This window comes from Ruegeria sp. 6PALISEP08, assembly GCF_001238295.1.
GTDB lineage: Bacteria > Pseudomonadota > Alphaproteobacteria > Rhodobacterales > Rhodobacteraceae > Ruegeria.
On sequence record NZ_LGXZ01000002.1, the window covers coordinates 1 to 228,277 of the forward strand.

General features: G+C 57.2%; 226 protein-coding genes, 5 tRNA genes, 2 pseudogenes and 1 riboswitch (1 of these 234 cut by a window edge). Of the genes and pseudogenes, 109 read left to right on the forward strand and 124 right to left on the reverse strand.

Annotated features, from left to right (window positions below):
- Positions 1-423: 423 nt before the first annotated feature.
- From ALB80_RS03125 to arcC, 5 genes are read left to right on the forward strand one after another with little or no spacing between them, the layout of a single operon-like run.
- Positions 424-1,911, forward strand: coding sequence for a YfcC family protein (locus tag ALB80_RS03125; RefSeq protein ID WP_050602997.1), 1,488 nt, complete (start codon positions 424-426; stop codon positions 1,909-1,911).
- Between the two features lie 9 nt (positions 1,912-1,920).
- The gene (locus tag ALB80_RS03130; protein WP_083445173.1) at positions 1,921-3,300 is read left to right on the forward strand and encodes an amino acid permease; all 1,380 of its coding nucleotides are present in this window, start codon (positions 1,921-1,923) and stop codon (positions 3,298-3,300) included.
- Positions 3,297-4,523 (forward strand): arginine deiminase, encoded by a 1,227-nt coding sequence (locus tag ALB80_RS03135; protein ID WP_050602586.1) that lies wholly within the window; start codon positions 3,297-3,299, stop codon positions 4,521-4,523. Before ALB80_RS03130 ends, ALB80_RS03135 begins: the two co-directional genes overlap by 4 nt.
- A 54-nt stretch (positions 4,524-4,577) precedes the next feature.
- A complete protein-coding gene (gene argF, locus ALB80_RS03140) occupies positions 4,578-5,576 on the forward strand; it encodes an ornithine carbamoyltransferase (RefSeq protein ID WP_050602587.1) in 999 nt (332 codons plus the stop codon).
- 3 nt (positions 5,577-5,579) lie between these two features.
- Positions 5,580-6,518, forward strand: a complete 939-nt coding sequence (arcC, locus tag ALB80_RS03145; protein ID WP_050602588.1) for a carbamate kinase — start codon at positions 5,580-5,582, stop codon at positions 6,516-6,518.
- 245 nt (positions 6,519-6,763) lie between these two features.
- Here arcC and ALB80_RS03150 read toward each other — a convergent pair whose 3' ends face one another.
- Positions 6,764-9,502 carry a cation-translocating P-type ATPase gene (locus tag ALB80_RS03150; protein ID WP_083445174.1) on the reverse strand — a complete coding sequence of 913 codons (2,739 nt, stop codon included), beginning with the start codon at positions 9,500-9,502 and terminating at the stop codon, positions 6,764-6,766.
- A gap of 366 nt (positions 9,503-9,868) precedes the next feature.
- Here ALB80_RS03150 and ALB80_RS03155 point away from each other — a divergent pair, with 366 nt between their 5' ends.
- A complete protein-coding gene (locus ALB80_RS03155) occupies positions 9,869-10,309 on the forward strand; it encodes a hypothetical protein (RefSeq protein ID WP_050602590.1) in 441 nt (146 codons plus the stop codon).
- Positions 10,310-11,007: 698 nt separating this feature from the next.
- Positions 11,008-11,523 (forward strand): hypothetical protein, encoded by a 516-nt coding sequence (locus ALB80_RS03160; protein WP_216597661.1) that lies wholly within the window; start codon positions 11,008-11,010, stop codon positions 11,521-11,523.
- Positions 11,524-11,585: 62 nt separating this feature from the next.
- Here ALB80_RS03160 and ALB80_RS03165 read toward each other — a convergent pair.
- Positions 11,586-11,672, reverse strand: a tRNA-Leu gene (locus ALB80_RS03165).
- 141 nt (positions 11,673-11,813) lie between these two features.
- Here ALB80_RS03165 and ALB80_RS03170 point away from each other — a divergent pair.
- Positions 11,814-12,473 (forward strand): DsbA family oxidoreductase, encoded by a 660-nt coding sequence (locus ALB80_RS03170; protein WP_050602592.1) that lies wholly within the window; start codon positions 11,814-11,816, stop codon positions 12,471-12,473.
- A 39-nt stretch (positions 12,474-12,512) separates the two neighbouring features.
- Positions 12,513-13,169 carry a lipoyl(octanoyl) transferase LipB gene (gene lipB, locus ALB80_RS03175; protein ID WP_050602593.1) on the forward strand — a complete coding sequence of 219 codons (657 nt, stop codon included), beginning with the start codon at positions 12,513-12,515 and terminating at the stop codon, positions 13,167-13,169.
- Positions 13,170-13,560: 391 nt separating this feature from the next.
- Here the strand turns inward: lipB and ALB80_RS03180 are convergent, their stop codons facing one another.
- Positions 13,561-13,977: an HIT family protein gene (locus ALB80_RS03180; RefSeq protein WP_050602594.1), complete on the reverse strand. Its 417-nt coding sequence runs from the start codon at positions 13,975-13,977 to the stop codon at positions 13,561-13,563.
- 303 nt (positions 13,978-14,280) lie between these two features.
- On the opposite strand from ALB80_RS03180, the gene ctaD reads away from it, so the two are divergent.
- The 3 genes from ctaD to ALB80_RS03195 all read left to right on the forward strand — a co-directional run bounded on the left by ctaD (position 14,281) and on the right by ALB80_RS03195 (position 17,197).
- Positions 14,281-15,939: a cytochrome c oxidase subunit I gene (gene ctaD, locus ALB80_RS03185; RefSeq protein ID WP_050602595.1), complete on the forward strand. Its 1,659-nt coding sequence runs from the start codon at positions 14,281-14,283 to the stop codon at positions 15,937-15,939.
- A 122-nt stretch (positions 15,940-16,061) separates the two neighbouring features.
- Entirely contained in the window at positions 16,062-16,661 is a 600-nt protein-coding gene (locus ALB80_RS03190) for a 2-hydroxychromene-2-carboxylate isomerase (protein WP_050602596.1), read from the forward strand.
- A 44-nt stretch (positions 16,662-16,705) separates the two neighbouring features.
- Positions 16,706-17,197 carry a DUF2244 domain-containing protein gene (locus tag ALB80_RS03195; RefSeq protein ID WP_050602597.1) on the forward strand — a complete coding sequence of 164 codons (492 nt, stop codon included), beginning with the start codon at positions 16,706-16,708 and terminating at the stop codon, positions 17,195-17,197.
- Positions 17,198-17,218: 21 nt separating this feature from the next.
- Here ALB80_RS03195 and ALB80_RS03200 read toward each other — a convergent pair whose 3' ends face one another.
- Complete coding sequence (locus ALB80_RS03200) at positions 17,219-17,704, reverse strand: GatB/YqeY domain-containing protein (RefSeq protein ID WP_050602598.1); 486 nt, start codon at positions 17,702-17,704, stop codon at positions 17,219-17,221.
- Between the two features lie 183 nt (positions 17,705-17,887).
- Here ALB80_RS03200 and carA point away from each other — a divergent pair, with 183 nt between their 5' ends.
- Both carA and ALB80_RS03210 read left to right on the forward strand, forming a co-directional pair.
- Complete coding sequence (gene carA / locus ALB80_RS03205; RefSeq protein WP_050602599.1) at positions 17,888-19,054, forward strand: glutamine-hydrolyzing carbamoyl-phosphate synthase small subunit; 1,167 nt, start codon at positions 17,888-17,890, stop codon at positions 19,052-19,054.
- Between the two features lie 82 nt (positions 19,055-19,136).
- Positions 19,137-21,014, forward strand: a complete 1,878-nt coding sequence (locus ALB80_RS03210; RefSeq protein WP_157054134.1) for a glycosyltransferase family 2 protein — start codon at positions 19,137-19,139, stop codon at positions 21,012-21,014.
- A 3-nt stretch (positions 21,015-21,017) separates the two neighbouring features.
- Here the strand turns inward: ALB80_RS03210 and ALB80_RS03215 are convergent, their stop codons facing one another.
- A complete protein-coding gene (locus ALB80_RS03215; protein WP_050602600.1) occupies positions 21,018-21,665 on the reverse strand; it encodes a GntR family transcriptional regulator in 648 nt (215 codons plus the stop codon).
- A gap of 100 nt (positions 21,666-21,765) precedes the next feature.
- On the opposite strand from ALB80_RS03215, the gene ALB80_RS03220 reads away from it, so the two are divergent.
- The 3 genes from ALB80_RS03220 (at position 21,766) to ALB80_RS03230 (ending at position 24,016) form a co-directional block, all read left to right on the forward strand.
- The gene (locus ALB80_RS03220; protein WP_050602601.1) at positions 21,766-22,410 is read left to right on the forward strand and encodes a pyrimidine 5'-nucleotidase; all 645 of its coding nucleotides are present in this window, start codon (positions 21,766-21,768) and stop codon (positions 22,408-22,410) included.
- Between the two features lie 86 nt (positions 22,411-22,496).
- Positions 22,497-22,745: a hypothetical protein gene (locus ALB80_RS03225; RefSeq protein ID WP_050602602.1), complete on the forward strand. Its 249-nt coding sequence runs from the start codon at positions 22,497-22,499 to the stop codon at positions 22,743-22,745.
- Between the two features lie 74 nt (positions 22,746-22,819).
- Positions 22,820-24,016: a UbiH/UbiF family hydroxylase gene (locus tag ALB80_RS03230; RefSeq protein ID WP_050602603.1), complete on the forward strand. Its 1,197-nt coding sequence runs from the start codon at positions 22,820-22,822 to the stop codon at positions 24,014-24,016.
- A gap of 12 nt (positions 24,017-24,028) precedes the next feature.
- Here the strand turns inward: ALB80_RS03230 and ALB80_RS03235 are convergent, their stop codons facing one another.
- Positions 24,029-25,156, reverse strand: a complete 1,128-nt coding sequence (locus ALB80_RS03235) for an aminotransferase class V-fold PLP-dependent enzyme (protein WP_050602604.1) — start codon at positions 25,154-25,156, stop codon at positions 24,029-24,031.
- Between the two features lie 220 nt (positions 25,157-25,376).
- On the opposite strand from ALB80_RS03235, the gene ALB80_RS03240 reads away from it, so the two are divergent.
- The gene (locus ALB80_RS03240) at positions 25,377-26,078 is read left to right on the forward strand and encodes a GntR family transcriptional regulator (protein ID WP_157054135.1); all 702 of its coding nucleotides are present in this window, start codon (positions 25,377-25,379) and stop codon (positions 26,076-26,078) included.
- Positions 26,079-26,085: 7 nt separating this feature from the next.
- Here ALB80_RS03240 and ALB80_RS03245 read toward each other — a convergent pair whose 3' ends face one another.
- Complete coding sequence (locus ALB80_RS03245) at positions 26,086-26,544, reverse strand: Lrp/AsnC family transcriptional regulator (protein WP_050602605.1); 459 nt, start codon at positions 26,542-26,544, stop codon at positions 26,086-26,088.
- The gene (locus tag ALB80_RS03250; protein WP_050602606.1) at positions 26,541-26,996 is read right to left on the reverse strand and encodes an Lrp/AsnC family transcriptional regulator; all 456 of its coding nucleotides are present in this window, start codon (positions 26,994-26,996) and stop codon (positions 26,541-26,543) included. Before ALB80_RS03250 ends, ALB80_RS03245 begins: the two co-directional genes overlap by 4 nt.
- Positions 26,997-27,127: 131 nt before the next feature.
- Here ALB80_RS03250 and ilvC point away from each other — a divergent pair, with 131 nt between their 5' ends.
- Positions 27,128-28,150 carry a ketol-acid reductoisomerase gene (ilvC, locus tag ALB80_RS03255; RefSeq protein WP_050602607.1) on the forward strand — a complete coding sequence of 341 codons (1,023 nt, stop codon included), beginning with the start codon at positions 27,128-27,130 and terminating at the stop codon, positions 28,148-28,150.
- A gap of 134 nt (positions 28,151-28,284) precedes the next feature.
- Positions 28,285-29,187 carry a DMT family transporter gene (locus tag ALB80_RS03260; protein ID WP_050602608.1) on the forward strand — a complete coding sequence of 301 codons (903 nt, stop codon included), beginning with the start codon at positions 28,285-28,287 and terminating at the stop codon, positions 29,185-29,187.
- Here ALB80_RS03260 and glmM read toward each other — a convergent pair.
- From glmM to ALB80_RS03305, 9 genes are all read right to left on the reverse strand, one after another.
- Positions 29,184-30,527 carry a phosphoglucosamine mutase gene (glmM, locus tag ALB80_RS03265; protein WP_050602609.1) on the reverse strand — a complete coding sequence of 448 codons (1,344 nt, stop codon included), beginning with the start codon at positions 30,525-30,527 and terminating at the stop codon, positions 29,184-29,186. The two genes, ALB80_RS03260 and glmM, sit on opposite strands and share 4 nt — an antisense overlap.
- Positions 30,528-30,560: 33 nt before the next feature.
- Positions 30,561-31,559 (reverse strand): dihydropteroate synthase, encoded by a 999-nt coding sequence (folP, locus tag ALB80_RS03270; protein ID WP_050602610.1) that lies wholly within the window; start codon positions 31,557-31,559, stop codon positions 30,561-30,563.
- The gene (locus ALB80_RS03275; protein WP_050602611.1) at positions 31,556-32,476 is read right to left on the reverse strand and encodes a dihydroneopterin aldolase; all 921 of its coding nucleotides are present in this window, start codon (positions 32,474-32,476) and stop codon (positions 31,556-31,558) included. Before ALB80_RS03275 ends, folP begins: the two co-directional genes overlap by 4 nt.
- A 101-nt stretch (positions 32,477-32,577) precedes the next feature.
- Complete coding sequence (locus tag ALB80_RS03280) at positions 32,578-33,951, reverse strand: multicopper oxidase family protein (RefSeq protein ID WP_050602612.1); 1,374 nt, start codon at positions 33,949-33,951, stop codon at positions 32,578-32,580.
- Between the two features lie 73 nt (positions 33,952-34,024).
- Positions 34,025-34,699, reverse strand: a complete 675-nt coding sequence (locus tag ALB80_RS03285; RefSeq protein ID WP_253276804.1) for a cell wall hydrolase — start codon at positions 34,697-34,699, stop codon at positions 34,025-34,027.
- Positions 34,700-34,853: 154 nt separating this feature from the next.
- Positions 34,854-37,394 (reverse strand): putative PEP-binding protein, encoded by a 2,541-nt coding sequence (locus tag ALB80_RS03290; protein ID WP_050602613.1) that lies wholly within the window; start codon positions 37,392-37,394, stop codon positions 34,854-34,856.
- A 90-nt stretch (positions 37,395-37,484) separates the two neighbouring features.
- A complete protein-coding gene (gene glyS / locus ALB80_RS03295) occupies positions 37,485-39,704 on the reverse strand; it encodes a glycine--tRNA ligase subunit beta (protein WP_050602614.1) in 2,220 nt (739 codons plus the stop codon).
- Between the two features lie 9 nt (positions 39,705-39,713).
- A complete protein-coding gene (gltS, locus tag ALB80_RS03300; protein WP_253276805.1) occupies positions 39,714-40,922 on the reverse strand; it encodes a sodium/glutamate symporter in 1,209 nt (402 codons plus the stop codon).
- Positions 40,923-40,932: 10 nt separating this feature from the next.
- On the reverse strand, positions 40,933-41,457 hold the full coding sequence (locus ALB80_RS03305) for a DUF6446 family protein (protein WP_050602615.1): 525 nt from the start codon (positions 41,455-41,457) through the stop codon (positions 40,933-40,935).
- A 91-nt stretch (positions 41,458-41,548) separates the two neighbouring features.
- On the opposite strand from ALB80_RS03305, the gene ALB80_RS03310 reads away from it, so the two are divergent.
- Complete coding sequence (locus tag ALB80_RS03310; RefSeq protein WP_050602616.1) at positions 41,549-42,181, forward strand: MarC family protein; 633 nt, start codon at positions 41,549-41,551, stop codon at positions 42,179-42,181.
- Positions 42,182-42,189: 8 nt separating this feature from the next.
- Here ALB80_RS03310 and ALB80_RS03315 read toward each other — a convergent pair whose 3' ends face one another.
- Positions 42,190-43,119, reverse strand: a complete 930-nt coding sequence (locus ALB80_RS03315) for a glycine--tRNA ligase subunit alpha (RefSeq protein ID WP_050602617.1) — start codon at positions 43,117-43,119, stop codon at positions 42,190-42,192.
- Between the two features lie 207 nt (positions 43,120-43,326).
- Between ALB80_RS03315 and ALB80_RS03320 the strand changes: the two genes are divergently transcribed.
- Positions 43,327-45,066 (forward strand): serine protease, encoded by a 1,740-nt coding sequence (locus tag ALB80_RS03320; RefSeq protein WP_050602618.1) that lies wholly within the window; start codon positions 43,327-43,329, stop codon positions 45,064-45,066.
- Between the two features lie 54 nt (positions 45,067-45,120).
- Here the strand turns inward: ALB80_RS03320 and ALB80_RS03325 are convergent, their stop codons facing one another.
- The 5 genes from ALB80_RS03325 to metZ all read right to left on the reverse strand — a co-directional run bounded on the left by ALB80_RS03325 (position 45,121) and on the right by metZ (position 51,803).
- Complete coding sequence (locus tag ALB80_RS03325; RefSeq protein WP_050602619.1) at positions 45,121-46,695, reverse strand: thiamine pyrophosphate-binding protein; 1,575 nt, start codon at positions 46,693-46,695, stop codon at positions 45,121-45,123.
- A complete protein-coding gene (locus ALB80_RS03330) occupies positions 46,695-48,143 on the reverse strand; it encodes a TrkH family potassium uptake protein (protein WP_050602620.1) in 1,449 nt (482 codons plus the stop codon). The genes ALB80_RS03325 and ALB80_RS03330 overlap by 1 nt, the downstream gene beginning before the upstream one ends.
- A gap of 51 nt (positions 48,144-48,194) precedes the next feature.
- Positions 48,195-48,971: a hypothetical protein gene (locus ALB80_RS03335; RefSeq protein WP_050602621.1), complete on the reverse strand. Its 777-nt coding sequence runs from the start codon at positions 48,969-48,971 to the stop codon at positions 48,195-48,197.
- Between the two features lie 285 nt (positions 48,972-49,256).
- Positions 49,257-50,360 carry a GTP cyclohydrolase FolE2 gene (gene folE2 / locus ALB80_RS03340; RefSeq protein WP_050603001.1) on the reverse strand — a complete coding sequence of 368 codons (1,104 nt, stop codon included), beginning with the start codon at positions 50,358-50,360 and terminating at the stop codon, positions 49,257-49,259.
- Between the two features lie 252 nt (positions 50,361-50,612).
- Positions 50,613-51,803: an O-succinylhomoserine sulfhydrylase gene (gene metZ / locus ALB80_RS03345; protein ID WP_050602622.1), complete on the reverse strand. Its 1,191-nt coding sequence runs from the start codon at positions 51,801-51,803 to the stop codon at positions 50,613-50,615.
- Between the two features lie 61 nt (positions 51,804-51,864).
- A riboswitch (SAM riboswitch) is annotated at positions 51,865-51,942 on the reverse strand.
- 137 nt (positions 51,943-52,079) lie between these two features.
- Between metZ and ALB80_RS22580 the strand changes: the two genes are divergently transcribed.
- Together ALB80_RS22580 and ALB80_RS03350 are read left to right on the forward strand one after the other, a co-directional pair.
- Positions 52,080-52,304, forward strand: coding sequence for a hypothetical protein (locus tag ALB80_RS22580; RefSeq protein WP_253276806.1), 225 nt, complete (start codon positions 52,080-52,082; stop codon positions 52,302-52,304).
- Positions 52,305-53,013: 709 nt separating this feature from the next.
- Positions 53,014-53,703: a glutathione S-transferase N-terminal domain-containing protein gene (locus ALB80_RS03350; RefSeq protein ID WP_050602623.1), complete on the forward strand. Its 690-nt coding sequence runs from the start codon at positions 53,014-53,016 to the stop codon at positions 53,701-53,703.
- Between the two features lie 1,070 nt (positions 53,704-54,773).
- On the opposite strand, the gene ALB80_RS03360 is transcribed toward ALB80_RS03350, so the two are convergent.
- Complete coding sequence (locus tag ALB80_RS03360) at positions 54,774-55,802, reverse strand: VOC family protein (RefSeq protein WP_050602625.1); 1,029 nt, start codon at positions 55,800-55,802, stop codon at positions 54,774-54,776.
- An 85-nt stretch (positions 55,803-55,887) separates the two neighbouring features.
- A complete protein-coding gene (locus ALB80_RS03365; protein WP_050602626.1) occupies positions 55,888-56,262 on the reverse strand; it encodes an OB-fold nucleic acid binding domain-containing protein in 375 nt (124 codons plus the stop codon).
- A 127-nt stretch (positions 56,263-56,389) separates the two neighbouring features.
- Here ALB80_RS03365 and ALB80_RS03370 point away from each other — a divergent pair, with 127 nt between their 5' ends.
- The 10 genes from ALB80_RS03370 (at position 56,390) to ALB80_RS03410 (ending at position 65,549) form a co-directional block, all read left to right on the forward strand.
- A complete protein-coding gene (locus ALB80_RS03370) occupies positions 56,390-56,713 on the forward strand; it encodes a 2Fe-2S iron-sulfur cluster-binding protein (RefSeq protein WP_050602627.1) in 324 nt (107 codons plus the stop codon).
- Positions 56,713-57,474 (forward strand): VCBS repeat-containing protein, encoded by a 762-nt coding sequence (locus tag ALB80_RS03375; protein ID WP_050602628.1) that lies wholly within the window; start codon positions 56,713-56,715, stop codon positions 57,472-57,474. The genes ALB80_RS03370 and ALB80_RS03375 overlap by 1 nt, the downstream gene beginning before the upstream one ends.
- Positions 57,475-57,586: 112 nt before the next feature.
- Positions 57,587-57,820 (forward strand): hypothetical protein, encoded by a 234-nt coding sequence (locus tag ALB80_RS22115; RefSeq protein WP_157054136.1) that lies wholly within the window; start codon positions 57,587-57,589, stop codon positions 57,818-57,820.
- Positions 57,821-57,890: 70 nt separating this feature from the next.
- The gene (locus ALB80_RS03380; protein WP_050602629.1) at positions 57,891-58,922 is read left to right on the forward strand and encodes a LacI family DNA-binding transcriptional regulator; all 1,032 of its coding nucleotides are present in this window, start codon (positions 57,891-57,893) and stop codon (positions 58,920-58,922) included.
- A 116-nt stretch (positions 58,923-59,038) separates the two neighbouring features.
- Complete coding sequence (locus ALB80_RS03385) at positions 59,039-60,331, forward strand: sugar ABC transporter substrate-binding protein (RefSeq protein ID WP_050602630.1); 1,293 nt, start codon at positions 59,039-59,041, stop codon at positions 60,329-60,331.
- 173 nt (positions 60,332-60,504) lie between these two features.
- Entirely contained in the window at positions 60,505-61,443 is a 939-nt protein-coding gene (locus tag ALB80_RS03390; RefSeq protein ID WP_050602631.1) for a carbohydrate ABC transporter permease, read from the forward strand.
- 7 nt (positions 61,444-61,450) lie between these two features.
- On the forward strand, positions 61,451-62,284 hold the full coding sequence (locus tag ALB80_RS03395) for a carbohydrate ABC transporter permease (RefSeq protein WP_050602632.1): 834 nt from the start codon (positions 61,451-61,453) through the stop codon (positions 62,282-62,284).
- 9 nt (positions 62,285-62,293) lie between these two features.
- Entirely contained in the window at positions 62,294-63,298 is a 1,005-nt protein-coding gene (locus tag ALB80_RS03400) for an ABC transporter ATP-binding protein (protein WP_050602633.1), read from the forward strand.
- The gene (locus tag ALB80_RS03405) at positions 63,298-64,068 is read left to right on the forward strand and encodes an L-iditol 2-dehydrogenase (protein ID WP_157054147.1); all 771 of its coding nucleotides are present in this window, start codon (positions 63,298-63,300) and stop codon (positions 64,066-64,068) included. The genes ALB80_RS03400 and ALB80_RS03405 overlap by 1 nt, the downstream gene beginning before the upstream one ends.
- Positions 64,056-65,549: a mannitol dehydrogenase family protein gene (locus tag ALB80_RS03410; protein WP_050602635.1), complete on the forward strand. Its 1,494-nt coding sequence runs from the start codon at positions 64,056-64,058 to the stop codon at positions 65,547-65,549. The genes ALB80_RS03405 and ALB80_RS03410 overlap by 13 nt, the downstream gene beginning before the upstream one ends.
- Positions 65,550-65,967: 418 nt before the next feature.
- Here the strand turns inward: ALB80_RS03410 and ALB80_RS03415 are convergent, their stop codons facing one another.
- From ALB80_RS03415 to ALB80_RS03425, 4 genes are all read right to left on the reverse strand, one after another.
- Positions 65,968-67,533, reverse strand: coding sequence for a recombinase family protein (locus ALB80_RS03415; RefSeq protein ID WP_050602636.1), 1,566 nt, complete (start codon positions 67,531-67,533; stop codon positions 65,968-65,970).
- Entirely contained in the window at positions 67,530-67,706 is a 177-nt protein-coding gene (locus ALB80_RS22120; protein WP_157054137.1) for a hypothetical protein, read from the reverse strand. Before ALB80_RS22120 ends, ALB80_RS03415 begins: the two co-directional genes overlap by 4 nt.
- Before the next feature lie 126 nt (positions 67,707-67,832).
- Complete coding sequence (locus ALB80_RS03420; RefSeq protein WP_050602637.1) at positions 67,833-68,267, reverse strand: hypothetical protein; 435 nt, start codon at positions 68,265-68,267, stop codon at positions 67,833-67,835.
- Positions 68,260-68,805 (reverse strand): hypothetical protein, encoded by a 546-nt coding sequence (locus ALB80_RS03425; RefSeq protein WP_050602638.1) that lies wholly within the window; start codon positions 68,803-68,805, stop codon positions 68,260-68,262. The genes ALB80_RS03420 and ALB80_RS03425 overlap by 8 nt, the downstream gene beginning before the upstream one ends.
- Before the next feature lie 495 nt (positions 68,806-69,300).
- Between ALB80_RS03425 and ALB80_RS03430 the strand changes: the two genes are divergently transcribed.
- From ALB80_RS03430 to ALB80_RS03440, 3 genes are all read left to right on the forward strand, one after another.
- The gene (locus tag ALB80_RS03430; protein ID WP_050602639.1) at positions 69,301-70,290 is read left to right on the forward strand and encodes a plasmid recombination protein; all 990 of its coding nucleotides are present in this window, start codon (positions 69,301-69,303) and stop codon (positions 70,288-70,290) included.
- Between the two features lie 38 nt (positions 70,291-70,328).
- Entirely contained in the window at positions 70,329-70,517 is a 189-nt protein-coding gene (locus tag ALB80_RS03435; RefSeq protein WP_157054138.1) for a hypothetical protein, read from the forward strand.
- A 143-nt stretch (positions 70,518-70,660) separates the two neighbouring features.
- Complete coding sequence (locus ALB80_RS03440; RefSeq protein WP_050602641.1) at positions 70,661-70,993, forward strand: hypothetical protein; 333 nt, start codon at positions 70,661-70,663, stop codon at positions 70,991-70,993.
- A gap of 998 nt (positions 70,994-71,991) precedes the next feature.
- Here the strand turns inward: ALB80_RS03440 and purD are convergent.
- The gene (gene purD / locus ALB80_RS03445; protein ID WP_050602642.1) at positions 71,992-73,260 is read right to left on the reverse strand and encodes a phosphoribosylamine--glycine ligase; all 1,269 of its coding nucleotides are present in this window, start codon (positions 73,258-73,260) and stop codon (positions 71,992-71,994) included.
- 75 nt (positions 73,261-73,335) lie between these two features.
- Between purD and xseA the strand changes: the two genes are divergently transcribed.
- From xseA to ALB80_RS22805, 3 genes and pseudogenes are all read left to right on the forward strand, one after another.
- Entirely contained in the window at positions 73,336-74,820 is a 1,485-nt protein-coding gene (xseA, locus tag ALB80_RS03450) for an exodeoxyribonuclease VII large subunit (RefSeq protein WP_050602643.1), read from the forward strand.
- A 39-nt stretch (positions 74,821-74,859) separates the two neighbouring features.
- Positions 74,860-75,051, forward strand: a pseudogene (locus ALB80_RS22800) (glutathione S-transferase N-terminal domain-containing protein); the annotation flags it as partial.
- The gene (locus tag ALB80_RS22805) at positions 75,034-75,465 is read left to right on the forward strand and encodes a glutathione binding-like protein (RefSeq protein WP_371255951.1); all 432 of its coding nucleotides are present in this window, start codon (positions 75,034-75,036) and stop codon (positions 75,463-75,465) included. The pseudogene ALB80_RS22800 and the gene ALB80_RS22805, both read left to right, overlap by 18 nt.
- Here the strand turns inward: ALB80_RS22805 and ALB80_RS03460 are convergent, their stop codons facing one another.
- Positions 75,466-75,861, reverse strand: a complete 396-nt coding sequence (locus tag ALB80_RS03460; protein WP_050603002.1) for a hypothetical protein — start codon at positions 75,859-75,861, stop codon at positions 75,466-75,468.
- A 139-nt stretch (positions 75,862-76,000) separates the two neighbouring features.
- Between ALB80_RS03460 and ALB80_RS03465 the strand changes: the two genes are divergently transcribed.
- The 5 genes from ALB80_RS03465 (at position 76,001) to ALB80_RS03485 (ending at position 80,236) form a co-directional block, all read left to right on the forward strand.
- Entirely contained in the window at positions 76,001-76,639 is a 639-nt protein-coding gene (locus ALB80_RS03465; RefSeq protein WP_050602644.1) for a lysoplasmalogenase, read from the forward strand.
- A 58-nt stretch (positions 76,640-76,697) separates the two neighbouring features.
- Complete coding sequence (gene ftsY, locus ALB80_RS03470) at positions 76,698-77,837, forward strand: signal recognition particle-docking protein FtsY (RefSeq protein WP_050602645.1); 1,140 nt, start codon at positions 76,698-76,700, stop codon at positions 77,835-77,837.
- A gap of 90 nt (positions 77,838-77,927) precedes the next feature.
- Complete coding sequence (locus ALB80_RS03475) at positions 77,928-78,830, forward strand: EamA family transporter (RefSeq protein WP_050603003.1); 903 nt, start codon at positions 77,928-77,930, stop codon at positions 78,828-78,830.
- Positions 78,831-78,846: 16 nt separating this feature from the next.
- Positions 78,847-79,452, forward strand: coding sequence for an inner membrane-spanning protein YciB (locus ALB80_RS03480; RefSeq protein WP_050602646.1), 606 nt, complete (start codon positions 78,847-78,849; stop codon positions 79,450-79,452).
- Positions 79,453-79,567: 115 nt separating this feature from the next.
- The gene (locus tag ALB80_RS03485; protein WP_050603004.1) at positions 79,568-80,236 is read left to right on the forward strand and encodes a Crp/Fnr family transcriptional regulator; all 669 of its coding nucleotides are present in this window, start codon (positions 79,568-79,570) and stop codon (positions 80,234-80,236) included.
- Positions 80,237-80,455: 219 nt separating this feature from the next.
- Here the strand turns inward: ALB80_RS03485 and ALB80_RS03490 are convergent, their stop codons facing one another.
- From ALB80_RS03490 to rpiA, 6 genes are all read right to left on the reverse strand, one after another.
- Complete coding sequence (locus ALB80_RS03490; protein ID WP_083445177.1) at positions 80,456-81,949, reverse strand: Do family serine endopeptidase; 1,494 nt, start codon at positions 81,947-81,949, stop codon at positions 80,456-80,458.
- A 131-nt stretch (positions 81,950-82,080) separates the two neighbouring features.
- Positions 82,081-82,275, reverse strand: a complete 195-nt coding sequence (locus ALB80_RS03495) for a DUF2065 domain-containing protein (RefSeq protein WP_050602647.1) — start codon at positions 82,273-82,275, stop codon at positions 82,081-82,083.
- Positions 82,275-83,171, reverse strand: coding sequence for a protease modulator HflC (gene hflC, locus ALB80_RS03500; protein ID WP_050602648.1), 897 nt, complete (start codon positions 83,169-83,171; stop codon positions 82,275-82,277). The genes ALB80_RS03495 and hflC overlap by 1 nt, the downstream gene beginning before the upstream one ends.
- Positions 83,171-84,313: an FtsH protease activity modulator HflK gene (hflK, locus tag ALB80_RS03505; RefSeq protein WP_050603006.1), complete on the reverse strand. Its 1,143-nt coding sequence runs from the start codon at positions 84,311-84,313 to the stop codon at positions 83,171-83,173. The genes hflC and hflK overlap by 1 nt, the downstream gene beginning before the upstream one ends.
- Positions 84,314-84,385: 72 nt before the next feature.
- Positions 84,386-85,744, reverse strand: a complete 1,359-nt coding sequence (gene gor / locus ALB80_RS03510) for a glutathione-disulfide reductase (protein ID WP_050602649.1) — start codon at positions 85,742-85,744, stop codon at positions 84,386-84,388.
- A gap of 126 nt (positions 85,745-85,870) precedes the next feature.
- Positions 85,871-86,659 (reverse strand): ribose-5-phosphate isomerase RpiA, encoded by a 789-nt coding sequence (gene rpiA, locus ALB80_RS03515; RefSeq protein WP_050602650.1) that lies wholly within the window; start codon positions 86,657-86,659, stop codon positions 85,871-85,873.
- Between the two features lie 167 nt (positions 86,660-86,826).
- Between rpiA and ALB80_RS03520 the strand changes: the two genes are divergently transcribed.
- The 4 genes from ALB80_RS03520 to ALB80_RS03535 are packed head-to-tail and all read left to right on the forward strand — an operon-like array spanning position 86,827 to position 90,302.
- A complete protein-coding gene (locus ALB80_RS03520) occupies positions 86,827-87,528 on the forward strand; it encodes a glutathione S-transferase family protein (RefSeq protein WP_050602651.1) in 702 nt (233 codons plus the stop codon).
- A 1-nt stretch (position 87,529) separates the two neighbouring features.
- Positions 87,530-88,903, forward strand: coding sequence for an L-serine ammonia-lyase (locus tag ALB80_RS03525; protein WP_050602652.1), 1,374 nt, complete (start codon positions 87,530-87,532; stop codon positions 88,901-88,903).
- Positions 88,904-88,925: 22 nt separating this feature from the next.
- Positions 88,926-89,342 (forward strand): GFA family protein, encoded by a 417-nt coding sequence (locus ALB80_RS03530; protein ID WP_083445178.1) that lies wholly within the window; start codon positions 88,926-88,928, stop codon positions 89,340-89,342.
- A gap of 45 nt (positions 89,343-89,387) precedes the next feature.
- A complete protein-coding gene (locus ALB80_RS03535) occupies positions 89,388-90,302 on the forward strand; it encodes a DMT family transporter (RefSeq protein WP_050602653.1) in 915 nt (304 codons plus the stop codon).
- On the opposite strand, the gene ALB80_RS03540 is transcribed toward ALB80_RS03535, so the two are convergent.
- Positions 90,247-90,954 (reverse strand): thiamine diphosphokinase, encoded by a 708-nt coding sequence (locus ALB80_RS03540; RefSeq protein WP_050602654.1) that lies wholly within the window; start codon positions 90,952-90,954, stop codon positions 90,247-90,249. The two genes, ALB80_RS03535 and ALB80_RS03540, sit on opposite strands and share 56 nt — an antisense overlap.
- Before the next feature lie 123 nt (positions 90,955-91,077).
- Here ALB80_RS03540 and ALB80_RS03545 point away from each other — a divergent pair, with 123 nt between their 5' ends.
- Both ALB80_RS03545 and ALB80_RS03550 read left to right on the forward strand, forming a co-directional pair.
- A complete protein-coding gene (locus tag ALB80_RS03545; protein WP_050602655.1) occupies positions 91,078-92,781 on the forward strand; it encodes a hypothetical protein in 1,704 nt (567 codons plus the stop codon).
- Between the two features lie 186 nt (positions 92,782-92,967).
- A complete protein-coding gene (locus ALB80_RS03550; protein ID WP_172677853.1) occupies positions 92,968-93,516 on the forward strand; it encodes a GNAT family N-acetyltransferase in 549 nt (182 codons plus the stop codon).
- A gap of 14 nt (positions 93,517-93,530) precedes the next feature.
- Here the strand turns inward: ALB80_RS03550 and ALB80_RS03555 are convergent, their stop codons facing one another.
- The 5 genes from ALB80_RS03555 to nthA all read right to left on the reverse strand — a co-directional run bounded on the left by ALB80_RS03555 (position 93,531) and on the right by nthA (position 96,900).
- Entirely contained in the window at positions 93,531-93,767 is a 237-nt protein-coding gene (locus tag ALB80_RS03555) for a DUF2842 domain-containing protein (RefSeq protein ID WP_050602657.1), read from the reverse strand.
- On the reverse strand, positions 93,767-95,062 hold the full coding sequence (locus ALB80_RS03560) for an adenylosuccinate synthase (protein ID WP_050602658.1): 1,296 nt from the start codon (positions 95,060-95,062) through the stop codon (positions 93,767-93,769). Before ALB80_RS03560 ends, ALB80_RS03555 begins: the two co-directional genes overlap by 1 nt.
- Positions 95,063-95,285: 223 nt before the next feature.
- Positions 95,286-95,615, reverse strand: coding sequence for a nitrile hydratase accessory protein (locus ALB80_RS03565; RefSeq protein ID WP_050602659.1), 330 nt, complete (start codon positions 95,613-95,615; stop codon positions 95,286-95,288).
- Positions 95,612-96,289, reverse strand: coding sequence for a nitrile hydratase subunit beta (gene nthB / locus ALB80_RS03570; protein WP_050602660.1), 678 nt, complete (start codon positions 96,287-96,289; stop codon positions 95,612-95,614). Before nthB ends, ALB80_RS03565 begins: the two co-directional genes overlap by 4 nt.
- On the reverse strand, positions 96,286-96,900 hold the full coding sequence (gene nthA, locus ALB80_RS03575) for a nitrile hydratase subunit alpha (protein WP_050602661.1): 615 nt from the start codon (positions 96,898-96,900) through the stop codon (positions 96,286-96,288). The genes nthB and nthA overlap by 4 nt, the downstream gene beginning before the upstream one ends.
- A gap of 151 nt (positions 96,901-97,051) precedes the next feature.
- Here nthA and secG point away from each other — a divergent pair, with 151 nt between their 5' ends.
- The 12 genes from secG to ALB80_RS03635 all read left to right on the forward strand — a co-directional run bounded on the left by secG (position 97,052) and on the right by ALB80_RS03635 (position 107,683).
- Positions 97,052-97,417 carry a preprotein translocase subunit SecG gene (gene secG / locus ALB80_RS03580; protein WP_050602662.1) on the forward strand — a complete coding sequence of 122 codons (366 nt, stop codon included), beginning with the start codon at positions 97,052-97,054 and terminating at the stop codon, positions 97,415-97,417.
- 160 nt (positions 97,418-97,577) lie between these two features.
- On the forward strand, positions 97,578-99,221 hold the full coding sequence (locus ALB80_RS03585) for a CTP synthase (protein WP_050602663.1): 1,644 nt from the start codon (positions 97,578-97,580) through the stop codon (positions 99,219-99,221).
- A gap of 123 nt (positions 99,222-99,344) precedes the next feature.
- Positions 99,345-99,827 carry a bacterioferritin gene (locus ALB80_RS03590; RefSeq protein WP_050602664.1) on the forward strand — a complete coding sequence of 161 codons (483 nt, stop codon included), beginning with the start codon at positions 99,345-99,347 and terminating at the stop codon, positions 99,825-99,827.
- A 166-nt stretch (positions 99,828-99,993) separates the two neighbouring features.
- Positions 99,994-100,770, forward strand: coding sequence for an isocitrate lyase/phosphoenolpyruvate mutase family protein (locus tag ALB80_RS03595; protein ID WP_050602665.1), 777 nt, complete (start codon positions 99,994-99,996; stop codon positions 100,768-100,770).
- 180 nt (positions 100,771-100,950) lie between these two features.
- Positions 100,951-101,400 (forward strand): TerB family tellurite resistance protein, encoded by a 450-nt coding sequence (locus tag ALB80_RS03600; RefSeq protein WP_050602666.1) that lies wholly within the window; start codon positions 100,951-100,953, stop codon positions 101,398-101,400.
- 20 nt (positions 101,401-101,420) lie between these two features.
- Entirely contained in the window at positions 101,421-101,858 is a 438-nt protein-coding gene (locus ALB80_RS03605) for a TerB family tellurite resistance protein (RefSeq protein ID WP_050602667.1), read from the forward strand.
- Positions 101,855-102,607 (forward strand): phosphate/phosphite/phosphonate ABC transporter substrate-binding protein, encoded by a 753-nt coding sequence (locus ALB80_RS03610; RefSeq protein WP_050602668.1) that lies wholly within the window; start codon positions 101,855-101,857, stop codon positions 102,605-102,607. Before ALB80_RS03605 ends, ALB80_RS03610 begins: the two co-directional genes overlap by 4 nt.
- Positions 102,608-102,732: 125 nt before the next feature.
- Positions 102,733-103,509 (forward strand): ABC transporter ATP-binding protein, encoded by a 777-nt coding sequence (locus tag ALB80_RS03615; protein WP_050603008.1) that lies wholly within the window; start codon positions 102,733-102,735, stop codon positions 103,507-103,509.
- 32 nt (positions 103,510-103,541) lie between these two features.
- Positions 103,542-104,291: a transporter substrate-binding domain-containing protein gene (locus ALB80_RS03620; protein ID WP_050602669.1), complete on the forward strand. Its 750-nt coding sequence runs from the start codon at positions 103,542-103,544 to the stop codon at positions 104,289-104,291.
- A gap of 84 nt (positions 104,292-104,375) precedes the next feature.
- Complete coding sequence (locus tag ALB80_RS03625) at positions 104,376-105,263, forward strand: ABC transporter permease (protein WP_050602670.1); 888 nt, start codon at positions 104,376-104,378, stop codon at positions 105,261-105,263.
- Positions 105,260-106,066 carry an ABC transporter permease gene (locus ALB80_RS03630; RefSeq protein WP_050602671.1) on the forward strand — a complete coding sequence of 269 codons (807 nt, stop codon included), beginning with the start codon at positions 105,260-105,262 and terminating at the stop codon, positions 106,064-106,066. Before ALB80_RS03625 ends, ALB80_RS03630 begins: the two co-directional genes overlap by 4 nt.
- Positions 106,067-106,468: 402 nt before the next feature.
- Positions 106,469-107,683 carry a site-specific integrase gene (locus ALB80_RS03635; protein ID WP_050602672.1) on the forward strand — a complete coding sequence of 405 codons (1,215 nt, stop codon included), beginning with the start codon at positions 106,469-106,471 and terminating at the stop codon, positions 107,681-107,683.
- Between the two features lie 367 nt (positions 107,684-108,050).
- On the opposite strand, the gene ALB80_RS03640 is transcribed toward ALB80_RS03635, so the two are convergent.
- From ALB80_RS03640 to ALB80_RS03650, 3 genes are all read right to left on the reverse strand, one after another.
- Positions 108,051-109,622 carry a sulfatase gene (locus ALB80_RS03640; protein ID WP_083445180.1) on the reverse strand — a complete coding sequence of 524 codons (1,572 nt, stop codon included), beginning with the start codon at positions 109,620-109,622 and terminating at the stop codon, positions 108,051-108,053.
- A complete protein-coding gene (locus ALB80_RS03645) occupies positions 109,619-111,547 on the reverse strand; it encodes a TRAP transporter fused permease subunit (protein ID WP_050602674.1) in 1,929 nt (642 codons plus the stop codon). The genes ALB80_RS03640 and ALB80_RS03645 overlap by 4 nt, the downstream gene beginning before the upstream one ends.
- Before the next feature lie 66 nt (positions 111,548-111,613).
- Positions 111,614-112,621 (reverse strand): TAXI family TRAP transporter solute-binding subunit, encoded by a 1,008-nt coding sequence (locus ALB80_RS03650; protein ID WP_050602675.1) that lies wholly within the window; start codon positions 112,619-112,621, stop codon positions 111,614-111,616.
- A gap of 89 nt (positions 112,622-112,710) precedes the next feature.
- On the opposite strand from ALB80_RS03650, the gene ALB80_RS22865 reads away from it, so the two are divergent.
- On the forward strand, positions 112,711-113,595 hold the full coding sequence (locus tag ALB80_RS22865; protein WP_050602676.1) for a LysR family transcriptional regulator: 885 nt from the start codon (positions 112,711-112,713) through the stop codon (positions 113,593-113,595).
- A 483-nt stretch (positions 113,596-114,078) separates the two neighbouring features.
- Here the strand turns inward: ALB80_RS22865 and ALB80_RS03660 are convergent.
- Together ALB80_RS03660 and ALB80_RS03665 are read right to left on the reverse strand one after the other, a co-directional pair.
- Positions 114,079-114,155 (reverse strand) — tRNA-His (locus ALB80_RS03660).
- Between the two features lie 47 nt (positions 114,156-114,202).
- Positions 114,203-114,685 (reverse strand): GNAT family N-acetyltransferase, encoded by a 483-nt coding sequence (locus ALB80_RS03665; protein WP_050602677.1) that lies wholly within the window; start codon positions 114,683-114,685, stop codon positions 114,203-114,205.
- Positions 114,686-114,762: 77 nt separating this feature from the next.
- Here ALB80_RS03665 and ALB80_RS03670 point away from each other — a divergent pair, with 77 nt between their 5' ends.
- Entirely contained in the window at positions 114,763-114,951 is a 189-nt protein-coding gene (locus ALB80_RS03670; RefSeq protein WP_050602678.1) for a DUF6324 family protein, read from the forward strand.
- A gap of 2 nt (positions 114,952-114,953) precedes the next feature.
- Here the strand turns inward: ALB80_RS03670 and ALB80_RS03675 are convergent, their stop codons facing one another.
- Positions 114,954-115,385, reverse strand: coding sequence for an MmcB family DNA repair protein (locus tag ALB80_RS03675; RefSeq protein WP_050602679.1), 432 nt, complete (start codon positions 115,383-115,385; stop codon positions 114,954-114,956).
- A gap of 114 nt (positions 115,386-115,499) precedes the next feature.
- On the opposite strand from ALB80_RS03675, the gene ALB80_RS03680 reads away from it, so the two are divergent.
- Together ALB80_RS03680 and ALB80_RS03685 are read left to right on the forward strand one after the other, a co-directional pair.
- The gene (locus ALB80_RS03680) at positions 115,500-115,820 is read left to right on the forward strand and encodes a helix-turn-helix transcriptional regulator (RefSeq protein WP_050602680.1); all 321 of its coding nucleotides are present in this window, start codon (positions 115,500-115,502) and stop codon (positions 115,818-115,820) included.
- The gene (locus tag ALB80_RS03685) at positions 115,817-116,242 is read left to right on the forward strand and encodes an SRPBCC domain-containing protein (RefSeq protein WP_050602681.1); all 426 of its coding nucleotides are present in this window, start codon (positions 115,817-115,819) and stop codon (positions 116,240-116,242) included. The genes ALB80_RS03680 and ALB80_RS03685 overlap by 4 nt, the downstream gene beginning before the upstream one ends.
- Positions 116,243-116,456: 214 nt before the next feature.
- On the opposite strand, the gene ALB80_RS03690 is transcribed toward ALB80_RS03685, so the two are convergent.
- Positions 116,457-116,762 (reverse strand): hypothetical protein, encoded by a 306-nt coding sequence (locus ALB80_RS03690; RefSeq protein WP_050602682.1) that lies wholly within the window; start codon positions 116,760-116,762, stop codon positions 116,457-116,459.
- Between the two features lie 87 nt (positions 116,763-116,849).
- Between ALB80_RS03690 and ALB80_RS03695 the strand changes: the two genes are divergently transcribed.
- On the forward strand, positions 116,850-117,038 hold the full coding sequence (locus tag ALB80_RS03695) for a hypothetical protein (protein WP_050602683.1): 189 nt from the start codon (positions 116,850-116,852) through the stop codon (positions 117,036-117,038).
- Positions 117,039-117,080: 42 nt separating this feature from the next.
- Positions 117,081-117,293, forward strand: a complete 213-nt coding sequence (locus tag ALB80_RS03700) for a hypothetical protein (RefSeq protein WP_050602684.1) — start codon at positions 117,081-117,083, stop codon at positions 117,291-117,293.
- Positions 117,294-117,611: 318 nt separating this feature from the next.
- On the opposite strand, the gene nusB is transcribed toward ALB80_RS03700, so the two are convergent.
- From nusB to ALB80_RS03720, 4 genes are all read right to left on the reverse strand, one after another.
- The gene (gene nusB / locus ALB80_RS03705; RefSeq protein WP_050602685.1) at positions 117,612-118,094 is read right to left on the reverse strand and encodes a transcription antitermination factor NusB; all 483 of its coding nucleotides are present in this window, start codon (positions 118,092-118,094) and stop codon (positions 117,612-117,614) included.
- Positions 118,091-118,642: a 6,7-dimethyl-8-ribityllumazine synthase gene (locus tag ALB80_RS03710; protein ID WP_050602686.1), complete on the reverse strand. Its 552-nt coding sequence runs from the start codon at positions 118,640-118,642 to the stop codon at positions 118,091-118,093. The genes nusB and ALB80_RS03710 overlap by 4 nt, the downstream gene beginning before the upstream one ends.
- A gap of 4 nt (positions 118,643-118,646) precedes the next feature.
- The gene (gene ribB, locus ALB80_RS03715; protein WP_050602687.1) at positions 118,647-119,768 is read right to left on the reverse strand and encodes a 3,4-dihydroxy-2-butanone-4-phosphate synthase; all 1,122 of its coding nucleotides are present in this window, start codon (positions 119,766-119,768) and stop codon (positions 118,647-118,649) included.
- 99 nt (positions 119,769-119,867) lie between these two features.
- Positions 119,868-120,455: a riboflavin synthase gene (locus ALB80_RS03720; RefSeq protein ID WP_050602688.1), complete on the reverse strand. Its 588-nt coding sequence runs from the start codon at positions 120,453-120,455 to the stop codon at positions 119,868-119,870.
- Between the two features lie 141 nt (positions 120,456-120,596).
- Here ALB80_RS03720 and ALB80_RS03725 point away from each other — a divergent pair, with 141 nt between their 5' ends.
- The 3 genes from ALB80_RS03725 (at position 120,597) to ALB80_RS03735 (ending at position 125,116) form a co-directional block, all read left to right on the forward strand.
- A complete protein-coding gene (locus ALB80_RS03725; protein ID WP_050602689.1) occupies positions 120,597-121,922 on the forward strand; it encodes a capsule biosynthesis protein in 1,326 nt (441 codons plus the stop codon).
- Positions 121,923-121,993: 71 nt separating this feature from the next.
- Entirely contained in the window at positions 121,994-123,112 is a 1,119-nt protein-coding gene (locus ALB80_RS03730; RefSeq protein ID WP_050602690.1) for a polysaccharide biosynthesis/export family protein, read from the forward strand.
- Positions 123,113-123,115: 3 nt separating this feature from the next.
- Positions 123,116-125,116: a capsular polysaccharide biosynthesis protein gene (locus ALB80_RS03735; RefSeq protein WP_050602691.1), complete on the forward strand. Its 2,001-nt coding sequence runs from the start codon at positions 123,116-123,118 to the stop codon at positions 125,114-125,116.
- 2 nt (positions 125,117-125,118) lie between these two features.
- On the opposite strand, the gene ribD is transcribed toward ALB80_RS03735, so the two are convergent.
- The 6 genes from ribD to ALB80_RS03765 all read right to left on the reverse strand — a co-directional run bounded on the left by ribD (position 125,119) and on the right by ALB80_RS03765 (position 128,710).
- On the reverse strand, positions 125,119-126,219 hold the full coding sequence (gene ribD, locus ALB80_RS03740) for a bifunctional diaminohydroxyphosphoribosylaminopyrimidine deaminase/5-amino-6-(5-phosphoribosylamino)uracil reductase RibD (protein WP_083445182.1): 1,101 nt from the start codon (positions 126,217-126,219) through the stop codon (positions 125,119-125,121).
- Complete coding sequence (nrdR, locus tag ALB80_RS03745; RefSeq protein WP_050602693.1) at positions 126,216-126,686, reverse strand: transcriptional regulator NrdR; 471 nt, start codon at positions 126,684-126,686, stop codon at positions 126,216-126,218. The genes ribD and nrdR overlap by 4 nt, the downstream gene beginning before the upstream one ends.
- A 120-nt stretch (positions 126,687-126,806) precedes the next feature.
- Positions 126,807-127,220 carry a secondary thiamine-phosphate synthase enzyme YjbQ gene (locus ALB80_RS03750; RefSeq protein WP_050602694.1) on the reverse strand — a complete coding sequence of 138 codons (414 nt, stop codon included), beginning with the start codon at positions 127,218-127,220 and terminating at the stop codon, positions 126,807-126,809.
- Between the two features lie 21 nt (positions 127,221-127,241).
- Entirely contained in the window at positions 127,242-127,646 is a 405-nt protein-coding gene (locus tag ALB80_RS03755) for a hypothetical protein (RefSeq protein WP_050602695.1), read from the reverse strand.
- Between the two features lie 78 nt (positions 127,647-127,724).
- Positions 127,725-128,273, reverse strand: a complete 549-nt coding sequence (locus ALB80_RS03760) for a DUF4166 domain-containing protein (RefSeq protein WP_083445183.1) — start codon at positions 128,271-128,273, stop codon at positions 127,725-127,727.
- Positions 128,273-128,710 carry a thiol-disulfide oxidoreductase DCC family protein gene (locus ALB80_RS03765; RefSeq protein WP_050602696.1) on the reverse strand — a complete coding sequence of 146 codons (438 nt, stop codon included), beginning with the start codon at positions 128,708-128,710 and terminating at the stop codon, positions 128,273-128,275. Before ALB80_RS03765 ends, ALB80_RS03760 begins: the two co-directional genes overlap by 1 nt.
- 398 nt (positions 128,711-129,108) lie before the next feature.
- Here ALB80_RS03765 and ALB80_RS03770 point away from each other — a divergent pair, with 398 nt between their 5' ends.
- Positions 129,109-130,107: an AraC family transcriptional regulator gene (locus tag ALB80_RS03770; protein ID WP_253276810.1), complete on the forward strand. Its 999-nt coding sequence runs from the start codon at positions 129,109-129,111 to the stop codon at positions 130,105-130,107.
- Between the two features lie 125 nt (positions 130,108-130,232).
- On the opposite strand, the gene rpoD is transcribed toward ALB80_RS03770, so the two are convergent.
- The 4 genes from rpoD to ALB80_RS03790 all read right to left on the reverse strand — a co-directional run bounded on the left by rpoD (position 130,233) and on the right by ALB80_RS03790 (position 136,222).
- Positions 130,233-132,221 carry an RNA polymerase sigma factor RpoD gene (rpoD, locus tag ALB80_RS03775; RefSeq protein WP_050602698.1) on the reverse strand — a complete coding sequence of 663 codons (1,989 nt, stop codon included), beginning with the start codon at positions 132,219-132,221 and terminating at the stop codon, positions 130,233-130,235.
- Between the two features lie 114 nt (positions 132,222-132,335).
- Positions 132,336-134,282, reverse strand: a complete 1,947-nt coding sequence (dnaG, locus tag ALB80_RS03780; protein WP_050602699.1) for a DNA primase — start codon at positions 134,280-134,282, stop codon at positions 132,336-132,338.
- 80 nt (positions 134,283-134,362) lie between these two features.
- On the reverse strand, positions 134,363-134,659 hold the full coding sequence (locus tag ALB80_RS03785) for a hypothetical protein (protein WP_050602700.1): 297 nt from the start codon (positions 134,657-134,659) through the stop codon (positions 134,363-134,365).
- 132 nt (positions 134,660-134,791) lie between these two features.
- Positions 134,792-136,222 (reverse strand): Glu/Leu/Phe/Val dehydrogenase, encoded by a 1,431-nt coding sequence (locus ALB80_RS03790; RefSeq protein ID WP_050602701.1) that lies wholly within the window; start codon positions 136,220-136,222, stop codon positions 134,792-134,794.
- Between the two features lie 332 nt (positions 136,223-136,554).
- Here ALB80_RS03790 and ALB80_RS03795 point away from each other — a divergent pair, with 332 nt between their 5' ends.
- Genes ALB80_RS03795 through ALB80_RS03805 form a run of 3 tightly spaced genes read left to right on the forward strand, consistent with a single transcriptional unit; the run spans position 136,555 to position 139,386 of the window.
- On the forward strand, positions 136,555-138,255 hold the full coding sequence (locus ALB80_RS03795; protein WP_253276811.1) for a Tad domain-containing protein: 1,701 nt from the start codon (positions 136,555-136,557) through the stop codon (positions 138,253-138,255).
- Positions 138,252-138,782, forward strand: a complete 531-nt coding sequence (locus ALB80_RS03800; protein ID WP_050602703.1) for a TadE/TadG family type IV pilus assembly protein — start codon at positions 138,252-138,254, stop codon at positions 138,780-138,782. Before ALB80_RS03795 ends, ALB80_RS03800 begins: the two co-directional genes overlap by 4 nt.
- Before the next feature lie 4 nt (positions 138,783-138,786).
- Positions 138,787-139,386 carry a TadE/TadG family type IV pilus assembly protein gene (locus ALB80_RS03805; protein ID WP_050602704.1) on the forward strand — a complete coding sequence of 200 codons (600 nt, stop codon included), beginning with the start codon at positions 138,787-138,789 and terminating at the stop codon, positions 139,384-139,386.
- Here the strand turns inward: ALB80_RS03805 and ALB80_RS03810 are convergent.
- On the reverse strand, positions 139,345-139,827 hold the full coding sequence (locus ALB80_RS03810) for a hypothetical protein (RefSeq protein WP_172677854.1): 483 nt from the start codon (positions 139,825-139,827) through the stop codon (positions 139,345-139,347). The genes ALB80_RS03805 and ALB80_RS03810 overlap by 42 nt on opposite strands.
- A 157-nt stretch (positions 139,828-139,984) precedes the next feature.
- On the opposite strand from ALB80_RS03810, the gene ALB80_RS03815 reads away from it, so the two are divergent.
- On the forward strand, positions 139,985-140,896 hold the full coding sequence (locus tag ALB80_RS03815; RefSeq protein WP_050602706.1) for a pirin family protein: 912 nt from the start codon (positions 139,985-139,987) through the stop codon (positions 140,894-140,896).
- 21 nt (positions 140,897-140,917) lie between these two features.
- Here the strand turns inward: ALB80_RS03815 and ALB80_RS03820 are convergent, their stop codons facing one another.
- The gene (locus ALB80_RS03820) at positions 140,918-141,505 is read right to left on the reverse strand and encodes a TetR/AcrR family transcriptional regulator (protein ID WP_050602707.1); all 588 of its coding nucleotides are present in this window, start codon (positions 141,503-141,505) and stop codon (positions 140,918-140,920) included.
- Between the two features lie 104 nt (positions 141,506-141,609).
- Here ALB80_RS03820 and ALB80_RS03825 point away from each other — a divergent pair, with 104 nt between their 5' ends.
- The 6 genes from ALB80_RS03825 to ALB80_RS03850 all read left to right on the forward strand — a co-directional run bounded on the left by ALB80_RS03825 (position 141,610) and on the right by ALB80_RS03850 (position 146,432).
- A complete protein-coding gene (locus tag ALB80_RS03825; RefSeq protein ID WP_050602708.1) occupies positions 141,610-141,858 on the forward strand; it encodes a hypothetical protein in 249 nt (82 codons plus the stop codon).
- Positions 141,859-141,984: 126 nt separating this feature from the next.
- Positions 141,985-143,271: a homoserine dehydrogenase gene (locus ALB80_RS03830; protein ID WP_050602709.1), complete on the forward strand. Its 1,287-nt coding sequence runs from the start codon at positions 141,985-141,987 to the stop codon at positions 143,269-143,271.
- 69 nt (positions 143,272-143,340) lie between these two features.
- Positions 143,341-144,324 carry a class II fructose-bisphosphatase gene (gene glpX / locus ALB80_RS03835; RefSeq protein WP_050602710.1) on the forward strand — a complete coding sequence of 328 codons (984 nt, stop codon included), beginning with the start codon at positions 143,341-143,343 and terminating at the stop codon, positions 144,322-144,324.
- 93 nt (positions 144,325-144,417) lie between these two features.
- Entirely contained in the window at positions 144,418-146,160 is a 1,743-nt protein-coding gene (gene recJ / locus ALB80_RS03840) for a single-stranded-DNA-specific exonuclease RecJ (RefSeq protein ID WP_050602711.1), read from the forward strand.
- Between the two features lie 98 nt (positions 146,161-146,258).
- Positions 146,259-146,333, forward strand: a tRNA-Glu gene (locus tag ALB80_RS03845).
- A gap of 24 nt (positions 146,334-146,357) precedes the next feature.
- A tRNA-Glu gene (locus ALB80_RS03850) sits at positions 146,358-146,432 on the forward strand.
- Between the two features lie 9 nt (positions 146,433-146,441).
- Here ALB80_RS03850 and ALB80_RS03855 read toward each other — a convergent pair.
- Genes ALB80_RS03855 through ALB80_RS03885 form a run of 7 tightly spaced genes read right to left on the reverse strand, consistent with a single transcriptional unit; the run spans position 146,442 to position 153,828 of the window.
- On the reverse strand, positions 146,442-148,283 hold the full coding sequence (locus tag ALB80_RS03855) for a V-type ATP synthase subunit A (RefSeq protein ID WP_050602712.1): 1,842 nt from the start codon (positions 148,281-148,283) through the stop codon (positions 146,442-146,444).
- The gene (locus ALB80_RS03860; protein WP_050602713.1) at positions 148,280-148,972 is read right to left on the reverse strand and encodes a hypothetical protein; all 693 of its coding nucleotides are present in this window, start codon (positions 148,970-148,972) and stop codon (positions 148,280-148,282) included. Before ALB80_RS03860 ends, ALB80_RS03855 begins: the two co-directional genes overlap by 4 nt.
- Position 148,973: 1 nt before the next feature.
- Positions 148,974-149,651, reverse strand: a complete 678-nt coding sequence (locus ALB80_RS03865; RefSeq protein ID WP_050602714.1) for a hypothetical protein — start codon at positions 149,649-149,651, stop codon at positions 148,974-148,976.
- Positions 149,651-150,094 carry an ATP synthase subunit C gene (locus tag ALB80_RS03870; protein ID WP_050602715.1) on the reverse strand — a complete coding sequence of 148 codons (444 nt, stop codon included), beginning with the start codon at positions 150,092-150,094 and terminating at the stop codon, positions 149,651-149,653. The genes ALB80_RS03865 and ALB80_RS03870 overlap by 1 nt, the downstream gene beginning before the upstream one ends.
- Positions 150,091-151,887 (reverse strand): V-type ATP synthase subunit I, encoded by a 1,797-nt coding sequence (locus ALB80_RS03875; protein WP_050602716.1) that lies wholly within the window; start codon positions 151,885-151,887, stop codon positions 150,091-150,093. Before ALB80_RS03875 ends, ALB80_RS03870 begins: the two co-directional genes overlap by 4 nt.
- Complete coding sequence (locus tag ALB80_RS03880; protein WP_050602717.1) at positions 151,884-152,489, reverse strand: V-type ATP synthase subunit D; 606 nt, start codon at positions 152,487-152,489, stop codon at positions 151,884-151,886. Before ALB80_RS03880 ends, ALB80_RS03875 begins: the two co-directional genes overlap by 4 nt.
- Positions 152,467-153,828, reverse strand: a complete 1,362-nt coding sequence (locus ALB80_RS03885; RefSeq protein ID WP_050603010.1) for a V-type ATP synthase subunit B — start codon at positions 153,826-153,828, stop codon at positions 152,467-152,469. The genes ALB80_RS03880 and ALB80_RS03885 overlap by 23 nt, the downstream gene beginning before the upstream one ends.
- Positions 153,829-154,071: 243 nt before the next feature.
- Here ALB80_RS03885 and ALB80_RS03890 point away from each other — a divergent pair, with 243 nt between their 5' ends.
- The 8 genes from ALB80_RS03890 to ALB80_RS03925 all read left to right on the forward strand — a co-directional run bounded on the left by ALB80_RS03890 (position 154,072) and on the right by ALB80_RS03925 (position 161,632).
- Positions 154,072-155,811, forward strand: a complete 1,740-nt coding sequence (locus tag ALB80_RS03890; RefSeq protein ID WP_050602718.1) for an ABC transporter substrate-binding protein — start codon at positions 154,072-154,074, stop codon at positions 155,809-155,811.
- Between the two features lie 81 nt (positions 155,812-155,892).
- Entirely contained in the window at positions 155,893-156,942 is a 1,050-nt protein-coding gene (locus ALB80_RS03895; RefSeq protein WP_050602719.1) for an ABC transporter ATP-binding protein, read from the forward strand.
- Position 156,943: 1 nt separating this feature from the next.
- Positions 156,944-158,020, forward strand: coding sequence for an ABC transporter ATP-binding protein (locus ALB80_RS03900; RefSeq protein WP_050602720.1), 1,077 nt, complete (start codon positions 156,944-156,946; stop codon positions 158,018-158,020).
- Positions 158,017-158,880, forward strand: a complete 864-nt coding sequence (locus tag ALB80_RS03905; RefSeq protein WP_050602721.1) for a carbohydrate ABC transporter permease — start codon at positions 158,017-158,019, stop codon at positions 158,878-158,880. The genes ALB80_RS03900 and ALB80_RS03905 overlap by 4 nt, the downstream gene beginning before the upstream one ends.
- A complete protein-coding gene (locus ALB80_RS03910) occupies positions 158,877-159,674 on the forward strand; it encodes a carbohydrate ABC transporter permease (RefSeq protein ID WP_050602722.1) in 798 nt (265 codons plus the stop codon). Before ALB80_RS03905 ends, ALB80_RS03910 begins: the two co-directional genes overlap by 4 nt.
- Positions 159,675-159,682: 8 nt before the next feature.
- Positions 159,683-160,087, forward strand: coding sequence for a DUF2160 domain-containing protein (locus tag ALB80_RS03915; RefSeq protein ID WP_050602723.1), 405 nt, complete (start codon positions 159,683-159,685; stop codon positions 160,085-160,087).
- A 65-nt stretch (positions 160,088-160,152) separates the two neighbouring features.
- Positions 160,153-160,548, forward strand: a complete 396-nt coding sequence (locus ALB80_RS03920) for a BlaI/MecI/CopY family transcriptional regulator (RefSeq protein ID WP_050602724.1) — start codon at positions 160,153-160,155, stop codon at positions 160,546-160,548.
- Positions 160,535-161,632: a M56 family metallopeptidase gene (locus tag ALB80_RS03925; protein WP_050602725.1), complete on the forward strand. Its 1,098-nt coding sequence runs from the start codon at positions 160,535-160,537 to the stop codon at positions 161,630-161,632. The genes ALB80_RS03920 and ALB80_RS03925 overlap by 14 nt, the downstream gene beginning before the upstream one ends.
- A gap of 10 nt (positions 161,633-161,642) precedes the next feature.
- Here the strand turns inward: ALB80_RS03925 and ALB80_RS03930 are convergent, their stop codons facing one another.
- Entirely contained in the window at positions 161,643-163,046 is a 1,404-nt protein-coding gene (locus ALB80_RS03930; protein ID WP_050602726.1) for an MATE family efflux transporter, read from the reverse strand.
- A 192-nt stretch (positions 163,047-163,238) separates the two neighbouring features.
- On the opposite strand from ALB80_RS03930, the gene ALB80_RS03935 reads away from it, so the two are divergent.
- The gene (locus ALB80_RS03935) at positions 163,239-163,664 is read left to right on the forward strand and encodes a VOC family protein (RefSeq protein ID WP_050602727.1); all 426 of its coding nucleotides are present in this window, start codon (positions 163,239-163,241) and stop codon (positions 163,662-163,664) included.
- 43 nt (positions 163,665-163,707) lie between these two features.
- Here ALB80_RS03935 and xylA read toward each other — a convergent pair whose 3' ends face one another.
- The 4 genes from xylA to xylF form a co-directional block, all read right to left on the reverse strand.
- The gene (gene xylA / locus ALB80_RS03940) at positions 163,708-165,015 is read right to left on the reverse strand and encodes a xylose isomerase (RefSeq protein WP_050603011.1); all 1,308 of its coding nucleotides are present in this window, start codon (positions 165,013-165,015) and stop codon (positions 163,708-163,710) included.
- 10 nt (positions 165,016-165,025) lie between these two features.
- A complete protein-coding gene (locus ALB80_RS03945) occupies positions 165,026-165,823 on the reverse strand; it encodes an ATP-binding cassette domain-containing protein (RefSeq protein ID WP_050603012.1) in 798 nt (265 codons plus the stop codon).
- On the reverse strand, positions 165,823-167,121 hold the full coding sequence (locus ALB80_RS03950; RefSeq protein ID WP_050602728.1) for a sugar ABC transporter permease: 1,299 nt from the start codon (positions 167,119-167,121) through the stop codon (positions 165,823-165,825). Before ALB80_RS03950 ends, ALB80_RS03945 begins: the two co-directional genes overlap by 1 nt.
- 75 nt (positions 167,122-167,196) lie before the next feature.
- Entirely contained in the window at positions 167,197-168,177 is a 981-nt protein-coding gene (gene xylF, locus ALB80_RS03955) for a D-xylose ABC transporter substrate-binding protein (RefSeq protein WP_371255952.1), read from the reverse strand.
- A 192-nt stretch (positions 168,178-168,369) separates the two neighbouring features.
- Between xylF and ALB80_RS03960 the strand changes: the two genes are divergently transcribed.
- Complete coding sequence (locus ALB80_RS03960; protein ID WP_050603013.1) at positions 168,370-169,587, forward strand: ROK family transcriptional regulator; 1,218 nt, start codon at positions 168,370-168,372, stop codon at positions 169,585-169,587.
- Complete coding sequence (locus ALB80_RS03965) at positions 169,577-171,088, forward strand: CRTAC1 family protein (protein WP_050602730.1); 1,512 nt, start codon at positions 169,577-169,579, stop codon at positions 171,086-171,088. The genes ALB80_RS03960 and ALB80_RS03965 overlap by 11 nt, the downstream gene beginning before the upstream one ends.
- On the opposite strand, the gene ALB80_RS03970 is transcribed toward ALB80_RS03965, so the two are convergent.
- The 4 genes from ALB80_RS03970 to ALB80_RS03985 form a co-directional block, all read right to left on the reverse strand.
- Positions 171,089-172,387, reverse strand: a complete 1,299-nt coding sequence (locus ALB80_RS03970; RefSeq protein WP_050602731.1) for a cytochrome-c peroxidase — start codon at positions 172,385-172,387, stop codon at positions 171,089-171,091.
- Positions 172,384-173,334 (reverse strand): aldose epimerase family protein, encoded by a 951-nt coding sequence (locus tag ALB80_RS03975; RefSeq protein ID WP_050602732.1) that lies wholly within the window; start codon positions 173,332-173,334, stop codon positions 172,384-172,386. Before ALB80_RS03975 ends, ALB80_RS03970 begins: the two co-directional genes overlap by 4 nt.
- A complete protein-coding gene (gene xylB, locus ALB80_RS03980) occupies positions 173,331-174,788 on the reverse strand; it encodes a xylulokinase (protein WP_050602733.1) in 1,458 nt (485 codons plus the stop codon). The genes ALB80_RS03975 and xylB overlap by 4 nt, the downstream gene beginning before the upstream one ends.
- Positions 174,789-175,008: 220 nt before the next feature.
- A tRNA-Ser gene (locus ALB80_RS03985) sits at positions 175,009-175,098 on the reverse strand.
- Between the two features lie 202 nt (positions 175,099-175,300).
- On the opposite strand from ALB80_RS03985, the gene ALB80_RS22870 reads away from it, so the two are divergent.
- The 8 genes from ALB80_RS22870 to ALB80_RS04025 all read left to right on the forward strand — a co-directional run bounded on the left by ALB80_RS22870 (position 175,301) and on the right by ALB80_RS04025 (position 182,898).
- On the forward strand, positions 175,301-176,623 hold the full coding sequence (locus ALB80_RS22870; RefSeq protein WP_050602734.1) for an SPOR domain-containing protein: 1,323 nt from the start codon (positions 175,301-175,303) through the stop codon (positions 176,621-176,623).
- A 64-nt stretch (positions 176,624-176,687) separates the two neighbouring features.
- Positions 176,688-177,806 carry a D-alanyl-D-alanine carboxypeptidase family protein gene (locus ALB80_RS03995; protein WP_083445184.1) on the forward strand — a complete coding sequence of 373 codons (1,119 nt, stop codon included), beginning with the start codon at positions 176,688-176,690 and terminating at the stop codon, positions 177,804-177,806.
- Complete coding sequence (gene tmk / locus ALB80_RS04000) at positions 177,803-178,429, forward strand: dTMP kinase (RefSeq protein WP_050602736.1); 627 nt, start codon at positions 177,803-177,805, stop codon at positions 178,427-178,429. Before ALB80_RS03995 ends, tmk begins: the two co-directional genes overlap by 4 nt.
- Positions 178,430-178,432: 3 nt before the next feature.
- A complete protein-coding gene (locus ALB80_RS04005; protein ID WP_050602737.1) occupies positions 178,433-179,554 on the forward strand; it encodes a DNA polymerase III subunit delta' in 1,122 nt (373 codons plus the stop codon).
- Entirely contained in the window at positions 179,551-180,357 is an 807-nt protein-coding gene (locus tag ALB80_RS04010) for a TatD family hydrolase (protein ID WP_050602738.1), read from the forward strand. Before ALB80_RS04005 ends, ALB80_RS04010 begins: the two co-directional genes overlap by 4 nt.
- A complete protein-coding gene (locus ALB80_RS04015) occupies positions 180,354-181,151 on the forward strand; it encodes an MBL fold metallo-hydrolase (protein WP_050602739.1) in 798 nt (265 codons plus the stop codon). The genes ALB80_RS04010 and ALB80_RS04015 overlap by 4 nt, the downstream gene beginning before the upstream one ends.
- A gap of 54 nt (positions 181,152-181,205) precedes the next feature.
- A complete protein-coding gene (locus ALB80_RS04020; protein ID WP_050602740.1) occupies positions 181,206-182,138 on the forward strand; it encodes an AEC family transporter in 933 nt (310 codons plus the stop codon).
- Between the two features lie 61 nt (positions 182,139-182,199).
- Positions 182,200-182,898, forward strand: coding sequence for a CbiX/SirB N-terminal domain-containing protein (locus ALB80_RS04025; RefSeq protein WP_050602741.1), 699 nt, complete (start codon positions 182,200-182,202; stop codon positions 182,896-182,898).
- A 14-nt stretch (positions 182,899-182,912) separates the two neighbouring features.
- Here the strand turns inward: ALB80_RS04025 and ALB80_RS04030 are convergent, their stop codons facing one another.
- The 5 genes and pseudogenes from ALB80_RS04030 to ALB80_RS04050 form a co-directional block, all read right to left on the reverse strand.
- Positions 182,913-183,905 (reverse strand): GGDEF domain-containing protein, encoded by a 993-nt coding sequence (locus ALB80_RS04030; RefSeq protein WP_050602742.1) that lies wholly within the window; start codon positions 183,903-183,905, stop codon positions 182,913-182,915.
- Positions 183,902-184,490, reverse strand: a pseudogene (locus ALB80_RS04035) (heme NO-binding domain-containing protein). The gene ALB80_RS04030 and the pseudogene ALB80_RS04035 overlap by 4 nt, the downstream one beginning before the upstream one ends.
- A gap of 118 nt (positions 184,491-184,608) precedes the next feature.
- Positions 184,609-186,168 carry a trimethylamine methyltransferase family protein gene (locus ALB80_RS04040; protein ID WP_050602743.1) on the reverse strand — a complete coding sequence of 520 codons (1,560 nt, stop codon included), beginning with the start codon at positions 186,166-186,168 and terminating at the stop codon, positions 184,609-184,611.
- Positions 186,169-186,283: 115 nt separating this feature from the next.
- Positions 186,284-186,979: an HAD family hydrolase gene (locus ALB80_RS04045; protein WP_050602744.1), complete on the reverse strand. Its 696-nt coding sequence runs from the start codon at positions 186,977-186,979 to the stop codon at positions 186,284-186,286.
- 24 nt (positions 186,980-187,003) lie between these two features.
- Entirely contained in the window at positions 187,004-187,288 is a 285-nt protein-coding gene (locus tag ALB80_RS04050) for a DUF3572 domain-containing protein (RefSeq protein WP_050602745.1), read from the reverse strand.
- Positions 187,289-187,376: 88 nt separating this feature from the next.
- Here ALB80_RS04050 and ALB80_RS04055 point away from each other — a divergent pair, with 88 nt between their 5' ends.
- A complete protein-coding gene (locus ALB80_RS04055) occupies positions 187,377-188,777 on the forward strand; it encodes a diguanylate cyclase (protein WP_050602746.1) in 1,401 nt (466 codons plus the stop codon).
- A gap of 5 nt (positions 188,778-188,782) precedes the next feature.
- Here ALB80_RS04055 and ALB80_RS04060 read toward each other — a convergent pair whose 3' ends face one another.
- The 4 genes from ALB80_RS04060 to ALB80_RS04075 are packed head-to-tail and all read right to left on the reverse strand — an operon-like array spanning position 188,783 to position 190,690.
- The gene (locus ALB80_RS04060; protein ID WP_050602747.1) at positions 188,783-189,256 is read right to left on the reverse strand and encodes a periplasmic heavy metal sensor; all 474 of its coding nucleotides are present in this window, start codon (positions 189,254-189,256) and stop codon (positions 188,783-188,785) included.
- The gene (locus tag ALB80_RS04065) at positions 189,253-189,606 is read right to left on the reverse strand and encodes a hypothetical protein (RefSeq protein ID WP_253276812.1); all 354 of its coding nucleotides are present in this window, start codon (positions 189,604-189,606) and stop codon (positions 189,253-189,255) included. Before ALB80_RS04065 ends, ALB80_RS04060 begins: the two co-directional genes overlap by 4 nt.
- Positions 189,596-190,213 (reverse strand): RNA polymerase sigma factor, encoded by a 618-nt coding sequence (locus ALB80_RS04070; RefSeq protein WP_050602749.1) that lies wholly within the window; start codon positions 190,211-190,213, stop codon positions 189,596-189,598. The genes ALB80_RS04065 and ALB80_RS04070 overlap by 11 nt, the downstream gene beginning before the upstream one ends.
- Positions 190,214-190,219: 6 nt before the next feature.
- The gene (locus ALB80_RS04075) at positions 190,220-190,690 is read right to left on the reverse strand and encodes an EF-hand domain-containing protein (RefSeq protein ID WP_050602750.1); all 471 of its coding nucleotides are present in this window, start codon (positions 190,688-190,690) and stop codon (positions 190,220-190,222) included.
- A 222-nt stretch (positions 190,691-190,912) separates the two neighbouring features.
- On the opposite strand from ALB80_RS04075, the gene ALB80_RS04080 reads away from it, so the two are divergent.
- Both ALB80_RS04080 and ALB80_RS04085 read left to right on the forward strand, forming a co-directional pair.
- Positions 190,913-191,311: a DUF983 domain-containing protein gene (locus ALB80_RS04080; RefSeq protein WP_050602751.1), complete on the forward strand. Its 399-nt coding sequence runs from the start codon at positions 190,913-190,915 to the stop codon at positions 191,309-191,311.
- A 25-nt stretch (positions 191,312-191,336) separates the two neighbouring features.
- The gene (locus ALB80_RS04085) at positions 191,337-192,038 is read left to right on the forward strand and encodes an NUDIX hydrolase (protein ID WP_050602752.1); all 702 of its coding nucleotides are present in this window, start codon (positions 191,337-191,339) and stop codon (positions 192,036-192,038) included.
- A 10-nt stretch (positions 192,039-192,048) separates the two neighbouring features.
- On the opposite strand, the gene ALB80_RS04090 is transcribed toward ALB80_RS04085, so the two are convergent.
- From ALB80_RS04090 to ALB80_RS04240, 30 genes are all read right to left on the reverse strand, one after another.
- A complete protein-coding gene (locus ALB80_RS04090) occupies positions 192,049-193,716 on the reverse strand; it encodes a ribonuclease J (RefSeq protein ID WP_050602753.1) in 1,668 nt (555 codons plus the stop codon).
- Positions 193,713-194,492: a type III pantothenate kinase gene (locus ALB80_RS04095; protein WP_050602754.1), complete on the reverse strand. Its 780-nt coding sequence runs from the start codon at positions 194,490-194,492 to the stop codon at positions 193,713-193,715. The genes ALB80_RS04090 and ALB80_RS04095 overlap by 4 nt, the downstream gene beginning before the upstream one ends.
- An 11-nt stretch (positions 194,493-194,503) precedes the next feature.
- A complete protein-coding gene (locus ALB80_RS04100; RefSeq protein WP_050602755.1) occupies positions 194,504-195,253 on the reverse strand; it encodes a biotin--[acetyl-CoA-carboxylase] ligase in 750 nt (249 codons plus the stop codon).
- A gap of 54 nt (positions 195,254-195,307) precedes the next feature.
- Positions 195,308-196,750: an NADH-quinone oxidoreductase subunit NuoN gene (nuoN, locus tag ALB80_RS04105; protein ID WP_050602756.1), complete on the reverse strand. Its 1,443-nt coding sequence runs from the start codon at positions 196,748-196,750 to the stop codon at positions 195,308-195,310.
- A gap of 15 nt (positions 196,751-196,765) precedes the next feature.
- The gene (locus ALB80_RS04110) at positions 196,766-198,310 is read right to left on the reverse strand and encodes an NADH-quinone oxidoreductase subunit M (protein WP_050602757.1); all 1,545 of its coding nucleotides are present in this window, start codon (positions 198,308-198,310) and stop codon (positions 196,766-196,768) included.
- Complete coding sequence (nuoL, locus tag ALB80_RS04115; RefSeq protein ID WP_050602758.1) at positions 198,310-200,463, reverse strand: NADH-quinone oxidoreductase subunit L; 2,154 nt, start codon at positions 200,461-200,463, stop codon at positions 198,310-198,312. The genes ALB80_RS04110 and nuoL overlap by 1 nt, the downstream gene beginning before the upstream one ends.
- Positions 200,464-200,470: 7 nt before the next feature.
- A complete protein-coding gene (gene nuoK / locus ALB80_RS04120; protein WP_050602759.1) occupies positions 200,471-200,776 on the reverse strand; it encodes an NADH-quinone oxidoreductase subunit NuoK in 306 nt (101 codons plus the stop codon).
- A gap of 4 nt (positions 200,777-200,780) precedes the next feature.
- Positions 200,781-201,383 (reverse strand): NADH-quinone oxidoreductase subunit J, encoded by a 603-nt coding sequence (locus ALB80_RS04125; protein WP_050602760.1) that lies wholly within the window; start codon positions 201,381-201,383, stop codon positions 200,781-200,783.
- A complete protein-coding gene (locus tag ALB80_RS04130) occupies positions 201,380-201,790 on the reverse strand; it encodes a carboxymuconolactone decarboxylase family protein (RefSeq protein WP_050602761.1) in 411 nt (136 codons plus the stop codon). The genes ALB80_RS04125 and ALB80_RS04130 overlap by 4 nt, the downstream gene beginning before the upstream one ends.
- Positions 201,787-202,281, reverse strand: coding sequence for an NADH-quinone oxidoreductase subunit NuoI (nuoI, locus tag ALB80_RS04135; RefSeq protein WP_050602762.1), 495 nt, complete (start codon positions 202,279-202,281; stop codon positions 201,787-201,789). Before nuoI ends, ALB80_RS04130 begins: the two co-directional genes overlap by 4 nt.
- Before the next feature lie 2 nt (positions 202,282-202,283).
- On the reverse strand, positions 202,284-203,321 hold the full coding sequence (gene nuoH, locus ALB80_RS04140) for an NADH-quinone oxidoreductase subunit NuoH (protein ID WP_050602763.1): 1,038 nt from the start codon (positions 203,319-203,321) through the stop codon (positions 202,284-202,286).
- 204 nt (positions 203,322-203,525) lie between these two features.
- Positions 203,526-205,547, reverse strand: a complete 2,022-nt coding sequence (gene nuoG, locus ALB80_RS04150; RefSeq protein ID WP_050602765.1) for an NADH-quinone oxidoreductase subunit NuoG — start codon at positions 205,545-205,547, stop codon at positions 203,526-203,528.
- 3 nt (positions 205,548-205,550) lie between these two features.
- Complete coding sequence (locus ALB80_RS04155) at positions 205,551-205,955, reverse strand: DUF5333 domain-containing protein (protein WP_050602766.1); 405 nt, start codon at positions 205,953-205,955, stop codon at positions 205,551-205,553.
- A 101-nt stretch (positions 205,956-206,056) separates the two neighbouring features.
- Positions 206,057-206,407 carry a hypothetical protein gene (locus ALB80_RS04160; RefSeq protein WP_050602767.1) on the reverse strand — a complete coding sequence of 117 codons (351 nt, stop codon included), beginning with the start codon at positions 206,405-206,407 and terminating at the stop codon, positions 206,057-206,059.
- Positions 206,408-206,444: 37 nt separating this feature from the next.
- Positions 206,445-206,861: an MAPEG family protein gene (locus tag ALB80_RS04165; protein WP_050602768.1), complete on the reverse strand. Its 417-nt coding sequence runs from the start codon at positions 206,859-206,861 to the stop codon at positions 206,445-206,447.
- 5 nt (positions 206,862-206,866) lie between these two features.
- Complete coding sequence (gene nuoF / locus ALB80_RS04170) at positions 206,867-208,165, reverse strand: NADH-quinone oxidoreductase subunit NuoF (RefSeq protein WP_050602769.1); 1,299 nt, start codon at positions 208,163-208,165, stop codon at positions 206,867-206,869.
- A 6-nt stretch (positions 208,166-208,171) separates the two neighbouring features.
- Positions 208,172-208,399, reverse strand: coding sequence for a DUF5337 domain-containing protein (locus tag ALB80_RS04175; protein WP_050602770.1), 228 nt, complete (start codon positions 208,397-208,399; stop codon positions 208,172-208,174).
- 30 nt (positions 208,400-208,429) lie between these two features.
- Positions 208,430-209,569 carry an NADH-quinone oxidoreductase subunit NuoE gene (gene nuoE / locus ALB80_RS04180; RefSeq protein WP_050602771.1) on the reverse strand — a complete coding sequence of 380 codons (1,140 nt, stop codon included), beginning with the start codon at positions 209,567-209,569 and terminating at the stop codon, positions 208,430-208,432.
- On the reverse strand, positions 209,569-210,792 hold the full coding sequence (locus tag ALB80_RS04185; protein WP_050602772.1) for an NADH-quinone oxidoreductase subunit D: 1,224 nt from the start codon (positions 210,790-210,792) through the stop codon (positions 209,569-209,571). Before ALB80_RS04185 ends, nuoE begins: the two co-directional genes overlap by 1 nt.
- 126 nt (positions 210,793-210,918) lie before the next feature.
- A complete protein-coding gene (locus ALB80_RS22365) occupies positions 210,919-211,095 on the reverse strand; it encodes a hypothetical protein (RefSeq protein ID WP_050602773.1) in 177 nt (58 codons plus the stop codon).
- Between the two features lie 2 nt (positions 211,096-211,097).
- Entirely contained in the window at positions 211,098-211,700 is a 603-nt protein-coding gene (locus ALB80_RS04195; RefSeq protein WP_050602774.1) for an NADH-quinone oxidoreductase subunit C, read from the reverse strand.
- A gap of 11 nt (positions 211,701-211,711) precedes the next feature.
- The gene (locus ALB80_RS04200; protein WP_010442777.1) at positions 211,712-212,245 is read right to left on the reverse strand and encodes an NADH-quinone oxidoreductase subunit B family protein; all 534 of its coding nucleotides are present in this window, start codon (positions 212,243-212,245) and stop codon (positions 211,712-211,714) included.
- Entirely contained in the window at positions 212,236-212,601 is a 366-nt protein-coding gene (locus tag ALB80_RS04205; protein WP_050602775.1) for an NADH-quinone oxidoreductase subunit A, read from the reverse strand. Before ALB80_RS04205 ends, ALB80_RS04200 begins: the two co-directional genes overlap by 10 nt.
- A 187-nt stretch (positions 212,602-212,788) precedes the next feature.
- Entirely contained in the window at positions 212,789-213,577 is a 789-nt protein-coding gene (locus ALB80_RS04210) for a crotonase/enoyl-CoA hydratase family protein (protein ID WP_050602776.1), read from the reverse strand.
- Position 213,578: 1 nt separating this feature from the next.
- The gene (locus ALB80_RS04215; protein ID WP_050602777.1) at positions 213,579-214,430 is read right to left on the reverse strand and encodes a hydroxymethylglutaryl-CoA lyase; all 852 of its coding nucleotides are present in this window, start codon (positions 214,428-214,430) and stop codon (positions 213,579-213,581) included.
- 78 nt (positions 214,431-214,508) lie between these two features.
- Positions 214,509-216,440, reverse strand: coding sequence for an acetyl/propionyl/methylcrotonyl-CoA carboxylase subunit alpha (locus ALB80_RS04220; RefSeq protein WP_050602778.1), 1,932 nt, complete (start codon positions 216,438-216,440; stop codon positions 214,509-214,511).
- A gap of 3 nt (positions 216,441-216,443) precedes the next feature.
- The gene (locus tag ALB80_RS04225) at positions 216,444-216,869 is read right to left on the reverse strand and encodes an ASCH domain-containing protein (protein ID WP_050602779.1); all 426 of its coding nucleotides are present in this window, start codon (positions 216,867-216,869) and stop codon (positions 216,444-216,446) included.
- A 1-nt stretch (position 216,870) separates the two neighbouring features.
- Positions 216,871-218,475: a carboxyl transferase domain-containing protein gene (locus ALB80_RS04230; RefSeq protein WP_050602780.1), complete on the reverse strand. Its 1,605-nt coding sequence runs from the start codon at positions 218,473-218,475 to the stop codon at positions 216,871-216,873.
- Between the two features lie 8 nt (positions 218,476-218,483).
- The gene (locus tag ALB80_RS04235) at positions 218,484-219,305 is read right to left on the reverse strand and encodes a DUF6602 domain-containing protein (protein ID WP_050602781.1); all 822 of its coding nucleotides are present in this window, start codon (positions 219,303-219,305) and stop codon (positions 218,484-218,486) included.
- Positions 219,302-220,843, reverse strand: a complete 1,542-nt coding sequence (locus tag ALB80_RS04240) for an AMP-binding protein (RefSeq protein ID WP_050602782.1) — start codon at positions 220,841-220,843, stop codon at positions 219,302-219,304. Before ALB80_RS04240 ends, ALB80_RS04235 begins: the two co-directional genes overlap by 4 nt.
- Before the next feature lie 136 nt (positions 220,844-220,979).
- On the opposite strand from ALB80_RS04240, the gene ALB80_RS04245 reads away from it, so the two are divergent.
- Positions 220,980-221,582 carry an OmpW family protein gene (locus ALB80_RS04245; protein ID WP_050602783.1) on the forward strand — a complete coding sequence of 201 codons (603 nt, stop codon included), beginning with the start codon at positions 220,980-220,982 and terminating at the stop codon, positions 221,580-221,582.
- Positions 221,583-221,634: 52 nt separating this feature from the next.
- Here ALB80_RS04245 and ALB80_RS04250 read toward each other — a convergent pair whose 3' ends face one another.
- The 3 genes from ALB80_RS04250 to ALB80_RS04260 form a co-directional block, all read right to left on the reverse strand.
- Positions 221,635-222,798, reverse strand: a complete 1,164-nt coding sequence (locus ALB80_RS04250) for an isovaleryl-CoA dehydrogenase (protein ID WP_050602784.1) — start codon at positions 222,796-222,798, stop codon at positions 221,635-221,637.
- Positions 222,799-222,959: 161 nt separating this feature from the next.
- Positions 222,960-224,150: a DegT/DnrJ/EryC1/StrS aminotransferase family protein gene (locus ALB80_RS04255; RefSeq protein WP_050602785.1), complete on the reverse strand. Its 1,191-nt coding sequence runs from the start codon at positions 224,148-224,150 to the stop codon at positions 222,960-222,962.
- A 39-nt stretch (positions 224,151-224,189) separates the two neighbouring features.
- Positions 224,190-224,861, reverse strand: a complete 672-nt coding sequence (locus ALB80_RS04260) for an HAD-IA family hydrolase (protein ID WP_050602786.1) — start codon at positions 224,859-224,861, stop codon at positions 224,190-224,192.
- A gap of 134 nt (positions 224,862-224,995) precedes the next feature.
- Here ALB80_RS04260 and glmU point away from each other — a divergent pair, with 134 nt between their 5' ends.
- The 3 genes in view from glmU to ALB80_RS04275 are tightly spaced (at most 4 nt apart) and all read left to right on the forward strand, a layout consistent with a single transcriptional unit that may run on beyond the window.
- On the forward strand, positions 224,996-226,351 hold the full coding sequence (glmU, locus tag ALB80_RS04265) for a bifunctional UDP-N-acetylglucosamine diphosphorylase/glucosamine-1-phosphate N-acetyltransferase GlmU (RefSeq protein WP_050603014.1): 1,356 nt from the start codon (positions 224,996-224,998) through the stop codon (positions 226,349-226,351).
- A 4-nt stretch (positions 226,352-226,355) separates the two neighbouring features.
- Positions 226,356-228,179: a glutamine--fructose-6-phosphate transaminase (isomerizing) gene (glmS, locus tag ALB80_RS04270; protein ID WP_050602787.1), complete on the forward strand. Its 1,824-nt coding sequence runs from the start codon at positions 226,356-226,358 to the stop codon at positions 228,177-228,179.
- Positions 228,176-228,277, forward strand: partial view of a GNAT family N-acetyltransferase gene (locus ALB80_RS04275; RefSeq protein WP_050602788.1) — the 5' portion only. Its footprint extends 468 nt past the window's final position; only the first 102 of its 570 coding nucleotides appear in the window; its start codon is at positions 228,176-228,178; the stop codon falls past the right edge of the window. The genes glmS and ALB80_RS04275 overlap by 4 nt, the downstream gene beginning before the upstream one ends.

The following is a 228,277-nucleotide window of genomic DNA, read 5'->3' on the forward strand; positions in this document are numbered from 1 at the left end:
CTTGAGCCTAACAGCGTACTTTCAACCCATTCCCGAAGCTGTTTATGCTGCTGATCAATTTTAGCGCTAGCAGCAGTCAAACTGTCGATAGCAGCGCTACATCCCTCGGTTTTTACAAGGTCATACTCGTTAATACAGATGTGAACTAGGAAGTTCCTTAAGGTCACTGGCGCTGACGGGGCCGTTGACGAGTGGTTCCGGCGGCTGACGGGTGGTCGCTGGTGCTTGCGGGTGGGGCGCAGCGGACGTTCGAGCGGAGAGCAGCGAACGACCGTTGAGAGCCCATGGCAGGCATTGTTCAATGTGTTCGACTACCTCGCGTTTTACGAAAGTGACAAGTCGCCACGTTAATACTAAGTTGAGACATAAATATTCAAATGTTTGACTGCCCAGTTTCTCAGCTTCATCCAGCGCGAGTCTCAAATGTCCAAGTTCAAATTTCCCACCGCCTTTACCATTCTGTTCATTCTGATTGCCGCCGTAGCTGCCCTTACCTGGGTTATTCCGGCCGGCGAGTATGACCGTCAGATGAACGAAGCTCTGGGCAGCGAAGCACCTGTTCCGGGCACCTACCACGAAGTCGAGCCGAACCCTCAGGGACTTACGGCAGTTATCCTTGCCCCGATTGCCGGCATGTACGATCCCGGTCTTCTGGGAAGTTCGTCCAGCGCCGCAATTGATGTCGCTTTGTTTGTTTTGGTCATTGGTGGTTTCCTGATGGTTGTCACCAAGACAGGAGCTATCGACGCCGGTATCGGTTGGTTGCTGCACAGGTTGGCCGGGCGGGAAATCCTGATGATCCCGATCCTGATGATCGCCTTTGCCTTCGGCGGGACAAGCTATGGTATGGCCGAAGAATCCCTCGCGTTCTACGCTCTGATTATTCCGGTCTTTATTCGGGCAGGGTACGACTCCTTGACCGGGGTCGCGGTGATCATGCTTGGCGCAGGCATTGGGACCTTGGGCTCAACCTTCAACGCATTTGCGACAGTTGTTGCCTCGCAAGGTGCGGGTATTCCGTTCACGAACGGGATCGTTCTTAGGTTCATTATCCTTGTCCTTTGTCTTGCTGCAGGCATCGCATTCGTCATGCGATACGCATCACGCGTGAAAGCCGACCCGTCATTGTCCGTGGTGGCCGATCAGGCTGAGGAAAACCGGGCGCATTTCCTAAAGGGTTCGGAAGGCAATGATACGTTCCCCGAGATGACCAAGACGCGTTCGATCATTCTGATTCTTTTCGGGATTACCTTCGCCATTATGATCTATGGTGTTGTCGCGCTGGGGTGGTGGATGGCGGAAATGTCCGGTCTCTTCATGGTGATGTCCATCATCGTTTGGTGGGTCGGGAAAACGGATGAAGGGTCCAGAATGGACGAAGGGACTTTTGTGGAAACTTTCGTCGATGGAGCGCGCGATTTGCTGGGCGTGGCCCTGATCATTGGCGTCGCGCGCGGCGTGGTCGTGATTATGGACGCGGGCAAAATCACCGACACAATCCTCGCCGGAGCCGAGGGGTTTGTCTCGGGGCTGAGCGAGTTTGCTTTTATCAACGCGATGTTTGGCATTCAGATCTTGATGTCATTCCTGGTGCCGTCCTCGTCTGGGCTGGCCACGCTTTCGATGCCGATCATGGCGCCACTGGCAGACTTTGCGGGCGTCGGTCGTGACCTTGTGGTTACAGCGTACCAGTCGGCAAACGGATGGGTGAACCTGTTCAATCCGACATTTGCCGTCGTCATGGGTGGGCTAGCCATTGGCCGCGTGTCATACGACAGGTGGCTACGTTTTGTTTTCCCGCTGCTCGTAATTCTGGCCGTGATCATCTGCGCCGCACTTACCGTTGGGGCCATAACTGATCCGGGGATCGACGGGCCCACAACCGAGACTTCAGACACAACATCGAACTGAGCCGTCGCAATGACCGATCGCTCCGCTCCAGAGACGACTTCTACATCGGGTGCCCTAGGGCTGACGGCCTGTATCGCTTTGGTTGTTGGAAACATGATCGGGTCGGGAGTTTTCCTTCTACCAGCGTCACTTGCACCGTTTGGGCCAATCGCAATCGGCGGGTGGATTCTGACTTCGGCAGGGGCGCTTGTTCTTGCGATCATATTCGGAAGGCTGTCACGCGTCGTTGCGAAACCCGGTGGTCCCTATGCCTATTCGCAAGAAGCATTCGGGGACTTTGCAGGCTTCATAATTGCCTGGGGGTACTGGATCGCACTTTGGACCGGGAACGCCGCAGTTGCTGTCGCGTTGGTGGGGTATCTGGGATTCCTGTTCCCGATTATCATCGAAGTGCCGATGTACGGCCTCTCGACTGCGTTGGTTGCAATCTGGACGCTCACCTTGGTTAACATCCGAGGGGTCGGAGGCGCTGGTTTGGTTCAGATCGTGACTACCGTACTCAAACTCGCGCCGCTGATATTGATTGGCACATTGGGTATCTTCTGGATCAACACCGATAACTATGTTCCGGTCAATCAAAGCGGCACCACGGCGTTTACGGCGATTTCTGCCGCGGCTGCTCTGACGCTTTGGGCCTACTTGGGCCTTGAATCTGCAACAGTTCCATCTGGCGATGTTATCGAGCCGGAAAAGACTATCCCGCGCGCCACCGTGATCGGCGTGATTATCGCGGCAAGCGTCTATATCTCGGTAACTGCCGTTTCGATGGGCGTCATTCCTGCCGAGCTGCTTGCTGTTTCCGCCGCACCTCTGGCAGCCGTCGGTGAGGTGATGTTTGGTCCCGTTGGCGGTGTCCTTGTTGCAGTGGGCGCGGTGATTTCGACCTTTGGCACTTTGAACGGCTTTACGCTGCTCAGTGGCCAGGTCCCTTACGGTGCCGCCTTGGATCGCGTCTTCCCGGCGGCCTTGGGCCAAAAATCCAAATTTGGAACGCCTGCTAATGCGTTAATCCTGTCGAACGCGTTAGCCTCGGTTCTGATCATCATGAACTATGCCCAAGGGCTGGTCGCCGCATTCAACTTTGTCATTCTGCTCGCCGTTGTCGCCAGTCTGTTACCCTATGCCATTTGCTCTGTGGCCGAGATTATGATCCGGCTGAAAGGCGGGCAGGTCCTGCATGGCCCGGAACTGGCGAAGGTCATCGTACTGGGCGCGCTTGGGTTCATTTATTCGGTCTGGGCCTTCATCGGCTCAGGCGCTGACACCGTTTTGGTTGGCTCGGTCCTGCTGCTTATGGGCGTGCCTATCCATGTCTGGGTCCGCTGGAGCCAGGCCAATGACATTGAAGAGATTCAGAAAACGGATAGTTCGAAAGGAGAGTTGCAATGAAGCTCGGCGTTCATTCCGAGATCGGAAAGCTCAACAAGGTGATCGTCTCGCGCCCTTCACTGGCGCATGATCGGCTGACACCACGAAACTGCGAAGAGCTTTTGTTCGATGATGTGATCTGGGTCGAACAGGCCCGCAAGGACCACGCTGAATTCTGTTCCCTGATGCGTGAACGTGGGGTCGAGGTCTATGACATTCAGGATCTGCTGGCCCAAGCTATCGCGGACGACCCAGAGGCGCGGGCCTTCATGCTGGACCGCTTGATCACGCCAAACATGGTCGGTCTTGGCTTTTCAGTTGAAATGCGCGCCTGGCTGGATGAGATGGACGCCAAGACCTTGGCACGCCACATGCTGGGCGGAATCATCTTTGCCGATCTGCCCAAAGGTATGATCGACGAACAATTTGGCGACTTGGTATCGCTGGGCGATTTCATCCTGCCCGCTGTTCCGAATGCGCAATTCCAGCGTGACCCGTCTTGTTGGATGTTCAATGGGGTCACGACGAACCCGATGTTCTGGCCGGCTCGCAAGCCGGAAACACTGATTATGCGCACGGTGTATCGCTACCATAAGATGTTCAAGAACGCCGAATTCGAGTTCTGGTGGGGCGACAGCGACGACGATTTTGGCCTCGCCTCGGTCGAGGGTGGCGATGTGCAGCCGGTGGGCAACGGCACAGTGTTTATCGGCATGGGTGAGCGCACGACCCGGCAGGCTGTCGCACAGGTCGCAGAAGCGCTGTTCAGCAAGGGCGGCGCCGAGCGTGTTGTCGCCTGTGCGATGCCTAAGAGCCGCGCGGCTATGCATCTAGATACGGTTTTTACCTGCCTCGACCACGACAAGGTTACTGCATTCTCTGAAGTGGCAGACCAGATCACATGCATCTCGATCCGTCCGGGCGACCGTGGGGATTTGGATATCCACGTGGAAAAAGGGCACCTGTTTGACGTCTACAAGGAAGCCCTAGGATTGAATTCGCTCGAGGTGATTTCTACAGGTGGCAATGAATTCCAAGCCGAGCGCGAGCAATGGGATGACGGTAATAACGTCGTCGCCCTCTCGCCCGGTGTTGTCGTCGGCTATGCGCGAAATACGTTCACGAACGGAAAGATGCGCGCAGCCGGTGTCGAGGTAATCGAAATCTCGGGTCAGGAGCTTGGGCGCGGCCGCGGTGGCGGCCATTGCATGACCTGCCCGATCGACCGCGACCCCGCCTATTGAATTTACCACGGGTGCAGACCCTGCGCCCTCTGATTTTTGTTAGGGAGAGATAAAATGGCATTCAATCTCAAAGGCCGTAGCTATCTGAAAATTGCTGATTTCAGCCAGCGTGAAATGCTGTACCTGCTGGATCTGGCGCGCGACCTAAAGCGCGCGAAATACGCCCGGGCCGAGCAGCAATCCTTGAAGGGCAAGAACATTTGCCTGATTTTCGAAAAAACCTCGACCCGGACCCGCTGTGCATTTGAAGTGGCAGCATACGATCAGGGCGCGAATATCACTTATCTCGATCCGTCGGGCTCACAGATCGGCCATAAAGAGTCGATGAAAGACACCGCTCGCGTTCTGGGACGTATGTTCGATGGAATTGAATTCCGCGGCGCGGGTCAGGACATGGTCGAGACGTTGTCAGACTATGCCGGTGTCCCGGTCTACAACGGTCTGACGGATGATTGGCATCCCACCCAGATGCTCGCGGACATGCAAACCATGATCGAGCATGCCGACAAGCCCCGCAAGGACATCGTTTATGCTTACTCGGGCGATTGCCGGTCGAACATGGGCAACTCGCTTCTGATGCTTGGCGCGATCATGGGCTGCGACGTCCGCATGATTTCGCCAAAAGAAACCCAGCCCCATGACGACGTGCGCGAGTTGGCGATGGAGCGGGCCAAAAGGACCGGTGCACGTGTGACCATCACGGACGATACGTCTGCCGTCGAAGGCGCGGATTTCATTCATACCGATGTCTGGGTATCAATGGGTGAACCGAAAGAGGTTTGGGCTGAGCGTATCAAACTGCTGAGTCCGTATCAGGTCAACATGGATCTGATGAAGAAAACGGGCAACCCGAGCGTCAAGTTCATGCACTGTCTGCCAGCCTTCCACAACTTGGAAACCAAAGTTGGTCAGGACATTCATGAACAGTTCGGCATCTCCGAGATGGAAGTGACCGATGAGGTTTTCGAAAGCGATATGAACATTGCGTTCGAGCAAGCAGAAAACCGGATGCACACCATCAAGGCGATCCTCGTTGCCACACTGGGGAGCTGATTCATGGGACGCGTTGTTGTAGCACTCGGCGGCAACGCGCTTCTCAAACGGGGCGAGGAAATGACGGCGGACAATCAACGCAATAACGCGAAGATTGCCGCCGAAGCCCTCGCTCCGCTGTGCGAAGCGCATGAAACCGTCATTACACACGGCAATGGTCCGCAGGTCGGTATGCTGGCCCTGCAAGAGATCATGTACACCGATGTCGAAGAATACCCACTGGACGTCCTCGTCGGCGAAACGATGGGCATGATCGGCTACATGATCGAGCAGGAGCTTGGAAATATCCTGCCCTTCGAGCATCACATCGCCACCCTGTTGACCATGATCGAGGTCGACCCGAGCGACCCGGCCTTCGACAACCCGACCAAGTTCATCGGGCAGGTTTATTCCGAAGCGGACGCCAAGAAAGAGGCGACTGACAAGGGCTGGACGGTGAAACCGGATGGCGAATACTGGAGGCGCGTGGTGCCATCGCCCCGACCGAAACGAATCTTCCAGGTCGAACCGATCCGTTGGATCCTAGAAAAGGGCGCGACTGTGATCGCTGCTGGCGGAGGTGGCATACCGACAATGTACGAGGCAGGAGCTGAACGGAAACTGGTCGGTGTCGAGGCCGTCATCGATAAGGATTTCGCCTCGTGCCTTCTGGCGCAGAATATTGAGGCAGACTTCTTTGTCATTGCTACGGATGCAGAAGCCGTGTTCCTGAACTGGGGCACGCCTGAACAAACGGGTATTAGATCGATCACTCCGGATGCTTTGGATGAATATGATTTTCCCGCAGGATCAATGGGGCCAAAGGTGCAAGCCGCGCAAGACTTTGTGCGATCATCGGGCGGGCGCGCGATCATTTGCGCCCTCGCCGATGTTCCTGCTGCAGTTCGTGGTGAAAAAGGGACAACCGTTTCGGTGGAAGCGGGGGAACCACAGTTTCACTAGGCTCGAAAAATAGGCCTTGTTCATTATGATGCTCTCTAAGGGACGCGCGGGACGACGCTGCACGCTGCGCGTCACTAGATCGTGCGTATGGGTTATCAGGCCCTAAAATTTAACTTCCTCTAATTTCTTGTGGGCGGAATGCTGGCCAGGCACGATGCAGACCCTCTGCCAAGAAGTTGGCACCGAATGGGTGCTTCAGGATGTCCATTCTAGCACCTTCAGTGCCGTTCTAAGCAAAGGTAGCGTCAGAGCCATTTCAGTCCGAACATTTCCTTCAGCGCAGACAACAGAAGCGTGGGCAGTGCGGCGATAAAGAACACTCCGAGCAAATGCAACAGAGGCAGGGAAACTGTTCCAAGCACGAAATGTCCAGCGCCAGTATAAATGGCGAGAAGGGACAGCAATATGGAAATGCTCACCGCTCCAAGCAAGATGCGGTTGCCGAGCGGCGACTTTCGGTAGAGCGTGGAGGTCGTTCGGGCGTCGAAAATATGCCAGATCTGGGCAAAGATCAGTGTCATGAACGCTGCTGTCTGGGCGTGTTCCAAGGAGGCGCCTCGTTCGAGAAACTCCTGGAAGACATAAAAGGTCAGCAGGCCGAGCAGCGTTCCCCGGATCAGGATCCGCTCCTTCATTCCGCCACCGAACAGATTATCGTCGCGCGGGCGCGGTGGGCGCTGCATCAGGTCGGGTTCCGCTTTCTCGAAGCCGAGTGTCAGAGCCGGTAGCCCATCCGATACAAGATTCACCCAGAGGATCATCAACGGTGTGATCGGCAGGAGCGGGTCTGCCCCCATCAGAAGGAAGGCGAACAGGATCGTTGATACCTCGGCCACGTTGGCGGTGAGCGCCTGCCGAATGAATTTCAGCAGATTGTCGAAGATGCGCCGGCCTTCGCGGACTGCCGTCACGATGGTGGAGAAATTGTCATCGAGCAGCACGAGGGCAGCGCTGTCCTTGGCGACCTGCGTGCCGGTGATGCCCATGGCGACACCAATATCCGCCGCTCGCAGAGCGGGCGCGTCGTTGACGCCATCCCCGGTCATTGCCGCCACCTCGCCATTCTCCTGCATGGCATTGACGATGCGCAGCTTGTGCTCCGGCGTTACCCGGGCAAAGACGGCCGCGTGCTGCACCACCTCTTTCAAATCCTGATCGCTCATCTGGTCGAGCTCGACCCCGGTATGAACCGTCTGCGCGTCGCTGGTGCGAATGCCGATCTGTTCCGCAATCGCTTGGGCGGTCACGGCGTGGTCGCCGGTGATCATCACCGTTCGGATGCCGGCCCCGGTTGCCTCCGAAACGGCGATGGGTACTTCGCTGCGCGGCGGGTCCATGATGCCGTGAATGCCAAGCAGTACGATCCGCTGCTCGGGATCGGCATGGTCCAGATCCTCTTCTGCCACCTCCCGATAAGCCACGGCGAGGGTCCGGAGCGCCTTCTCGCCGAAACTGTCGATCACCGCCTCGATCTCTTCCCGCAAGGCCGGGGAGATCTCAAGCGTTTCCCCGGCCATGCGAACATGGCTCGCCCTTGACAGGATCACATCCGGCGCCCCCTTGGCGCCGAGCACAGTGCGCCCATCCGGCAATCGAGCGAAGACAGACATCATCTTGCGCGTTGAATCGAAGGGGAATTGCTGAAGCGCCTCGACCCGCGCTTCTGTCAACTTCTCGCGGGAAATCCCGACCTTGGCCGCGGCCACGACCAGAGCGCCCTCAGTCGGGTTGCCCTGGATCGCCGGGCGCCTGTCAGCCTCGACCATACGCGCATCGTTGCAATAGGCGGAGACGGACAACATCTGCCGAAGATCCGTTTCGGCCTCGATCTCGGCCACGCTGCCGTCTTCGGAACGGAACTCGCCATGCGGATCGAACCCCTCGCCGGTCACTTCCCAGTCCTTACCACCGGCCCAGCATTGCATCACCTGCATTTGGTTCTGCGTGAGCGTGCCGGTCTTGTCCGAACAGATCACAGAGGTCGCGCCGAGCGTTTCTACAGAGGAAAGCCGTCGCGCCAAGGCGTTGCTAGCAGCCATGTTTTGCGATCCGAGCGTCAGAACGATGGTGACCACTGTCGGCAGGCCCTCCGGGATCGCCGCGACCGACAGCGAGATTGCCGTGTTCAGCATCTCGGCCGCATCCATTCCATTGACCACGCCAATGCCGATCACGATGGCGACCACGATCAGGGCCGCCATGATCAGCACCTTGGAAAGGCCCTCGATCTTGAGTTGCAGCGGGGTCTTTGGCTCTGTCGCCGAGGACATGAGGGCAGCGATGTGACCGACCTCGGTCTCCATTCCGGTGCCCACGACAATGCCTTCACCAGCGCCGCCAGTGACCTGCGTGCTCATGAAGCCCATATTCAGACGATCGGCCAGAACGACGTCTTCGTCCTCGATCGGATCGGCATGTTTGTCGACCGGTTCGGATTCTCCCGTCAACGCGGCCTCGTCGACCTGCATCCGGCTGGCGGTGACAAAGCGAATGTCGGCGGCCAGAATGTCACCGGCTTTTACTCGCAGAATATCGCCCGGCACGAGATCCGCCGCGGGTACCTCGACGATCTCGCCGCCGCGGCGCACGAAGGCCTGCGGTGCAGACATCTCCCGCAGGGCTGCCAAAGACTGCTCGGCCTTGTATTCCTGCCAGAAGGAGATGAAGGCGTTGAAGATGGCGATCGCGAAGATCGCAATCGCATCAACCCAATGCCCCGTATAGGCCGAGACAAGAGCACCTGCTATCAGGATGATCAGCAGCGGGCTTGCGAATTGCCGCAGGAGCATCTTCCAGGGCGGCACTGTTGCAGTCTCTTCTAAGCGGTTTGGACCGGCTGTTGATTGCCGCTTGGCCACCTCGTCCGGATTCAATCCCGTCTCAGGGTTCACGCCGAGGTTTTCGGCGACCGCTCTACCGTCCAACACCCAAGGTGTGTTCCCGTTACCAAGTACCGATGGGGTTGTCTGCGCGAAACCTGACATTCTCAACTCCGAATGAGCAATTGCGTGACCGGATAAGTCTTGGGGTGCCAGTGCCCATTCTCAGCCAATGAGCAAACTTGCGCAGTTCATTGACGGTTCTCCAATTTGTGATGCGCACGCCTTTATCCAGATACCAGCAGCGACGGAACTTTGTCATCTGCAAAATCGAGAAAGGTCAGAAAAGCAGATATCCGCCATTGAATGGAATACGCCCAGCCTAGAGAGACCTCAGTTAGCCGACATTCGGGCTCTTCCTGTCAAGGGCAGCAATGTCCCGTCAGCCGTCCAGCCCTGTTTTTTGATGTTGGCTTTACCCACCACCGCTAAACTACGATCATGCTAAGGTCAGCCGCCTTCAAAACCATCATGCTTGCGCTTGTCATCGCGCTCGTCCTCATTGGAGTTTGGATCACGGTTCAAAGACAAAGCCTTCCCTGGAACTGGGTAGAGCTTCAAAACTTCCGTGAGAAGGATATACCCATGCCGTTGGCGGCCGCTTTCCGGGATGATGTCGGGTTTGTGTGCATAAACACACCCTACTCTGACCCAACACAGCTGCCGGAAGATAGCTCTGCGTCGCTGGTTGATCAGCTTGACATCTCTTGGGTGCCGGAGAACGCCATTCGGTTCTCACTATTCAATCCCGAAATGAGGCTTCTTCATGAATACGACCAGCCTTTTGTTACCGACCAACTTGTTTTTTCCAACACTGGATTACGCGGCTTTTGTGGGCCAGCTGGTACGCTCAGGCTCAGAGTTCATGGCACGCCTGAGCGGCTATTAATCGAACTGTTGTACCCTGACTAACGGGCATCCGCTTCCGCGATTGGAAAAGCAGACCTTGGCGCAAGAGCAGCAAGCGGCAGAAAAGTCAGCAGAGCGGTCATTGCTGCACTGCGCAACGAATGACTACTTCGAGCCCGAAGGAGCGGTTTGGCCGGTCGTTTAATGCCAAAAATAAGGGCAGAAGTCATCGGCGGATCGCGTTGACGCGGGGCCACGCAAAGTGGACGTTGGAAGGGTCTATTGAAGCTCTGCTGATCGATCGTGACCCATAAAGTCCAGCACTGCTTGGCAGAACTCTTCTGGCCTCTGAACGGGTAGTAGCAACTGCCGGGCACCTCTGATCACTTTCAACCCGCTTGAAGGGATCAGGGCATGCGCAGTATGAGCTAAAAGTTTGTAGAAAGATCGGCTTTTCCGCGCCGACTTACCGTTTTTGTTTTCACACATGCCTTTTGGACAGCTTGAGCAACGAATTCAGGCCCGTTGTCCGACCGGATGACGAAGCTCCTAGCGGGTCAGACCGTGGGCTTTATGTGGTTCAGACTTTCCTTGAGGAAAAGTTTCACTCGAAACGATCGCTGCCACCCGGTGATCATCCACTTTGGTCGAATTATCCACGACCAATTCAATGTAACGAAAGTGCTTCGTCATCTTTATACCTCTGGCAATCTCCATGTAATATGTCTAATTTTTATTTACATATTATCAATAGGTTAAACATGAAACACACTCTTCCGACGGTCGAAGGACTGAACCAGAAAGACGCCCTTAGATTAGCTGGGATGCATGTAGATTCATTTAGAAAGCTGCTGATTGGCGAACATCCGCGACCAAAAAACTCCCACGGGTATTATGAATTCGAAACGCTCGGTCAGTGGATTCGGGACAAAGCTTATCGGGACAAAGTTTTACCGGTGCTGACGGCTGACTTAGACCAAGCCAAACTTGATCCGGCGCAGGAACGGGCACGCAAAGACCGCGCATTAGCCATTCGCACCGAAACCGAGAATAAGGTCCGGTCTGGTCAATTGATAGAATTGGACACTGTAACCGCAGCGGCGTTCGACGTGGTTTTTCGGGTGAAAGCCCGATTGCTCAGGATACCCGCAGTCACTGCAAACCTGCTAACAGGCATCACCGACAGAGTGGACATTCAAGAAATTATCGAGCGTGAGATTCGAAATGCGCTTGAAGAAATGTCCACGGATTGGGCTGACACAAAGGTGGACAAATAGGTGGATACGATTCAGCCACTACGGACTAAAGCTTTGATTTTAATATAATTTTATGGAGATTATGGTGCGGTCGAGAAGACTCGAACTTCCACGGGTGTTACCCCACAGCGACCTCAACGCTGCGCGTCTACCAATTCCGCCACGACCGCACTGCTTGTGACTTGGTAGAGCGGCGTATAGACGGTGGCGCGCGCGATGTGAAGAGGCAAAAACGCTCTGGTTTAAATTACTCTGCAGCAGACCTATCTAGCTGGATGATCACCACACATCCGATCTGACAGGAGCCGCAAATGACTTCAACCGAGAACCGCCCTATTGTTCAGATCGACATCGTCTCTGACGTGGTTTGTCCCTGGTGCATTGTTGGTTTCAAGCAACTGGACACGGCCTTGCAGCAAATGGGTGTTCTGGCCCGGTTACGCTGGCATCCGTTCGAATTGAACCCGAATATGCCGCCAGAAGGTCAAAACCTGCGCGAGCACATCATGGAAAAATACGGCTCGACGGCAGAGCAGAGCCAGCAGGCGCGGGATCGGCTGACCTCGATGGGTGCTGAGTTGGGGTTTACCTTCAACTTCGACGATGACAGCAAGATGGTGAATACCTTTGCCGCACATCAGCTGCTGGATTGGGCGGAAGGACAAGGCCGTCAGCACCCGCTGAAACTGGCGCTTTTCGACGCCTATTTCACCCAGCAGAAGGATGTCTCAGACACTGAGGTCTTGCTGAACGCGGCTCGATCGGCTGGACTGGATGCGGAAGCCGCGCAACAAGCGCTTGAAAGCGGGGAACACAAAGCCGCAGTGCGCGAGAAGCAGCAATTCTGGACCAGCCAAGGCATTTCCGGTGTTCCGTCCATGGTGTTTGGCGGGAAATACCTGCTGACCGGAGCACAGGGGAGCGAAACCTATGCGCAGGTATTGCAACGATGCCTGTCCGAGGCCGCCTGACCCCTTTCCCTGACGACTGTGGGCGGATATGAGGCCGGCATGGAATGGAAAATTACCGATGGTCTGACCAGCTATGACGACGCCGTAGCCTTCATGGAGGCCCGTGTTGCAGATATCGCACGTGGCGACGCCGAGGAATGCGTCTGGCTGCTGGAACATCCGCCCCTGTATACCGCAGGCACGTCAGCCAAGATCGAGGATCTGACCGACCCGGATCGGTTTCCGGTCTATGAAAGCAAACGCGGTGGCGAATACACCTATCACGGGCCGGGTCAGCGCGTAGCTTATGTGATGCTTGATCTCAACAAGCGCGGACGCGATGTGCGTCAGTTTGTAAAGCAGCTGGAAACCTGGGTGATCTCAGCCCTGGCAGAATTCAATGTACATGGCGAGATTCGCGACGGGCGCGTGGGCGTTTGGGTCCGGCGGGACGACAAGCCCCTAACGGTGACGGGCAAACCGGCCGAAGACAAGATTGCAGCCATCGGCCTGCGCCTGCGCAAATGGGTCAGCTTTCACGGCATCTCGATCAACGTTGAACCAGATCTGGACCATTTTTCTGGCATCGTGCCCTGTGGAATCAGCGAATTCGGCGTAACCTCTTTGGTCGATTTGGGACTTCCAGTTACCATGGCAGACCTTGATGCCGCGTTAGAGAAGACATTTGTGGATGTCTTCGGTTCGGCGGACGCCTGAAACACCCTGTATCGCCGCGAAACGAATCGGTGTTAGCGTGCAAGCCTTAAAACAATGCGCTCATGCGATTGGCTCTGTTTCCGAAGCCTGACGCAATTAACCGTGCTTACACCCGGTTTATCGGTTTCTTTAGACATTTTTTAACCCAATTAGATACAAAGGTGTCGTTAACGAGTAGTATGAATCTGCCAATCAAGAGTGAGTGGTATGTTAACCGGTGATCCAGGGCTCGCCCTCGAAATCCGAGAAGTGTTTGGTTACGAGTCTGCCGTTCCGACCCCAAATCGGAACGGCAATTCACTTTCCTCTACCTGATACGCGCATGGACACTGCGCCCATTGATGGGGTGAAGGCCGAATACCCGTCGCAGGTGGGTAATTGAAACCCAGCTTCACAAAGCGGCTTTGATCTTTTCGGCATGCTGCGCGATCTGGTCGAAATCACCCATGTTTCCAGGCGGCCGCATAGACACGCCTTCGTGACGAGGCAGGACGTGAAAATGCAGGTGGAACACCTCCTGCCCGCCCGCGGCTTCGTTGAACTGTTGGATCGTCACGCCGTCCGCATCAAATGCCGATTTCGCGGCCTGCGCCATTTTCTGGACCGTATTCATCACGTTTGCCAGTTGTTCCGGCGTGGCATCCAGGACATTGCGGCATGGCGTTTTGGGAATCACAAGCAAATGACCGTCCGTTCGCGGCATGATATCCATGAAGGCCAACGTCTCATCATCTTCAAACACACGAGTCGAGGGGATCTCGTTGCGCAGGATCTTGGCAAAGATGTTTTCGGGATCGTAATCAGCCATATCAAGTCTCCGGATTGCGGGTGCTGGCGTAGTTCTGAGACGCCTGCACATGACGGTCAAGGCGGAACTCTGCCGAAGGCCGTTTCAGGTTGTCTCCTATGGCTTGAAAACAGAGCGGACATCCCCAGATAAACCCCGTTCGAGGCACAAAAATCGCGCGGCGGCCCCCTGCCCGCGACAATTAATCTTGATCCAGATCAAACTCGGCCATTGAAGGTCGCCCCCTCGCAATCTAAAACCAGCAGGAATCCCGCGCGTTGGAGAGGTCCGACAGCGCGGTGTAGTTGCAACAGGAGGCACCTAATGGCAGACGCAGCCATTCATGGTCACGATCATGAAGACGAGCGCAGCTTTTTCCAGCGCTGGTTCATGTCGACCAACCACAAGGACATCGGGATTCTGTACCTGATCGTCTCGGCCCTTGCCGGTCTGATCTCGGTTCTGATGACCGTCTATATGCGGCTCGAACTGATGCACCCCGGTGTTCAGTACATGTGCCTCGAAGGTTTCATGGCCGACCCATGTACCCCCAACGGACATCTGTGGAACGTCATGATCACCTATCACGGTGTTCTGATGATGTTCTTCGTGGTCATCCCGGCGCTTTTCGGCGGATTTGGCAACTATTTCATGCCGTTGCAGATTGGCGCGCCGGATATGGCGTTCCCGCGGATGAACAACCTGTCCTTCTGGCTGTACGTCGCCGGCACCTCGCTGGGCGTGGCCTCGCTGCTCAGCCCCGGTGGTAACGACCAGCTCGGTTCGGGCGTTGGCTGGGTTCTGTATCCGCCGCTGTCGACGACCGAGGGCGGCATGTCCATGGACCTTGCGATCTTCGCCGTGCACGTATCTGGCGCCTCCTCGATCCTCGGCGCGATCAATATGATCACCACCTTCCTGAACATGCGTGCCCCGGGCATGACCCTGTTCAAGGTGCCGCTGTTCAGCTGGTCGATCTTCGTCACTGCATGGCTGATTCTGCTGTCACTGCCGGTTCTGGCAGGCGCGATCACCATGTTGCTGATGGACCGGAACTTTGGCTTCACCTTCTTTGATCCGGCCGGTGGCGGCGATCCGATCCTGTATCAGCACATCCTGTGGTTCTTTGGCCACCCGGAAGTGTATATCGTGATCCTGCCCGGTTTCGGTATCATCAGCCACGTGATCGCCACTTTCTCGCGCAAGCCGATCTTCGGCTACCTGCCGATGGTCTGGGCGATCATCGCGATTGGTGTTCTGGGCTTTGTCGTGTGGGCGCACCATATGTACACTGTTGGCCTGTCGTTGCGTCAGCAGGCGTATTTCATGCTGGCCACAATGGTCATTGCGGTTCCAACAGGCGTTAAGGTCTTCTCATGGATCGCAACCATGTGGGGCGGCTCGATCGAGTTCAAAACTCCGATGCTGTTTGCCTTCGGCTTCCTGTTCCTGTTCACCGTTGGCGGTGTGACTGGTGTGGTTCTGTCGCAGGCTGGTGTCGACCGTGCCTATCACGACACCTATTACGTTGTTGCGCACTTCCACTATGTGATGTCGCTTGGTGCCGTCTTCGCGATCTTCGCAGGTGTCTACTTCTATTTCTCGAAGATGACAGGTCGTCAGTATTCAGAGTTCTGGGGCAAGGTTCACTTCTGGCTGTTCTTCATTGGCGCCAACCTGACCTTCTTCCCGCAGCACTTCCTGGGCCGTCAGGGCATGCCGCGCCGCTACATCGACTACCCCGAAGCTTTCGCGCAGTGGAACTTCGTATCGTCGATTGGTGCGTTCATCTCTTTCGCCTCGTTCCTGCTGTTCTTCGGCATCGTGATCTACGCTTTGCTGCGTGGCGCTAAAGAGACACGTCCAAACCCTTGGAACGAATACGCGGACACGCTGGAATGGACCCTGCCCTCGCCGCCGCCGGAACACACGTTCGAGCAGCTGCCCAAGCAGGAAGACTGGGACAAAGGTCACGCGCACTGATCGCGTCCTGATCCAAAGAAACCCCGCCCAAGTGGCGGGGTTTTCCTTTGCAGGGGCCTTACGTTCGCCAATCGCTACAATATCGGGTATCATATGCAAGCAAGGTAGCCGGAGGGTCGTCTATGCCTGAGATCGATTTTTGGTATTCTATCGGCAGCACCTACAGCTTCCTTACCGTGATGCGTCTGGACGAGTGGTGCGCCGAACACGACACGACTGTGAACTGGCGTCCTTTCAATGTGCGCACGGTTATGTCGTCGCAACAGAACATTCCCTTCGCGGGAAAGCCGGTGAAAGCAGCTTATATGTGGCGCGATATCGAACGCCGCAGTGCCAAGTACCACATTCATGCCAACCTGCCCGCGCCTTACCCGATTTCCGATCTGGCTCTGGCCAATCAGGTCGCTGTAATGGGCATGGCAGATGGATGGGGCAAATCATTCACCCAAGCCCTGTACCGCATCTGGTTCGAGGAAGGTGTCGAAGCCGGAAGCGAAAGCGCCCTGTCCGAGGCTCTGCTTCGGTGCCAGCAAGACCCCCGGTTGGCGTTGGGACGGGCCCGCAGCGCTGAAGTCTCGGCAACGCTGGAATCGGAGACGGAAACAGCCATTAAACTGGGCGTATTCGGCGCACCGAGCTTTGTTGTCCGGCAAGAAGTGTTCTGGGGAGATGACCGATTGGACGACGCCCTATCCTGGGCTCGTGTCGGGCATGTCGTCTAAGCAAAACCCATCGACACAAGACGGTCCTGCGCTATTTTCGCGATATGCCATACACATGGAATCAGACATCCGAAACGGAACATGAACTGCGTCTTTGGCCGCATAACTCGTTGCCACCGCGCGGAGCGATGATCACCATACTTTCGGTGTTCCTATTTGGCCTGATCCCGTTGCTGGCCATGCTGGGGTCAGTTGTTCTGTGGGGGCTATTGCCATTTCTTCTGATCACAGTGTTTGGCCTTTGGCTGGCCATCCAGACGAACTACCGCGCCCGAAGCGTTTTCGAGGTTTTGACACTGTCTGACACCCAGGCCCATCTGGTGCATCACACACCGGGCAAGGACCAACGGAAGTGGTCCTGCAACAGATATTGGGCGCGACCTGAAATGCACGAGAAAGGCGGCCCTGTGCCTCATTACGTCACCCTCGTCGGTGATGGGCGTGAGGTGGAGATCGGATCGTTTTTATCGGAAGATGAGCGGATATCGCTCTATGACGAACTGGTCAAAAGACTGCGCGAGCCGGCCGCGCAGTAGCCATTCGTTTCAGCGTACGCTTCAGCAGTTGCCGTTCGACGCGGCACAAAGATGATCCTTGACCATCGGCCCAACCTTGCCGAAATCCATCTGCCCGGTATAACGGGATTTCAACTCGCCCATGACCTTGCCCATGTCACGAATAGACCCGGCCCCGGTGGCGGTGATCGCAGTCTGAATCGCCTTCGAAACTTCATCTTCATCCAGCTGCTTGGGCAGGAACTCCTCGATAACGGCAACTTCCTGCATCTCGCGTTCGGCCAGATCCAAACGACCGCCTTCTTCATAGGCGCGGGCACTTTCTTTTCGTTGCTTGGTCATTTTACCAAGGATTTCAAGCACCTCAGCATCGCCGCAGCCTTTGGCCTCTTCATTGTCCGAGGCGCGCGCGGCGATATCACGGTCCTTGATGGCCGCGTTGATCAACCGCAACGTCGACAGACGCTCGGCTGCTTTGTCTTTCATTGCTTGCTTCAGGGCGGTGTTCACCCGTGATCGCATGTCCATTTGGTTTGTCCATCCCCATGACAACGGAACCCCGAACATATCTAAACAAAAAGCCTGATACAACAGGAAGCGAATACAGTTAAGTCTTTGAAAAACAACAATAGCCGAAAAATTGAACAGGCTTGACCCAAGCGCCCAACCCCCTTAGGTATGCGCCGGTTTACCTTGCAGGAGAGTCGCGCCATGGCCCAGAACGCCCCGTCCAAGCCCACCGCATGTCTGGCATTGGCCGATGGTACACTGTTTTACGGCATAGGCTTTGGAGCCACTGGACAGACAGTGGCCGAGCTGTGCTTTAACACCGCCATGACCGGCTACCAAGAGATCATGACAGATCCGTCCTACGCAGGTCAGATCGTGACGTTCACCTTTCCTCATATCGGCAATGTCGGCGTGAACCCCGAAGATGATGAAACCAACGATCCGGTTGCTGCGGGTATGGTTGTCAAATGGGACCCAACCGAGCCTTCGAACTGGCGTTCGGCCGAAGAGCTCAAAGGCTGGCTGGCCCGACGCGGACGGATCGCGATCGGCGGCGTCGACACCCGTCGCCTGACACGTGCCATCCGCCAGCAAGGCGCACCACATGTCGCGCTGGCCCATGACCCCGAAGGCAATTTCGACATCGAAGCGCTGGTTGCAGCCGCCCGTGGATTTGCCGGGCTGGAAGGCATGGATCTGGCCAAGGACGTGACCTGTGCTCAAAGCTATCGCTGGGACGAAATGCGTTGGGCCTGGCCCGAGGGGTATAAGCGACAGGAAGCCCCGGCGCACAAGGTCGTTGCCGTCGATTACGGTGCGAAACGCAACATCCTGCGCTGCCTTGCGTCAGCTGGATGTGATGTAACTGTTCTGCCCGCAACAGCCACCGCCGCCGAAGTTCTGGCCCACCAGCCCGACGGTGTGTTCCTGTCGAACGGCCCCGGCGATCCGGCAGCGACCGGAGAATACGCCGTACCGATGATCAAAGAGATTCTGGACACCACCGATCTGCCTGTTTTCGGCATCTGCCTTGGCCACCAAATGCTGGCGCTGGCCCTGGGCGGTCAGACAGTCAAGATGAACCACGGTCACCACGGTGCAAACCACCCGGTCAAGGATCTGGACACCGGCAAGGTCGAGATCACATCGATGAACCACGGTTTTGCGGTTGATGGTCAGTCTCTGCCAGAAGGCGTTGTGGAAACCCACCTGTCTTTGTTTGACGGTTCGAACTGCGGAATCCGCATGACCGATCGGCCTGTCTATTCGGTGCAATACCACCCGGAAGCATCCCCCGGACCTCAGGACAGTTTCTATCTGTTCGAGCGTTTCACCGATGCCATGGAAAAGAAAAAACAGAGCGCATAACGCTCAAACTGTGCAGTGTTAACGGCGCGTTAACCTTGATCAAACAACCCTGAGCGCAGGTAACTGTGCCAGGGTTCTTTTTATGGTTGAGCTTAACCTTCAAGATTTCACCACCGCTTCTCCTATCCCTGCCCCAGGAGTAAGAAAACCGCTGGGCAACTGTCTGGTAGAAGCCGGAACTCTGACACAGTGGCAACTGGACCACGCCTTGCGACTGCAATCCCGACAGAACGCGCCTTTGGGCGAAATTCTGGTGGGCGAAGGATTTGCCACTCGGCGCGATGTCCTAAACGCCCTGTCCACCCAATCCGGTTGGCAGATTGCGGACCTGGAGCAAATCCCGCCCATGCCGGGGGTATGCGATCTCAAACCAGTTGACTTCTGGCTGGAACACAACGTCATTCCGTGGATGCGAATTGGTCCACTTCTGTTGGTTGCCACAGCGCGGCCGGATCGGTTTTCAGATGTCACGACCGAAATGCAGGACGGCGACTATACGATCGTTCCAGTTCTGGCCGCCTCTGATCAGATCGATCGCACCATTGCCCGGCAGTTTTCGCGCCCTTTGGCCGAGGCTGCTGAAACACGGGTCGATGGTGAACAGAGTTGCCGAAACTGGACGATCGGGTCGCGCATTGTACCCTGTGTATCAGCGTTTGGAATTATTGCCTTGTTTGCCACTTTCCCGTGGTTTGGGTTGGCGACTCTGCTCACCGCGGCCGTGGGAACCTTGTTTCTGTTCACCGTTTTGCGCGTCGCCGGGACTTTGGCCTATCTGCGCCATAGGTTCCAAAAGAAGCGTGAAGTTTCTGACGCGGCAATCCCTTTGCGGCAGCCCTGCGTCTCTATCATGGTTCCCCTATACAAAGAGCGCGAGATTGCGGATGCGCTTGTTCAACGGCTGAAACGCCTGACCTACCCCAAAGCACTGTTGGATGTCATCTTGGTGTTGGAAGAAAAAGACGAGGTTACGCGTACAACTCTGGCGCAAGTTGATCTGCCCGGTTGGATGCGGATTGTAGAGGTGCCCGAATTGCACGGGCTGACCACCAAGCCGCGCGCCATGAATTATGCGTTGGATTTTTGCCGCGGCGACTATGTTGGCGTCTGGGACGCCGAAGACGCACCGCAGCCGGATCAGATCGAACGGGTGGTCGCACATTTCACCCAGGCTCCGCCCGAAGTGGTGTGTCTTCAAGGCCGCCTGGATTATTATAATCCGCGCACAAACTGGCGCTCACGCTGCTTCACCATCGAATATAACAGCTGGTTTCGCATCATCCTTCCAGGCATTGCACGCTTGGGGCTTGTCGTCCCGCTGGGTGGGACAACGTTTTTCTTCCGTCGAGACAAGCTGTTGGAGTTGGGTGGCTGGGATGCCCATAATGTAACCGAAGATGCTGATCTTGGCGTGCGGCTGTGTCGGGCCCGATACCGGACAGAACTGGTGGACACCACGACTTATGAAGAGGCGAACTTTCGCGCCTGGCCCTGGGTGAAACAGCGCTCGCGCTGGCTCAAGGGTTTCATGGTGACGTATCTTGTGCACATGCGGTCTCCGCAAAAACTGCTGCGCGATCTGGGTGTTGCGCAGTTTTTAGGGTTTCAGGCATTCTTTCTGGGCACACTTGGGCAGTTCCTGCTGGCCCCTGTTCTTTGGATATTCTGGCTATTAACATTGGGGCTGGCAAATCCGCTGGCGCCCCTATTGCCGCCCCAACTCACCACGGCGCTGGTGCTTTTGTTTTTGGCGACCGAGGCGCTGAATTTCTGCGTTGGATGTCTTGCAGTCTCTGGTCGCGAGCGGCGTTTTTTGTTGCCCTGGGTTCCAACAATGGCCCTGTACTACCCGCTTGGCGTGGTTGCTGCCTACAAAGCCCTGTGGGAGCTGGCTGCGAATCCATTCTTCTGGGACAAAACCCAACATGGGCAGGCCAGCGAAGATCAGCCGCTGACCTGACACTTATTTGTCACGCAGGCTTGCATCCTGTTTCAGGCGGGTCATGAACGCGATCGAGATATGGTCCTTCAACGCTCGTGCCGCGGCTTCTTCGTCCTTTGCGGCAATGGCTTCGACAATGCCCTTATGCTCACTTTGGGCAATTTCACTACGCCCATGCACGGCCAGCGAGGTGGTCGCCATCAGGGCCATTGTCCGGTGCACAAGACCAAGTTGCTGCACCAGGTAACGATTATGAGACGCCAGATGGATCTGCTCGTGAAAGCGCCGGTTTGCGCGCGACAGGGCCGACGGATCATCAATCAGCTTGTCATCTTCGACGACCATTTCTTGCAGAACCTTGACCTCTTCTTCAGTCGCATGTTTGGCCGCAAGGCTCGCGGCCAACCCCTCCAGTTCCCGACGCACGATATATAGCTCAGCCATCTGATTGTGATCCAAAGACGCCACGATCAGCGACCGCCCGTCCCGTTCCAGAAGTGACTGTGTCTCAAGCCGCTGCAACGCTTCGCGGATCGGCGTGCGTGACACCCCGAAGCGTTCAGCCAGTTCACTTTCCACCAGGCGATCACCGGGCTTGTAGATACCCACGTCGATGGCTTCGAGTATCAGGTTATAAGCATCCTTTGTTGGGGATCGGGTCTGGCTCATGGGGTTCATTATCTCCTCGTTCGGACCTGTCTATCCGTCCGAAGGGGTCACGATCAAGTAGAGCATTGAAAACACCGCGCCCGCGCCCTACACCCTGCTTATGGTCAAACCAGCTTTTTCTCATGTCACCCAATGGGTGTTCGATCTGGACAACACCCTGTACCCGCCGCACATGCGTCTGTTCGATCAGATCGAGGTGCTCATGACCGATTATGTCATGCGGGCCATTGGTGTGGATCAGGCAGAAGCGGACCGTTTGCGGACGCATTACTGGTGCGAATACGGCACCACGCTTGCCGGTTTGATGGCCGAACATGGCCTGGACCCGGACCCGTATCTGCACGCAGTCCATCAGGTAGACATGAGCCACATGGACCCGGATGCAGATCTAGCTGATCACATCCGCGCCCTGCCGGGGCGGCGTATTGTCTACACTAACGGCAGTGCCCCATACGCCGAACGGGTACTGGAAGCGCGCGGCCTTTCGGGATTGTTCGATGCAATCTATGGCGTGGAACATGCAGGCTATCGGCCAAAACCCGAAAAAGCAGCCTTTGAGGCCATTTTTGAACAGGATGGGATTCAGGCTGAAAAAGCCGCCATGTTCGAGGATGACCCGCGCAATCTGGAGGCTCCGCACGAGATGGGAATGCGCACCGTGCACGTAGCACCTGACCCACATGATGCGGATCACATCCATCATCACACGGACGATCTGACGGCGTTTCTGGCCCGCCTGCGATAGCCTGTCACACTGCGACGATCGCGCTCATCCTGCACCTGCATCTGCATCCCTATATGCGCTGCATCGACGAACAGATGGAGACCCCAATGAGCGCGATCGAAATGCCGATGCGCCTGCCGATATGGCAGCGCCTTTTCTTTGCAATTCCGGTTTTCGGCTGGCTGGCCCGAGACGCGGCCAACGCCGAGGCAGAAGACCTGTTTTATACCATCGGTGCGGTTTTCAGCATGTGGGGCTGTTCCATCATGTTGTTTGGTCTTCCCGGGCTCTACATCCCTGCCCTGATGATGGTGCCGGTGATGTTTTTGATCCTCATCCTGATTTCAAGGGGCTGAGAAACGGGACAGGATGTCACTTGGCGCTTGGGATGGAACCGAACTAGGTTCTGCCCAAATCGATGAGAGGCGCCATGACTGACAGCTGTGACATCCTGATTTCCGGCGGCGGAATTGCCGGTCTGACCGCAGCAGCGGTGTTCGGAACAGCCGGGTTTGACGTGATCTGCGTCGATCCGACCCCTCCGATTACCGAGCGGGATGTGGATGGATCAGACCTGCGCACCACCGCTTTTCTACAGCCCGCCCTTAGTCTGATGGAGCAATGCGGGCTTTGGACGCGTCTGGGCGCCCACGCTGCACCATTGCAAATCATGCGCATCGTTGACGCCGGTGGCGACGAGCCCGAACCGCGCGTTGTGCGCGATTTCAATGCCGCCGACATTTCCGATCAACCCTTTGGCTGGAACCTGCCCAACTGGCTGCTGCGCCGGGAAATGGTGGCGCGATTGGCCGAGTTACCCAATGTCGATTTCCACCCCGGCACCGGGACGACCAGCCTGTTCACCCGAACCGCCGAAGCGCGTGTGGGGCTAAGTGACGGCAGCCGCGTCCGGTGTAAACTGGTGCTGGCCGCCGATGGCCGCTCGTCCCCCATGCGTGAGGCCGCCGGCATATCGGTTCACACAACGCGGTATGGTCAGAAAGCGCTGGCATTTGCGGTCACCCACCCTATTCCGCATGAAAACGTCTCGACCGAGATTCACAGATCGGGCGGGCCCTTCACGCTGGTCCCCTTGCCGGATTGGCAAGGGCAGCCTTCGTCAGCCATTGTCTGGATGGAGCGTGGCCCGCAGGCCATCGACCTTCTGAACCTCGAGCCTGAAGCCTTTGAAGCCGCAATGACCGAGCGGTCCTGCGGATTGTTCGGCCCCTTGAAGCTGGCGTCGCGCCGGACGATCTGGCCTATCATCAGCCAGTCTGCCGAGCGGCTGGCCGGTGAACGAATTGCTTTGATGGCAGAAGCCGCACACGTGGTGCCGCCGATTGGCGCTCAGGGGTTGAACATGTCTTTGGGCGATTTGCGCTGTCTGCTGGATTTGGCGCAGACCCGCCCCGATGGTCTGGGTGACGCCCAGATGCTGGACGCCTATCACAAAGCCCGCCACACCGAGGTTGAGATGCGGGTCAAGGGCATCGACCTGTTGAATCGCGCCTCGATGATCGAGGCGCGTCCGTTGCGCGACGTGCGGGCCATGGGGTTGAGCGCGCTTTATTCCCTGCCGCCTGTTCGTAAAACGCTGATGCAGATGGGCCTCGGCGTCCGCTAAGGCCCGGTCAGTTTACAGAACCTGGTCCAATACACGTTTCAGGCGCGCAATAGTGCCATCCACATCATAAAGCTTGTCGAGCCCGAACAGACCCAAACGGAAGGTGCAGAACCCTTCGGGCTCATCACATTGAAGGGGCACACCGGCAGCAATCTGCATCCCTAGCGCCGCAAATTTCTTGCCGTTCTGGATTTCGGGATCCGACGTATAGCTGACGACAACGCCAGGTGCTCCGAAACCATCCGCTGCGACCGAAACGATACCTTTGTCCTTCAACATCGCCCGCACACCGTCACCCAACGCCCATTGCGCTGTACGCAGTTTTTCAAACCCGTAGTCCCGCGTCTCTGTCATGGTATCGCGGAAGGCCAGCAACGCGTCGGTCGGCATGGTTGCGTGATAGGCATGACCGCCATTTTCATAAGCCTGCATGATCTGACGCCATTTTTTCAGATCAACCGCAAAGCTGTCTGACTCAGTCTCTTGCAACCGGGCCTCGCCCCGTTCGGACAGCATCACCAGACCAGCACATGGTGACGCGCTCCACCCCTTCTGCGGGGCAGAAATCAAGACATCGACGCCCATTGCCTTCATATCCACCCAAGCGCAGCCGGATGCGATGCAATCCAGCACCATCAGCGCACCGACCTCATGCGCGGCTTCTGCCAGTGCAGTAACATAATCATCCGGCAGAATAACACCCGCCGCGGTTTCGACATGAGGCGCAAAAACGACTCCCGGTTTCTGTTCACGAATCGCGGCGACAACCTCTTCAATCGGAGCAGGCGCAAAAGGTGATGGGCTGGCATTGCCTGTCTCCCGCGCCTTCATGACGGTCACCGAATTTGTCAGAGCACCGCTTTCGATAATCTGGCTCCAGCGATACGAGAACCACCCGTTTCGAACCACCAGCACATCTGCTCCACGCGCAAACTGCCGGGCCACCGCTTCCATGGCATAGGTTCCGCCCCCGGGAATGATCGCGACGCCGTCAGCCTTGTACACGTTCTTTAACATGTCCGAGATGTCGCGCATCACTTGCTGAAACTTCTGCGACATGTGATTTAGCGAACGATCGGTGAAGACGACCGAAAATTCTTCAAGCCCGTTCGGGTCCACGGCTTCCAACAAGGCTGGCATTACATTTCCTCTCAATAACATCCTCAGAAGTTTGGTCTCATTAGCTTTGCGCGTAAAGTGCTAACGTCGCAAAAATTGACGTAAGGGAAATTAGGCTATCTCTGTGAAAAATATGCCATATTACGTAAAATGACGCCAACCAGTGTCACCTTCCCCTTTACACTTCTGCTTGCTTCTGAACAGATGCATACACTTTATACTTGAAGGGATAATTCTACCCGTGACTATACAAAAGCGGATCAGCTTCCAGTCCGTTCGAGACGAAGTTAAACGACGTATTGAAAGTCGTGTCTGGCCACAAGGATCGCTTTTGCCAACCGAAACGCAGCTGGCAGAAGAATTCAATTGCGCGCGTGCCACGGTCAACCGGGCCCTAAGGGAGTTGGCAGAACAAGGCTTTGTCGAACGCAAACGCAAGAGCGGCACACGTGTCAAGAAAGAGCCGAGCAAACATGCCAAGCTAGAATTTTCGCTGGCCCGGCAAGTGGTCGAAAGCCAGAACGCAAACTATCGCTACGCGCTGGTCGAACGGAACGTGGCGGAAAGCCCCGGCTGGTTGTCGTCACAGCTGGATTTGCCCCCTGATGGGCGCGTATTGCATGTCACTTGTATGCACTACGCAGACAACAGACCATTTCAGCTGGAAGAGCGCTGGATCAATATCGACGCGGTCCCGGATGTGGAAAATGCGGACCTCAGCCAACATGGGCCACATGAATGGCTACTAAACGCAGCCCCTTTTACCAAGGCCGAGATCGCGTTTTGCGCCATTTCCGCGGACGGCAAACTGGCTGAATACATGGGCACCACAACGGGCACATCGATGATTCAGATGGAACGTACCACGTGGAAAGAAGACAAACCGCTGACATTCGCCCGCATGACGCACCATCCCGGGTTCTGTATCCGCACCAAATACTGAGTTTTATTCAACCCAAAGGTCCAGGCATACGTTCTTCGCTCAGCAAAACGTTTGCCTCGACATCGCCTGCACCGGGCAAAGTCATGATCCGTCGTCGCAACACGCGTTCGAAATCGGACAAGTCCCGCGCCACGACACGCAGGCGATAGTCATACAATCCCAGAACATGTTCCACAGTCTGCACCTCGGGAATGGCGCTTACGGCGCGCTCGAAATCCTCTAGACTGATCTGCCCCTTGCGTCCGAGTTTTACCCCCAAAAAAACTGTCACACCAAACCCAAGCGCCTCTGCGTTCAAACGCAGCCGCCGTCCCGTGATGATCCCTGTCTCTTCCAGCCGCCGAATCCGCCGCCAAGTGGCAGGTTGGGACAATCCAAACCTGCGCCCCAGGGCACCTGCACTTTGGGTTGCGTCCTGCTGAAGGGCACGTAGCAGACGGCGGTCAATTTCGTCCAACTCAATCATACCGGCAACACCTCATCCCGTTTGACCCGCGCGATGTGCATCAGCGCTTCGATATCGGCGATATGGGGCAAGGTCAGAATACGGTCGCGATACAGCTGCTGGTAATGGTTCATATCCTTGGCAATGACCGACAGCCGCACGTCGACCCGACCCAGAAAAGTCTGGATCTCGACCACCTCAGCCACGCCTCGTGCGGCCTCGGTAAACTCGTCAAAGGCGCGCGCCTGTGTCTTGTCCAGCGTGATCCGAAGCGAGACTTCGACCGCATAACCCATGGCGGTCCAGTCAATCACGGCCTCTTGCCCTTCGATAATCCCGGCCGCCTGCATCTTTTCGATCCGCCGCCAACAGACCCCAGCGCTGATCCGGCACAGATCGGCTAGTTCCGCAGTGGTCAGGCTTGGGGCAGCCTGGAAATGGCGCAGGATGCGACGGTCAATGTCATCAAGCATTAATTTTTCACATTCGTTGGTTTTAAAGAATTATTCTTCACCTTTTTTACAAATACTCAAGCCTAACCCTATCGCCATTACGCAATTGAGCCGGTAAAACCACCGCAATCTAACCAGAAAGGACCGGCGAAATGCGCGTCTATTACGATCGCGATTGCGACATCAACCTGATCAAAGACAAAAAAGTGGCTATCCTGGGCTATGGCTCGCAAGGTCACGCTCATGCGCTGAACCTGCGCGACTCGGGCGCCAAAAACCTGGTCGTCGCGCTGCGCGAAGGGTCCGCATCGGCCAAGAAAGCCGAAGCCGAGGGCCTGGAAGTCATGGGCATCGCGGAAGCCGCCGCATGGTGTGACCTGATCATGTTCACCATGCCCGACGAATTGCAGGCCGAGACCTACAAAAAATACGTCCATGACAACATCAAGCCGGGCTCGGCAATTGCCTTTGCCCACGGCCTGAACGTCCATTTTGGCTTGATTGAGCCGAAAGAAGGCGTCGATGTCATCATGATGGCCCCCAAAGGCCCCGGCCACACCGTGCGCGGCGAATACACCAAAGGCGGCGGCGTACCCTGCCTTGTGGCCGTGGACAGCGACGCAACCGGCAAAGCGCTGGAAATTGGCTTGTCATACTGCTCGGCCATCGGTGGCGGCCGCTCGGGTATCATCGAAACCAACTTCCGTGAAGAGTGCGAAACCGACCTGTTCGGCGAACAGGCTGTCCTGTGTGGCGGTCTGGTCGAACTGATCCGTTGTGGTTTTGAGACACTGGTCGAGGCCGGCTACGCGCCGGAAATGGCCTATTTCGAGTGTCTTCACGAAGTGAAGCTGATCGTTGACCTGATCTACGAAGGCGGCATCGCCAACATGGATTACTCGATCTCGAACACCGCAGAATACGGCCAGTACGTCACCGGCCCGCGTATCCTGAAATACGACGAAACCAAAGCACGCATGAAAGCGGTACTGGACGATATCCAGCAGGGTAAATTCGTTCGCGACTTCATGCTGGAAAACGCCGTGGGCCAGCCGACCATCAAAGCGTCGCGCCGTGCCAATGACGAGCACATGATCGAAGAAACCGGCGCCAAACTGCGCGGCATGATGCCGTGGATTTCGGCCGGCAAAATGGTCGATAAAGAAAAGAACTAAGTCTGACCTCTGTCAGCATAAGGGCGGCCTCAGTGGCCGCCCTTTTTCGTTTGCACAATAAAGCAGTGCGGAACATAAACACTCGGTCAGATTTATCTTTTTCGCGCATTCCCGTGGCCCCGACAGGAAAACCAATGGTGCATCAGCCAACGAAACAGGATTGGAGCGGCGTCTTCACGCTGGGCTTGATCTGGGGCGCGACCTTCATGGTCGTCGCCATGGCGCTTGAAGGCTACGGCCCGATTACGGTTGCGACGTCACGGACGACGCTGGGCGCTGTGACCTTGCTTCTGATGATGTGGGTAACCGGTCGCAAGCTGCCGGTTCTGACGCCTGCGCTCAGTATTTCGATTGTCCTCATCGGCGTGTTGTCTACCGCCGTGCCTTTCATGCTGCTGAGTTGGGGTCAGCAATTTGTGCCCTCGGCCTTCGCGGGGCTGTCTATGGCGGCGATCCCGCTGATGGTTTTGCCGCTTGCCCATTTCTTCTCGGACGAGCCCCTGAACCTGCGCCGTTTTCTAGGAGTTTGCCTGGGGTTTTCGGGTGCTCTGGTATTGATCGGCCCGGGCCTTGCACAATTGGGCCAAGGGACAGAACCCATCGCGCAACTGGCCTGCATCACAGCAGCCCTGTGTTACGCAAGCTCATCTGTGCTGACGCGACGCTGCCCGCCGGTTGACCCTTTGGTGTTGGCTGCCCTGACACTGGTTGTTGGGGCCGTACTTTTGCTGCCCATAATGCTGGTCACCGAAGGTCTGCCAACATGGCAAGGGCCACGCCCGACGATTGCTCTGATTGTGTTGGGATTGCTTCCAACCGCTTTCGCCACCCTCTTGCGTGTTTCGATCACCCGCAGCGCCGGTTCGGTTTTCTTGACACTGGTGAACTACCAAGTGCCGATCTGGTCGATGGTGTTTGGCGCTTGGATCCTGTCCGAGGCCCTGCCCCTACGCTTTTACATCGCACTGACCCTGATCCTGACCGGCATGGCCATCAGCCAGTGGTTCAGCCTGCGCAAGGTTCTGTTCGGGCACTAGCCCGCTGCAGCCTCGACCTCGGCCACGATACTGTCGACAACTTGGGTCAGCAGCCCATCGTCTTCACATTCAGCCATCACCCGGATCAACGGCTCGGTCCCGGATTTGCGGATCAGTAACCGGCCCTGCCCGTTCAGCCGCGCTTCGGCATCTGCGATAGCGGCCTGAACGCTCTGAACCTCCAACGGGGCTTGCCCACTGGTATAACGCACGTTCTTGAGAAGCTGAGGCACCGTTTCGAACTGTTTCGACAGATCCGACGCCTTGCGCCCCGAAAGAACCATTTCCGCCAGAAAGTGCAGGCCCGCCATCAATCCGTCACCGGTGGTGGCATAATCGCTCATCACGATATGGCCGGATTGTTCGCCGCCAAGGTTGAACCCGCCTTCGCGCATCCGCTCGACCACATAGCGGTCCCCGACCGAGGTGCGCTCCAGACGCAACCCCTGCTGTGTCAGGTGACGTTCGAGACCCAGATTGGACATCACCGTCGCCACAAGGGCGTCGCCTTTCAGCTGATCCGATTTTTTCCATGCCGTCGCCAACAGAGCCATAAGCTGATCGCCATCGGCCACCTGACCGGTTTCGTCGACCACAACAACCCGGTCTGCATCACCGTCCAGACAAATGCCGACATCTGCGCCATGGGCCACAACCGTTTCTGCGGCCAGTTGCGGCTTTGTCGATCCGCAATTGAGGTTGATGTTCTTGCCGTTGGGCGCAACGCCAACCGGAATGACATCAGCGCCCAGTTCCCACAAAACCTCGGGTGCAGTGCGGTGGGCCGCGCCGTTTGCGCAATCGATGACCACTTTCAGACCATCCAAACTCACGTCACGCGGCAACGATGATTTCACACGTTCACCATAGCGAAACCGTGCATCATCGACACGACGCGCCCGACCGATATTTTGGGCTTGAGCGGGCCGGACGCCTTCGTCGATCAGTTTTTCGATCTCGATCTCGGCCTGATCAGACAGTTTGTAGCCATCCGGCCCGAAAAATTTGATCCCGTTGTCTTCCGCCGGGTTGTGGCTGGCCGAGATCATGACCCCAAGATCAGCGCGCATAGATCGCGTCATAAGACCAACCGCCGGTGTCGGCACGGGGCCTAGCAGCAATACGTTCATACCCGTCGAGGTCAGACCGGCCGTCAGCGCATTTTCGAGCATGTAACCGGACAGACGTGTATCCTTGCCAATGACAACCCGGTGCACACCTGTCGTGTCACGGCGAAAGTAACGCCCGACCGCAGCGCCGATGCGCAAGGCCATTTCTGCCGTCATCGGATGCGTGTTGGCGGTGCCCCGCACCCCGTCGGTTCCGAACAGCTTGCGCATACGTGTCACTCCGTGATTTGTCGTGAGACCGGATTACCGGACAGCAGCCCATAGGCGCAAGGCCTGAGAGGTCTCGGCCACGTCATGAACACGGATGATTTGCACGCCCTGAGACAATCCTGCCAGAGCAACAGCAATTGATCCCGGCGCACGCGCTGTCTTGCGAGGCTCTTGCCCGATGGAACCGATGAATCCTTTGCGCGACGCGCCCAGCAGGATCGGGCAGCCCAAACCGTGGAACAGGCTGAGATTGCGCAGCAAGGTCAGATTGTGATCCTCGGTCTTGCCGAACCCGATTCCCGGATCAACGATGATCAGATCCCGACTGAGGCCCGACCTCTCTAGCAGTGCAATCTGGTTGTCCAGAAAGTCATACACATCCAGCAAGACATTGTCGTAATGCGGATTGTCCTGCATCGTGGTGGGATCGCCCTGCATGTGCATGACACAAACAGGTGCGCCCTGCGCCGCGCAGAACGGTGCCAGATCAGGGTCATAGGTAAAACCCGAGACATCGTTCACAAGCCCCGCTCCGGCCTCATACGCGGCGCGGGCGACGCTGGCCTTGCGCGTGTCGATCGAGATCAGAGCGTCCGTTTCCGCCCGGATCGCCTCGATCACCGGTCGCGTACGGGCGATTTCTTTGTCTGCAGGTACAAAATCCGCACCCGGACGGGTCGATTCGCCACCGATATCCAGAATGCCGGCCCCCTGCACGACCATATCAACCGCCGCCGCGCGGGCGGTCTCAGCCGAGCTATGAACGCCGCCGTCCGAGAAACTGTCCGGCGTGGCATTCAGAATACCCATGATATGCGGCACCTGCATATCCAAACCCGCGATGTCAGCCCGCGCTTGGGTCAGTCGACTCAGATGGTCCGACGGAACGTCCGAAGCCACTACGATCACGGGTTCAGCCCCACGCCGCAGAGCTTCAACATGGGTGAACCAAAGCGGTTGACCCGCCAGCGGTTGGGCACCGGAAGGGCGGGTCGAGCCATGTTGAACCAGTGGCTTGAAATAAACGCTCACAGCTGGGCTTGATCCACGGCCACTGCGCGCAGCGGCGTTTTGGGCTCTTTCGGCAATGCGCCGCCGATCACCATCATTTCGCTGGCTTCAAAGGTCGCCGCGAACCAAGCAGCGAGGGCCACAGCATTCGATGGTGCGGCAGATGGACCGTCCACGGCATCCAACACGATCTTGGACGGGGCCCAGACGCAGATTTGGCCATTCTTCATGGCCCAATCCAGTTCCGTCCGGGTCGAGACAACGACACAACGGTGATCCCGTGCCGCCAGAACCCAAGCATTCTGTTCAATGGTCAGTAGATCAATCCGTCTCTGCGTCATCGCGTGGCCGGTCTGCGGAGCGGCGAGGTCCGCCGCCCCAACACACAGGATCAACGGGCGTTGACGGTTTTCCAACTGATCGATCCATCCCGTCAGATTGTCCGAGGCAATCGCTTCGTTCGACAGATAAACCAAGCGCGGGTGTGGACGTTCTTCCTCGACCATTTCATGATGAATCGAGTCCTTTCCACGTACAATTTCAACACCTAGCGCGCCCGGACCACGGTCCAGTTTTTCGATGCGAACAAAGACCCTTACGGCTTGATGCTCAAGTAAGATACGCTCGGCGACACGGTCGGCCAGCGTCTCAAGCAGATTCAGACGTTCCGCCGCCAGCTCAAAGGCAATCGCTTCGGTGACGCGATCATAGGACAGGATACGATCCACGTCGTCGTCAATATCAGCGGTCAGCGGACGCACCTCGACCACGATGTTAAAGCAAATACGTTGGGTCGTTCCCCGCTCGGCCTGGAAGGCGCCGATCTCGACTTCGACAATGTGATCGCGCAGCGAAATGCGATCCAGCGGACCTCGGGGTGAGGTTGCCTCGGATCTTTCGGACGGGTGTGCGAATGCCAGGCGGATTTCAGAACTCATGGGACAGGCCTCTTTGGGCTCGTTGCGTAGATTGCCTACTATAGGCTTTGCCGGGGCCTATAACACTCATACAAGCGCCATTCCAACCGCCGATTGCGGCGTTAGGCGACCCGAAACCAGCTCATCATCCCAGATGCGGCATGTCCCAGCATATGGCAATGCAACAGCCAGTCGCCCGGATTGTCCGCGATCAACGCAATCTGGCGGGTCTGGCCCCGCCCAACCAGAACAGTGTCGCGCCAGGGGCCTAGGGACCCATCGTCCAAAATCAGTCGGAAATGATGGCCATGCAAATGCATTGCATGTGGAAAGGCTGTTTCATTCACGAACTCTACCCTGTGCGGACTGCCGATTTCGGCTTTCAGGAACGGATCATCGGGGCGTTCGGCATAACCGTTCAGCGCCCAGAACCGACCCAACTGTGCCAACTCGCGGCCCGACAATTCGGTTTCTCCTATCCGAGCGCTTTCCAGCCAACGCATCGCGCCGCCCTGCAGAACCATCTTATGCAAAGGCGTGCTTTCAAGATTCTTGATTTCTGGCAGAGGATTAGGTGGCAATGTAGACACACCCTGCCTTTGCACCTTGGCGGCATTGCCTGCGACGTCGAAACGCGTCAGACCAAAGGCCCCGTCTCTTTCGATACTAACCAGGCTTGCCGTATCGCCTTCGGTGATGACGTCGACAATCAGGTCCGCGCGCTGCGCAGGTGCCAGTGGAAACGACCCAGACAACTCAAACGGAGTTTCCAGCGGCATCCCATCCAAGGCAACGATCCATCCCGACAGGCCGTCGAGTTTCAGATCATAAATCCGAGCGTTGGAGGCATTGATCAATCGCAGTCGAAGGCGATCATGTCTTTGCACAGAAAACGCAGGATCAAACGATCCGTTAACAGTGACGAGGTTTCCAAGCCGGCCAGCGTGGCTCAGGTCATGGCCATTGTCGAAATCGTCTGTAATCTCTGCGGTTTCTGGATCGAGCCGCCAATCATCCAACATCAAAATCAGGTCCTGATCGATATCTGGCGCTCGGGCCTCTTCGACGATCAGTGGCCCGTAAAGGCCGCGCGCAACCTGCTCCATTGACCTGTTATGCGCATGATACCAATACGTGCCTGCATCACGAGCAACGAAGTCGTAATCAAACGAGCTCCCCGTTTCGACTGCGCCTTGTGTGAGTCCGGGCACGCCATCCATGGCATTGTCTATGCGGATTCCGTGCCAATGGACCGAGGTCGGCTGAGGGAGTTGATTCACAAGCCTGCGCTGAACACGCGCACCTTGCCCGACCCTTATGGTCGCTCCAGGGACAGAGCCATTGAAACTCCAAACCGTCGTTTCAGGAAACCCATCGGGCGCCACAAGTTGCTTGGTCTCGCGCGCTTCGAGCAACGGATACGCGGCCCGGGCCGAAAGCGGCAGCAACGAAGCTGCGGCAGCAGTTTTCAGAACGTGTCTTCGGGTGAAAAGCATTACGGGCCTCCTGGCCCGTAATATAGACTGCAACTTGTTTCGCGCCATCAAGCTTCCAGCGCGGGTGCGTCAATCAGTTGCTCGCTGTCCGATAGTTGTGGCGATAGAAGATGTGCACACCAATCCGCGCAGTCTGTTTGTAAACTCGCGACCAGGATGGGCGCACTGCGGTGGTGTGATAATGGGTCGCCCCTTCGGTCAGCTCTTTCGCCGCACCGTCCATAGAAGCACGGGCCACTTTCGACACGCGCTCATAGGCTTTCTTCTCATGGATAACTTCCTTGCGGCCATCGCATGTGTATGTGAACTGGCACTGATATTTTTTGCCGGTGCCTTGACGGATTACACCGCACAGTGAGTCTGGGAAACGACCGCTTTTGACCCGGTTCAAGATGACCTCGGCCACAGCGAACTGTCCACGCACGCTTTCACCACGTGCCTCAAAATACAGCGCCTCGGAAAGGCACTTCCAGTTTTCGTCACCGGTTGCTTTTGGCTGTTGGTCAAGCCAGTCTTTGGAATAGGTGACTACGACCGGCTCCGCGGATTTGCGTGGCTGGAACAGCTTAAAGTAGTCACGGAAGCTCTGCCCCGGCAATTCATTCCGGGCCACAAGCTCGTTCTTGGCAGTTTCGGTTGCTTCCCTCTCGGCGAAGGACGCACTTGGCAGCATGGTTGCCGCCAATGTGGCAGCAGCCAGTATATAACGTAGCATCAGATAACCTCGCACAGGCACTTCACGCGCCATACCCTCCCCCGGCGGGCGCGACGAGGCATCTAACGCAACCAGACGCAAACGTCCAGCCTTTTGAAAAAAGCAAGTGGAAAATCGCCCGTCGTGAAGAATTACTTCACCTACGAGTGGCCAGATACCCCACTAATCCTTGGGATACAGGCCCCTGTCAACCCCCAAGTCTGGACGAAATCGCCAGTTGAGCGGCAGCCAGCCGAGCGACCGGAACCCGGAACGGAGAGCAGGATACATAATCAAACCCCAAATCCCGGCAAATCGCGATTGATTCGGGGTTACCGCCATGTTCGCCGCATACCGACAGGGTCACGTCAGGTTTTGCGGAACGTCCACGTTCGGCACCCAGTTTCAGCAATTCGCCCACACCGTCCGGATCAAGGACGTGAAATGGATCTTCGCTAAAGACACCCTGCCGAACATAGTCTGACATGAAACGACCCGCATCATCGCGCGACAAGCCATAGGTCATCTGGGTCAGGTCGTTTGTTCCGAAACTCATAAACGCCGTCTGTGGGGCAATCTCTTCGGCCCGCAAACAAGCACGCGGGGTCTCAACCATAACACCCAGTCGGTAGTCGAATTCCTGCCCCTGCTCGGACGCAACCGCAGCCGCCACCGTGTCGATGCGGGATTTGACCAGCTCGACTTCGCGCTTTGCCGAAACCAGAGGGATCATCACCTCGGGCACGACCGCAGCACCGTTTTGCCGGGCCTCCAGCGTGGCTTCGAAAATCGCGCGCGCCTGCATGTCGTAGATTTCCGGCACGGTCACTCCCAGACGCACCCCGCGCAGACCCAGCATCGGATTGTATTCGCTCATGGCAGCGACACGGCGTTCAACATCTGAAACAGGCAGGTCAAGCGCTTCGGCCAGTTCGCGTTGGCCAGTTCTGGTGGTGGGCAGAAACTCGTGCAGTGGCGGATCGAAGAGGCGAATGCAGACCGGCTTGCCCTCCATGATCCGGAAAAGTTGCACAAAGTCTTCTCGTTGCATCGGCAGCAGACGTTCCAGCACCGCCGCCCGACCGGATGACGTTTGCGCAAAGATCATTTCGCGCATCACGATCAAACGACCGGGATCAAAGAACATATGTTCGGTCCGGCACAGACCGATCCCCTGCGCCTCGAAATTCCGGGCTGTCTGCGCATCGGCAGGCGTATCGGCATTGGCCCGGATATCAATGTCGCGCTCGGAATCCGCCCAGGCCATCAGCGTCTGAAAACAATCGTCCAGCGCAGCCTCGAGCATTGCAGGTTGCCCCGCCAGCACCTGGCCCGAGCTGCCATCGATGGTCAGAACATCACCAGTTTTAAAGACACGCCCATCCGGAGCCGTCAGCATCTTTTTCTTTGTTTGAAACCGAATGCCGGACGCGCCAACGATACAGGGCAACCCAAGCCCGCGCCCGATAACTGCCGCATGGCTGGTCATCCCGCCTTTTTCGGTCAAAACCGCAACAGCCGCGTGCATCCCACGTACATCTTCGGGCGAAGTTTCGCGACGCACAAGAACACAGGCTTCCCCCCGCGCAGCGCTTGCCTGAGCCTCAGCCGAAGTGAATACGATCTTACCTGTCGAGGCACCCGGGCTGGCCCCGATAGCCGTAGTTAAAACGTCACGCCGCGCATCTGGATGCACCTGACGGTGCAAAAGCTCGTTCAGCGCATGCGGGTCCACGCGCATGACCGCCTCTTGCTGGGGTATGGTCCCGTCTTCGGCCAAACGAACCGCGATCCGCATGGCCGCACGAGCGCTGCGCTGCACCCGCACGCCGTCCAGGATATGCACATTTCCGTTTTGAATGACGAATTCGACCTGCATCTCTTCACGCAGTTTTTCACGCATCAAGGCGGCTTGTTCCTTGAGTTCGGCAAAGGCTTTGGGCGCAACTTCCTCAAGCGATGGACCGCGCGGGTCCTTTTCAAGAAACAGCGCGGCAACATCTTCGCCCAGCGCATCCCGGCCCTGGCTCTGGCTCAGGTAACGACCGGTGATCTGCTGCATTCCGGTTGTGGAATCGACCAGTTGCAGGACACCAGAACCACATTCCCCCTGCCCGACACCGGGGATCATTTCTTGAATGACCAACCCAAGTCCGGCATCCGCCGGAGCACCCTTGGCCTGCCGCAACAGGCGTGCGGATGTTCCATCCCAGGCACGGGCCATCGAACGTAGAACGCCGATCAACTGCTCGCCCCTGTCTTGGGGAAAGGCCTCGTCCGTTTCATCTTCATAGGCGCGCAGCGAATGGCCCAGCCCCTCGCTGCCATCCATATCGATATCATCGAAGACATCCGCGTCCAGCCGCGCAACGTGGATAGCATAGCTTTGAACGAATCTCAGGTACAACGCCGCAGCAGCCTCTGCGCCCATCGTATCGGACAGGTCCACGTAACGCGCATCATTCATCCCGATATTCAGAACTGCGCCAGGCCCACCCCAGTCAGGGTCCTCAGAGCTTGGTCGGACGCAAAGCAATGAGGCGGGATCAAATTGTTCAAGGATCGCCGCCAGGTTCGGAACTTCGCCTTCCGCAATTTGATGGACGGCATCAAACGACAGCGCCACTGTCCGGGGTACCGGCAGGTCCAGACGAACAAGCCGTTGCAGGCACTTGGCCCGCCCACCATGAGTATTGGCCGTGACCGGCGCGTCGGTCGTTATGAGCGTGGTATGCGGATTATTCTGCACTGCAGCACCTTTTGGTTTGCGTGCAGCATAAGCGCTTGCGCCCTTCGCGCAAGGGCGTTCTGGGCGCGCAATGGCCGCGCGCCCGGAGATTTACCCTTCGATACGGGTCAGATCGGCGACACTGGAACAGACCGTCCGGATCTGGCTGAGCAGGTTCAGGCGGTTGCGGCGTAGAATGTCATTGTCGGTATTGACCTGCACATCCTCAAAGAACGCGTCCACTGGCCCGCGCAAGGCGGCCATGGCGGCCATGGCGGTCGGGAAATCTTCGGCCTTGAGCGCCGGATCGATCTGCGCCTGCGCCTGATCCAAAGCTGCAAACAGCGCCTTTTCGCTGTCCGTCTCGGCAAATTTCACATCCGCGCCATAGGAGTACTCAACCCCGTCCTTCTCCTCGGCCTGAGTCAGGATGTTGTTGGCACGCTTGAATCCCTGCACGAGGTTTTCGCCATCCTCGGTCGCGATCACCGCATTCAGAGCACGGGCGCGTTTGACCAGCAGGTTAAGGTCGTCATTGCCATCCATCGCGATACAGGCGTCGATGATGTCGTGACGGATACCCTCGTCGCGGAGGAAGACCTTCAGGCGATCGTGGAAGAAGGAGAGGAGGTCATCGGATGCGTCAGGAACCTTTTTCTCTAACTCAAGAAATGCCGCCGCAGGCAATCCGCCAATTCTTTCTTTGACAGCCTGAAAAGCCCCGCCAAATACACCGTGATCCGCAATCTCCTCCAGAAGGTCGCGGACATTTGCGTCCGGCAGCGCCTCACTGATGGCGCTCTCTGCCCGCACTAACTGGCTATCAAAGAAGCGGTCCAAACTGACACGCAGATTGTTATCCAAAACCAGCCGAATAATCCCCAACGCCGCACGGCGCAGCGCAAACGGGTCTTTCGAGCCGGTCGGTTTCTCATCGATTGCCCAGAACCCGGTCAGCGTGTCCAGCTTGTCGGCCAGCGCCACGGTCACCGAGAGCGGCGCGGTTGGCACATCATCCGACGGACCCAGCGGTGAGTAATGTTCCTGCGCCACGGCGGCGACGGCGGTGTCCTCGCCTGCGGCCTCGATGTAATACCGACCCATAAGCCCCTGAAGTTCGGGGAATTCATAGACCATCTCGGAACTCAGATCAGCCTTGGCCAGCCGCGCGGCTTTCTCGGCCTGATCGGCATCCGCACCCGTTACCGGGGCCAGTTCGCGGGCCAGCGCGGCAATGCGATCAATCCGTTCGGCCTGTGTGCCCAGTTTGTTGTGGAAGGTCACGTTCTCCAACGCTCGGGTCCATTGGGCGATGTCCGACTTGGCGACACGCAGGTCATTCTCCCAGAAGAATTTCGCATCCGCCAGACGGGCTGAAAGCACCTTCTGGTTGCCCGCCAGAATGGTCGCGCCATTGTCGGCGGTTTCGCGGTTGGCCACGGTGATGAAGCGTTCGATCCGGCCTGTTTTAGGGTTCTTTACGGAAAAGAACTTCTGGTGTTCCTTCATCGAGGTTTGCAGCACCTCGGGCGGCAGATCGAGGAATTCGTCGTCGATCTTTCCCATCAGCACCACGGGCCATTCCACCAGCCCGGCGACCTCTGCCAGCAGACCCCTGTCTTCAACCACGTCCAGATCGGCGGCAAAGGCCATGTTCTGTGCGTCGTTCCAAATATGCTCGGCCCGTTCCTCGGGCAACAGCACGACGAACGCAGTTTTCAGCTTGGCGGCATAATCTTCAAACGATGTAACAGCAAAACGGTTGGGTGCCATGAAACGGTGCCCTTCCGTGATATCGCCGGATGTGATGCCTTCAACCTCGACCGGTACGACCTGAGACCCGGCCTCATCACTCAGGATACACAGGATCGAATGCAGCGGACGGACCCAGCGTAAAGTCCCACTGCCCCAGCGCATGGACTTTGGCCAGGGGAAGTTGCGGATGGTGGCTTCCAACACTTCCGCCACAATGTCAGCCGCAGGACGTCCTGCTTTTTCGATGGTTGCAAAGTAAATTGCGCCTTTGGGTGTGTCGCGTTCTTCCAGCTGATCGCGGGTCAGGCCAGCGCCTCGCAGAAACCCCTCGACGGCTTTGTCCGGCGCGCCAACCTTGGGGCCTTTGCGTTCCTCGCGAATGGTGGGGCTTTCCGCCAACAGCCCTTCGACTGCCAGCGTCAAACGACGCGGCGTGGTCAGGGCGGCAGCCCCGGCATAGGTCAAACCGGCCTCGACCAAACCGTCGGTAATCCGCTTTTTCAGGTCCTCACCGGCGCGGGTCTGCATACGCGCGGGAATCTCCTCGGAAAACAGTTCGATCAGCAGGTCAGGCATTGTCGGTCCTTAGAAATTGACGATCGTCTGGATGACGATGGCATTTGCGATATCCACAAAGAAGGCGGATACAAGGGGGAGCACAATAAAGGCAATAGGCGATGGGCCATATCGCTTGGTCACGGCAGTCATATTTGCAATGGCGGTGGGTGTGGCCCCCAATGCAAAGCCCCCGAAACCCGCTGCCAGAACCGCCCCGCGGTAGTTTGAACCCATGAGCGGAAACAGCACCCAGATCACAAAGGCAACTGTAAACAACGTCTGCGCCGACATGATCACCACAATCGCCATTCCCAATTCGGCAATTGTCCAAAGCTGAAGGCTCATAAGGGACATAGCCAGAAACGCGCCCAGTGCAAACTCCGAGATCAGGGCCAGCGAGGGCGTGCGCGCAACGGGTGGGGCGGACGGCGCCAAAGCCGTCCGCAGGTTGGAAATCACGATACCCATCAGAAGGCACGGCACGAACAACGGCAATTTCAATCCAGCTGCGGAAATCGCCTCGCCCAGTATATAGCCGAAGATGATCGCAAGGTTCAGATGCAGCAGGACTCGCATGATTGACATATGGTCTATGCCCGAGGCCCCAGGCTCGTCGTCGGGCAGCCCCACCGTATGTTCCTCATCGGGTCGATCAGGGGTCAGGTTGCGGGATTCGACCAACAGGCGCGCGATTGGGCCACCGACCAAAGCTGCCAGAACCAGGCCCAGCGTGGCCACCGCAACGCCAAGTTCGGTTGCGCCATCCAATCCGGTCGCGCGCGCAACTTCGGGTGCCCAGGCAATTGCCGTTCCATGTCCGCCGATCAGTGCGGCGGATCCGAACAAAACCCCGGCTTGCGCCGGATAGCCAAACAAAGACGCCCCCGCCGCCCCGATCACGTTCTGCGCGATGATCGTCAAAAGCGTCAAAACCAGAAGAATTAGCAAAGGCTTACCCCCTGCTATCAAATCAGAAAACCGGGCATTCAGACCGATTCCCGCAAAAAACAGAACCAGAAGAGAATCTCGGGTGTTCAGTTCGAAGGACAGTTCGAGGTTGAACAAAAGATATAGGGCCAGAACGACAAGTGATGCCAAAAGCCCACCGGTGACGGGCTCGGGAATATTGAACTGTCGCAGCACCACGACCTTGCTGTTGATCCGCGCGCCCAGCAGGTAGACTGCAAAGCCCAGAGTTGCGGTGATGAAATCCGGGATTGTTACAGCGTCGGCCAAGGCGATCTCCTCAGTATTCAGGGCGCGGGGGGCACTCCTCTCCGACGACCGTACCGTCATAAGCCTTTTCACCGCAATTGTTCAGAACGTGCCAGATAAAGCCCCGGCCGTCTTCGGTAACCGCCACGATGCGATCAACACCGTAATGCACGTTTTTTTGGCCGATGAATGCCTGCGCCTTACCGGACTTCAAGTTCTCGGCCAGGGCCGCGGCATCGTAGCAGTCAAACCAGCCCGGTGCGGTCAGTGGCGTTGTCTCGTCTGCTTGAAGGTAGGTGGCCTGCAGTTCTTCCAGCGCGACATCGGTTTCAAAACACGCGCGGAACCGGATCGGAGAGCTGTCTGCGTCAATGGCCTGAAACGAAGAATAGGAAATGGCCACCGGCGCCTGAGTTGCATCAACGGACAGAACTACATCCCTGCCTGGAGTGGGCTCAACATCATAGTAATAGCCGTAGACCTGCAGATAATACATGCCAACGCCTGCAATAGCTGCAGACATGAGCAGGATGAGTGCCAGAATTTTTCCAGTCATCTTTCGATGCTTCCCTTTATGCAGGTACTTCCAAGTGCTTCAGAAATAGGCCACGTTTCACCGCAGAACAGAACGACCCGAGGTGAACCGTATGGATACCACTCTTGCCGTTGGATTTTTCGGCGCGCTTTTTGCCATTATGAACCCGGTGACGAACCTGCCCGTTTTTCTGAGCGTGACGCAGAGTCTTTCGGCAACCGACCAACGCAAGGTTGCGATCAAGACGTCCCTCTACTGTCTTATCCTTGGCGGAGCGTTTGCAGCCGTCGGCAGTCAGGCGCTTGGCTTGTTTGGCATAACCGTCGATCACCTGAGAGTTGCCGGCGGTCTGGTCGTCCTTATGATCGGTTTGAACATGCTGAACGGCAACGAAAGCAGTTCGCACCACGGAACGGATGATGAGAAAGAAGAATACCTCGCGGCTGAGACAGTTGCCTTTTACCCTCTGGCCTTTCCCATACTTGTCGGCCCCGGAACCATCACGACCTTGATCCTGTATGCGCATCACGTGAAAAATCCCATTGAAGCAGTTGTTTTCGCGGGCGTTTTCTTGTCGGTCGTTGCCCTTTTGTTGATCACGTTCTGGAATGCGGCATGGCTGGCCGAACGCCTTTCGGGCAACGCGCGCGTGATTATGAGCCGCTTTATGGGCATGATCTTGTCGGCCATCGCGATCGGCATGATCGCGGACGGCCTGAAAACACTGTTGCCGGGGCTGGCCTGATTGGCCCATCAGGCTTGGAACCCGGCCGCCTCGGTCTGAACAAACGCATCCGCGCATTGCTTTGCTAGCGCCCGCACGCGGCCGATATAGGCCTGTCGCTCGGTCACCGAGATCACCCCCCGCGCGTCCAGCAAGTTGAAGATGTGGCTGGCCTTGATGCACTGATCATAAGCCGGGTGCGCCATGATGATGCGCTTGCCGGTTTTTGGATCGACGTGCTCTTGTGCCAGAATGGCGGCGCACTCGACCTCGGCCTCTTCGAAATGACGCAGCAGAACTTCGGTGTTGGCAACATCAAAGTTCCAGCGGGCGTATTCCTCTTCGGTTTGTTTGAAGATGTCACCGTATTTCAACGGGCTGGGCGATTGCGGGTCATTAAACGGCATGTCCATCACGTGATCGACGCCCAGCACATACATGGCCAGACGCTCCAGACCATAGGTCAGCTCACCCGAGACGGGTGCACAATCATGGCCACCCACCTGTTGGAAATAGGTGAACTGGCTGACTTCCATACCGTCACACCAGACTTCCCAGCCCAGACCCCAGGCGCCTAGCGTGGGGCTTTCCCAGTCATCCTCGACAAACCGGATATCATGCAGTTCCATGTCGATGCCGATAGCCTCAAGGCTGCCCAGGTACAGTTCCTGCAGATCGGGCGGGCTTGGTTTGATCAGCACCTGATACTGATAGTAATGCTGCAACCGGTTTGGATTCTCGCCATAACGACCATCCGTCGGACGGCGCGAGGGCTGAACATAGGCTGCGGCCCAAGCCTTGGATCCCAGCGCACGAAGAGTGGTCGCGGGATGGAACGTCCCTGCCCCGACTTCCATGTCATATGGCTGCAGAATCGCGCAACCTTTCGAGGCCCAATAGGTCTGAAGCCGCAGGATAATCTCCTGAAATGAACGCGGTGCGCTGTTCGGTTCGGTCATGGCATTCCCTCTGGGCACCCTTGCGCCCGGTTCCGGTCGGTTTGGCCCTTCCTATGCAAGGGGCAAAGGGGCGTCAACGGGGCTTTGGCCCACGGCTGTATCTGCGCGGCCACACCGCAAATTCCCCGTATTCGCGGCATGGCAATTGACACCTGAAATCGCGTACTCTGCGCCAAAGCACAAACACTGCAAATAAACGGGCAGATTATGAAACGCGTATTCACAGCAATTCTATTGTTTCTATTGGTCGGGCTGCGCGCCGCGTCCGCTCAACAAGACCAAGGCGTCTGGGTGCAGGTCGAGGCGCAACCGTCCTTGCGCGAAGCACAGGATCGCGCGCAAGCCTACGCCGGTGCTCTGCCCGACGTGAACGGCTTTCGCCTGAACAGCGGCTGGTACGCAATCGTCATCGGCCCCTATGCGCGCCAGGACGCCGAACAGGTGCTGCGGGTGTATCGATCCGAAGGTCAGATTCCCCGCGACAGCTTCATCGCCTTTTCCGGCGGGCTCGGGCAACAGTTCTGGCCTATCGGTGCAAATGTGCTGAACCGTGGCACTGTCGCGGCACCCGTTGCGCCGGTTGCTGAGGCCGAAGACACTCTGACAATCGCACCCACTCAGGACGCGGATGAAACCCGCGCACAGGCTCTGCAATCCGAACGCCTGCTGACCGCGCAGGACCGCAAGGATCTGCAAACGGCGTTGCAGGCGGCCGGGTTTTACAACTCTACCATCGACGGGGCCTTTGGTCAGGGAACGCGCCGTTCAATGGGTGATTGGCAACGATTTAACGGGTTTGAAGCAACCGGCGTGCTAACCACGTCGCAGCGCAAAGCCTTGATGGACGACTATAACGCGCCGCTGACCAGCGTTGGGATGGCCCGATATTCCGATGACGCGGCTGGGATCACGATGGACCTGCCTTTGGATGCTGTCCGCTTTGATCGCTATGAAGCTCCGTTTGCCCACTTCAACAGCGCATCCGAGCTGAATGCCAAAGCCCTCTTGATCAGCCAGGACGGTGACAAGCGCACCCTGCGCGCCCTGTATGAAGTCATGCAGTCGCTGGAAATCGTTCCGCTGAACGGCCCGCGTGAGCTGCGAGGAGACCGCTTCACCCTTGAAGGGCGTGGAAATGGCGTGGTGTCCTTTACACAGGCGCGCCTGACAGACGGCAAAATCAAAGGGTATTCACTGATCTGGCCCGAAGGCGACGAGGCACGCCGCGTGCGAGTTCTTTCGGCTATGGCCTCCAGTTTTACCACCACCGACGCGGTGCTCGATGCCGCCGCAGGTGCAGATGCCGCGCAAAACATCGATCTGGTGTCCGGCTTGCAAATCCGCAAACCGCGCCTGTCCCGCTCGGGTTTCTTTGCCGATGAGAAGGGAACCGTTTTGACAGTTTCGGAAGCCGTCGAGAACTGCACCCGGATCACTCTGGACGGGGATCAGGAGGTGCAGCTTGCCATGGCCGATGACGAAGTAGGAGTCGCGGTTCTGCGCCCATCCAATGCACTGGCCCCCATGAGCGTGGCCGCTTTCAGCCCGGCACTGCCGCGTCTTCAATCTGACGTTGCGGTCTCAGGTTTTTCTTATCAGGGTGCCCTGGGTGCCCCGACACTGACATTCGGACAAGTTGCCGATGTGCGTGGCCTGAATGGCGAGACAGGTGTTAAACGCCTGGCCCTGAACGCGCAGCCCGGCGATGCGGGCGGCCCGGTTTTCAATGACAGCGGCAACGTTGTCGGGATGCTGTTGCCCACACCGTCTGAAGGGCGCAGCCTGCCTGCTTCGGTCAGTTTGGCGGCCACTGGTGAGCGGTTGACGGAAATCCTGGCGAAGGCTGGCGTGTCCGGTCAGTCAAGCGAAGAAACCACGCAAATCTCACCCAACGAACTGAACCGTCGCGCGACAGGCATGACGGTTCTGGTGCACTGCTGGGATTGATCCGCTCCTACTTGAGAAACCCAAAGCGCCGCACATCCACGCGGCGCTTTTTTGTTACAGAATATCTGGCGTCACGTGGATCAGAGTTGGGCCCGGCGCGTCAAAAGCCGCACGAGCTGCGCCCTGCATCTCATCCAATGTCTCAGGTGCCACGGAACGCGCACCAAAGGCCTCGGCGAGCTTACAGAAATCCGGGTTTCGAGCCACCACGGCATTAGGCGCGATCTGGCTGCGCACCATGCTGTCTTCAATCTCTTTCAGCTTGCCGTTGTCCCACAAGATGATCGGCAGAGACAGACCCAGCTCAACCGCGACACCCAATTCCTGCATCGTGTAGTGAAACCCATAATCCCCGGCGATAACTGCCGTTGGTTTTCCACGCCGTGCAACTGCCCCGCCTATTCCGGCAGGCAACCCGTAACCAAGTGTGCCAAACCCCGTTGGATGATGCCAATGATGAGGATAGGCCACATCCCAGACCTCTTTCGCGACATAGGCGAACTGGGTCATATCAGAATAAATCATGGTGTCGGCCGGCATCGCTTCACGCAATGCGTCCGCGATCGGCACGATTCCGGGTCGTTCCGCGTCCACCTCGGCGCGCCAGCGTGCGCGCGCCTCGGCCACTTCGTCTGGCGACCAGCCTGTCGCTGGCTTCATGTTCTCGGTCGCCTGCCACAAGGCGCGGGCAAAGCTCTGACTGTCCGTCTGAAGCTTGATTGCGGCACGGTGGCGGTCAGACAGAACCTCAGGGTCCAGATCCACACGGATCAGCGTCGCCTTGTGCCCCAGCTCATGCCGCCACAAATCGACCTCTCCAAGCTCTGCGCCCACGGCAATTACAAGATCTGCCGAGGCAATGACCTCGGCGCTTCCGGGGCGTGGCAACATGGGCCCGAAATCCAGCGGATAGTTCACACCCGTCAACCCACGCCCGGCATAAGTGGTAAAGCAGGCAGCCCCCAGCTGCGTCAAAATCTGTCGCCAGTCGTTGGATTTGCACCCCCCACCCAAGATGAACAAGGGCTTGCGTGACAGGTTCAGCATCGAGACAACCGACGACACGTCAGGCGGCAACGCCCTGGTGCGCAGCGCAGGCTGGTTGGGGAATGGCGCCGGTTCGGCATCAGCCTCTAACTGTGCAATCGGCACCTGAATGTGTTTGGGCCGCGGTCGCGACAGCTCGAATTCTTCAAAGGCACGTTCTACCAGACTGTATGCTGCTGCGGCAGTGTCCGCCTGCACCGACCAATCTGCAACCGTCCCGGCCGCAGCGCGCTGATCTTTCATCTGGTGCAGCTGACCGCGCATAGCTTGCTTTTCGTCAAGACACGAAGACAACACCAACATCGGGACGGAATCGCTATAGGCCTGACCGATCGGTGTCATGATGTTGCACAGGCCAGGGCCGGTGATGACATAGGCGACACCGGGCTTGCCGGTTGCCCGCGCGTAGCCATCGGCCATGAACCCGGCCCCTTGCTCGTGTCGAGCCAGAACATGGGTAATACCGGCCTCTTCGATGCCACGATACATTTCCTGATTATGGACGCCGGGAATGCCGAAAATAACATCCACGCCACGATCCTTGAGCATATGCGACAACTGTGCGCCAAGGGGTCTTTGCATCAGTTTCTCCAGAATTGAGTTGTAAAGATTGCGTAAACGGCCAGAAGTTCAAGCCGCCCAACCAGCATTCCGATTGTCAGCAGCCATTTGGCCGTATCGTTGAGACCTGCGAAATTACCTGCCGGTCCGATCTGGCTGCCCAGGCCGGGGCCGACATTGGCCAAAGCGGTCGCTGCCCCGGACACGGACGTGATGAAATCAAGACCAGTCAGTGCCAAAGCCCAGGACAAAACGCCCATCGACAGAACGAAGAACATGAAAAAGCTCATCACCGAGGTCAGAACATCGCGCCCCACGGGTCGTCCGTCATAAAGCGGCACAAAAACCCCATGCGGGGACCTGATCCGCTTGATCTGAGTTTTGATCGACGCCAGCAACAGTTGGTAACGGAAGATCTTGATCGAACATGCCGTGGATCCGGCGCAGCCGCCAATCAACCCGATTAGGAAAAACAACATGACTGGAAAACTGCCCCACCCCATATAGTCGACGCTGGCATATCCGGTCCCCGAGATGATCGAGGTGATGTTGAACAAGGATTCGCGAAACGCCTGTTCCCAGTGCCGCGGGAAAACCGATGTCAGAAAGACGGTCATGATCAAGACCAGCACCAGAACAGTCGCCAGAAAGACGCGGATCTGGCTGTCCTCCCACAAAGAACTGGTGTGGCCATTGGCAAGCTGAACATATCGCACGAAGGGCAGTGCCGCCAAAACCATGAACACCGCGGCCGCATATTCCACTGGCCCCGAGAAGGTTGCGAATGACGCGTCGTAGTTGGCAAACCCACCTGTCGCGATGGTGGTCATCGAATGGACGGTGGCATCAAAAAAGCCCATCCCGAGCCCGGCGTAGACCAACGCGCACACAACGGTCAGGAACACGTAAATCAGGGATATCTGACCGGCGATCTCTTGCGCGCGTGGAAGGATTTTCCCCATGGTTTCAAATCCTTCCGAGCGGAAGATTTGCATGCCACCCACCCGCAATTCTGGCAGGAACACCATCGCAACCACGATTATGCCAATGCCCCCCAACCATTGCAGAATACCGCGCCACAACAAAAGCCCCCGTGGCAGCGAGTCGAGCCCGGTTATGACGGTCGAGCCGGTTGTTGTAAGCCCCGACATCGCCTCGAAATAGGCATCGACAAAGCGCAGTTCGGTTTCACCAAACAGGAATGGGATTGCACCAAATACCGGCAGCGCGACCCATACGCCGGTTGTCAGCAAAAAGGTCTGCCGGATGGTCAGCCCCTCGCCCACGCCGTTGGAGCAGCTCATTGCCAGAACTGACCCGGTCAGCATCGTGATGATTGCGCTTTCCAGGAACACATGCCATTCCCCCCGCCCCTCGATCATGTCGGCGAGCATAGGAAACAGCATGGTCGCCCCAAGAATGGCGACCAGCAAGCCAATCACATATCCGACCGGGCGAAGATCCATCATGACGCGCAGCGTTGGCGCGCCAACCCGACCGTGTCAAGCAGATGATCCGAGTTACGCGTCCGATTTCGTACCTGCCCCGGGCATCGCGGGGGGGTTAGACGGCGCACGGGTTCTGCGCGTCTGCGGATTGGGCTGCTCGACCGCCGGTGCCGGTTTTGACTGAGCGACAGAAGGCGCAGGTTTCGTCGGTGCGGCCTTGCGCGTGCGGGGCGCTGGTTTCGCCCGGGTCGACACCGCTTTTTCTACAGGTGTAACGGTTTTGGGCTGAGCTTCGAGCGCCTTGGCAGCGGGCTCAACGGGCTGGGCCGGGGTTTGTTTGGATGGGGCCGCCTTGACGGTGGAAGCCGCGCGGGGGGCGGGCTTTCGTGCAACCTTTTTTGCGGGTGTTGCAACGGTTGCAGCTGATTTTGCGACCGGCTTGGGCTGAGCGGCCGGTTTTGGCGCGGGTGCAGGTTTGGTTTTCACAGCAGGCTCGGCCTTTGCCGAGGCCGTAGCACGCGGCTTGGCAGAAAACTCTACCGGTTTGGGCTCGGGTGTAGTTGCAACAGTCTTCTTTACAGGTTTTTTCGCAGCCACAGCCTTTTTTGCCACCGGTTTTTGCACACGCGGCGCAACTGGTTTTGCCTTGACCGTCGGTTTCTTAACCGGCTTCTCAGCAACGGATGCCGGAGCAGACGCGGCCAGGTGCAGCGCATGAACAGGGGCCATCGGCAGCTCGATTGCGGACCGGGTCACGATCTGCATGATCTTCATCTGGTTGGCCATCGCGTAGCCTGCCACTCGGAACGCCGCAGCCTGAAGCTCCAGCGAATGGGTAATCGGATTCATTACATGTTTCTCCTGTAAAAACGATGCAGCCCGAATTTTTGGGGTAAGGTACCCCGCCCGCGCAGATTTGCCGCGCGGTGGTCGGGGTCTTGCAGTCCAAGGCGTGTCACGTCTCGGTATCCTTTCGGGGACGCACACCTTCCCGAAGGCAGGCGTACGTCTGCTGCATTCTCTTCGAGTATACAGGAAAACAATGCGCAAGTGCAGCATTTTTGCTGCATTGCGGCGAAAGAACGCTGATCGATGCAATCCCTGATTAAATTCTAACCGCTTACGTGGGGGAACTCATCCAACATGAAACAGGGTTGTGAACAATCGAGGGTCAAGGCTGGGCGTTTCAAATGTTGGGCCCTCGGTCAGAATCGACACGGCGTCATGGCTGTGCAAACTCTCCTGGTGGCTGGCAACGACACGGAAATCGCCCACGTGGTGATCCGCCAACAGCTCGGCACAGAACAGGCGCGCGGCGTCTTCGACGAAAATCGGGTTGGCGGCGTTCAGCTCGGCAAATGCCTGTTCGTCTTCGCGTTTGACCATGACCTGCGTTTCGGTCGGAACGGCCCGACGACATAGCGCAATCAGGTCTTCAAACCACAGGCAATCAGCATCGCAATCCACCACAACCGAAATACGCGCCACCGAGCGCTGTGAATGCGGCGTTGCAAGTTGCCCGCGCATAGAACGGGCGTGTTCGCTTAGTTCCAGCGAGCATGGACAGGTCGAGGAGTACACATAATCCAGATGCATGATCTTCTGACGCACACCGTTTTGTTCGACCAGTTCCAACGCAATGTCGTAGTACTGATAGCCCTCCAGACCCGAGCGCAGGCTCTTTACCTTGTCCGGATAGGAAAACCGCATCTGAATGCGGGCATCAAAGCTGTCCAGATCGGTCATGTAGTCGTCAAGCGCTGCTTCCATAACCTCGAAGCTGAAGGTGCGTTCCGCATGTTTGTAGAAAGACCGCATGATCCGGGACATGTTGATGCCCTTCTTCTCGGCCTCCAGACTGACGGTACCTGTGATCGATGTCTCAAGCGACAGATCATCACCCTCTTTCCGGTGAAAACGGATCGGCAGGCGGAAATTCGAAATGCCCACATGCTGGATTTGCTGCTTGGCCCCGCGGATCAGGCTGGATGGACCATTCTGCAAGTCCGGCAACGACGCCCGATAAGCGGCATCTACTGCGAAATCCTCTGGATACTCGCGCGAGAGCGAAGGATAATTCACCGCATCCAACCCCGGCACCAGACGCGCGATCGCCGGATCCAATTGGCTGATCTCGGACGCAGACGCCGTTTTTGCCCACTGCCGCAGCACTTTCAGGGCCTCGGCAGCCTTTTCGCGGTCAGGTGTCTCATCAATGTCGCGCGGGTGAACGTTCATCGGATGCGGTTCCTCGATTGATCGTCGGACTATATACGACTGAAGTTCCTTTTCCAGTCTATCCCGATACGTTTGCAATAGCAGTCCGGATCGAAAAAAGCGGCGCCAAACCGTCAATTTGCAACAGTTTGCGCCCTTTTTTGGTTCTATCAGCGGGATGCGGCCCAAGAAGCAACCCATTCGGATAGATTTTCAAGCGGCACTCCGATGTCAGGTAACAGCCCGACAAAAAGGTGCGCGCGCTAATACGGGTTATTTCTGTGAGACTTCCAAAGCCTGCTGAATATCGGCCAACAGGTCATTGACGTCTTCCAGACCAACAGAAAAACGAACCAGTCCTGGCGCAATGCCCAACTCGCCTTTCTGCTCATCGCTCAGACGTTGGTGCGTCGTTGTGGCCGGGTGCGTTGCGATGGATTTGGCATCGCCCAAATTGTTGGAAATCACAGGGATTGTCATCGCGTTCAAAAAGGCAAAGGCCGCGTCCTTGCCGCCTTTGATGTCCAGCGACAGAACCGTGCCGCCCTTGCCGCCAAGCTGCGTCCGCACCAATGCATTCTGTGCATGGGTTTTCAGGCCGGGATACAGGGTACGCTCCAGCGCTGGGTTCCCTTCCAGGGCCTCAGCGATCTTTTGCGCGCTTTCAGCCTGCGCATTTACGCGCAGAGCCATGGTTTCCAGACCTTTCAGCATGACCCAGGCGTTGAACGGGCTAAGCGCACCACCGGTATGCTTCAGGTACGGCTCGACCGTACCGCGGATGAAATCCCGGGTGCCGATGATCACTCCGCCCAGCGCGCGGCCCTGACCGTCAATGTGTTTGGTCGCCGAATAGATGACAACATCTGCACCCTGTTCGATCGCGCGCGAAAAGACTGGTGTCGAGAAGACGTTGTCCACCACGACAAGGGCGCCAACGGCATGGGCCAGCTTTGCCACCGACGCGATATCGATCACTTCCAGTGTCGGGTTCGACATGGATTCGAAGAACACCGCCTTGGTGTTGGGCCGGATCGCTGCTTTCCATTGCTCAAGATCAGTACCGTCAACAAAGGTCACATCAACGCCAAATCGGGTCAGGATGTTTTCGACAATGTACAGGCAGGACCCAAACAAGGCTTTGGCGGACACAATATGGTCGCCAGCTTTCAGCATTGAGGTCAACGCACCGTTGACAGCCGCCATGCCCGATGCCGTCGCAAAGGCGTCTTCGGCCCCTTCCAGCGCCGCGATGCGCTGTTCGAACATCGACACGGTGGGGTTGCCATAACGGGCATAGATGAACTCATCGGGGCCGCATTCCAGAAACCGGGCCTCGGCCTGTTCAGCATTTTCGTAAACGAAGCCCTGCGTCAGGAAAATCGCCTCGCTCACCTCGTTATACTGACTGCGGCGGATGCCGCCATGGACGGCTTGGGTGCGTTTGTTCCAGTTCTCGCTCATCTCTTTCCTTTCAGCCTCCGGCGGAGGCAAACAAAAAACCCCAGACGCGGCCAAGCGAAAGGGGTCTTTCATCCTGACCTTTTAGCGGTGTTGTTTAGCGTGGCCCGCAATCCGGTAACAAATCGCCACGTGGTCTGTGATGTTGCCCTTACGCCGCACTCGCAAATTCGTCAACCCCGGCAGGCGCATCGTCACGGTTCTGTAACCAAGCATTCACCAAAACGTCATAGCGTTATGACAGATCGGTACCACAACATCTTGTGTGAGGCAGAGCCAATGCCAATTATCAGGATCAATGCTGTAGACGATCAGGCCCATCTGTACGGTAGGTCCCGTCCCGTGATGGAGGTTCTGCGACGAGCCAGCGGTACAGACGGCCCGGTTGTCATCATGACCCACGGCTACAAATACCGACCCGACGATGTGAACGCCTGCCCTCACCGGCATATTCTGTCTTTGCAACCCGGGGCCGCACCCTGGTACAGCCCAAGCTGGCCGTAACAACTGGGCTTTGGGGCCGGGTTCGAAGACGAAGGTCTGGCCATCGCGTTCGGGTGGCACATCGCCGTGCCATTGAGGCCGGGCACGTACTGGCTGAAACCATAACCGAACTGCACCGCCTGAACCCAAGTCGCCCTATCCATTTCCTGGGCCACTCCATGGGTACGGAACCGGTGCTCGAGGCGAAGCAACACATTCCTCCCAAAGCGCTGAGCCGAATCATTTCGATAACCGGTGCTTCGTATCACAGCCGAACCATTTAGGCCCTGGCCACCGCTGCGGGGCAACACGTCGAATTCATCAATGTCATAAGCCGCGAGAACGACCTGTTCGACGCGTTATACGAGTTGCTGATTCAACCACCCCAAAAAGGGGATCGCAGCATTGGCGATGGTCTTGAAGCGGCAAACGCGGTCATCTTGCAGATCGATTGCCCGGCAACGCTGTATCATCTGTCCAAACTGATCTTTCCGATCACTGCTCCGGAACGCCGCGTATGCCATTGGTCCAGCTATACCCGCCCGGGTATTCTGCAGGTCTACAACGCCTTGTTACGAGATCCGAATGCCCTCAGCCTGACTTCATTGAGCGTTGGTGTCCCACCCCGTCCCCATCGCCGCTGGTCACGGCTTTTTGCTCTTCCTCGGCCTCAAGCCCTCTTGCCGTTTGCCCAGAAAGCCTCATGATCTCTGCAACCTGAGGAGATACCATGATCGACCTGTATTTCTGGCCCACGCCAAACGGCTGGAAAGTTTCCATCGCACTGGAAGAGATGGAACTGCCTTACACCACTCACCTGATCAATATCGGCAAGGGCGATCAATTCGACCCAGAGTTTCTGAAGATCGCCCCCAACAACCGGATGCCTGCCATCGTCGATCCCGATGGTCCTGATGGTGCGCCCGTTTCCGTGTTCGAAAGCGGTGCGATCCTGATGTATCTGGCCCGCAAGACCGGGCGGTTTTATGGCAAGACCGAACGTGAACGGATTGCGGTCGAGGAATGGCTGATGTGGCAGATGGGCGGCGTCGGCCCCATGGCCGGTCAGGCGCATCACTTTCTTAAATATGCCCCTCAGCTGGACCCACCACAGGACCTGCCTTATGCCAAGGACCGCTACCGCACCGAGGTCGCCCGTCTATACGGCGTGTTGGATCGCCGATTGGCTGAGAACGAGTACGTCGCGGGCGATTTTTACTCCATCGCCGACATGTCCATCTGGGGCTGGGCCAGCCTGTGGGAAGGGCAGCAGCATGTACTTGAAAACACGCCTCATTTCGCCCGCTGGCTTGAAACCGTCAGCGCCCGCCCCGGCGTCCAGGCTGGCCGTGCATTGCACGCTGACCTGCGTGGGGATCACCGGGACAAGCAATCGCAAGGGGTTTTGTTCAAGCGTTGAATGCGAGTAGAAATCGGCAACGATCCGTGTGAAATGAACGTGCCAACCGCAGGCTTTGATACAGCGCTTCAGGACAGAAGTACTTTTGCACACTTACGCGCCATCGTGTGATGGGACATCGCCGACACGCACGAAGATATTTACATGGCCTCATGTTCTGAACGCAGGCGCATTCCCCGAAAAGCCATATTGGCCTGCATCGGCCCTGATGCTTTCATAACCACGCCATAGCAGATTTGATCCTGCTCTACAGCGAAACTTCCCTACCTTAGAACACGATGAAGCCCATTCAAGGCTTTGAGCGCGGCGCAGTTTGTCAACGAAACTGGAATTCAGGCTCCGCAGGAAAGCGCATCGGTTTGCCTGTCCAATGTCCGCTGCGCAACTTTGTTTTGTTCCTGCCGTCAACACGCATCCCGGTCGTCAAGACAAGTGCTGATTGTTTTGACGTTGTCTTCCGCACCGGGTCGACTGATGTGCTGGTGGCATCGAAGGGGAAACTATCCGGCAGTCTGGAGCGCCTCGAACAGAAATTCGGAACCCCACGCTGTTTCCCGTCCGTGTCCCCTATCGACCGTGAAAATTCCGTGCCCTTCAGATGCTGCAACTCTGAACGGTATTCTTCAGCGACCCCAAGGTGTTTACACTCGAAGACGTATGCGCTTAACGCCTCTTCGATCATTCTGGCGGTGTGTATACACCCCTTTGACCGCGTGAGTTTTACGAGTTCAGCAAGGCTGTTACGGAGGTGGTTTTCCTCTAGATCGGTGGTTTCATCGAGCGATTTATGTTGTGTTACGTTAGTCATCCTGACTGACTCTGAGAAGATGTTGAGTATTGCATGATCGAACCTAATCCCGGACACAGGCCGACGCGCAAAGACGCATTCAGATACCTGCCCTACTTCTGAGAGTCGACCAATGGACGCCAGATTGGCGGAAAAGCGCTTTAAGCACTTAGGTGGGTTAAAAATGAGTATTTCTTCCTGCCTGAACGGAAATTTTCGCATGGGTGCAAGCGATTGAAAATCAACTGATCCATCGCCGGTCCCCTTTCAACTTCGAAGGGGATCACCAGCCGCCGAAAACCGACCCGAGTATCACCCAAGAACTCAGAACTATCCATGTTCCGGTGATCAGCCAAAACATCAAAGGTCGAGTCGCGCGGTCAATTGGTTCAACAAAGTCGGCGCGCCCGGATTTTAGCGCCAGACATGCCCAGATCAAAAACAGGACACCCCAGAACACCTGTAAATCCATGATCACGGCCAGCCAGACACAAGCCAATGCGACCAGCGACTTCCAGGCTATTCCATCGGTCGTATTTCTTTCGGTCACATGCGGGGTTTCACCGACCGCAGCGGCATTCTGACCCGCATTCTGGATCATGAAATGAGCCCCTTGCCGGTCTGACACCAAAACGCGCCCCTCTGGCAAGCCATTGTGATGATGCCCATCCCGTGCCTCGATTTGCCGAAGGGTATCGCCAACCGACCTGACACCAAAACACGGCATCCAATAGCGAAACTTTCCACGGATGGCCTCGGGCACCTCTTCGGCCTGTGCGATAACTGCTCCGTTGGGATGGCGTATTTCATAGCATGGCCATGGGCTTACTGAGCTTTTCTCAAAGCGCCACCCAAACAGGTCCGCATAAAACGGTGCGATCAGCATGATGTCAGGAACGTGGTGGAATCGGCTTATGACCTTGCCAGCACCCGGCGCTCCGGTCTGGATGTCCGGCCCTTCATACATCGTAAAGCCTGCGCCAGATGGATCCCGAACCAGCGCGATACGCGCTGCGTCGCCGAAGGGTTGAGGTTCTACCTCGATGATGACGCCCTCATGTGTCCGGGCGCTTTCAACTTTCGCGTCCAGATCATCGACATGGACATAAGACACCCAAAAAGACGGCATGTTCATTTTCGCCAAGCGATCCGGCATCGGGAAAACCGCCGCGACTTCCTGCCCGCCGATGGTGGCAAAGTCATAGGTATCTTCTTTGTCAAATGACCAATCGAATAACTCGGCATAGTCCGCTCTGGCAGCACGCATGTCGTAGGTGGACAGGTCCGTCCACAGAAAATGTCCGTTTGCCATCGCACCCTCTTATCCGCTTCGATACCTGTCCGGGCTATGACCAACAAAGCGCCCTGTCCAGAGGCCTGACTATACGCAGATTGCTTTAATGCCCCTCACCCCGCACCAGCACATCCAGCATGCCCGAGATATCTTCGATCTCTTCCGCAATCACATGAGTCACCGAATGCGCCCGCTGCATCCGGCCCGTCACCTTCAGCAACCGCCCTGAAATCACCGCGCGGCGGAATTGCTCGTAAATTTTGCGCCACACCACCACATTCACGATCCCGGTCTCATCCTCGAGCGTCAGAAAGATCACCCCCTTGGCCGTCCCCGGCCTCTGCCGCAGGATAACCAGCCCGGCCACGGCCACGCGCGCGCCTTCGGGCGGTGCAGTCAACTGGTTTGACGGCAAACAAGATGGCGGACGTGGCCAGTTCTGGTTGGAAACCACAGGATGAAAAGAGGTAACAAGCATGAGAACAAAAATAGAACAAACGCCAAGAAAGTCCAGACACGGCCTCAGGAGTCGCAAATGAGGCTGGAAAGACCTAAATGCCTTGACTAAGGAAGAATTCGAACATCGCAAAAGGAAGACGCACGCAATGGCAAAGATCACCTATGTCGAGCACGGCGGTACCGAACACACTGTCGAGGTCGCCAACGGACTGACCGTCATGGAAGGGGCCCGTGACAACAACATTCCCGGCATCGAGGCCGATTGCGGCGGCGCCTGCGCCTGCTCGACCTGCCATGTCTATATCCACGCCGACTGGGTCGAGAAGATCCCGGCCAAGGATGACATGGAAGAAGACATGCTGGACTTTGCCTATGAGCCCGACCCGGCCCGCTCGCGCTTGACCTGCCAGATTAAGGTCACCGACGCGCTGGACGGTCTGGTCGTGCAGATGCCGGAAAAACAGATCTGATGATCTCCAAAGCGCCGCGCCTGTCCGCCCGCCTGTGGCGAACCCGGGCACGCGGCGCACTGACAGCTCTGTGCCTTTGGGCATCGGCCTTTGGCACAGCAACAGCTGCCGATCAAATTAAAGCGGCCAAATTTACAGAACCAACCACACGCTATGCGCATGGGGTCTTGGGCGACAATGTTGAATATGGTGCATTGGAACTCCGTGTTCAAAATACCGATTCAAACCTAAAGACCGTAACCATTCGCCTATCCGAAGATCGCGTTTTTGAAGATCTCGCACCACGGCTTTTGGACATTGGTGCGGACGGCACGCCCGAGGCGATTGTCGTCGAATCTCAGGACCAACTTGGCGCACAGCTCTCCATCTACGACGCAAGCGGCAAGAAAGTCGCCGCCACGCCCCATATCGGTACCCGTTTCCGCTGGCTCGCCCCAATCGGCGCCGCCGATCTGGATGGCGATGGCCATGTCGAAATCGCTTACATCGACCGTCCGCACCTCGCCAAAACACTGCGCATCTGGCGCTTCAAAGACGGCGGCCTGACCGAAATCGCTGCTCTGCCCGGTTTGACCAATCACAAGATCGGTGAGGACTTCATTTCCGGCGGGCTACGCATATGCGACGACCATCCCGAACTGATCGTCGCCAGCGCGGACTGGGCACGGATCATTAGTGTTTCCTATAAGGATGGCTGGCACGTGACCGACCTTGGCCCGCTCAAACGTCGGGATAACCTCTCATCAGCCCTGAATTGCTGATCCGCTCTTCATCTGGCCCAAAATATCCTGGGGGTGAGGCCGCAAGGCCGAGGGGGCAGCGCCCTTTGCCCGTTCGAAAGTAGCACTTTTAAATGTGGTCAAGAAGTGATCAATGCTGATTGCGGTCTTTCTGAAACATTGCCTCAAGCGCGAACGTCAAAACCTGACCCAAAGCTGTGGTTCTCAATCGATTAGCGATGCGGCGCATGCACCCTGCATCGCCGCCAATCCAAAAATGTTAAGGTTAGCATCTCCACCACAGTGGCATGTCGCTCAAGTTTGTAATAAGTGGAATTTCTACGTCGCCGACGGAGCACAAAGCGACCAAATCCGGGTAATCCCTTGACGTGACGCGGGGGCACTTCGTAAAACATTTAAGTTACCGCGCGCCATCTTTTTCGTCATCAGGTGTAAAAATGAGATACTCGAAAATTCGCAATATGGAAGAATTTGCTGCAGTAAGCGGCATCTCGCGGCCTACTGTGTCGAAGTATTTCAATGATCCCGGCAGTGTGCGCGCTTCTACACGTGCAAGGATCGAGGCCTCGTTGAAGAAGTACGATTACCAGCCTAACGTCTTTGCAATGAATCAAAACCGGCGCACGACAAAGAACATCGGCATTGTGGTCCCGAACCTTGCAGACCCATTTTTCTCCGAGATCGCCAGGCGGGTCGAACTTGCGTGTATAGACGCTGGCTACAGCCCAATTTTGGCAAGTTCTCATGGTAGCCCCGAGATGGAACGAGAAAACTTGCTGTCTTTGCGGTCCTTGAAGCCAGCTGGTGTGTTGCTTGCCCCCTTTGGCCGGATGTCCGACGAGGACGCGGTTAAAGACATCAGCCATGATTTCCCCTTAGTTCTTTTTGACGCGAATATAGGCGACGTCGGTCAGGCATTTGTTGGGACGGACAATGCGCAAAGTGTGGATATGATGGTTGAGTATCTGTGTCGCAGTGGCGAGCCGCCCTGCTTTTTTGAAATGAAATCCCCCTCGAATCCAAACGCCAACAAGCGCCGTCAGGCTTATCTCGACAGCATGCAAAGGCACGGACGTGAACCGTCTATTTTTCAGGCTGATGGTGAGGGTTGGCATTTCGAGGAAATCGGGAAAACCGAAGGCGGTCGGCTGCTATCTTCCAAAGCATTCAGCACCAACACTGTGTTATGCAGCAATGACCGTTTGGCAATTGGCATGCTGTCCGCAGCTTACGGCCTTGGGCTACGCGTGGGTCACACTGAGGGTTGCGACATAAGGGTGGCTGGCCATGACGACCACCCCTTCTCCAAATTCACCTGTCCTCCGTTGACCACAATCGCGCAGGACTATGAAGCCATCGCGAATCGTGCATTCAACGATCTTTTCGAGATGCTTGAGCAAGGTGAGCGCCTTTCAGAACGTACGGAAACCACCTTTGAGGGACGATTAGTCATGAGGGATTCCGCCTAAGCAATTTATTAAAATAAATAAATTACCTAAATATTTACGCGCGCAAATTTTTAATTGACTTCGCGTTGCGACACCCGGTATCGTCCTGTTTATCACCCAAGGAGGAGGAAATTGGGATGTCCATCAAGAAAGCACTACTCTCTGCCACGGCGGTGTCACTTTTTGCAGTCAGCGGCGCACTTGCCGACGGTCACGCCAAAGAACTGACAATCGCGATCGTGAACAACGGTCACATGATCAACATGCAGAAAGTTGCAGAAGCCTACACAGAAGAAACCGGTGTAAAACTCAATTGGGTTTCTCTCGAAGAAGGCGTTCTGCGTGAGCAAGTCACGTCCGATACCGCAACCGGAGGCGGTCAGTACGATGTCATTAACATCGGCATGCAGGAAGCGCCCATCTGGGGTGCAGCTGGTTGGATCGAGGCCCTGGACTTCGGTGCCGATTATGACGCTGACGACATCCTGCCCGCAATTCGCGCTGGTCTGTCCCACGAGGGCACTATGTATGCGGCACCGTTCTACGGCGAAAGCTCCATGGTTATGTATCGTAAAGACCTGACCGACGCTGCAGGTGTAACCATCGCTGACAACGACAGCTGGGACAATATCAAAGCGGCGGCGGCAGCAATGCATGACCCTGACAACGGCATTTACGGTGCGTGTCTGCGCGGCAAGCCGGGTTGGGGCGACAATATGGCCTTCGTCACCACTATGGTAAATTCTTTCGGTGGTGCCTGGTTCGACGCGGATTTCAAACCGACCATCGATTCAGACGAATGGAAAGCAGCAATCAACTTCTACGTTGACCTCTTGGGCAACTATGGCCCTCCTGGATCGGAAGGAAACTCCTTCAACGAAATCCTCGCTCTCTACAACGAAGGCAAGTGCGGCATGTGGATCGACGCTACGATCGCAGCTTCCTTCTTGACCGTTGACGGTGTTGAATACGCGCAGTCGCCAAACGCTGGTAACCCAGTTGGCGCGAACTGGCTGTGGGCGTGGGCAATGGCTGTTCCTGCCGGAACACCTAATGCGGAAGAAGCAAAAGCCTTCATCGAGTGGGCTACTTCCAAAGATTATGTGCAGGCCGTTGGGAACCACCCTGAGTTCGGCTGGGCGAAAGTCCCTACTGGTCAGCGTGCATCAACGTACGCTCTGCCCGAATTCCAAGCTGTTGCAGGTTTCGCGGCAGCTGAGATGGCAGCGATTGAGTCAGCCGCGCCTGAAGCGACAGACCTGAAACCATACGTTGGTGTTCAGTTCGCAGCGATACCTGAGTTCCCAGAGGTGGGTTCCGCTGTTGCGCAGGAAATCGCGGCTGCTCTGTCTGGCGCCAAATCTGTCGATGACGCTTTGGCGGCTTCACAGGCTGCTGCTGCATCCATCATGGAAGAAGCAGGCTACTAAGCTACGACTTTGAATAACATGGATGGTCCGGTTCATCCGGGCCCTCTCCAATACTATTCGCGCTGAGAGACCAGCGGTTTACAGAAGTCCTGTTCTCCAGCAACCTGACCACCGATCACTTACGAAATTATTGATATCATTGCGAGCAATTTGCTTCGCGGGGGTCCTTAGCCATGTCTAATAGAAAACTTCCACGCATGCTTCAATCACCAGCGGTCATCTTACTGCTGATCTGGATGCTAGTGCCGTTGTCGATGACGCTCTACTTCTCGTTTATCCGCTACGTCTTGAACAACCTGCGTCGACCTGAGTGGACAACTCCATCTATAAGCAACTGGCGCGGTTTAGGTAACTACGAGTTTGTTTTGAAGTCCAAGGACTTCCTGTTCGCAATCCAGAATAGCCTTCTCATTGTATGCAGCATTCTCTTCCTGACCGTTGTTCTGGGAGTATTGATTGCCGTGTTGATCAACAAGTCCTTCCCAGGCCAGGGAATCGTTCGCGTGTTGCTGATTTCGCCCTTCTTTGTGATGCCCGCCGTGAACGCGGTGTTGTGGATCAACATGATCCTTGACCCTGTTCTGGGCCTGCAGGGCATCGCGGTCGCAGGAATAAACGAGACGGTTGCCGGGCTTCGAAACACACCGTTGATCGGAGGATTCTTCTCCTTATGGCCGGAGTTTAATCCAATTTCTTTCCGCGCCACACAGACATCCGCCTACGCTGTGATCATGATGGTCACGTGGCAATGGACTCCATTTGCGGTTCTAATCTTTATGACGTCGTTACAGTCAGAGGATCAGCAGCAAAAAGAGGCGGCAATTCTGGATGGGGCCAGCGCGTGGTCGCAGTTCCGCTTTCTGACTCTGCCTCACCTTGGTCGGCCTATCGCGATCGTAGTGATGATCCAAGCGATCTTCCATCTCTCACTCTATGCCGAGATTGAGATTGTCAGCCGGGGCAACGGCAACAAAAACCTGCCTTACTTGATCGGCGAATTCGCCAACAACAACATCGGCGCGGCCTCTGCTACGGGGATATTCGCCGTAATCCTTGCCAACATCGTTGCGATCTTCTTGCTGCGGATGGTCGGCAAGACATTGATGGAGTAACAGACCTATGGCCATTGTTGCACAATCCTCGAAATACGGAGATATCGGCCGCGCTATATTGGCTTGGGCAGTGGGACTTCTGTTCTTCTTTCCAATCTTCTGGCTGGTTCTGACGAGCTTCAAGACGGACGCTGATGCGGTGAAACCTGAGTTCCTATTCTTCTTCACACCTACGTTGGAGAATTACCTAAACATGACCGAAAACTACGACTACTGGCGCTTCGCGACCAATTCGGTCATCACTTCTGTCTTCGCCACGGTTTTCGCACTCGCAGTGGGTATTCCATGCGCCTACGCCATGGCATTCAAGCCGACACGCGCGACCAAGGACGTATTGATGTGGATGCTCTCCACGAAAATGCTGCCTGCAGCGGCGGTGTTGTACCCGATGACCTTTCTGACAAAGAGTCTTGGTCTGTTTGACACCCATTTTATGGTCATTGTGGTGTTGATGTTGATCAACCTGCCCATCGTGATTTGGATGCTTTTCACCTACTTTAAGGAGATCCCGAAAGAGATTATCGAAGCGGGGCAGATGGATGGCGTGAATACCTGGGGAGAGATCCGAGAAATCCTCATTCCGCTGGCCTGGGGCGGCATCGCCTCAACCGCGCTATTGTGCTTTATCTTCTGTTGGAACGAGGCCTATTGGACCGTCCGGCTCACAACTACCGAGGCGGCAACACTCTCCAAGCTCATCGAAGGTAACCGTGCGCCGGAAGGTCTGTTCTTTGGGCGTCTCTCCGCTGTCTCTGCTGCTGCAGTCGGCCCCATCATTGTGTTGGGCTGGTTCTGTCAAAAACAATTGGTCCAAGGTCTCACCTTTGGCGCCGTGAAATAGGAAAAGATCATGGGACGTATTGTACTTGAAAACGTAACCAAAAGCTTTGGCTCGACAGAAGTCATCCCGCCGTTGAACTTAACTATCGAAGACGGCGAGTTCGCTGTGTTTGTCGGACCATCAGGCTGCGGTAAATCCACCCTATTGCGTGTAATCGCGGGTTTAGAGGACGCAACGTCTGGTAAAGTGCTCATCGATGATGAGGACGTGACAGAGATCTCCCCTTCCAAACGCGGACTTGCCATGGTGTTCCAGACCTATGCGCTTTATCCGCACATGAGCGTTCGCAAAAATATTGCTTTTCCAATGCGGATGGCAGGCATGAGCGAGGAGGAGCAAGAAAAACGCATAACAGCGGCGGCAAATTCGTTGAACCTGACCGACTATTTGGACCGTAAACCAGGCCAATTGTCCGGTGGTCAACGTCAGCGTGTAGCCATTGGCCGTGCCATTGTCCGTGACCCATCTGCGTTCCTTTTCGACGAACCTTTATCGAACCTTGATGCAGCTTTGCGGGTCGGAATGCGGCTCGAGATCACCGAAATGCATGAACGTATGAAGACTACGATGATCTATGTGACCCACGATCAGGTTGAAGCCATGACGATGGCCAACAAGATAGTCGTGTTGCAAGCCGGTGTAATCGAACAGGTCGGCTCTCCGCTGGAACTTTACCACCGTCCGCGCAACAAGTTCGTGGCGGGCTTTATCGGCAGCCCTAAGATGAATCTGATTGAAGGTGCGTTGGCTGAGGAACATGCTGCCCATACCATTGGCATCCGCCCTGAGCATTTAAGCGTCTCGGACAAGGAAGGTTTGTGGCAGGGGACAGTCGGTGTTGCAGAGCACTTGGGATCTGACACATTCATCCACATACATGGCATTGAAGGTTGTGATCCTATGACCATGCGTGCCGCAGGTGATGTTTCGTTCAAACACGGTGATCGGGTCTACCTGACACCGGATGCAACGCAAATTCACAAGTTTGATGCGCAAGGTCTTAGGATCGAGTGATGCAACTGGCGCGAAAGACAGCTCTTATTACAGGAGCCGCCCGCGGAATCGGGCGGGCCATTGCAGCCGCTTATATCCGCGAAGGCGCTCAGGTTGCGGTTGCAGACATTGACGCGCGCAGCATCGCCTTAACGGCCAATGAACTCGGAGAACAGGCTTGGTCTCTGCCCATGGACGTAACCGATCAGGTCAGTATTGATGAAGGGGTAAATCGCACGATCGATCACTTTGGGCAGATCGATATCCTAATCAATAATGCGGCACTTTTCACGGCGGCACCCCTGGTTGAGATCAATCGCACAGATTATTCTCGCGTGTTTGATGTGAACGTCTCCGGCACACTCTTCATGACGCAGGCCGTTGCCCGCCACATGATCGCACGCGGTAAAGGCGGAAAAATCATAAACATGGCCTCTCAAGCAGGCCGGCGCGGAGAACCCCTTGTCGCCGTTTACTGCGCCACCAAAGCGGCAGTGATCAGCCTGACCCAATCTACCGGGCTAGACTTGATCAAGCACGGAATCAACGTCAATGCGATCTCCCCCGGTGTTGTGGACGGTGAACACTGGGACGTCGTTGATGCCTTCTTTGCCAAATATGAGAACAAAGAATTGGGTCAAAAAAAGCGGGAAGTTGGGGCCGCTGTCCCCTTTGGGCGCATGGGCACCCAAGAAGACCTCACAGGTATGGCCGTCTTTCTGGCAAGTCATGCTGCAAATTACATCGTTGCGCAGACCTATAACGTAGATGGTGGACAATGGATGAGCTAATCTCCCTTTCGAACGCGACACTTGATCAATTGACCGTCGAACACCCTCGGTATGACCGCACAACCCTGACACCCGGAATTGTTCACATCGGCGTTGGCAACTTTCATCGCGCTCATCAGGCCTGGTACCTACATCGCCTGATGCAAGCAAACCAAGCAAAGGACTGGGCCATTATCGGTGCTGGCGTACGTCCATATGACGCAGCCATGCGTGAGAAGTTGCTTGCTCAGGATTGTTTGACCACCCTGATTGAACTTGATCCAAAAATTGTCTCTGCCGAGGTCATCGGCTCAATGATCGATTATCTGCCAATCGAAGAAAGCAATGCGACGCTTATTTCTCAAATGGCGGAACCCGCAATACGTATCGTTGCAATGACAGTGACTGAAAGCGGCTACTACATCGATCCGGTCACTAAGGAATTTGATGCCGCACACGCCGATCTGCAACACGACGCGGCTAATCCCGACAGGCCGATCACCGCCTTCGGCGCAATTGTCGCCGCTCTACGCCTGCGCCATGCCGCCGGTCATGGGCCGTTCACCTGTCTCAGCTGTGACAACCTGCAAGGGAACGGGGACATCCTACGCCAAACCGTCGTGTCCTTAGCGCGCCTATCCGATGCAGATCTGGCTGATTGGATTGACACCGAAGTGACGTTCCCAAACTCCATGGTTGACTGTATTGCACCTTCCAATGGGCCCAAAGAGCTGGCGCTTGCCGCGGATTTTGGCATCATCGACAATGCGTTGGTCACGCACGAAGCCTTTCGCCAATGGGTCATTGAGGATAAGTTTTGCGTAGGGCGGCCGAATTGGGAAAAAGTGGGCGCGACCTTCTCGGACAATGTTCATTCATTTGAGACTATGAAAATCCGAATCCTGAACGCTGGTCATCAGGTCATTGCAAATGTCGGTGAAATACTGGGGATCGAAACGATTGCAGATTGTATGGCGCATTCCGAACTTGCAGCGTTTTTTGGCACAGTCCAACGCACAGAAATCGCACCTACAGTCGCCGCTGTGCCAGGCAAAACGCCCGCACAATATGTAGAGCTTGTCGAAGATCGCTTCTCGAACCCCCGAATTGTGGATACAACCCGCCGCGTAGCCTTCGACGGTTCTGCTCGCCACCCCGGTTTTGTCTTGCCCATCCTGCGCGATCAGCTTGCCGCTGGGCGCAGTGTTGAAGGATTGGCGCTGGTCGAGGCTCTCTGGGCACGTATGTGTTTCGGTACGCGGGAAGATGCGAGTGTGATCGAAGCAAATGATCCCATCTGGAATGATCTTTGCAAAACGGCGAAAGCGGCGAAAGAACGTCCGATGGCGTGGCTAGAACTAAATCGGATTTACGGCGACTTGGCACAACCGAGTCCTTTCTCAGAGGCGTTTTGTAGATGGCTCCCGATGATCTGGGAGCAAGGTTGCGAATCGGCATTGAAGGCTTACGCCGTCCTTGTTCGAGAAGAATCCTGTGCCTGATATCATCTGCGCATCCGTAACTTGAACCTCTGGCTATTGGGGTAAATTAGATGTCCTAATCGACATGCTAAGCGTTGCAGAAGCCGGAATAATGACTATGAAGCCAGTCCACTCAAAGTCCTGATTAAATCATACGGAATCTGACTTGATTGTACTGGTAAAATGGCCAAGATTTGGAGTTTCTTGATCCAAGCGCACAGCGCCCAAATTTCACGTGAACCAATTCTAGAACACTGATTTCCAAAAGATATTGAGCTTTCACTACACGTAGCGGCCACTTTTAGTACGCGCGACTATTCACTCCTTCATTTCAGAGACGGAAAAAGGACACAAACGAATGTCCCCTTTTTCTTATAGGGAATTGATTTTTTCGTTTGCCGCGAATTTCTGCTTCTCGCCCATTTCCTCGCCCTCACGCTCAACAGGGGACGACAACGGGTTCGTTCTCGGAGCTGCCACCCAGCAGAGCTCCGCTCCTGAGATGCATCTCGGCTTGCAACCCGTGTTGCGCTCGCTCGTCTGGCATCAGCGTGATCTTGTCGATGAGCATCGCCAGATATCCATGCGCTTCCTCGACATAAGCCTTGTCAGAGAGCAGATGCTCGAAGTTGTTAAGCGCGCGCTCATAGATGGCGCGCGCATCTTCAACCTCAGCCTGGCTGCGCGCGATCTGTGCCTCAAGTGCTGTTTTACAAGACGTCAAATCGCTAATTTCTTGCTCCAGAGCGCCCGCCTTGGTTTTAAACGTGGAATATGGAGCGCCTTCAGCGACAGCCGCGAGGATATTGTCACGCCCAGCGGTTGCTCTGTCGCGCGCCGTTTCAAATCGTCTGAGGTCAGCCTCCAGCTGCCCGTCTGCGAGCTTGCCGCGTTCGTCTTCCAGGGCCTGCTCAAAGCGTTTTAGCAGGTCGTCTGACCGAAAGGCCGCCCGCAGCGCCCCAAACACACGCGCTTCAATGCGTCTGCGCGAGATCGGACGTTTGTTGTTACATGCGGCGCGCCTTGCTTCTCTGCAGCGGTAGCTCGTCTTGTTGATGGTGACATACGGTGCTCCGCAGCACCCGGACTTTAACAGGCCAGACAGAAGAAAGACGGTGCGCCGCGCCGCACTGGCCGCTTTGGGTGTGTCCGCGGCCCTCCGTGCCAGCTCGGTCTGCACGGCGTCCCAAAGAACCTGATCTATGATGCGCAATTCAGGGATCTCCTGCTCCACATAGTCTTCCGGTGTGGGTTTGAGTTTCCGCTGACCGGTCTTTGGGTGATATGTGTGCGTAAACTGGCAAATGCTGGCGATCCCGATGTAAAGCTGGTTGCGCAGAATGCCTTCCCGTCGAGACGGATTGCCGCGGATCGTAGAGCCATCCCATGAGCCACCATTGGGCGCCGGGATACGGTCCTTGTTGAGGCCTTCGGCAATCGACTGTGCCGAACGACCGGTTGCAAACTCTTCAAAGATACGGCGCACAATACGCGCCTGATCGGGATCGATCTCCCGGTTGGTGCCGGTTTCTGCCTCACGCTTTCGGTAGCCGAACGCACGGGTGTGCAAGCGGTGCCGCGTGACCGCGCCTTGCATGCCGCGGCGGGTATGATCCGAGATCTTCTGGCTGAACATCTGCGCGCCAAAGCCCGCAAAGAGCACCTTCATGAAGTCCTGCTCACCTTCCTGGATCGAGTGCAGCTTGATATCCTGGAACATGAAGAAGTCGTACGTGCTCAACGCATCTTTGACTTTGCGTGTGAGACGGTCGATGGCTTCCACCACGACCACATCAAAAGACTGAGCCGCAGCTGCCGCCTTCATCGCCTGGAAGCCCGGACGACGCATGTCTTTGCCTGACTTCTCTCGGTCTTCAAAGACATTAACAATCGCCCAGCCCTGACGCGCGCAGAAGCGTTCCGCCACGGCAATTTGATCTTCGATCGAGGTGGCTTTCTGCAAGTCTGAGCTATAGCGAGCATAAACGACGGCGCGGAGAGTCATGGCGTTTCCTTGATTGGGTGGTTCAAATTGGCGGCGGGTTGCGACGCGATGGCTTGCACCTCGGCGCGCGCCATCAACTTGAGTAAACCGCGCAGGGCGATCTGGGTCTGGTTTTTTGCGCCCTGTGGCGCGTTGGCGGCCTGGGCGGTGAACTGAAGGGGTGAACGGTCCATGTCGGGGTCCCTGTGTTGGTGTCTGCCTTGAGTGGCAGTCGGAACTTGGGACTGACGGAATTTTTGCAAAAAACAGTTTGGATGGTTTGATCCGAAAGCGCCTTTGCGCCTCCGGATCGTTGCAGGTCAGGTCATATCCTCGCCGCGCAGCGTCAGCGCTATTTGCTCGGATCGACGCAGTCGGCCAAGTGTTTGCAGGGTTGTGAGCAACGACTTCAGGGGCTGGATCTTGCTCTCCAGGTCCCGCGCCTTCGGCTCCAACTCTTCGATATGGTAGCCGCCGCGCACGTGGTTCTCATCCGATATGAACTCGGTGCGCCGTCCAGTGTCGACAACTTCGATCAGCGGCAGCAGCATACACTCCAACGCATCGAGGTCCCGCGCAGAGAAAATCTTCTCCTGCGCAATCCGCACCGCAAGACGGCGTGCGGCATTGGCACTTTGTATGTCGGTCCAGCAATCCACCAACTGGTCCAGCGCGTCGTGCGCGCTGGGAGCGAGGCTGAGAGCTTGGAAGATCGCAGATTGGATCGGGTCGTAGTCGATGTTGAGCTTAGACATTGATCGTCTCCCATGTGGTTTTATGGAACTTGGACCGTCGCTCAACAGTGACAGGCCGGCGGCCACCGGCCCTACGCCGCTGTCGGCCCAGATAATCGCGCCGGATATCGCGTTCGGCGTGAATGCGGGCCCGCACCTTGTGCATGCGGGCGTTTGCAGGACCGCTGAGGCGTCCGAGCACCGGCGTCCCTTTCTCTGAGTGCAGCTCGAACCCGGGATGATCGAGTGACACGAGAATCCGCCGCGAAGCATCGAAGCGCGTTGGAAGGTGAAGTGCGGCTAAAGCGCGGTCCTTCTCGGAGCGCACATCTACGCAGTAGGCGGCCTTGCAGGAACGCGGATTGGATGTGCCGTAGGCGAGAGACGCGAAGCGACCAACATCTGTCTCTTCCACATCGAGTACCAGTGCCGGACGGACCTTTGGAAGGTTCGGGCCATCTGTCTCATGGGGAAAGCGGAAAGCAACAACGTCGCCGGTATGTAGCGCATCCTGCCAAGTGGCCGGACGCGCGGTGTTGGTTGGTGGTGTGTCGGTCATTGGAATCTCCAATTGGAACAATCATCACGTCTTGTTCTGATCCGGGGCTGGTCCCCGGCCTCAGATGCGCGACACAACGTCTGCGCAGCTGAGACCGGGCGTCCTGCACCTGGTGCACACACCGCCTCACAGCGGCCAGCGCTGGAAGGGGCTTGGGGAAGGTCGGGCAAGGATCTTCCTCAAGAGCACGGGGTCTCGGGGCGGTATGCGGAATACCCCTTGAGCCTGCCGGGAGGCGCCCATGGAGTGCAGAGGAGCGTGGCAAACGTTTCTTTGCCGCCCACCGCGCAGGGGACCCGCGGTAGCGCGGGGTTCGGGGCAGCGCCCCGACGAACGACAGCCAGAGCGGTTTCCAAGGGAAACTGCGCGGTCTGATTAGTGAGTAACTCTCCCTGCACAGCCAGGCCGCGCCTTGGTCAAGACGGCGCGTCAAACCTGCGATGCACAAGTTTGCGACAGCGGACGCACTTCCCGTCCTCAAGATGAGAGGACGACGTGACGGACGAAGTGATCAAGGCGGCCACCAAGCAACACCCTGTGGTGTTGCGCATGGAAGGTCTGTTTCCAGCGGATATGGGCGGATACGAGCTGCACCGCCGCCGAAAAGGCGGCGATCTCGGTCACGTGGATGAAACACGATCGAGCCTCAACCGGCGCCTGATCGGCGGCGAAGACTGGGCGCAGCGTGCGCTCAAAGAGATCGAAGAGATGCGTGTGGAGAACTTTGCTAAAGAGCTTGAGGGGCTGACGAAGCGGCGGCGTAAAGCGGAGCTTGCCAAACGTGTTGCCGAAGGCCCGAAGAATCCTTGGCGAGCAACGCGTCATGGTCCTCTGCGTGAGGTGATCATCACGGCGCACAAGGACTGGTTTGCAGCGTTTGATCACGACAACATTGACGACCTGTTTGGCGAGAGCCGCGAAGACCGCTTTGAGCAGATAGCTGTGGCATGGCTCAAGGACAGCTTTGGAGATGATGTCATTCACGCGCGGGCTGATCTTGATGAGACCACTTATCATATCCACGCTATTGTCATGCCACGTTCTGAGACAAAAGACGGGCGCAAGATGCTGCAGCCGTCAGTGCACGCTCTGATCAAGGACTATGAGAAGGCGCAAGACAGCGTTGGAGATTGGTTTGCAGAGCTTGGATTGAAGCGCGGAGAGCGGCGCAAGCAGGCATTGCGAGACGCAGTGCATCAGCATCGCAAAGAACAGACATCGAGCGCCAATGAGCACGAAGGACTCGCGAGCCTTCCGGAGTATGTGGAACACGTCAGCCCGCGCAAATGGCGGGAAGAGAAAGAGCGGCAACTGACAGAGCGTGAAGCCCACGTAGGCAAACGCGAGAAACAAGCCGCGACCGTGATAAGACCGCAAAGGCCGTTGCGGAAGGCGGCCCCAAAACGCTGGCGGAGATGGCGCAGCCTGATGGCAAATCCATCGCCGCGCGCTTGTTTGGAAAAGCATTTTTTGCGTTGCGCATAAAAGCCCGCGAGGAGGCAAGGCAGGAAGCCCAAGCTGAGGTGCAGACGCATTTTGAGGAGACCAAAGCGGCGGATGATGCGATTGTCGCAGCGTCGGCCTCCCTTCCGGACCGCGCAAAGAAAGAGATCATCAAAGCGCGTCGGTCACTGGTGGGGCGCATCACGACACTCAAGCGCGCGATCAATAAATGGCACCAACCAGGGCAAAACAAGGATCCCGAGGTTTAAGGGTGTCAAACTCCCCTCAAACTTTTTCTCGCTAAAGACCAATGAACATACCTGATGAGTGTCGGTGGCGGCAATAAGCCCCCACCGACATTCACCGGGAGCAAATGCTCCCAAATAATCACGGTAAACAAGAGGGACTTCTCATGAACCTACCGACAAACCTCTCCTCGGCGCAGTTGCGCGCGCTCGGGATCATTGCAGGCATCGGCAAAGCGCAAGCCGAGGAAACCTCAAAAATCACGGAGGCCTTTGCGGATACGCTGCCTGCATTCCTTGAAGCCGCGACTGAAGACGAAGCCTTCGGGCGCAAAGTCTTCGTGCTCTTTGAAGCCGTCGCCAAAATCGGCGCAGCCAAAAAGATGCAACGTCATCCGCTGCGCCCAGCAGGCATCGACCAAGAAGTAGAGACACTGCGGGAGGCGAAAAAGAGCAAGCCGAAGGTGATGGCAAGACCAGATCCGGAACCCAAGGGGTAAGCGGCTAACGGCAAGCACACCGAACAGAAAAAGGGCGCGGATCAAGCCGTGCCCTTCTTCGCTGTGTTGTTTTTTGCCGCCCTGGCTATTCAGGGTGCTCGTAGTGTATAAAGCGGACCTTCGCCGCGGGTTCAACAAAAACGGCCAGTCAATGCTAAATCCCTGGCAATTTGCGTCAGATGACCGGCAAGATCCCGAAGCAGTTGCTTGTTAAAAACGGGGCAATATAAGGTGACGAAATAAGTGCCCGCGCTGCCTTTTTCTGGGATGATGGACAACGCGGGCCATAGTCTGGTCATGGGACTGCCCAGACTATCTGGAAAGTGCGGTTAGGCACGGGGGCAACCAGGCTGGTATTGACACTGAGTGACGCCACTATTGTCCAAATTCGTAACCGACTACTTGATCGACGCGACCCTGTCTTAAAAGACAGGATGTAAGCTCAAATACTCTTTTACACATCCAGCACGCGATAATTTATATTTTTTCGCGCGCAAAAAACCTTGAATTGTTGTAATTTTGATTCAAGTATTCGAATGCTTGGCAAGTTTGAATTACCTCTGTTGCTCTCGCATCTGCCAGATATGTCTGGTTACCTCCTGGCGGCGCGGTGAGTGGCGTTGCCAGGAGGCATTTATCTGCTAAGCGGGTCATTAAATGAGATCTGGTATTGAGTTGGACAATGAAGGCCTGACCCTTTGCGCGTGTAAGTCAGTATGACCGCATCGCTGTCGTTCACGATATTTGCACGAACGTTTGCACCGAGCGCATAGCGGAAGTGCTCTGTTGCAAAGGTTTGCAAACGCAGCAAAAGCAAATGAGGGCAAGGGGCGGTCAGGGCCGTTTAAATGTCCTGAATAGCAACCGCTTGATAGCGCATTTTTTGCCTTAATGCTGAGTAATGTACGAGAGCGCCAAAGTTTTTGACCAAAACTGACAAGGCGAGGTGTTGCCAAGAAAAAAGTTCGATCAACGGCTTGGCAACGCCCCCTGCCCGATCAGCCATCCAGAGCACGCCATCCGATATCGCGTCGAAAGAACCCGTCAGACCAATCCACACTGTCAACCATCACATAGGCTCGGTCGCGCGCCTCTTGCAGCGTTTCACCGCGCGCGGTGACGTTCAAGACACGCCCGCCGGCGGCCTGCACCTGACCCTCAACAGCCTTGGTGCCAGCGTGAAAGACCATGTTGCTGCTGTCTTCAGGCAGCGCGTCCAATCCTTTGATGACAGAGCCTTTCTCGTACGCACCCGGATAGCCATTGGCCGCCATCACAACTGTCATCGCATGATCATCGGCCCAATTGACCCGCATCTCGCCCAGCCGCCCTTCGGCAGCGGCGTGCATCAGATCCATCGCCTGCGCGCCTAGGCGCATCATCAAAACCTGACACTCAGGATCGCCAAAACGCACATTGTATTCCACCAGGCGTGGCTGTCCGTCCTTGATCATCAACCCCGCATAGAGAACGCCCTGAAACGGTGTACCCCGGCGCTTCATCTCGGCAATGGTCGGGCGCACGATCTCTTCCATTGCGCGCGCTTCGATCTCTTCGCTCAGCACCGGTGCCGGTGAATACGCCCCCATGCCGCCCGTGTTCAGCCCGGTGTCGCCTTCACCTACCCGTTTGTGATCTTGTGCGGTGCCGATGGACAGGATGTCTTCCCCATCACACAGAACAAACAGCGAGGCTTCTTCACCTTCCATAAATTCCTCGATGACTACCTCAGCGCCCGCACCGCCAAAAGCGCCGCCGAACATGTCGTCAATGGCTTCAAGCGCTGTGCCTTCGTCCATCGCCACGATCACGCCCTTGCCTGCGGCCAAACCGTCGGCTTTGACCACAATCGGCGCGCCTTGCTGGCGGATATAGGCCTTGGCGGATTCCGCTTCGGTGAACCGGGCATAACCTGCGGTGGGGGCATCAGCCGCGTCGCAGATTTCCTTGGTGAAGCTTTTCGAGGCTTCCAACCGGGCAGCTTCGGCCGACGGTCCAAAAACCAGCACACCAGACTCGCGCAGACGGTCGGCCACACCAGCGGCCAATGGTGCCTCGGGGCCAACAATCACAAAATCAATCGCGTTTTCTTCAGCAAAGCTGACGACGGCCCCGCCATTCTCGATATTCAAATCCGCACAATCCGCGATCTGAGCGATCCCGGCATTTCCCGGTGCCACGATCAGACGGTCGCATTTGGGGTTTTGCAACACCGCCCAGGCGAGACTGTGTTCGCGCCCGCCGCTGCCGAGAATGAGGATGTTCATGAATGCGCTCCGATCTGCTTGGCCTTGCCTGCGCGGCGTTCTAAGCTGGCCCGGCATATGAAACAAGGCGTTGAAATGTCCGACCTGCTTGATGACCCGATTCCGGGCCAAAATACCCCTGAATACACGGTGTCCGAGATCTCGGGCGAGGTGAAACGGACACTCGAAGGCTCGTTTGGGCGAATCCGTGTGCGCGGTGAGGTCGGGCGCGTGTTCAAAGCACGCTCGGGCCATCTGTACTATGACATCAAAGATGACCGGAACGTTCTGTCCTGCACCACATGGAAAGGACAAATTTCCGGCTTATCCGTGGTGCCGGAGGAAGGGTTAGAGGTCATCGTCACCGGCCGCCTCACCGCTTTTGGGGCGCAATCGAAGTACAACCTGAATGTCGATGAAGTTTCAGTCGCCGGGCAAGGCGCGCTGATGGCGTTGCTGGAAAAGCGCAAGAAACAACTTGAGGCCGAGGGCTTGTTTGCGCCCGAGCGAAAGAAGCCCTTGCCCTATCTACCGCAGATCATTGGGGTTGTGACATCTCCTTCGGGTGCCGTGATCCGCGATATTCTTCACCGTCTGCGGGATCGGTTTCCGCGCAAGGTGCTGATCTGGCCCGTGGCCGTGCAAGGGGCGAACTGCGCACCTGAGGTCGCCCGCGCCATTGATGGTTTCAACCAGTTGAGGCCCGGAGGTGCATTGCCGCGTCCAGACCTGATCATCGTGGCGCGTGGCGGTGGGTCCATCGAAGATCTCTGGGGCTTTAACGAAGAGGTCGTCGCCCGCGCCGCTGCTACTTCGGACATACCGCTGATCTCGGCCGTCGGGCACGAAACCGATACAACGCTGATCGACTATGTCTCGGACCGCCGCGCGCCCACGCCCACTGCAGCAGCGGAACTTGCCGTGCCGGTCCGCATGGAACTGCTCGCCTGGACCGGAGAGCAAGGTGCCCGCCTGTCGCGCGCGGCAACGGATTCAGTTCAACGCCGAACCCAAAGGTTGCGCGATCTGTCCCGCGCCCTGCCGCGCCCGGACACCCTGTTGAACACCCCACGACAACGCCTTGATTTAATTGCAGATCGCTTAACCCCTGCCTTGACCCGCGGCGTACAAAACCGCCGTCTGCAAGTGGTGGAAATGTCTGCGCATCTGCGCCCCTCGACCTTGCGCAGTTTGGTAACGACGCGGCAGGAATCGCTGCGCAACCTGTCTTCACGTCTGTCTCTGCGTCCCATTCAACGAGAAATCAGCCAGCAGCAGCAGAGCCTTGCACGGCTTGGCGATCGTATGAGCACCGCCCAGACCACACGGCTGGATCGCCTTCAACAACTGCTTGAATCGACGGACCGCTTGCGTGAAACGCTCAGCTACAAAGCCACTCTGGAACGCGGATATGCCGTCGTCCGCGCGGACGGGGACTTGATCACCACCAAAGCGCAGGCCGCGAAACACTCGGCGCTTGAGATCGAATTCACAGATGGCATTCTTAGCACCGGAACAGTGGGAAAACCGACACCCAGGAAACCCAAACCGGACGCCCCGGATCAAGGATCGTTGTTCTGAACCATGCTGACTATCTAGGGCCGCAAAACATCATCGAATGTTCAGGCTCTGATGTGGTGTGTCGGTGAGTTGGGCGTGGAATATCACCGTCACGATCTGGGACACAGGTTTGGAGGGTTGGACACCGACGCGTTCCGCCAATTGAACCCAAACAGAACCATCCCGGTCATACAGGACGACGACCACCCGCCCCTGTGGGAGACAGGCGCGATCCTGCGCTACCTGGCCAACGCCTACGGGAATCAAGCGTTCTGGCCCCGCGATACGGCACGACAGGCCGAAGTCGACAAATGGGCGGAATGGGCCAAGATCAATATTGCTATGACGTTTACCGTCCCCGTGTTTTGGCAGGTTGTTCGAACCCCTAAAGCGGAGCAGGACCAACACGCAAACAAACACGCCGTGGCTGCATTGGAGCACAAACTGGCCCTTGCCGATGCGCAACTGTCCGAAGGCGCGTTTCTTTGCGGCGCCGACCTGACCTTGGCGGACATTCAGCTGGGTCACATCCTTTACCGCTATTACGACATCGACATATCTCGCGCAGAACTGCCGAACCTGCGCCGGTATTACAAGATGCTGGCGGACAGGCCCGCGTATCAGACCCATGTCATGATCAGCTATGATGAACTGCGCGCGCCGTGATCAAACACCAACCTCAGGCCCGTAGCACACCATTTCCTCACCTAGTTCTTCGGCCTCATACAACTCCGTCGCCTCCGGATTGCCCTCAAACTGTGCGACAAGGCCGCCACCGGACTGTGTGAAAACCCAGCATTGAGGGTCGGGCCTGTCTTCGTAGAGAAAACAGATCTGCTCATCCCGCTGATACCAGACGCCTTCCTTGCAGTTGCCATCCAGAAAGGACCAGATAACGCGGCGGTTCGGCAGGTACCGCTCGACCCCGTACACCTGCCCCTCAAACCCGTAGAACAGAGTTTTGCCCTGCGTGTATTTATCGAATTCCGGGCCAGACAAAGGGGTCTGGGCCGCAACGGATTGCGCAACAACGCTTGCGAGAATCATCCAGTATCTGAGCATAAGTGCATACTGCCAGAAGCGCTTTACCTGCGCCATTCACCCTTTGCCTCCGAGGCATCACAATGAACTTAACTTAACGTAAGCGGTTGATTTCAAATCTCACTCCGGCTGAAATCATCTGAAAACTGCAGGGGCCCCTATGATCAATATACTCTTCTGGATCGCTCTTGGCTGCGCGCTCAGCTATCTGCCCCTTACGGCTCGCCCGACATCGCATTTGCGCACAGTATTGAAAACCGCTTCCGTGGCCACCTTGGCCATTATTGCCCTCGTGCACGGCGGACCTTGGTTACTTGTATTCGCGCTTGTTCTATGTGCGACGGGTGACGCTCTGTTGTCGCGCGAAACGGATGCCACGTTTATGGTGGGTATTGCCGCCTTTGCCGCCGGGCATCTGGCCTATATCGCGCTGTTCCTGACTTATCCGGCCAGTAACCCCGGCTTGATCTGGAACGCGCCCGCAATGGTATGGTCTCTGGTCATCCTGGGCATCATCATGGCCACGGTACTTGCGCCCCGCGCCGGTGATCTCAAAGGGCCCGTTCTGGCCTATATCCCCATCATCCTTGGGATGGGTATCACCGTTCTGGCGCTGCCGGATACGGGCGCTATGCGGTGGGCATTTCCTGCCGCCATCGCCTTCATCGCGTCCGATCTGATCCTTGCGACCGAAAAGTTCCTGCTGCCACCGAGCCATCCGGCCCTCAAAGCGACACCCTATCTGGTCTGGCCACTGTACTGGGGCGCGCAGCTTGGCTTTGTTCTTGCGTTCGCGTGACCCTTTGCAACTGCCGCAAATCCGCATTAGGTGAAGGGAACACCTGCGGAGACCAAAAATGGCGTTTTTCTCAAAGCTAAAAGACAAGCTGTTCAAATCCTCCTCTCGTCTGGAAGAGGGATTGGAAGCCATCGTCGAAGATGGCGGCGAGGAAACGGTCGCGCCCGATCCGGTGATCCCCGAACCTCAGCCTGAACCGCAACCGGTTCCCGAAATTCCGGATCCTGCCCCGGCCCCGCAACCTGTTGAGCCGCCTGCCCCGATCCCAACCGATCCCACGCCCGTCGCGCCACCGCCGGAGATACCGGAAGCCAAAGGTATCCTGAATCGCCTGTTCAACCGCGGTGGCACCACTGAAATACGCCGCACGCTGGATGACGACATGCTGGAGCAGCTCGAAGAGCTGTTGATCGCTTCCGACATGGGCGTTGATACGGCCTTGCGCGTCACTTCGAACATGGCCGAGGGACGCTTTGGCCGCAAACTTTCGACCCTTGAAATCAAGCAATTGCTGGCGCAAGAGGTTTCCCGCGTGATGGAGCCCGTGGCCAAGCCCCTGCCGATCTATCCCAATCGCCCGCAGGTGGTGCTGGTCGTTGGCGTCAACGGATCGGGCAAGACCACCACCATCGGCAAGCTGGCCAGCCAGTTCAAAGAAGCCGGCAAGAAAGTTGTCATCGCCGCCGGTGACACCTTCCGCGCCGCAGCCGTTGAACAATTGCAAGTCTGGGGAGACCGCGCCGGGGTTCCGGTACTGACGGCGCCCGAAGGCTCGGACCCGGCCAGCCTTGCGTTCGACGCCCTGACCCGAGCACAGGCAGACGGTGCAGATCTGTTGATGATCGACACCGCAGGACGCCTGCAAAACCGTGCTGACCTGATGGAGGAACTGGCCAAGATCGTTCGTGTCATCCGCAAAGTCGACGAGACAGCACCGCACAACACCTTGCTGGTCCTTGACGCCACAACCGGCCAGAACGCGCTGAGCCAGGTGGAAACCTTCCGCAAACTGGCGGACGTCTCGGGCCTGGTCATGACCAAGCTGGACGGTACCGCCAAAGGCGGCGTGCTGGTCGCGCTGGCAGACAAGTTCGGCCTGCCCATCCACGCGATTGGCGTGGGCGAACAGATTGACGACCTTGCGCCTTTCGACCCCGAAGAATTTGCCGCCGCCCTGACCGGTCTGGACAAAGGCTGATCCGCCCCTTCATCTGGCCCAAAATATCCTCGGGGGGTGTGGGGGGCAGACAGCCCCCCACCTTCTCCACCCTACAAAAGGTTGGCATTTTTGAGCAACTGGCTGATCTCACTTGAAGGGACCGAAACAGGCCACCAGCTTGCGCTGGGCTTGGCCCTGATGGCTGCCTTCCTTCATGCCGTGTTCGGCGCGCTGCAAAAAGGGCGGCATGATCCGTGGCTGTCCCGTGGGGCCATTGATGCCAGTTACTGCATTATGGCCGCGCCTTTTGCCTTCTTTGTGGTGCCCTGGCCTGAACCGCATATGTGGCCGATTTTTGCATTCGTATGGCTGATCCATATCGCCTACAAGACGCTTCAGGCCATGGCATATACCAAAGGCTCTTACACCGTGGTCTATCCAGTGGTGCGCGGCACCGGTCCCCTGTTCACCGTGATCGGCGCTTATCTGTTATTCGGCGAGACCTTTACGACAGTACAATGGATGGGCGTCGCAACCCTGCTGGCCGGGATATTCGGCCTGGCCGCGTATAATTTCAGATTTCTGGAAACCAATCGGGATACACTGGGCATCGCGTTGACACTTGCGATCATCACGGGCCTTTTTGTAGCCCTATACACCACCTATGACGCCTATGGCATCCGCGCCACCGCCGACCCGTTCACCTTTCTGGCCTGGTTTTTCATGATTGATGGCGCAGCCATGCCCATCTACGCCTTCCTCAGGTGGCGTGCCATGGTCGACCGCCCAGCAGTTGGCCCGCTGATGGTGCGCGGTCTGGCCGGCGGTCTGATCGCTCCGCTGTCTTTCGGCGCAATCATGCTCGCCACTCGACTGGATAAAGTGGGTGAGGCCGCCGTTCTGCGCGAAACCTCAACTGTCTTTGCGGCATTGATCGGCTGGCTTGTGCTAAAGGAAACCGTAGGCCCCAGACGCATTGCCCTGATGGCATTGATTGCACTCGGCGCTGTAATAGTTGAAATGGGCGGGTAAACAGCAGGACAATCAGATGACAGGCAAAAAAGACATCAACCCGTTTCTCAAACAGGTGCTGGAACTGGGCCCTCCGCTGGCCTTCTTCTTCATCTACCTGCGCCTTCGCGACGACAGTTTTCTCGTCGCTGGCACCGAGTATTCCGGCTTTATCGTGGCGACGATCATCTTTGTTCCGCTGATGCTCGGGGCAATGGCCATCCTGTGGTATCTGACCGGCAAACTCAGCCGAATGCAAATTTTCACGGCCTTCATGGTGATCTTTTTTGGCGGCCTTACCGCCTGGTTCAATGACGAGCGGTTCTTCAAAATGAAAACCACGCTGGTCTACGGCCTGTTCGCCCTGATCCTGGGGATCGGCCTGATGCAAAAGAAATCTTATCTGGCTTATGTGCTGGACGAGATGTTGCCGATGCAGCACGAAGGCTGGATGATCCTGACCCGGCGTCTGTGCGCCTGTTTTGCGGTTCTGGCACTGGCAAACGAACTTGTCTGGCGCACCATGTCGACGGACATGTGGGTCAAGATCGAGACCTTCGGATTTCCTATTGCACTGATGGCCTTCCTGATGCTGCAATTCAGCATTTTGCAGCGGTTCATGGACGACCCAGAGAAAAAATAGCTGCCCTTACGTCCGCCAGGTCTGCCAAAACAAACAAAATTCTTGGCTAATGCGCCCAGCTATGGGAAATTGAGTGACCACCCACACACTCACCTTGCCCAAGATCGGTTCATACATGACGGCCTTTCCCAACAGCGGCTTCCTTTCCGAAGCCTCCGACGGGCTCAGAGACATGCTTTCGGCTCAAGCGACCGAAATTTCCCTGGCCCAAAGCGAAACACTCTTTGAACAAGGCGACGAGGGCGACGCGCTCTACGCCATATTGGACGGCACGCTGGAAGTGTCGTTTCTGGCCATGAGTGGCCGCAAACTGACCCTGACGCTGATGCGTCCGGGTGAAGTCTTTGGTGAGATTGCGTTGTTCGACAACGGCCCGCGCACCGCCACCATTGCGGCAGCTGAACCCTCACGCGTGCTGCGTGTGCGCCGCAATGACGTCATGAAACAAGTCCGGCAACAACCTGATCTTGCAGAGGATTTGATCCGCTTGGCGGGATTGAGGATGCGATGGATGGGATCGCAGTTGAACGAGCAGGTCTTTTTGCCCATGCCCATTCGACTGGCCCGCAAGCTGCTGCATCTGTCGGACCTGCAAGACAACCCGTCAGAACGGATCACATTGTCTCAAAGCGAACTGGCCGAGTTCGTCGGAGCCACGCGTGAAGCCGTGTCCAAAACAATATCAGGTTGGAAGCGTGACAATGTGGTCGAAGCTTCCCGGGGCGGAATATTGATTCAGGACTTCTCAGCCTTGCGTGAATTGGCCGATTCCGACCTAATTTGACCTTATGTGACCTGGTTCACAGATCGAACACAGAAGATGGTTAGGGTGGATTTGTTACCGTAGGAGGTCAGAGAATCATCCCCGATATCTGTCCAATGACCTCTCCCTGTATCTGAGCCATACGCAATAGCAGCGTATGGCTCATTTTTTTACATTACTCAGAGTTTGAAGCCGACCAGGCAAAGAAAAAGGCCGGGATTTTGTCCCGACCTCGTGTCTTTAGTCTTCGAGGCTCAGCGCCACAAATCGCGGGTCGCCGCCTCTTCGAACCAGAAGAAGCAAAGACTTTCTGCCAGCTTCGCGTGATTCTTCCATCCGCTTTTCCAGATCTCCGATGGTCGTTACCTTCTGCTGACCTGCTTCGGTGATCAGATCACCAGCCCGCAGACCTTTGGCGTAAGCTTGCGACGCCTGATCAACTTCGGAAATCACCAGACCTTCTGCATCTGCATCCAGCCCAAGATCCTCGCGCAGCGTATCTGTAAGAGGCGAGATGGTCAGGCCGAGAATATCAGCATTCTCATCGACGGGAGCTTCTTCGACGCTTTCTTCACTACTGTCAGCGCGTTCAGCATCCTCACGACGACCCAGCGTGACCAGCACGGTCTGTGTGCCGCCGTCACGGTGCACGATCACGCGCACGGACTTGCCAACTTCGGTTTCACCAACCTGACGCACCAGTGCGCGCGTGTCCTCGACCTCTACACCATCAAAGCTGGTGATAACGTCGCCTGCCTTCAAACCCGCCTCCTTCGCGGGTCCATCCGGGACATCGCTGATCAGGGCACCACTTGGTTTCTCAAGCCCCATGGCTTCGGCCATGTCCTCGGTCACGTCCTGAATACGGACACCCAGCCAGCCACGACGGGTTTCGCCAAATTCACGCAGTTGATCGACAACTTTGACAACAACATTGGAAGCCATCGAAAACCCAATACCGATCGACCCCCCGTTCGGAGACAGAATCGCGGTGTTCACGCCGATCACTTCACCTTCCATGTTGAACAGTGGGCCGCCCGAATTGCCGCGGTTGATCGCTGCGTCGGTCTGAATGTAGTCGTCATACGAGCCGCTCAGTGCCCGATTGCGTGCCGAAACGATCCCGGCGGATACCGAAAAGCCCTGCCCCAGCGGGTTGCCCATGGCAATCACCCAGTCGCCCACTCGTGCGATATCGCTGTCGCCGAAGGTCACATACTGCAGAGGACCCGACGCCTCGACCTTGAGCAGCGCGATATCGGTTTTCTCATCTGTACCGATGACCTTGGCCACCAGTTCTTTCTTAGGCTGATCGTCGCCGGGAAAGAATTCCACAAGGATTTCATCCGCTTCGGCGATGACGTGATTGTTGGTGACGATAAATCCGTCTTCCGAGATCACAAATCCCGAGCCCAGAGCGTTGCTACGACGCGGTGCGTCGTTGTCGTCATCGCCGTTGCGGTCCTGAAACTCGCGAAAGAAATCCTCGAACGGAGATCCTTCGGGCACAATACCCTGCGGGCCGGTCTGGCCTTCAATCAGGGTGCTGGTTGTGATGTTCACCACCGCAGGGCTGATTTTCTCTGCCAGCGGTGCCAGGCTTTCGCCCCGGGCCTGAGCTTCGGCTGATTGCGCCAGCAAAAGCAACGAACCGGCAAACGCCAGCCACATCAGCCGCATCCAAACACTCACTTCGTCCCACCGGACGGATACACTGCGCGCTTTCGCCTGCACTTGAGCTCTCCTTGTTGACGTTCTTGCCAAGACCGCTCCAACACGGTCTTTCTTGACAACCAATGTAGTCAGTTTGGTCTGACGAGCAACTCGGGATCGCAGGGAAATCACTGCCAAGTGAAGGCATCGTATCAAAAACCCAGTTGATACGCCCCCCAAAGCAGGATCAGCCCACTGATGACACAAAGCAGCCCGGCCAATCGACGCGCCTGTTCAGGCAGCGACCTTAACGCTTCGAGCATACGCTCGATAAGCGAAGGGGCCAGCGCATAGGCCAGCCCCTCGACAATCAATACCAGCCCGAAGGCCAGAAGGATCATACCCATTATTCAGAGGCCGGAGCCGCTGGCACAGGCCGCCCTGTCGGAGACCCAAGGTAATTGAAGAACTCTGAATCCGGGCTCAACACCAGCGAGCTGTTGCCGCCTTGCAGCGCATTCTCATAGGCCGTCAGTGAGCGGTAAAACTCAAAGAACTCCGGATCGGCACCGTAGGCTTCAGCAAAGATCGCGTTGCGTTCGGCGTCGGCCTCACCGCGGGTGATTTCAGCCTCACGACGCGCATCCGACACTAGTTCAACCACAGTTCGGTCGGCCTGCGCACGTACACGCTGCGCGGCCTCGTTACCACGCGCGCGTTCGTCGGTCGCTTCACGTTCCCGCTCGGCCTTCATCCGATCGAAGGTCGCCTCAAGGTTGGCCTGCGGCAGATCTGTCGCCTTCAAACGAACGTCGATCACAGTAACACCCAGCGCCAGCGCCTCGGCAATAGCACTGTTGCGGATACGCAGCATGAGCGCGGCACGGTCGGAACTCAGGATATCGCGTGAGGACACCGAACCCAGAACTTCACGGGTTTCGGCGCGCAAGATGCGATCCAGTCGATCCTCGGCAACCGGGATACCGCCAACACCAACCGCCTGACGGAATTGGTTCAGATCGGAAATCCGATAACGTGCAAAAGCGTCGACCACGAGGCGACGATCATCCAGAGGTGTGACCTCCAGCGGCTGCACGTCGATGGACAATATGCGGTCGTCATAACGCACCACTTCCTGAATCAGCGGAATTTTGAACGCCAGACCTGGCTCTTCCTTCACCGCGACAACGCGGCCAAATTGAAGAACCAGCGCGCGTTCACGCTCGTCCACGATGAAGATCGAGGACAGCACGCCGACTATCGCGATGAAAACGATCGGCAGAATAAATGTCGTCTTACGCATCAGTTGCTCTCCCCTGCAGGGCTTCGGCGCAGCTCGTTGAGCGGCAGATAGGGCACAACACCCTGCCCTTGCCCACTCGAGCTCTGGTCCAGAATGATCTTATCGACGTCACCCAAAATCTGTTCCATCCGTTCCAGATACAAACGCTTGCGGGTCACGTCCGGTGCCTTGGAATACTCTTCCAGAACCGCGCTAAAGCGGCTGGCCTCACCCTGAGCGCTGTTGATCTGTTGGGCACGGTATCCTTCGGCCTCTTCCAAAATCTGTGCGGCTTCACCGCGCGCTTCGGCGAGTACCCGGTTGGCATAGGCGTCAGCGACGTTCTGCAGACGGTCACGCTCTTGCGCGGCGGCTTGAACATCGCGGAACGCCGCAATCACGTCTTGCGGCGGGTCGGCCTTGTCAAAGTTCACACGGACGATGTTCACGCCCGAATCGTAGCTGTCCATCGTCGCCTGAATCAGTTCCTGCAGGCGGTCGGCGATAATGCCGCGATCCCGGTTCAGAATCGGCGCCAGTTCGCTTTGCGCAATAATCTCACGCATCGCAGATTCTGACACGGCGCGGATGGTTTGGCGTGGATCGCGCAGATTGAACAAGTATTTGGCGGGATCGTTGATGTTCCAGACCACTTGATAGTCGATATCGACCACATTTTCGTCGCCGGTCAACATCAGGCCGTCATCACTGCCACGGGCACCGCCCATGTCTTCGTTCTGTTCGCGTGTTACCGGGATTACCTCAGCGGTTACGAACGGCCAGGGCGCAAAGTTCAGACCCGGATTGCCGACGGCCGAGAATTCGCCCAGGAACAACTCAACCGACTGTTCTTCTGGCTTTACGGTGTAGAAGCTCGCCAACCCCCAAAGACCGGCAGCGACCAGAACGCCAATTGCAATAGTGCCCTTGGTAAAGGCCGGACCACCGCCGCCTTGACCACTGCCGCCACCCTTGCCCGAGCCGCCGCGACCGCCCATCAGAACGCGCAGCTGCTCTTGACCCTTTTTCATCAGTTCGTCGATCTCGGGGATCTGCGGGCCATCGCTTTCGGGGGGCTTGCGCCCATCGCCGTTGTTGCCCCGATTTCCTCCGCCGCCGGAAGAGCCTCCGCCCCCCCAGGGGCCGCCGCTGTTGCCCGCCATATGTTTCAATTCCTTCATTGTGGACCGTGTGATCACGGTGTCCCTTGTAACGTGTGTATTCGCGCTTGCAAATCAAGCGGTGCGTACAGGTTGCCGCATTGTCACCAGTTCTTCAGCCATCACCGGGTGCACCGCAACCGTGCGGTCGAAATCTTCCTTGGTGGCGCCCATCTTTACGGCGATACCAGCCAACTGGATCATCTCACCCGCGCCCGGCGCCACGATATGGCAACCCAGAACCTTGCGGGTGGCCTGGCTGACCAGAAGCTTCATCAAAACCCGCTGCGTTCCGCCAGCGAATGCCTTCTGCATCGGCTTGAACGACGTGGCATAAACCTCGATCGGTTCTTGCGCTGCGGCCTCTTCTTCGCTGAGGCCAACTGTTCCAAATTCCGGTTGCGTGAAGATCGCAGTCGGGATCAGTTCGTGATCCACGGGCGTTGGGTTGCCTTTGAACACCGTTTCGACAAAAGCCATGCCCTCGCGGATCGCTACCGGTGTCAGGTTCACCCGATCCGTAACATCGCCAATGGCATAGATCGAAGGCACCGCCGTCTGGCTGTATCCATTTACAATGATCTCACCCTTGCGACCACGTTCGACGCCCAGATCTTCCAGCCCCAGATTGTCGGCATTTGGCGCACGGCCCGTGGCGTACATCACAACGTCAAATCGATCCTCGGTGCCATCGGTTGCCTTGACGCGTATCTGGTCCCCGTCTTTGGTCATTTCCAGAACATTGGTGCCCAGGCGTACGTCGATACCGTTCTGGCGCATCTCTTCACAGATCAGCCCCCGCGCCTCTTCATCAAAGCCACGCAGAATCTGCGCGCCACGATAGAATTGCGTGGTCTTGACACCCAGCCCATTCATGATCCCTGCGAATTCGCTGGCGATATAACCGCCACCAACGATCAGGATGTTCTGGGGCAGCTTGTCCAGATGGAATATCTCGTTCGAGGTGATCGCCAGGTCCGAGCCCGGAAACTCTGGCACGACCGGACGGCCGCCAGTGGCGATCAGGATGTGCTTGGCGGTTTTGCGGGTGCCATCGGTCAGCTCGACCGTATGGGCATCAACCAAACGCGCGCGCTGGTCAAAGCTTTCAACACCGTTGTTTTTCAGGATGTTACGATAGATACCTTCCAGCCGGTCCAGTTCCGTCACCAACTTGCTGTGGAAGATGTTCCAGTTGAACGCACCGGGTTGAATGTCCCAGCCATAGGCTTTTGCATCACCGACCATGCCCGAGTATTCACTGGCAAAGACCATCAGCTTCTTGGGCACACAGCCACGGATCACACAGGTGCCGCCATAGCGGTCTTCTTCGGCCAAGGCGACCTTAGCCCCTGTCTCACCTGCCGCCACACGCGCAGCACGGACCCCGCCCGAGCCTCCGCCGATGACAAAAAGATCATAGTCAAAGCTCATGCCGGGTTCCTTCGTTCAACATTCAAAAATCCTCTGGATATCTGGGCGCAAAAACCTCGGTGCCAACCCCTGGGCACAGAAATTTCGAACATTCACTGACGCTTGTCGGGATCAAGGGCATCAAACTCAGTCCGAAACATCGGAAAAAAGGTTGTCGCGCGACCGACCCAAAAACTGGTCCAGCTCGATGGTGCCTGCATTGATGTCCCGCAGTTCGACCCGGCCATCGCCGTGGCCCAGAACGACCTTGTCGCAGATATCGATGAACAGGCCATTTTCGACCACGCCCGGCACCTGATTCAGGATCAGCGCCATCTGACGCGGATTGCCAATGCGTTGCAGGTGCAGGTCCAGAATGTGATTTCCTTCATCGGTCACAAAAGGGGCCTGACCATTCATGCGCAATGCAGAGGTCGTGCCCAGAACATCCATGGTGTCCAGCGCCTCTTCGATCAGCGTCCGTGTGGTTTGCCAGCCAAAGGGAACCACCTCGACCGGCAGTGGGAAAGCGCCCAGCGTTTCAACCTCTTTTCCGGCGTCAGCGATGACGATCATCTGATCACTGGCCGTTGCCACGATCTTTTCCTGCAGATGCGCCCCGCCGCCGCCCTTGATCAGGTTCAGGTCGGCGTCAAACTCATCGGCACCATCAATGGTCATGTCCAACCACCCGGCTTGGTCCAGTGAAATGACCTCGACCCCGACCTCGCGTGCAAGCTGTGCCGTGCGGGTCGATGTCGGCACGCCCTTGATCCGCAAGCCTTCCTCGCGAACCCGTTCGCCCAGACGGCGCACCAACCAGGCGGCTGTGGAACCTGTCCCAAGGCCTACGCGCATTCCGTCTTCGACCATCTCGGCCGCACGGCACGCGGCCACGTATTTTGCAGTGTCGATGGGCGACAAATCTCCGGTCATGGCAGCTTTCCAAGGTTGGCTTGCCGAAGTTATAGGGAATGCGTCGAGTGACTGCGACCCCAATTTGCGACCCGGCGGGCTTAAAGAGACAGAAGGACTACGCGTTTCCTATCGGAAACGTCGCAATCATGTCTTACAAGCTCATCTTTGCGTTATAAGTTGCCTCCATGTTGACGCCCTACCGCCTGCACTATGCCCCCGACAACGCCTCGCTGGTGATCCGCCTGGCGCTGGAAGAGATGGGTGTACCTTATGAAACCGCTCTGGTGGATCGGCGCCAGAACGCGCAGGACAGCGCTGCCTATCGGGCACTCAATCCCAACGGCCTGATCCCGGTTCTGGAAACGCCGCAAGGGCCGATCTTTGAAACCGCCGCTATCCTGCTGTGGTTGTCCGAGCAGCATGGCCAGCTTGCCCCGGCCAAAGGTGATCCGGACCGCGCAGGCTTTCTGAAATGGCTATTCTTCACTTCCAACACGCTGCACGCGGATTTGCGCATCCTGTTTTATGCCGAGAAATACATCGACCCGTCGCAGGCTGACGAATTGCGGGCTGGCATTCGCCCCCGCGTGAGACACCATTTGCAATTGCTGGACCAAGTAGCAAAGAGCGCGCCGGATTGGTTCTGTGCTGATCACCCATCCGTTCTGACGTATTATGTCGCGTGCATGATGCGCTGGATGGCACTTTACCCCGCTCAGGCAGACCGCAGTTGGTATCAACTGCCGGACACGCCTTACCTGCAAACGCTGCTGATGAAGCTTGAAGCACGCCCAGCGACCCGTTCGGCCATTGCGGCAGAAGGTCTGGGAGTCACCCCGTTCACATCCCCAGTTCACGCCAACCCACCAGAAGGCTCAGCTATCTGATATGTTCCTCTCTGTCTTCGATATGTTCAAAGTGGGCATCGGCCCGTCCTCTTCTCACACTATGGGCCCCATGGTGGCTGCCGCGCGCTTTCTGGATATGATGCGTGCGTCGCCGTTTGAGTTTTCGGGTCTCAAGGGGTCATTGCACGGTTCACTGGCCTTTACCGGCGTGGGTCACGCAACCGACCGGGCGACCATCCTTGGCTTGGCCGGTTTTGTACCGGACACCTATGACAACGCCAAAGCCGAGGCTGCGCTGACGGAAATCACCCGTACGCATACGGTTACGCCAGAAGGTTTGCCGACGCTTCAATTCGACCCCAAGACCGACCTGATTTTCGACTATGACAACACTCTGCCCGGACACGCCAACGGCATGATCCTGATGGCGACGGACGCACAGGGCGACGTGATCCTGAGACAGGTTTTCTATTCCGTCGGCGGCGGATTTGTCCTGACCGAGGAAGAACTGGCCGAGGGAAAAGCAACCAATGAAGGCGCACCGGTGCCGTTCCCATTCAAATCAGCCGTGGAAATGCTGGAGATGGCAAAATCCAGCGGCAAGAGCATTGCCGGAATGAAGCGCGAAAATGAAATCGCGCGGGGCTGTGCTGACAGTTTTGCCAAAGGCTCAGCGCGCCTGTGGGAAGTCATGAACGCCTGCATCGAACGCGGATTGACCACAGACGGCATTCTGCCGGGCGGGTTGAAAGTGCGCCGCCGCGCCAAGGGCATTTATGACGCCCTGATGGCTGAACGCGGCATGAACCTGACCGCGCCGCATACGATCAACGACTGGATGAGCGTCTACGCAATGGCGGTAAACGAAGAAAACGCAGCCGGTGGGCAGGTCGTCACCGCACCTACCAACGGTGCGGCAGGTGTTCTGCCTGCGGTGCTGCGTTATTACCTCGACCACGTGCCCGGTGCCTCGGAAAGCCATATCGAGGACTTCCTGCTGACCGCAGCCGCCATCGGCGGGTTGGTGAAGTACAACGCCTCGATCTCGGGGGCCGAAGCGGGATGTCAGGCCGAGGTCGGCAGCGCAGCCGCCATGGCTGCTGCCGGGCTTTGCGCCGTAATGGGCGGGAGGCCTGAACAGGTAGAAAACGCCGCCGAAATCGCGCTGGAGCATCACCTGGGCATGACCTGCGATCCCGTCGCCGGGTTGGTTCAGGTACCCTGTATCGAGCGGAACGGGCTGGGTGCCATCAAGGCAGTTTCTGCCGCGTCACTTTCCTTGCGCGGGGACGGCCAGCATTTCGTGCCTTTGGATTCGGTGATCGAGACCATGCGTCAGACCGGGCATGACATGCACGAAAGGTACAAGGAAACCTCGCTTGGCGGATTGGCTGTGAACGTGCCAAACTGCTGAAGGAGACCAGGAGAGGGTCGATATGCGTGGACATTGCCTGTGCGGTAAAATCAAATACGAAATCGACTCTGCGCCCCTGTCCTGCGTCAGCTGTCATTGCGACAGCTGCCGACGCCAATGCGCCGCTCCGATGACCACCTATTTCGCGGTCCGCGACGGGCAATGGCGCTGGACCGGAGAGGACCCCAAGCGCTTCAACTCTTCTCCGGGCGTTGAGCGCAGCTTTTGCCCTCATTGCGGCACACCGATCTCATTCCGTTCGACGAAGATGTCGGGTGTGCAGCACTTGTATGTCGCGACATTGGAAAACCCCGAGGCTCTGACGCCCACTCTCCATGTGGCGTATGAAGAAAAGCTGAGCTGGCTTCATCTTGATGATGGTCTGCCCACTTGCATCGGACCGGATTACACAAAGGTTCAGCCACTGCCCGATGCGTGACATCGGACCTTTCTCCTGTGACGTGAAACGGATAGCGTCGCCGACATGACCCACGATCGCCCCGTCTTTGGCATCGTCTTGATGCTTGGTTTTTGCGTCCTCGCCCCATTGGGCGACGCGATGGCCAAGCTGTTGGGCGAGACCACCCCGTTGGGCTTGCTGGTAACAGTTCGCTTTGCTGCGCAGGCCCTGGTTCTGATCCCTCTGATTGTTTTGACCGGGCGGCCCTGGCGGATGAGCGGGCGCATCCTGCGCCTGACGGTGATCCGCACGCTGCTGCACATCGTTGGGATCACGGCCATGTTCAGCGCGTTGAAGTTTCTGCCAATGGCCGACGCCATCGCAATCGCCTTTGTCATGCCCTTCATTATGCTGCTACTGGGCAAGTTCGTTCTCGGGGAAGAGGTTGGCATACGCCGCCTGGCTGCTTGTATCGTTGGATTCGCGGGCACGTTGCTTGTCATCCAACCCAGCTTTGCCGAGGTTGGCGCCCCCGCCCTGCTGCCCCTGATCGTCGCTGTTGTCTTTGCCTTGTTCATGCTGGTCACTCGGCAAATCGCGAAAGAGACCGACCCTGTGTCTTTGCAGGCCGTCTCGGGCGTTTTTGCCACGCTCATATTGGCCCCGGTTCTGCTGGTCGGTACGCAGCTGGATATCTGGGAGATCTCAGTGATCCTTCCCGGTCCTGACATGTACTGGCTGCTGTTTGCGATCGGAGCATTGGGAACGATTGCCCATTTGCTGATGACATGGTCCTTGCGCTATGCGCCCGCTGCCACACTGGCTCCGATGCAATATCTGGAAATCCCTGTTGCAACGCTGATCGGCTGGATGATCTTCAGCGACCTGCCAGACGGACTTGCAGCGATAGGAATCGCCATCACAATCGCCGCCGGGCTCTACGTTATTCTGCGCGAACGGGCCACCGCCCGGTCTGCCCCGACAGAAACACCTGCATAAGCGGGTCCAGCGCGGCACGCGGGATCATGACCAAAAGTCCCGGCCCGTCCATTTGCAGTTCAACCTCGGCCAGCGCACGGTTGGACGTCCCCATCTGACCGTCCGGTTCGAACTGCAACCCATCAATTGGCCACTCCAACCCGGTGCTGCGGCCGGTCACCAAGCGCATTGAAAACAGCGATACCACGTCCCCGGGGTCAACTGGCAAGCGGATCCGGGGGGGTGCGTGAAAGACCACCTCATCCTCGCCCAGCAGAATGCACGTCTGATGCTGCCTTCGGATCAGGGTATTCAAAACCGCAAGCTGATGATCCAGCCGCCCCCCCAGAAAACCTGCTCCCAAGATCACCGGGCTCTGCACGCTGCGCAGCGCCTTGTCGAAATCGGTGCTGTCTTGTTCGCGGATCGGAAAAAGCCGCTCCGACGGTATTTTTGCCTTGGCCTCGGCATCAAGCGAATCGAAGTCTCCGATGACAGCATCGGGGATATGACCTGATTCTGTTAAAACAGATGCCCCACCATCGGCCGCGACGACGGACTTGACGCGGCTCAGCACCAGATTCAGGTCATCAGGCCCGACAAATCCCCCTCCAAACAACCCAATTGGATCATTAGAGCGTACAATTGGCTCAAATTTACTAAGATTGGTCATATTTCCCGGTTTTGGACACATTAAGACCACAAAATGATAGATTCATGCAGGATGTTCAGAGCCGATGTGTGCTCCCGATTCCGGGTAAGTTGGCTCTCGTAGTTTGTAAAGGACGTGCGTCTGATGGTACAGAATAACAAGGTATTGACAGTTTCTTACGGAACCTTCTCCTGCACTTTGGAAGGATTTGACGATTCCTTTGAGACGATGAAAGCCATCGCCGAGTATTTTCGCGATCTTGCAGCGGATGACCGCTATTTCGGCTCGGAACCCCCTCAACCTGATGCCGAGATGCTGGCCCACATAGCCCGGCGCGACGCGTCGCAGCGCGTTGAAGCCAGTCAGAACGACTCCGGCCTTTTGCTGCGCGCGACACAGACGCCCGCAACCGCTGCAACTGTCACCCATCAGGATCCAGCCCCGCAAACAGCAGCCGCGATGCCCGCTGCAACCGCGCCGACTCACGGACAGCCAAGCCCGGCCGAAACCAGCTTCGCAGAGGTGGAACCAGTTGGAGACACACCTCCTCCGGAAGCCGACAGCATCGCCGCAAAGCTGCAGCGCATTCGGGCCGTTGTTTCTCATTCAGACGTCCCACCCGCGGCCTATTCCGAAGACGAGGATACTTCGCTGCTGACCAACCCCCAGCCCCCTGTTGACGCTGTCGCGGCAGCGTTTGAAGCCGGCGCTCTCAACGCTGAGGACTTTGCTGAACCCGAAGAACCCAAGGCCGAAGAACCGCAAGAATATGTTGTCGATGAACCTGAAGCCGAAGAAACAGATGACCTGACCGCCGAAGCCCCTACTGAAGCACAGGACATCGAAGCCGACGAAATCCTAACGTTCGAAACCGACGATTTGCCCGTGCCTCTGACCCCCGAGCACGTGCAAGTTGACGATCTGGAAGACACTTCGGAAATGGAGCAGCTTCCCGCCGAAGAACTGCTTGCGGACGTGGAACAGGAAACTGAGGACGAATTTGACGAAGAAGACGTCCCGAACATCCTTAACGTCGAAGATGTGGCCATCGAAACTGCGGACGAGGTCGCAGATGACGCGGATGAAGATCTTAAGCAGGGCATGTTGACCGCTGAGGATGAAGAAAACCTGCTGAGCGAGATTTCCGATATCGAAGACAGTTTTGCCGTTCGTTCCAGCCAGAGGCTGACCGACGATGCAGATCCCGATCAGGACGTTCTGCGTCTGATGGCCAAAACAGGCGAACATATGGACGACCCGTCCAGCAGCGATGCGCGGGAAACCTATTCGCACCTGCGCACAGCCGTTGCCGCGACCGAAGCCGAACTTGATGACAAAGCCACTGCGTCCTCGAAGGATGAGGAATATCGCGGCGACCTTGAATCCGTAGTCAGCCCCCGCCGCCCCGAGGTGAAGGTGACAAGTGCACGCCCGGAAACGGATGCACCTGCCCCGCTTAAACTGGTGGCAGAGCAGCGTGTCGACGACCAAAGCCAACCAACCGGACCGGTTATGCCGCGCCGCGTAACCTCGGATTTGGACGATACCGGATCGGAAGAAGGCGGCTTTGCACAGTTTGCACAGGACCAGGGCGCACAATCGCTGCCCGACCTTCTGGAAGCAGCCGCTGCCTATCTTTCCTTCATCGAAGGCCAGGAACAGTTCTCTCGTCCGCAGCTGATGAACAAGGTCCGCTCATTGAAACAGGATGAGTTCAATCGCGAAGAAAGCCTGCGTTCATTCGGTCAGCTGCTGCGCGATGGAAAAATCGAAAAAGCTGGCGGTGGCCGGTTCGCCGCATCCAACCTGATCGGCTTCCGTCCAGATGATGAGCGCGCAGTTGGTTAAGTGACGCGCCAACAGACAAGCAGGGCCGGGTAAACCCCGGCCCTTTTTTGTCGCTCCCACGGAAATGCGAGTTGGAAAAACTTTTTAGGCAGCGTCAACCAACAATTTATGCTGCAGTGCAGAATTGTGATATACTCTTACGGCAGAAATCTCGTCATCATGCCCGTTTCAGACAGAGGAAACGCTATGCAAGACGTCATAATTCGCCGACTTCGAAAATACGACCAAGCCTTAGTTACAAACCATTTCAACAGCTTGGATGAAGATGTTTTGTTGTCACGCTTTGGTACACCTGTTCAGCCTGAGGGATTGCGACACTACATTTCCAACATGTTTGCGAACGCAGCATTGATATTCGGAGCCTTTCCGGATTCTTGCCTGCGTGGTGTAGGAGAGTTGCGTTTGATACCTGATCATAAACACCACGCCGCGGAAGCCGCCTTTACTGTCGAAAAAGTTTGGCAGGATCAGGGGATTGGGGATGCTTTGTTGTCACGCCTCATTACGGTAGCTCAAAACAGAGGGGTCAGAGAAGTTCACATGCTATGCCTTGCAACCAATCAAAAAATGCGACGCCTGGCCGAGAAACACAATGCAGAGCTAGCACTTGTGCCAGGTCAGGTTGAGGCTACTCTGACCACCCCATGGCCGACCCCCTTCAGCATGGCGAAAGAAATCACAAGCGAGTACCGCGCGTTTACGCGCGCAGTGCTAAGCTGGCCAAACCATGTGTAAACTTCACAACAGGCTCAGGACTGATCCGGGTCTTCTTTCCCGACGCCGCGAAACACGAACTTGAACGGCAGAGCCCAAAGAATGCCAAGAACGATATAGACCAGAAGCTCCACCCAGATCGGGGGGCGCTCCAGCCAGTTCACAACTGTCACCACCGCCACAATATAAAGTGGCAGTCCAACAACAAGGATCACCAGCGACCACCGGCGGCGCGCCTTATAGCTTAGACCTGGTTTGTTTTCCTCGGTCATCAGTCAGCAAAGGGGTCGGTCACCAGAATGGTGTCGTCCCGCTCCGGGCTAGTGGACAGAAGCGCCACGGGGCATTCGATCAGTTCTTCGACCCGTCGCACATACTTGATCGCGTTGGCAGGCAGATCGGCCCAACTGCGCGCGCCTTCGGTCGATTCGCTCCAACCAGGCATTTCTTCGTAGGTCGGGGTACAGCGCGCCTGCTGGTCAGCTGCCGTGGGCAGATAATCCAAACGTTCGCCGTCCAGTTCATACCCTGTGCAGATTTTCAGCGTTTCAAAGCCGTCCAGAACATCGAGTTTGGTCAACGAGATGCCGTTTACACCGCTGGTCGCGCAGGTTTGCCGCACCAGACACGCATCGAACCAGCCACAGCGACGTTTGCGGCCAGTGACAGTGCCGAACTCATGCCCACGGGTTCCGAGGCGCAGACCATCATCATCGTCCAGCTCGGTCGGGAACGGCCCCTCACCCACACGAGTGGTATAGGCTTTTACGATGCCCAACACGAAATCCACAGATCCCGGTCCAATACCCACACCTGTCGCCGCCTGCCCGGCTATCACGTTCGAAGATGTCACAAACGGATAAGTTCCGAAGTCGATGTCCAGCAATGCACCTTGCGCGCCTTCAAACAGGATACGTTTGCCGGCTTTGCGTTTTTCGTTCAACACTTTCCAGACGGGTGCCGCGAACGGCAGAATCTGCTGCGCGATCTCTTTCAACTGAGCGATCAGCCCATCGCGGTCAACTGGTTCAATCCCCAACCCCTTGCGCAGCGGATCATGGTGCTGCAACGCGCGGTCGACACGTGCCTCAAGCGTCGCTTCGTCAGCCAGATCAGCAACACGAACGGACCGACGGCCAACCTTGTCCTCGTAAGCCGGCCCAATACCGCGACCAGTGGTTCCGATTTTGGTGCCTTTGCTCGCGGCTTCTTCACGGGCGCGGTCCAGCTCACCATGAATGGGCAGAATCAGCGGTGTGTTTTCAGCGATCATCAGTGTTTCCGGACTGATCTCGACACCCTGCTCACGGATCGAAGCGATTTCCCCGACCAGATGCCAGGGGTCCAGCACAACACCGTTGCCGATGACGCTCAGCTTGCCGCCGCGCACGACACCCGAAGGTAACGCGTTCAGTTTGTAGACTTCCCCGTCAATGACCAGCGTGTGACCGGCATTATGCCCGCCCTGAAAACGCGCGATCACGTCCGCCCGTTCGCTGAGCCAGTCGACGATCTTGCCTTTTCCTTCGTCACCCCACTGGGCGCCGACAACAACCACGTTGGCCATATCCGGTCCTTTTGTGCTGAATTACCAAACCCGGCTCGTATAGCGGTGCGCAAACGGCAGGGAAACCGATATTTCGCCGCAGATGAAAATCGCGCGAACGCGCGATGCCTCCGGCGGGGATATTTGAAGCCAGATGAAGAAAGGATCCCTTGCTTCATCTGGCTGGAAATATCCCGGGGGAGTCGCCCGAATGGGCGGCGGGGGCAGAGCCCCCTTCCCGACATTAACGCAAATGCACCGGTTGCCCGTGGGGTGTCGTCAGATAAGCCTCTTCCCACGCCTGATGCAGGTCTTTCACATCCTGAGGTAGAGCGGTGCCCTGATCGGCCAGCAAACACTCAAGCGTTTCCAGCCAAGCATGGAAATAGTCGTCGCCACCATCCAGTTCCCGATCAAGGCCATTGCGTTTAAGTGTGTCCGAAAAACGTGCTGCCCAGTCTGGCCAGTCAAACCGCCCTGCCTCGTTCAGCGCAACTGTGACGGCAAAGACCTGCGCGTGCCAGGGTTCAGCGAAGACAGGCTCTGGCGCGCTGTGGGTGATGCAATCGCTCATGCCGGCTCCAGATAGCTTTGCCACAGATCCAGCACCACTTCGTCATCAGGGTGTTCAGGGCTGGCCCAAAGTTCCGACGCCGGGAAAACCACCGCAAAGATCGGTTCAGGCGCTTCGCCCAAACCATGCGCATTGGAATCGGGCAGAACATGGGTTCCGTGCAGGCGTAAGATGCGCCCCTTGGCGCCAGATGCATAGATCGGCAGGCGCGTATGACCGCCATCTACAAGGCGATTCGCTGCACGCCGAGTCGTGACAACTTCTTGCCCGACAGAATAGCGCACCGCGATGTTTGAGGGCCTGTCTGCAGGACCACCTTTCGCCAATGCCGCGGACACAGCTTCCGCTTTCAGCATTTTATCAGCCAGCGGGTGAGGTTCGTTCTCTCCACCACCACGCAGATCTTCAAGGGTCAATACTCCGTTCTCGACCAACAAATCGGCCAGTCCCGACATCCATTTCTCATAATACGAAAACCGCGTGTAATCCTTGGGTGACAGCCGTTCGCGCGCATGGCGGGAAACATCGATGTTCCACTGCCCCAGAAACCCGGACGCGAGTGTCACTGCCAAGGCTCGAGCGTGCCACTCCTCGGCAAAAACCGGCGCGTCTTCTGCTTCAGGGTTTATCGGCCCATCCCCAAAACGCCCCCCCATGTCATGAACGCGCGTCATGAGGGCACCTTGGGAAGGCCGGTGCCGATCATGCTGTCGCGTGTCACCAGTACGGCAAGCTCGTCTTCACTCATCCCATCTGTGCCTTCGGGACGCATCGGCAGAACGAGGTAGCGAATCTCGGCGGTCGAATCCCAGACCCGCACTGACGTGCCCTCAGCCAAGGTGACGCCAAACTCGGCCAGCACTTTGCGCGGTTCACGCACGGCTCGGGCACGATAGGCGTCCGACTTGTACCAGCCGGGCGGGATACCCAACAACGGCCACGGGTAGCAGCTGCACAAGGTGCAGACGACCATGTTGTGCTGGGCTGGCGTGTTCTCGACAACAACCATATGTTCACCCTGCCGACCATAATAGCCAAGATCAGCCACCACAGGCGTGGCGTTTTCCAGCAAGGCCGCCTTGAAAGCCGGGTCGCTCCACGCTTTGGCAACGACGCGCGCACCGTTCTGTGGGCCAATCCTGTTCTGATAAGTGTCAATGATTTCATCCAGTGCCGCCGGGTCGATCAGCCCTTTGCGGGTCAGAATCGTTTCCAGTGCCTTTACTCGCAAAGCAGGTTCCGGCGGCAGTAAAGCGTGCGGGTGGTCGTGATCGTCATGTGGCATGGGCCGCAGCCTGCGTTACGCTACGGCGTTCTGTCCAGTCCCTTTACCGTGATAAGATGTATCACGCGTCGTGATGCGAACTCCTGACTTGCCCCCGCTGGCAAACTTGCATAAGTACCTCGCGATACACGTCACGCTGTACAGGACCACCATGGAAAACGTCGTTCTCATCATCCACCTTCTGTTGGCCTTGGGCCTGATTGCCGTTGTTCTGATGCAGCGGTCCGAAGGCGGTGGCCTTGGTATGGGCGGTGGCGGCGGTGGCGCCATGACAGGCCGTGCAGCGGCAACCGCTTTGGGCAAGGTGACATGGATTTTGGCTGCGTGCTTCATCGTGACTTCAGTCACGCTGACCATTCTGGCCGCTCAGAAGTCCTCGGGCAGCTCGGTGATTGATCGTCTGGGTGGTCAGGCGCCGGCTTCGACCGAAGAAAGCACTCCGGCGATTCCGTCGGCAGATGACCTTCTGCCGCCGGCACAGGGCGACAACGCGCCACTGATCCCGCAGGCGGACTGATCCACAAAACCTAGAAACAAGAAAGAGAACTGCAACAGCATCTTGCGGTTCTCTTGCGCTATTGGCGCGAATCCTTTATATGTGAAGTCCCGTGGTGCAGCGGTTTTTCGGAACCGCCGGGCAGCTGATTTTGACGTCTCACGGGAGCAGCCGAAAAACTATGGCGCGTTTTATTTTCATCACTGGTGGTGTGGTTTCGTCCTTGGGCAAAGGACTGGCTTCGGCGGCTTTGGGTGCGCTGTTGCAGGCGCGGGGATACTCGGTACGCCTGCGCAAACTGGACCCCTATCTGAACGTCGATCCTGGCACGATGTCGCCGTTTGAACATGGCGAAGTGTTCGTCACCGACGATGGGGCCGAAACCGATCTGGACCTTGGCCACTATGAACGTTTCACCGGTGTAGCCGCGCGCAAGACCGACTCGGTCAGTTCGGGGCGCATTTACTCGAATGTGCTCGAGAAAGAGCGCCGTGGCGATTACCTTGGCAAGACCATTCAGGTCATCCCGCACGTCACCAACGAGATCAAGGACTTCATCGCCATTGGCGAGGATGAGGTTGATTTCATGCTGTGTGAGATTGGCGGCACCGTCGGCGACATCGAAGGCCTGCCCTTCTTTGAAGCCATCCGACAGTTCAGCCAGGACAAACCGCGCGGGCAATGTCTTTTCATGCATCTGACGCTGCTGCCATTCATCAAAGCTTCAGGCGAGTTGAAAACCAAACCAACTCAGCATTCGGTGAAAGAGTTGCGCTCGATTGGTCTGGCCCCTGATATTCTGGTGTGCCGGTCCGAGGGTCCGATCCCGACCAAGGAACGCGAAAAGCTGGCCCTGTTCTGTAACGTCCGCCCCGACAGCGTGATCGCGGCGCAGGACCTTTCCACGATCTATGACGCTCCGCTGGCCTATCACCGTGAAGGATTGGATCAGGCCGTTCTGGACGCGTTCCAGATTAGCCCCGCCCCGAAACCCGACCTGGCCAAGTGGGAAGACGTCAGCGACCGTATTCACAACGCAGAAGGCGAAGTGAAGGTCGCCATCGTCGGCAAATACACACAGCTCGAAGACGCCTATAAATCGATTGCCGAGGCGTTGACCCATGGCGGTATGGCCAACCGGGTGAAGGTGAAAGTCGAGTGGGTCGATGCTGAGGTGTTCGACACCGAAGACACCGCACCGCATCTGGAAGGCTTCCACGCCATTCTCGTACCCGGCGGGTTTGGCGAGCGTGGCACCGAAGGCAAGATCAAGGCCGCTCAGTATGCGCGCGAACACAAGGTGCCTTATCTGGGTATCTGTCTGGGTATGCAGATGGCCGTGATCGAAGCCGCTCGGAATGCGGCGGGAATCACAGAAGCAGGCTCGGAAGAATTCGACCACGAGGCCGGTAAAAAGCGTTTTGAACCTGTGGTTTACCACCTGAAAGAATGGGTACAGGGCAATCACAAGGTTGAACGCAAAGTCGGCGACGACAAAGGCGGCACCATGCGTTTGGGCGCTTACAACGCGGTACTGGCCGAAGGGTCGAAAGTTGCTGACGTCTATGGCAACACCCAGATCGAAGAACGCCACCGTCACCGCTATGAGGTGGACATCAAGTACCGTAAGCAGCTTGAGAAAGCAGGCCTGAACTTCTCGGGCATGTCGCCAGATGGCCGGTTGCCGGAGATTGTCGAATGGTCGGATCACCCCTGGTTCATCGGCGTTCAGTACCACCCGGAACTCAAGTCCAAGCCGTTTGATCCGCACCCGCTGTTCCGCGACTTCGTGCGCGCAGCAAAAGACACTTCGCGTCTGGTTTGATATCCCGCTGTGTCGGACTGTCGCCCCCGCGTTGTTTTGTGGGGGCTGATCTCTTAACTGTATGAGGATGCGGAGTTTCTGCTTCGCAGTTTGGATGCAGTTCAGAGATTCAGGAGATTTCCGATGAGCAACGCAACAACGATCACAAACCTCCAACAAGCGCTGCATATGGAGCTGACGGCGGCGCATCAGTACCAGCTGCACGCCCATGTGCTGGAGGATTGGGGCCTGGATATTCTGGCCGAAAAAATGCGCGGCGAGATGCAGGAAGAATTGGGCCACTCTGACGCGTTCATTGAGCGCATTCTGTTCCTTGGCGGCGTACCCGAGCTTGAGTTTCAAAAAAGCCCGGCAGCAGCAGGTTCTCTGGAAGAGATGTTCTCTGCCGACCTGAAGGACGAAACCGAGGCCGTCGATTTCTATACCAAAGCCGCGCTACAGGCCGCTGAGGCCGGAGATGTCGGCTCACGCACCCTCTTCGAACGCATCCTGTTGGAAGAAGAAGGGCACAAAGAGTGGTTGGAAACTCAGCTGAGCCTGCTGAAACGTCTTGGCGATTCCAACTTCAGTGCAAAATTCGTCTCCGGTGTGGCAGACCAAGCCTGACGGTTATCGAACCAACCTATCAGACGACACAGGCAGCTAAGGGTCTACGGAGCGTGCCTGCAAAGCCTGTGTCGTCTATTCAAAGTGACGTGTGGGGCCGAAAAACCTCTATTCCCCTGTCTTGCAAGTGGCTAACTGTTGCCCAGACGACAACAGGAGAGTTCCGATGAACAACCAGATCCAGAACGCGAAGACCTTCACCAGCCTTCACAGAAAAGGCGATCCGGTCATCCTTTTCAACATCTGGGACGCAGGCAGCGCGGGCGCAGTGCGGGATGCTGGCGCACAGGCGATTGCGACCGGCAGCGCCCCGGTTGCCATGGCTCAAGGGTTCAGCGACGGACAAAACATCCGGATTGACGCCGCTTTGGACAACGCCCGCCGCATTGTATCTGCGGTCGATCTGCCGGTTACACTGGATTTCGAAGGCGCTTATGCCGAAGACGCGCAGGGGATCTCAGAAAATGTGAAGCGCGCTCTGGATTGCGGTGTGGTTGGCTTCAACTTCGAAGATCAGATCATCGGAGGTGCGGGGCTTTACGATGTGGCGGTTCAGGCCAAGCGCGTCGAAGCCATGTGTGAGGCGTGCGAAAGCGCGGGCATCTCCGCTTACGTCAATGCACGCACGGATCTCTTTCTCAAAGCTTCCGCTGAGGCCCATGATGAGGCCATGCTGGACGACGCCATCGCCCGCGCTGCTGCCTATGAAGCGGCCGGAGCCAGTGGTTTTTTTGCTCCCGGCCTGAAAGGCGAATCCCTTATTGGTCGTTTGTGCACAACAACCGACCTGCCCGTGAACATCATCGCCCTCCCTGGGACGCCTGATTCTTCCAAGCTGGCTGAACTGGGCGTAGCGCGCATCAGTTATGGGCCTGTCCCTTACCGGCAGATGATCAAATGGCTGACTGAGCAGGCACAAACCGCCCTGCAATACCGGGGCTAATCGCCCCAACAGGCTTGGGATTGCCTTCAAGACAGTTTTTTCACCTTTTGGCTGAACCTAACTGTGCGGTGCATCAGAGTGCTGCCCAAACCCGTATTGATCGGCGATCTTGTGATCATTCGGGGCTATGACGGGTAGTCTTCGCTTGGCGAGCCACAAAATATGGAATAACCTGATCCTATGTTGAAAAAGTTTCTTCAGGCGCTCAGGCCGCCTCAACATGAACACCTGCCAGATCCCGACGCCGAGCTTGCCCTGGGCGCGCTTATGGTGCGTGTGGCGCAGGCGGATCGGGATTACAAACTGGAAGAGATCAGTCTGATCGATAAGATTCTGGCCCGTCTTTATCAGCATAACGCGATCGAGGCAGCCAAAGTGCGGGCCACCTGCGAAAAGCTTCATGCCGCGGCGCCCGATACCGACACTTTTGGCAAGCTGATCCGGGAGACAACGGACCTGAAAGAGCGTCTGGCCGCGCTGGATGCATTATGGGAAGTTGTTCTGGCCGATGGCAGCACGGATGAGGGCGAGATGAAGATCGTCGAAGAAGCCCGCGTTGCCATGGGGCTGAGCTTCAATGACAGCCAAGCCGCACGCGAACGCGTTCAAAGCCGCTTGGATGTAAGTTAGACGCTCGCTATATCTAACCCATGTTCAGTGAATTTCTTTCCAGGCTCACGCAGCCTCAACCCGCCCCGCTTGTCGAAGATGACGCCCGCCTTGCATTGACGGCCCTATTGGTACGTTTGGCACGTTCCGACAATGACTACTCTGATACCGAGATGGCGCGCATCGACCGTATCTCGGCAGAACGATATGGGTTGTCCCCATTCGAAAGCGCCGCATTGCGCGCCCGCGCCGAAGATCTGGAGGCCGAAGCCCCAGACACGGTTCGCTTTACCCGCGCCATCAAGGAAGCCGTCGCGTACGAGGATCGGCTGGCCGTGGTACAGGCGTTGTGGTCCGTGGCATTGGCTGACGGTCATCGCACAGGCGAAGAGGATTCATTGCTGCGCCTTGTGGTCAGCCTGTTGGGCGTGAGTGACGTGGATTCGGCCTTGGCGCGTCAAAGGGCTGCAAAGTCGTGATTGCGATGCTGGGCATGTATGACATGCCTGCGCTTCAAGCAGCTCATGATCGTTTCTGGAACCTGATACGCGATGATCTGAGCTTTGGTCCAGATCGACTGACCCGCGATCATAATATGTGGGACGTATGGCAGGACCCGGGTCTGATTCTGGCGCAGACATGCGGGATGCCCTACCGAACCCGGTTGCATGGTCAGGTCCAATTGGTGGGAACGCCGGATTACGACCTGCCCGATTGCCCGGCCGGATACTATAACTCGGTCTTCGTCACACGCAGAGATGATACACGTGACCTGAAAGATCTGGCGGACGGTACCTTTGCATATAACGAGGCGCTGTCTCAGTCCGGTTGGGCAGCCCCTATAGCGCATATGAAACTGATGAACCTGCGTCCTGCGATCTTGATGGAAACGGGTGGGCACGCCCTGTCAGCACAGGCTGTGGCCATAGGGAACGCTGATTATGCCGCGCTGGATGCGCTGACATGGCACCTGCTGCAAGAACACACTGATCTGGGTGAACACCTGAAAGGTCTGACAGGCACCTCGCCGACCCCAGCGCTGCCTTACATTACCGCACAGGGGCAGGATGCCGCCCGGATTGCACGCGCGGTGCGTGCGGCTATCGACGGGCTGGAGGAAGGAGATCGGCAACAGCTGCATCTCAGAGGACTGATCGATATCCCACCTGCCGATTACCTGTCTGTTCCCAACCCGCCTACCCCAAAAGCTTTACATTCAGTCAGTTGATCAAATTGTCGAACGCATTTGGTCATTTTGAGCGTTTGAGGTCTTGATTCTGTCTTTTGCGCATTGCATTGACCTTTTTTTTCAGCCCTAGTACCGCACCAACACCACCAACCACTGGATTGCCCGTGACAGAAACCGCTCCCGTCATCGAAATCAAAGACCTTCACAAAAGCTTCGGTCATCTCGAGGTGTTGAAGGGGGTGGATATCACAGCTCATCGCGGCGACGTGGTTTCGCTGATCGGTTCATCAGGGTCGGGAAAATCGACATTGCTGCGGTGCTGCAATCTGCTGGAAGACAGCCAGCAGGGTGAGATTCTGTTCAAGGGCGAACCGGTCCAGTGGACTGGAACCCATCACGGACGCCGCCCGGCGGATTCCAAACAGGTTTTGCGCATTCGCACCAATCTGTCGATGGTGTTTCAGCAGTTTAATCTCTGGGCGCATTTGACCATCCTCCAGAACGTTATGGAAGCCCCCGTAACCGTCCTGGGCCGCGATAGGGCCGAGGTCGAAGACAGCGCACGCGCGTATCTGGAGAAGGTCGGCATCGGCGACAAATGCGACGTCTACCCCGCCCAATTGTCCGGCGGTCAGCAGCAGCGTGCCGCCATTGCGCGCGGCTTGTGTATGGAGCCTGAGGCGCTGCTGTTCGACGAACCAACCTCGGCGCTGGACCCCGAGCTTGAACAAGAGGTCATCAAGGTGATCAAAGATCTGGCCGCCGAAGGGCGCACCATGATCATCGTGACTCATGACATGAAAATGGCTGCCGACATATCAAGCCACGTCGTCTTCCTGCATCAGGGCTTGATCGAAGAAGAAGGCACACCCGAAGATATCTTTACGTCACCCGAATCCGAACGGCTTCGGGGCTTTCTCTCCGCCACTCAGGCGGCTTAAAATCAAAACAGAACCAAACTGGGGAGTAACCAATGAAAAACCTGATTTTGTCCACCGCAGCACTGGCGTTGACCGCCGGTATCGCCATGGCCGACACGGTCCGCATGGGCACCGAGGGCGCCTACCCTCCGTACAACTTCATCAACGATGCTGGTGAGATTGACGGATTCGAGCGTGAGGTCGGCGACGAGCTGTGCAAGCGCGCAAACCTGGAATGCGAATGGGTCAAGAACGACTGGGATTCGATCATCCCGAACCTGGTCTCAGGCAACTACGACACCATAATCGCGGGCATGTCGATCACCGACGAGCGTGACGAAGTCATCGACTTTACTCAGAACTACTTCCCGCCTGCGGCTTCGGCCTATGTAGGCGCAGCGGAAGGCGTTGATGTCGCCAGCGGTATCGTTGCGGCGCAAACCGCGACCATTCAGGCCGGTCACGTGGCTGAATCGGGTGCAACCCTGGTCGAGTTCGCAACCCCGGAAGAAACCATCGCAGCCGTTCGCAATGGCGAAGCCGATGCCGTCTTTGCTGACAAAGACTTTCTGGTGCCGATCGTCGACGAATCGGGCGGTGAGCTGATTTTCGTAGGCGATGATGTCCCGCTGGGCGGTGGTATCGGCCTGGGCATCCGTGAATCGGATAGCGAACTGCGTGGCAAGTTCGACGAAGCGATCACTTCGATGAAAGCGGATGGCACACTGAACGAGCTAATCGGCAAATGGTTTGGCGAAGGCGTTCCGACCTACAACGCTGACGGTTCAGTCGTTACAAACTAAACCGCATCAAACAGCGGTTCGGCGCGCCTGTTGCGCCGAACCTCGCCCGGCAGCTAAGCGGGCACGACGTTCGAAAGACGCTACATGTTTTCCTACTGCGCTGATCCTGACACGCTCGGAACACTCCGTTGGTTCTCTTGTTACCTGACCAACGGTGTTCACTTTTCCTTCTACCTGTCATTTCTCAAGGTGTTGGGATTGCTGGCCGTGACCGCGCCTGTTGCTTTGGCGTTTGGATTTATGGGGGCAATGGCAGCCCGGTCGCATTTTCCGCCGCTGAGCTGGCTGGGCAAAGGATACATCGCCATTGTGCGTGGTGTTCCGGACATCGCTTTCTTCTTGTTTTTTGTCATTGCCTTGGATCAGGCATTCGAATGGACGCGGCATAAAATCCTGTGCCCGGAATGGACCGACCCGATCCGTCAGGGAAATGACTTCATCGTCTGTCAGGCGGCCAAACTGCCCTTGGGTACTGCCCCGGAATGGGTGCATGAAACCTATGGGTTCTTTCTGGCCATCATCACCTTCTCAATCGTTTTCGGGGCCTTTGCCGCCAACGTCTTGTTTGGAGGGATGCGGGCTGTTCCGCACGCACAGCTTGAAACCGCCGAAGCCTATGGCATGTCCCGTCGCCAGACATTCTGGCGAATCCTTGTGCCCCAGATGTGGGTCTACGCCCTGCCCGGTTTGTCGAACCTTTGGATGGTGCTTATCAAAGCCACGCCGCTGCTGTTCCTGCTGGGCATCGAAGACATCGTCTACTGGGCGCGCGAACTGGGCGGCACCAAGACGTCCAAGTTTACCCAATACCCGCACGGAGACTGGCGCATGTGGTACTTCCTGTTCCTGCTTGTCTTCTATCTTGGCATGACCCGCGTGTCCGAGATCGGATTGGAAAAACTGATGCGTAAGCTGTCGCATGGACAAGCCACCTCGGGCGGTGAACTTCTGCGCAAGGAGACCACGGCATGAGCTGCTTGCAGACCATTCATGACTATGGCCTCCGTTCTCTTGGTATTGGCGAACGCCTGCTTCCCAAGAACGACTTCACCTTGTGCGAACAGTTCACTCTGATCGGGTCGGGCATGATCTGGAACGTGTATTTCGGTATCATGGCACTGGCGACCGGGTTCCTTTTTGCCACCGCCCTGGCGGTTGGCAAAGCATCGCAGAACAAATGGCTGCGCAAGCCCTCGGAGTGGTTCATTTTCCTGTTTCGCGGCTCGCCCTTGTTTATCCAGTTCTTCTTTGCCTACTTCTTCTTCCTGTCGCTGAAGAAATCCTACCCGATGTTTGACGCGTTCACCTCGGCCTGGCTGGGCGCGCTGATCGTGCTGTTCCTGAACACCGCCGCCTATTCAGGCGAGATCTTCTATGGCGCACTGCGCTCGATCCCCAAAGGTGATATCGAGGCTGCGGATGCCTACGGCATGTCTGGCTGGGCCCGCTTCCGCCGGATCGTCTGGCCGACGATGTTACGACTGGCATGGCCGGCGTACACGAACGAGGCGATCTTTCTGTTCCACGCCACCACACTGGTCTTCTTCTCGGCTTTCCCAGCCTGGCAACAACGCGGAGACGCGTTGTATTACGCCAGCTACTTTGCCGACAAAACGTTCAACCCATTCGTTCCCTATCCGATTCTGGCGTTCTACTTCATCCTGCTGACATTGGTGATCGTCTGGGGATTTGGCATGATCAACAAGCGCCTGAACCGGCACCTTCCAGCCGCCAGACAGACCAAGATGCGCTTTCGGCTGAATCTGGCGCGCTGAGACACAGCGCGCCTGTCGCCTCACGGTCAAAATCAAACCAACGGCTCAACGCGTGCAGTCTTGCGAAAAACAAACCATTTTTAAGAGAAATGGTACCGCCTCCCTGGCTTGAACAGGGGACCTTTGGATCCACAAGAGACCCCGAACTTCGAGGGAGTCTTCTGTATTTCAAATCACTAAATGATTCGGAAAAAAACTTTGGGCAGCAATTTGGGCAGTAGATTTTGTAAGTACTTTTGTCATTGTTGTTTTAAATGGAGATCGCTCAAAGACTTGGTCACAATAAATGACAAAAATGTAAATTTTTCTGTTTAAAGACAAATATTTACGGACATTGACTCAGAGATATTTTGGTAGTTGGCTTTATTCATTGTCCATGTTTGAGGTGAAGAGTTGTCCAAAATGAAAGCTCGCCTTTCCGGTGACCCGCGGATCGAAATCGTAAATGGAAACAGTTATTGGGTGCAGGCCTACTACACGCCTAGTGGCAAGAGGACGCGGGTCACGGCCAAATCCGCGCGGGCAGCAAAACAGTTGGCTAAGGAGCGATTGGCAACAGAACTGCGCGACAAGGCAATCGCACACGGCTACACCACTTTTGAAAAATTCGCAGCGAAATACATTAGTAACAGTTCTGTGGGCCGCGATGGCGATACAGCCTTGGGGTCGTCGACAATCGACGGGTACGAGTCTTATCTTCGCTGCTGGATCAACCCACAACTTGGCCCGATTTCACTTTGCGACATAGACAAAGCAAGAATGCGGGAATTTCGAAACTACTTGATTGCTAACTGTCCGAGCCGCAGCACCGCCAAGCACGCTCTAAACCTTGCGAAAGCTATCCTAGGATATGCGGTATTACTCGATGCCGTGTTCTCAAACCCTGCTCAGGGAGTGAAAATAAAATTAGACTGGAGCGAGCAAGAAGACATGAAAACTATTCGCATCCCCTCCGACCAAGAGATTGCGGATCTAGATGAAATGGCCCGTAGTCTTTACAGGTCCGATGACATCCGTATCGCGCGAACCTATCGCAGGTACTATCCGCTATTTCTCATTCTTCGGATGACCGGCGGTAGAATTTCAGAATGCCTTGGATTGCAATGGAGTGATTTCGGTGTGGGCTTCTCGGCGGTTACTGTAAAACGAAAAGTCGATCGTGTACGCAAAAACAAATCACTGAAAGAACGAGTCGGTAAGACAAAAACAAGAAACGCCCGGCGCACAATTCCTATTCCACAATCTGTTCGCCCAGCACTCGCCGAATGGCGACTTGCCTGCCCCGCAACTAATGAGGGTTGGGTGTTTCCAACCAGAACAGGTCAGCCATTGGACTACAACAACGTAAAAAACAAGTTCTGGAAACCATTGCTAAAGCGCGTAAATGATCAACGCAGGCAACAACTCAAACCGCCAATAACGGATCATGGTCTCCACGGCTTGCGGCATTTCTTTGTTTCGGTGCTGGTCAGGGCAGGACGAATTAAAGAGGCCTCGGTACTAGCCGGTCATAGTTCTGTAGCCTTCACGCTCGACCACTATGGTCACCTAATTCCCGGCGATCAGCAGACCTTGGATGAGGTCACGAAGATTGTCGCACAAAACCTAATTGTTTGAGCAAGCTGGCTCATTATCAATAGGCTCCTGAAAGCTTGAACATCGCCTTGTGGACTGCTGTTATCCTGCAACGTCGGTGATGCAGGATTGTTGCCATCGCCGTCAACAACGCCGAGCGCGATGCGACATGGGCAATTCTGCTGTTGTGGCCGAGTCACTTGGTAGCCGTTAATGGAAGTTACCAAGCAATGTACTCTATCCACTCCTTCGCGGTCATCCGATAGAACGACTCAGATCACCGCTCCGAGCCCGGAGCGGACACTCAGAACGAGCAATACAGTCAGCTTATTTTAGCGAATTTGGGTTCCCAACGTTCTGCGGCGAATGTCCGCTCTAAGTTAGACTGGGCTGTCTCGCAACCCAGCAGTCAGGCGCGATAGGCTGGCAGCGGAGATCTATCCTGAAGCGATATCATTCTTCGAAGCATTACTTCCGTGAGAGCCCGACGTGCATCCTGCGCCGAGGGCTGATCATAAAGATTTTCGGTTTCGCCCGGATCAGCTGCCAAATCGTAGAGCTCGTTCCAATCCTCGCCCTCCCGCAGAGACATTCGATAGCGATCTGTGATGACTGTACGGACACGCTGCGGTCGGTCGAAACCGGTCATAAGGCGTTGACTGTCTTCTTCCACAATCACCGCTTCTGGCGACTGAGAAGAATGCAGATCACGACCCTGAATTCCGTTATAGGGCTGTATGCCAGCACGCGCCAATACCGTGGGGGCGATGTCTATCGAAGACGCGAGGTCGGAAACGACTTTTTGCTGCGCCGGCGCGGCCGGATCATACCAGATGAAAGGAACCCGAACGATGCCCTGATAGTGAAGCAGCAGCTTCAGCATCAACCCATGATCACCCATGTAATCACCGTGATCAGAGGTGAAGATCACCACCGTGTTCTCTGCCAAGCCAAGGTCACTAAGCTGTTTCAGCACCCTTCCAACGGCGTCGTCGATCATGGTGATCATACCGTAGGTCAGGGCAATGATGGATCGGGCCTCATCTTCGGTGACAGCAAAAGGGCTTTGGTTGTCGCGGGGATCGGCCCCTATTTCCAAAGCTTCTCGCATCGCACGGATCGGCCGCAGATCACCTTTTCCGAAGGTCGCCGGAAGCTCGATATCTGCCGGGTCGTACAGGTCCCAATAGCGGCCCGGCGGTGTAAAGGGATGGTGCGGGTCAGGGAAGGACATTTGCATGAAGAACGGCGTATCCTCCTTCGCCCGCTCAGTCAGCCAGGCTTCGCTTCGGTCTGCTACCCAGCTTGTCGAGTAGAGTTCCTCCGGGACCGCGGTACGCCACGCCTGAGGGGCATTAATGCGGTTGTCCGGCAATGCGTTCTCCGGACCCACCAATTGATCGAAGTCCTTCTGCTGTTTCCGTGCCCACAACAGGTAATCACCGGATGCCTGATCGGCGTGGTCAGCCGCCACTTCTACGTGCTCGAAGCCATAGAAGTCCCCGTCGATACGGTCCGCAAGCGGTCGGTCCCATTTGGGCACGACTTCCAGGTCGTAGTCTGGTGTATGGCGATTGTTCTTGATGGCATCGCGTAAATGTGAGCTGGGAGTGTGAAGGTCCGCCGCTGGTTCATACTTATTTGTCGCGGTCAGGCCGGTGAAGCTTTGCAGGTGAGATTTGCCGATCAAAGCTGTGCGGTAACCGGCATCGCGCAAGAGTTCCACAAAAGTCGTGTGATCCTTTGACAGCGGGATGCCGTTGTGCCGCGCACCGTGAGCGGAGCACATCCTTCCGGTCATGATCGAGGCGCGGTTTGGCATGCAGATCGGATTAGCGACATAGAAGCGATCCCACATCGTGCCCTTGGCAGCGATCCCATCGATGTTTGGCGTTCGGACGACCGGGTTGCCGCCGCAGCCCAGATGATCGGCGCGGTGTTGGTCTGTGATGATAAAAAGGAAGTTCGGACGTTTGGTCATGAGCTGGCCTCCGCTTTCTGAGGCAGTTTTCCGGCCGCCCGTACATCCCATGCGATCAGAGAGAACCCGGCGAGAATGGCGGGAATGTGCACGACAGGATCGGGGGCAAGCATTGTGAAGGCCACGACAAACCGTGCAACGATTTCGGGGATACTGAGTTTGCGGCGGTCGTAGGCCGATAATGCCGACGAAAACAGCCAGATGCAGAAACAAGTCCGGGCGACGATCCAGAGGAATGGCAACAGACTGAAGTCTTCGATGATCAGGATCGTGGGATAGAAGGCGAAGACGAATGGAATGATGAACTTCGCCATTCCGAGCCGGAACGACATGAAAGCTGTCATCAAGGGGTTCGCCTGCGCTATCGGGGCAGCAGCATAGGCCGCGATAGCGACGGGCGGGGTCAATGAAGAGGCCACACCGTAGTAGAAGACGAACATATGGGCTGTCAGCATCGAGACGCCGAGTTGCTGGATGGCCGGACCCATAACCAGGATGATGATAAGGTATGCGGGCAGCGTCGGCATACCCATGCCGAGGACCAGAGCCCCGACCATAGCAACCAACAGGGCCGAAAATAAGCTCTCTCCACGAACTGTCGCGATCACGTTCGCCAGTTTCAATCCTAACCCTGTGGAGTCCAGTGAACCGACTAAGATACCGATGGCAGCGATGGCGATCAGAAGAGTTGCTCCCGACTGAGACCCTTTGAGAAAGGAACGCCAGATGCGAAGCGGGTCAGACCGAACTGTCGGATTTATGACCGACAAGACCAGCAGGACGACAACAGCATAGAACCCCGCTGCCGAGGTCGAGAATCCGGCGACCAGCGATCCGATGATTGTCAGTATGGGCCCCAGGAACAGAACGGAGTTGATGAGATCAACTTTGGTGATCTGGTCATCCACTGACATCACCTGAACTTCGATCCCCTGGCGACGGGCCTCCACAGTCACTGCGGCAAACAGGCTGAAGTAGTAGAACAGCGCAGGGAAAAGGGCCGCGACAATGATGTTGAGGTATCCGACGCCCGTCAGGTCAGCCATAACGAGGGCTGCTGCCCCCATGATTGGCGGCATGATCTGCCCGCCGGAAGACGCGGTCGCCTCAATCCCTGCGGCGAAGGTCGGGGAAAACCCCCGTTTCTTGATCATCGGAATGGTGAAAGTCCCGGTGCCGACGATGTTGGCCACAGTCGAGCCGGACATAGTGCCGAACATGGAGGAGGCCAGTATCGCCGCATGGGCCGGACCGCCACGGGTTCGACGAGTGGCCAGAAACGCGAACTTAAGAAGTGTGTCACCGGCCCCGGTGCCTTCCAGCAAAACCCCGAAGATGATGAAGATGAAAACTGTCGATAGGACGATATTGGTTATCGACCCGAAAACACCCTTGTTGGTGTTGTACCAAAGCGCCTCGGCAACCTCTTTCAGAGAGAAGCCTGTGTGCGCCATGATACCCGGCAGATCCTGACCGAAGAGCAGATAGAGAACGCCAAAGGCTCCCACGGCGAAGAGCCCCCATCCCCAGAGCCTCCGGCAAAGCTCAAGAAAGACGATCAGCCCGGCGATCGCAGGCCAGGCGTCCGCCAGGGTCACGTCGTACAGAGCCGTCTCCATCTGGGTCTGGACAGAGTAGAATGACCAGATCGCCCACAACCCGGCGACAAGCATCACGAAATCCAGAACCAGATGGAATGTGGCTTTCGGACCGGAAACCCTACCAATCGCCTCCCGGCGACTGCGGGACGCTGTGATGCCGACGACCAGTGCCAAAGCAAAACCAGCAGCCCGGTGAAACTTGGGCTCAACGAGGGCGACACCAGAGCTGTAGAGGGCGATGGCGCCGAGCAAAAAACAGGCAAGAGCGGACACTAGCTGGTACAGCTTGCCAATTCCGCCGGACGATTTTTCCTCTGCGGTCATCACATTGGTCCCGATTGAAGTTTAGGGGAGCGGGAAGGCCAGCCACGCGGCCTCCCGATGATCAAATTACGGACGAAGAGCGTCCGGAATCGAGATTCCGGCTTCTTCGTAGTACTTGATCGCACCTGGGTGCAGGGGCACATTCACAGAAGTAAATGCAGTTTCCGGCGTGACCTCTTTCAAAAAGAAGGCGGTCGCATGGACCTCGTCGAGGTTCTCCCAGAACGCCTTGGTCGCGTTGTAAACGACATCTTCCTCGACGCCGGCGTGGGTGCCCACGAACTGGGTAAATCCAAGAGCGGTTATTTCCCCCTCGGTCAACTGACCCTTGTAGACGCCACCATCAAATTGAAGCATTCCCCGACCCGGACGCCCGAATAGCGCTTGCATGGCCTCAGAGCCAACGACCTCTTCTGGGATCGAAAGGACACGGAATTCGCCAGACAGTCCAAACTGTTCGACCTTCGATGATCCGATTTCTGCCGGGCGAACCATCATGTCGATTTTCTTGTCGGCAAGTGCTGCGTAACCCTCGCCCCAGCTAAGGCGGACAGCCTCGTAATCCGTGCCAGCCTCATAACCGGTGATAATCTTGATTAATGCTTCGGACGTGGCGGAAGCTGATCCGGCAGGTGGGCCAGTGAAAATGGTCTTTCCTTTCAGGTCTTCCCAGGTCTCGATGCCTGAACCCGCCAGCGTCACTGGATGATACGCACCGGCCTTGAAACCAAGGATCGAACGAAGTTGGCCAGCGGCCTCCGGGGCGTCGCCAACGCTTTCGTACATCCGTTTCTGGCCTTTCATCAGGTTGACCAGCGACGGCACAGTCGAAAAGAAGTCGATCTCCTGCCGACCGCCCTTCAACATCGACTTGGTGAGTGTCTGGCCGGCGTTGACCTGGATCTCAACCCCTGCTTTGCCTGCCTGGTTGGCGAAGGTCACGAACATCGTATGGACCGGATCGCCAACCCCGGCTGTTTCGCCCTTGTAGATTTGCGCTTTCGCCACAGCGGGTGCGAACGTTGCGGTCGCCAGGATCGCAGCAGCGGTGGCGATATTTCTGAAGTTAATCACGGAGTCCTCCCTTGGTTTTGATGCGGACCCTAGCAGAGAGATTGCATCTGATATAATCAATCATATGAACTTTCACATAAAGAATTGCTATGAAAATAGATCCGAAACACCTCGCTCAACTCTCGGTCATCGTCGAGGCCGGATCGTTTCAAACGGCGGCAGATCGGCTTGGTCTGACGCAGCCTGCCCTCAGTCGGAATATGAAAGCCCTGGAGAGCAGACTGGGTGCAACTCTGTTTAATCGAAACGGACGAAAATCAATCCCAAATGCATTAGGCCTCCGGTTGTCCCGCAATGGACAAGCCATCCGACTTGCCGAAGAACAGGCCAGCGTCTTGGCGGAACAATCGGCTCAAGGTGCGGTTGGAGAACTCAGGATAGGGGCGCCGCCCATTGTTGCAGGCCGTTTTCTCAGCAGCGCCATGGCCCGATTTATCCGCCAAAACCCAAACTGCGTCGTTGAGATGCGTACAGGGCTGGTCCACGAACTCCGCACCATGCTGGAACGTGGCCAAGTGGATCTTGTCCTTGGACCTCAGACCTTGGCTGAACCGTCTGACGGCTTGGAGTTCGAACCCCTCATCGACGATCGCGTCGGCATCATGTGCAGGTCCGGGCATCCGCTGACCACTCGTAGGCAGGTAATGCCATCAGACCTGGAGGCTCAGGTCTGGCTGGTACATTCCAGGGGAAGTCTCCTTCGCCAACAAACGGAAGCTGCGATGATGGCTTCGGGGGTCACGTCAATGCATATCATTTGCGAAACAGACTCTATCCGGTCGGTACTGGAGGTCGTCGGAGACACCGACCTAATCACAACAATGCCTCGGGCAACAACAGCTTCCTACCTTGAAGACAAACTCGTCTTTCTAGATTTCGATCATCCGCAATTCCATCGACCCCTGGGGGCAATCAGACGGGCGCGATCGTCTGCAAGCCCCATTGAAGATCGATTTCTTTCAACTCTTTTATGAGCGAGAGCGGACGTTCGCGTACTATACGCTTCGCCAGAGAGACCGGTCGTTCGCAGGCGCAACGCCAATGACTGAATTGTCCGCACCTCAGTCAATCGCTCAAATCTCACGAACGTTCGCTGTGTGGTAGGAGCCACCATTGAGGTCTCTACCACTTTGTCGGTCCTGACCCTCGAAGCGCGGGTTACTTTCTATTACTGTTCGCAAAGCTATACAGCACAAAAAACGAGTTAGAACTTCATCGCACTAAGTGCCCCATAGTGCGTACCCGATATCCTTTCTGAGCCGCAAAACACAGTTAGAAAAACAAGCTTTTCTGACCTCGGATCAGCGCCCTTTTTGTGAGTTAAGCTTACTTTTTTGGGCAGTCTTTGGGCAAATCATGCACTTGAGCTCCTTTTGTTCCAAAACCAAATTATCCAAAGTTCACGAAGCAATGCCGTCTAAGCCTCTACGAAGACTAAAATAATCAGTTTTGGGAGATGGTACCGCCTCCCTGGCTTGAACAGGGGACCTCTGGATCCACAATCCAGCGCTCTAACCAACTGAGCTAAGGCGGCACTCGTGAGGGGCGATGTACCGAACGCGCCGCAGGATTGCAAGAGGATTAAAGTCGAAATTTCCAGCTTTGCTCGACAAGATCGACGCCAAAGGAAAGCACCGGTTTGCTGCCCGTTAATTCCCAGCCAAACGCCCTATAAAGCGCACATGCCGCCGTGTGGCTTTCATGGGTCCACAGAACCATTTCCTGGTATCCTGCCTCCCTAGCAAAGTCTGTACAGGTTTCTAGCAGCCGTTTTCCCACCCCTTTACCACGTGCCTCGGGGACAAGCAGAAACAATCGTAGTTTAGCAGTGTGCTGATCGACACTTACACAAAAAATGCTGCCCAGTCGTTGCCCGGCTTGCTCTACGATCCACCCCTTTTCGCGGATGGGATCGTGGGATGTGACGAAGCCGTCAAGGATACGTGCCACCAAAGGCGCGAAGCTGTCATCGAACCCCTCATCACGTGCATAGAGCACACCATGCTGTTCAACCAGCCAAGCGGCATCATCGGGCTGGAAAGCTCTGAGAACGACATCATCCATATCTTATCTGACTACATTGGTGACTTGATTCTCAACCCCGTGCACGCTAGCACGAACGCTCAGTCTCGGAGGCACAGATGGGCATCAACACCGAACGCGACATTCAGGCAAATCTGCAAATCGGTCCGACCGATCAGGGTATGGTACGCTTGTTCATTGAAGCCGATGGCGTGGAAATTCCGATGGATTTCGAACCGGAAGAAGCCGAAGAAATCGCCGATGAGATCCGCGCCGCAATACAGGCCGCCCTTGCGGTGAAAGGCTGATCTTACAATCGTGGATCGCGCAGTGCGTGCAGACGACGCGCTGCATCTGTTGCAAACTTCTGGATCATCTTCTTGCGTCGCGCAGGGGCAAGCTTGTCTTCGGGCGCCATACGCACAATCTCGGCGTCATAGGCATCGGCAATGATCAGTCCTGTTTCATCGGGCAACAGGTCGGTCGGAAACTCGGTATCCACAGCCCAGAAGAATCGGTCACACCACTCTAAATAGCCCTGCCATTTCGAATCTGACTGATAATCGGCCCGGCTGGATTTGCATTCGATCACCCAAAGTTCACCCTTAGGGCCCAACCCCATCACATCGACACGCAGGCCACGTGCCGGAACAAATTCCTCAACAGAAACAAAGCCATGCGCCGCAAGGTGCCGTGCGACACCGCGCGCCAGTTTCTGTCCGGGTTGCAAATCCAAAACCATTTCGCAAATGTGAACAATTAGCGAACAAATGTAAAGCGCCCCTTCAAGCTTGACATGATACCTAATAGTACTGCATTAATGTGATACCTAATGGTATCTCATTTGAGGGTGCTTATGGAAAACCAAACTCAAAACGCGTTTCGCGCGCTTGCGGACCCAACCCGCAGAGGCATCGTGCAACTGCTCGCGGTTCAGGACATGACGATCGGGCAGTTGACCGACCGGTTCGACATGACCCGCGCTGCGGTCAAGAAACACCTGACGGTGCTGTCTGATGGTGGGTTGATCTCGGTCGAAGTGCGCGGTCGAGAACGTATTAACCGACTTGAACCACTTGGGATGGCCCCTGTTCTGGATTGGCTCAGCTACTTTGACCAATTCTGGGATGATCGCCTCAATTCTCTCAAGGAAGCTGTTGAAAGGGAAGAAAAATGACCGATTCTGTATTGCAAAAAACGATCTTTCTGCGGGCCAAACCGGAAACCGTATGGGCCTATTTGACCGAGCCCGAACGGCTGGCGGAATGGTTTCACAAACCCCAGCGCACATTGGCGAAGGGACAAAAGCTTGAGATGTACGGGACCACCAGCGGCGATCTTCTGATCTGGGGGGAAGTGCGCGAGGCGCGCGCGCCGGAATATCTGGAGTATACCTTCACCGTCAAACCGATGGGTGACGCCGTCAGCGTAGTCAAATGGACGCTGACCCCAATTGCGGGCGGGACACGACTGAGCCTGCTGCACGAAGGGCTGCCGCAAACCGCCGAGGCCTTCGGCCTGATCTTGGCACTGGACAACGGCTGGGACGAACACTTCGGCAAGATGCGCACAGCGATGCACGAAACTGTTGATGCGTAACCCCTTGTGCGAACCCGTCAGACGCCCTACTTAAGCGCGTGGCGGGTTCTGCCCTTCTTGTGACAGGTAGCATTCTGGTGGCCTTAAGCAATTCCGAGGGGGCTGGCTCTGTTCAGGTCTTGGCCTGATTACCTGGCGCCCACCTGTACATACAGGTCCTCGGGAATCAAACCACACGGTTGACTGGTGGTCCCGCCGCACTTTCCACGAAATATCAGCGCCCTGCGTGGGCCTCCTGTTTGACCGTTGCCGGTTCAAAGCTGTGAACGACCGGTGTTCCCCGGCGTGGACCCTGGGGCTTTTCTGCCATGCTCATGATCTTGTAAGCGAACTGAACACCGGCAAAGACGATACCATTCATGAACCAGATCATCACCAGAGCGACCAGGCCGACTTCGGAGCCAGTAATCAAGTGGCGCAGGTTAGCAACGTTCAGCGCCAATAACACGCCGACGAAAACGGCCGAAATAACAAAACCCCAGGCAACTTGTGTGATATACAGGCGGATCAGTTTCGGCATCGCATCTCTCCTTGCCTATCGCGAATATGATAGCGCATGCTTGGGTGCAGTAAACCACACCAAGTGCGGCAATTTAACAGAGACGCCATGAGCGCGCGGGACCAATTCGTTCTGGACCTTGTTGACGACTTTTCTTCATATCCGATTGACAGCGATCGCTGGGAATTCACCCTAAACCGATTGGCTGAACTGGGCATCAACGCCCTAAACATTTTGCGTTTCACACCAAAGACAGGACAGATTCACTGGGTGCGCAGTTCGATGTCTAAACCCTGACTGAACCAATATAAACGCGGGGGACATACCGAGGCTGACCCGATGCTGGCGCAGGTCTTTAACGGCACCAAAAGCCTGTATGTACAGGCGGCCAGCCTGCGCGCCGAAGATGGTCATTCTGATCTGGCCCTGGGGTTGAATCACGGGCAGAGCAACGTAGGCTATATTCACCTATTTTCGCTGGTGGCCCCTGCCCCGAGAACGAAGCAAAACTGGTCGTTCTGGCCTCGGACCGCCCCGAAATGCATCAGGTAATGGCCCGGCAGGATCGCAGACAGGCTGAACCTGTCCGAGATTACGGTCCGCGCCTATTTGTAAAGTGCACGTCAGAAACTGCAGGCTCCTACCCGTCAATCCGCCTTGGTGCGAGCGATGCAATTGGGGCTGTTTTCGCCCACACCCTAAAGGAAACGATAACGAGTTTTGACGTTTGGAGACGCTAAGCTGTTCAAGCCGTGGATAAAACCTGTGAGTGGTCGAATTTGTCGATGTTTTTGAGAAAGTATTTCAGAAGTTCAGGCACGGATTGGTCACTCGACCACCACGCCTTTTTTCAGCGCCGTTCTGCTGCGTTCAGAACGCTTCGGGCTGTGCCTCGCGCGCCATGTGGTCAAGCACGGCATTGACGAATTTGGGCTCTTTACCTTCGGGGAAGAAAGCGCGCGCGACATCGACAAACTCAGTAATGACCACCTTGGGCGGCGTATTGCTTTGGGTCAGCTCGGCACCCGCTGCGCGGAATACTGCGCGCAGGGTCGGGTCGATGCGCGCGATCGGCCATTTGGCGACCAGAGCACGGTCGGTCATCTGATCGATCGTGGCCTGATAGTTCACCGCGTTGTCGATCAGCGACCGGAACACGCTAATGTCGCCATCCAGCATTTCATCGCCCTCGTAGACGGCACCAAAACGGTGATCCAGAAACTCGTTCACAACCTGTTCGGTCGTCTGGCCCGACTGTTCCATCTGGAACAGCGCTTGCACGGCATAAAGCCGGGCGGCAGATTTCATCAGGCGTTTCTGGTTGGCCGGCTTCGGCGCGTCTGTCTGGGTCATGCTGTCGTGGGTCCGTTGCTGTCGCCCGCCACAAGGATGGACTCGGACGGCGGCTTGAAGCCAACGCCCTTTTTGGAAGAGCCCCACTTACGGCTGAGTGCGATAAGATGCAAGGCCGCAGCGGCGGCTCCTCCGCCTTTATTCATCTTTTCGGGGTCGGCACGCACTTCGGCCTGTTCGTCATTCTCGACAGTCAGAATACCGTTGCCGATGCACAGCCCTTGCAGGCCCATCAGTTGGATGGCACGGCTCGAATCGTTGCAGACGGTCTCATAATGCGTGGTCTCACCACGGATAACGCAGCCCAGCGCAACATAGCCGTCGAAGTTGGACTGACGGTCAGCCATCGCAATAGCGGTGGGGATCTCCAGCGCGCCGGGCACTTCAACGACGTCGCAGGTGCCGCCTGCCGCTTCGATCTCGGCCTTGGCCCCAGCAATCAGATTGTCGGCAATCGCGCGATAGAACGGGGCCGCCACGATCAGCAGCTTCACTGGCTTGTCGAAACTGGGCGTCGGCAGGATGCCGTGTTTGTCTTGTTCAGCCATGAGTTCACTCTTCCTTCAGAATCGAACGGGTACCCACGATGGACAGTCCAAACGCGTCGAGCCCAAGGTACACGGTTTCCGGCGAGTCGGTCAGCAACACCAGCTTCTGAACGCCCATCTTGGACAAAATCTGCGCGCCAAGGCCAGTCTGCTTAATGGTTCGCGGGCCATCATCATCAACAGCGTAAAGCGAGTTGCGCGGTTGCCGGAACAGACAGACAACACCTCGCCCCTCTTCGGCGATCTTCTCCATCGCACGCGGCAATTCACGTGAAGACTTCGGTCCAAGGCCCAGAATATCCGGCGCTTCATGCAGTGCGTGCGTACGGGTCAGAACCGGTTCTGGCGTGGTAATGTCACCTTTGATCATAACCACATGTTCGATTCCGTGGGTCTGATCGGTGAAAATCCGCATCTCCCATGCGCCGCCATACTCTGACGTGACGGTCTGACGCGAGGTTTCCACCACCAGATTGTCATTGCGCGAACGATAGCTGATCAGGTCACTGATCGTGCCGATCTTCATGTCGTGCGCTTGAGCGAATTCAACCAGATCAGGCAGGCGCGCCATGGTGCCGTCGGGTTTCATGATCTCACAAATCACGCCAGACGGGTTCAGCCCTGCCAGACGCGAGATGTCGACGGCCGCCTCGGTATGACCCGCGCGCACCAGCACCCCGCCCCGCTTGGCCCGCAAAGGGAAGATATGGCCCGGGGTGGCGATATGCGCCATCGTGTTTTGTTCGTTGATCGCGGTTGCCACAGTTAGCGCACGGTCAGCGGCGGAAATTCCCGTGCTGACACCTTCGCGTGCTTCAATTGACACTGTGAATGCGGTCTCGTGCCGGGACGAATTGTTCACGGCCATCATCGGCAGACCCAACGCATCCACCCGTTCTGCCGTCATCGGCAAACAAATCAGGCCGCGCCCATGGGTGGCCATGAAGTTGATTGCCTCGGCATCGGCGAATTCGGCGGCGATCACCAGATCACCTTCGTTCTCACGATCTTCGTGGTCGACCAGAATATACATCCGGCCTGCACGTGCCTCTTCGATGATGTCTTCGATCGGGCTGATCGCGTCGCGCAGCTGGGCCTCAACTGGACCGGGGGTTTCAAAGCTCATGGGGCAGCCTTTCAGATGGCGTGTTTGCACGGCGGAATAGACCACTCAGGCCCCAAAGACCAGCCTGCAAACGGCGCCGCTCGGGACCGACGCGACGTATCAGGACATCTCGGCCAGACGCGCCACGTAGCGGGCCAACGTATCGATCTCAAGGTTGACCCGATCACCTACTTGGACATTGCCCCAGGTGGTCACCTCTTTGGTGTGCGGAATGAAGTTGATACCGAAATCGCACTCTTTCACTTCGTTGACTGTCAACGAAGTACCATTCAGCGCAACCGAACCCTTCGGGGCAACAAATCGCGCCAGATCTTTGGGCGCACGCAAGGTCACGCGGGTGCTGTCACCTTCATCTTCGACCGCAACCACTTCGGCCACGCCATCCACGTGACCGGACACGATATGGCCACCGAGCTCATCACCGACCTTGAGCGCACGTTCAAGATTGACGGGTTTGCCGATTGTCCAAGTATCGAGGTTGGTTTTTGAGACCGTCTCGGCACTGATCTGAACATCATACCAATCATCGCCCAAAGCGATCACTGTCAGACACACGCCGTCGCTGGCAATCGAGGCTCCGATATCTATGCCCGCAGTTTCATAAGCCGTTTTGATCCGGGCACGCAGGTCTCCATTCTGCTCCAGTTCGGTGACGGTGCCTATGTCGGTGACGATACCTGTGAACATTCCGTTAACCCTCAGTCTCTACCCTGTGCCTGACTATCACAGCCGAGGTAAGCGTATCGGACCGCGCGGGCAAGCCCTGCCTTGCCGTACTTTGTTCAAACAGGCATAATATTGACAATAAAAACCAAACGAGCAGTCCAGATGCAGTATGCGCCTTCAGGCCCAAAAGACCGCGTATTTCTGTTCCTTCAGGGACCACATGGGCCGTTTTTTTCGGCATTGGGGAGAATGCTGCGCGCCACAGGGGCGCAGGTCTGGCGCGTTGGGTTCAACGCGGGCGATCAGGCGTTCTGGTTCGACAAGGCAAGTTTTATCCCGTTCCTGTACAATCCTGAGGCTTGGCCAAATACCCTGAACGCGATAGTCAGCGAAAAGGGCGTCACCGATATCGTCCTCTATGGGGACACACGTCCGATCCACGCACAAGCCATTCAAGCCGCGAAAGCGCGCGGGGTCACTGTTCATGTGTTCGAAGAAGGCTACCTGCGCCCTTGGTGGGTGACGTATGAGCGGAACGGGTCAAACGGGAACTCTCGGCTCATGTCGCTGGATGCGGCACAAATGCGGCAGGCATTGAAAGAGGCAGAAAGCAGCACGCCCCCTCCACCATCACATTGGGGGGACATGCGGCAGCACATTTTCTACGGTGCCCTCTATCATTGGTTCGTGATGTTCCTGAATGGACGATACCGCAACTTCCGACGACATCGGGAACTGCCGGTGTCAACTGAGTTCAAGCTTTACTTTAAGCGGCTGATATTGATGCCTTTTCATAGACTGCGCCGCAGTCTTGCGACAGCCCGGGTCAGGTGGGGCGGCTATCCGTATCACCTTGTTCTGCTGCAATTGGGGCATGACAGCTCGGTCCGGGCACATTCCGGCTATTCTGGTATGTGCGAATTTCTGGATCAGGCGATCGAGGGCTTCGCGCAGGGCGCGCCCGCCCATCACAGGCTGGTAATCAAAGAGCACCCGTTGGAAAACCACCGCGAACCATTGCGACGTCACGCGACAGAACGCGCAAGACAACACGGTATCCAAGAACGGGTTCACTATGTCCCCGGCGGAAAACTGGCCAAGCTTTTGGATGAGGCGCATTCGGCCGTGACCGTGAACTCGACGGCAGGGCAGCAGGTTTTGTGGCGCGGCATTCCCCTGCGGATCTTCGGGCGGTCGGTTTATGACAAGCCCGAATTCGTATCTCAGCAACCGATTGCAGCGTTTTTTGCGAACCCGAAACGCCCCGACAACGAAGCCTACCGCTGCTACCGGCAGTTCCTTTTGGAAACCAGTCAAGTGCCGGGCGGGTTCTATTCCCATCGTGGACGACGGCAGGTTTTGCGGCGTGCGGCAGACATGATGCTAAACGCCAATGACCCTTATCAAGCGATCCTCAACAAGAACGAGGCGTGGACGCCACAGTTGAGAATCGTCGAAGGACAGGGCCACTCTGTGACTGGAAGTTGAGCGCCTGACCGGGTAGGCTGCGCCCAAGTACAAAAAAAGACTGAGGATATCCGGCAGTGAACATCTCTCCTATGCGTTGGATGCGGGGGGCGTCCCTTGTGGTAGCAATCGGTTTGCTGGCCGCCTGTCAGCTTCCGAAATCCGGGCCGAACAAAACCGAGATTCTGGCCGGTTCCGTTCAGAATGGTGGCAACGCTTTTGTCGTCGAAGTCGATGATCGGGTAACGCGTGCCACTTCAGCAATTCCGCAATTCGGCTTCTCTTCCTCGTTCAGCAGCGCCCAAACTCTAACTGCCGACACGGTGCGGCCCGGCGATGTGCTGGGTCTGACCATCTGGGAAAACGTCGATGATGGCCTTCTGTCGGGGGAAACCGGCACAGCGACCGCGCTGGACGAAGTTCAAGTCGACAGCGAGGGTTTCATCTTTGTCCCCTATGCAGGCCGGATGCGCGCCGCAGGAAACACGCCAGAGCAATTGCGTGTTCTGATCACGAACAAATTGCGGGAACAGACGCCCGACCCGCAAGTTGAAGTACGACGCGTGGCGGGCGACGGGTCCACCGTTTCGCTGACCGGTACCGTTGGGGCACCAGGAATTTACCCGATCGAACGGCCCACCCGGTCCTTGCTGGGCATGTTGTCTCAAGCCGGGGGCGTCTCGGTCGCGTCCGATATCGCGCTGGTGACTTTGATCCGAGGGGGCCAGAAAGGCACCGTCTGGTACGAGGACCTGTACCGCAACCCCAAACTGGATGTGGCCCTGCGTGGCGGTGATCGTATCCTAGTGGAAGAAGACAGCAGATCTTATATCGCCCTGGGCGCCACGGGCGGTCAGTCCCGTGTGGCATTTGAAAGCCAAGACTTGTCTGCGCTTGAGGCTCTGGCCCAGGTGGGCGGCTTGTTGACGCTGTCGTCGGACCCGACAGGTATTTTCATCCTGCGCAAGGAACGCGAGAGTGTGGCCCGCAACATCACCGGGCGCGCTGATCTGAAAGGCGACCAGCGCGTAATCTATCTGCTGAACCTGACAGCACCAAACGGCCTGTTCATCGCTCGAGACTTTGTGATCCGCGATGACGACACGATCTACGTGACCGAAGCGCCCTATTCTCAGTGGAGCAAATCGATCTCGCTTATCGCTGGTGGCCTGACGCCCCTTGCAAACGTTGCCACGTTGACAGGCAGCTGATGCATGATCCCTGATACAGACAGCTCAGCCGGGGTCAGTCGCACCCGGTTGTTTGTCTATAATGGCGGGTTTTTGACGCAAAAGCGTCTTAGGCGAATCCTGTCTCTTTCTGGCTACGATGTTCGCCTGGGCATTCCCCAAAGCGGGGATTACGTAGGAGTCTGGGGCAACAGCCCAACGGCCCATCGGGGCCAAAAGGTTGCCGAAAAACACGGCACACCGGTTTTGCGTATTGAAGACGCGTTCCTCAGATCGTTACATCCAGGGCGCGAGGGAGAGCCCCCCTTGGGCTTGCTGCTGGATCGCTCGGGCCTGCATTTCGACGCGTCCGGACCATCGGATCTTGAGAAGATCCTGATCAATGACCCGCTGGACGACACCGCACTGCTGAACCGTGCTCGGGCTGCGATCGAACGGATCAAAGAAAATCAACTCAGCAAATATTCTGCTTTTGATCTGGACCTGGCCCCGCCTGACCCCGGATATGTTCTGGTCATAGATCAGACAGTTGGCGACGCTGCGGTCACAGCCAGCGGCGCAGACCGGGCCCGCTTCCTTGAAATGCTGTTCGTCGCGCAAGAGGAAAACCCCGGGGCACGTATCCTGATCAAGACGCATCCGGAAACTCAGGCGGGTCATCGCCACGGGCATTTCACCGATCAGGACCTTTCAGATCGGATCTCGCTGTTCCGCGACCCGATCAGCCCCTGGCCTCTTCTGGAAGGTGCTGTCGCAGTCTATACGGTGTCTTCGCAACTGGGGTTTGAAGCCATTTTGGCCGGGCACAATCCACGCGTTTTTGGCAAACCCTTTTACGCCGGATGGGGCCTGACACGGGATGAAGACCCGATTGCGCGCCGACAGCGCAACCTGACCCGGGCGCAGCTTTTCGCGGCAGCCATGCTGCTGTACCCCACATGGTATGATCCCTATCGGGACAAGACCTGCGATCTGGAAACTGTGCTAGACACGCTTGAGGCGCAAACGCGCGCCTGGCGGCAGGATCGGAACGGATGGACCGCCTCGGGTATGCGATTGTGGAAACGCAAACATCTACAACAGATTTTCGGGCAGCACAGAAAGCTGCGCTTTACAGCCACGCAGCCCAAAACCGCTGATCGCCCGCATATGGCCTGGGCCAGTCAGGCGCGAAACATCGAAGGGGCGGTACGGGTCGAAGACGGATTTCTCAGATCACGTGGATTGGGGGCAGAGCTTGTGCCGCCGCTTTCGTTGGTGACGGATGACATCGGCATTTACTACGACCCCACAAAACCCAGCCAGTTGGAAGACCTGATCAGTCGGCGAGAAACTCTGCGCCCGGATCAGGAATTGCGGGCCGAGCGCCTGGTCGATCGGTTGCTGGCGGAGGGGTTGAGCAAATACAACACGGGTCAGCCCACCCCCGACTTGCCTGAAGGGCATCGTATTCTGGTGCCGGGGCAGGTCGAGGATGATGCTTCGATCCTCTTGGGCGCCAGCACGGTGCGCAGCAATCAGGATCTTTTGCAAGCCGCACGAGACGCCAATCCAAACGTGATCCTGATCTACAAGCCGCATCCCGATGTCGAGGCCGGATTGCGCGAAGGCAGAATCGACGCCGCGGCATTGGCTGACGTTGTCCTGCCCCACACAGATCCCGCCGCGCTGCTGCCCCACGTCCAAGAGGTGTGGACGATGACCTCACTTCTGGGGTTCGAGGCTTTGTTGCGTGGGGTAAAGGTCACAACGTTGGGTGCTCCGTTTTACGCCGGCTGGGGTCTGACCACCGACCTTGGGGCAGTCCCGGTCCGGCGGGGCGCAAGACCATCGCTGATGGGTTTGGTCCATGCCGCCCTGATCGATTATCCCCGCTACTTCGATCCCATCACTCGCCAACCCTGCCCCGTAGAAGTGGCGGCAGAGCGTCTGTCGCAGGGGCACTCTGCCCCTACGGGTCCGTTCAATCGTATGCTGTCAAAACTTCAGGGCGTGTTTGCGACACACGCCCATCTTTGGCGTTGATCCTAAAGCGGCATTTTGCGCCACCGGTGCAGGATATCCCCCCCCACGTTCAGCGATTCAACAAGCTGGAATCGCGGCGCGGCCTCCAGCGTTTCAAGGCCCAATGATCCAACCGCTGAAAGCCCGTCGGCCCCGATGGTCAGCCCGGCAGTGAAGCCGACCAGTTCATCCACCAGATCTTCGGCCAGAAGAGACGCCGCAAGAGCGGCCCCGCCTTCGCAGAAAACACTGGTCAGACCGGCCTGCCCCAATTGCTGAAGCAAGTCCACCGCATCGATATGGTGATCCTTCAACGCGCAAGGGATCAGCTTCGCGCCCAACCCCTCCCAGGCGCGGGCGCGCTCGGCATCCGGGTGATGGGCGTGACACAGCCAGACGGGAATGTTTGAGGCTGTGCGTGCCAGCTGACCCATCAGCGATATGTCCATGTGACGCGATACCACAACACGCACGGGCTGATGCGCGACACCAAGGTCCCGCACGGTCAGCGAGGGGTCATCGGCACGCGCCGTCCCTGCCCCTACCATGACCGCATCATGACGCGCGCGCATCGCATGAACTACGCGACGCGCCTTTGGGCCGGTGATCCATTGACTGTGCCCGGTCGACGTTGCAATCCGCCCGTCAAAGCTGCTGGCCAGTTTTAGGGTTACAAAGGGCCGCCCCTGTTCGGTTTTCAGGAAAAAACCGGCCAGATCATGCTCGGCCTGTTCTGCAAGAACACCTGTAACGACCTCGATCCCCGCCTCGCGCAACACGGCAAAGCCCAGCCCGGCCACACGCGGGTCGCTGTCTTCCACGGCGGACACTACGCGTGACACGCCAGCCGCAATCAACGCCTCGGCACAAGGTGGCGTTTTTCCGTGATGGGAACACGGTTCCAAGGTCACGTAGGCTGTTGCGGCGCTTGCGGCCTGTCCGGCTTGGGCCAACGCCTCGGTCTCGGCATGAGGGCGCCCGCCGGGTTGGGTCCAGCCACGCCCGATGATCCGGTCGTCGCGCACAATGACGCAGCCGACAGCGGGGTTCGGCCAGCACGTTCCTTGGCCGCGCCGCCCCAAAGACAGGGCCAGCGCCATAAATCGCTTATCTGTTTCGTTCACTCGTCCGTCGGAGGCTGCGGCGGGCGCAGTTCGTGGACAAACTCCTCGAAATCATCGGCCGCCTGGAAATTCTTGTACACACTCGCAAAGCGAACATAGGCGACGGTGTCGATCCGCGCCAGAGCTTCCATAACGATCTCGCCGATCTTGTTGGACGGAATATCCGTGTCGCCCATGCTTTCCAGCCGGCGCACGATGCCAGAGATCATCTGATCTATCCGTTCCGGATCAACAGGCCGCTTCTGCATCGAGATACGTATCGAACGCTCAAGCTTGTCGCGGTCGAAATCCTCGCGCTTTCCATTGGTCTTGATGACAACCAGGTCACGCAGCTGCACACGCTCATACGTCGTGAACCGCCCACCACAGGCAGGACAGAACCGGCGTCGGCGGATTGCCACGTGGTCCTCTGCCGGGCGTGAGTCTTTTACCTGAGTGTCGATATTTCCGCAAAACGGGCAGCGCATCCGCCGTCTCCTCGTCCCAAGTTCGGCCTCTTTTTGTAAGAGCTCCGGCTTACTTATCCACAACTATAGGGCAGCCGCTAGGGTTTGGGTAGTCGGAAATTTCAACCGCTAGATAAAGGGTCAGACCAGGTGCGCAGCGACACGTCTGTGATGCGGCGCTGTTCGGTGCTCAAACAGATAAATCCCCTGCCAGGTTCCAAGCACCATCCGACCCCGTGATACCGGGATCGACAACGACACAGGCATAAGTGTCGCTTTGATATGCGCTGGCATGTCGTCTGGCCCTTCATACGTGTGCCGTAAAAAGGACATGGCCGGGTGATTGGAAGGCGGTACAAGCCTTTCGAAAAAAGCCTGTAAATCGGTTTGAACCTCAGGGTCGGCGTTTTCCTGAATCAGCAAGGAACAGGAGGTATGGCGGACTAACAATGTCAAAACGCCATCGGACGCCCCTTGAGCAAGCCAATTCCGCACGTCAGACGTAAATTCGTAAAGCCCGGCCCCTTGGGTGTGCACAACGAATTCAGTCTGCATCGTGGCGATCCTGTGAAATTATCAGTCGTTGAAGAACGGCCGATAGTTACACCGTGCGTTTGCACCTTGTACAGATTCACTGTTGCCAGGCTGAAAGCCGTACGAGACAAAGCTGCTGGGTTGTACATCGACGGATTGAGGTTGCTTGATCGAAAACTGAACCGCCGTTCTGCGCCCGGTGGTGACACTGGGCCCGTATCCGCGCAACACGTAGATCCTGTCTTGCCAACCCAAACCTAAAGTCCGGCGTGCATAATCTGCGGCCGCACACCAGTAGCCTTCCGTGCGTTGATCGCCGCGTGGGACGACCTCAAAATCGGTGGCATTTATGGGTTCTGTTCGATACCCGTTCGGCGCAGCATCTGCGGTCACGGGAATACTGAGAGCCAGGGCCGCAAGCGCGGCGAAGGTGAAAAACTGTTTCATCGTTAATTCTTCCCTGATTGTCTGTTCCAAATAGGTTAGTCGAACTTTACCAAGTGCACAGGGCACCTCACGATCAATTCAACCCGCCTCGTGCATTGCGTGATCCAGAGTGAGCCAGCCCTGGTATCGGATCAGCAACCCCAACCCCGGTGCTTCAGCAGAAACATCAAATCGAAATCGGCCCAGCGCGTCCTGCCATTCCCGTGTGTCCGAGCGTGGCAGGGCAAAGATGGGCATCGGAATGCCAAGGACCGTCAAGCGAAGAATTTTGATGTATAAGGACCCGTTCAGCAAGTTGGGTTGAAGCCAGATTGAAATCGCTCCGAAATCTTCGCGGACGCAGTTTCGTTTAGCGTCATAGGTCAGATGCGATGTTGTGCAATGCCCGCCAAAGTCGCGCTGCCAACACAAGGCTTCGCCCTCGGCGCTTATCGTAACGGAAACCGGAACATCATGTCCATTCAACGGAAACCCAGCCAAGCGCGTCGCAAAAGACGCCAGGATACCAGCACCGCGCACAATGTCACATTGGCCGGAAAACCGACCGTCGGTCATGTGCAATTGACTGACAGCTTCGGGCAGATCCTCAACCGGGCCCAACGCCTTAAGAAAGGGGTCGGCCGCCATCAAAACCCATCACGAGCAAAACGCGCCACAATATCAGGCCCGGGCACCAAACATGTGCCGGACCTTCCAAACAGCCGGTATCTGTTCCGTGCAATCAATCGATACGCAGGGTCCTTGATCGCCTTGGGTAGAAACCGGCACAACGACAACACCCGCCACAATCCCTGCAGCTGACGCATCGCTGCGGCAAACGCATCCAGGTGCTGATAGATCACCCCATCCACAATCACCAAATTGGTTTGAAAATCCTGCGTCGGCAATTCAAGCACTTGGTAGAGTTTTTGGCCAAGCGGGGATTGTGCGGTTGCGAACTGAAAGCGATGGGATCGATCGTGTCTGAGCATGAAATTGAAGAACCCCGAACACAGCACGCATTCTCCGTCGAACACGATCAAGTTCCGGCCATAGGCTTCTGTAATTTCAGCATGGTCCAGCATGATCCCTACACCAATAGGCCGCTTTGACGGCAAGGTGACAAATCCCTTACGTCAGAGCAATGCGACATCTGCGAAAGGTAAATGCGTGCCGGGGAGCGCTGAACAGAGAGTGGTGATTTCTCCGGCGGCTCTGACCTCATCCCCATAAAGGTGCTGACCCGGCAACACAGCTTATCTGGGGGCCTGACCCAATATGAACATGCGCGATCCGGTCAATCCTTTTTTTGGTTCGGCCATCTGCTGCCAGAAGGTCGCGAAAAACCCAACTATCACGCAGATTTTTGTGATATTCTGCCTATGGTTTTGTAATCGTAAGGTATTGTTGTGCGATGGACGTGAATGTTGGCCGTCTTCTTTTCTTTATTCAGGCGCTCGATCGCCACAGCGGCAATCATGATATGTCTCGGGCTGTCCTGAAGAAAACCGGCCTCAGGCCGCAGGACATCGCCCCTCCGGTTGAAACCTGCAGCATTCAGAAAGAGGCCCTGTTCGTCCGCTACGCCTGTGACGCGACCAAAGACATTACCTTTGCGGCCCGTACAGGGCTTGAGGTTACATCCGCCTCGACCGTGACGGCCTATATCAGCAAGTATTCACGCGATCTAAAACAGGTAATGGAGAATCTTTCACGTTTTCACGGAATCATTGACCCGGCTATCGCGCTCAGTCTGCGCATTGCCGGGAATTTTGCTGCTCTGGAAGCCGATTGGAAAGATGCAGGGTTCGCCCGTTTTCACCGACGCACAGAATTTCTGATCTTCGCGGCCCTCGCAAGAATGCGGAACCTGACTCAGGTCAACCTGAACCCAATTGAGATACGGTTTCAGCACAAGGTTGGGGATCACGCCAAAAGGTTTGAAAAACTCGCAGGTTTTCCAGTGGTCTTTGGGTCGGAGAAGATTGAGATTGTCCTGCCTCTCTCGGCGCTGGATATACCGGTACCGACTTATGACCCTAAACTGCGCGAGCATCTGCTGGAATACGGCGAACGTCTGTTGGCAGAATGCACGAAACCCGATCATTCGATCCGCGCACGTACCGAAGGGCTTATCACCGGGTCCCTGCCCGGCACGATCCCGCAGGCCGAGACTATCGCCTCTGACCTTGGAATGAGCCTCAGAACCTTTAGCCGGCGTCTTAAGGAAGAAGGCACAAGCTATCGCGACATCGTGGACGACCTAAGATGCGATCTGGCCCAGACCTTCCTGACCAACCAGATGTCTCTGTCAGAGATCTCATTTTCACTTGGGTATGCAGATCAGGCCGCCTTCTCAACCGCATTCAAGCGCTGGACTGGCCAACCGCCAAGCGCCTTCAAGACCCGCGTCGAGCATCCCCTTCGGACGCGAGACCGGGGGTCATCAGCCAAAAAACCTCGCCCCGGCCCTGTCCCATGAGTGGACAAAACCGATATAGACAGGGGCACCGCCCATCCCGTGTGATTTCCCGCCAATGTGATGAGAGAACAGGCCATCGTGATGACCGAATAAAAAAAGGCGCCTCGGGTGAGGCGCCTTTCGACTTACTGATCCAGGAAAGACCGCAGTTTTCGTGACCGGCTGGGGTGCTTCAACTTGCGCAGCGCCTTCGCCTCGATCTGACGGATTCGTTCGCGGGTCACGCTGAACTGCTGGCCAACCTCTTCCAGAGTGTGGTCAGTGTTCATACCGATGCCGAAACGCATCCGCAGGACCCGCTCCTCACGCGGCGTGAGCGAGGCCAGAACCCGTGTGGTGGTTTCCTTCAGGTTTTCCTGAATGGCGCTGTCCAGTGGCAGCACGGCATTCTTGTCCTCGATGAAATCGCCCAGTTGGCTGTCTTCTTCGTCGCCAATCGGGGTTTCCAGCGAGATCGGTTCCTTGGCGATCTTCATCACCTTGCGAACCTTCTCGAGCGGCATTTGCAGCTTTTCGGCCAGTTCTTCCGGCGTGGGTTCGCGACCGATTTCGTGCAGCATCTGACGGCCGGTCCGGACCAGCTTGTTGATCGTTTCGATCATGTGCACCGGAATACGGATCGTGCGGGCCTGATCCGCGATCGAGCGCGTGATCGCCTGACGGATCCACCAGGTCGCATAGGTCGAGAACTTGTAGCCGCGGCGGTACTCGAACTTGTCCACGGCCTTCATCAGGCCAATGTTACCTTCCTGAATAAGATCAAGGAATTGCAGACCACGGTTCGTGTACTTTTTGGCGATCGAAATCACCAGGCGCAGGTTGGCTTCGACCATTTCCTTCTTGGCCTGCCGCGCCTCTTTCTCGCCCTTCTGAACCTGCTGCACGATGCGGCGGAATTCAGAGATATCGAGACCAACATACTGACCGACCTGCGCCATATCGTTGCGCAGTTCTTCGACCTTGGCAGTTGAACGTTCGATGAACATTTGCCAACCGCGGCCCGGCTTTTCAGCCATATCCGACATCCAGTTCGGGTCTAGCTCGCGCCCGCGATAAGCGTCGATGAATTCACGGCGGTTGATACGGGCCTGGTCGGCCAGCTTCACCATCGAACTGTCCAGCGACATAATCCGGCGGTTGATGCCATAAAGCTGGTCAATCAGCGCTTCGATCCGGTTGTTGTGCAGATGCAAACCGTTCACCAGTTCGACAATCTCTGCACGCAGTTTCTGATAGGTCTCTTCGTCCTTTGCGCTGAACGTGCCGTCTTCGTTCAACGTAGCCGAAATCCGGCTGTCCTGCATCTCCGACAACATCGAGAAGTCGGTCGAGATGCGTTCCAACGTGGTCAGAACCTGATCTTTCAGCGCCGCTTCCATCGCGGCCAGAGACATGTTGGCCTGATCATCATCGTCGTCGTCATCATCGTTGTTCAGCGGGTTGCCATCCGCATCCAGCTCTGGGCCGGTGTCTTTGGCCGGCTTCGCCGCCTGCACCGCCGACGTATCAACCACCGGTTCTTCAACATCGCCATCGTCGTCCAGCTGGTTGCCGAACGTGGTTTCCAGATCAATGACATCCCGTAGAAGAATGTCTTCGGACAGCAACTCGTCATGCCAGATGGTGATCGCCTGGAAGGTCAGTGGGCTTTCGCACAGACCGGCAATCATGGTGTTGCGACCGGCCTCGATCCGCTTGGCGATGGCAATCTCGCCCTCGCGGCTCAGCAGTTCAACGGAACCCATCTCACGCAGATACATGCGGACGGGATCATCAGTGCGGTCCAGCTTTTCGGTGGCGGCCCCGGCCAACACAACCTCGCGGTTGCTATCGGTAGTGGTCAGTTCGGTCGAGCCTTTGTTCTCTTCCTCTTCGGCTTCTTCATCTTCGATAATGTTGATGCCCATCTCGGACAGCATCGACATGACGTCTTCGATCTGTTCCGAGCTGACCTGATCAGGCGGCAGAACCTGATTGAGCTGGTCGTAGGTGATGTAACCTTTCTCGCGGGCCTCGGCGATCATCTTCTTGACGTTAGCCTGGCTCATGTCCAGCGAGATTTCCTGTTCCTGCTCGTCGGATTTGCGGTCTTCGTTTGTATCCTTGGCGGCCATTCAATGCTCCTGCAGGGATGGGTGATTCGTTTGAACCGAATCATTAGCGCGTTGAAGTGATTCGGCCACCCGTTTACCCGTTTTTCTTTTCCAGTGCCTTACGAAAACACCATTTTACCGGCGTTTCCGTTCAAAATTGATGCCGGACATGATTGCCTTGAACGCGTCTTTCTCGTCGCGGTTGATTCGCGCGCCATTGTCGGCAATGTCGAACACGGCCCGGTCCTCGTTCTGGCTGCGGCTTGTGCGGTTGCGCTCTTCGGCGGCTTGCGCCAGCCGATATGTCAGCGCCTCATCGGCCAGATCAGACAATTCCTCTGCCGCTTCGGCAATCTCAGCATCCAACCCCTGGAGCGCTTTGATCTTTGCGAGTTCCTCGGCCAGCGTCATCTCGGCCTTTTCAACGTCGCCCGGTTTGTACACGCAGGGGATCACTGCGACATGGCGAAGGGCCAGCAGGTTTTCAAGGGGCTGGGGGCCTAAAGACTCCATAATGTGGTCTTTCAGGTGGTCCGGGTCATCGATCGCATGACGCAGGACAACGTCGCGCAACGCTGCGTGATCTGGATCGTGACACTCCATATCCTCAAGCTGGTGCTCGAACTGCACGACAACTTTTGGGTTGAGGATGGCGATGGCCAGAATGGCTGCCTCGCGCAGTTGGATATCAGCCGTCTCGGACGAGGCCAGGAACGATGAACGCGCACCCGGCGTTGCCGATTGCGGCGGTTGCCATTTCCCACGCGGTTGCCATTGTCGGTTCTGCGGCTGGCGTTGGGGACGGAAAAGCTGCCAGCGCAAATCCTTGATCTCTTGCCCATAATGCGAGCGGATCGACGGGTCGCGGATCAGTTTAATCTTGTCCCGAAGGGATTTGTCCAGCGCCGCCTTGCGCTCTGGGCTGTCAAAGATCTTTCCCTCAGTCTCCCGCTGCCACAGCAGTTTGACCATCGGAATGGCACCTTCCAGTACAGTCTGAACAGCGCCCGGCCCCTCTGCCCGCAACAGATCGTCAGGATCTTTGCCTTCGGGCATCAGCGCAAAGCGCAGGGATTTTCCCGCCTCGAGCAACGGCAAGGCCAAATCGACCGCCCGCATCGCAGCGCGTAAACCTGCCGTGTCGCCATCCAGCGCAATGACCGGCTCATTGGAAACGCGCCAGAGCAATTGCAGCTGATGCTCGGTGATCGCGGTGCCCAAGGGGGCAACCGACGCGCCAAAGCCAGCCTCGGCCAGCGCGATTACGTCCATATACCCTTCGGCCACGATCAGCGGCTGCCCTTTCCCTGCCGCCTGCCGCGCGGGTCCATGGTTGTACAGGCTGCGCCCTTTGTCGAACAATTCGGTCTCGGGCGAGTTCAGGTATTTGGCGTTGTCATTTGGGTCCATAGCCCGCCCACCAAACGCGATGCAACGCCCGCGCGGATCGCGAATAGGAAACATGATGCGGTTGCGGAAGGTGTCATACGGCTTCTTTCCCTTGTTCGAGGGCTTGACCAGCCCTGCCCCAAGGATCAGATCCTCAGCCACATTCTTTCCGCGCAGATGATCCCACAAGGCCTGCCAACCATCCGGGGCAAAGCCAATCTCCCACCGATCCAGTGCTTGTGCATCCAGACCACGGCTTATCAGGTAATCACGTGCAGATGCCCCCGCCCCGGTCTTGAGTTGCAGGCGGAAGAATTGCGCCGCCTGCTCCATCACATCGGCCAATTGCGACCGGCGGTCCTGCTTTTCTTGCGCTTTGGGATCACGGGCGGGCATGGGCATCCCAGCCTCACGCGCCAGAATCTCAACCGCTTCGATGAACGAGACATTCTCGGTCTCTTTCACAAAGCTGATGGCGTCACCTTTCGCATGACAACCGAAGCAGTAATAAAACCCCTTCTGATCGTCCACGTGGAACGAAGCTGTCTTTTCATGGTGAAACGGGCATGGGGCCCACATATCGCCCTTGCCCTGATTTGACTTGCGCTGATCCCACATGACTTTGCGCCCAACGACCTGAGACAGGCTTAGCCGGGTGCGCAACTCATCCAGAAATCCGGGGGGCAAAGACATGGATCAAACCTGCCAGAAATGACAACCCGCGCCAAGGGGACGGCGCGGGCTTATCCACAGAGAATTGGCTTGGTTGTGGATTATTGCTGCAGACACAGCTCCAACCACGCCGCGCCCAGGTCCTTCTTGCGCACATCGCGCATCTTTTGTTCATAGACCCAAGGCGCAATCAGCGGAATGGCCGCGTTATAGTTTTCCGGCCAAGTTGGCGAGTTGTCCGTAATCGCCTGCGCGACGTCGCGCTCTTTGACCTTGTCCAACCGCGCCTTCTGGATCGCGGCCACCACATCGGCCTGATATTTACAGCTTTGCTCGGCGCTGTCCTGAGCCAGTGAAGGGGTGGCAAGCAAGGCCGCGACGATGGCGATACGCAACATGGGGTTCTCCCGGATTCGTTTCTTTCGGCACAGCTTACCCGTCAGAACTATGGGCTGCCATCATCCATTTCGACACTTGGCATCACGGCAGCGTCAGAGCGGGGCGGCCGACCTGCCCCACTCAATTTAAGATCAGAGCCCTTTGGCACGATAGCTTTTCGCAACGCGGTCGATGGCCACGATATAGGCCGCCGTCCGCAGATCCTCGACATCATCGCGGCTGTGCCAGACCTCGCGCATCGACTGGTAAGCAATGCGCATGGTGTCATCCAGACCGGACCGAACCAGCTCCAGCTCATCGGCCCCCTTCAGATATTGCGACTTAAAGTCGGGCGACATGGTCCAGGCATCACCCAAATAGCGGTCCAGCCTCTCCAGTTCGCTGACGATCAACTCATGCCGGGCTTCTTCCTGACGGCGCTGCATCCGGCCAAAGCGAATATGGCTGAGGTTCTTGACCCATTCGAAGTAAGAAACGGTCACACCGCCCGCGTTGGCATACATGTCCGGTATGATCACCGTGCCTTTCTTACGCAGAATTTCATCCGCACCCGCCGTAACCGGCCCATTGGCTGCTTCGATGATCAATGGGGCTTTGATCCGTTCGGCATTGGACAGGTTGATCACCCCCTCCAAAGCAGCCGGGATCAGGATGTCGCATTCCGATTCCAGCACGCTAGCACCTTCGGCCGAATGCGTTGCATCGGGATAATCCTTGACGCCGCCATGTTTGACGATCCACTGCCGAACCGCTTCGACGTCGATACCTTCGGGGTTATAAAGCGCGCCGTCCCATTCGATAATACCAACAATGATTGAACCGTCCTGCTCACTTAGGAACTTGGCCGCGTGATACCCCACGTTGCCCAATCCCTGCACGACGACGCGTTTGCCGTCCAGTTTGCCCGACAGACCGGCTTTCTGGACATCTTCGGGATGACGGAAAAACTCGCGCAGCGCGTATTGAATGCCGCGTCCCGTCGCCTCAACCCGACCGGCAATGCCGCCCGCGTTCAAAGGTTTCCCGGTCACACAGGCGCGCGCGTTGATATCAGTCGTATTCATCCGTGCGTATTGGTCGGCCATCCACGCCATCTCACGCTCGCCCGTTCCCATATCCGGGGCCGGGACGTTCTGGGACGGGTTGATCAGGTCACGCTTGGCCAACTCATAGGCAAAGCGCCGGGTGATCTGCTCCATCTCATATTCTTCGTATTTGCGTGGGTCGATGCACAATCCACCTTTCGATCCGCCAAAAGGCGTTTCAACCAGAGCGCATTTATACGTCATCAGAGCGGCCAGCGCCTCAACTTCGTCCTGGTTCACCGCTGTTGCGTAGCGAATGCCGCCTTTGACAGGCTCCATGTGCTCGGAATGCACGGAACGATACCCCGTGAATGTGTGAATTTCACCGCGTAAGCGTACACCGAACCGAACGGTATAGGTCGCGTTGCAAACCCGGATCTTTTGCTCCAATCCCGGCGGCAGGTCCATTAGGGACGCCGCCCTGTTGAACATCAGATCAACGCTTTCACGAAAGCTGGGTTCTTTGATGCTGGTCATACAATCCTCCGATTAGGTATCAGACGCGACGTCATGTCGTTTTGTCGCACCAGTTAGAACATGCTGCAATCAAACAATGCACTTTTTTTCATCATTTCCGTCATAAAGCTCTGATCGGTTGAAGATGAGTCGCCCACTCTTTCTCAAACCTTAACGGATTGTTTTCAATTCACTGACAGATGGCGCATAGCGGCCGTCTTTATAGCTGAAAAGTGCGCAAAAAGGCCAAAACCAAGCCTTTTCTGCCCAATTCGCGCCACGATTGAAGGCTAGTGTTAACGCAAAGTTCTTTTCTTGTCCGCATCAATGATGTGCGGCGCGGAGTCATGATAATGAACACATTCTCGCTTTTGAAAAACGGCGCTCAGCCGAAGCGCAAGCCATCTGAAATTCGCAAGTTTGCCGAAAACGAAGACGGTACTTTTACAATTTTCACGCTGCTTATTCTGATCCTGATGCTGGCCATCACCGGCATGGCAATGGATTTTATGGCCTATGAACGCGATCGGGCAAGCCTGCAATCCACGCTGGACCGTGCGGTGCTGGCAGCGGCGGACCTTGACCAAAAGCTGCCCCCCCAGGAAGTGGTCGACTCCTATATGGAGAAGGCGGGGCTGGGCCATCTTGAAAAGACTGTAACCGTCACCGAAGGGTTTGGGTCAAGAAAAGTTGCCGCGACAGCAAAGGCTGTTATGCCAACCCGTTACTTGAGGTTCGGTACAGTGACCGAACTGAACATGAATGCGGCAAGCACAGCCATCGAGTCGATCGGTTCAGTGGAAATTTCGCTGGTACTGGATATGTCCGGCTCCATGACGCGGTCTTCTGCAACCGCCGGAAAATCGAAAATCGAAGTTCTGCGAACGGCAGCGAAAGGGTTTGTCACCAAAATGCTCGAGGAATCGGGTGAAACGCAGATTTCGATGTCGATTGTACCTTATGCAACCCAAGTGAATGCAGGCGGGGATATTCTGGGCAAATTCAACAACGTATCCTCAGAGCACAACTATTCTCATTGCGTCAACTTCACGTCAGGACAGTTTAGCTCGGCGACGCTGGACCCAGGTACATCTTACCAACGCACCGGCCATTTTGACCCCTGGCGTTACACGAGCGCGACTGTAAACGGCCGAACGACCGATGGTGAACCCCCTGCCTATCTGGTTTGCCCCGTTCGCGCGGGCAGTGAGATTACACCAGTCACTAACAATGTTCAGTATTTGCATGATCGCATTGATGCCCTGACCGCCAGCGGCAATACATCCATTGATGTAGGCATGAAATGGGGTGCCGGTATGCTGGATCCGACATTCAAGCCGGTGGTTAGCAGCCTGGCGAATGAGGGCAAGGTTCCCTCGAAGTTCTCCGATCGCCCTGCATCCTATAACTCGGATACACTGAAAGTCGTGATCGTGATGACTGACGGGCAGAACACCACTCAGTATATGTTGGATTCGTCGGTTCGCAGTGGGCAGACTGAAGTCTGGTTCAATCCTGACTTCGTTCGCTCGGACGGCAGTAAAGGTGAGTATAGCATTCGTTACTATCAAGACCCGAATGGGTTCAACCCGGATCGGTGGGTGTGGATGCAGCATACCAAGGAAAACAACGGTAACTATGTGACCGCAGAACATCCTTTCGGGAATCCTCCGAACGAAAACCCGTCGAACGAGGAAATTGGAACGGCGAACCGCCTGTCGTATCCGGAACTGTTCAATCGGGCTTCGCTTTGGTGGAATGCCAAGAATAATTTCTACTGGCAGGGCAATCATGAAAATAACTGGTACTACAACCTCAGAAAGTCAGTGGGATCGTCGACAAAAAACACGCGCACAGCCAATATCTGTGGCGCAGCCAGGAACAAAGGTGTCATCATCTATGGCATCGCATTCGAAGCGCCGACCAGTGGCTTGAACACCATCAAGTCCTGCGCAAGCTCGGACAGCCACGTATACAATGTAGACGGATTGGATCTGGATGAGGCGTTTGCATCCATTGCGTCGTCCATCCGTAAACTGAGGCTGACCCAATGATCCGCAAAACTCTGTCAAACCTTCGCAGGTTCAAGCGGTCTGATTCTGGCAACGCGACAATTGAGTTTGTCATGATCGTTCCGTTTTTCCTGGCCTTTCTTGGCATTGGCGGAGAACTGTCCATGATCACCATGAAACACGCAGCGCTGGAACGTGGTGTGGATCTGGTCGTACGGGACATTCGTCTTGGTACGGGCACCACCTGGAATCATGATGTAATCAAGGACCGGATTTGTGATGTTTCTGGGATTCAGGATTGCAATTCCAACTTGCGGCTTCAAATGATCCGCCAGAATGCGTTCAATGGTATCGTGCTTTCGGATGACATCCCCTGCACTGACAGTTCAGAAGATCCCAAACCGGTTCTGGATTTCAAAAGCGGCGCATCAAATGAACTCATGATCTTGCGCGCCTGCTTGCGTATCGACCCCGTACTGGAAAGTTCGGTCATCGCAAGTACCGTCGTCGATGAAACCGGCCACTATGCTGTGACCGCTACAACGGCATTCGTACAGGAGCCACAGTAAAACGATGACTGTACTCAAAAAAGTCAAAAGCCGGATCAGTGCATTCAAGCAAGATGAAAGTGGTATCCTGACTGTCGAAGCCCTCATGATCTTTCCGCTGTTGCTGTGGACGATAACGTTTACCTTTACCGCCTTTGAAGGGTTTCGCCAAAGCGCGTCCAACCTTAAGGCGGCCTATACGGTTAGCGACCTCATCTCGCGTGAATCAACCGCGGTAACAGATGTTTATGTCGATTCGCTTCATGACCTGATGGGCGCAATGATCAACAACCGATCAGATGTTTTTGTTCGGATGTCGCTGATCCGCTTCGACGAAACAGATGATCGTCACTATGTGGATTGGTCGACTGTACGCGGGTATGACTCGGAATGGAACGATACCAACATTCACGAAATCAAAGACCGCCTTCCCCCGATGCCGGATCAGGATACGCTCATCTTGGTTGAAACTTCCAATGAGTATATTCCCACGTTTAAACCCGGTTGGGATTTCGCGACGGGTATCACCTTTAGAAACTTCATTTTCACGCGACCCCGATTTGGCACTAAAGTTGCCTGTGACCTAGTCCGTCCCCCGGTCGTTTGTGTGGACAATCAGCCCTAAGGCTTCTGACATAAACTTGGCCTCGGCGGCAGCTGTCATGCCGCCCACGCCAACCCTGCGGCCCACGCGCCACCACAGACCGGGCGCCCAACGGTTCGGCATTTTGTGACGCATACGAACCAGAAAACCATTTGACGGTTTGAATGCGAAGACACCCCGATCCACGGCCTCGATGTTTTCCACTTTTGCAATGACTTCTCCGGACCCCGAACGTATCTCGGTCTGAGTCAGCTCTATGCAGTCTTCGGTTGCGCGCCAGACTGAATATGCCAGCCAAAGCGACGCTCCGCCGATTGCAAACAGGAAGATTTGCCACACCGGTTCGGGTGGCGATACCACGGCGACGTAAGTCACCAAGACCCCGACCGTCGTCAACATCCCTACCCCGGCCCAACGTCTGGGCGTGGATGCCTGAATCGTTGCCAGCACTTCGTCCTGCATGGAAGCCTCCTGTTTCATCCCACTCGACTTAGCTACTTTGAACGAGAAACAACAGAGGTTTGCTTGCGCTGCAAATTCGCACAGGTTTGGTTTATTTGCGCAAATTGACTGCATGAGCGCAGAACTTAAATGCTGCTCAAACGAACCGGAGGTTACCATGTCTCTCAGACCTACATTGGAAACGCGCAAGGCTATTCCCACGATGGAAGGGGCCGGTGTAAAGCTGCATCGTGCATTCGGGTTTCGGGACCCATCGGAACTGGACCCTTTCCTACTGTTCGACGATTTTCGAAACGATCGGCCACAGGACTATCAGGCCGGGTTTCCCTGGCATCCGCATCGGGGGATCGAAACGATCACCTATGTTCTGGCTGGATCGGTCGAGCATTCCGATTCATTGGGCAACACTGGCACCTTAGGTGCTGGCGATGTGCAATGGATGACGGCGGGCTCAGGTATTTTGCATCAGGAAATGCCGCACGGAAACGCCTCGGGCCAGATGCACGGATTCCAACTGTGGGGCAACCTGCCTTCAGACCAGAAGATGACCGCCCCTCGGTATCAGGATGTTCAAAGCAAGGACATTCCCGAAATCACCGATGACGACGGCACGACCGTGCGGGTGATTGTCGGAGAATTCTGGGGCAAAACCGGGCCTGTAGATGGTATCGCGGCAGACCCGCAATACCTGGACATCTCTGTCCCGGCAGGTGTGAAAAAGACGTTTCGGATCGACACCTATCGCCGGGCTTTCGCCTATGTGTTTCAGGGCCAGGCCGCCTTTGCCGACGCATCGCAGCCGGCAGGAGTGCTCTTGGAGAAAGAGGTCGCAGGGCAAGAGGTCAACATCCGCGACATGTCCGGCGACAGGACCCTTGTTCGTTTTGGCACCGGGGATGAAATCACGGTTCAGGCAGGCCCGGAAGGTGTTCGGTTCCTGTTGATATCTGGCGCTCCAATCGATGAGCCAGTCGCATGGCATGGTCCCATCGTGATGAACACCCGGACCGAACTGGAACAGGCGTTTCGGGAACTGCGAAACGGGACGTTCATTCGCCCCGCGCACTAGCATAATGGCGGTCTGACCTTGTCAGGCCGTCACCGCTTTGTGCACCATGTTCCAATAGATCTGTTCGACCTCATCCAGCGACAGTCGGCCACCGGATCGGTACCAGGTCATTACACCGTTCAACATGGCAATCACAGCAAGCGTTGCAATCTTGGTATCCGGTATCGCAAACTGACCGGCCTGTTGTCCGGTGTGAAGGATGTTTTCCAGTGCGTTTTCGTACTGTCGGCGAAGGTCCTCAATTTCAGCAAAGTTCTCAGGCGTAAGGTTTCGCAACTCCATATACGCGATAAAGACTTCATCGGGGCGTTGCAGGTGGAACCGGATATGGAACCCCACGAAATGGCGCAGCGCTTCTTGTGCGTCTTGGCCTTGCTGCAAGTCACCAAGTGCCGAAAGCAGCTCTTGCATATGTTCCCGCATCAACCGGAACAACAAATGTTGCTTGTCAGGTGTGTAGTTGTACAACGCCCCGGCCTGCACGCCGACTTCTTTTGCGATTTGCCGCATCGAAACGGCCGCATAGCCGTGACGCGCAAACAGGTTCAGTGCGGCCTTGCGAATGCGTGGGCCGGTTATGTCGGAATGAGAGCCTTGAGTTCGTGCCATGCACCCACAATATATGAACAATCGTTCAGATAGAACCCCGCTTGATCGACGGTGCCAAAACGTGCATCACAATGGGGCACGTAACACCAGAAAAAGCGCACCCAATGAAACTGCTGCCATTACTGCCGTTTGTTCTTCTTTGCGCCGGATGCGCAGATTTCCCCGAGTTGGAAGGCAGCGAAGCGGCCTCGGTCAAAAAAGCCCCCTACCCGCGCCTTGTTCCATTGCAAGAAACACTAGGGCCTGCCATTGATCCGGTCAGCGAGGCTGCAGCGGTTGAAGACGACCTGACACAGCGCAGCGAAGCATTGGCGCAAAAGGCAGAAGCGCTGCAAAACGCACCCACCAACTAAAGCGCGGTATTTCACCCCTACAATTGCCCGGTGACGGATTGCACCCTTGGTCCGAACCCGATAAGGCAGCGCTGATCGGACAAACGTCCGAATTCAGTTAGATTCCGGCGGAAAGGGACACACGACATGACACAGGCACTGCGGCTGGGAATTGCGGGCTTGGGAACAGTCGGCGTCGGTGTCGTCAAGATTGTCCGCCGCCATGCCGACTTGCTGAAAGCGCGCACAGGCCGTTCGATTGAGATCGCGGCTGTGTCTGCACGAGATCCCAACAAAGATCGCGGTGTAAACCTGTCGGGTTATGCCTGGGAAACCGATCCAGTCGCGTTGGCGAAACGCGACGATATCGATGTTTATGTCGAGTTGATGGGTGGCGAAAACGGCCCCGCCAAAGCTTCGGTCGAGGCGGCCTTGGCCGCGGGCAAAGATGTTGTCACTGCCAACAAGGCATTGTTGGCCATCCACGGTCAGGAGTTGGCAGAACAGGCCGAGGCCGCGGGTCGTGTCATCCGCTTTGAGGCTGCAGTTGCTGGCGGCATCCCGGTGATCAAAACCCTCACCGAAGGTCTGGCCGGAAACGAGATCACCCGCGTCATGGGCGTGATGAACGGCACCTGCAACTACATCCTGACACGGATGCAATCGCAGCGTCAGGGATATAATGCCCTGTTCGATGAGTGCGCCGAACTTGGGTACCTGGAAGCCGACCCCAATCTGGACGTGGGCGGTATCGACGCGGCGCATAAACTGGCATTGCTTGCCTCAATCGCCTTTGGCACCAAACCAAATTTTAACGGCATCGAGATTGAAGGTATTCAGCAAATCAGCCTCGACGATATCGATCAGGCCGAAGACATGGGCTTTCGCATCAAGCTGCTGGGTGTCGCGCAGCGCACCGCGCGCGGACTTGAGCAACGTATGCAACCTTGCCTCGTTCCTAGCGACTCACCTCTGGGTCAGTTGGAGGGTGGCACCAATATGGTGGTGATCGAAGGCGACTCGGTCGAACAGGTCGTGTTGCGTGGTCCCGGAGCAGGCGAAGGTCCAACAGCCAGCGCCGTGATGGGCGATGTTTGCGATCTGGCGCGTGGACTGCAAATCCCGACCTTTGGCCGGCCTGCCACCTCGCTCGAGGCCGCCAAACCGGCCGTCACCGGACTGCCTGCGCCCTATTATTTGCGGCTGGGCCTGTTGGACAAACCGGGTGCACTGGCCAAGGTGGCTGCCATTTTGGGCGATGCCGGTGTTTCGATCGACAGGATGCGCCAGTATGCCCATGCTGAAAGCACAGCGCCTGTACTGATCGTCACTCACAAAACCACCCGCGCCGCACTGGACGTTGCGCTGGACGGGTGCCGAAACACGGATGTGGTGGCAGGTGAGCCTGTTGCTTTGCGGATTGAAGAGGTTTGATCTTGCGGCCTGCATGAAACGCAAGCTATGCCGGTAGAAACGGCTTTACTGATCAAGGGATACTGAACAATGAGTGCTGCCAGAACCGATTTTAACGACCGCCTGCTGTCTCTGGGGCTTGCAAGGGTGGCGGAACAGGCTGCACTGGCCTCGGCCTCGCTGGTGGGGCGTGGCGATGAGAAAGCCGCCGATCAGGCAGCCGTAAACGCCATGCGCGAACAGCTGAACCTGCTGGACATTGCTGGCGTCGTGGTGATCGGTGAAGGTGAACGCGATGAAGCACCGATGCTGTATATCGGTGAAGAGGTCGGCACTGGAAGCGGCCCCGGTGTGGACATCGCGCTGGACCCACTGGAAGGCACCACGCTGACTGCCAAGGATATGCCCAACGCGCTGACCGTGATCGCCATGGGCCCTCGTGGATCGATGCTGCACGCGCCGGACGTTTACATGGACAAGCTGGCTGTTGGTCCGGGTTTGCCCGAGGGCGTGGTCGACCTGGACATGTCCCCGCGAGAACGGGTGGAAGCTCTGGCAAAGGCCAAGGACTGCAAACCGGCCGACATCACCGTTTGCATTCTGGAGCGCCCCCGCCACGAAGCGATGATTGCCGAGGTACGCGAAACCGGTGCCTCGATCCGCCTGATAACCGATGGTGACGTGGCTGGCGTCATGCATTGTGCCGAAAGTGAAGTGACCGGCATCGACATGTATATGGGTCAGGGTGGCGCACCCGAAGGTGTTCTGGCTGCCGCGGCCCTGAAGTGTATGGGCGGTCAGATCTTTGGTCGTCTGGTGTTCCGCAACGATGACGAACGTGGTCGGGCCGCCAAGGCAGGCATCACCGATCTGGACCGTGTGTATGCGCGCGATGAGATGGTCACTGCGGATGTCATTTTTGCCGCAACGGGTGTGACTGGCGGTTCGTTGCTGCCGCGCATCAAACGCGAACCGGGTTGGGTTGAAACCACGACGCTGCTGATGCGGTCGAAAACCGGGTCGGTGCGCCGCATGTCCTATCGCACGCCCACATGGCCACACGACGAGGCGTAACGGCTTGCGCCTTTACCTTCGGCGAGAGTATTTCTGAAAAGATGAAGAGGCCGGATCCGCAAGGGTCCGGCCTTGGCGCACAAGAGGCGGGACATGAGTTTTCTTGGGGTTGAGCAATCGTTGACAGGGCGGCGTTGGGTTGGTCCCACCGCCGAGGTAGAGCGCGCCTCTGAGATGATGGCACAACAGACCGGCCTGCCACGCGCGGTGTGTCAGGTTCTGGCCCGACGCGGCGTACCGGTTATGGAGGCACGCAGCTTTCTGGACCCCAAACTCAAGGAATTGCTGCCTGACCCTCGTGCGATGAAAGACATGGAGGCTGCGGCGGCACGCTTTCTGGCAGCTGTTCGACATGTCCAGAAGATCGCTGTGTTTGCGGATTACGATGTCGACGGCGGCAGCTCTGCCGCGTTGCTGCTGGTCTGGCTGCGGCAGATGGGCCTGCAGGCGACGCTGTATGTGCCCGACCGGATAGATGAAGGGTACGGCCCCAATGTGCCCGCCATGCGGGACCTGGCGGCGGCGCATGACCTGATCATATGCGTCGATTGCGGGACGCTCAGCCATGATCCGATCGCAGCGGCCAAAGGGGCCGACGTAATCGTGCTGGATCATCACCTTGGCGGCGAGACGCTGCCGGATTGCGTCGCTGTCGTGAACCCCAACCGACAGGATGAAAGCGGTGATCTGGGCTATCTGTGTGCGGCGGGCGTTGTGTTTCTGATGCTGGTCGAAGCCGGACGCCAATTGCGCGAAGCCGGCACAAAAGGGCCGGATCTGATGTCCATGCTGGATCTGGTGGCGTTGGCCACTGTGGCCGATGTTGCACCTCTGATCGACGCCAATCGCGCTCTGGTTCGGCAAGGCTTGAAGGTGATGGCGCAGCGGCAGCGCCCCGGTCTTGTGGCCCTGTCCGATGTCTCACGCATGGGTACGGCGCCGAACAGCTACCACCTTGGTTTCCTACTTGGTCCCCGCGTGAACGCAGGCGGGCGGATCGGTCAGGCCGATTTGGGTGCGCGATTGTTGAGCACAGAGTCCCTGCACGAAGCACAGGCCTTGTCCGAACGTCTGGACGCTTTGAACACGGAACGTCGTGACATTGAAAACGCGGTTCGCGCCGCTGCGATGGAGCAGGCCGAGGACCGCGGTATGGACGCGCCATTGGTGTGGGCAGCAGGTGAAGGCTGGCACCCCGGCGTGGTGGGGATTGTGGCCTCGCGCCTGAAGGAAACCGCCAACCGTCCGGCCATCGTGATCGGCTTTGACGGCGAAGAAGGCAAAGGTTCCGGACGATCGGTTTCGGGCGTTGATCTCGGGGCTTCAATCCAGCGCCTCGCCGCCGAAGGGCTGCTGGTTAAGGGCGGCGGTCATAAAATGGCGGCGGGTCTGACGGTGATGCGCGACAAGCTTGAACCTGCAATGGAACGTCTGAGCGAATTGCTGGCCAAACAAGGGGCCGGTCAGAGTGGCCCGGCCGACCTGGAACTGGATGGCACGCTCATGCCCGGTGCGGCAACGGTTGATCTGATCGAACAGGTTGAACAGGCAGGCCCATTTGGGGCTGCGGCCCCTGCCCCGCGCTATGCTTTGCCGGATCTGCAGGTGCGCTTTGCCAAACGTGTGGGGGAAACGCATCTGAAGCTGTCGCTCGCCGATGGCATGGGTGGTGGGCTGGACGCAATTGCTTTTGGTGCCTTTGATGGACCGATGGGTGAGAAGCTGTCAAATCATGGTGGCGCGCGCTTCCATTTCGCGGGTCGGCTTGAGGTGAACACATGGGGCGGACGTCAATCCGTGCAACTCAGGCTGGAGGATGCAGCAGAGGCCAATTGACACTCTGCGGCAGTGGCCCAAAAAACTTTCACATCCCTGCATTTTTCCGCTTGCGGGGGTCACGGTGAAACCGTAAAAGGCCCTCCACAAGCCAGCGTGGCCCGTTCGTCTATCGGTTAGGACGCCAGGTTTTCAACCTGGAAAGAGGGGTTCGATTCCCCTACGGGCTACCACTTGTGCTTGTGCCAGTACCATTTGGCCCGTTCGTCTATCGGTTAGGACGCCAGGTTTTCAACCTGGAAAGAGGGGTTCGATTCCCCTACGGGCTACCATTTACTTCTTTAAATTTCGAACTTTTCGCGACACAGAGCTTCGATCTGCGTCCAGATCGATTTGTATTCCGGCGTGTTTTCCGCCGCATAGTGGAAATTCTTCATCAATCCGGTCAGCTGCGTAAACACTTGTCGCACTTCGCCCTTGTCCGAGAAGGCGGCCGTGGATTGTGTGACTTCATAGACAAGCTTGAACGTCATTCTCTGCCGCTCCAGCGGTACGGTCGCATCAACCTTGTCGAAGGCGTCCTGCTGCAGATAAACCATATCGACAAACAGAGCCTTTTGCTGCGTTACAAAATCGTCGATTGTGACGCCCTCTTCTCCCGTGACCTGCATCATCTGATCAACCTGTTCACCCTTTTCGATCAGGGCGAGAAGGGCGCGCACTTTGTCTGTCCAGCCTGGTTCGGCATTCTTGTCGTACCAGTGAGACAACTGGTCCGAGTACCGAGACCAGCTGAGCATCGGATCAACGGCTGGATAAAAGCGCTTATAGGCGCGCTCGGAAGACAGGCCGAGGAAGCACTTGACCGTGGACAGTGTGGATTGCGTCACCGGCTCGTCAAAGTTGCCGCCAGCAGGTGAAACCGTTCCGATCAGCGTCAGGCTGCCCAGATCACCGTCATTGGTTTTCAAGGCTCCTGCGCGCTCGTACAACCCTTTGATCGAGCTTTCCAGATAGGCGGGGAATCCTTCCTCACCCGGGATCTCCTCGAGCTTGCCAGAGGTTTCACGCATGGCTTGCGCCCAGCGGCTGGTACTGTCCGCGATCAGCAGCACGTCATAGCCCATCTGACGGTAGTATTCGCCCAACGTAATTCCGGTGAAGATCGATGCTTCGCGCGCAGCAACCGGCATGGAGGACGTGTTACAGATGATGATCGTTCTGTCCATCAGGCTACCGCCCGTGGTCGGATCGGTCATCTTCGGAAATTCCGCGATGGTCTCAACCACCTCACCCGCGCGCTCACCGCAGGCCACAACGATCACGATGTCCACTTTCGCATTCCGCGCAATCAGGTTCTGCAGCACGGTCTTGCCTGCCCCGAAAGGCCCAGGAATACAGGCGGTTCCGCCGCGGGCGATCGGGAAGAATGTGTCGATCAGACGTTGCGAGGTCAGAACGGGTTCGGTCGGATACAGGCGCTCTGACAAGGTGCGTTTCAAGATGTTTTCCGGCAATGGCCGCCGAACCGGCCACTTCTGCGAAAGTTTCAAAGTATGCTCGCCGCCGTTTTCGTCTTCCAGACGGGCCACAATGTCTTGGATCGTGGCCGCACCCTTTTGCACCCAGACGACCTTGTAAGTGCCGGACCAATTGAACGGCAGCATGATCTTGTGGCTAAAGTGGCCCTCGGGCACCGTCCCGATACTGTCCCCGGCAGTTACTGTGTCGCCAACCTTGACCGAGGGCGTAAAGGACCATTTTGCCAGCTCATCCAACGGTGCCACATCTGCGCCGCGCGGCAAGAAGGTGCCGAATTCAGCGGCCACTTTCGGCAGAGGCGACTGCAACCCGTCAAACACCTGCCCCAGAAGTCCCGGCCCCAGCTCAACCGACAGCAACTGACCCGATTGCTCAACCAGGTCGCCAACGGCCACCCCGTCGGTGCTTTCATAGACTTGTACGTCCGCGGTGTCGCCACGCACACGCAGCACCTCGGCTTTCAGACGTTCCTGACGCCCACCGGGGCCGGGGCGTGATGGCAGGATGAATACAACTTCGTTTTTGACCAATTGGCCGGGCTGACCGGTCGCGTCCGGGTTGGCCTGTATCTTCACAAGCCCTTCCTGAACCGAGACGACACATGCGGTCGACGTTTGCTTAGCTGAGGTTGGGGCCGTCATGCGCTTGCTCCCTCAAAATAGATATCGGCGACATCGGCCATCGCCTGCTGCGCCAGTTTCTCAAATCTCTTGGCCGCTTCCGTGGCGCTGCTTTGCGCCCAGCGGTCGAAAATGTTCCAGATCAGGACGTAGATCGCGACCGCCTCAAAATCAAACATGTGGCGAGCTGCATATCGCTTGAGTTGCTTGTGGCTGATCAACAAAAGCAGACGTTCCAGACCAAGCGGATCTTCGTCTTCGAGCAATTGGTGCGCCTCTTTCAACCATGGCATCGGGGTATCAAGCCCAAATGTAGGATCGGCCCAGTGGGCTGGAATATGGCAGCTCCATCGTCCCACGCCGAATGATCCTGAAGGCGCGGGGTCTCCGCGTTTTCTCAGGCGCAGTGCTGCAACTACCGAGCGTAGCTCCATGCGTTCCATGAAGAGCTTGCGCAATGTGGGTTGCGGGATGTTTTGCAACGCCTGTTTGCAGCGCTGGATCGCCTGAACGTCTGTGACATCCATGTCATAGGCACTCCAGCTCAGCGTGTGCTCCAGCACATTCAAGACCTCGGCATCTTTTGCTGTCAGAGCCGTCAACCGACGCTCGAGCCTGATACGCGACAGCGGCGGCTGTTTGGCAACAAACAACCGTTCCGAGCCCGGAAGACTGCACATCAACGCGATATAGGCGTCCTGTCCTGACATCTCAGCGGATGACCCCTTCCAGCACAGCACGGAACCGGGGTTGCAAATGCTCCATCAACAACGAAGCGACAGCCTTGTCGGTCAGGTCCAGCACGACTCCCTGATCTTCCGCCCGAACGCGAATACCTTCCTGAGTGTTGTCTGCCACGTGCAGTTCAACATTCTCGCGCAGCATCTTCGCCGTCAGTCCAAGAACGTACTTCGTCAATTGGCCCGATTGAATGTCATCAGCGTTTTGCTTGATGTCTTCTTGCGTTGCGACCTTGGCGGGCAAAATGACCTGAACCTTGCCGTCAAGGCTGGCACCTTCCCCGGCCCGGCCGACAACCTCAAGTATCATTTGCTTGAGAAGCTCAGGATCGGACATTTCTTTGGTGACAAGACGTTCAACATCTTCCTTGAAGCGATCCGTCAGGCCGGCCTTCATGGTCAGCACGGCATCCCGCATCGCGGTGTTCAACGCTTCTTCACCCGCAGACCGGTAGTTGTCGGATTCTGTGCGTGCTTTCTTCTTGAACTCTTCAGCTTCGCGTTTTGCATCCGCTAAAATGCGCGCAGCCTCGGCCTTGGCATCGTCGCGCAGCTTCTCGGCTTCGGCCTGACCGGCAGCTACCCCATCATTGCGCAGCTTGTCGATCAGGGCGTCAACGCCATGCGAAATCGTTCCGTTCTGTGCCATCAGCTGATCCCCGCACTAATGACCAGAGCGAACACAAAGGCAAAAACACCAAAGCCTTCGATGATCGCTGCCGGTGCAAGCGCAAGGCCAAAGATCTCGGGCTTTTCCTTGGTGGCGTTGATCGCAGCGGCACAAGCCCGGCCCTGCCAGATGCCGCAATACATAAGGGCAATTCCAGACAAAATGCCGATGCCAAACAGACCTCCTGCGTTTTCCGGCGTCACGTCACGGTTCAGGGTGAACATGATGACAATTCCATAGATCACCATCGTTGACGGAAAGGCGGAAACACCAACAAAACGGCCATAGCCACCTTCGGTTTCTGTCATGGCCCCGATGCTGGCCATCCCGGCGATCGAGCACCCTATGGCGCTTGACGCAGCCCCCAACGCCATTGGCGCGTAGATGCCCAGCCAACCCAGTGTGAGAACAAGCTCATTCATTCCTGAACCTCCTTGCGGGCAAACGGACGAAAGACGATGCCTTCATCCGGCAGACCCCATTTAAAGAATTCGATGTAATTGAGACGTAAGCCGTGGACGACGCCGCTCATCATGGCGAGGGCGAAATTCAAAACGTGACCGGTGATCAGGATCAGCAACCCAAACAGAATGCCCGGCCCTTTGAGCGCGTGCATGACGGAAACGGCCAAATCGTTGAACGTGATCGCCAGCGAGGCCGAAGCAAGGCCCAGCGCGAACAGGCGCATATAACTTAGCACGTCGCCAAAGGCGCCCATCGCTCCGGCAAGGCTTTGAAATCCTTCGATCAGCCGCCATATCCAATCTGTCGGCTTTCGGATGATCCTTTCGCTGGAAAACAAAACAATCGCGACAACACCAACGATCAAAGTAGATGTGCCGGGCACAGGTGATTTGCCGTTCATATAGCTGAGCCATAGGGTAAACCCGCCGATCAGAGCAGCAATCCAACCCAGATTGGCGATCGCCTTGCGTTGCCCCCACGCGGCACGGGCCGCCAGAGCGTTGGCCAGAACCAGATGCAAGACACCAACCACAATCGAGACCATCATCATTGCGCCGAAATTGTTCAAATCCAAAACCTTGAGCTTTGCCCAAATCGAGCCAGCAGACGGGGACGCCCCAAAATAGCTCCCAACCATGACGCCGTACAGAATCGTAGCCCCCGAAATAATCAGACCAAAGCGGCGCCAGGACCTTAGACCAGCTGTGCCATCCATCCGCTTCCAAAACGCCAGCAGCCCCAAAAGGATGACCGCGCCATATCCGGCATCCGCGACAATCATGGCAAAGAAGATCGCGAAGGATGCCGAGACGATGACACTCGGATCCCAATCCTGATACCCGGGCACCTGATAGAACAGCGCCAGATCAACAGCGGCACTGCGGTTTTCAGGCTGCTCCAACAATGTCGGAGGCGTGTCGTCCGGGCCCGGCTCTTCAATCAATGCAGCTGACCCTTTGGAATGCGCCATGTCCAGAACTGCGTCTATCCGATCCTTAGGCACCCACCCCTGCAACGCAAACATGGCTTCTGCGTCGCGTACTTTCTGCGTTGCATGGGCCAGTTCGGCGGCGCTCTCGGCGACGGACAGGTTCTGACGCATCAGGGTCAGATAGCGGGTTTGCGCCACACGCTCAGCTTCGAGCGCCTCCAGCGCGATTTCAGCCTCTTCCAGCTGCGCTTCAAGCTCGTGAATGGGCAACGAGCCAACATGCGTGCGCGAGATCGGAAGAATATCGTCGTCAGGTTCATCGGGCGAGATCAGCACAGCGTAGAGAAATCTGTGGTCTTCTTCCAATATGGCCCAGGGCAGTTTGACTTCTGACAAAGCCTCACGATGCTTCAATGGAAGCTGATAGAACCACAGCCGATTACCAGCCAAAACATCTGTTGGCGGGAAGTCCAAATCGCCCCACGGCCGCACCTGAGCAATACGATGTACCAGAAAGTCCCGCCGGTCCATTGTATCCCGAGTACGCTGCATGAGGTCAGTCACTTCATACACGAAACGGTCCATGTCAAAATCGGGGTCTCGCTGAATCTGGCGCCGCGGTTCAGGAACTTCTGTAAGGAAACGCAACGCTTTATACGCTTCTCTTGCACCACGCTCGCTGATCTTTTCAGGTTCATTCGGTGGCGGAACAAGCGGAAGAACGTGCATACAGCCGAGGTCCTGTAACGCCTCAAGCGTGTCCGCCTTGTGTGTTGCCGGACCTACCAGAGACATCTTTTTCAAACGCGCCACACTCATGCCAAAGCCTCCTGCGCGTGTTTGCGCTTTGAAATCTTCGACCGCACCACCGCCTGCATCTGTTCGTCGCTCAGATAGATGCGGATCTTTTTGATATTGGCTTTGGCGCGCGGGATCAGAACCTTTTCGAATAGGTTGACCCGCTGCGTAATCGTGGCCACTGCCTTGTCGAAAATGCGTACGCGTTCTTCGGCAATTTTGACCCGCAGGCGCGCTTCGATCATATCGTGCAGCAACTGCGCGGCGGCATCAACCCAATGGGGTTTGGCAAGTACGGAATACGGACGGACGACAACTTCGATCCGGTCCAGGTCGGGCATCTTGACGCCCACTACGTTGACCTCTTTGACCTTGTAATCCCTAAGCTCAACCAGCCCATCCAGATCAATGCCCTGCTGGGCTAACATCGGAAGCTTTTCGCCAACCTGCTGCGCAAGGGCCTGCACCTCATCCTGAAGACGTTTGACATTCTCGCGCGCCTTCACCCGTTCCGCCATTAATTGCTGGCGCTTCAGGTCCAGCGACGGCAGAAACCGCTCATAGCTTTTCAGCTGTGTCTGCTGGCGCGCCAGTGACGACTTATTCAGCTGCAACCGCGCCATCGGTATCCTTTGGAAAATACTTGTCGATCAAGGCCTGTTTCATCAGCAACTGTTCCGGAGCGAAACATTCGGCCAGCGTTTTCCAGCCCAAGTCCAGCGCCTCCTCCAGAGGGATCGAAACGTTGATGTCCATGAACCGCGCACGGAATAAGGCGCCAAATTTCAGCAACTGATGGTCATAGTCTGACAGATCAAACGCCATCGCCTGTTTTTGCGCAGCGTCGCGGCTTTCGGAGTAGAAACGGATCATCGTGTTCATGATCTGACCGTGATCTTCGCGCGTGGTCTTGCCGATCACATTCTGCTTCAGGCGCGACAGGCTGCCAAAGGGATCAATCACACCCGAGTGCAGATATATCTGCCCTTCAGTGATATAGCCGGTGTTGTCAGGCACCGGATGGGTTACGTCATTGCCGGGCATTGTTGTCACAGTTAGAACCGTGACCGATCCGCCCTTGGCATAGTCACATGCCTTTTCATATCGGCGCGCCAACTGGGAATAGAGATCCCCCATATATCCGCGCTGCGACGGCACCCTTTCCTGGCTGATCCCCACCTCTTTCATCGCGTCGGCGTATGCTGTCATGTCAGTCAGCAGGACCAGGACACGCTTACCCTCTTCCACCGCAAACTTCTCGGCCACGGCCAAGGCCATGTCGGGCACCAGCAAACGTTCAACCAGAGGGTCCATCGCCTGATTGACGAACATGACAGAACGCGAAAACACGCCCGCATCCTCAAACGAGGTTCGGAACGTGTAATAATCATCAAAGATCAGCCCGAGCCCGCCAAAGACCACGATATCCGCGTCCGCCTGAATACCGATTCGGCTCAGGAAGGCGTTGAATGGCTCGCCCGAAACCGAAAAGATCGGGATCTTCTGGCTTTCAACCAGCGTGTTGAAAACGTCGATCATCGGCACATCGGTGCGGATCATTTTGTTGGGCACTGCGCGTTCAGCCGGGTTCACGGTCGGTCCACCGATGTCGATTCGCGGCTCGGAAGACAGATCTGGGCCACCGTCTATCGGTACCCCAGCGCCATCAAAGACCCGCCCCAGAATACTGGCAGAATACGGTGTTTGCATGGGGTGGCCAAGAAAGGTCGCTGTCGCCTCGGTCGAGATTCCCTTGGTGCCGGAAAACACCTGAAGCGTGACAACATCCCGGTCGATGAAGATCGCCTGCGCCAGCGTTTTACGGCCATCAACGGTCTCGATGACGGCGAGGTCGTTGAACCGAACAGCAGGGTTTCCGTCACTCTCAACCGGTACCCGAACCTTGATCGTGTCCCCAACAATTTCCAGAACTCGCGTGTACTTCAACAGGCTTCGGGACATCATCTATCCTCGCTGGTTCAAGTTGTTTTTTTCAAAGCGCGCCGCGTCGTTCACCGGCATTTTTTATAATAGTAGCTCCAGCTTACAACGAATTCACAAATTGGCAAATGAGTTCTATTTCACCCTTCCTCGGATACCTGATCGTCAATTACTAAAAATTTAGTTTGACACATACGCAAAAAATCGCTGATGCTGTCCGGCATCCGGTTTACGCCGGAAACCACAATCTTTGGGAGGAGACAGATGCGGAGACATCTACTTTCCGCAGTGGCGGCGGCTGCCGTCATTGCGGGGCACGGTCCTGCTTGGGCCGACGAAGCCGCAGCACAACGTTGGATCGACGACGAATTCCAGCCATCGACCTTGTCGAAAGACGAACAGATGGGTGAAATGCAGTGGTTCATCGAAGCTGCACAACCCTATGCTGGCATGGAAATCAACGTCCTGTCCGAGGGCATCCCGACCCATTCTTACGAGTCCGAGGTTCTGACCAAGGCATTCGAAGAAATCACTGGAATCAAGGTCAACCACCAGATCCTCGGTGAGGGCGAAGTGGTTCAGGCCGTTCAGACCCAGATGCAAACGGGCCGGAACCTGTATGACGGCTATGTCAACGACAGTGACCTGATCGGTACGCACTCGCGTCTGCAACTGGCCTACCCGCTAACCGACATGATGGGCGGCGACTGGGCGGGTACTACCTCGCCGACGCTAGATCTGGATGACTTCATGGGCATTCAGTTCACCACTGGTCCGGACGGCAAGCTGTATCAGCTGCCCGACCAGCAGTTTGCGAACCTCTACTGGTTCCGCAAAGACTGGTTCGATGATGAGGCAAACAAGGCCGCATTCAAGGAAAAGTATGGCTATGATCTGGGCGTTCCGGTCAACTGGTCGGCCTATGAGGACATCGCCGAGTTCTTCACCAATGACGTGAAAGAAGTCGACGGTGTGACGATCTACGGCCACATGGACTACGGCAAGCGCGCGCCTGACCTGGGCTGGCGTATGACCGACGCCTGGCTGTCGATGGCTGGTGCCGGCGATGTGGGTGAACCCAATGGTATCCCCGTCGACGAATGGGGCATCCGCATGGAAGCGGGCACCTGTAACCCGGTCGGTGCTTCTGTGTCGCGTGGTGGTGCAGCGAACGGTCCAGCGGCGGTCTATGCGATCCGCAAATGGGACGAATGGCTGCGGGCCTATGCGCCTCCGGGTGCGGCGTCTTATGACTTCTACCAGTCGCTGCCCGCGCTCAGCCAAGGCAATGTGGCCCAGCAGATCTTCTGGTACACTGCCTTTACCGCCGACATGGTGAAGCCGAAGTCAGAAGGCAACAACACCGTGGACGACGAAGGCACGCCGCTGTGGCGGATGGCACCCAGCCCGCATGGACCATACTGGGAAGATGGCCAGAAAGTTGGGTATCAAGACGTGGGTTCTTGGACGTTCCTGAAATCGACCCCCTCAGATCGTGCGCAGGCAGCTTGGCTTTATGCCCAGTTCGTGACGTCCAAGACTGTCGATGTGAAGAAGTCCCATGTGGGTCTGACCTTCATCCGCGACAGTTCGGTCAACCACGAGTCGTTCACCGAACGTGCACCCAAGCTGGGTGGTCTGGTCGAGTTCTATCGTTCGCCTGACCGTGTGGCATGGTCGCCGACCGGCATCAACGTTCCTGATTATCCGAAGCTGGCCCAGATCTGGTGGCAGCAGATCGGTGACGTGAACTCGGGCGCCTTCACCCCGCAAGAGGCGATGGATCGTCTGGCAGAAGAGATGGACATCACCATGGGCCGTATGCAGGCCGCAGATGAGGCTGCCAACGTCTATGGCGGTTGCGGACCGCGCCTGAACGAACCGCAGGATCCCGCCTTCTGGCTGGAAAAAGCAGGTTCACCCAAGGCCAAGCTTGAGAACGAAAAGCCGCAGGGCCAGACCGTCAACTATGACGAACTGGTTCAGCGCTGGCAGTCTCAGTAAGCTGTTGAAACCGGGGGTGCCGTTTGCGGCATCCCCACACCAAGGCCAGTGCGGTGCACTGAAGAACCGGAATCCACGGACATGATTGAACTTCAAGACGCGACCAAACGGGTCGGTAACGTCATCCATATTAAGCCCACGAACCTGGCGCTACAAACCGGCCATTTCAATGTGCTGCTGGGCGCGACGGGATCGGGCAAGACCTCTCTTATCAAGATGATGGCCGGGCTAGACCCGATCGCCTCGGGCAAGGTCCTGATGGATGGTCAGGACGTCACACGGCTGAACACGCAAAAGCGGCAGATCAGCCTGGTGCACCAGTTCTTCGTGAACTACCCGCATATGACCGTATTCGACAACATCGCCTCGCCGCTACGTGTGGCGGGCATGGCGAAATCTGAGATCGAAGGCCGAGTGGAAGAGGCCGCCGATCTGCTTCAATTACGCCCCATGCTGCACCGCCGCCCTCATGAGCTGTCAGGCGGGCAACAACAACGAACGGCACTGGCCCGCGCAATTGCGAAAGAGAGCCGCGCCGTGTTCCTTGATGAGCCGCTGGCCAACCTTGACTACAAACTGCGTGAAGAACTGCGCGAACAACTGCCTGATTTGTTCGCAGGCCGTGGCGCAGTCGTGGTTTACGCAACTTCAGAACCCGAAGAGGCCCTTTTGCTGGGCGGCTACACTGCATTGATGGAAGATGGCCGTGTGACCCAATTCGGTCCAACCGCAGACATCTACCGCAACCCTGAAAACATCGCCGCCGCGCGGGTGTTCTCGGACCCGCCGATCAACGTGGCGCAAATCTCCGTATCAGACGCACGGGCGCAGCTGGCAGGCGGTAGTGGCTGGGCAGTTTCTGACATGGCCGATGGAAAGTATATGGTCGCCGTGCGCCCTCATCGCGTGACGCCGTTCCGTACGTCTGACGCTGACGTAGAACTGACGGGCCGCGTGATCGTGACGGAACTGTCCGGTTCGGATTCCAGCGCGCATTTCCAACATGGGGATGACGCCTGGGTTTCACTGGCTACCGGTGTACACCCCTATCAGGTCGGCGAGGATCACAGTTTCTACATGAACCCGGCCCATTGCCGGTATTTCGACCAAGACGGCAAGAGGGTGGTCTGACATGGCACAGATAAAGCTTTCAAACCTGCGACACAGCTATATGCCCGCGCCGAAAGGCCCCGAGGACTATGCGCTCAAGGAAATCGACGTCACATGGCGCGACGGTGGGGCCTACGCTCTGCTCGGGCCGTCGGGTTGTGGCAAATCCACGCTGCTAAACATCATCTCGGGCCTGCTGATGCCCTCCGAAGGGCAAATTCTGTTCGACGGTCAGGACGTCACCGCCCTGCCCCCGGATCAGCGCAACATTGCACAGGTGTTCCAGTTCCCAGTGATATACGACACGATGACCGTGGGTGAGAACTTGACCTTCCCGCTGAAGAACCGAGGCGTTGACCCCGCGACGATCAAGCGTCGCGTCGATGAGATTGCCGAGATGCTGGACGTCACGGACATGCTGAACACCAAGGCTTCGGGTCTGAGCCCGGACAACAAGCAGAAGATCTCGATGGGGCGCGGTCTGGTCCGTGACGACGTAAACGCGGTGATGTTTGATGAACCGCTGACTGTGATCGACCCGCATCTGAAATGGAAACTACGATCGAAGCTGAAAGAGCTGCACCAGCGCGTCAAAGCGACGATGATCTACGTGACCCACGACCAGACCGAGGCGCTGACCTTTGCAGACGAAGTGGTCGTGATGCAGGAGGGAGAAGTGGTTCAGATCGGCACACCGGTCGAACTGTTCGAACGCCCTCAGCACACATTTGTCGGTCACTTTATCGGTTCGCCCGGAATGAATGTCCTGCCCTGTGAGGCAAAAGGCGACCGTGCCTTGTTTGAAGGGCACGAGGTGATGCTAGAAGGCCCAACCCACGGTGACGGCGGTCGCACTGATCTGGGTATCCGCCCCGAGTATGTGGGCTTCGGCGACACGGGCATCCCGGCGCATGTTACCAAGGTCTCGGACATTGGCCGTCACTTTGTGGTCAGCGCGATGGTCGGCAACACCGCCCTTAAGGCCGTTACGGAACACGAGGTCCCTGAACCCGGATCGCAGGTCTTCCTGCAATTCAAACCAGAACAATCCCGCGTCTACCGTGACGGCTGGATCGCAACTCAGGAGCGGGCGCAATGAGAACGGAAAACCAAAGGGCATGGTTCTTTGTCCTGCCGGTGCTGGCGCTGGTCGCGTTCAACGCACTTGTTCCGATGATGACGGTGGTCAATTACTCGGTGCAGGAAACCTTCGGCAACAACCAGTTCTTCTGGGAAGGACTGGGCTGGTTTGAACAGATTCTGCGGTCCGACCGGTTTCAGGCTGCTCTGGGGCGACAATTCCTGTTCACCTTCCTGATCCTGATAATCGAGGTCCCTCTGGGCATCATCGTGGCCCTGTCAATGCCGCGCAAAGGCTTTTGGGTGCCGGTTTGCCTGGTCCTGATGGCCCTGCCCATGCTGATCCCTTGGAACGTGGTCGGCTCGATGTGGAACATCTTTACCCTGCCCAAGATCGGCCTGCTGGGATACTTCCTGAATGACGTCCTTGGAATCAACTATGACATGACGCAACAGCCGATCTCGGCCTGGATCACGGTCATCGTCATGGATGTCTGGCACTGGACTTCACTGGTGGTGCTGCTGTGCTATGCGGGCCTCGTGTCGATCCCGGACGCCTATTATCAGGCGGCCAAGATCGACGGCGCCAGCCCGTGGTCCGTGTTCCGCTACATCCAACTGCCCAAGATGAAAACCGTTCTGACCATCGCCGTTCTGCTGCGCTTCATGGACAGTTTCAACATCTATACCGAACCCTTCGTGCTGACCGGCGGCGGCCCCGGCAACTCAACCACCCTGCTGTCGATCGACCTTGTGAAGATCGCGCTGGGACAGTTCGACCTTGGCCCTGCGGCCGCGATGAGCCTGATCTATTTCGCCATCACGCTGCTGGTCTCTTGGGTCTTCTACACTCTGATGACAAAGGATGACGCGCAATGAAGAAGCGGTCCCTTATCCCGATCCTCTATATCGCGTTCCTGATGCTGCCGATCTATTGGCTGGTTGCAATGTCCTTCAAGACCACGAACGAGATCCTGTCGGGTTTTTCCCTGTTTCCCCAGACCTTTACGCTGGAGAACTACGTCACTATCTTCACCGATCCGACATGGTATTGGGGTTACATCAACTCGATCATCTATGTGACGCTGAACACTGTGCTTTCGGTCTGTGTCGCCCTGCCCGCAGCCTATGCGTTCTCGCGCTATCGGTTTCTGGGTGACAAGCAGCTGTTCTTCTGGCTGCTGACCAACCGAATGGCCCCGGCGGCGGTCTTCGCGCTGCCCTTCTTTCAGCTCTATTCCTCCATCGGTCTGTTTGACACGTATCTGGCAGTGGCGCTGGCCCACACACTGTTCAACGTGCCGCTGGCGGTTTGGATTCTGGAAGGCTTCATGCGCGGCATCCCGAAGGAGTTGGATGAAACAGCCTATGTCGACGGCTATTCCTTCCCGCGCTTCTTCGTGACGATCTTCTTGCCCAACATCAAAGCAGGCGTTGGCGTCGCGGCTTTCTTCTGCTTCATGTTCTCGTGGGTGGAAATGCTGCTGGCCAAAACCCTGACTGCGGTCGAGGCCAAACCCATCGCAGCCGTGATGACACGCACCGCATCCAGCGCGGGGTATGAACTGGGCCTGCTGGCTGCTGCCGGTACACTGACCATCATCCCCGGCGCGATCGTCATCTGGTTTGTCCGCAACTACATCGCGCGTGGTTTCGCGATGGGACGCGTGTGAGGTTCAATATGCGTAAACTTCTTCTTCTCACCCTCCCCTTCCTGCCCACCATGGCCTTCGCCCAGCAAGCCGGTTGGGGCAACGTCGGACAGCAAGAGGAAAAAGGGTTCTCTTGGACCGATCCGCTCTGGCCCGATTTCTGGATGGCATGGACGCCAGCAACTCTGGCCTTGTTCGTGGGTATCTTCTCGGCCATTGCCGTGATCGGTCTGCTCGAAGGCTTCAAGTACCGCGACGGGATCGAACGGCGTGGTGTGCTGGGGCTGACAACCACGTTGGGCGACCGGCTGTTCATCACCTTGCTTGGCTCAGCATATATCTTCCTCGCCTGGTTGGGAATTGTCGGACAACCTGTCTGGACGCCGCTTTTCCTGTCCGTCGGCTGGGGTATCTTCGTCTTCTGGAAAGTTTAAGCTTTGCGAAACAGCGAAAGGATGCTTGTCTGTCAGGCATACTAAACATGACGGCACCGAGATCGATGCGAAAGAAAAAGACGACAAATCTGCTGACCGAGGTCGAACTGGAGTTCATGAACGAGCTCTGGGCCCTCGGGGAAGGCTCGGTGCGCGATGTCCTGGACCGCCTGCCCTCAGAACGCAATCTGGCCTACACGTCCGGTGCCACGATCCTGCGTATTCTGGATGAAAAGGGTTTTGTGGAAAGCCGTAAGGCAGGGAAGACCCTGATCTATACGCCGCTTCTGGAAAAGGACAGATATCAGGCCCGTTCGCTGCAAAACCTGTCCCGCACACTGTTCGACGACACCCCAGCCACGCTGGTGGCGCGGCTTGTCGATGATGCCGGGCTGAGCGAAGCCGATCTTGAGGAAATTCGAGCACTGGTAGAGAGGAGACTGCAAAATGACAGCGGTTAGACCGGTTCTCGACGCATATATCGAACTCAACATCGTGCTGGCCTTGTCGGCCATTATTTGGCTGCTGGCACGTGCTGCCCTGACCCGCACCAGCCTGCGCCATGGCTATGTCGCACAATTGCGCGCACTCAAGGTTCTGTGCGTTTGCATTCTGGTCAGCCCTTTTCTTGCATTGGGCGTATCATATCTGGCCGCTTACGCATGGCCGGGGAGCGCTGTCGCCCTTGGTGATATCGCGGTGGCAGCCTATCTGCGCGGCGACATCGCCATGCCTGCCACACAGTTCGAAGCCATGCTGAATACCCGCGAAAGGTGGGTCGATTTTGCTTTGTCAGGACAACAGCCCGCGATCACGGTGCTGGCCACCCTGTTCACTCTTGTAGCGGCTGTGTTCGCCGGTCGCGCCTTTCGGGACGCAATGATGATCCGTCAGACGGTCAAATCCAGCTTCCTTTGGCGGCAATCGGCAAAAGTGGATATACGCCTTTCTGATCGTATTACTGTGCCATTTGCGGTACGCGGGCTACGCCGCCGCCATGTCGTTCTGCCCAGCCATCTGCTGGACACACCACGCGAGTTGCGCTTTGCGCTGGCGCATGAGTTTCAACACATTCGGGCCGGCGATGTAGAATGGGAACTTGGTTTTGAACTTCTGCGCCCATTGCTGTTTTGGAACCCTGCCTACCTGATGCTCAAGTATCAGTTCGGCCGGTTGCGAGAACTTGCCTGTGACCAGTCTGTCGTCGCGCGCAAAAGGATCGATGCGCGTGAATACACAACGTGCCTGTTGGACTATTGTGCGCGGACAGTTTCAGCCCGAAATCCGCGCGTTCTGAATGTCGCTTTCGTGACCGGTGGGAAAGCCAAACGTGTGCTGCGTCAGCGTGTGATTGCATTGACCGATGCACAACCCGCCGAAGCTCCCCTGCCCGCGTTGTTCCTTGGCATGTCACTGACCTTCGCCACCCTTCTGGCGCTGGGGGCAGCTTCGATCCAGCAGACACAAGACTGGAGCCATGATCGCCTGATGCTGTCGACCGTGGTCAATCTGGAACGTCTTGAAGCGCGCAATCAGGGCAATTGAGGCCCTCGCTTCACCAGCCACGACGCCCGAACAGAGAGTGGATCCGACCTTGATCCACAAACGGCTCGGGCGCATGAGCACGCCCCAAACGCGCCACCACACGCTCGACCATAACCCAGCTGATTATGGCAAAAATGACGCCTCCGAAAGCTTGGCCCAGCAGAACACCGGACGCCCCTGCAAGATTGGATCCGATGGTTGCAAACACCCACGTTCCAATCGTGTGACGCCCCCAATTGATCCATGTGGAATAGACCGGATGTCCAAGATTGTTGAAGCTGGCATTTGATACAAAGATCACGCCATTAAAAAACGATGCCAGCGCCAGAGGCCCGCAGAACAGATAAATCAGAACCCGGGTTTCACCTTGGGCCGCAAACAAATCCGCAATCGGAGCCCGCAGCAGAAACAAGATCGCGGCCATGGCCATAACATATAGCGCAGTAAATTTGATCCCGGCCAGAAAGGCGACACGCACGCGATCGAGTTTCTCTGCCCCGAAATTCTGTCCGATGATTGGCCCAATTGCGCCCGACAAGGCAAAGATGACCGAAAAGGCCACTGGCAGCAGCCGCCCTATGACGGCCATACCCGCCACCGCATCCGTTCCATATTGGGCAATTTCCCGCACCACGATGGCATTCCCGATCGGTGTGGCCACATTCGTCAGAACGGCAGGAATTGCGATGGCCCGCACGGGGCGCAAGTCCTGCTTCACTTGTTTGAGCGACGGGCGCGCAAACCCTTGATGCACCCGCAGCGCAGGCCATAAGGCCGCCCCCAACATGCAAAGCCGCGCCAGTACCGAGGCTATCGCGGCCCCATCCAGTCCCAGCCCCACGGCAAAAATCAGGATCGGGTCCAAGACCGCATTCACCACACCGCCGTAGATCGTGGCCATCATCGACCGCCGCGCATCGCCATGGGCGCGCAGCACGGCCATAGCCGCCATGGCAATCGACATGACGCACATTGTCGGCAGGATGATCGAGACATAACGCATCGCCAGCCTCAGAACCTCATCTTCCGCGCCAAGCAGTGACAGCAGATGGCTGAGGTTCAACAAGACCAGCACCGGAACGACCAACCCAACGATCAGACCCAGCACCGCCACACTGGACGCATAGTGCCGGGCCTGTTCGGCTCGTCCCGCCCCAAGTTCACGCGCCACCAGCGCCCCGGCGGATATAGAAAGGCCGATATTGATCGCATTGGTGAAAAACAGCAGTGTTCCAGCATAGCCCACTGCCGCCGCCAGCGCGTCGTTGCCCAGCATCGAAATGAAGACCATGTCCACAAAGTCGACGGCAAAGATGGCCATCAATCCGATACTCGTCGTCAACGACATGCGGGTGACATGCCGCATCAGACTGCCGCTGAGGAATACGGCTTCGGTTTGGGATTGGTTGGACATTCTAACCTGTCATGCTCTGTGTTCTACCGAGCCAGCATCACAGATCACCGCCACGCGTCAACGGTTTCATCCCAAGCTTTGCAGATGAGGTCGGTCGCCTGACATGGCCTTTCGTCCTGTTTTGGCATCCACAGCCCAGCAAGGGCGTGTTAGAACAGCCGAAACACTGATGATCCAAGGTGAAAGCAGAGCATGAAACTGGAATTCCACCACATCAACTTCGTGGCTGATGACGTTGATCTTATGCATGATTTTTACACAAACTTGCTGGGTCTGGATGATATCCCGCAGGATAATTTCCCGCGCACCGAGGCCAACAGCAATACCGGCTATGACGGCAATATCCGCTTTGCGACAGAGGGCAACATGCAAATGCATCTGGCCGAACGCGCCTTTGACGTGGCCTTCAAGAACGGGCGAGTGATCAACCCGGTCGAGCGTGGCCATATCGCCTTTCGCACCGATGATCTGCCCGCTTTCCTCAAAATGCTGGATGAGCGCGGGATCCCCTATTCCGACTACGGCACCACTTTCGCAAAAGAGTGGCACCAGGTGTTCTTTCACGACCCCGAAGGCAATGTGATCGAAGTCCACCAGCAAGTCGTTCAGGACAATTAACCAGCACGGGGGCGGCGCTTACCGCCCCCACCCGGATTTCGTCTTAGACAAATCTGTTGACGTAGTTTTCCAGAACTTCCTGACGACCAGAGCACGGTTGCGGGTTTATCCCCTCGGCCAGCACCAGCGCGGCAATCTCGTCCAGGCCAGTGGTCAGCATCGCTTGCGCCTCGGGCGTTTTCCAGCCCGAATACCGGTCAGCCAGCATTTGCTCCAAACCGCCGTCTTCAATCATCGCGGCCGCCGCTTTCAAACCCCGGGCGCAGATGTCCATCCCGCCCACATGCGCGGCGATCAGATCTTCGGCATCGATGGACTGCCTGCGCAGCTTGGCGTCAAAATTGGTGCCGCCGGTGCTAAACCCGCCTGCTTTCAGGATGTGGTAATAGGCCAGCGCGACTTCGGGCGTGTTGTTGGGGAACTGATCCGTGTCCCAACCCGATTGATAATCGTTCCGGTTCATGTCGATGGACCCCAGCATCCCTTCGGCTGCAGCCACGGCAATCTCATGTTCAAAGCTATGCCCGGCAAGGATCGCGTGCCCCTGTTCGAGGTTCAATTTGACCTCATCTTCCAGCCCATATTTACGCAGGAACCCGATACAGGTGGCAGCGTCAAAATCATACTGGTGCTTTGACGGTTCCTGAGGTTTGGGTTCAACAAGGATCGCGCCCTTGAATCCGATCTTGTGCTTGTATTCGACCACCATGTTCAGGAACCGGCCCATATGGTCCAGCTCGGCCTTCATGTCGGTGTTGAGCAGCGTCTCATAGCCTTCACGCCCGCCCCAAAGCACATAGTTCTCGCCGCCCAGCTTATGGGTGGCATCCATGCAAGACTTCACTGTGGCGGCAGCAAAGGCAAAGACATCCGGGTCAGGGTTGGTGCTGGCACCGCCCATCCAGCGGCGGTGGCTGAACATATTGGCAGTGCCCCACAACAGCTTGGTGCCAGACACCTGCATCTTTTCGCCGATATAATCGGTGATCTCGTTCAGTGTCCGCAGATTATCCGCGAAATTTCCTTGCTCTGGGCGAATGTCGGCGTCATGCCAGCAGAAGTATGGTTGGCCCAGGATCTCGAACATCTCAAAGGCGACATCGGTCTTCATCTTGGCCCGACCCATGTCGTCCTGCGGATGCCAGGGGCGCTCGAGTGTGGGGCCGCCAAACGGGTCTCCACCCTCCCAAGCGAACGAGTGCCACCACGCCACGGCAAAACGCAGGTGATCTTCCATGCGCTTGCCCATGACAATCTCGTCCGGGTTGTAGTGGCGAAATGCGAGCGGGTTCCTGCTGTCCTCGCCCTCGAATTGGACCTGTTCGATACTCTGAAAGAAACCGCGCGTCATTTCGTTCACCTCACTCTGTCTTTTCGCCGGGCTTTTTGCCCAGAATGATCATCGACAACAGATCGTCATCGGTGACGTCTGGGATGTCCACGGTGCCAACCAGTTGCCCGTTCTTCATGACCGAGGCCCGGTCGCACAGCTCCATCACCGCGTGCACATCGTGGTCGATCAGGAAAATCCCGATCCCCTGCGCCTTTAGCTGTTGGATCAGGTCCGCCACCATCTGCGTTTCATGTGGACCCAGCGCAGCCGTGGGCTCGTCCATGATCAGGATGCGCGCATTGAAATACACCGCGCGCGCAATGGCCACCGATTGTCGCTGACCGCCCGACAGGGCCGAGACCGGGTCGTTGAACTTCTGAAAGTTCGGATTCAGCTGCGCCATGATCTTGCGGCACTCGGCCTCCATCGCGGCGTCGTTGACCAGACCAAAAGGTGTGACCATCTCGCGTCCCAAAAACAGGTTCGAGCTTGCATCCAGATTATCCGCCAGCGCCAGCGTCTGATAGATCGTCTCGATATTGTTCGCCCGAGCATCCCGGGGGTTGTTGATCTCAACCTTATTGCCGTCGATCAGAATCTCGCCATGGTCCATCTGATAGGCGCCCGAAAGCACCTTGATCAGGGTGGATTTACCTGCCCCGTTGTGACCCAGAAGGCCCACAACTTCGCCCGGATAAAGATCGACCGAAACGTGGTCTACCGCCTTGATCCCCCCGAAGGAAATCGAGATATCGCGCATTTCCACCAAAGGCGGCTGGCCGGACCCACGACCCGAAGTTCGCTTCTGTGTTTCTTGAGCTTGCATCATTTCGCCCCCAGACGTTTGCGATAGACGATGTCGATATAGACAGCCAATACCAGAACGGAGCCGACGACGATGTTCTGGAACGGTGCATCCACGCCGACCATGGCCATGCCCGATTGCAGCGCCTGCATGATCAATGCGCCAAGGATTGCGCCATAGATCGTGCCAATACCGCCAGACAGCGCCGTTCCACCAATCACGGCGGCGGCAATCACGCGCAACTCATCCAGCGTACCGATATCGTTCGAATGGTTGGCCAGACGGGCCGAGGCCACAACCGCCGACAACGCACACAGGAACCCCATCAGGGCAAAGATTTTGACGGTCATCATGCGAGTGTTGATGCCCGACAATTCTGCTGCGTCCGGGTTGCCGCCCGTGGCAAAGATATAGCGGCCAAAGCGGGTTTTGCGGGCCACAACGGTCAATGTCACGGCCACAAGGATCAGGATCAGGACCGAGATCGGAATGCCGTAGCCGACAACCAGCCCCTCGGGCATGGTCTCACCCTGCGCTTCGAACATCCGCTCAAGACGGCGGGTCGGGATCGCATAGCTGTTGACGATGAAGACATAGCCCATAATGGCAATGCCAATGATCGCGGCCAGCGTTGTTTCGGCCCACATAGGTTTCACAGGGAACCCGTGGGCAGCTTTGGATCGGCGGCCGCTCCACAATGCCCAGATCGCAATTGCCGTAGCCGCAAGGCCGACCAGCAAGCTGACTGTTGTGCCCAACGTCCCGTTTGTCCCCCCAAACATCAGGAAGGTACTGTCCAGCGGTCCAATTGTCTGGCCATCCGTCATGTACCAGGCAACGTTGCGCCAGACCAGAAATCCGCCAAGCGTCACAATAAAGGCCGGTATGGTCAGATAGCCCACCATCCAACCGTGGAAAGCACCGATCAAAGTCCCCACCACCAGGCCAACTACCAGAGTGATCGCCCATGTCGCCGGGTGGTTCAAACCTATTCCCAGCACGTTTGGCAACAGCTCTGTCTGGGTCATCGCCATGACGGCAGATGTGGTTGCCAGCAAAGCTCCGACCGACAGGTCGATGTGGCGCATCACGATGATGAACACCATGCCACAGGCCATGATGGCGACCGAGACGGTCTGTATCGACAGGTTGAACAGATTTCTGGGTGTCAGAAAACGGCCATCCGTAAAGATGTTGAAGCCAATACACAGGATGATGAAGGCGCCGATCATGCCCAATAGCCGCATATCCAGTTCCAGTTGCTGGAACAGGTTGGTCTTTGCTTTTTGGGGTACCGGCTGAGACGAAGTTTCGGTCATATCCGATCTTTCATGTTCAGCTATGATCTCTGGCCCACCCTTGCAGGCCAGAGACGTTATGGTTTGGAACTTGGTTTAGTTACAGGGCGCAGGGCCGTTTTCGACGCCCTGGCACAGGTCTTCCAGCGGAATCCAGCCAGCATCGACCACAACGGTCAGGTTGTCTTTGGTGATCGGCACAGGTGCCAGGAAGACCGAATTCATCTCGGTTCCACCGGGTGAGGTCCAGCTGATCGCACCTTCAACATCCGCAGGGCTTGTTCCACTGGTCAACGCAACCGCGATTTCACCGGCAGCTTTGCCCAGCTCACGTGCGTCTTTCCAGACCGAGACGGTTTGCGTACCTTTAGCAACGCGGTTCAGCGCAGCGTGATCGCCATCCTGACCCGACACCGGAATGCCGTCCATACCTTGCGCGGTCAGTGCTGCAACAACACCACCAGCTGTTCCGTCATTCGAGGCCACGACCGCATCAACGTTGTTCTCGTTCGCGGTCAGGATCTGTTCCATGTTGCGCTGCGCATTCGCTGGCAACCAACCGTCGGTGTAAGCCTCGCCCACAATTACAATGTCGCCACTGTCAACGGCACCCTGAATGATCTCTTGTTGACCACCGCGCAGGAAATCCGCGTTCGGGTCGGTGGGAGAGCCCTTGATCATCACGTAGTTGCCTTTGGGCATCGCGTCGAACACCGCACGCGCCTGCATCCGGCCGACTTCAACGTTGTCGAAGGTCAGATAAAACGCACGGTCGTCTTCGATCAGGCGGTCATACGCGATGACTGGAATTCCTTCATCAGCAGCGGCCTGAACCGCCGGACCAATGGCCTGAGAATCCTGCGCGAGAATGATCAGCGCATCAACGCCCTGGGCAATCAGGCTTTCAACATCCGACAATTGCTTGGCCGACGACGATTGCGCATCCGACGAAATGTATTCGGCACCGCCTGCCTCAAGCGCGGCTTTGATCGCGGCTTCATCGGTCTTCCAACGCTCTTCCTGGAAATTCGACCAGCTAACACCCACAACAGGTTCGGCAAAGGCGACCGTACCCATCAACACCGCCACAGCGGAAGCGCTGAGAATTCGTTTCATGATTTCCTCCCGGTTTCATTGGGCCATCGTTTCATGATTCGTGGCCCCGATAACTCTGAGTAGCATATTTATTTCAGTCGGTAAAATATTTATGCTATCCGAAAGCATGAAAACCGCCTAGGTTTGGGAAATGACCAGAATCGCGAGGGCAAGATGCTGAAAAGCAAAGCTTCTTCAAACGCCACGGACCAAAGGAACACCACCCGGCTGCGTGTGCTGGACCAGATTCGCGCGACCCGTGCCATTTCGCGAATCGATATTGCCACCGCGCTTGACACCAGCCCCGCAACGATCACGTCCGCCACGGCAGACCTGTTATCCGCCGGCTTAATCCAGGAAACCGAAGGGGAGCCACAGTCAAAATCCGCACGTCGCGGCAGGCCGCGTGTGCTTCTGAAACTGCATGGCGGCTGCCACATTATCGCTGGTGTGAAAGTCGCGCGGCATCAGATCTCGGTCATTTTGGTGGATTTCGAAGGTACAGAAATCGCGTCCTATACCCACCCCTTGGACGAGGCGCGTATGGCACCCGAGGCTTTCACGCGGACGATCCGCTCAGCGCTCGACCTTGCCTGTGGCGCAGCAAACCATTCGCTCACAGATCTGTCGGGCGTCTGCATCGGTATCGCCGGGCTGATTGATGCAGAGAAAAACTTTGTGCATTGGTCATCGTCTTTGACTGAGCGAAATGTGGACCTGAGCCCATTGCTGTCCAAGGCCCTGCCCTGCCCCGCATTTATTGAAAACGACGCCAATCTGGTGGCAAAGGCCGAACAGCTTTTTGGTCTGGGCAAAGGGTTGAAGACTTTTTTGGTCGTGACCATCGAACACGGCATCGGTCTGGGTATCGTGTTTGATGGCAAGCTCTATCGCGGTGAGCGCGGTTGCGGGGCAGAGTTCGGACATCTGAAAGTTCAACTGGACGGCGCGCTGTGCCAGTGCGGTCAGCGCGGCTGCCTTGAGGCCTATGTCGGCGAATATGCCCTGATCCGAGAAGCCACGATTGCAAGCCAGATGACCGACCCCAAAACGCTTTCTGACATTCTTTCAGCGGCTCAAGCCGGAGACACACGGTCAATTTCCGTTTTGTCACGCGCCGGGCAGATGTTTGGCATGGGCCTGTCAAACCTGATCAACCTGTTCGACCCCGAGTGCATTATCCTGTCCGGCACAAGAGGCAGTTTTGAGTATTTGCATTCAGAAGAAGTCATGGCCCGCGTCAAAAGCGGCGTCGTCAGCGTCGACGCACCGTTGCCCGAAATCAAAGTGAATCACTGGGGCGATTCAATGTGGGCCAAAGGGGCGGCCGCTTATGGAATCGAACAAGTGTCGATCCTGAAAGTCAGAGAATTGGCGGCAAATGCGAACTAGTCTGGCTTTTCTGCTGACCGCGGCGACAACCGTTGCAGCGGATGCACCTTCTCCGCAGTTTCTTGGCGTTGACGTCCCATCCCACGTCTATGACGGCGGGTGGGAGCATTTTGTCGGCGGTGGGGTCGCTGTTTTTGACTGTAATGGCGATGACCGCCCCGAGATTTTCGCCGCCGGAGGCTCCAACCCCGCCCAATTATTTGTAAACGTATCCGAGAAAGACGTTCGGTTTCGGACAGACACGCCCAGCGCGCTGTCCCTAACGGGTATAACCGGCGCATACCCGCTGGATGTGGATGGCGACGGGCAGCTTGACCTCGCGGTTCTGCGCGTGGGTCCGGATCTGTTGCTACGCGGCGGGGCGGATTGCGCGTTCGAACCCTTCAACACGCTGAACTTCGATTCTGAGGATCATTGGACCACGGGTTTCTCGGCCACTTGGGAAAGCGGGCAAGCTATGCCGACATTGGCGTTTGGCACATATGTTGACCGCAGCGATCCGGATGGACCATTTGAAACCTGCGGGCCAACCTTGCTGTACCGACCGGATGGCAACTCATATGGCGCTCCGATCCATCTGGAACCCGGGCACTGTTCCCTTTCAATTCTGTTTTCCGACTGGGCGCGGTCGGGGCGCGCGGATCTGCGTGTCAGCAACGACCGCCACTACTATGTGCGCGATGGGCAAGAGCAATTATGGGCGATGGAGGACATACCGCGTCTTTATGGGCAGGCGGACGGATGGCTGCCCTATTCGATCTGGGGCATGGGCATAGCCTCACGCGATCTGACCGGAGACGGGTTTCCGGATGTTTATCTGACCTCGATGGGAGATCAGAAGTTTCAGACCTTCGATCCGTCGACTGCGGGGCCGACATGGCGGGACGCGACCTATGATCGGGGGACGACGGCACACAAGCCGCATACCGGTGGCGATGGTCGTCCCTCAACCGGCTGGCACGCCCAGTTTGGCGATGTGAATAACGACGGCCTGGACGATATTTTTGTCGCCAAGGGTAATGTCGAACAGATGCCCGACGCTGCGCAAACCGATCCAAACAACCTGCTGATGCAAAACGACAATGGTCAATTTGTCGAAACAGCATCAGAAGCTGGCGTGGCTTCTTTGGCAAAGTCCCGCGGCGGTGCGTTGGCCGATCTGAACGGGGATGGCTGGCTGGACATGGTGGTGGTCAATCGCGGCTCATCGCTGGAGGTGTTTCAGAACGCGCCACAGGATGGCAATTGGGTGATGGTGGACTTGAGGCAATCGAAGCCCAACCGCTCTGCTGTTGGCAGCATCATCGAGGTCAAAACGGACGCCGGAGTGCAGACCCGTGAAGTCACAGTTGGCGGCGGCCATGCCAGTGGCATTGCTGGATTTCACCACTTTGGTCTGGGCGATGCGGATAGTTTGCAGATCAGGGTGATCTGGCCCGACGGTGAAGCAAGTGATTGGCAGACCGTCAGCTCAAATCAAGAGATACACCTTACCCGCTGACTATTGGTCAACGGGCAAACCGCTCGGAACCGTGCTGGGCACGCCCAAACGCACTGCCGGGTCCTCCAGAGTGCCGAGGAAACTCAGGATGGCGCTGATGTCTTCGTCGCTCAGGCTGATCGGCACCAATACGTTAGAAGCAGAAATTGCCTCGACATGCGCAAGGTCTTGCATGGACTGGGCATCCTCTACCCCATCAAATTCAGGCAGAGCGGCTTTCTCGACCGAATACCTGCGTAAAGCTGCTACCGGATCCAAATGATGGCGCACCACATCCTCAAGCTGCGCATATGCGCCGCTGTGCCCGTAAGGTGCAGTCAATGTCACATTCCGCAGCGACGGTGTTCGAAAGGCAAACGCATCCCCTGCATCCCCTGTCACGCGCAACCGCCCGTCATCACGCACATGGCTTTCGAACCGGGCCGCTTTTCCTGGGCCGATCTGAGGCAAGGCGATGGAATGGAAACTGTGATCCGTCTGGAACCATCCGGAATGGCAGCTGCTGCACCCCGCCTCACCATAAAACAGAGTCATGCCTAATTGTGCCGACGCGGGCAGAGTCGTCTCACCCCGCATCGCGCGATCAAAAAGGCTGTTATCTGCCCGCCATTCAAAGGCAATGAAATCCGCAATAATATTGGCGATGGCGGTAAAGGTGATCTCTTCCCCGGGCGCAATTTCTTCAAACCGCTCTGAATAGTCTGGTATCGCGGCCACACGTGCAGCAATCAGGTCCCAGGCCCCGCCTTCTTGGGTCAACAAGCCCAGCCGCACAGCCTTGCTTACTTCGTTCTCGGAATAGTGCCCTGCCATTTCGTCGGGCGAAAGCACCGGAAACATGGCCTGCGCGGCCAGGGCTGATTGAAAGCCGGGCCGCATATCCGTTCCCAACGGTGTTCTGATGCCGTTGGGTTGTGACGGATCAGCCTCAAGCCGCCCATCATGGAAAAAGGTCGTGAACTCCAACGCGCCAAGGTTCCACAGCCCCGGAGAGTTTCGCGGGATCCGCTGTTCGGGCGTGTTGTCCTGAGTGATCTTGCGTTCAGCCCCAAGCCCCACGCCGCCCTCACCAATCCCAAGCGAAAGACCGTCAGACGTGCCCAGTTTTGGATGATGGCAAGTGGCGCAACTGATGTTTTTGTTCCCTGACAGGATGGGGTCATAAAACAACAACTGCCCCAGCTCGACACGTTCCAGGTCTGGCTCAACAAATTTCGGAATCGGTCCAAGATCCTGCGCCTGAACCGCCGACACCGTTAGCCAAAGGCCCGCAGCAGTTGCCGAAATCTGACCTCTCATGCTCGCCCCTCGACAATCTCTAGCGTAAGTTTCTGATGATAGGGCTTTTCCGGCGTGCAGATCACAGAGGGAAAGGTAGGGTTGTTCACCGCGTCTGTGTATCCGGCGGGTTCGATGCAAAGCGCCGCCCCGGGTCTGAACGGATCAGACAAATGCGCCGCAGCATAGACCTGCGCGCCCGGTTGATCTGAATAAACATTCATTCGCAAACCCGACGGTGTTTCGACTTCCGCAACCGGCATGGTCACGTCTCGTCCGCTTTCAAAAACAAAGTAGTGGTCAAGATGGCCAGCTTCTTGCCCTATTACACGATTGTGCGAGAAATCCAGGTTTTCGGCATCAGTGTTCAGAATTCGGCCGGTTGGTATCGCGCTTTCGTTCAATTCCAGAGAGTGAGTGGCCTTCAGTTTAAGATGGCACTCCAGAATGCCCTGCGGGCAGCCAAGCGAGTAATAATTGTGCTGGGCGATACTGATCGGCGCGGGCCGATCTGGATGTGCGGTGATCGTGTAGGTCAGGCACGGATAAGCCAGCTCAACCCCTATCTCGAACCGGACCGCACCGAGGAACCCTCCATCACCGTCGGGTGAATTCATCGACAGAACCGCTTGATTTGGAGCAATTTTATCGACGGTCCAATTCACTTTGGACAGGCCAACCGGGCCGCCATGCAATGTGTTGTTGCCTTCATTCGCCGTCAGTCGGTGGACTTCACCCAGCAATGCGAACGTCGCGCCACTGACACGGTTGGCCACGCGCCCCACAATTGCACCTAAATAATACGGGTCCGTCAGATAATCCTGTGGTGCATCATAGCCCAGTATCAACGGCGTTTGCCCGATCCACCACCCTTGGGTGATCGCACCATAGCTGAGCAAGGAGACGGACATGTCACCGTCTTCCAACACAACCCGTTCTATGGTTTCGACACCTTGTCCCGCCATCATGACGCAGAGAACGGCGACAGGGCTGCGTAATACTGGCGATACCGCTGATAGGCATTCTCATAACCGTCGCACAGATCTGTTCTGGGCGCGATGACCTCAGCAGTTTCCGGAGGTATCATGGCATCTGCCGGGTCTATCCCTTGAGATGCGCAAGCCGCCAGGCGCGCCGCGCCAATCGCAGCGCCGAACTCACTTCCCTTTGGCAGAGCAAGCGGAGTGTTCAGGACGGTCGCCAGTGTCTCCAGCCAGAACCGGGATCGTGCCCCACCCCCCACAACCAGAAGGCTTTCAGGTGTTGTTCCTGTACCTTTCAGCGCCTCAAGGCAATCACGCATAGCAAAGGCAACGCCCTCCATCACGGATTGCGTCAAAGCCTTCGGATCCGAGGCGATATCCAGACCAAGGAATGCCCCTCGAATCGCACTGTCGTTATGCGGGGTCCGCTCCCCCGACAGATAGGGCAAAAACACTGTACTCGACGGCCCATCGACCCTGTCTGGCAGGGCTGACGCCAACGCCCCGACAGTCTGACCCAAGTTGCGGGACAGCCAATTCAAGCTGTTCGTTGCCGACAGAATCACGCCCATCTGAATCCAACGTCCAGGCACTGCGTGACAAAAGCAATGAACCGCTGTTTCCGGCGCGGGTGCATAGCTTTCCTTTGCAACCAGCATCACCCCGGAGGTACCCAACGACAGGAAACCCGTCCCCTCGTTTATGCTGCCAATACCGCAGGCTGCCGCCGCATTGTCTCCGGCCCCTCCGGCAACAATCACAGGCCCGGACAAGCCCCAGTTCTGCAAAATCTCGGGCCGCAACTGGCCTCCAATCGCGCTGCCCTCAACCAGTTCGGGCATCTGATCGCGACGCATATGACCATGCCCAAGCGCTGTGTCAGACCATTCGCGGCGACCAACATCCAGCCACGCGGTGCCAGCACTGTCGGACAAATCGCTGATAGATTCACCAGTCAGCCACAAACGCAAATAATCTTTTGGAAGCAGAACCTTGGAAACCTTTTCGAATACCTCAGGCTCATGTCGCCGCACCCATTCAAGTTTGGGCGCGGTAAAGCCCGGAAACACGATATTCCCCGTGATTGCGCGCATCTCTGGGGTCCCGTCCAACGCGGCAGCTTCCGGCGCAGACCGCGTGTCATTCCACATGATACAAGGCCGCAAAACGTTGCCATTCGAATCCAGAAGTGTTGCGCCATGCATATGCCCGCTGAGACCTATGGCCCGGACAGCGGAAAACGCATCCCCATTCGCGGTACGCAATTGGGCAACCACCTTTTGGCAGGCTTCCACCCAATCCGCCGGCGCCTGTTCCGACCACCCGGACTGTGGCGTTGAGGTTTCAACGCCTGCATCAGCCTCGGCCAGAACCTGGCCACTTTCATCGACAACAATTCCGCGGAGACCGGACGTCCCCAGATCCAGACCAAGATACACTTGCTGTCTCTCCCTCCCCTTGATGCAAAACCCGTGCCGCAGGAAAGCACTCGCCAATCAACACGTCAAAGTTTGCGCTAACATATTAAGCCAAAATGTAAGGGAGAAACATCCTTTTATGCATCTTTTTCGGGGTCATACCGGGTGACGCACACGTTCATCCCTCGTTTCGTTCAGGTGAACGCACGAGGTGACGATTTTTCGCTCAGGAAAAAGGCAGTGGCGGGGAGACAGGGATTCGAACCCTGGGAACGCTCTCACGTTCAACGGTTTTCAAGACCGCCGCATTCGACCACTCTGCCACCTCCCCGTCGAAAGCAGGGTCTAAGGCCAAGTTCAACCAGAGGCAAGTCGAAAACGGGAAATCTTGCCGAAGGCTTTTCAGCGGTCTTTCCATGACACTTCAGCCACGTTATGATCCGCAGGAAAGACCGTCACAGGCTGGCATCCAGAACCAGCAGACCGGCAGCGGGGTTCGTGAAACGAGGCCCCTTCAGGCAAGGGATAAGCAGATGAAGCGAGCGATCGAGACACGCCCGGGGCCGAAACGGCTGGCGTATCTGGCGTTGAGTTTGACGATATTGGCCGGATGCGAAGAAGCATTGGGCACGGCACAGTCCGAGGAAAAACCTCAGGACACTGCGGGCAAAACCGAGCTTTTCCCCCAAGTAACCAGTGGCAAGCAGCGTGATATTGAGGCACCGGATGTGTTCGGCGTCACCGAAGCAGGGCTATGGGATGGGCGTCCTTCGCTGGGCGGGATCTGGGTTGCGCACCCTGATGTGACCCAGCCCGAACGCGTGGTGATCAAGAACACCACCAATAACAAAACGGTAACAGGCGCCCTGTTCCGCCGCGAACGCAACTTGCCCGGCCCGGCGCTTCAGGTCTCGTCCGCCGCAGCGGAACAGCTTGGGTTGCTGGCGGGTTCGCCGACAAAACTCAGCGTTGTGGCCTTGCGCCGTGAAAAGATAGAAGAAGCTCCGCCTGAAGAAGCGCCTCAGGCCGAGGAAACGACAGAAGAAACCGCCACTGCGTCGGCGGATACCGCAACCAATAGCCAAGCCACGGTTGATCCGGAACAGCCAGCCAAACGGAAGTGGTGGCAGAAGAAAGAAACAGCCGTTGCAGCAGCCGGCACCGCCGCAGTTGCTGCGAGTGCGTCCAGCTCGGATGATACACAGGCGGAAAGCACCGATACACAGGCGGAAAGCACCGATACGTCCAGCGAAACGGATGAGACTGCAACCGCGGCCGATGAACAGGCCGAAACTCAAGCTGAAAAACCGGCCAAGCGGAAATGGTGGCAGAAGAAAGCCCCGGCTGCTGCGGCAGCAGGAACTGCGGTCGCAGCAGCAGATGCAGCTACAGACAGCGCGGAAGTTGCGACCGAGGCTGCAGCGGTTGTACCCCCTCCGTCCCTGACAGACGCGCCGGTCGAGGCACCTGCAGAACAGCCCGCCAAGCGGAAATGGTGGCAGAAGAAAGACCCTGCCGCGATCACCGAAACACCACTGGATCCGATCGAAGGCGCTGCCGCCGCGATTGATGCAACCGAAACCACCCCGGCAGCAGTCGCGGCCACAACATCGACGACGCCCTTGAGCAAACCGTTTGTTCAGATCGGAACCTTCAGCGTCGAGGCAAATGCCAACTCTGCCGCCCAAAAGGTGCGCCGGAACGGCATGTCGGCAGTTGTCCGGGAACTGAAAACCGCAAATAATACCGTCTGGCGGGTGCTGGTAGGCCCCGCCGCAACCCGGGCCGAACGCAAAGCCATTCAGAAGGACGTAAAAGACCTTGGCTTCAAAGACGCGTTCACCGTGTCCGACTGATACAGGGAGACGCAGCGTGCTATCCTCATTGCGAACATCCGTACTGGCCTTTGGAATTGCCTTGATGGCAATTCCCGCCCATGCCTTTGATACATCCGCCCGTGCGGCTTATGTGATCGATCAAACCACCGGCACCGTGTTGTTGTCGAAAGAAGCCGACCAACCCTTACCTCCGGCGTCGATGTCCAAGCTCATGACGCTCTATGTCGCGTTCGAAGCCCTGCGGGACGGGCGTTTGACGCTGAACGAAACACTTCCGGTGTCAGAGCACGCGATGAGCTATGGAGGCTCGACTATGTTCCTGAACACTCAGGACAGAGTTACGGTTGAGGATTTGCTACGCGGCATCATTGTTTTGTCGGGCAATGACGCCTGCGTTGTCATCGCCGAAGCGCTTAGCCCCGATGGAACCGAGGCCGGGTTCGCCCGTTACATGACCCAGCGCGCGCAGCAGATGGGCATGAATAATTCGAACTTTGCGAACTCGAACGGGTGGCCTGCAGCCGGGCATATGATGTCGGTGCATGATCTGGCCGTTCTTGCGGATCGGTTGATCTCGGACTTCCCCGAATATTACCCCCTCTTCGCGGAAGAAGTTTTTGAATTTGATGGCCGCGCGCCGTCGAATGCCCGCAACCGAAACCCGCTGCTCAACCTGAACATCGGCGCGGACGGTTTGAAAACCGGCCACACGCAAGAGGCCGGGTATGGTCTTGTCGGCTCTGCCAAACAAGGTGATCGGCGAGTGATCTTCGTTCTAACCGGCCTCGACACCACACGACAGCGCGCAGAGGAGGCTGAGGCCGTGGTTAACTGGTCGTTTCGAAATTTTGTCGAGAGGACGGTTGCCGACGCGGAAACGCCGATAGCCCAAGCCAAGCTGTGGATGGGTGAGAAAAAGACCGTGGGGCTTGTTCCCAACGGTGATCTGAACGTGCTGTTTCCGGTTCTGGGGACTCAGAATGTCGAGGCCGAAGTTGTGTATGACGGCCCCATCAACGCGCCAGTCCAAAAAGGCCAGCAACTGGCGGAACTGGTGATCAAACCCGAAGGGCTGCCGGAAATCCGCCGCCCGCTTGTGGCCGCCGAGGACGTGGCCGTTGGTGGGTTTGTCGTGCGCATGTTGACGGTTGGCGGCATTGTGTTGAAAGACGTGATCAACAACCCGCTGGAGTCGATGTGACCAAAGCGGGGTTATTTCTGACCTTCGAAGGCATTGACGGATCAGGCAAGTCAACTCAGGCGCGGATGCTGGCAGATCGCCTGCGCACGCAGGGTCATCAGGTTGTGCTGACGCGCGAACCCGGCGGCTCTCCGGGGGCTGAAGAAATTCGCCGGCTTGTTCTGGAAGGCGACCCGGATCGTTGGTCTGCCGAAACTGAACTGTTGCTGTTCACCGCAGCCCGGCGAGACCATCTGGAACGCACCATCGAGCCCGCCCTTGCGGCGGGCAAAGTGGTGATCTGCGACCGTTTTGCCGACAGCACGCGGATGTATCAGGGCCTGTCGCGCGGCGATCTGCGCAGTCTGGTGGATCAATTGCACAGCCTGATGATCGGGCGCGAACCGGACATGACGCTGCTGATCGATATGGACCCGGAAACGGGCTTGTCGCGCGCAAAAGGTCGGCAAGGCACCGAAGAGCGGTTCGAAGATTTCGGCCCCGATCTGCAAAAGAAAATGCGCGCAGGTTTTCTGGCGTTGGCTGACGAATTCTCGGACCGGTTTCGCATCGTGGACGGCAACAGAGACATGGACAGCGTCGCAAAGGATGTGACAGACATCGTTCAGGCAGCTTTGCGGTAAACGATGAGCGACGATACCCCTTCTCCGGATCAGGTGCCGGGTGCACCGCACCCGCGTGAAACCGCGCGGCTTTTTGGCCAGGACGCGGCAGAACAGGCATTTCTGACTGCCTACAATTCCGACAGGCTGCATCACGGTTGGTTGCTGACCGGGCCGCGCGGCGTCGGCAAGGCGACACTGGCTTGGCGGATCGCGCAATTTCTGCTCACGACACCTCCGACAGATGACCAAGGGCTGTTTGGCGCGCCACCTCCGCCAGTGACGCTCGACATTGATCCCGATCACCCTGTGGTTCATCGCATTCAGGCGGGGGCGGAACCGGGTTTGGCGGCAATAACCCGGTCGCTGAATGATCAGGGGCGGCTGCGCGGTGAGATTGTCGTGGACGATATCCGCAAGCTCGGAAAGTTCTTTGGACTGTCTTCTGCCGATGGTGGACGTCGTGTCGTAATTGTGGATTCGGCAGATGAAATGAACGTCAGCGCTGCCAACGCGCTGCTGAAAATGCTGGAAGAGCCGCCCGCGCGCACCACCTTGCTGTTGGTGTCGCACCAACCTTCGCGCTTGCTGCCCACGATCCGCTCTCGCTGCCGGTCCTTGCGCCTTGGACCGCTGGGTGCAGACGACATGCAGGCCGCCCTGTCGCAAACTGGTACCGACCTGCCCAACCAGACCGGTTACCTCGCCGCATTGGCTGCTGGCTCGGTGGGGGATGCGGTGCGCCTGATAAATCTTGGCGGGCTTGAAATTTATGCTGAACTGATTGCCATTCTGGGCACCCTGCCCCGTATGGATCGGCAACGCGCACTGGCGCTGGCCGAGGCCGCAGCCCAGCGCGGCGCGGCCGAACGGTTCGAGCTGTTGCTGACGCTGATCGATGTCGCGCTGTCACGGTTGGCCGTGACCGGGGCGACCGGAGCTCCGCCCGTCCCGGAGGCTGCGCCAAACGAAGGCGAAACGCTGACGCGTCTTTCAGCTTCTCCCGATCATGCCCGCCGCTGGGCCGAGGTTGCCGCGACAATCACGGCCCGCGCACGGCACGGTCAGGCGGTGAACCTTGACCCTGCCGCTCTGGTCCTAGATACGGTGTTCAAGATACAGGAAACCGCCGGTCAGAACAGATGAGCGACACCCCCCAGATTACCGACAGCCACTGCCATCTGGACTTCCCGGATTTTGACGGCCAGTTGGACGAGATCATCGCACGCGCAGCTGAGGCTGGCGTGACCCGTATGGTCACGATCTGCACCAAGTTACGTAACGAACCCAGCGTCCGTGCGATTGCCGAAGCCCACGCACCCGTGTTCTATGCTGCCGGTACGCACCCGATGAGTGCGGCGGAAGAGCCGATGGCTTCGGTCGAAGACTTGGTTGCATTGGCCCAGCACCCGAAATTCGTCGGTATCGGTGAATCTGGTCTCGACTATCACTACACCGCCGAGAGTGCCGAGGTACAGAAACGGTCTCTGCGCATCCATATCGAAGCGGCCCAGCGCACTGGGCTGCCCCTGATCATTCATGCCCGCGCGGCGGATGACGATATGGCCCGAATTCTGGCCGAGGAATATCGCAACGCGCCCTATTCTTGCGTCATGCACTGTTTCTCGTCTTCTGCTGAATTGGCCAAAGCCGCACTGGACCTGGGCTTCTACCTGTCCATGTCCGGTATCGCCGCTTTCCCCAAAAGCCAGGAATTGCGGGACATTTTCGCAAGCGCGCCAGTGGACCGCATTCTGGTGGAAACCGACGCGCCCTATCTGGCCCCGCCGCCCTATCGCGGCAAACGCAACGAGCCCGCCTATACGGCCCACACAGCTCGAAAAGGGGCTGAAATCTTCGGCATGGATTACACTGCCTTTGCCGCCCAGACCCAGGTAAATTTCGACCGCCTGTTTACCAAAGCCGCACTGTACAAGGCCGCTGCATGACCGGGATGCGCCTTACAATTCTGGGCTGCGGTTCCTCGGGCGGCGTACCACGGCTGGGCGGGCAATGGGGTGATTGTGACCCGTCGAACCCGAAGAACGTGCGCCGCCGATGCTCGCTGTTGATTGAACGTGATGGGCCGGATGGGACGACCTCGGTTCTGGTCGATACCACGCCGGATATGCGCAGCCAGTTGCTGGACACGGGCACCGGGCGGTTGGACGGTGTGGTCTATACCCATTCGCACGCGGATCATGTGCACGGGATTGATGACCTGCGCATGATCGTGTTCAACATGAAAACGCGCGTGCCGGTCTGGGCGGACGGTGACACACAGAACGCCTTGCTGGGACGTTTCGGATACGCGTTCATTCAGCCCGAAGGCTCACCCTATCCACCGATCCTGGATCTCAAGTCTATCAACGGCCCGTTTGAGATCGACGGCCCCGGTGGCCCCATTCCACTTCGCCCGTTCAAAGTGAACCACGGATCGATCGATTCCCTTGGGTTCCGCATCGGTCAAATTGCCTATCTGCCGGATGTCGCCGAAATTTACGACGACGCCTGGCCCGAGATGGAGGGGCTGGACTGTCTGATCATCGATGCCCTGCGCCGCACCCCGCACCCAACGCACGCGCATTTGGACAAGACACTGGGGTGGATCGAACAGTTGCAACCGAAACGCGCGATTTTGACCAACATGCATATCGATCTCGACTATGCGACGGTTGACGCAGAAACGCCCGACCACATCACCCCCGCCTTTGACGGGATGGTGATCCATCAGGCGCTCTAAGCCCCTGCCCCGCGCGCCCAAGATATCGCAGCGCACCTGCCGCACGGGGCCCACATGCTACAAAGCCTGATCGATGTCATTCTTCCGGTCTTCCTTGTGATCGGTGCCGGATACACGGCGACCCGCACAGGCTATTTCATACAAGAGCACGTCGATGGGTTGATGAAGTTTACCCAAGGCTTTGCGATTCCCTGCCTGCTGTTTCTGGCCATCGCGCATCTGGACCTCAGCGCCAGTTTCGATCCCCGGCTGCTGGCCAGCTTCTATTCTGCAGCTGCGTTGTGCTTCACTGCGGGCCTCTTTGGGGCAAGGATCATCTTTGACCGTGATTGGGAAGATTGCGTCGCCATAGGCTTCTGTTGCCTGTTCTCGAACTCGGTCCTGCTGGGCCTGCCGATTACCGAACGCGCTTATGGGCCCGAGAACCTGACCGGCAACTACGCGATCATCGCCTTCCATTCTCCGTTCTGTTACGGCGTTGGAATCACAGTGATGGAGGTCGTGCGCAATCGCGGTAATGGCGGAGTGCATATGGCACGCTCGGTTCTGTCTGCGATGTTCAAGAACGCGCTGATTCTGGGAATTGCGCTTGGTTTTCTGGTCAACCTGACAGGTTTGGTCATCCCTGCGGTGGTCGACGAAGCCCTTGGGCTAGTCACCCGCGCGGCATTGCCTGGTGCGTTGTTTGCCTTGGGTGGGGTGCTGGTCAAATACAAGCCGGAAGGCGACCTGCGTACCATTGGTTTTGTTTGCTGCATCTCGCTGATGGTGCATCCCAGCCTGGTGTGGATATTCGGCACATCCACTGGCCTGCCACAGGATCTGTTCCGCTCAGGCGTGTTGAATGCTGCCATGGCGCCGGGATTCAACGCCTATATCTTTGCCAATATGTATGGCCGCGCCAAACGCGTTGCGGCGTCGTCCGTTTTGATCGGAACGGCCACTTCCATTCTGACCGTCTGGCTTTGGTTGACGCTTCTGGGCTAACTGTGGTGTTGACTTCAGGTCGTGCCGAAACACCTATCGCAGACCACAGCAGGAGATCCGAATGTCACACGCTATTATCGTCGCCCATGGCCAGCCATCCGACCCGGATCCGGCCGAAGCCGCGCTGGCTGCATTTGCGGCGAAGGTGGAGGCGTTGACTGATTCTGTGACGGTGCATTCGGCAACGCTGGCCAAGCCTGGCGCGTTAGAGGTGAAACTGGACAGCTTTCCGGAAAACGCGGTGATCTATCCGCTTTTCATGGCGAAGGGATGGTTCGTGACCAGTGCCTTGCCGAAACGGGTCGGGGACCACGCCGCGCAGATTTTGGACCCTTTGGGCATTGATCCCGATCTGCCCACACTCACTGCGCTCGCCTTAAGGGCAAAACTACTGGAAGAGCATTGGGATGCGTCTGCGACTGATCTGGTGATCGCTGCGCACGGTTCCGGCCGCAGCCGGAACCCATCGGTCGTGGCCAATGAGTTTGCCACTCAGCTTGCCAAGAAGATCGCGTTCCAATCGATCCGCGTTGGTTTCGTCGAAGAACCACCTTCGATTTCCGAGGCGGCCCGCGATGCATCAGAACAGGCGATTTGCCTGCCGTTCTTCGCCTGTGCCGGAGGGCACGCTCTGGAAGACGTACCCGAAGAACTGGAGCGTGCCCAATTCAAAGGTATTGTTATGCCTGTTGTGGGAGAGCTCGCGCCCATCCAGAACCAGATTGCAAAAAAGGTCACTGAGGCATTCGAGTCGGTCTGAAATCCCGCAAACACTCAGGATCGCGCGTTGGTCAATGTCGAATAGAGCCGATGACACGACCGGCCATCCCGTTTCGCTTGATACAACGCCAGATCGGCCCCATGCAGTATATCGGCGGCCTTCAGCGCCTGAAACTGAGTGGACAGGGCCGTACCAATACTGGCTGAAATACTGCATCGCTGGTTCTGGAACATCATCGGTTCAGTCAGGCGCGAGATCAGACGATCCGCGATGGATTCCAATGTATCTCCCTGAGTCAGGTCTTTGAAAATAATGACAAACTCGTCCCCACCCACGCGGGCAACCGTGTCCTCGCCGCGCGTTTCCTCCAACATGATCCGAGCCGCCTGTTGCAGAACGAAATCACCAGCCGCGTGGCCCAGCCTGTCATTTACGGATTTGAAGAAATCCAGGTCCAGATGCATCAAGGCAAAGGTCGAACGGGTCGAGATCAAATGTGCCAACTCGTTGTCCATAGCCCTGCGGTTCTTTAATCCGGTCAACGTATCGGTATAAGCCTGTTCCTCGGCAGCAAGCATGGCACCTTGAAACCTGAGGTTCAGCGAACGCGACGCCTCCATTGCGGCGGATTTAGCTTCGACCAGGTAGAGCAACTCGATAGCCAGATCAGTTCCTGAGAAGTCCGCACTTGTCAGCGCATAATCCCGAACCGCATCCAGAATTGAAATCCCGAATGACAAGTTGATGACGGCACCACCGGAACGCGCCAAAGGGGCGACCAACCCTTTGAGCGTTGTGCGCGGTTCATCATGAAATTTCAGGTGCAGTTTTGCCCCGGCCATCGACATCAAGGCGGGAACGGTCGTAACCGTTCTGGGACGGATCAGTTCAAACACATCCAAAAACCCCTGCCCCACCAGCGGCAGTTCAGGCCGCAGTTTTTGCAGGGTCGGGCCTGCTTGTTGGATGCACCCGTTTTGGTCCACCAGAAGATACATCGGGCAAAGCGTTTCCAGAAGACCAGCCAGTTCCTGTGTGTCCGTCATCCGTTCCGGGCCCCCAGATCAAAATGCCGACCTTCTGCAAAGGCGCTTTCAACCAACATGATGGAAATGACGTCGCTGTCCTGCTGTTGCCCTTCATGCGACAGCATCACCAGCGCGCCGTAATCGTCGGCCATGGCACGTAAAATCCCGACCATAACACTGGAAAACCCGGGAAGACCCGGAGAACAACATAGCTGGTATTCCATGGCTGAAAGCTCTCGCAATTCCAGGATCGGCAAAGTCAAATCAGACACGGCCAGACGTACGCGATCCGCCAGATCATCCAGCGAATGCAGGAACTCAACATAATTTACGCCGCCAAACCGGAGAAGACGACGCAACCCTTCCATACTGGGATGGGAAACAAGATATGTTCCCCACATCTTCGAGAATCTCCGCCTGTGGCCGATTGAGGTCGCCGCTGAGCGCGTCAAGCACCCGTGTCGTCATGTCATCGTCATAAACGAGCATGGCTTCAAACTCGACGAACCCCAGCCGCGCGGCATCGGTCACGCGCAACCAACAAGATTGCCCATAGGTCGCGCAGACAAAGGATTGTATCGCCCGATTGATCAGACCATGCATCGGAAACCCCAAATTGGTGTCCCCGGTACTCTGGGCTGAAAACTCTTAACAAAAAGCCAAAATCCACCCTGAGTTGCAGCAAATGCAACCGGGTATCATCCCGACATTTGGTCCGAGCTCAAAAGTCCGTCGGCGCGCCACCTTCAGCTTTGCGACGTTCGACAAATTCGGCCAGTTCGTCACGAATAGCGTCGTCCAGAGGGGGGGCTTCAAAGCTCGATACGATCTCTTTGAACATGTGGTGGGCGCGTTCGGCAGTCCAGATTCCGCCTGCGACTTCCCACCCTTCATAGTTTTTCCAATCACTCAGGAAGGGTTGATAGAATGCGGTGGTGTAACGGTCCTGCGTATGCTGAGTGCCGAAGAAATGACCGTCATTTCCCACAGCCCGGATTGCGTCCAGCGCGATTTCGTCCGGACCGGTGGCGGTCAGTTCCGGATTCATATATCGTTGAATTTGCTGTAGGATTTCACAATCCATGATGAACTTTTCCGGGCTGGCGATCAGACCGCCCTCCAGCCAACCGGCGGCATGATAGACCATGTTGGTCCCCGATTGCACAGCAGCCCAAAGCGAATTCGAGGTCTCCCACACCGATTGCCCATCCGGCACATTTGCGGCGCAAACTCCCGATGAGCGCATGGGCAAGCCGTAGAACCGCGCCATCTGGCCGGTCATCTGGGTCGAACGCATGTATTCCGGTGTTCCAAAGGCGGGCGCACCGGTTTTCATATCAACATTCGACGTAAAGGTGCCGATCACGCAGGGAATTCCGGGGCGCACATATTGGAACAGCGCTATGGCACACAGCGCCTCGGCCAATGACTGCGCAACGGCCCCTGCCATTGTCACCGGTGCCATTGCACCTGCCAATGTAAAGGGCGTAACCACTATGGCCTGCCCGCGCCGGGCCAGCCGAAGACAGCCATCGATCATCGGATGGTCATGCTTCAGCGGTGAAGTCGAATTGATATTGGTGTACATACGCGGCTCGGCTTCGAACTCTTCGTGGCTCAGACCGCCGGCAATTCGTACCATTTCCATTACATCTTCAACGCGTTCCTTACCCAGCGAATAAGCATGCATCGCCTTGTCGGTCAGGGTCAGTTTGTCATACAGCACATCCAGATGGCGGACACTCGCATGGATATCTACCGGCTCAACCGGGTAACCGCCCGCGAAATGGATACAGTTGAAGTACTGCGTCAATTTCAAAAGATTCCGGCACATCTCGCGATTGCCAGGCACCTTTTTCCCGATCTCCATGTCCCAGTAATTCGGCGGAGACGAAACATTGCCAAACAGAATGTTCTTGCCACCAATCTCAATCTTGCGATCCGGGTTGCGGGGCGTGATTGAAAACTGGCTGGGGGCTTTGGCGACCATCTCCATGACAAAGTCGCGGCCCATTCGGACATTGTCCCCGTCGATGGTGCAGCCTGCCTCGCGCAGGATGCCAATCGCCTCTTTGTTGTAGAATTCGATCCCGATTTCTTCAAGGATACGCATAGCCCCGTCATGGATCGCTTCGATACCGGCCTGATCCAAAGGTTCCGTGGGACAGTCAATATTGACAGGCGGATCCCAGGGCATCTGATCAATCGCCGCGCTTCCTCTGCGCGCTGCTGCCCCTGCGCGCCCTCCTCCTCGGCGCTTTCGTGTCGTCGTCTCGGCCATCGTTGCCTCCGTTCTTGCTTTACACAAGCAAGCCTCGAAGGCATGACTCTGGCCGCTCTATCTGCGACAGAAAATGTCGGTTTTTTATTTCGGACCGTCGATTACCGAGTTTAACCTAGCGATTTTTTGCCAGCCACTCGGGAATATGCCCGATATCCGGCAAGACTACATCCGCCATTGGCGCCAAGGCATCTGCCTCGGCCAGCCCCGTCAGAACACCGATGGTGGTCATCCCTGCGGCGCGCCCTGCCTGCAGGTCATGGAGGCTATCACCCACCATTACAACGCGGGAGGGCTCGACCCCAACATGGGCCGCAAAGGCCAGCAACTGACCGGGGCCCGGTTTGAATCCGTGCCCGCTGTCATACCCGGCGACAAAGTCGAAATGTTCCCGGATCCCTGCGGACTTCAGATGCTGCAGGGCCGGGTGTTCACTGTCATTGGTCGCGACACCAAGCTTGATCCCTGCATTTCGCAGAGCTTCAAGAAACGGGACCAGAGGAACAGCAGGGGCCTGCGGAGCCGCGGCGGCTTCGGCATTCATCACGTCCACAATCTGGTGTACGGTCATATCTGGAAAGTGATCGGCCAAAACGTCAGCGATTTCCTCGACGGTCGCGGCAATCACGATGCTGTCTTCGGCATATTGCTCTTGCTCAAGATCATAGCCGATAACACGCCCAATCTCGGCCGCACGGTCTTTGTCACCATCTGTCAGGCGCAGCAACATAGAGCGCCCAAAGCCGCCCCATGTGTTTGCAAAATCAAACAGCGTGCCATCTTTGTCGAAGACGATTGCATCTATCGGCATCAGTTGCTCCTAAGGGTCAGGAATTCAGGTCCAGTGTATTTCTGCGCCGCCGGACAAAACCCCACGCGCCTGCGCGGGAAGATCATAGGCGATCGAGTTCGCGTCACAAAACGCCATGACCCACGAGTCGTCAAGCACCATAAAATCAAGCACCGATGCCAGAAAATCCCGATCCCCTGCCCGCTCACGCACATCGTCTATCGAAGCACCCGTCGATCCTAGGAATATGGGCAACAGCTCGTCGTTACCAACCAGCCAACCCAGGGCCGTCAAAGCAAGTGTTTCAGCAGAATCGGACGATATCGGCATAAATCGGGCTCATATCCAGTCGTGGAAAGGGTTTGTTAACCAGACTCATAAACACTTTGTTCACGCATGCAATCAATGGTGAGCAACTATGTCTGTGCAGGGAACCATCCTTGTCCTCGACGGGGTATCAACCAATCGCATCATGCTGAAGGTTCAGCTGACAGCGGCTTGGTATCACGTGGTGCAAGGTGAAAAGCTAGAAGGACTGCAGGCGCTTGTGCGCCGCACGCAACCTGATTTGGTACTGACCGCTCAGACTCTGCCCGATGGAACTGCTGCGGATGTCAAGAACGCGATTGCGACAGTTCCCGGCCTCGAGGATGTGCCTATCGTAGCCGTCGCCGCACAAAACGACAGAGACGCGCGTCTGCGCGCCCTGAAGGATGGGTTGGACGATGTACTGACACACCCATTTAAAGACACCTTACTGCTGGCGCGTATCCGCAGCCTGTTGCGCGCGCGCGCCGTCACACAGGACCTGCAGGCCAGCAACAGTTCACAACCTATCGGGTTCGGGGAGCCTGCGCCAAGCATCATCCGCCCCCCCAAGGCGGCACAGGTCAGTATTCTGACACATGCGGTGCAAACCGGTGTCCTGTGGCATAAAGCGTTAAGAGAACAGCGGCAATACTCCCTGTCCTGGCACCTTCAGTCGAATCTTCAAAGCGTATTGTCAGGTGCGGTTCCCGATGCCGTTATTGTCGAACTGGGCACGCATCCGTCCGATTTGAATATCCTGGCTGATCTAAGGTCGCGAAGCATTACACGAAATACCGTGCTGATCGGGGTGATGCAGGACAACGATACCCTTCAAGCGTCAGAGGCGCTGGACCGCGGCGCAGATGCCGTTTGCCTGGGCGGGTTCTGCACGCAGGAAATCTTGCTGCGGCTGGACAATCAGATCGCCCGCAAGGCGCGGTTGGATCATCTGCGGGTTTCGCTGAGAAAAGGCATCGCCGAGTCGTGGATCGATCCTTTGACCGGGCTGCACAATCGGCGTTTTGCAATGCGAGCACTGGATCAAATCGCACGCGAATCCGCTCGGACCGGGCGCGGATTTTCGGTCATGCTGGCCGATCTCGATCACTTCAAAGCCATCAATGACGACCATGGCCACGCCAGTGGCGATCACGTTCTGACGCAGGCAGCGGAACGTATGCGCGGTGCCTTGGGGTCTCGTGGCTTTGTCGCCCGTATCGGAGGCGAAGAATTCATGATCGGGATGCCCGACGTGTCACCCACTCAAGCCAAGCAAATGGCCGAAACCCTTTGCAGCAGCATTTGCAGCACGCCGTTCAGGCTTTCGAACGAGGGACGACAGGTCGATGTGACAGTCAGCATCGGGTTGAAGATGTCTCAGCCCTCTTTACCTGCTCAGGACTGCGTATCCTCTTATGTTGAAACCCTGATAGATTCCGCCGACAAAGCGCTGTACGCAGCGAAAAAGGCCGGGCGCAATCAGGTGAGAATCCGGCAAAATGCAGCCTGAGCCTGTCAGTCCTTTTTCTTGTGCCCGTGCTTCCCGCGCTTGACGACGTCTTGTAACCGATCGGCATATGCCTGCCGTTCGCCGTCGCTCATGGCGGTAACACGCGCCAACCATTGAGATTGCAGCGCCTCTTGCAGGGCAGCTGTGGCGTCTGCCTGCTGCTGCAAAAGCACTTCGACGGCGACTGGGTCAAAAGGAACCCTGCGCAACGCCTGGCTCATCGCCTCAAAGTCCTGCGTGCGGCCCTTGCTTCCTTTTTTGTGAAGACCCGACAGCTCGCCCCGCATTGCCTTGCGTTCGTCTTTTGGCAAAGCCCGGTACAAGGCTGGGCCAAATCCCGGTGGTGCCTTGGCATGATCTTCGCCTTTCAGGCGCAACACGGTTCCTAAGGCCACTCCAACGATCAACAGGTTCACAGCCAGAGACACGGCCAGGACAAGTGGCATCCACCGGCGTTTGGGTTTGGGGTCAGCGTTCATTCCGTGATCTCCAGAAAGCTTGTGTCATATCCAAGGTCTGCCACAAAATACGCAGTCTCTTGCGACGTCAGCAGATTGACGGGATCGGGCAAAAAGGCAGGTGCTGAAAACCCGATCCAGACCCCCGCCGCACTGGCCGCCACCAGGCCACTCAACCCCTGCCAGCCGCCCAGATTGCGCACTAGCCTTTCCAACAGCGCAGGTCTTGGCCCCGGCGCGGGTTTCATTCGGTTCAGGCGCACGGCCTCGGCATCTGTCTGGATGCGCACGGCCAGATCATCCGGCAATGCGGGCCGTTGTTGGCGCGCCTGAGCAAACAATTGATCCAGTTCCAGGTTGTCATCCGTCATTGTCATACCCCAGTTCTTCACGCCGCCCCGCCAGAATGGCGGCCAGACTTCGTTTTCCCCGCGCTGTCAGACTTTCGACCGCTTCCACGGAAATGCCCATGATCCCGGCAATCTCGGGGTTGGGCAATTCTTCAATGTGGCGCAGCACCACCGCTTGCCGCTGCCGCTCGGGCAGTTCGGCCAGCGCGACCTGCAAGGCATCCTTGCGCGCCTGGTCCTGCATCCGGTCAACCACGCTGGCTTTACCATCTTCAGGCTCGGGAACATCCGACAATCTGTCGGGTGTCTTCTTGCGCCGAAGGTCCACGCACAGGTTCAAAGTCACCCGGTACAGCCAGGTCGAGACTTTGGCCTGGCCGGACACCCAATCCGGTGCCAATTGCCACAACCGCATCATCGCCTCTTGTGTCACGTCTTCCGCTTCGGCCCGATTGCCCAACATGCGCAACGCGACCGAGTAACAGCGTGGACCCAGACGGTCAGTAAGAACCCGAGCGGCCTCGGCATTGCCATCAGCAAAGCGGCCCAGCAACTCATCGTCGCTGAGCGTGCCCGCGCTGCTCATCGCACCGCGGGCGTCTTGTGGGTGGGAGGTCAGATCCTCCATCCTGCATCAGCTGTCGTCTGCGTCCGAGTTGTGATGCTTTTTCTTGTGGTGCCGCCCCATCCGGTCCTTGGCATCGGCATATTCCTGCTCCGAGATTCCGCCACTGTTATCCGCGTCCATCCGATCAAACATCTTGTCAGCACGGCGGGGTTTCGGCAACTCGTCCTGATTTAGAAACCCGTCTTTGTTCGCATCATTTTTTTCGAACATCTTGGCGACGCGGTCACTCGCCCTTTTCTGCGCAGCGGCTTGCATCTCTTCAAGGCTCAGCTGGCCATCGCCATCGGTATCCGCTTGTGTGAAGCGCGCTGTGCGATGGGCCTCGATCTCTTGTTGCGTCACCTGACCATCACCATCGGCGTCAAGCTCTTGAAAGGATACAGGCTCGCGCCCGCCTTTTCCGGCAGCCAGGACAGATGTGCCGGTGACGGCAACTGCAGACAAAACGATGGCCGTGATGAATGTCGCGTTTTTCATTTCGGTTTTCCCTTGTTGACGCGGCCCCAGTGCCGCTGCTCATACCTTTTCAAACGCAGGCGAACGGGAATTCCGTCGCAGGAAAGTGACACTTTTTTCTACAATGAGTTGAGACGCTCATGATGTTCTTCTGGTTTCAAGCGTTGCAAAGCGACGCACCCCCCTTTCAAATCCACCCGTTCAGACGCATTATCCCGCAAAGATTAATGCGCGAGTTATATTATGACGGATCAGACGATCGACACCGCAATCGAGTCAGAGCGTGAAACATGGCCCGCCCTTGTCAAAGGGTTTCGGTGCAAATGTCCCAACTGTGGTGAAGGCAAGCTGTTGCACAGTTACCTCAAGGTCAATGATAGCTGCTCGAATTGCGGGCAGGAACTGTTTCATCATCGCGCCGACGATGGGCCCGCCTACCTGACGATTCTTCTTGTTGGCCACCTGCTCGCGCCTGCTCTGCACGTGTCTTACGTCCATTGGCGACCAGACCCCTGGACCATGGCCATCACCTTGTCGATTGGTTGCATTGCCCTGTCGCTGTACCTTCTGCCCCGATTGAAGGGAGCCGTTGTCGCGTATCAGTGGGCCCGCCGTATGCACGGTTTCGACACATCCAAGTAAACCCAATGGGCCGCGTAGCGTAGACATGACAGCAGACAAGACCGCCATCCGGGACGCCGCAACTGTGATCGTTCTGCGGGACAGATGGACCAACCCCTCGATCCTTATGGGTCAGCGCGGGTCCAAGGCCGCGTTCATGCCGAATAAGTTCGTGTTTCCTGGCGGGGCCGTTGATCCATCGGATTCAAAGATCCCCTTGGCTACCAAGCTGCCCGATCTGTGCCATGATCGCTTGGCCGAACAGGCAGAGCCAGGGTTGCAACATGCGCTGGCCGCCGCTGCCATTCGAGAGCTATGGGAAGAAACAGGGCTTGTTCTGGGCCAGCCGGGTGCTTGGCCAGGTCTCGCACCTGACGACTGGCAGAGTTTTTCCGCCATGGGATACGTGCCATCTGCAGCTGCGTTGCAGTTCGTATTCCGCGCCGTAACACCACCCGGACGCCCTCGTCGGTTTGACGCACGGTTCTTTTTAGTCGACGCGGATGCCCTTCAAGGTGATCTGGACGATTTCGGCCGCGCCTCGGATGAGCTGTCGCACCTGCAATGGGTGCAACTGGATCGGGCCCGAGATCTGGATCTGCCCTTCATAACCGAGGTTGTTCTGGCGGAAATCGCGGCCCGGGTTACATTCTCCGAGCCGCCATTGTCAGTTCCATTCTACAAGAATAACGACGAATCCAATCTGTTCCTGCGCCTCAGGGGCTTTACCATGCCGGAACACGATTGACGGTTCCGGTTCACCGCATCCGGCTGACAACCACCGTCACTTCGGGCTTCTTGCCGATTTCCGTTCTTGCGGTCTGCCGAACGATCCGGCGCATTTCGCCTTCCAGCTTGTCGTCATCGCGCAGTGTTTTGGCAGCAGCCCGCATCAGGAACTGATTCAGGTCCTCTTCCAGAACCTCTACCAAAGCGGCGCGCGAGGTTCCGATCTCGGGCAGGCCCATCGTATCGCACCAAGGCTCGCCCAACGGTTCGTCTTCCTCGTCCAGAACCACGGTTACGGTGACATGCCCGTTCAGAGCCATGCGGATACGATCCCGCACCACCCCGTCCAACGCGCCGATCTTGACCGTCCCGTCCAGATAGGTGCGCCCGGTTTCGACATAATCGACAACCGCCGGGGCGTTACCACTTAGATCCAGCATGGTACCGTTCACCGCCAGCACGCCGGTTCTGCCGCCTTGCTCTGCCAGTTTGACGTGTTCACGCAGATGACGGTGTTCTCCATGCATGGGAATCACGACCTGCGGACTGATCAGCGCATGCACCTTTTCAAGATCGGGTCGGTTGGCGTGGCCTGACACGTGATAGAGCCCCGAACTGTCATCCACTACATCCACGCCCTTCTCGCTGAGCTGGTTCATGATAAAGATCACGCCCCGTTCGTTGCCCGGAATGGTCTTCGAGGAAAACAAGAACAGGTCGCCTTCGGCCAGTTCCAGACCGCGATACTTGCCACGCGCCAGTTGGGCACTGGCGGCACGGCGTTCGCCCTGGCTGCCGGTTACGATCAGCATCAGGTTCTGACGCGGAAGATCCAGCGCTTCTTCCGCGCTGATCACCTTTGGAAAATCCACAAGGATACCGGTCTCGGTCGAGGCCTCAATCATCCGGCGCATGGCCCGGCCCAACAGGACAACCGAACGTCCTGCACGCGCGCCCGCCTCCGCAAGTGTTTTGACCCGCGCGACGTTTGAGGCAAAAGTGGTGGCCACAACCATACCTTCAGCGCTTTCGACCAGTTTGACGATCTCGGGGCCAACCTCAGATTCCGAACGACCCGGATGGGTGGAAAACACATTTGTACTGTCGCAGACCAGCGCCTTGACGCCGGGCTTGGCCACCTCGGCCCAAAGATCGGGATCAAAGGCTTCGCCAACGACCGGAGCTGCATCTAATTTGAAGTCACCCGAATGCACGACGCGCCCCTCCGGCGTGTCGATGACCAACGCCGCGCTTTCGGGAATCGAGTGCGATACAGGCAGAAAGCCAACCGTGAAAGGACCGACCGTGACCTGTTCAGGCCAGGCAGATGCGGTCGTCACCGCCTCGGTCGAGTGTGCATGTTCTTCCATCTTGCGGCGTGCGATATTGGCCGTGAAGGCGCGGGCATAGACCGGGGCACCCAAGGCTTCATAGCAATGCGCCACAGCTCCGATGTGGTCCTCATGCGCGTGGGTGATGAAAACACCGTCCAGCCGGTCGGCGCGCTCTTTCAGCCACGAAATGTCCGCGTAGATGAGGTCAACGCCCGGCGTTGTGTCCATGTCCGGAAAGGTTACGCCCAGGTCGACAAGGATCAGGCGTTCCTGACCGGGTTTGCCATAGCCGTACACATAGGCATTCATGCCAATTTCACCCGCGCCACCCAGCGGCAGGTAGATCAATCTTTCACTGCTCATGTGGAGCCATTATCCTTGTTATAGCGATAGATCACGGTCAAGCCGTGCATCGTCAGATCGTCTTCGATTATGTCGAACCCAACATCGGCCTGATCGAACAAAGGGGCCAGCCCCCCCGTCCCGACAACTTTCATGGGCATTCCGTATTCGGTCTTGATCCGGGCGATCAGCCCTTCGATCAGGCCGGAGTAGCCCCAATACACGCCCGATTGGATACATCCAACCGTATTCGTCCCAATCACTTTTTCCGGTCGGGTAATGTCGATATGCGGAAGCGCCGCTGCCCCCTGGTGCAGAGCCTCGAGGCTCAGATTCACACCGGGCGCGATAATTCCCCCGACATAGGCCCCATCAGCAGCAACTACGTCAAAGTTCGTCGCGGTGCCAAAATCCACCACAACCACATTGCCGCCATGACGGTCAAATGCACCGACAGCATTGGCCAGTCGATCCGGACCAGGCACTGTCCCTTCATCCACACGAGGCGGTACAGGTAACAGACAATCCGGCTTACCTACCACTAGCGGTCTGCAGGCAAAGAAACGGTCTGCGAAAATTCGAAGGTTGAACACAACACGCGGTACAGTCGAGGCAATGATGACATCGGTGATATCCGCCTCGATGCCGTAGTGTTTCACCAGCGTCGAATACCAGGTGAAATATGCGTCTGCCGTGCGCGCGTGGTGGGTCGATGTGCGCAAGGTGCATAGGAACTTCTCACCGTCCCAAATCGAGAAAACGGTATTGGTATTGCCGCAATCGATGGCCAGAAGCATCTGCGCCCCTTTCAGAAATAGACATCCGCCGCAGGAATGCTCACGCGGCCCTTGGCGGTGTTTAAGACAAGGTTGCCGCTTGCGTCCACTGTTTCGAAAGTGCCTTTGGTCTCTGACGTCCCGGTGCGTGCGGTGATGACCTCACCCAACCGGGCCGCGCGGGCCAGCCAAGCGGTACGGATTGGATCGAACCCATAGGTGGTGAATTGAGTTTCGTAGGTGGCGTAGGCGGCCGCAAGTTCGGTCAGAAAATCCTCTGGCGAGACATGCGCCCCAGTTTCCGACAGCAACGAGACAGGCCGCATCGCACCGGGTTCGACCGCATCAGCGTCCGGAGCATTGGCCAGGTTCACACCAATGCCGATAGCCAGATGCGCCACACCGTGCCCCTGCCCGGTGCTTTCCAGCAAGATACCGGCCAGCTTTCCGCCGTTCAGCAACACATCATTGGGCCATTTCAGCGACAGCCCTGCCGTGCGCCCGGTCACGGCGACACAGGCATCAAACAACGCCAGCGCGGCCACGAAACTGCGCAATGCCACCTGTTCTGGGGCACCTTGCGGACGCATCAGCAACGTCGCGGCCAGATTGCCCATGGGGTTGGCCCAGGCCCGTCCACGCCGACCGCGCGCTGCCGTCTGATGATGCGCCATGATCCAGACAGGACCACGCGCATTGGGCGCAATCCGCGCCGCCTCGTTCAGGGTGCTATCGACTTCCTGCACCTCGTGCAGGCCGTATCCTTGGGGCCATTTGGTCATATCAAAAAGGCCCGGTCACACGACCGAGCCCCTCCTTCCGATTGCTCAAGACGTTCAGTTGACAAGCGTGGCTGCTGCGGCAGCAGCCGCGCCCTCGACGCCAAACTGATAGAAGATGCCAACCAGCATCAACGCCGCAGAACCCATAAGGGCAACCCACAGAACAGGCGTCGATCGGGTCTCGATTGGCTCTTCGTTTTCAGCCCCGAAATACATATAGAACACGATCCGAAGGTAGTAGAACGCACCAATGACAGACGCGATGGCCGAGACGATCACAAGGCCGGTCAACCCCGCGCTGACACCCGCTTGCCAAACTCCAAACTTGGCAAAGAAGCCCAGCATCGGTGGGACACCAGCAAGGCTGAACATCAGGATCAGAACGGCCAGAGCCTTACCCGGATCACGTTTGGAGTATTGTCGCAACGCATCAATGTCGGTGATGGGTTTACCGTCACGTTCCATCATCAATATGAAGGCGAAGGTGCCGATATTCATGGTCACGTAAATGGCCAGGTACATCAGCATCGCTTTGATGCCCAACTCGGTGCCCGCTGCAAGACCAATCAGCGCATAGCCCATATGGGCAATCGACGAGAACGCCATCAGGCGTTTGATGTCGCGCTGACCAATCGCGGCGACGGCACCCAGCAGCATCGACAGCACGGAAAGCAGCACGATCACCTGTTGCCAGTCTTTCACAATGCCTCCGAAAGCATCATGCATCAGCCGCGCAAAAAGCGCCATGGCGGCCACTTTCGGCGCGGTCGCGAAAAAGGCTGTAATCGGTGTCGGCGAGCCTTCGTACACGTCCGGTGTCCACATGTGGAACGGCACGGCAGAAACTTTGAAGGCCAGACCTGAGATCATGAAGATCAGACCAAACAGCAGACCAATCGAGACGTCTCCGGCCTGAACGGTCGTGATGATACCCGAAAAAAGCGTGGTGCCGGTGAAGCCATATACCAGCGACGCACCATAAAGCAGCAGACCCGAACTGAGCGCACCAAGCACGAAATACTTCAAGCCCGCTTCGGTCGATTTCGCGCTGTCCCGACGCAGGGCCGCGACAACATAGAGCGAGAGCGATTGCAGCTCGAGACCCATATAGAGCGACATCAGATCGCCCGCGCTGACCATCATCATCATACCTACGGCAGCAAGAGCCACCAGCAGCGGGTATTCAAAACGCAGCAGATCACGGCGCGCCATGTATTCCTGGCTCATGACCAGAACAGCACCTGCCGAAAGCAGAATGGCAACCTTTGCAAAACGGGCGAACCCATCATCGACAAACATGCCGTTGAAGGCCACATTGGTGCCCTCACCCTGTGTGGCGATCCAGATCGCCAGAAGTGCCATCAAACCTGCCGTAGTCCAAACCAGCAGCGGTGCCAGCCCATCCTTCGTTGTGTAGACAGCCCCCAAAAGCGCCGCCATCGCATAGAGCGCCAGAATGATTTCCGGCAGGATAATTGTCAGATCAGCCTGGATCATGTCTCCAAAGCTCCCTTAATGCGAAGCGGCCGTCTGGGTCGCAGCTTCTGCTGCGGCCAGAGCCGTGTCATAGTTCGAAATCAGCGCGGCAGTGGATTGACCGATCACATCCGTTACCAGCGAAGGATAGACCCCCAGAAGGATGGTCATCACGATCAGTGGGGCAAAGATCAACCGCTCGCGCGAGCTCATGTCGGTCATCGCCTTCAGGCTTTCCTTGATCAGGTCGCCAAAAACCACGCGGCGGTACAGCCACAGTGCATAGCCGGCCGAAAAGATCACACCGGTCGCAGCCACTGCCGTTACCCAGGTGTTGACCTGAAACGCGCCCATCAGTGTCAGGAATTCGCCGATGAACCCGGACGTGCCAGGCAAGCCGACATTCGCCATGGTGAACAACATGAAGACCAGCGCATAAGCAGGCATCCGGATCACCAGACCGCCATAGGCTTCGATATCCCGAGTATGCATTCGGTCATAGATCACGCCGACGCACAGAAAGAGCGCGGCCGAAATGAAGCCGTGGCTCAGCATCTGGAAAATCGCGCCATCAATCCCTTGCTGGTTCGCCGCAAAGATGCCCATGGTGACAAAGCCCATATGCGCGACCGAGGAGTAAGCGATCAGCTTCTTCATATCCTCCTGCACCAACGCCACCAGCGAGGTGTAGACAACCGCAATGGCCGACATCCAAAGCACCAGGTCGGTCATTACCGCAGAGCCCACAGGGAACATCGGCAGGCTGAACCGCAGGAAGCCATAGCCGCCCATCTTCAGCAGAATCGCTGCCAGAACAACCGAGCCCGCGGTCGGAGCCTGCACGTGTGCATCCGGCAACCAGGTGTGGACCGGCCACATCGGCATTTTCACCGCGAAGCTGGCGAAGAAGGCCAGGAACATCAGCGTCTGCATGCCGCCGACAACATAGATGCCCAACACACTGAAGCTCTCGGACGAGAACTGATGGGTCATCAGCGCCTCGATATCCGTGGTGCCCGCATCTGCATACATCGCAACCATCGCCACCAGCATTAGAACCGAGCCGAGGAAGGTGTAGAGGAAGAACTTGAAGCTGGCGTAAACCCGGTCCTTGCCGCCCCAGATGCCGATGATCAGGAACATCGGGATCAGACCCGCTTCGAAAAACAGGTAAAACAGCACCAGATCCAGCGCCATGAAGACACCCAGCATCAGGGTTTCCAACAGCAGGAAGGCGACCATGTATTCCTTGACGCGGTCGGTCACGTTCCAGCTGGCCAGAATGGTAAGCGGCATGATGAAGGTGGTCAGCAGGACAAACAGAACACTGATTCCGTCCACGCCCATCTTGTATTTGAGGCCCATCAGCCACTCACCCTCTTCCACCATCTGGAAGCCGGGGTTCGAAGGGTCAAAGCCCGTATAGATGCCGATGGAAACCAGGAATGTCACAGTGGTGGCCAGCAGAGCAATCCATTTGGCGTTTCGCTGTGCCGCTGCATCGTCACCATGCAGGAACAGGGCCAGAATACCTGCTGCAATAGCCGGGATAAACGTAACAATGGAAAGGATGTTGTCCATTAGTGGGCCCCTCCGCCGATAGACATCCAGGTCACAAGGGCCGCGATGCCCAGCACCATCCAGAAGGCATAGGTAAAGATGTACCCGGTCTGCGCCTTGCCAGCGAGGCGGGTAAAGAAGGGAACAACGCCCATTGCTACTCCGTTAAGGAAGCCATCGATTGTATTGCCGTCACCGCGTTTCCACAGGAAGCGGCCAAGCGCCACAGTGGGTTTGACAAAGATCGCGTCATAGACTTCGTCGAAGTACCACTTGTTCAGCAGGAACAGGTACAACGGACGCTGATTTGCAGCCAGACGGGCTGGAAGCGTCGTGTTCACGATGTAGAACCAGTACGCAACGACAAAGCCAAGTAACATGGCGACGAACGGTGAAACCTTGACCCATTTCGGAGCCGCATGCGCATCGTCCAGAACGTGGTTGTCTGGGGCCATATAGAGCGCACCTTCACCTGGTTCACCGGCGAACACATAATGATGGTCACCGGCATGCGCGTCTTTCTCGCCATGCGCGGCATCGTCGGCATGGCTGTCATCTGCATGGCTTTCATCGGCATGGCTGTCTTCACCGTGCGAAGCATCCGCCGCCGCATGATCACCAGCCTCGGCATGCTCGGATGCTTCTGCAACCGGAATACCGTAGAACTTGCCGACCTTGTCCGCATGGCCAAAGAAGTTGCCGTACCAGATCATCCCGGCAAACACCGCACCCAGTGACAAGACGCCCAGCGGCACCAGCATGGTCATCGGGCTTTCATGCGCATGGTCGTGCGTATTCTTGTCCCCGCGCGGTTCGCCAAAGAAAGTCAGGAAAATCAGGCGCCAGCTGTAGAACGAAGTGAACATCGCCGCGATGACCAGCATCCAGAACGCATAGCCCGTTCCGCCGGCATAGGCGCTTTCGATAATCGCGTCCTTGGACAGGAACCCGGCAAACCCAAAGGTCGTCAACGGGATACCGACACCCGTGATGGCCAACGTACCGATCATCATCGCCCAGAACGTATAGGGGATCTTCTTGCGCAGACCACCATACTCCGTCATCTCTTGCTCGTGATGCATTGCGTGGATCACCGAGCCCGCACCAAGGAACAGCAGCGCCTTGAAGAACGCGTGCGTGAATAGGTGGAACATCGCCGCCGAATACATGCCGACGCCAGCTGCGACGAACATGTAACCCAGCTGGGAACAGGTCGAATAGGCGATGACCCGCTTGATGTCGGTTTGAACCAAACCCACGGTAGCCGCAAAGAACGCGGTCGAGGCACCAAGGAAGGTGATAAAACCGGTCGCACCCGGAGCGAACTCCATCAGCGGCGACATACGGCAGACCAGGAAGACACCCGCAGTAACCATGGTCGCGGCGTGGATCAGCGCCGACACAGGCGTCGGGCCTTCCATCGCGTCTGGCAACCAGGTGTGCAGGACCAGTTGTGCCGATTTACCCATCGCGCCGATGAAGAGCAGGACGCAGATCACCTCGATCGCGGTCCATTCACCCCATAGGAAGTGCAGCTTCTCTTCCGCCAGTGCAGGGGCCGATGCGAAGATGTCCGAGAAATTGATGCTGTCGGTCAGGAAGAAGATCGCGAAGATACCCAGCGCAAAGCCAAAGTCACCCACACGGTTGACAATGAACGCTTTCATCGCCGCCGCATTGGCCGAAGGCTTGCGATAGTAGAACCCGATCAACAGATAGGACGCGACACCCACGCCTTCCCAGCCAAAGAACATCTGCACAAGGTTGTCTGCTGTTACCAGCATCAGCATGGCGAAGGTGAAGAAGGACAGATATGCAAAGAAACGCGGCTTATAACTTTCGCCCTCACGCCATTGCGGATCGTGATCCATGTAGCCGAAGGAATAGAGGTGCACGAGCGCCGAGACGGTCGTCACCACAATCAGCATGATCGCGGTCAGACGGTCCAGACGGATCGCCCAGCTTGTCGACAGCGACCCGCTCTCGATCCAGCGCATGATCTCAATTTGCTGTGTCACCCCGTCAAAGGTGAAGAACACGATCCATGACAGCAGACAGGCCAGGAACAGCAAGCCAGTGGCAGTCCACATGGCGGCTTTCTCGCCAATAAATCTCCAGCCGAAACCGCAGAGCAGCGCGCCCACCAGCGGGGCAAAGAGGATGGTGGTTTCCATGGTTCTCTTAGCCCTTCATCATATTGACGTCTTCAACCGCGATCGAGCCGCGGTTGCGGAAGAAGCAGACCAGAATGGCCAGACCAATCGCCGCCTCGGCCGCCGCCACGGTCAGCACGAACAGCGTAAACACCTGCCCGACCAGATCGCCGAGAAAGCTGGAAAACGCCACGAGGTTGATGTTCACCGCCAGCAGCATCAGTTCGATGCTCATCAGCAGGATGATGACGTTCTTGCGGTTCAGGAAGAGACCGAAGATGCCGATGACGAACAGCGTCGCCGCGACCGTTAGATAGTGTTCAAGTCCGATCATCGCCTCAAAGTCCCTGCCCCGGTTTCACGTCCTTCAACTCCATCGCCTTGGCCGGGTCGCGCATCATCTGGCCGACGATGTCCTGACGCTTGATGTCCTTGCGGTGGCGCAGCGTCAAAACAATGGCACCGATCATGGCCACCAGCAGGATCAGGCCCGCCAATTGGAACAGAAGGAAGTATTGATCATAAAGGATGACGCCCAGTGCTTCGGTGTTGTGGCGATCCACTGGCACCGGCTGCGCCAGATTGGTCGCCGCACCCTGCGCGCTGTCCCAGGCGCCGAAGGCCATGACGAACTGCATCAGGATGACCAGACCAATCAGCAGCGCCAGCGGCATATAGCGCGCCATCTCGGCCTTCAGCTCGGCAAAGTCCACGTCCAGCATCATCACTACAAACAGGAACAACACCGCGACTGCACCGACATAGACGATGATCAGCAGCATCGCCACGAACTCGGCCCCCAGCAACACGAACAGCCCCGCCGAGGACAGGAAGGACAGGATCAGCCACAGCACAGAATGCACCGGCTGACGGCTGATCACCGTGAACAGCCCGCCGGTGATGGCGCTGATGGCAAACAGATAGAAGGCAAAGACGGTCATTGATCCTCATCCTCGTTATCGCCCATGACCTCTTGCGCCAGATCCAGCGCACGGGTCATGGCCGGGATGCCGGCAAAGACCGACATCTGACCGATCGTTTCCACGATCTCTTGTTTCTTTGCGCCCGCTTCCAGCGCGTGGCGCACGGTCTGGCGTACCGCCGCATCCGCCTGAGCGCCCTGACAGGTCAGTCCGGCCAGCGTCAGCAACAGGCGGGTTTTGGCGTCCAGCCCGTCGGTGTTGACGGTGTTGCCGAACATCATCTCCATGACCTCTTTGGGCATGGTCGGCCACAGCGCCTCGAACCCCTTGGGCGAGAATTTCTCCATCGCCGGGTTCATCGCCTTGGCCATGTCTTGAGCCTGCTTCATCATCAGCTCGAACGGATTTGTCGGAGCGTCACTCATCTGTACGGCGCGTCCATTTCCAGATTGCGGGCGATTTCGGCTTCCCAGCGCTCGCCGTTATCCAGCAGTTTTTCCTTGTCATAGAACAGCTCTTCACGGGTTTCCGTGGCGAATTCGAAATTCGGGCCTTCGACGATGGCATCGACCGGGCAGGCCTCTTGGCAGAAACCGCAATAGATGCATTTGGTCATGTCGATGTCATAGCGCGTGGTGCGGCGACTGCCGTCTTCGCGTGGCTCGGCGTCGATGGTGATGGCCTGCGCGGGACAGATCGCCTCGCAGAGTTTGCAGGCAATACAGCGTTCTTCGCCGTTGGGGTAGCGACGCAGGGCGTGTTCACCACGGAATCGAGGCGACAGCGGGCCCTTCTCATGCGGGTAGTTGATGGTGGCCTTGGGGGCAAAGAAATACTTCAATCCCAGCTTCATGCCGACCCAGAAGTCCTGCAGCAGAAAGTACTTGGCGGCGCGGGTATAGTCGATTTGGGTCATGATCAGCCTCCTACGCTCCAACGGGCGAAGATGCCCCAGAACCAGTCGAATTTCGCCGCGAAAGCCACGAAGACCACCCAGGCCAGCGAGAAGGGCAGGAAGACTTTCCAACCCAGCCGCATCAGTTGGTCATAGCGGTAGCGCGGCGTGATCGCCTTGACCATCGCGAAGATGAAGAAGAAGAACGCCATCTTGCCGACCATCCACAACACGCCGTCCGGCAGACCCGGGATCGGCGACAGCCAGCCGCCGAAGAACAGAAGCGTGGTCAGGGCGCACATCAGGAAGATCGCGATGTATTCGCCGGCCATGAACAGCAGGAACATAGTGGCGGAATATTCAACCTGATATCCGGCCACGAGTTCCGATTCCGCTTCGGGCAGATCGAACGGCGGGCGGTTGGTTTCCGCGAGTGCTGAGATGAAGAACAGGAAGACCATCGGGAAATGCGGCAGCCAGTACCAACCAAAGAAACCGTAGCCAGTATCTTGCGCCCCAACGATGGCACCGAAATTCATGGACCCAGTTGAAATGATTACGCCGATGATGATCAAACCGATGGACACTTCGTATGAGATCATCTGGGCCGCAGACCTCAGCGAACCGAGGAAAGGGTACTTTGAGTTCGACGCCCAACCGCCCATGATCACACCATAAACCTCAAGCGAGGATACGGCAAAAACATATAGAACGGCCACGTTCAAATCGGATAGAACCCAGCCGTCATTGAACGGGATCACCGCCCAGGCGATCAGCGACAGCACAAAGCTGGTCAATGGTGCCAGAATGAACACGGCACGGTCGGCCCCGGCGGGAATGACGACCTCTTTCACCACGTATTTCAGTGCGTCGGCCACCGATTGAAGGATGCCATAGACGCCAACCACGTTGGGGCCGCGGCGCATCTGGACAGCGGCCCAGATCTTGCGGTCGCCATAAACGAGGAACAGCAGCGAGATCATCACGAACGCAACGACTGCAAGCACTTGCGCCAGAATGATGATGGCTATTCCGCCTGGGGTGTTAAAGAATTCTGCCATTGGTCCTCACACCGTGGGTATTCCGTTTTCCGCGCGCGATGCAAAGGCCAGATGCCTGCGCAAAGAGCGACTGGGTCGGCGCGTTGGTGTAAACAGCATCTGCCGCTTCAGCGCTACCCTTAATCTTCAGTTTCACACACAAATCCAGCGCGGCGAACTGCCACCCGGCAGTCGCCTTTGCCTGCGATATGAAACGGTTCTGCTTCATTCCGCAGCGATCTTTCCGGCTTGACGCGCCTGGACTTGCGCCGAAAGCTCGGCCATCAGTTGCGACGCGCGTGCAATCGGGTTGGTCAGGTAGAAATCCTTGACCGCGTTGCGGAACGTGGCTTTACCCAGCGACGCTGCGTCGATCGGCTGAGCTTCGTTCTCGATGACCTCGTCGATCCGCGCCAGATGCGGCACAGCCTCGATCAGCACGGTCCGCAATTGCGCCAGCGAGTCGAAAGGAAGCGTTGCGCCCAGCTCAGCCGACAGCGCACGCAGGATCGCCCAGTTCTCTTTGGCTTCGCCTGGTGCAAAACCGGCGCGCATAGCCAGTTGCGGGCGGCCTTCGGTATTCACGAACAACCCGTTTTCTTCGGTATAGGCAGCACCCGGCAGGATCACGTCGGCGCGGTGCGCGCCCCGGTCACCGTGGCTGCCCTGATAGATCACAAAGGCCCCTTCGCCGATCTCGACCTCATCCGCGCCGAGGTTATAGATCACGTCGGCTGCGCCCACGGCCTCCATACCGCCTTGGTTGGTGGCGTCCACATCCATCGCACCGACACGCGATGCGGCGGTGTGCAGGATCAGCAGACCGCTTTCGGTATTGGCCGCAATGGTCTGAGCAGCGGCCAGAACGGCAGCGCCGTCCGCCTCTTGCAGGGCACCCTGACCGACGATAACCAGCGAGGCTTTGCCCTTGATCTCATCATCGCCGCCCATGTCCACGACCTGTTGCAGCGCCGCGCGGTCATCGCCCATGTGGTGATAGTCATAGGTCAGATCGGCGGCAGGCCCGACCAAGGCCACCTCGGCCCCATGCGTCCAGGCCTTGCGGATGCGCGCGTTCAGAACCGGCGCTTCATCGCGCGGGTTGGTGCCGACCAACAGAATGCGCTCGGCGCTGTCGATGTCTTCGATCGCAGCGGTCCCGGCATAGGCCCCGCGATTGCCCGAAGGCAGCTTGGCCCCATCCGTACGGCATTCGACAACACCGCCCTGCCCTTCGATCATCTGCTTCAAAGCAAAGGCCGCCTCGACCGAGGCCAGGTCACCGACGATACCAGCAGGCTTTTCAGCCGCTTTCAGCGCCTCAGCAGCTTTAGTCAGTGCTTCTGGCCAAGTGGTCGGGCGCAACTTGCCGTTTTCGCGGATGTAAGGCTTGTCCAGACGCTGACGGCGAAGACCATCCCAGACAAAGCGGGTCTTGTCGCTGATCCATTCTTCATTCACGCCGTCATGGTTGCGCGGCAGGAAACGCATTACTTCGCGCCCCTTGGTATCCACCCGGATGTTCGAGCCCAGAGCGTCCATCACATCGATGCTCTCGGTCTTGGTCAGCTCCCACGGGCGGGCGGTAAAGGCATAGGGTTTCGACGTCAGCGCCCCCACCGGGCACAGGTCGATGATGTTGCCCTGCAGGTTCGAATCCAGCGTCTGATTCAGATACGAGGTGATCTCGGCATCTTCACCCCGACCGGTCTGACCCATCTGGGCAATCCCGGCCACCTCGGTCGTAAAGCGCACGCAGCGGGTGCAACTGATACAACGCGTCATCGCGGTCGAGACAAGCGGACCAAGATCAAGATCATCGACCGCCCGCTTGGCTTCCTTGAAACGTGTCCCGGACATGCCATAAGCCATCGCCTGATCCTGCAGGTCGCATTCACCACCCTGATCGCAGATCGGGCAATCCAGCGGGTGGTTGATGAGCATGAACTCCATCACCCCCTCGCGGGCCTTTTTGACCATGGGCGAGTTTGTCTTGACCACAGGCGGCTGACCTTCCGGCCCTGGGCGCAGATCACGCACCTGCATCGCGCAGGACGCCGCAGGTTTCGGCGGACCGCCGACAACCTCGACTAGACACATCCGGCAGTTCCCGGCAATCGACAAACGTTCGTGATAACAAAAACGCGGTACTTCAACCCCGGCTTGCTCACAAGCCTGGATCAGGGTCATCGCGCCTTCGACTTCGATTTCCTGCCCGTCGATATTGATCTTGCGGAGGTCAGACATGGTCTAGTTCGCCCTCAAATAAACGCCGATGGCGCTGTTTCTTTGGATTTCCTTCTGCCCCAGGGTGCAGAATGTGGTGGGGTTTTCATACGACACGCCGTTTGAGGTCAAATAAGCCTCGCCCTTTGCACGCATCCGGTCTTTTTCCGCATCCGATTCCACGTAAGACCGGATTTCTGTGTCCGAATACCCCAATTCGTTTGCTTTGGACCGTAGCCCCCACATCACACTGATCGCCTTCAGTCGCCGCCCGCTGATCGACGGGCAGAATTCCGAAATCTCGTTTGCGATTGCGATGTAGTAGAGTTCGTTGTCGATCTCTTTGACATCCCTCAAGGGCGGCTTTGCCTCTGCTGCGACAGGGACAGCCATCAAAGCGGCCAGAGCGACTGTTCTTGCAAATGACATGGGTCTTCCTTTCGTCTTGGAAGGTCCAAGACGAAGGAATGCGCGTCTGCTATGCAATAACCCCGTGCGCGCCCAGTCGTGATATGCAAAAACAGCTGTCATCATGGCCGCTGACAGGTCCCCGCAAACGTAAGCTGATCATCAGAAATGGTAAGCTGCTGTGGTTCAGTGTCCGGGCCCACTTTCCAGTTGATACGCGACGATCCGAAGTTCTGGACACAGAACTTTGTGCCTTCGTGCCGCCCGGCTTCGCGCGCGCCGTCCAGCGAAGCCGACACGCCTTTGACAACAATTGTAAAGTCAGCGGGCGACTTCTTTTTATCGACCGCTTTCGCCTTGGTTCGAAACGCCTTGCCATCAAACAGAATGCGATCGTCTGATGGTCTGATCAAACCACAGGCGGACACGCTCGCCAAAGCCAGCACAACAATAAGGGTTCTTGGGGCCTTCATACATTCCCTCTTTGTTTTCTGTTCCGCCGTGTCGCTATCAAAACGCTGCCACCAATGCCATAAGCCCGATCACAAACATGCAGGCCCAGCCCAGCACATACAGCACGGACCGCAGACCGCTGTTCGGCTTGCCGATGCCCCTGAGATGCACCACCAGCATGAGCAGACGCGCAACCAAGGCGACCGACGCCAGAAGGTTGACCCAGAATGGGCTGACCCCAAGCAAAATTGCCGCCACAACAACAGTCAGAAACGCCGGAAGCGTTTCGGTTCCGTTCAGATAGGCCCGGTTCAGACGATAGGCCTGATCCCCATAGTCCTGATCGGGCGTGGCACCTGGTGCCAGACCTTTGCCCTGCTTGGCCAACGCAGAAAACGGGGCCAGAAGCAAAACAACCAATGTGAAAAACACAACGGATGCTAGGGCGTGTGAATATTCAGCTAAGGCTTCCATCGGGTTTACTCCGCTGCCATCGCACCCATGCGACCCGTTTTTTGGGCCTTGATGCGGTCCTCGATCTCTTCTCGGAAGTTGCGGATAAGGCCCTGGATCGGCCAGGCGGCGGCGTCGCCCAAGGCGCAGATCGTGTGGCCCTCGACCTGCTTGGTCACATCAAACAGCATGTCGATCTCTTCCAACTCGGCCTCGCCGCGCACCAGACGGTCCATCACGCGCATCATCCAGCCGGTGCCTTCGCGGCAGGGCGTACACTGGCCGCAGCTTTCGTGCTTGTAGAATTTGGACAACCGCCAGATCGCCTTTATGATGTCTGTCGACTTGTCCATAACGATCACAGCCGCTGTTCCAAGACCCGAGCCCAGATCATTGCGCAGATAATCGAAATCCATGATCGCGTCGCGCATGTTCTCACCGCGCACACAAGGAACCGACGAGCCACCCGGGATCACTGCCAGCAGATTGTCCCAACCGCCGCGAATACCACCGCAATGAGTCTCGATCAGGTCCTCGAAGGAAATCGACATCGCTTCTTCGACGACGCAAGGGTTGTTCACATGGCCCGAGATCGCAAACAGCTTGGTGCCCGCGTTGTTCTGACGGCCAAAGCCTGCGAACCAATCGGCACCCCGGCGCAGGATGGTCGGCACAACAGCGATGGATTCCACATTGTTCACCGTGGTCGGGCAACCATAGAGGCCAGCGCCCGCCGGGAACGGAGGTTTCATCCGCGGCATACCCTTCTTGCCCTCAAGGCTTTCGATCAGCGCGGTTTCCTCGCCACAGATATAGGCACCGGCACCATGATGCAGGAAGATATCGAAGTCCCAACCTGAACCGGCGGCGTTCTTACCCAGCAGGCCCGCATCATAGGCCTCATCAATCGCGGCCTGCAGCGCCTCGCGCTCGCGGATGTATTCACCGCGCAGGTAGATGTAGCAGGTATGCGCATTCATCGCGAACGACGCGATCAGGCAGCCTTCGATCAGCGTGTGCGGATCATGGCGCATGATCTCGCGGTCTTTGCAGGTGCCGGGTTCGGATTCGTCCGCGTTGACCACCAAATAGGACGGACGCCCATCGCTTTCCTTGGGCATGAACGACCATTTCAGACCGGTCGGAAAGCCAGCGCCGCCGCGGCCGCGCAGGCCCGAGTCCTTCATCGTCTGGATGATCCAGTCGCGGCCCTTATCAATCAGGCCAGAAGTGCCGTCCCAATGCCCGCGGGCTTGCGCGCCTTTCAGCGTACGCTCATGCATCCCGTAGATGTTGGTAAAGATCCGGTCCTGATCCTTCAGCATCGCTAGTTACCCTTGGCTATCCTGACGCATGCGCCAGAGTTGAAAAATGTTGATGCCCGCATAGATGAAGCCCGCCAAAGCGGCGAGATCGAACAGCAGAGCGTGCCGGGTCGTCAAACCCAGCGCGGGTCCAATGAACAGGTTCATCGCAAGCCAGATCAGCATGGTCACAGTTATGACCACTCCGATGTGTCGGCCCTTGCTGGCTATGGCTTGTTCGTTGTCCTTGTCCATTTTCCCCTGATGCTCTAGATGGGCATCCGCTTAGTCTTCGTACGTACCTTCTTCCTTGGCACGTTTGGCAAATTCGGTTTCTTCACCCGCAGCAAGCTGGGCCGCCTGCGCAATCCAGCCATCGCGTTCGATACGGCCTTTGAATTTCAACCGTGCATCGACCCAAGCCACCTGTTCGGGTGTCCAAGCTGCGATCTGGTCGTAGTGATAGAAGCCCAGTTCGTTCAGTGTCTCTTCCAGCTTGGGACCAACGCCTTTCAACAGCTTCAGGTCATCTGCCTTGCCGTTGCGTGCGGCGGTCAGAGTCTCGGGCTGGTCTTCTTTGACGTCTGTGGGCTTGGCATCGGCTTCTTTCGCAACAGGTTTGGCTTTCGCCTCAGCCGCTTGTTTCACTGCCGGTTTCGGAGCCTCGGGCGCTTTCGGAGGTTTTGCTGCCGCCGACGCACCCGCCTGCTTGCCATCCTTACCAAGCCACGGCGTCAGGATCGGAACTTCGGTCCCGTTAATTCGCTTGACCGTGTCGCCCAGATCTGTCGCCAACTCAACGCTGGCGTTGTGTTGCGGCTTGCCAGCTTCATATTCGGACAAGCTGCTCAGCCCTTTCAGCGGCTCAGCCGCGTAGCGTCCGTTTTGGGGACCGGGCGTCGGCACCTTACCTGCTGCCAAATCGTCGATAATCTTGCCAAAGCTCTCGGCAGTCAGGTCTTCGTAGTAATCCTTGCCAATCTGCGCCATCGGCGCGTTGGTGCAGGAACCAAGGCATTCGACCTCTTCCCAGCTCAACTTGCCGTCGGCAGAGAGTTCATGCGGCTTGGCTGCAATCTTTTCCTTACAAACGGCAATCAGATCCTCGGCCCCGCAGATCATGCAGGAGGTTGTGCCGCAGACCTGAATATGCGCAACGGACCCAACCGGTTGCAGCTGGAACATGAAGTAGAACGAAGCGACCTCGAGCACGCGGATATAGGCCATGCCCAGCATATCCGCGACGGATTCAATCGCCGGGCGGCTGAGCCAGCCCTGTTGTTCTTGCGCGCGCCACAGCAAAGGGATGACCGCGCTGGCCTGACGCCCCTCGGGATACTTGGTGATCTGCGCTTCGGCCCATTGCTGGTTGGCAGCGGTGAAGGCAAAGCTTTCGGGTTGTTCGGGATGCAGACGGCGGAGCATTAGCGGTCAATCTCTCCAAATACGACGTCCATGGTGCCGATGATGGCGGCGACGTCGGCCAGTTGGTGGCCTTTGGCGACGTGGTCCATGGCTTGCAGGTGCAGGAACCCCGGCGCACGCAGTTTGGCACGGTAAGGTTTATTGGTGCCATCGGCGACCAGATAGACGCCAAACTCACCCTTGGGGGCCTCGACGGCGGCGTAAACCTCCCCTGCGGGGACGTGGAAACCTTCGGTGTACAGCTTGAAGTGATGGATCAGGCTTTCCATCGAGGTCTTCATGTCCGAACGTTTCGGCGGGGTGATCTTGCCACGCGCCAGAACGTCGCCCGGGCAGTCGCGGATTTTGGCGATGGCCTGACGGATGATCAGCAGCGACTGGCGCATCTCTTCCATGCGGACGAGGTAGCGATCATAGCAATCGCCGTTCTTGCCTACGGGGATCTGGAACTCAAACTCGTCATAGCATTCATAGGGCTGCGCGCGACGCAGATCCCAGGCCAGACCCGATCCGCGCACCATCACACCGGAGAAGCCGTATTTCAAAATATCGTCTTCGGTCACAACGCCGATATCGGCGTTACGCTGTTTGAAGATGCGGTTTTCCGTCAACAGGCCGTCGATGTCGTCCAGAACAGCGGGGAATTCGTGGCTCCACGCCTCGATATCGTCCAGAAGTTCGGGCGGCAGGTCTTGATGGACGCCTCCGGGTCGAAAATAGGCGGCGTGCAGTCGGGCACCACAGGCGCGCTCATAGAACACCATCAGCTTTTCACGCTCTTCAAAACCCCAAAGCGGCGGTGTCAGCGCGCCAACGTCCATCGCCTGCGTGGTCACGTTTAGCAGGTGATTCAGGATGCGCCCGATCTCGGAATACAGCACCCGGATCAACGAACCACGGCGCGGCACCTCGACTCCGGTAAGCTTTTCGATGGCCAGACACCAGGCATGTTCCTGATTCATCGGCGCCACGTAGTCCAGACGGTCGAAATACGGCAGGTTCTGCAGATAGGTCCGGCTTTCCATCAGCTTTTCGGTGCCACGGTGCAGCAAGCCAATATGCGGGTCACAACGCTCGACGATCTCACCGTCGAGTTCGAGCACCAGACGCAGAACCCCGTGCGCCGCAGGGTGTTGCGGGCCGAAGTTGATGTTGAAGTTGCGGATCTTCTGTTCTCCGCTCAGCGCGTCCGTGCTGCCGTCATCGTATCTTGAGCCGTCCATCAACGCCCTCGTTTCTTCTTTGCCTCAGCCCGAACCCGGACTTTTTCAGCCTCAGCCGCTTTCGCCGCGGCCCCTGCAAGCAAGACGCCCAATGCGCCCAATATGATCAGTTCACCCATCATCACGTCAGCGGCGCTCCATCTCTTGCAGTTTCATGGCCATCATCCACAGCAGGACGATCACAACCGGAGAGATGATACATGCAAACGCCCAGTTCTTGTTGATCCCGAAATGCGGCAGCAGCTTGAGCATCGGTACGACCGTCGCGACCACCAGAACAATCCAGATCAGGAACTCAAACATGATTAGGTCTCCTGTTTTTCATCCCCTGGCAAAATGTAGTTCGCACCTTCCCATGGGGACATGAAATCGAATTGACGGTATTCCTGCACCAACGAGACCGGTTCATAGACCACGCGTTTCTGCGCCTCGTCATAGCGAACCTCGGTGTAGCCGGTGGTTGGGAAATCCTTGCGCAGCGGATAGCCGCGGAATCCATAGTCGGTCAGGATGCGCCTCAGGTCCGGGTGACCCGAGAACAGGATGCCGAACATGTCGAACACTTCACGCTCGAACCAGTTGGCCGAGGGGTGAACATCGACGATCGAGGGCACCATGTCCTCTTCGCGGATCGACACCCGCAGGCGGATGCGCTGGTTCTGGTACATCGACAGGAAGTGATAAACCACGTCGAACCGCTTGGCCCGTTCAGGATAGTCGACACCGGTGATGTCGACCAAAGTCGAGAACTGACAGTTGCGATCGGATTTCAGGAATTCAATGAATTCCACAAGGTTCGACGGCGCAACATCCACGTTCAACTCATCATGGGTCACATCCCAGGACAGAACGCAATCGGCCCGCTTCAGTTCCAGCTGTGCGCCGAGTTCTTTGAGTGCTTCGCTCATCAGCTCTCTCCTCAGCGGACGATGGTGCCGGTACGGCGGATTTTACGTTGTAGCTGCATCAGGCCATACAGCAGCGCCTCAGCGGTCGGAGGGCAGCCGGGCACATAGATGTCTACGGGTACAACACGATCGCAGCCGCGTACGACCGAATAGGAATAGTGATAATAGCCGCCACCGTTGGCGCAGGATCCCATCGAGATCACGTAACGTGGTTCGGGCATCTGGTCGTAGACCTTGCGCAGCGCCGGAGCCATCTTGTTGGTCAGCGTCCCTGCCACGATCATCACATCCGACTGACGTGGAGAGGCGCGCGGCGCGATGCCAAACCGTTCCGCATCATAACGCGGCATCGAGGTGTGCATCATCTCGACCGCGCAGCAGGCCAGACCAAAGGTCATCCAGTGCAACGAACCGGTCCGGGCCCAGTTGATAATGTCCTCGGTCGAGGTCAGCAGGAATCCTTTGTCCTGCAGCTCGGCATTCAGGGCCTGGGTCGCGACTTCCTTGTCGACGCCGGCAGTGTTTGCACCCGTCATCACTCCCATTCCAAGGCCCCCTTCTTCCATTCATAGGCAAAGCCGATGGTCAGAACGCCCAGGAACACCATCATCGACCAGAACCCTACATCGCTGATATCCTTGAAGCCGACGGCCCAGGGAAACAGAAAGGCGATTTCCAGATCGAAGATGATGAAGAGAATCGATACCAGATAGAACCGGACGTCGAATTTCATCCGCGCATCGTCGAAGGCATTGAAACCACATTCATATGCGCTGACCTTTTCAGGGTCGGGATTGCGGACGGCCAGAACCACAGCAGCCAGAATCAGGACGATCCCAAGGCCCACCGCAACGGCCAGAAACACCAGAATCGGGAGGTACTCCCGCAGCAGGTCTTCCACGAATAGCTCCTTTCCTGCGCACGCCCCAAAACGGGTGCGCCGTCAATTGGCGTGTTGACTGGACATTCTCTATCCGCGCGGGGTCAGAGGGTCAACCGAACACAGCCCCCTTCGCCATCAAACCTTCGCTTGACAGCGCGGCATAGAATCGCAGCGGGGTTTCTTGCCAGGGCCTAGCGGATCTTTGTTAAACCTGCTTATTCCATGCAGGTTTACGTTTTTCGAAAAACGCCGCAATGCCTTCGCGCGCCTCTTTCGTTTCCCAGCGTTCGACCAGTTCCCCAATGGTCTGATCGATCACGGCATCGTCAATGCGCGGACCCAGGGTTCTGATCAGCGCCTTGGCAGAGGCGACCGCGCCGGGCGCGCAAGACAAATAGGGGCGAATTTCATCTTCTATTGCATCTGAAAGCCGGTCTGCTGACACCGTCTTTGCCAGCAATCCCAGATCAACAGCCTCTGCAGCATCGAACAATCGGGCGGACATAAACACCCTGCGCGCACGAGCTTCGCCCATGCGGGCAATGACATAGGGCCCGATTGTTGCGGGAATCAGCCCTAGCCTTGTCTCGGTCAAACCCATTTTCAGACTGTCGATGCCAATTGCGACATCGCACACCGCGGCCATGCCAACGCCGCCACCGAAGGCATTGCCTTGCAGCGCCCCGATCAACGGCTTGGGCATTGTGTTCAAAGCCTGCAACATCTCGGCCAGCTTGCGCGCTTCCACAAACCGCGTCTCTTTATCAGCAGCCATCTGGTCCTGCATCCACCCCAGATCACCGCCAGCACAAAACGTCTTTCCGGCCGCAGCCAGAACGACCACTCGGACAGCATCATCACTACCCAGTTGTGACGCAGCCTCGGTCAGTTCAGTAATCATTCGCCCTGACAAGGCGTTATGTTTGTCCGCCCTGTTCAGAGTGAGAATGGCAACACCACGCGCATCTGTCGAAATCGTTATGGTTTCAAACATGTCAGCCCCTTAGTGCCTTTGCCATCCGTGCAGCTTCTTCAACCACATCAAGGTCCAGCCCGGTCTCATATCCCAATCGCTGCAAATGCCCGGCGACGGCTTCGGTGGCTACGTTCCCTTCAGCCCCCGGCGCATAGGGGCAACCGCCCAATCCGCCCGCGGCTGCGTCGAACACGCGCACACCCAGCGCGAGAGCCGCATCAATATTGTCAATCGCGCGACCATTGGTGTCGTGGAAATGCCCCGCCAGCCGCGTCACGGGAACCCTTTCGCGCACCGCCAGAAGCATATGCGCGATTTTGTCCGGCGTCCCCTGCCCGATCGTATCACCCAACGAGATCTCGTAGCAGCCCAGCGCAAACAACCGATCCGCAACTTCGGCCACTTGCTCTGGCGGGGTCGGGCCATCGTAAGGGCAATCCGTCACGCATGAGACATAGCCCCGCACCGGCAGGTCGATATGACGTGCCGCTTCCAGGATCGGAATGAACCGCTCAATCGACTCTTCGATTGACGCATTGACATTGGCTTTTGAGAACCCTTCCGAGGCTGATGCAAACACCGCAATCTCGTCTGCCTTGGCGGCCAGCGAATCCTCATACCCGCGCATATTGGGCGTCAGGGCCGCGTAGCGGACCCCATCTGCGCGGGTAATCCCGGCCAGCACCTGCGCCGATCCCGCCATCTGCGGCACCCATTTGGGGGATACAAAGCTTGCAACTTCGATCCGGCGAAACCCGGCACGGCTGAGACAGTCGATCAGTGCTACCTTGTCAGCAACTGGTATCTCACGCTTTTCATTCTGCAGCCCATCGCGCGGCCCAACCTCATAAATTTCGACCTGATCGCCCATGTCTGTGCCCCTTCCAGCTGCATTTTGTTCTCAAAACGAATGATTCGACCGTGCCACGTGTCGCGACCCGGGTACAGATCACTCTTCCTCCAACCGCACCAAAGCTGCCCCGGCTTCGACCTGAGCGCCATCTTCGACCAGCACCTCGGCCACCACGCCATCGCGTGCAGCCAGCAGGGAATGCTCCATCTTCATCGCTTCAAGAATTGCCAATCGGTCGCCCTCTTGCACGGCCTGACCTGCTGTCGCAAAGACCGCTTTGACCAGACCCGGCATTGGGGCCTCGATCACGTTGGTATCGCCCGTGGCACTGGCATCCCGGTCCAGCGGATCGATCAGGTCGAAGCTGCGTCCATAGTCCGCAAACACGGTCAGGGTCGATCCGCTGACTGAAACTTCGGGCATCGGCGCCCCATTCAGTGCCCAGCGACCCGAGGTCCGCTCGGCCAAGACACGATCCTCTCCGATCTGCCAAAACTGGCGATCTGACCCGTCGACTTGCACAACCAGATCCAAGATTTCACCCCCAGCAGACAGTTGTACAGCGCGATGCAACGGAGCCCATAGCGAAAACCCGGTTTCAGGTGCGACGTCCACAAGGTTCAAAGCCGTCATCGCGGCTGCAACGCTTGCCACGACCGAAGGTTCTAGTTCCTGCACCAATGCCTCAAGGTCACGTCCGATCAATCCCGTATCCACATCCCCCGAGGCAAACCCCGCGTGGCGCGTCAACGCGCCCAGGAAAGCCAGGTTTGTTACGGTGCCTGCCACTTCGGTTTTCTGAAGCACGCGGTGCAACGTCTCAAGTGCAACAGAGCGAGTCGGCCCATGCACCACCACCTTGGCAATCATCGGGTCGTACCAGGGGCTGATCGTATCCCCGGCCCGCACGCCACTGTCGGCACGGCAATCGACCGGGAAATCCAGATGGGTCAGCGTACCCGTCGCGGGCAGGAACCCTTTCGGAACGTCTTCTGCATAAAGCCGTGCCTCGAACGCATGGCCCTGAATAGACAGATCTTCCTGCTGCTTCGGCAAGCGTTCACCCGCCGCGACACGCAATTGCCATTCGACAAGATCGACCCCTGTGATCGCCTCGGTCACTGGGTGTTCCACCTGCAAGCGCGTGTTCATTTCCATGAACCAGAACCTGTCCGGGCGCAGCCCGTCCGAGGCATCCACAATGAACTCAACGGTGCCCGCGCCCTTGTAGCCAATTGCTTCAGCTGCGCGCACGCCCGCCTGCCCCATAGATTCCCGCATTTCACCCGTCATGCCAGGGGCCGGAGCCTCTTCGATCACCTTCTGATGTCGGCGTTGCAGAGAGCAATCGCGTTCAAACAGATGCACAGCATGGGTGCCGTCGCCAAAGACCTGCACCTCGATATGGCGCGGCTTGGCGACGAATTTCTCGACCAATACTGCATCGTTGCCAAACGCGGTCTTGGCCTCGCCTCGTGCGCTGTCCAGCGCGGCGGTGAAATCCTCGGGCCGTTCGACCAGCCGCATCCCCTTACCGCCACCGCCTGCAACGGCTTTGATCAGAACCGGATAGCCGATGGTATCCGCCGCGCCAGCCAAATGCTCAGGGTCCTGATTGTCACCGTGATAGCCAGGGACCACCGGAACACCGGCTTGCTCCATCAGAACCTTGGCGGCATCCTTGAGGCCCATCTTGCGGATCGCGTCAGCCGAGGGGCCAATGAAGGACAGACCCGCCGCCTCAACCGCATCCACAAAATCGGGGTTTTCGGACAGAAAGCCATAGCCGGGATGGATCGCCTGCGCGCCGGTCTCCAGCGCAGCCTGAATGATTACGTCGCCCTTTAGGTAACTCTCCGCCGGGGCCGCACCGCCGATATGCACGGCCTCATCCGCCATCTGCACATGCTTGGCCGAGGCATCCGCGTCCGAATACACAGCAACGCAGGACACACCCATCTTTTGGGCCGTTTCCATCACCCGGCAGGCAATCTCGCCCCGGTTGGCAATCAGGATTTTATTGAACATTGTCTACTCCTCAACCGCCAGATCTTCGACGAGGTGGAACCGTTCACAGAGCAATTCCATCTTGGCATCAAACCCGCCATTGCGCTCGAAATACCGGCGGTGGTTTTCGCGCCAGTCTTCCAGGGTCTCATTCTCGCCTTCGGCCAACGCAAAGTCTTCGGCCACGTCGCAATATCGACAGATCGACACTTCAACCGTTTCGATCACCAATGCCGGGCGATCATCCCATTCCAGAGCGATATCCCGCCGCCCTACTACCGGCGTCGCAGAACTGCCTTCAGGGTAGTCGCGTAAAGCACCGCAAGTCGCCGTTTTCCGACCTGTTCGCACGAGACGCAACAGCTCAGAGCTCAATGAAGCATGGTCGCCAAATTTGAAGGTCTGCGCGCCCGGATAGCGCGCCATTACATCATTCAAAGAAACGCTCATCTTACATCCTGAACACGCCGAAACGTGTCTCCTCAATGGGTGCGTTCAGCGCAGCACTCAGCGACAAGGCCAGCACGTCGCGGCTTTTGCGCGGGTCGATGATGCCGTCATCCCATAGGCGGGCCGAAGCAAAGAGTGGGTGGGACTGCTCCTCAAACATCTCCAACGTCGGCCGTTTGAATTCGGCCTCTTCCTCGGCGGACCAAGTGCCACCCTGCCGTTCGATCCCGTCGCGTTTGACAGTGGCCAGTACGCCCGCCGCCTGCTCACCGCCCATCACGGAAATCCGCGAATTCGGCCATGTCCACAGGAACCGAGGCTGATAGGCGCGTCCGGCCATACCGTAGTTTCCGGCCCCGAACGAGCCCCCCACCAGCATCGTAACTTTTGGCACCGAGGTCGTTGCCACCGCCGTCACCAACTTGGCCCCGTGCCGTGCGATACCTTCGTTTTCGTATTTCCGACCGACCATGAAGCCGGTGATGTTCTGCAGGAACACCAGCGGGATATTGCGCTGCGAACACAGTTCCACGAAATGTGCACCCTTCTGGGCGGCCTCGGAAAACAGCACGCCATTGTTGGCGATGATCCCGACGGGGCAGCCTTTCACATGGGCGAACCCGGTTACCAGCGTCTCGCCGAACCGAGGTTTGAATTCATCAAAGCGCGAGCCATCAACCAGACGCGCGATCACCTCGCGGATGTCATAGGGCGTGCGCAGGTCAGCGGGGACCACGCCGAGGATTTCCTCGGGGTCGTAGGCCGGGTCTTCAGGGCTGGCCCAATCCACGGTCTGCAGTCTGCTCAGGTTCAGCGACCCGACCGCGCGGCGGGCCAGCGCCAATGCATGGGCGTCATCCTCGGCCAGATAATCCGCCACACCGGACAGGCGGGTGTGGACGTCTCCGCCGCCCAGATCTTCGGCGCTGACAACCTCGCCCGTTGCGGCCTTGACCAAAGGCGGCCCGGCCAGAAAGATCGTGCCCTGCTCTTTCACGATGATCGTCACATCGGACATCGCAGGCACATAAGCGCCACCCGCCGTGCACGACCCCATCACCACAGCAATCTGCGCAATCCCCTTCGCGCTCATCCGCGCCTGATTGTAGAAGATACGGCCAAAGTGGTCGCGGTCGGGGAAGACCTCATCCTGATTAGGCAGATTCGCGCCGCCGCTATCGACCAGATAGATGCAGGGCAGATGGTTTTCCTCGGCAATCTCCTGCGCGCGCAGGTGTTTCTTGACGGTCATTGGGTAATAGGTGCCGCCCTTCACGGTGGCGTCGTTGCACACCACCATGACATCGCGCCCTTGCACGCGGCCAATGCCCGCGATCACCCCGGCACAAGGCGCGGCATCGCCATACATTCCATGCGCCGCCGTCGCCCCGATTTCCAGAAACGGAGACCCCGCATCCAGCAGGTTCGCCACCCGGCGTCTGGGGAGCATCTTGCCACGGGATTCATGCCGTGCCCGGGATTTCTCGCCGCCGCCCATGCGGGCTGCTTCAGCGGCAGCAGAGATTTGCGCCAGCGCATCGATATGGGCCGCGCGGTTTGCTTTGTAGCCCTCGGAGGCGGGCATGGCTTTGGATGTGAGTTTCATCTTAGTTCTTAAAACCTCGCATTCCCTAAGTATTCTGTCATGTTGACTCGTGTTGACGGAGAAGACGCCAAATGTGCATTGATCATAGCGACGAACATGGCCCATGGGCGCTGCGAGAAGTAAGAACACCAACTATATCCCGAACGGAGAATTAGGCCTACTTTCTCGGGTAGTTTGTCTTCAACTAATTTGTCCGGGTGATCAGCAGTCTTTGCTGCAATTCGCGTATTTCCATCCAACGAAAATATGGCGTCGATCAACGCCCCAGCCGCTTGCTGCGCATCAAGTGCATCTCGTGTCGTATTTCGGAAGTTCTCAGTAGTGCCTGTTTCTGCAGCCAAAACAAAAAAGAAAGGGTGCCAAAGAGCGCTGATATCAACCCCTTCAAATTTAACAGGTTGAGCAAAATATGCAGGACGTAATTGTGCTGATCTATCTAAGTTTTTAAAGGACGCGCATTTAACGAACGCATCAAAAATCTCTGTCTTGTTCAATTTAGTTTTTATTTCGCCGGCTGCGTAAACACATTCCGACGGTAAGATAGAAATTCCTTTCGAAAATATCGGTAGCGTCGCGAATTTGTCGAACAGAATTATATCGAGTTGCTTAGATATAGCTCCTTTTGAGTCTTGAACGAAACCTGAACACACTCCAACTCGTTCGGGAAGTGCATCTGCAAGTGCCTCATGAAATACCCGCTCAACTTCTGATCCTATTTCACCGGAATGCGGAAGCAGGTCACGAATATTCTTTATTTGGTTTTGAATAGCTTTCTCCGCCGTATCCAAACCCAACAGGTATCCAGTATCTCTTGAACCGTTGTCTTTCATAATTCGTTACCATTCAGGCGGACTTCCCCCGCCGCGCGCGCCTTCAAGTCCCTCCGGATCACCTTCCCGGTCACCGTCATCGGCAGTTCCTCCAGAAACGCCACCTCGCGCGGGTAGGAATAGTGCGCCAGACGGCCTTTGACCCAATCCTGCAGCTCTCGCTCCGTTGCTTCACCTTCTGGTTTCAGCACCACATAGGCCTTGACGATCTCAGTTCGCAGCGGGTCAGGTTTGCCGACCACGCCAACCGTCGCCACCGACGGGTGTGTTAGCAGGCAATCCTCGATCTCGGCCGGGCCGATCCGGTATCCCGCCGAGGTGATCACGTCATCGTCACGCCCAACAAAGCGCAGATAATCCCCCTCCCACACGCCGCGGTCGCCGGTGATCAACCATTCGCCCCGGAACTTCTCAGCCGTCGCCTCAGGTCGGTTCCAGTATTCCAGCAGCATCGCGGCTGAACCGCGCCGGATGGCCACGTCGCCTTCCTCGGTCGTCGGGTTGCCGTCATCGTCGATCACCGCAACCTCATGCCCCGGCACCGGCTTGCCGATGCAACCGGGCTGAACAGGAAAGTCCTCGGCACAGGATGACACGACCATGTTGCATTCGGTTTGGCCGTAAAACTCGTTTATGGTCAGGCCAAACGCTTTTTGCCCCCAGGCCAGCATCTCGGCGCCCAAGGGCTCTCCGCCAGAGGCGACCGAACGCAGGCCGGGAATCCCCTGATCGGCTGCTTTCAGCATCCGCAACGCCGTGGGTGGGAAGAACACGTTGCGCGCCCCGCCGCGCGCGACAATATCGGCGCAGGCTTCGGGCGTGAATTTCTCAAGCCGCGCCGCGACCACGGGAATACCAAGCGCCAGGCCCGGCATCAGCACATCGAACAAACCGCCGATCCACGCCCAATCCGCCGGCGTCCAAAGGCAATCGCCCGAACGCAGATGATTATGGCTGATCGAAACACCGGGCAGATGCCCCGTCAGCACCCGATGCCCGTGCAGCGCGCCCTTGGGGCTGCCGGTGGTGCCCGAGGTATAGATCAGCACCGCAGGGTCCTCGGGGCCAGTGTCGGCGAATGGAATAGGCGCACCAGCCTCAGCTATTTCCGATGCAATCAGAGCCTCAGCCAGATCGCCCAGAAGCGCAGCCCCTGCTGCATCGGTCAGCACAATCTTGGCACCCGCATCACCGACCCGCGACCGCAGGGCATCCTGTTTGAACAGTTTGAACAGAGGGACAGAGATCGCTCCGATCTTCCAGATCGCCAGATGCGCCGCGGCGCACCAGGGGGACTGACTTAGCAGCACGCCGACACGGTCTCCGGGTTGCACACGGCGCAACAGTGCGCGGGCAAGATCGTCCGTCATCTGGGTCAGCTGACCATAGGTGATATTGCACGCATCCGAACCGGTCAGATCAATCAGCGCCACCTGATTGTCGGGACAGCGCAGGCATTGCCGCGCCATGTTCAATCGCCCAGGTACGTCCCAGCCACCCTCTGGGTGCAATCCCGGTATGCGTTCAGTGTTTAACACCTCAAATTCCTGTTATATTTCTGATGCTTAGCAGGTATTTACCCAACATCGCAGTCACCGAAATTTGATGCAGATCAGAGCGAGACGGACACCGCTCTGCGACTTCGGACCCATCAACAGAACCAAAGGCAACAATATGACTAAGAAACTCGCCGCATTGACCCTGTCCACCGCGCTGCTGGCGATGGCCGCCCCTGCGTTTGCCCAATCGCAAGGCGATTGGACCGTTGGCGTTGGTTTGGGCTATCTGGACCCGAAATCCGACAACGGCACGATCGCAGGCGCGCCTGCCACGATCGACGCAGATACGCGCCCGATCTTCACCGCTGAATACTTCATCCGTGACAACCTGGGCATCGAGCTGCTGGCCGCGACGCCGTTCAAACACACCATCGCCCTGGGCGGTGTTGATGCGGCCACGGTAAAGCACCTTCCGCCCACCCTTTCGGTTAACTATCACTTCCCGACCAACAGCGCTTGGAAACCCTATGTGGGTGCCGGTTTGAACTACACCATTTTCTTTGACGAACAAACCGCTCTGGGCGATCTCAAGGTCGATGACTCCTTTGGTGTCTCGCTGCAGGCCGGTCTGGATTACATGGTCAGCGACAACGGCGCAGTCCGCCTGAACGTACGCTGGTTCGACATCGACTCGGACGTGTCGCTGAACGGCACCAATATCGGCACCGCAGAAATCGATCCGTTCCTGGTCGGCGTTTCCTACGTCCATAAGTTCTGATCCCATTTTCAAAGCGCCCCGCGGTTCCCTCGTCTGCGGGGCGTTTTTTTCCTCAGAGCATTCTGTTCATCATTTCACGACCAATCAGCATCCGGCGAATCTCGCTGGTGCCTGCACCAATTTCCATCAGCTTGGCATCCCGGAAAATCCGGCTGACTGGTGAATCCGACAGGAACCCCGCCCCGCCCAGCGCCTGAACAGCCTGATGCGCCTGCACCATCGCCTGTTCTGATGCATAGAGGCAGCAGGCTGCCGCATCCTGCCGGGTCACATCACCCCGGTCGCACGCCTTGGCGACCTCATAGACATAAGCCCGTGCCGAATTCATTGCGGTGTACATGTCAGCGATCTTGCCTTGCATCAGCTGGAAGCTGCCGATGGGTTTGCCGAACTGTTTTCGCTCGGCCAAATAGGGCATCACCTCATCCAGACAGGCCGCCATGATGCCGGTGCCGATCCCGGCCAGAACGACACGTTCATAGTCCAGCCCCGACATGAGCACGGCAACGCCCTTGCCTTCTTCACCCAGCACATTCTCGAATGGCACTTCGACATCTTCGAAGATCAGTTCAGCTGTATTCGATCCGCGCATCCCCAACTTGTCGAAATGGGGTGAGGTCGAAAACCCGTTCATCTCTTTTTCGATCAGAAAGGCCGTGATGCCCTTGGACCCGGCGTCGGGATCAGTCTTGGCGTAGACGACCAGAGTATCCGCGTCCGGCCCGTTGGTGATCCAGTATTTATTGCCATTCAGGCGGTAGTGATCGTTCCGCTTTTCAGCACGCAGCTTCATCGACACAACGTCCGATCCGGCCGACGGTTCCGACATGGCCAGCGCGCCGACATGCTCGCCCGAGATCAGACGCGGCAGGTATTTCTGCTTCTGCTCATCGGTGCCGTTCAGCTTGATCTGGTTCACGCAGAGGTTCGAATGCGCCCCGTATGACAGAGATACCGACGCCGACGCGCGCGCGACTTCTTCAACAGCAATCGTATGCGCCAGGTAGGACATCTCAGCACCGCCATATTCTTCGGGCACGGTGACACCCAACAGGCCAAGCTCTCCCATCTCTTTCCACAGTTCGTTCGGAAAGGCATTGGTCGAGTCGATTTCAGCCGCCATCGGCTTAACCCGCTCCTGCGCCCAGCGATGCACCATCTCACGCAGGGCATTCACATCCTCACCCAGATCAAACTTCATCGTGGCCATGAACATCTGCGTCTTCCCTCCGCGTTAATGAACAAGTGTTCAATAAACAAGTATCAGCGAATCCCTGCCCGGTCAATCTTTGTGAAACACCGCAAATGCAAAACGCCGCCCAAACGGGGGCGGCGTTGCAAAAGATTGAGCGTACGCCGCAGGCGCACTCTGCTGAGTTATGATTGGTAAACCGCTCCTACTTCAGTGCGGATAATGCGGGCAATCAGTTGGCAATCCTCAATCGAAAAGGTCAGTGGCACGCGCATATCCATGACACCCGCCAGAACACGATCACTTTCAGGCATACGCTCACTGTCGAAATACCGCCAACTGTCATAACGCGACGTAAACCCGGATGGCTCTGCCCCTCCGAACCATTTCAGCTCGACACCACGCGCCGCGCAACGGCTGAGGACGTCGGCAATCCGCTCAGGCGACCAATCCAGCAGCAAGAACTGGATCGAAGACCCGACATAGGTTTCCTCCTTGGGCCGCTCAACAATGGTCAGGCCCGGAGTGCCGCGCAATCCGGCCTCAAGCGCGCGATAGCGCTCGTTCCATCGTTCCACCTGCCGGTCCAGATCCCGCAATTGCGGACGCAGGATCGCCGCGCGTAGATTGTCCATCCTGCCAGACACGTTGGGCGTCGTATACTTGATCCGATCGAACACCTCGGGTCCTGGTGCGGCCAGATGGCGTTCATACAGCATGTATGACCCCGACAGCATGGTGGCCTTGGCCGCCAGCTCCTCATCATCGGTGACCAGCAAACCGCCCTCGCCCGAGTTGACATGCTTGTAGGTCTGGCAAGAAAAACACCCGATTGCGCCCTGCCGCCCCGACAACTGACCGCGCCAGGCCGCACCCATCGTATGCGCGCAATCTTCAATCACGATTACCCCAGCGGCGTCACACATCTGCATCAGCCGGTCCATGTCACACAGATGCCCGCGCATATGGCTGAGCATCAGCACGCGCGCCTGATCCAGCTTGCGCTCAAGGTCATCCAAATCGATGGTCAGGTTTTCCGTAACACCCACAAAGATGGCCCGCCCCCCGACCGAGGCAATCGACCCCGGCACCGGCGCCAGTGTGAACGCGTTTGTCAGAACCGGATCACCGGGTTGAACGCCGACCGCGCGCAAGGCCGTGGCCAGTGCATATCCGCCAGAAGACACAGCCAGACAGTATTTTGCCCCCATCTGAGCCGCGAATTCCTGCTCTAGCAGGGCCGTTTCCCCCAATTCGCCTGGGGCCACGTTATATCGATGCAAACGCCCATGACGCAGAACGACCATAGCCGCCTCAATCGCATCTTCGGGAAGGGGTTCCTGCTGCGTGAAATTGCCAGAGAATTTTTCGGTCATGGTCTAGTTCATAGGCTCCGACTGGATCCGGTCAAGGTTTCAGGCTGCCGCACCTATCAGATCGGGCACGAGGCCGGGCAAATCGTCAAAATGGTGCAGCAGGGCTTCTGGCTCCAGTGCCGCCATATCATCCCCAGATGGACCAAAGGTCACCAGAACCGAAGGCACCCCCGCTGCTTTGGCGGTATTGCGGTCGGTATCCGAGTCACCGATCAGCACGCACCGATCAGGATCACCCCCGGCGCGACGCGCCGCTTCGCGCAGCGGTGCCGGATCAGGCTTGCGCACCGGCAGCGTATCGGCCCCGACCAACGAGGCAAAGCGGTCTCGCACCCCCATGCGGGTCAGCAACAATTCGGCCAGATGTTCCGGTTTGTTGGTGCAAATGCCCACACCGTAACCTGCACTGCACAGCATTTCGACCGCCTGCAAAGCGCCGGGATAGAAACTGGTGTGGGTGTCGATGTCCTGCGCATAGGCCTCTAGCAGAACTGGATAATAGGCGTGGACGGTGTCCTCATCATAGGCCCCAACGCGCTTTAGCCCCTGGGTCAACATCATGCGCCCGCCACGCAGTGCTATACCGGAATCTGGCCCGTGGACCAGCACATCGCCATGCCCCATTTCGCGAAAACAATGGTTCGCCGCAGCCAGCAAATCGCCCGATGTATCCGCCAAAGTGCCGTCCAGATCGAAAATGACTGTACGCATTTAGCCTCCTTGTTCGGCAGGTTTTCGCCGTGCCCTGTTTCAATCGGCAATCTTGTTTGATGGCCGAACGACTTGCGCCTTTGCCCTCAGCGGATAAAACGGTCCGCAACAAAACACAAAGAGAAAACGATTTCATGAGCACTGCCCTTGTCATCCTCGCCGCCGGAAAAGGCACCAGGATGAATTCGGATCTTCCCAAGGTCCTTCATCCCATCGCGCAAGTTCCGATGCTTGTCCACGCGATGCGCGCCGGGTCTTTCCTGTCGCCCGAGCGGACGGTGATCGTCACGGGCCATGGGTCCGAAGCTGTGGCAGAGGCTGCGAAGGCAGAGGATGATACCGCTCAGATCGCGGTTCAGGAAGAACAGCTTGGCACCGCGCATGCCGTCGCGCAGGCGCGTGAGGCCTTGGCGGGGTTCCGGGGCGACGTCATCGTTCTGTACGGCGACACGCCCTTCATCGACCCGTCGACTCTGGAACGTATGATCGAGGCACGCGAATCCTTTGATCTGGTCATGCTGGGCTTTGACATTGCCGAAGTTCAGCCCCGGTACGGGCGGCTGATCATGGACGGTGACCGGCTGGTCGAGATCGTCGAATACAAGGACGCCACTGAAGAACAGCGCGCCATCCGCTTTACCAACAGCGGTTTGCTGGCCTGCGATGCCGACTTGCTGTTCGACCTGATCGATCAGGTCAGCAATGAAAACGCATCAGGCGAGTATTATCTGACCGAACTGGCCGCTTTGGCAAATTCTCGTGGACTGAATGCCACCGCGATCAAGTGCGACGAGGCGGAAACCCTGGGTGTGGATTCGCGCGCAGATTTGGCCGCCGCGGATGCAGAGTATCAAGCCCGCGCGCGCACAGCTCTGCTGCAACAAGGTGTTACATTGATGGCCCCGGAAACGGTGTATCTGGCGGCCGACACAGTGATCGGGCGGGACACGGTCATCGAACCCAATGTGGTGTTCGGGCCCGGCGTCACGGTTGAAAGCGGCGCGACGATCCGAGCGTTTTCCCATCTGGAAGGTTGCCATGTTAGCCGTGGCGCCATCATAGGGCCCTACGCCCGACTACGCCCCGGCGCCGAACTTGCGGAAAACACGCGGGTCGGGAACTTCGTCGAGATCAAGAATGCCGAAATCGCCGAAGGCGCGAAGGTCAATCACCTCAGCTATATCGGCGATGCATCGGTCGGTGCCGCAACAAACATTGGCGCGGGGACGATCACCTGTAACTATGACGGCGTGATGAAGCACAAGACCACCATTGGTGAGAACGTCTTTATCGGGTCGAACACCATGCTCGTAGCCCCGGTCACTGTGGGTGATCGCGCGATGACCGCGACGGGCACCGTCGTGACCAAGAATGTGGACCCTGACGCGTTGGCTGTTGCCCGCGCCAAGCAGGAAAACAAACCCGGATACGCGCGCAAATTGTTTGATATGTTAAAGGCGAAGAAGGCTCGCCGCGATAAAAAGGCCTGAGAATATGTGTGGAATAGTAGGTGTTCTGGGGCAGCATGAAGCGGCCCCTATTCTGGTAGAGGCCTTGAAACGGCTGGAATATCGCGGCTATGACAGCGCCGGGATTGCAACCGTCAACGACGGCGCATTGGGCCGACGGCGCGCGGTCGGAAAGCTGGTCAATCTCAGCGACCTTCTGGTGCATGACCCGCTGCCCGGAAAATCAGGTATTGGCCACACTCGTTGGGCCACCCACGGCGCGCCTTCGGTCAACAACGCGCATCCGCATAAGGCCGGCCCCGTGGCTGTGGTACATAACGGCATCGTCGAAAATTATCGCGACCTGCGGGCCGAACTTGCCGAACATGGCGTCGATTTCCAGACCGAGACGGATACCGAAACCGTCGCCCTGATGACGGAACACCACCTGAATTCGGGCCTGTCCCCGGTTGAAGCTGCATTCAAAACGATCGATCAGCTGGAAGGCGCCTTTGCGCTGGCGTTTTTGTTTGACGGTGAGGACGACCTGATCGTGGCTGCTCGTAAGGGGTCACCTCTGGCCATCGGCCACGGGGACGGTGAGATGTATGTCGGTTCCGATGCCATCGCGCTGGCTCCACTGACCAATCAGATCACGTATCTTGAGGAAGGCGACCGCGCGGTTCTGACCCGCACGTCTTTGGAGATCCGTAATGAGGCCGGTGAGCTTGCCAACCGTGAAAAGCGCAAGATCAAGCTGGATCATGCACGCGCGGACAAAGGTGAGCACAAGCACTTCATGGCCAAGGAAATTGCCGAGCAGCCCATCGTCGTGGCCGAGGCAATCCGGTCCTACCTGCCCACAGGCGATGACCGTGTCGTGTTGCCCGATACAGATCTGGACTTCAGCAAGCTGGACCGCCTGACCATGGTGGCCTGCGGCACCGCGTTCTACGCTTGCCTGACCGCAAAATACTGGTTCGAACAGCTGGCCAAGATGCCCGTTGAAGTCGATATCGCCAGTGAATTCCGCTATCGCGAACCTCCGATCACCGACCGTACTCTGGCGCTGTTTGTCAGCCAGTCGGGGGAAACTGCCGACACGCTGGCCGCGCTACGCTATTGCGAAGGCAAAGCTGACAAGATCGTTTCGGTCGTCAATGTCCCCGAAAGCTCGATTGCACGGGAAAGCGATATCGCTCTGCCGATTCATGCCGGTGTGGAAATCGGCGTCGCCTCGACCAAGGCGTTTACCTGCCAGCTCAGCGTGCTGTTGATGCTGGCCCTGAAGGCCGCCGCCGACCGGGGCACACTGTCGGATGAGGAAATCGCTGATCACGCCGCCGCGCTGCGCGGGTTGCCGACCGTGTTGAATGCGGCTTTGGATCAGAACCGTGCGATCCGTAAGGCGGCCCAACGACTGTCCGAAGCACGCGACGTTCTGTTTCTGGGCCGCGGCCTGATGTTTCCGCTGGCAATGGAAGGCGCGCTGAAGCTCAAGGAAATCAGCTATATCCACGCGGAAGGCTATGCATCGGGCGAGCTGAAACATGGCCCCATCGCCCTGATCGACAAGCATATGCCCGTGGTTGTCATGGCCCCACGTGACACCGTGTTCGACAAGACCGTATCGAACATGCAGGAAGTGATGGCGCGCAAGGGCAAGGTGATCCTCGTGTCGGATGATGATGGCATTGACGAAGTCGGTGATGGCGTTTGGAGCACCATCCGAATGCCACACGTTCACACCAGCCTTGCACCAATCCTTTATTCCGTTCCCGCGCAACTGCTGGCCTATCACACGGCCGTTGCCAAAGGCACGGATGTGGATCAGCCGCGCAACCTGGCCAAATCGGTCACTGTGGAATGACCTGGCCTGCCCCTGTCACGCTTGTCGGAGATCACGTCCGGCTGGAACCACTGGATATCGCGCATGCCGAAGACTTGAAAGTCGCGGCGGCGGATCTG

Coding starts and splice junctions, on each gene's coding strand:
- ALB80_RS03125 (WP_050602997.1), top strand. CDS start 424: ATGTCCAAGTTCAAATTTCCCACCGCCTTTACCATTCTGTTCATTCTG.
- ALB80_RS03130 (WP_083445173.1), top strand. CDS start 1,921: ATGACCGATCGCTCCGCTCCAGAGACGACTTCTACATCGGGTGCCCTA.
- ALB80_RS03135 (WP_050602586.1), top strand. CDS start 3,297: ATGAAGCTCGGCGTTCATTCCGAGATCGGAAAGCTCAACAAGGTGATC.
- argF (WP_050602587.1), top strand. CDS start 4,578: ATGGCATTCAATCTCAAAGGCCGTAGCTATCTGAAAATTGCTGATTTC.
- arcC (WP_050602588.1), top strand. CDS start 5,580: ATGGGACGCGTTGTTGTAGCACTCGGCGGCAACGCGCTTCTCAAACGG.
- ALB80_RS03150 (WP_083445174.1), bottom strand. CDS start 9,502: ATGTCAGGTTTCGCGCAGACAACCCCATCGGTACTTGGTAACGGGAAC.
- ALB80_RS03155 (WP_050602590.1), top strand. CDS start 9,869: ATGCTTGCGCTTGTCATCGCGCTCGTCCTCATTGGAGTTTGGATCACG.
- ALB80_RS03160 (WP_216597661.1), top strand. CDS start 11,008: ATGAAACACACTCTTCCGACGGTCGAAGGACTGAACCAGAAAGACGCC.
- ALB80_RS03170 (WP_050602592.1), top strand. CDS start 11,814: ATGACTTCAACCGAGAACCGCCCTATTGTTCAGATCGACATCGTCTCT.
- lipB (WP_050602593.1), top strand. CDS start 12,513: ATGGAATGGAAAATTACCGATGGTCTGACCAGCTATGACGACGCCGTA.
- ALB80_RS03180 (WP_050602594.1), bottom strand. CDS start 13,977: ATGGCTGATTACGATCCCGAAAACATCTTTGCCAAGATCCTGCGCAAC.
- ctaD (WP_050602595.1), top strand. CDS start 14,281: ATGGCAGACGCAGCCATTCATGGTCACGATCATGAAGACGAGCGCAGC.
- ALB80_RS03190 (WP_050602596.1), top strand. CDS start 16,062: ATGCCTGAGATCGATTTTTGGTATTCTATCGGCAGCACCTACAGCTTC.
- ALB80_RS03195 (WP_050602597.1), top strand. CDS start 16,706: ATGCCATACACATGGAATCAGACATCCGAAACGGAACATGAACTGCGT.
- ALB80_RS03200 (WP_050602598.1), bottom strand. CDS start 17,704: ATGGACATGCGATCACGGGTGAACACCGCCCTGAAGCAAGCAATGAAA.
- carA (WP_050602599.1), top strand. CDS start 17,888: ATGGCCCAGAACGCCCCGTCCAAGCCCACCGCATGTCTGGCATTGGCC.
- ALB80_RS03210 (WP_157054134.1), top strand. CDS start 19,137: ATGGTTGAGCTTAACCTTCAAGATTTCACCACCGCTTCTCCTATCCCT.
- ALB80_RS03215 (WP_050602600.1), bottom strand. CDS start 21,665: ATGAGCCAGACCCGATCCCCAACAAAGGATGCTTATAACCTGATACTC.
- ALB80_RS03220 (WP_050602601.1), top strand. CDS start 21,766: ATGGTCAAACCAGCTTTTTCTCATGTCACCCAATGGGTGTTCGATCTG.
- ALB80_RS03225 (WP_050602602.1), top strand. CDS start 22,497: ATGAGCGCGATCGAAATGCCGATGCGCCTGCCGATATGGCAGCGCCTT.
- ALB80_RS03230 (WP_050602603.1), top strand. CDS start 22,820: ATGACTGACAGCTGTGACATCCTGATTTCCGGCGGCGGAATTGCCGGT.
- ALB80_RS03235 (WP_050602604.1), bottom strand. CDS start 25,156: ATGCCAGCCTTGTTGGAAGCCGTGGACCCGAACGGGCTTGAAGAATTT.
- ALB80_RS03245 (WP_050602605.1), bottom strand. CDS start 26,544: ATGATTGAGTTGGACGAAATTGACCGCCGTCTGCTACGTGCCCTTCAG.
- ALB80_RS03250 (WP_050602606.1), bottom strand. CDS start 26,996: ATGCTTGATGACATTGACCGTCGCATCCTGCGCCATTTCCAGGCTGCC.
- ilvC (WP_050602607.1), top strand. CDS start 27,128: ATGCGCGTCTATTACGATCGCGATTGCGACATCAACCTGATCAAAGAC.
- ALB80_RS03260 (WP_050602608.1), top strand. CDS start 28,285: ATGGTGCATCAGCCAACGAAACAGGATTGGAGCGGCGTCTTCACGCTG.
- glmM (WP_050602609.1), bottom strand. CDS start 30,527: ATGCGCAAGCTGTTCGGAACCGACGGGGTGCGGGGCACCGCCAACACG.
- ALB80_RS03275 (WP_050602611.1), bottom strand. CDS start 32,476: ATGAGTTCTGAAATCCGCCTGGCATTCGCACACCCGTCCGAAAGATCC.
- ALB80_RS03280 (WP_050602612.1), bottom strand. CDS start 33,951: ATGCTTTTCACCCGAAGACACGTTCTGAAAACTGCTGCCGCAGCTTCG.
- ALB80_RS03285 (WP_253276804.1), bottom strand. CDS start 34,699: ATGGCGCGTGAAGTGCCTGTGCGAGGTTATCTGATGCTACGTTATATA.
- glyS (WP_050602614.1), bottom strand. CDS start 39,704: ATGCCTGACCTGCTGATCGAACTGTTTTCCGAGGAGATTCCCGCGCGT.
- ALB80_RS03305 (WP_050602615.1), bottom strand. CDS start 41,457: ATGACTGGAAAAATTCTGGCACTCATCCTGCTCATGTCTGCAGCTATT.
- ALB80_RS03310 (WP_050602616.1), top strand. CDS start 41,549: ATGGATACCACTCTTGCCGTTGGATTTTTCGGCGCGCTTTTTGCCATT.
- ALB80_RS03315 (WP_050602617.1), bottom strand. CDS start 43,119: ATGACCGAACCGAACAGCGCACCGCGTTCATTTCAGGAGATTATCCTG.
- ALB80_RS03320 (WP_050602618.1), top strand. CDS start 43,327: ATGAAACGCGTATTCACAGCAATTCTATTGTTTCTATTGGTCGGGCTG.
- ALB80_RS03325 (WP_050602619.1), bottom strand. CDS start 46,695: ATGCAAAGACCCCTTGGCGCACAGTTGTCGCATATGCTCAAGGATCGT.
- ALB80_RS03330 (WP_050602620.1), bottom strand. CDS start 48,143: ATGATGGATCTTCGCCCGGTCGGATATGTGATTGGCTTGCTGGTCGCC.
- ALB80_RS03335 (WP_050602621.1), bottom strand. CDS start 48,971: ATGAATCCGATTACCCATTCGCTGGAGCTTCAGGCTGCGGCGTTCCGA.
- folE2 (WP_050603001.1), bottom strand. CDS start 50,360: ATGAACGTTCACCCGCGCGACATTGATGAGACACCTGACCGCGAAAAG.
- metZ (WP_050602622.1), bottom strand. CDS start 51,803: ATGAGCGAGAACTGGAACAAACGCACCCAAGCCGTCCATGGCGGCATC.
- ALB80_RS22580 (WP_253276806.1), top strand. CDS start 52,080: ATGCCAATTATCAGGATCAATGCTGTAGACGATCAGGCCCATCTGTAC.
- ALB80_RS03350 (WP_050602623.1), top strand. CDS start 53,014: ATGATCGACCTGTATTTCTGGCCCACGCCAAACGGCTGGAAAGTTTCC.
- ALB80_RS03360 (WP_050602625.1), bottom strand. CDS start 55,802: ATGGCAAACGGACATTTTCTGTGGACGGACCTGTCCACCTACGACATG.
- ALB80_RS03365 (WP_050602626.1), bottom strand. CDS start 56,262: ATGCTTGTTACCTCTTTTCATCCTGTGGTTTCCAACCAGAACTGGCCA.
- ALB80_RS03370 (WP_050602627.1), top strand. CDS start 56,390: ATGGCAAAGATCACCTATGTCGAGCACGGCGGTACCGAACACACTGTC.
- ALB80_RS03375 (WP_050602628.1), top strand. CDS start 56,713: ATGATCTCCAAAGCGCCGCGCCTGTCCGCCCGCCTGTGGCGAACCCGG.
- ALB80_RS22115 (WP_157054136.1), top strand. CDS start 57,587: ATGCTGATTGCGGTCTTTCTGAAACATTGCCTCAAGCGCGAACGTCAA.
- ALB80_RS03380 (WP_050602629.1), top strand. CDS start 57,891: ATGAGATACTCGAAAATTCGCAATATGGAAGAATTTGCTGCAGTAAGC.
- ALB80_RS03385 (WP_050602630.1), top strand. CDS start 59,039: ATGTCCATCAAGAAAGCACTACTCTCTGCCACGGCGGTGTCACTTTTT.
- ALB80_RS03390 (WP_050602631.1), top strand. CDS start 60,505: ATGTCTAATAGAAAACTTCCACGCATGCTTCAATCACCAGCGGTCATC.
- ALB80_RS03395 (WP_050602632.1), top strand. CDS start 61,451: ATGGCCATTGTTGCACAATCCTCGAAATACGGAGATATCGGCCGCGCT.
- ALB80_RS03400 (WP_050602633.1), top strand. CDS start 62,294: ATGGGACGTATTGTACTTGAAAACGTAACCAAAAGCTTTGGCTCGACA.
- ALB80_RS03405 (WP_157054147.1), top strand. CDS start 63,298: ATGCAACTGGCGCGAAAGACAGCTCTTATTACAGGAGCCGCCCGCGGA.
- ALB80_RS03410 (WP_050602635.1), top strand. CDS start 64,056: ATGGATGAGCTAATCTCCCTTTCGAACGCGACACTTGATCAATTGACC.
- ALB80_RS03415 (WP_050602636.1), bottom strand. CDS start 67,533: ATGACTCTCCGCGCCGTCGTTTATGCTCGCTATAGCTCAGACTTGCAG.
- ALB80_RS22120 (WP_157054137.1), bottom strand. CDS start 67,706: ATGGACCGTTCACCCCTTCAGTTCACCGCCCAGGCCGCCAACGCGCCA.
- ALB80_RS03420 (WP_050602637.1), bottom strand. CDS start 68,267: ATGTCTAAGCTCAACATCGACTACGACCCGATCCAATCTGCGATCTTC.
- ALB80_RS03425 (WP_050602638.1), bottom strand. CDS start 68,805: ATGACCGACACACCACCAACCAACACCGCGCGTCCGGCCACTTGGCAG.
- ALB80_RS03440 (WP_050602641.1), top strand. CDS start 70,661: ATGAACCTACCGACAAACCTCTCCTCGGCGCAGTTGCGCGCGCTCGGG.
- purD (WP_050602642.1), bottom strand. CDS start 73,260: ATGAACATCCTCATTCTCGGCAGCGGCGGGCGCGAACACAGTCTCGCC.
- xseA (WP_050602643.1), top strand. CDS start 73,336: ATGTCCGACCTGCTTGATGACCCGATTCCGGGCCAAAATACCCCTGAA.
- ALB80_RS03460 (WP_050603002.1), bottom strand. CDS start 75,861: ATGCTCAGATACTGGATGATTCTCGCAAGCGTTGTTGCGCAATCCGTT.
- ALB80_RS03465 (WP_050602644.1), top strand. CDS start 76,001: ATGATCAATATACTCTTCTGGATCGCTCTTGGCTGCGCGCTCAGCTAT.
- ftsY (WP_050602645.1), top strand. CDS start 76,698: ATGGCGTTTTTCTCAAAGCTAAAAGACAAGCTGTTCAAATCCTCCTCT.
- ALB80_RS03480 (WP_050602646.1), top strand. CDS start 78,847: ATGACAGGCAAAAAAGACATCAACCCGTTTCTCAAACAGGTGCTGGAA.
- ALB80_RS03485 (WP_050603004.1), top strand. CDS start 79,568: ATGACGGCCTTTCCCAACAGCGGCTTCCTTTCCGAAGCCTCCGACGGG.
- ALB80_RS03495 (WP_050602647.1), bottom strand. CDS start 82,275: ATGGGTATGATCCTTCTGGCCTTCGGGCTGGTATTGATTGTCGAGGGG.
- hflC (WP_050602648.1), bottom strand. CDS start 83,171: ATGCGTAAGACGACATTTATTCTGCCGATCGTTTTCATCGCGATAGTC.
- hflK (WP_050603006.1), bottom strand. CDS start 84,313: ATGGCGGGCAACAGCGGCGGCCCCTGGGGGGGCGGAGGCTCTTCCGGC.
- gor (WP_050602649.1), bottom strand. CDS start 85,744: ATGAGCTTTGACTATGATCTTTTTGTCATCGGCGGAGGCTCGGGCGGG.
- rpiA (WP_050602650.1), bottom strand. CDS start 86,659: ATGACCGGAGATTTGTCGCCCATCGACACTGCAAAATACGTGGCCGCG.
- ALB80_RS03520 (WP_050602651.1), top strand. CDS start 86,827: ATGTTGACGCCCTACCGCCTGCACTATGCCCCCGACAACGCCTCGCTG.
- ALB80_RS03525 (WP_050602652.1), top strand. CDS start 87,530: ATGTTCCTCTCTGTCTTCGATATGTTCAAAGTGGGCATCGGCCCGTCC.
- ALB80_RS03530 (WP_083445178.1), top strand. CDS start 88,926: ATGCGTGGACATTGCCTGTGCGGTAAAATCAAATACGAAATCGACTCT.
- ALB80_RS03535 (WP_050602653.1), top strand. CDS start 89,388: ATGACCCACGATCGCCCCGTCTTTGGCATCGTCTTGATGCTTGGTTTT.
- ALB80_RS03540 (WP_050602654.1), bottom strand. CDS start 90,954: ATGACCAATCTTAGTAAATTTGAGCCAATTGTACGCTCTAATGATCCA.
- ALB80_RS03545 (WP_050602655.1), top strand. CDS start 91,078: ATGGTACAGAATAACAAGGTATTGACAGTTTCTTACGGAACCTTCTCC.
- ALB80_RS03550 (WP_172677853.1), top strand. CDS start 92,968: ATGCAAGACGTCATAATTCGCCGACTTCGAAAATACGACCAAGCCTTA.
- ALB80_RS03555 (WP_050602657.1), bottom strand. CDS start 93,767: ATGACCGAGGAAAACAAACCAGGTCTAAGCTATAAGGCGCGCCGCCGG.
- ALB80_RS03560 (WP_050602658.1), bottom strand. CDS start 95,062: ATGGCCAACGTGGTTGTTGTCGGCGCCCAGTGGGGTGACGAAGGAAAA.
- ALB80_RS03565 (WP_050602659.1), bottom strand. CDS start 95,615: ATGAGCGATTGCATCACCCACAGCGCGCCAGAGCCTGTCTTCGCTGAA.
- nthB (WP_050602660.1), bottom strand. CDS start 96,289: ATGACGCGCGTTCATGACATGGGGGGGCGTTTTGGGGATGGGCCGATA.
- nthA (WP_050602661.1), bottom strand. CDS start 96,900: ATGCCACATGACGATCACGACCACCCGCACGCTTTACTGCCGCCGGAA.
- secG (WP_050602662.1), top strand. CDS start 97,052: ATGGAAAACGTCGTTCTCATCATCCACCTTCTGTTGGCCTTGGGCCTG.
- ALB80_RS03585 (WP_050602663.1), top strand. CDS start 97,578: ATGGCGCGTTTTATTTTCATCACTGGTGGTGTGGTTTCGTCCTTGGGC.
- ALB80_RS03590 (WP_050602664.1), top strand. CDS start 99,345: ATGAGCAACGCAACAACGATCACAAACCTCCAACAAGCGCTGCATATG.
- ALB80_RS03595 (WP_050602665.1), top strand. CDS start 99,994: ATGAACAACCAGATCCAGAACGCGAAGACCTTCACCAGCCTTCACAGA.
- ALB80_RS03600 (WP_050602666.1), top strand. CDS start 100,951: ATGTTGAAAAAGTTTCTTCAGGCGCTCAGGCCGCCTCAACATGAACAC.
- ALB80_RS03605 (WP_050602667.1), top strand. CDS start 101,421: ATGTTCAGTGAATTTCTTTCCAGGCTCACGCAGCCTCAACCCGCCCCG.
- ALB80_RS03620 (WP_050602669.1), top strand. CDS start 103,542: ATGAAAAACCTGATTTTGTCCACCGCAGCACTGGCGTTGACCGCCGGT.
- ALB80_RS03625 (WP_050602670.1), top strand. CDS start 104,376: ATGTTTTCCTACTGCGCTGATCCTGACACGCTCGGAACACTCCGTTGG.
- ALB80_RS03630 (WP_050602671.1), top strand. CDS start 105,260: ATGAGCTGCTTGCAGACCATTCATGACTATGGCCTCCGTTCTCTTGGT.
- ALB80_RS03635 (WP_050602672.1), top strand. CDS start 106,469: ATGAAAGCTCGCCTTTCCGGTGACCCGCGGATCGAAATCGTAAATGGA.
- ALB80_RS03640 (WP_083445180.1), bottom strand. CDS start 109,622: ATGACCAAACGTCCGAACTTCCTTTTTATCATCACAGACCAACACCGC.
- ALB80_RS03645 (WP_050602674.1), bottom strand. CDS start 111,547: ATGACCGCAGAGGAAAAATCGTCCGGCGGAATTGGCAAGCTGTACCAG.
- ALB80_RS22865 (WP_050602676.1), top strand. CDS start 112,711: ATGAAAATAGATCCGAAACACCTCGCTCAACTCTCGGTCATCGTCGAG.
- ALB80_RS03665 (WP_050602677.1), bottom strand. CDS start 114,685: ATGGATGATGTCGTTCTCAGAGCTTTCCAGCCCGATGATGCCGCTTGG.
- ALB80_RS03670 (WP_050602678.1), top strand. CDS start 114,763: ATGGGCATCAACACCGAACGCGACATTCAGGCAAATCTGCAAATCGGT.
- ALB80_RS03675 (WP_050602679.1), bottom strand. CDS start 115,385: ATGGTTTTGGATTTGCAACCCGGACAGAAACTGGCGCGCGGTGTCGCA.
- ALB80_RS03680 (WP_050602680.1), top strand. CDS start 115,500: ATGGAAAACCAAACTCAAAACGCGTTTCGCGCGCTTGCGGACCCAACC.
- ALB80_RS03685 (WP_050602681.1), top strand. CDS start 115,817: ATGACCGATTCTGTATTGCAAAAAACGATCTTTCTGCGGGCCAAACCG.
- ALB80_RS03690 (WP_050602682.1), bottom strand. CDS start 116,762: ATGCCGAAACTGATCCGCCTGTATATCACACAAGTTGCCTGGGGTTTT.
- ALB80_RS03695 (WP_050602683.1), top strand. CDS start 116,850: ATGAGCGCGCGGGACCAATTCGTTCTGGACCTTGTTGACGACTTTTCT.
- ALB80_RS03700 (WP_050602684.1), top strand. CDS start 117,081: ATGCTGGCGCAGGTCTTTAACGGCACCAAAAGCCTGTATGTACAGGCG.
- nusB (WP_050602685.1), bottom strand. CDS start 118,094: ATGACCCAGACAGACGCGCCGAAGCCGGCCAACCAGAAACGCCTGATG.
- ALB80_RS03710 (WP_050602686.1), bottom strand. CDS start 118,642: ATGGCTGAACAAGACAAACACGGCATCCTGCCGACGCCCAGTTTCGAC.
- ribB (WP_050602687.1), bottom strand. CDS start 119,768: ATGAGCTTTGAAACCCCCGGTCCAGTTGAGGCCCAGCTGCGCGACGCG.
- ALB80_RS03720 (WP_050602688.1), bottom strand. CDS start 120,455: ATGTTCACAGGTATCGTCACCGACATAGGCACCGTCACCGAACTGGAG.
- ALB80_RS03725 (WP_050602689.1), top strand. CDS start 120,597: ATGCAGTATGCGCCTTCAGGCCCAAAAGACCGCGTATTTCTGTTCCTT.
- ALB80_RS03730 (WP_050602690.1), top strand. CDS start 121,994: ATGCGTTGGATGCGGGGGGCGTCCCTTGTGGTAGCAATCGGTTTGCTG.
- ALB80_RS03735 (WP_050602691.1), top strand. CDS start 123,116: ATGATCCCTGATACAGACAGCTCAGCCGGGGTCAGTCGCACCCGGTTG.
- nrdR (WP_050602693.1), bottom strand. CDS start 126,686: ATGCGCTGCCCGTTTTGCGGAAATATCGACACTCAGGTAAAAGACTCA.
- ALB80_RS03750 (WP_050602694.1), bottom strand. CDS start 127,220: ATGCAGACTGAATTCGTTGTGCACACCCAAGGGGCCGGGCTTTACGAA.
- ALB80_RS03755 (WP_050602695.1), bottom strand. CDS start 127,646: ATGAAACAGTTTTTCACCTTCGCCGCGCTTGCGGCCCTGGCTCTCAGT.
- ALB80_RS03760 (WP_083445183.1), bottom strand. CDS start 128,273: ATGGCGGCCGACCCCTTTCTTAAGGCGTTGGGCCCGGTTGAGGATCTG.
- ALB80_RS03765 (WP_050602696.1), bottom strand. CDS start 128,710: ATGCTGGACCATGCTGAAATTACAGAAGCCTATGGCCGGAACTTGATC.
- ALB80_RS03770 (WP_253276810.1), top strand. CDS start 129,109: ATGTCTCGGGCTGTCCTGAAGAAAACCGGCCTCAGGCCGCAGGACATC.
- rpoD (WP_050602698.1), bottom strand. CDS start 132,221: ATGGCCGCCAAGGATACAAACGAAGACCGCAAATCCGACGAGCAGGAA.
- dnaG (WP_050602699.1), bottom strand. CDS start 134,282: ATGTCTTTGCCCCCCGGATTTCTGGATGAGTTGCGCACCCGGCTAAGC.
- ALB80_RS03785 (WP_050602700.1), bottom strand. CDS start 134,659: ATGTTGCGTATCGCCATCGTCGCGGCCTTGCTTGCCACCCCTTCACTG.
- ALB80_RS03790 (WP_050602701.1), bottom strand. CDS start 136,222: ATGACCAGCATCAAAGAACCCAGCTTTCGTGAAAGCGTTGATCTGATG.
- ALB80_RS03795 (WP_253276811.1), top strand. CDS start 136,555: ATGAACACATTCTCGCTTTTGAAAAACGGCGCTCAGCCGAAGCGCAAG.
- ALB80_RS03800 (WP_050602703.1), top strand. CDS start 138,252: ATGATCCGCAAAACTCTGTCAAACCTTCGCAGGTTCAAGCGGTCTGAT.
- ALB80_RS03805 (WP_050602704.1), top strand. CDS start 138,787: ATGACTGTACTCAAAAAAGTCAAAAGCCGGATCAGTGCATTCAAGCAA.
- ALB80_RS03810 (WP_172677854.1), bottom strand. CDS start 139,827: ATGCAGGACGAAGTGCTGGCAACGATTCAGGCATCCACGCCCAGACGT.
- ALB80_RS03815 (WP_050602706.1), top strand. CDS start 139,985: ATGTCTCTCAGACCTACATTGGAAACGCGCAAGGCTATTCCCACGATG.
- ALB80_RS03820 (WP_050602707.1), bottom strand. CDS start 141,505: ATGGCACGAACTCAAGGCTCTCATTCCGACATAACCGGCCCACGCATT.
- ALB80_RS03825 (WP_050602708.1), top strand. CDS start 141,610: ATGAAACTGCTGCCATTACTGCCGTTTGTTCTTCTTTGCGCCGGATGC.
- ALB80_RS03830 (WP_050602709.1), top strand. CDS start 141,985: ATGACACAGGCACTGCGGCTGGGAATTGCGGGCTTGGGAACAGTCGGC.
- glpX (WP_050602710.1), top strand. CDS start 143,341: ATGAGTGCTGCCAGAACCGATTTTAACGACCGCCTGCTGTCTCTGGGG.
- recJ (WP_050602711.1), top strand. CDS start 144,418: ATGAGTTTTCTTGGGGTTGAGCAATCGTTGACAGGGCGGCGTTGGGTT.
- ALB80_RS03855 (WP_050602712.1), bottom strand. CDS start 148,283: ATGACGGCCCCAACCTCAGCTAAGCAAACGTCGACCGCATGTGTCGTC.
- ALB80_RS03860 (WP_050602713.1), bottom strand. CDS start 148,972: ATGTCAGGACAGGACGCCTATATCGCGTTGATGTGCAGTCTTCCGGGC.
- ALB80_RS03865 (WP_050602714.1), bottom strand. CDS start 149,651: ATGGCACAGAACGGAACGATTTCGCATGGCGTTGACGCCCTGATCGAC.
- ALB80_RS03870 (WP_050602715.1), bottom strand. CDS start 150,094: ATGAATGAGCTTGTTCTCACACTGGGTTGGCTGGGCATCTACGCGCCA.
- ALB80_RS03875 (WP_050602716.1), bottom strand. CDS start 151,887: ATGAGTGTGGCGCGTTTGAAAAAGATGTCTCTGGTAGGTCCGGCAACA.
- ALB80_RS03880 (WP_050602717.1), bottom strand. CDS start 152,489: ATGGCGCGGTTGCAGCTGAATAAGTCGTCACTGGCGCGCCAGCAGACA.
- ALB80_RS03885 (WP_050603010.1), bottom strand. CDS start 153,828: ATGTCCCGAAGCCTGTTGAAGTACACGCGAGTTCTGGAAATTGTTGGG.
- ALB80_RS03890 (WP_050602718.1), top strand. CDS start 154,072: ATGCGGAGACATCTACTTTCCGCAGTGGCGGCGGCTGCCGTCATTGCG.
- ALB80_RS03895 (WP_050602719.1), top strand. CDS start 155,893: ATGATTGAACTTCAAGACGCGACCAAACGGGTCGGTAACGTCATCCAT.
- ALB80_RS03900 (WP_050602720.1), top strand. CDS start 156,944: ATGGCACAGATAAAGCTTTCAAACCTGCGACACAGCTATATGCCCGCG.
- ALB80_RS03905 (WP_050602721.1), top strand. CDS start 158,017: ATGAGAACGGAAAACCAAAGGGCATGGTTCTTTGTCCTGCCGGTGCTG.
- ALB80_RS03910 (WP_050602722.1), top strand. CDS start 158,877: ATGAAGAAGCGGTCCCTTATCCCGATCCTCTATATCGCGTTCCTGATG.
- ALB80_RS03915 (WP_050602723.1), top strand. CDS start 159,683: ATGCGTAAACTTCTTCTTCTCACCCTCCCCTTCCTGCCCACCATGGCC.
- ALB80_RS03920 (WP_050602724.1), top strand. CDS start 160,153: ATGCGAAAGAAAAAGACGACAAATCTGCTGACCGAGGTCGAACTGGAG.
- ALB80_RS03925 (WP_050602725.1), top strand. CDS start 160,535: ATGACAGCGGTTAGACCGGTTCTCGACGCATATATCGAACTCAACATC.
- ALB80_RS03930 (WP_050602726.1), bottom strand. CDS start 163,046: ATGTCCAACCAATCCCAAACCGAAGCCGTATTCCTCAGCGGCAGTCTG.
- ALB80_RS03935 (WP_050602727.1), top strand. CDS start 163,239: ATGAAACTGGAATTCCACCACATCAACTTCGTGGCTGATGACGTTGAT.
- xylA (WP_050603011.1), bottom strand. CDS start 165,015: ATGACGCGCGGTTTCTTTCAGAGTATCGAACAGGTCCAATTCGAGGGC.
- ALB80_RS03945 (WP_050603012.1), bottom strand. CDS start 165,823: ATGCAAGCTCAAGAAACACAGAAGCGAACTTCGGGTCGTGGGTCCGGC.
- ALB80_RS03950 (WP_050602728.1), bottom strand. CDS start 167,121: ATGACCGAAACTTCGTCTCAGCCGGTACCCCAAAAAGCAAAGACCAAC.
- xylF (WP_371255952.1), bottom strand. CDS start 168,177: ATGGGTACGGTCGCCTTTGCCGAACCTGTTGTGGGTGTTAGCTGGTCG.
- ALB80_RS03960 (WP_050603013.1), top strand. CDS start 168,370: ATGCTGAAAAGCAAAGCTTCTTCAAACGCCACGGACCAAAGGAACACC.
- ALB80_RS03965 (WP_050602730.1), top strand. CDS start 169,577: ATGCGAACTAGTCTGGCTTTTCTGCTGACCGCGGCGACAACCGTTGCA.
- ALB80_RS03970 (WP_050602731.1), bottom strand. CDS start 172,387: ATGAGAGGTCAGATTTCGGCAACTGCTGCGGGCCTTTGGCTAACGGTG.
- ALB80_RS03975 (WP_050602732.1), bottom strand. CDS start 173,334: ATGATGGCGGGACAAGGTGTCGAAACCATAGAACGGGTTGTGTTGGAA.
- ALB80_RS22870 (WP_050602734.1), top strand. CDS start 175,301: ATGAAGCGAGCGATCGAGACACGCCCGGGGCCGAAACGGCTGGCGTAT.
- ALB80_RS03995 (WP_083445184.1), top strand. CDS start 176,688: ATGGCAATTCCCGCCCATGCCTTTGATACATCCGCCCGTGCGGCTTAT.
- ALB80_RS04005 (WP_050602737.1), top strand. CDS start 178,433: ATGAGCGACGATACCCCTTCTCCGGATCAGGTGCCGGGTGCACCGCAC.
- ALB80_RS04010 (WP_050602738.1), top strand. CDS start 179,551: ATGAGCGACACCCCCCAGATTACCGACAGCCACTGCCATCTGGACTTC.
- ALB80_RS04015 (WP_050602739.1), top strand. CDS start 180,354: ATGACCGGGATGCGCCTTACAATTCTGGGCTGCGGTTCCTCGGGCGGC.
- ALB80_RS04020 (WP_050602740.1), top strand. CDS start 181,206: ATGCTACAAAGCCTGATCGATGTCATTCTTCCGGTCTTCCTTGTGATC.
- ALB80_RS04025 (WP_050602741.1), top strand. CDS start 182,200: ATGTCACACGCTATTATCGTCGCCCATGGCCAGCCATCCGACCCGGAT.
- ALB80_RS04030 (WP_050602742.1), bottom strand. CDS start 183,905: ATGACGGACACACAGGAACTGGCTGGTCTTCTGGAAACGCTTTGCCCG.
- ALB80_RS04040 (WP_050602743.1), bottom strand. CDS start 186,168: ATGGCCGAGACGACGACACGAAAGCGCCGAGGAGGAGGGCGCGCAGGG.
- ALB80_RS04045 (WP_050602744.1), bottom strand. CDS start 186,979: ATGCCGATAGATGCAATCGTCTTCGACAAAGATGGCACGCTGTTTGAT.
- ALB80_RS04050 (WP_050602745.1), bottom strand. CDS start 187,288: ATGCCGATATCGTCCGATTCTGCTGAAACACTTGCTTTGACGGCCCTG.
- ALB80_RS04055 (WP_050602746.1), top strand. CDS start 187,377: ATGTCTGTGCAGGGAACCATCCTTGTCCTCGACGGGGTATCAACCAAT.
- ALB80_RS04060 (WP_050602747.1), bottom strand. CDS start 189,256: ATGAACGCTGACCCCAAACCCAAACGCCGGTGGATGCCACTTGTCCTG.
- ALB80_RS04065 (WP_253276812.1), bottom strand. CDS start 189,606: ATGACGGATGACAACCTGGAACTGGATCAATTGTTTGCTCAGGCGCGC.
- ALB80_RS04070 (WP_050602749.1), bottom strand. CDS start 190,213: ATGGAGGATCTGACCTCCCACCCACAAGACGCCCGCGGTGCGATGAGC.
- ALB80_RS04075 (WP_050602750.1), bottom strand. CDS start 190,690: ATGAAAAACGCGACATTCATCACGGCCATCGTTTTGTCTGCAGTTGCC.
- ALB80_RS04080 (WP_050602751.1), top strand. CDS start 190,913: ATGACGGATCAGACGATCGACACCGCAATCGAGTCAGAGCGTGAAACA.
- ALB80_RS04085 (WP_050602752.1), top strand. CDS start 191,337: ATGACAGCAGACAAGACCGCCATCCGGGACGCCGCAACTGTGATCGTT.
- ALB80_RS04090 (WP_050602753.1), bottom strand. CDS start 193,716: ATGAGCAGTGAAAGATTGATCTACCTGCCGCTGGGTGGCGCGGGTGAA.
- ALB80_RS04095 (WP_050602754.1), bottom strand. CDS start 194,492: ATGCTTCTGGCCATCGATTGCGGCAATACCAATACCGTTTTCTCGATT.
- ALB80_RS04100 (WP_050602755.1), bottom strand. CDS start 195,253: ATGACCAAATGGCCCCAAGGATACGGCCTGCACGAGGTGCAGGAAGTC.
- nuoN (WP_050602756.1), bottom strand. CDS start 196,750: ATGATCCAGGCTGATCTGACAATTATCCTGCCGGAAATCATTCTGGCG.
- ALB80_RS04110 (WP_050602757.1), bottom strand. CDS start 198,310: ATGGACAACATCCTTTCCATTGTTACGTTTATCCCGGCTATTGCAGCA.
- nuoL (WP_050602758.1), bottom strand. CDS start 200,463: ATGGAAACCACCATCCTCTTTGCCCCGCTGGTGGGCGCGCTGCTCTGC.
- nuoK (WP_050602759.1), bottom strand. CDS start 200,776: ATGATCGGACTTGAACACTATCTAACGGTCGCGGCGACGCTGTTCGTC.
- ALB80_RS04125 (WP_050602760.1), bottom strand. CDS start 201,383: ATGACCGTCTTTGCCTTCTATCTGTTTGCCATCAGCGCCATCACCGGC.
- ALB80_RS04130 (WP_050602761.1), bottom strand. CDS start 201,790: ATGAGTGACGCTCCGACAAATCCGTTCGAGCTGATGATGAAGCAGGCT.
- nuoI (WP_050602762.1), bottom strand. CDS start 202,281: ATGACCCAAATCGACTATACCCGCGCCGCCAAGTACTTTCTGCTGCAG.
- nuoH (WP_050602763.1), bottom strand. CDS start 203,321: ATGGCAGAATTCTTTAACACCCCAGGCGGAATAGCCATCATCATTCTG.
- nuoG (WP_050602765.1), bottom strand. CDS start 205,547: ATGTCTGACCTCCGCAAGATCAATATCGACGGGCAGGAAATCGAAGTC.
- ALB80_RS04155 (WP_050602766.1), bottom strand. CDS start 205,955: ATGTCATTTGCAAGAACAGTCGCTCTGGCCGCTTTGATGGCTGTCCCT.
- ALB80_RS04160 (WP_050602767.1), bottom strand. CDS start 206,407: ATGAAGGCCCCAAGAACCCTTATTGTTGTGCTGGCTTTGGCGAGCGTG.
- ALB80_RS04165 (WP_050602768.1), bottom strand. CDS start 206,861: ATGGAAGCCTTAGCTGAATATTCACACGCCCTAGCATCCGTTGTGTTT.
- nuoF (WP_050602769.1), bottom strand. CDS start 208,165: ATGCTGAAGGATCAGGACCGGATCTTTACCAACATCTACGGGATGCAT.
- ALB80_RS04175 (WP_050602770.1), bottom strand. CDS start 208,399: ATGGACAAGGACAACGAACAAGCCATAGCCAGCAAGGGCCGACACATC.
- nuoE (WP_050602771.1), bottom strand. CDS start 209,569: ATGCTCCGCCGTCTGCATCCCGAACAACCCGAAAGCTTTGCCTTCACC.
- ALB80_RS04185 (WP_050602772.1), bottom strand. CDS start 210,792: ATGGACGGCTCAAGATACGATGACGGCAGCACGGACGCGCTGAGCGGA.
- ALB80_RS22365 (WP_050602773.1), bottom strand. CDS start 211,095: ATGTTTGAGTTCCTGATCTGGATTGTTCTGGTGGTCGCGACGGTCGTA.
- ALB80_RS04195 (WP_050602774.1), bottom strand. CDS start 211,700: ATGAGCGAAGCACTCAAAGAACTCGGCGCACAGCTGGAACTGAAGCGG.
- ALB80_RS04200 (WP_010442777.1), bottom strand. CDS start 212,245: ATGGGAGTGATGACGGGTGCAAACACTGCCGGCGTCGACAAGGAAGTC.
- ALB80_RS04210 (WP_050602776.1), bottom strand. CDS start 213,577: ATGTTTGAAACCATAACGATTTCGACAGATGCGCGTGGTGTTGCCATT.
- ALB80_RS04215 (WP_050602777.1), bottom strand. CDS start 214,430: ATGGGCGATCAGGTCGAAATTTATGAGGTTGGGCCGCGCGATGGGCTG.
- ALB80_RS04220 (WP_050602778.1), bottom strand. CDS start 216,440: ATGTTCAATAAAATCCTGATTGCCAACCGGGGCGAGATTGCCTGCCGG.
- ALB80_RS04225 (WP_050602779.1), bottom strand. CDS start 216,869: ATGAGCGTTTCTTTGAATGATGTAATGGCGCGCTATCCGGGCGCGCAG.
- ALB80_RS04230 (WP_050602780.1), bottom strand. CDS start 218,475: ATGAAACTCACATCCAAAGCCATGCCCGCCTCCGAGGGCTACAAAGCA.
- ALB80_RS04235 (WP_050602781.1), bottom strand. CDS start 219,305: ATGAAAGACAACGGTTCAAGAGATACTGGATACCTGTTGGGTTTGGAT.
- ALB80_RS04245 (WP_050602783.1), top strand. CDS start 220,980: ATGACTAAGAAACTCGCCGCATTGACCCTGTCCACCGCGCTGCTGGCG.
- ALB80_RS04250 (WP_050602784.1), bottom strand. CDS start 222,798: ATGTTCATGGCCACGATGAAGTTTGATCTGGGTGAGGATGTGAATGCC.
- ALB80_RS04255 (WP_050602785.1), bottom strand. CDS start 224,150: ATGACCGAAAAATTCTCTGGCAATTTCACGCAGCAGGAACCCCTTCCC.
- ALB80_RS04260 (WP_050602786.1), bottom strand. CDS start 224,861: ATGCGTACAGTCATTTTCGATCTGGACGGCACTTTGGCGGATACATCG.
- glmU (WP_050603014.1), top strand. CDS start 224,996: ATGAGCACTGCCCTTGTCATCCTCGCCGCCGGAAAAGGCACCAGGATG.
- glmS (WP_050602787.1), top strand. CDS start 226,356: ATGTGTGGAATAGTAGGTGTTCTGGGGCAGCATGAAGCGGCCCCTATT.